The organism is Staphylococcus sp. 2S1 (assembly GCF_046721335.1).
In the GTDB taxonomy this organism is placed as follows: Bacteria; Bacillota; Bacilli; order Staphylococcales; family Staphylococcaceae; genus Staphylococcus; species Staphylococcus equorum_A.
The window spans coordinates 1,038,087-1,268,772 of the sequence record NZ_JBEUUJ010000003.1; the positions used below are offsets into that span (position 1 = coordinate 1,038,087).

Annotated in this window: 162 protein-coding genes, 9 tRNA genes, 13 rRNA genes, 1 other RNA gene, 52 pseudogenes and 1 other annotated feature (2 of these 238 only partly in view); of the genes and pseudogenes, 203 read left to right on the top strand and 34 right to left on the bottom strand. The window is 35.0% G+C overall.

Annotated features, from left to right (window positions below):
* From treR to rrf (ABLV90_RS05800), 66 genes and pseudogenes are all read left to right on the top strand, one after another.
* A protein-coding gene (gene treR / locus ABLV90_RS05475) for a trehalose operon repressor (RefSeq protein ID WP_427705510.1) crosses the window boundary here: on the top strand, nt 1–95 show its end. Its footprint begins 631 nt before the window's first position; the window shows 95 of its 726 coding nt (coding positions 632–726); its start codon lies beyond the left edge, outside the window; the stop codon is at nt 93–95.
* A gap of 109 nt (nt 96–204) precedes the next feature.
* Nucleotides 205–475: signal recognition particle sRNA large type (gene ffs / locus ABLV90_RS05480), an RNA gene on the top strand.
* A 191-nt stretch (nt 476–666) separates the two neighbouring features.
* Nucleotides 667–1,198: pseudogene (locus ABLV90_RS05485) on the top strand (GNAT family N-acetyltransferase).
* A gap of 59 nt (nt 1,199–1,257) precedes the next feature.
* A pseudogene (gene dnaX / locus ABLV90_RS05490) lies at nt 1,258–2,978 on the top strand (DNA polymerase III subunit gamma/tau).
* Between the two features lie 86 nt (nt 2,979–3,064).
* Nucleotides 3,065–3,382: a YbaB/EbfC family nucleoid-associated protein gene (locus tag ABLV90_RS05495; RefSeq protein WP_460872310.1), complete on the top strand. Its 318-nt coding sequence runs from the start codon at nt 3,065–3,067 to the stop codon at nt 3,380–3,382.
* Nucleotides 3,383–3,386: 4 nt separating this feature from the next.
* Nucleotides 3,387–3,983, top strand: coding sequence for a recombination mediator RecR (gene recR / locus ABLV90_RS05500; RefSeq protein WP_002505985.1), 597 nt, complete (start codon nt 3,387–3,389; stop codon nt 3,981–3,983).
* A 539-nt stretch (nt 3,984–4,522) separates the two neighbouring features.
* Nucleotides 4,523–6,075 (top strand): 16S ribosomal RNA (locus ABLV90_RS05505).
* Nucleotides 6,076–6,364: 289 nt separating this feature from the next.
* A 23S ribosomal RNA gene (locus ABLV90_RS05510) occupies nt 6,365–9,290 on the top strand.
* An 80-nt stretch (nt 9,291–9,370) separates the two neighbouring features.
* A 5S ribosomal RNA gene (gene rrf / locus ABLV90_RS05515) occupies nt 9,371–9,485 on the top strand.
* A gap of 1,710 nt (nt 9,486–11,195) precedes the next feature.
* Nucleotides 11,196–12,748: ribosomal RNA gene (locus ABLV90_RS05520) — 16S ribosomal RNA — on the top strand.
* A gap of 289 nt (nt 12,749–13,037) precedes the next feature.
* Nucleotides 13,038–15,963: ribosomal RNA gene (locus ABLV90_RS05525) — 23S ribosomal RNA — on the top strand.
* 80 nt (nt 15,964–16,043) lie between these two features.
* Nucleotides 16,044–16,158: ribosomal RNA gene (gene rrf / locus ABLV90_RS05530) — 5S ribosomal RNA — on the top strand.
* Together the 16S, 23S and 5S rRNA genes form the textbook arrangement of a ribosomal RNA operon.
* A gap of 366 nt (nt 16,159–16,524) precedes the next feature.
* A pseudogene (locus tag ABLV90_RS05535) lies at nt 16,525–17,869 on the top strand (lysine decarboxylase).
* Between the two features lies 1 nt (nt 17,870).
* Nucleotides 17,871–18,488, top strand: a complete 618-nt coding sequence (gene tmk, locus ABLV90_RS05540; RefSeq protein ID WP_069818270.1) for a dTMP kinase — start codon at nt 17,871–17,873, stop codon at nt 18,486–18,488.
* Nucleotides 18,489–18,514: 26 nt separating this feature from the next.
* Nucleotides 18,515–18,844, top strand: a complete 330-nt coding sequence (locus ABLV90_RS05545) for a cyclic-di-AMP receptor (protein ID WP_002508726.1) — start codon at nt 18,515–18,517, stop codon at nt 18,842–18,844.
* 135 nt (nt 18,845–18,979) lie between these two features.
* The gene (locus ABLV90_RS05550) at nt 18,980–19,906 is read left to right on the top strand and encodes a DNA polymerase III subunit delta' C-terminal domain-containing protein (protein WP_069818269.1); all 927 of its coding nucleotides are present in this window, start codon (nt 18,980–18,982) and stop codon (nt 19,904–19,906) included.
* 2 nt (nt 19,907–19,908) lie between these two features.
* The gene (locus tag ABLV90_RS05555) at nt 19,909–20,712 is read left to right on the top strand and encodes a PSP1 domain-containing protein (RefSeq protein WP_069818268.1); all 804 of its coding nucleotides are present in this window, start codon (nt 19,909–19,911) and stop codon (nt 20,710–20,712) included.
* A 15-nt stretch (nt 20,713–20,727) separates the two neighbouring features.
* Nucleotides 20,728–21,069 carry a DNA replication initiation control protein YabA gene (gene yabA, locus ABLV90_RS05560; protein WP_427705504.1) on the top strand — a complete coding sequence of 114 codons (342 nt, stop codon included), beginning with the start codon at nt 20,728–20,730 and terminating at the stop codon, nt 21,067–21,069.
* A 121-nt stretch (nt 21,070–21,190) separates the two neighbouring features.
* Nucleotides 21,191–21,916, top strand: coding sequence for a tRNA1(Val) (adenine(37)-N6)-methyltransferase (locus tag ABLV90_RS05565; protein ID WP_460872859.1), 726 nt, complete (start codon nt 21,191–21,193; stop codon nt 21,914–21,916).
* Nucleotides 21,909–22,157: a GIY-YIG nuclease family protein gene (locus ABLV90_RS05570; RefSeq protein WP_002508731.1), complete on the top strand. Its 249-nt coding sequence runs from the start codon at nt 21,909–21,911 to the stop codon at nt 22,155–22,157. The genes ABLV90_RS05565 and ABLV90_RS05570 overlap by 8 nt, the downstream gene beginning before the upstream one ends.
* Before the next feature lie 3 nt (nt 22,158–22,160).
* On the top strand, nt 22,161–23,003 hold the full coding sequence (gene rsmI / locus ABLV90_RS05575) for a 16S rRNA (cytidine(1402)-2'-O)-methyltransferase (RefSeq protein ID WP_069818267.1): 843 nt from the start codon (nt 22,161–22,163) through the stop codon (nt 23,001–23,003).
* Between the two features lie 329 nt (nt 23,004–23,332).
* Nucleotides 23,333–25,317 (top strand): annotated as a pseudogene (metG, locus tag ABLV90_RS05580) (methionine--tRNA ligase).
* Between the two features lie 25 nt (nt 25,318–25,342).
* Nucleotides 25,343–26,117, top strand: a pseudogene (locus tag ABLV90_RS05585) (TatD family hydrolase).
* A gap of 138 nt (nt 26,118–26,255) precedes the next feature.
* Nucleotides 26,256–26,804: a ribonuclease M5 gene (gene rnmV / locus ABLV90_RS05590; RefSeq protein ID WP_069818264.1), complete on the top strand. Its 549-nt coding sequence runs from the start codon at nt 26,256–26,258 to the stop codon at nt 26,802–26,804.
* A gap of 3 nt (nt 26,805–26,807) precedes the next feature.
* Entirely contained in the window at nt 26,808–27,698 is an 891-nt protein-coding gene (gene rsmA / locus ABLV90_RS05595; RefSeq protein ID WP_069833241.1) for a 16S rRNA (adenine(1518)-N(6)/adenine(1519)-N(6))-dimethyltransferase RsmA, read from the top strand.
* 99 nt (nt 27,699–27,797) lie between these two features.
* Nucleotides 27,798–28,061, top strand: a complete 264-nt coding sequence (gene veg / locus ABLV90_RS05600; RefSeq protein WP_002508737.1) for a biofilm formation stimulator Veg — start codon at nt 27,798–27,800, stop codon at nt 28,059–28,061.
* Between the two features lie 344 nt (nt 28,062–28,405).
* Nucleotides 28,406–29,254 carry a 4-(cytidine 5'-diphospho)-2-C-methyl-D-erythritol kinase gene (gene ispE, locus ABLV90_RS05605; RefSeq protein ID WP_460872311.1) on the top strand — a complete coding sequence of 283 codons (849 nt, stop codon included), beginning with the start codon at nt 28,406–28,408 and terminating at the stop codon, nt 29,252–29,254.
* Between the two features lie 18 nt (nt 29,255–29,272).
* Nucleotides 29,273–30,097 (top strand): pur operon repressor, encoded by an 825-nt coding sequence (gene purR, locus ABLV90_RS05610; protein ID WP_002508739.1) that lies wholly within the window; start codon nt 29,273–29,275, stop codon nt 30,095–30,097.
* An 18-nt stretch (nt 30,098–30,115) separates the two neighbouring features.
* The gene (locus tag ABLV90_RS05615; RefSeq protein WP_069818261.1) at nt 30,116–30,490 is read left to right on the top strand and encodes a RidA family protein; all 375 of its coding nucleotides are present in this window, start codon (nt 30,116–30,118) and stop codon (nt 30,488–30,490) included.
* Nucleotides 30,491–30,555: 65 nt separating this feature from the next.
* Nucleotides 30,556–30,864 carry a septation regulator SpoVG gene (gene spoVG / locus ABLV90_RS05620; RefSeq protein WP_002508741.1) on the top strand — a complete coding sequence of 103 codons (309 nt, stop codon included), beginning with the start codon at nt 30,556–30,558 and terminating at the stop codon, nt 30,862–30,864.
* 478 nt (nt 30,865–31,342) lie between these two features.
* Nucleotides 31,343–32,698: a bifunctional UDP-N-acetylglucosamine diphosphorylase/glucosamine-1-phosphate N-acetyltransferase GlmU gene (gene glmU, locus ABLV90_RS05625; protein ID WP_460872312.1), complete on the top strand. Its 1,356-nt coding sequence runs from the start codon at nt 31,343–31,345 to the stop codon at nt 32,696–32,698.
* 153 nt (nt 32,699–32,851) lie between these two features.
* The gene (locus ABLV90_RS05630; protein WP_460872313.1) at nt 32,852–33,817 is read left to right on the top strand and encodes a ribose-phosphate diphosphokinase; all 966 of its coding nucleotides are present in this window, start codon (nt 32,852–32,854) and stop codon (nt 33,815–33,817) included.
* A gap of 128 nt (nt 33,818–33,945) precedes the next feature.
* A pseudogene (locus ABLV90_RS05635) lies at nt 33,946–34,591 on the top strand (50S ribosomal protein L25/general stress protein Ctc).
* Between the two features lie 207 nt (nt 34,592–34,798).
* Nucleotides 34,799–35,372, top strand: a pseudogene (gene pth, locus ABLV90_RS05640) (aminoacyl-tRNA hydrolase).
* On the top strand, nt 35,369–36,607 hold the full coding sequence (locus ABLV90_RS05645) for a hypothetical protein (RefSeq protein ID WP_460872314.1): 1,239 nt from the start codon (nt 35,369–35,371) through the stop codon (nt 36,605–36,607). Before pth ends, ABLV90_RS05645 begins: the two are co-directional and overlap by 4 nt.
* Nucleotides 36,534–38,882 carry a transcription-repair coupling factor gene (mfd, locus tag ABLV90_RS05650; RefSeq protein ID WP_460872315.1) on the top strand — a complete coding sequence of 783 codons (2,349 nt, stop codon included), beginning with the start codon at nt 36,534–36,536 and terminating at the stop codon, nt 38,880–38,882. The genes ABLV90_RS05645 and mfd overlap by 74 nt, the downstream gene beginning before the upstream one ends.
* Nucleotides 38,872–40,419, top strand: a complete 1,548-nt coding sequence (locus tag ABLV90_RS05655) for an oligosaccharide flippase family protein (RefSeq protein WP_460872316.1) — start codon at nt 38,872–38,874, stop codon at nt 40,417–40,419. Before mfd ends, ABLV90_RS05655 begins: the two co-directional genes overlap by 11 nt.
* A pseudogene (locus tag ABLV90_RS05660) lies at nt 40,419–41,613 on the top strand (MazG nucleotide pyrophosphohydrolase domain-containing protein). The gene ABLV90_RS05655 and the pseudogene ABLV90_RS05660 overlap by 1 nt, the downstream one beginning before the upstream one ends.
* Nucleotides 41,610–41,873, top strand: a complete 264-nt coding sequence (locus ABLV90_RS05665) for an RNA-binding S4 domain-containing protein (protein ID WP_057511366.1) — start codon at nt 41,610–41,612, stop codon at nt 41,871–41,873. Before ABLV90_RS05660 ends, ABLV90_RS05665 begins: the two are co-directional and overlap by 4 nt.
* 18 nt (nt 41,874–41,891) lie before the next feature.
* Entirely contained in the window at nt 41,892–42,290 is a 399-nt protein-coding gene (locus ABLV90_RS05670; protein WP_460872317.1) for an FtsB family cell division protein, read from the top strand.
* A 99-nt stretch (nt 42,291–42,389) separates the two neighbouring features.
* The gene (locus tag ABLV90_RS05675; protein WP_460872318.1) at nt 42,390–42,788 is read left to right on the top strand and encodes a S1 domain-containing RNA-binding protein; all 399 of its coding nucleotides are present in this window, start codon (nt 42,390–42,392) and stop codon (nt 42,786–42,788) included.
* Between the two features lie 212 nt (nt 42,789–43,000).
* Complete coding sequence (gene tilS / locus ABLV90_RS05680; protein ID WP_427705492.1) at nt 43,001–44,290, top strand: tRNA lysidine(34) synthetase TilS; 1,290 nt, start codon at nt 43,001–43,003, stop codon at nt 44,288–44,290.
* 4 nt (nt 44,291–44,294) lie between these two features.
* Complete coding sequence (hpt, locus tag ABLV90_RS05685) at nt 44,295–44,834, top strand: hypoxanthine phosphoribosyltransferase (protein ID WP_002508753.1); 540 nt, start codon at nt 44,295–44,297, stop codon at nt 44,832–44,834.
* A gap of 296 nt (nt 44,835–45,130) precedes the next feature.
* Nucleotides 45,131–47,218: an ATP-dependent zinc metalloprotease FtsH gene (gene ftsH / locus ABLV90_RS05690; protein WP_460872319.1), complete on the top strand. Its 2,088-nt coding sequence runs from the start codon at nt 45,131–45,133 to the stop codon at nt 47,216–47,218.
* Nucleotides 47,219–47,438: 220 nt separating this feature from the next.
* A pseudogene (hslO, locus tag ABLV90_RS05695) lies at nt 47,439–48,321 on the top strand (Hsp33 family molecular chaperone HslO).
* Between the two features lie 154 nt (nt 48,322–48,475).
* Nucleotides 48,476–49,408, top strand: coding sequence for a cysteine synthase A (cysK, locus tag ABLV90_RS05700; RefSeq protein ID WP_460872320.1), 933 nt, complete (start codon nt 48,476–48,478; stop codon nt 49,406–49,408).
* A 217-nt stretch (nt 49,409–49,625) separates the two neighbouring features.
* On the top strand, nt 49,626–50,429 hold the full coding sequence (folP, locus tag ABLV90_RS05705; protein ID WP_427705487.1) for a dihydropteroate synthase: 804 nt from the start codon (nt 49,626–49,628) through the stop codon (nt 50,427–50,429).
* Nucleotides 50,407–50,772, top strand: coding sequence for a dihydroneopterin aldolase (gene folB, locus ABLV90_RS05710; protein WP_460872321.1), 366 nt, complete (start codon nt 50,407–50,409; stop codon nt 50,770–50,772). Before folP ends, folB begins: the two co-directional genes overlap by 23 nt.
* Nucleotides 50,772–51,252 (top strand): annotated as a pseudogene (folK, locus tag ABLV90_RS05715) (2-amino-4-hydroxy-6-hydroxymethyldihydropteridine diphosphokinase). The gene folB and the pseudogene folK overlap by 1 nt, the downstream one beginning before the upstream one ends.
* A 266-nt stretch (nt 51,253–51,518) precedes the next feature.
* Entirely contained in the window at nt 51,519–53,006 is a 1,488-nt protein-coding gene (lysS, locus tag ABLV90_RS05720; protein ID WP_460872322.1) for a lysine--tRNA ligase, read from the top strand.
* 520 nt (nt 53,007–53,526) lie between these two features.
* Nucleotides 53,527–53,641, top strand: a 5S ribosomal RNA gene (rrf, locus tag ABLV90_RS05725).
* A gap of 18 nt (nt 53,642–53,659) precedes the next feature.
* Nucleotides 53,660–53,732, top strand: a tRNA-Val gene (locus ABLV90_RS05730).
* Between the two features lie 13 nt (nt 53,733–53,745).
* A tRNA-Thr gene (locus ABLV90_RS05735) sits at nt 53,746–53,821 on the top strand.
* A gap of 6 nt (nt 53,822–53,827) precedes the next feature.
* Nucleotides 53,828–53,900 (top strand) — tRNA-Lys (locus ABLV90_RS05740).
* Nucleotides 53,901–53,913: 13 nt separating this feature from the next.
* Nucleotides 53,914–53,988, top strand: a tRNA-Gly gene (locus ABLV90_RS05745).
* A gap of 8 nt (nt 53,989–53,996) precedes the next feature.
* Nucleotides 53,997–54,082, top strand: a tRNA-Leu gene (locus ABLV90_RS05750).
* 17 nt (nt 54,083–54,099) lie between these two features.
* A tRNA-Arg gene (locus ABLV90_RS05755) sits at nt 54,100–54,176 on the top strand.
* Between the two features lie 32 nt (nt 54,177–54,208).
* Nucleotides 54,209–54,282: transfer RNA gene (locus ABLV90_RS05760), tRNA-Pro, on the top strand.
* Nucleotides 54,283–54,299: 17 nt separating this feature from the next.
* A tRNA-Ala gene (locus ABLV90_RS05765) sits at nt 54,300–54,375 on the top strand.
* A 143-nt stretch (nt 54,376–54,518) separates the two neighbouring features.
* Nucleotides 54,519–56,072 (top strand): 16S ribosomal RNA (locus ABLV90_RS05770).
* A 289-nt stretch (nt 56,073–56,361) separates the two neighbouring features.
* Nucleotides 56,362–59,286 (top strand): 23S ribosomal RNA (locus ABLV90_RS05775).
* An 81-nt stretch (nt 59,287–59,367) separates the two neighbouring features.
* Nucleotides 59,368–59,482, top strand: a 5S ribosomal RNA gene (gene rrf, locus ABLV90_RS05780).
* 250 nt (nt 59,483–59,732) lie between these two features.
* Nucleotides 59,733–61,285 (top strand): 16S ribosomal RNA (locus ABLV90_RS05785).
* Between the two features lie 103 nt (nt 61,286–61,388).
* Nucleotides 61,389–61,465 (top strand) — tRNA-Ile (locus tag ABLV90_RS05790).
* Between the two features lie 195 nt (nt 61,466–61,660).
* Nucleotides 61,661–64,586: ribosomal RNA gene (locus ABLV90_RS05795) — 23S ribosomal RNA — on the top strand.
* An 81-nt stretch (nt 64,587–64,667) separates the two neighbouring features.
* Nucleotides 64,668–64,782: ribosomal RNA gene (gene rrf, locus ABLV90_RS05800) — 5S ribosomal RNA — on the top strand.
* A 231-nt stretch (nt 64,783–65,013) separates the two neighbouring features.
* Here the strand turns inward: rrf (ABLV90_RS05800) and ABLV90_RS05805 are convergent.
* Nucleotides 65,014–66,400 (bottom strand): annotated as a pseudogene (locus tag ABLV90_RS05805) (PLP-dependent aminotransferase family protein).
* Nucleotides 66,401–66,500: 100 nt separating this feature from the next.
* Between ABLV90_RS05805 and pdxS the strand changes: the two are divergent.
* A complete protein-coding gene (gene pdxS / locus ABLV90_RS05810) occupies nt 66,501–67,388 on the top strand; it encodes a pyridoxal 5'-phosphate synthase lyase subunit PdxS (protein WP_427707395.1) in 888 nt (295 codons plus the stop codon).
* Between the two features lies 1 nt (nt 67,389).
* A complete protein-coding gene (gene pdxT, locus ABLV90_RS05815; protein WP_427707397.1) occupies nt 67,390–67,965 on the top strand; it encodes a pyridoxal 5'-phosphate synthase glutaminase subunit PdxT in 576 nt (191 codons plus the stop codon).
* Nucleotides 67,966–68,017: 52 nt separating this feature from the next.
* Here pdxT and ABLV90_RS05820 read toward each other — a convergent pair whose 3' ends face one another.
* Nucleotides 68,018–69,232 (bottom strand): NupC/NupG family nucleoside CNT transporter, encoded by a 1,215-nt coding sequence (locus tag ABLV90_RS05820; protein ID WP_460872323.1) that lies wholly within the window; start codon nt 69,230–69,232, stop codon nt 68,018–68,020.
* A gap of 156 nt (nt 69,233–69,388) precedes the next feature.
* Between ABLV90_RS05820 and ABLV90_RS05825 the strand changes: the two genes are divergently transcribed.
* The 28 genes and pseudogenes from ABLV90_RS05825 to tuf all read left to right on the top strand — a co-directional run bounded on the left by ABLV90_RS05825 (nt 69,389) and on the right by tuf (nt 100,795).
* Nucleotides 69,389–69,850 carry a CtsR family transcriptional regulator gene (locus ABLV90_RS05825; protein WP_002508589.1) on the top strand — a complete coding sequence of 154 codons (462 nt, stop codon included), beginning with the start codon at nt 69,389–69,391 and terminating at the stop codon, nt 69,848–69,850.
* A 16-nt stretch (nt 69,851–69,866) separates the two neighbouring features.
* Entirely contained in the window at nt 69,867–70,418 is a 552-nt protein-coding gene (locus tag ABLV90_RS05830) for a UvrB/UvrC motif-containing protein (protein ID WP_427707402.1), read from the top strand.
* Nucleotides 70,411–71,421, top strand: coding sequence for a protein arginine kinase (locus tag ABLV90_RS05835; protein WP_460872860.1), 1,011 nt, complete (start codon nt 70,411–70,413; stop codon nt 71,419–71,421). Before ABLV90_RS05830 ends, ABLV90_RS05835 begins: the two co-directional genes overlap by 8 nt.
* Nucleotides 71,422–71,432: 11 nt before the next feature.
* Nucleotides 71,433–73,896 (top strand): annotated as a pseudogene (locus tag ABLV90_RS05840) (ATP-dependent Clp protease ATP-binding subunit).
* A gap of 346 nt (nt 73,897–74,242) precedes the next feature.
* Nucleotides 74,243–75,620, top strand: a pseudogene (radA, locus tag ABLV90_RS05845) (DNA repair protein RadA).
* 73 nt (nt 75,621–75,693) lie between these two features.
* The gene (locus ABLV90_RS05850) at nt 75,694–76,755 is read left to right on the top strand and encodes a PIN/TRAM domain-containing protein (RefSeq protein ID WP_427707410.1); all 1,062 of its coding nucleotides are present in this window, start codon (nt 75,694–75,696) and stop codon (nt 76,753–76,755) included.
* 438 nt (nt 76,756–77,193) lie between these two features.
* Nucleotides 77,194–78,651, top strand: a complete 1,458-nt coding sequence (gltX, locus tag ABLV90_RS05855) for a glutamate--tRNA ligase (protein ID WP_427707412.1) — start codon at nt 77,194–77,196, stop codon at nt 78,649–78,651.
* A 345-nt stretch (nt 78,652–78,996) separates the two neighbouring features.
* The gene (gene cysE / locus ABLV90_RS05860) at nt 78,997–79,638 is read left to right on the top strand and encodes a serine O-acetyltransferase (protein ID WP_031266086.1); all 642 of its coding nucleotides are present in this window, start codon (nt 78,997–78,999) and stop codon (nt 79,636–79,638) included.
* On the top strand, nt 79,622–81,022 hold the full coding sequence (gene cysS / locus ABLV90_RS05865; RefSeq protein WP_427707414.1) for a cysteine--tRNA ligase: 1,401 nt from the start codon (nt 79,622–79,624) through the stop codon (nt 81,020–81,022). The genes cysE and cysS overlap by 17 nt, the downstream gene beginning before the upstream one ends.
* Nucleotide 81,023: 1 nt before the next feature.
* Nucleotides 81,024–81,410: a Mini-ribonuclease 3 gene (locus ABLV90_RS05870; RefSeq protein WP_069817716.1), complete on the top strand. Its 387-nt coding sequence runs from the start codon at nt 81,024–81,026 to the stop codon at nt 81,408–81,410.
* Nucleotides 81,411–81,417: 7 nt separating this feature from the next.
* A pseudogene (rlmB, locus tag ABLV90_RS05875) lies at nt 81,418–82,168 on the top strand (23S rRNA (guanosine(2251)-2'-O)-methyltransferase RlmB).
* Nucleotides 82,165–82,689: an NYN domain-containing protein gene (locus ABLV90_RS05880; RefSeq protein ID WP_057511701.1), complete on the top strand. Its 525-nt coding sequence runs from the start codon at nt 82,165–82,167 to the stop codon at nt 82,687–82,689. Before rlmB ends, ABLV90_RS05880 begins: the two are co-directional and overlap by 4 nt.
* 172 nt (nt 82,690–82,861) lie before the next feature.
* Nucleotides 82,862–83,332, top strand: coding sequence for an RNA polymerase sigma factor (locus ABLV90_RS05885; protein WP_460872324.1), 471 nt, complete (start codon nt 82,862–82,864; stop codon nt 83,330–83,332).
* Nucleotides 83,333–83,469: 137 nt separating this feature from the next.
* Nucleotides 83,470–83,613 (top strand): 50S ribosomal protein L33, encoded by a 144-nt coding sequence (rpmG, locus tag ABLV90_RS05890; RefSeq protein ID WP_002508576.1) that lies wholly within the window; start codon nt 83,470–83,472, stop codon nt 83,611–83,613.
* 130 nt (nt 83,614–83,743) lie between these two features.
* Nucleotides 83,744–83,923 carry a preprotein translocase subunit SecE gene (secE, locus tag ABLV90_RS05895; protein ID WP_002484168.1) on the top strand — a complete coding sequence of 60 codons (180 nt, stop codon included), beginning with the start codon at nt 83,744–83,746 and terminating at the stop codon, nt 83,921–83,923.
* A gap of 14 nt (nt 83,924–83,937) precedes the next feature.
* Complete coding sequence (gene nusG / locus ABLV90_RS05900; protein ID WP_427707422.1) at nt 83,938–84,486, top strand: transcription termination/antitermination protein NusG; 549 nt, start codon at nt 83,938–83,940, stop codon at nt 84,484–84,486.
* A gap of 269 nt (nt 84,487–84,755) precedes the next feature.
* A complete protein-coding gene (gene rplK, locus ABLV90_RS05905; RefSeq protein WP_460872325.1) occupies nt 84,756–85,178 on the top strand; it encodes a 50S ribosomal protein L11 in 423 nt (140 codons plus the stop codon).
* 230 nt (nt 85,179–85,408) lie between these two features.
* Nucleotides 85,409–86,104 carry a 50S ribosomal protein L1 gene (gene rplA, locus ABLV90_RS05910; protein WP_427707424.1) on the top strand — a complete coding sequence of 232 codons (696 nt, stop codon included), beginning with the start codon at nt 85,409–85,411 and terminating at the stop codon, nt 86,102–86,104.
* Nucleotides 86,105–86,189: 85 nt separating this feature from the next.
* Nucleotides 86,190–86,337: a sequence feature (ribosomal protein L10 leader region), on the top strand.
* Nucleotides 86,338–86,399: 62 nt separating this feature from the next.
* Nucleotides 86,400–86,910 (top strand): annotated as a pseudogene (gene rplJ / locus ABLV90_RS05915) (50S ribosomal protein L10).
* 40 nt (nt 86,911–86,950) lie between these two features.
* Nucleotides 86,951–87,320: pseudogene (gene rplL / locus ABLV90_RS05920) on the top strand (50S ribosomal protein L7/L12).
* Nucleotides 87,321–87,579: 259 nt separating this feature from the next.
* Nucleotides 87,580–88,188, top strand: coding sequence for a class I SAM-dependent methyltransferase (locus tag ABLV90_RS05925; protein ID WP_460872326.1), 609 nt, complete (start codon nt 87,580–87,582; stop codon nt 88,186–88,188).
* Between the two features lie 198 nt (nt 88,189–88,386).
* A pseudogene (gene rpoB, locus ABLV90_RS05930) lies at nt 88,387–91,940 on the top strand (DNA-directed RNA polymerase subunit beta).
* A gap of 168 nt (nt 91,941–92,108) precedes the next feature.
* Nucleotides 92,109–95,707, top strand: a pseudogene (gene rpoC / locus ABLV90_RS05935) (DNA-directed RNA polymerase subunit beta').
* Nucleotides 95,708–95,866: 159 nt separating this feature from the next.
* Entirely contained in the window at nt 95,867–96,121 is a 255-nt protein-coding gene (locus tag ABLV90_RS05940; RefSeq protein ID WP_427707432.1) for a ribosomal L7Ae/L30e/S12e/Gadd45 family protein, read from the top strand.
* 95 nt (nt 96,122–96,216) lie between these two features.
* Nucleotides 96,217–96,631, top strand: a pseudogene (gene rpsL, locus ABLV90_RS05945) (30S ribosomal protein S12).
* A gap of 70 nt (nt 96,632–96,701) precedes the next feature.
* Nucleotides 96,702–97,172, top strand: coding sequence for a 30S ribosomal protein S7 (gene rpsG, locus ABLV90_RS05950; RefSeq protein WP_460872327.1), 471 nt, complete (start codon nt 96,702–96,704; stop codon nt 97,170–97,172).
* Nucleotides 97,173–97,291: 119 nt separating this feature from the next.
* Nucleotides 97,292–99,384: pseudogene (gene fusA, locus ABLV90_RS05955) on the top strand (elongation factor G).
* A 222-nt stretch (nt 99,385–99,606) separates the two neighbouring features.
* A pseudogene (tuf, locus tag ABLV90_RS05960) lies at nt 99,607–100,795 on the top strand (elongation factor Tu).
* A gap of 461 nt (nt 100,796–101,256) precedes the next feature.
* On the opposite strand, the pseudogene ABLV90_RS05965 reads toward tuf, so the two are convergent.
* A pseudogene (locus ABLV90_RS05965) lies at nt 101,257–102,439 on the bottom strand (M20 family metallopeptidase).
* A gap of 191 nt (nt 102,440–102,630) precedes the next feature.
* Here ABLV90_RS05965 and ABLV90_RS05970 point away from each other — a divergent pair.
* Nucleotides 102,631–103,821 (top strand): glycine C-acetyltransferase, encoded by a 1,191-nt coding sequence (locus ABLV90_RS05970; protein WP_460872328.1) that lies wholly within the window; start codon nt 102,631–102,633, stop codon nt 103,819–103,821.
* Nucleotides 103,822–103,996: 175 nt separating this feature from the next.
* On the opposite strand, the gene ABLV90_RS05975 is transcribed toward ABLV90_RS05970, so the two are convergent.
* Nucleotides 103,997–104,440, bottom strand: a complete 444-nt coding sequence (locus tag ABLV90_RS05975) for a hypothetical protein (protein WP_460872329.1) — start codon at nt 104,438–104,440, stop codon at nt 103,997–103,999.
* A 339-nt stretch (nt 104,441–104,779) separates the two neighbouring features.
* Here ABLV90_RS05975 and ABLV90_RS05980 point away from each other — a divergent pair.
* The 26 genes and pseudogenes from ABLV90_RS05980 to ABLV90_RS06105 all read left to right on the top strand — a co-directional run bounded on the left by ABLV90_RS05980 (nt 104,780) and on the right by ABLV90_RS06105 (nt 128,297).
* Nucleotides 104,780–105,353 (top strand): annotated as a pseudogene (locus ABLV90_RS05980) (GNAT family N-acetyltransferase).
* 31 nt (nt 105,354–105,384) lie between these two features.
* A complete protein-coding gene (locus ABLV90_RS05985; protein WP_427707444.1) occupies nt 105,385–105,891 on the top strand; it encodes a GNAT family N-acetyltransferase in 507 nt (168 codons plus the stop codon).
* A 233-nt stretch (nt 105,892–106,124) separates the two neighbouring features.
* Nucleotides 106,125–106,790 carry a YveK family protein gene (locus ABLV90_RS05990; protein WP_427707446.1) on the top strand — a complete coding sequence of 222 codons (666 nt, stop codon included), beginning with the start codon at nt 106,125–106,127 and terminating at the stop codon, nt 106,788–106,790.
* Between the two features lie 14 nt (nt 106,791–106,804).
* Nucleotides 106,805–107,491 (top strand): polysaccharide biosynthesis tyrosine autokinase, encoded by a 687-nt coding sequence (locus ABLV90_RS05995; RefSeq protein WP_427707448.1) that lies wholly within the window; start codon nt 106,805–106,807, stop codon nt 107,489–107,491.
* Between the two features lie 2 nt (nt 107,492–107,493).
* Nucleotides 107,494–108,262, top strand: a pseudogene (locus tag ABLV90_RS06000) (tyrosine-protein phosphatase).
* A 24-nt stretch (nt 108,263–108,286) separates the two neighbouring features.
* The gene (locus ABLV90_RS06005; RefSeq protein WP_460872330.1) at nt 108,287–110,107 is read left to right on the top strand and encodes a polysaccharide biosynthesis protein; all 1,821 of its coding nucleotides are present in this window, start codon (nt 108,287–108,289) and stop codon (nt 110,105–110,107) included.
* 342 nt (nt 110,108–110,449) lie between these two features.
* A complete protein-coding gene (locus ABLV90_RS06010; RefSeq protein WP_460872331.1) occupies nt 110,450–111,319 on the top strand; it encodes a lipopolysaccharide biosynthesis protein in 870 nt (289 codons plus the stop codon).
* A 147-nt stretch (nt 111,320–111,466) separates the two neighbouring features.
* Nucleotides 111,467–112,687, top strand: coding sequence for an O-antigen polymerase (locus tag ABLV90_RS06015; protein WP_460872332.1), 1,221 nt, complete (start codon nt 111,467–111,469; stop codon nt 112,685–112,687).
* A gap of 34 nt (nt 112,688–112,721) precedes the next feature.
* Nucleotides 112,722–113,725 (top strand): annotated as a pseudogene (locus ABLV90_RS06020) (NAD-dependent epimerase).
* A gap of 17 nt (nt 113,726–113,742) precedes the next feature.
* The gene (locus ABLV90_RS06025; protein ID WP_460872333.1) at nt 113,743–115,017 is read left to right on the top strand and encodes a nucleotide sugar dehydrogenase; all 1,275 of its coding nucleotides are present in this window, start codon (nt 113,743–113,745) and stop codon (nt 115,015–115,017) included.
* 1 nt (nt 115,018) lies between these two features.
* The gene (locus ABLV90_RS06030; protein WP_427707463.1) at nt 115,019–115,234 is read left to right on the top strand and encodes a hypothetical protein; all 216 of its coding nucleotides are present in this window, start codon (nt 115,019–115,021) and stop codon (nt 115,232–115,234) included.
* Nucleotides 115,235–115,400: 166 nt separating this feature from the next.
* Entirely contained in the window at nt 115,401–116,186 is a 786-nt protein-coding gene (locus ABLV90_RS06035; protein WP_460872334.1) for a glycosyltransferase family 4 protein, read from the top strand.
* Nucleotides 116,179–116,712: an acyltransferase gene (locus ABLV90_RS06040; RefSeq protein ID WP_460872335.1), complete on the top strand. Its 534-nt coding sequence runs from the start codon at nt 116,179–116,181 to the stop codon at nt 116,710–116,712. Before ABLV90_RS06035 ends, ABLV90_RS06040 begins: the two co-directional genes overlap by 8 nt.
* A gap of 16 nt (nt 116,713–116,728) precedes the next feature.
* Nucleotides 116,729–117,871 (top strand): glycosyltransferase family 4 protein, encoded by a 1,143-nt coding sequence (locus ABLV90_RS06045; protein WP_460872336.1) that lies wholly within the window; start codon nt 116,729–116,731, stop codon nt 117,869–117,871.
* Nucleotides 117,871–118,429, top strand: a pseudogene (locus ABLV90_RS06050) (sugar transferase). Before ABLV90_RS06045 ends, ABLV90_RS06050 begins: the two are co-directional and overlap by 1 nt.
* A complete protein-coding gene (locus ABLV90_RS06055; RefSeq protein WP_427707474.1) occupies nt 118,429–119,295 on the top strand; it encodes an NAD-dependent epimerase/dehydratase family protein in 867 nt (288 codons plus the stop codon). The pseudogene ABLV90_RS06050 and the gene ABLV90_RS06055 overlap by 1 nt, the downstream one beginning before the upstream one ends.
* A gap of 26 nt (nt 119,296–119,321) precedes the next feature.
* Nucleotides 119,322–120,256, top strand: a pseudogene (locus tag ABLV90_RS06060) (LCP family protein).
* Between the two features lie 167 nt (nt 120,257–120,423).
* Nucleotides 120,424–121,128, top strand: coding sequence for a CoA transferase subunit A (locus tag ABLV90_RS06065; protein ID WP_460872337.1), 705 nt, complete (start codon nt 120,424–120,426; stop codon nt 121,126–121,128).
* Nucleotides 121,121–121,770: pseudogene (locus ABLV90_RS06070) on the top strand (3-oxoacid CoA-transferase subunit B). Before ABLV90_RS06065 ends, ABLV90_RS06070 begins: the two are co-directional and overlap by 8 nt.
* Nucleotides 121,771–121,779: 9 nt before the next feature.
* Nucleotides 121,780–122,556 (top strand): 3-hydroxybutyrate dehydrogenase, encoded by a 777-nt coding sequence (locus tag ABLV90_RS06075; protein WP_460872338.1) that lies wholly within the window; start codon nt 121,780–121,782, stop codon nt 122,554–122,556.
* Nucleotides 122,557–122,664: 108 nt separating this feature from the next.
* Complete coding sequence (locus tag ABLV90_RS06080) at nt 122,665–123,084, top strand: hypothetical protein (protein WP_427707484.1); 420 nt, start codon at nt 122,665–122,667, stop codon at nt 123,082–123,084.
* A gap of 9 nt (nt 123,085–123,093) precedes the next feature.
* Nucleotides 123,094–124,056, top strand: a complete 963-nt coding sequence (locus ABLV90_RS06085; RefSeq protein WP_427707486.1) for an ornithine cyclodeaminase family protein — start codon at nt 123,094–123,096, stop codon at nt 124,054–124,056.
* Between the two features lie 397 nt (nt 124,057–124,453).
* Complete coding sequence (locus ABLV90_RS06090; RefSeq protein ID WP_460872339.1) at nt 124,454–126,364, top strand: CDP-glycerol glycerophosphotransferase; 1,911 nt, start codon at nt 124,454–124,456, stop codon at nt 126,362–126,364.
* Nucleotides 126,322–126,687, top strand: a complete 366-nt coding sequence (locus tag ABLV90_RS06095) for a CDP-glycerol glycerophosphotransferase family protein (RefSeq protein WP_460872861.1) — start codon at nt 126,322–126,324, stop codon at nt 126,685–126,687. Before ABLV90_RS06090 ends, ABLV90_RS06095 begins: the two co-directional genes overlap by 43 nt.
* Nucleotides 126,671–127,015 carry a CDP-glycerol glycerophosphotransferase family protein gene (locus ABLV90_RS06100; RefSeq protein ID WP_460872862.1) on the top strand — a complete coding sequence of 115 codons (345 nt, stop codon included), beginning with the start codon at nt 126,671–126,673 and terminating at the stop codon, nt 127,013–127,015. The genes ABLV90_RS06095 and ABLV90_RS06100 overlap by 17 nt, the downstream gene beginning before the upstream one ends.
* 442 nt (nt 127,016–127,457) lie before the next feature.
* A complete protein-coding gene (locus tag ABLV90_RS06105) occupies nt 127,458–128,297 on the top strand; it encodes a sialate O-acetylesterase (protein ID WP_460872340.1) in 840 nt (279 codons plus the stop codon).
* Between the two features lie 108 nt (nt 128,298–128,405).
* Here ABLV90_RS06105 and ABLV90_RS06110 read toward each other — a convergent pair whose 3' ends face one another.
* Nucleotides 128,406–128,711 carry a monooxygenase gene (locus ABLV90_RS06110; RefSeq protein ID WP_427707492.1) on the bottom strand — a complete coding sequence of 102 codons (306 nt, stop codon included), beginning with the start codon at nt 128,709–128,711 and terminating at the stop codon, nt 128,406–128,408.
* A 384-nt stretch (nt 128,712–129,095) separates the two neighbouring features.
* Nucleotides 129,096–129,263: a hypothetical protein gene (locus tag ABLV90_RS06115; protein ID WP_460872341.1), complete on the bottom strand. Its 168-nt coding sequence runs from the start codon at nt 129,261–129,263 to the stop codon at nt 129,096–129,098.
* Nucleotides 129,264–129,265: 2 nt separating this feature from the next.
* Here ABLV90_RS06115 and isaB (ABLV90_RS06120) point away from each other — a divergent pair, with 2 nt between their 5' ends.
* The 5 genes from isaB (ABLV90_RS06120) to cidR all read left to right on the top strand — a co-directional run bounded on the left by isaB (ABLV90_RS06120) (nt 129,266) and on the right by cidR (nt 132,409).
* A complete protein-coding gene (isaB, locus tag ABLV90_RS06120) occupies nt 129,266–129,793 on the top strand; it encodes an immunodominant staphylococcal antigen IsaB family protein (protein ID WP_460872863.1) in 528 nt (175 codons plus the stop codon).
* Nucleotides 129,794–129,873: 80 nt separating this feature from the next.
* Nucleotides 129,874–130,467: an immunodominant staphylococcal antigen IsaB family protein gene (gene isaB, locus ABLV90_RS06125; RefSeq protein ID WP_427707494.1), complete on the top strand. Its 594-nt coding sequence runs from the start codon at nt 129,874–129,876 to the stop codon at nt 130,465–130,467.
* Between the two features lie 175 nt (nt 130,468–130,642).
* Nucleotides 130,643–131,206, top strand: a complete 564-nt coding sequence (locus ABLV90_RS06130) for a serine hydrolase (protein ID WP_460872342.1) — start codon at nt 130,643–130,645, stop codon at nt 131,204–131,206.
* On the top strand, nt 131,130–131,468 hold the full coding sequence (locus ABLV90_RS06135) for a serine hydrolase (RefSeq protein ID WP_460872343.1): 339 nt from the start codon (nt 131,130–131,132) through the stop codon (nt 131,466–131,468). The genes ABLV90_RS06130 and ABLV90_RS06135 overlap by 77 nt, the downstream gene beginning before the upstream one ends.
* A 65-nt stretch (nt 131,469–131,533) precedes the next feature.
* A complete protein-coding gene (gene cidR / locus ABLV90_RS06140; protein WP_460872344.1) occupies nt 131,534–132,409 on the top strand; it encodes a cidABC operon transcriptional activator CidR in 876 nt (291 codons plus the stop codon).
* An 825-nt stretch (nt 132,410–133,234) separates the two neighbouring features.
* Here cidR and ABLV90_RS06145 read toward each other — a convergent pair.
* Nucleotides 133,235–134,179 (bottom strand): LacI family DNA-binding transcriptional regulator, encoded by a 945-nt coding sequence (locus tag ABLV90_RS06145; RefSeq protein ID WP_460872345.1) that lies wholly within the window; start codon nt 134,177–134,179, stop codon nt 133,235–133,237.
* A 147-nt stretch (nt 134,180–134,326) separates the two neighbouring features.
* Between ABLV90_RS06145 and eda the strand changes: the two genes are divergently transcribed.
* From eda to ABLV90_RS06200, 11 genes are all read left to right on the top strand, one after another.
* Nucleotides 134,327–134,944, top strand: a complete 618-nt coding sequence (gene eda / locus ABLV90_RS06150; protein ID WP_427707502.1) for a bifunctional 4-hydroxy-2-oxoglutarate aldolase/2-dehydro-3-deoxy-phosphogluconate aldolase — start codon at nt 134,327–134,329, stop codon at nt 134,942–134,944.
* Nucleotides 134,945–134,946: 2 nt separating this feature from the next.
* A complete protein-coding gene (locus tag ABLV90_RS06155; RefSeq protein ID WP_460872346.1) occupies nt 134,947–135,510 on the top strand; it encodes a PfkB family carbohydrate kinase in 564 nt (187 codons plus the stop codon).
* The gene (locus ABLV90_RS06160; RefSeq protein WP_460872348.1) at nt 135,416–135,919 is read left to right on the top strand and encodes a PfkB family carbohydrate kinase; all 504 of its coding nucleotides are present in this window, start codon (nt 135,416–135,418) and stop codon (nt 135,917–135,919) included. Before ABLV90_RS06155 ends, ABLV90_RS06160 begins: the two co-directional genes overlap by 95 nt.
* 29 nt (nt 135,920–135,948) lie before the next feature.
* Nucleotides 135,949–136,986: a TRAP transporter substrate-binding protein gene (locus ABLV90_RS06165; protein WP_460872349.1), complete on the top strand. Its 1,038-nt coding sequence runs from the start codon at nt 135,949–135,951 to the stop codon at nt 136,984–136,986.
* Complete coding sequence (locus ABLV90_RS06170; RefSeq protein ID WP_460872350.1) at nt 136,961–137,470, top strand: TRAP transporter small permease; 510 nt, start codon at nt 136,961–136,963, stop codon at nt 137,468–137,470. The genes ABLV90_RS06165 and ABLV90_RS06170 overlap by 26 nt, the downstream gene beginning before the upstream one ends.
* Nucleotides 137,467–138,762: a TRAP transporter large permease gene (locus ABLV90_RS06175; protein ID WP_460872351.1), complete on the top strand. Its 1,296-nt coding sequence runs from the start codon at nt 137,467–137,469 to the stop codon at nt 138,760–138,762. The genes ABLV90_RS06170 and ABLV90_RS06175 overlap by 4 nt, the downstream gene beginning before the upstream one ends.
* 15 nt (nt 138,763–138,777) lie before the next feature.
* Entirely contained in the window at nt 138,778–140,184 is a 1,407-nt protein-coding gene (gene uxaC, locus ABLV90_RS06180; protein WP_427707512.1) for a glucuronate isomerase, read from the top strand.
* A gap of 2 nt (nt 140,185–140,186) precedes the next feature.
* The gene (locus tag ABLV90_RS06185) at nt 140,187–141,218 is read left to right on the top strand and encodes a mannonate dehydratase (RefSeq protein ID WP_460872352.1); all 1,032 of its coding nucleotides are present in this window, start codon (nt 140,187–140,189) and stop codon (nt 141,216–141,218) included.
* Nucleotides 141,218–142,039, top strand: a complete 822-nt coding sequence (locus tag ABLV90_RS06190) for an SDR family oxidoreductase (protein WP_427708337.1) — start codon at nt 141,218–141,220, stop codon at nt 142,037–142,039. The genes ABLV90_RS06185 and ABLV90_RS06190 overlap by 1 nt, the downstream gene beginning before the upstream one ends.
* A gap of 195 nt (nt 142,040–142,234) precedes the next feature.
* Nucleotides 142,235–143,956, top strand: a complete 1,722-nt coding sequence (locus tag ABLV90_RS06195; protein ID WP_460872353.1) for an ABC transporter ATP-binding protein — start codon at nt 142,235–142,237, stop codon at nt 143,954–143,956.
* Between the two features lie 156 nt (nt 143,957–144,112).
* Nucleotides 144,113–145,741: a ribulokinase gene (locus ABLV90_RS06200; protein WP_460872354.1), complete on the top strand. Its 1,629-nt coding sequence runs from the start codon at nt 144,113–144,115 to the stop codon at nt 145,739–145,741.
* Between the two features lie 80 nt (nt 145,742–145,821).
* Here ABLV90_RS06200 and ABLV90_RS06205 read toward each other — a convergent pair.
* The 3 genes and pseudogenes from ABLV90_RS06205 to ABLV90_RS06215 all read right to left on the bottom strand — a co-directional run bounded on the left by ABLV90_RS06205 (nt 145,822) and on the right by ABLV90_RS06215 (nt 149,527).
* Nucleotides 145,822–147,047, bottom strand: a pseudogene (locus ABLV90_RS06205) (Nramp family divalent metal transporter).
* Nucleotides 147,048–147,063: 16 nt separating this feature from the next.
* Nucleotides 147,064–148,008: an agmatinase family protein gene (locus ABLV90_RS06210; protein ID WP_069817760.1), complete on the bottom strand. Its 945-nt coding sequence runs from the start codon at nt 148,006–148,008 to the stop codon at nt 147,064–147,066.
* Nucleotides 148,009–148,281: 273 nt separating this feature from the next.
* A pseudogene (locus tag ABLV90_RS06215) lies at nt 148,282–149,527 on the bottom strand (Glu/Leu/Phe/Val family dehydrogenase).
* Between the two features lie 284 nt (nt 149,528–149,811).
* On the opposite strand from ABLV90_RS06215, the gene ABLV90_RS06220 reads away from it, so the two are divergent.
* Together ABLV90_RS06220 and mmuM are read left to right on the top strand one after the other, a co-directional pair.
* Entirely contained in the window at nt 149,812–151,149 is a 1,338-nt protein-coding gene (locus ABLV90_RS06220) for an amino acid permease (protein ID WP_460872356.1), read from the top strand.
* On the top strand, nt 151,150–152,052 hold the full coding sequence (gene mmuM / locus ABLV90_RS06225; protein WP_460872357.1) for a homocysteine S-methyltransferase: 903 nt from the start codon (nt 151,150–151,152) through the stop codon (nt 152,050–152,052).
* Nucleotides 152,053–152,139: 87 nt separating this feature from the next.
* Here mmuM and ABLV90_RS06230 read toward each other — a convergent pair.
* Nucleotides 152,140–153,148 (bottom strand): annotated as a pseudogene (locus tag ABLV90_RS06230) (fatty acid desaturase).
* Between the two features lie 419 nt (nt 153,149–153,567).
* Here ABLV90_RS06230 and ABLV90_RS06235 point away from each other — a divergent pair.
* The 10 genes and pseudogenes from ABLV90_RS06235 to ABLV90_RS06280 all read left to right on the top strand — a co-directional run bounded on the left by ABLV90_RS06235 (nt 153,568) and on the right by ABLV90_RS06280 (nt 163,269).
* Nucleotides 153,568–154,053, top strand: a complete 486-nt coding sequence (locus ABLV90_RS06235) for an SRPBCC domain-containing protein (protein ID WP_069832574.1) — start codon at nt 153,568–153,570, stop codon at nt 154,051–154,053.
* An 862-nt stretch (nt 154,054–154,915) separates the two neighbouring features.
* Entirely contained in the window at nt 154,916–155,872 is a 957-nt protein-coding gene (locus tag ABLV90_RS06240; RefSeq protein ID WP_069816931.1) for an NAD-dependent epimerase/dehydratase family protein, read from the top strand.
* Between the two features lie 382 nt (nt 155,873–156,254).
* Nucleotides 156,255–157,332, top strand: a pseudogene (locus tag ABLV90_RS06245) (branched-chain amino acid aminotransferase).
* A 219-nt stretch (nt 157,333–157,551) separates the two neighbouring features.
* Nucleotides 157,552–158,532, top strand: a complete 981-nt coding sequence (locus tag ABLV90_RS06250) for an IS1182 family transposase (RefSeq protein WP_460872358.1) — start codon at nt 157,552–157,554, stop codon at nt 158,530–158,532.
* Nucleotides 158,529–158,858, top strand: a complete 330-nt coding sequence (locus tag ABLV90_RS06255; protein WP_460872359.1) for a transposase — start codon at nt 158,529–158,531, stop codon at nt 158,856–158,858. Before ABLV90_RS06250 ends, ABLV90_RS06255 begins: the two co-directional genes overlap by 4 nt.
* A gap of 362 nt (nt 158,859–159,220) precedes the next feature.
* Nucleotides 159,221–159,983, top strand: a pseudogene (locus tag ABLV90_RS06260) (SDR family oxidoreductase).
* A gap of 159 nt (nt 159,984–160,142) precedes the next feature.
* Nucleotides 160,143–161,126, top strand: a complete 984-nt coding sequence (locus ABLV90_RS06265; RefSeq protein WP_427707535.1) for an aldo/keto reductase — start codon at nt 160,143–160,145, stop codon at nt 161,124–161,126.
* Between the two features lie 255 nt (nt 161,127–161,381).
* Nucleotides 161,382–162,362 (top strand): ketoacyl-ACP synthase III, encoded by a 981-nt coding sequence (locus ABLV90_RS06270; protein ID WP_427707538.1) that lies wholly within the window; start codon nt 161,382–161,384, stop codon nt 162,360–162,362.
* A gap of 165 nt (nt 162,363–162,527) precedes the next feature.
* Nucleotides 162,528–162,719, top strand: a complete 192-nt coding sequence (locus ABLV90_RS06275; protein ID WP_460872360.1) for a hypothetical protein — start codon at nt 162,528–162,530, stop codon at nt 162,717–162,719.
* Nucleotides 162,706–163,269, top strand: a complete 564-nt coding sequence (locus ABLV90_RS06280; RefSeq protein WP_460872361.1) for an SGNH/GDSL hydrolase family protein — start codon at nt 162,706–162,708, stop codon at nt 163,267–163,269. Before ABLV90_RS06275 ends, ABLV90_RS06280 begins: the two co-directional genes overlap by 14 nt.
* A 206-nt stretch (nt 163,270–163,475) precedes the next feature.
* Here ABLV90_RS06280 and ABLV90_RS06285 read toward each other — a convergent pair whose 3' ends face one another.
* The 4 genes from ABLV90_RS06285 to ABLV90_RS06300 all read right to left on the bottom strand — a co-directional run bounded on the left by ABLV90_RS06285 (nt 163,476) and on the right by ABLV90_RS06300 (nt 166,982).
* Nucleotides 163,476–163,736 (bottom strand): PEP/pyruvate-binding domain-containing protein, encoded by a 261-nt coding sequence (locus ABLV90_RS06285; RefSeq protein WP_460872864.1) that lies wholly within the window; start codon nt 163,734–163,736, stop codon nt 163,476–163,478.
* 7 nt (nt 163,737–163,743) lie between these two features.
* Nucleotides 163,744–164,355, bottom strand: a complete 612-nt coding sequence (locus ABLV90_RS06290) for a PEP/pyruvate-binding domain-containing protein (protein ID WP_460872362.1) — start codon at nt 164,353–164,355, stop codon at nt 163,744–163,746.
* A gap of 64 nt (nt 164,356–164,419) precedes the next feature.
* Nucleotides 164,420–166,072, bottom strand: a complete 1,653-nt coding sequence (locus ABLV90_RS06295) for a PEP-utilizing enzyme (protein WP_460872363.1) — start codon at nt 166,070–166,072, stop codon at nt 164,420–164,422.
* Between the two features lie 370 nt (nt 166,073–166,442).
* Nucleotides 166,443–166,982 carry a TetR/AcrR family transcriptional regulator gene (locus tag ABLV90_RS06300; protein WP_285323514.1) on the bottom strand — a complete coding sequence of 180 codons (540 nt, stop codon included), beginning with the start codon at nt 166,980–166,982 and terminating at the stop codon, nt 166,443–166,445.
* Nucleotides 166,983–167,173: 191 nt separating this feature from the next.
* Between ABLV90_RS06300 and ABLV90_RS06305 the strand changes: the two genes are divergently transcribed.
* Nucleotides 167,174–168,610, top strand: coding sequence for a DHA2 family efflux MFS transporter permease subunit (locus tag ABLV90_RS06305; protein WP_460872364.1), 1,437 nt, complete (start codon nt 167,174–167,176; stop codon nt 168,608–168,610).
* Nucleotides 168,611–168,859: 249 nt separating this feature from the next.
* On the opposite strand, the gene ABLV90_RS06310 is transcribed toward ABLV90_RS06305, so the two are convergent.
* Nucleotides 168,860–169,267, bottom strand: a complete 408-nt coding sequence (locus tag ABLV90_RS06310) for an Lrp/AsnC family transcriptional regulator (RefSeq protein WP_285323515.1) — start codon at nt 169,265–169,267, stop codon at nt 168,860–168,862.
* Between the two features lie 115 nt (nt 169,268–169,382).
* Here ABLV90_RS06310 and ABLV90_RS06315 point away from each other — a divergent pair, with 115 nt between their 5' ends.
* On the top strand, nt 169,383–170,144 hold the full coding sequence (locus tag ABLV90_RS06315; protein WP_427707542.1) for an MBL fold metallo-hydrolase: 762 nt from the start codon (nt 169,383–169,385) through the stop codon (nt 170,142–170,144).
* Between the two features lie 172 nt (nt 170,145–170,316).
* Here the strand turns inward: ABLV90_RS06315 and ABLV90_RS06320 are convergent, their stop codons facing one another.
* Both ABLV90_RS06320 and ABLV90_RS06325 read right to left on the bottom strand, forming a co-directional pair.
* Entirely contained in the window at nt 170,317–170,640 is a 324-nt protein-coding gene (locus ABLV90_RS06320) for an antibiotic biosynthesis monooxygenase family protein (protein WP_460872365.1), read from the bottom strand.
* Nucleotides 170,641–170,871: 231 nt separating this feature from the next.
* Complete coding sequence (locus ABLV90_RS06325) at nt 170,872–171,225, bottom strand: winged helix-turn-helix transcriptional regulator (RefSeq protein WP_069816957.1); 354 nt, start codon at nt 171,223–171,225, stop codon at nt 170,872–170,874.
* 125 nt (nt 171,226–171,350) lie between these two features.
* Between ABLV90_RS06325 and ABLV90_RS06330 the strand changes: the two genes are divergently transcribed.
* The 3 genes from ABLV90_RS06330 to ABLV90_RS06340 are packed head-to-tail and all read left to right on the top strand — an operon-like array spanning nt 171,351 to nt 173,077.
* The gene (locus ABLV90_RS06330) at nt 171,351–172,202 is read left to right on the top strand and encodes a nitronate monooxygenase (protein WP_460872366.1); all 852 of its coding nucleotides are present in this window, start codon (nt 171,351–171,353) and stop codon (nt 172,200–172,202) included.
* The gene (locus tag ABLV90_RS06335) at nt 172,168–172,311 is read left to right on the top strand and encodes a hypothetical protein (RefSeq protein WP_460872367.1); all 144 of its coding nucleotides are present in this window, start codon (nt 172,168–172,170) and stop codon (nt 172,309–172,311) included. The genes ABLV90_RS06330 and ABLV90_RS06335 overlap by 35 nt, the downstream gene beginning before the upstream one ends.
* Before the next feature lie 28 nt (nt 172,312–172,339).
* Nucleotides 172,340–173,077, top strand: coding sequence for an NADPH-dependent F420 reductase (locus ABLV90_RS06340; RefSeq protein ID WP_427705404.1), 738 nt, complete (start codon nt 172,340–172,342; stop codon nt 173,075–173,077).
* A 222-nt stretch (nt 173,078–173,299) separates the two neighbouring features.
* On the opposite strand, the gene ABLV90_RS06345 is transcribed toward ABLV90_RS06340, so the two are convergent.
* A complete protein-coding gene (locus tag ABLV90_RS06345) occupies nt 173,300–173,671 on the bottom strand; it encodes a MerR family transcriptional regulator (RefSeq protein ID WP_427705401.1) in 372 nt (123 codons plus the stop codon).
* Between the two features lie 87 nt (nt 173,672–173,758).
* Here ABLV90_RS06345 and ABLV90_RS06350 point away from each other — a divergent pair, with 87 nt between their 5' ends.
* Entirely contained in the window at nt 173,759–174,610 is an 852-nt protein-coding gene (locus tag ABLV90_RS06350; protein WP_427707544.1) for an SDR family NAD(P)-dependent oxidoreductase, read from the top strand.
* Between the two features lie 211 nt (nt 174,611–174,821).
* Here the strand turns inward: ABLV90_RS06350 and ABLV90_RS06355 are convergent.
* Nucleotides 174,822–174,962 (bottom strand): annotated as a pseudogene (locus tag ABLV90_RS06355) (IS110 family transposase); the annotation flags it as partial.
* A 1,178-nt stretch (nt 174,963–176,140) separates the two neighbouring features.
* Here ABLV90_RS06355 and ABLV90_RS06360 point away from each other — a divergent pair.
* The 3 genes and pseudogenes from ABLV90_RS06360 (at nt 176,141) to ABLV90_RS06370 (ending at nt 178,546) form a co-directional block, all read left to right on the top strand.
* On the top strand, nt 176,141–176,791 hold the full coding sequence (locus ABLV90_RS06360; RefSeq protein ID WP_460872368.1) for an AAA family ATPase: 651 nt from the start codon (nt 176,141–176,143) through the stop codon (nt 176,789–176,791).
* 591 nt (nt 176,792–177,382) lie between these two features.
* A complete protein-coding gene (locus ABLV90_RS06365; protein WP_460872369.1) occupies nt 177,383–178,081 on the top strand; it encodes an HAD family hydrolase in 699 nt (232 codons plus the stop codon).
* Between the two features lie 74 nt (nt 178,082–178,155).
* Nucleotides 178,156–178,546: pseudogene (locus ABLV90_RS06370) on the top strand (hypothetical protein).
* A gap of 265 nt (nt 178,547–178,811) precedes the next feature.
* On the opposite strand, the gene ABLV90_RS06375 reads toward ABLV90_RS06370, so the two are convergent.
* Nucleotides 178,812–179,474, bottom strand: a complete 663-nt coding sequence (locus ABLV90_RS06375) for a deoxynucleoside kinase (RefSeq protein WP_021339560.1) — start codon at nt 179,472–179,474, stop codon at nt 178,812–178,814.
* Nucleotides 179,467–180,084, bottom strand: coding sequence for a deoxynucleoside kinase (locus ABLV90_RS06380; protein ID WP_069816973.1), 618 nt, complete (start codon nt 180,082–180,084; stop codon nt 179,467–179,469). Before ABLV90_RS06380 ends, ABLV90_RS06375 begins: the two co-directional genes overlap by 8 nt.
* Before the next feature lie 62 nt (nt 180,085–180,146).
* On the opposite strand from ABLV90_RS06380, the pseudogene tadA reads away from it, so the two are divergent.
* From tadA to ABLV90_RS06395, 3 genes and pseudogenes are all read left to right on the top strand, one after another.
* Nucleotides 180,147–180,639 (top strand): annotated as a pseudogene (gene tadA, locus ABLV90_RS06385) (tRNA adenosine(34) deaminase TadA).
* A 100-nt stretch (nt 180,640–180,739) separates the two neighbouring features.
* Nucleotides 180,740–181,612, top strand: coding sequence for a Cof-type HAD-IIB family hydrolase (locus tag ABLV90_RS06390; RefSeq protein WP_069832594.1), 873 nt, complete (start codon nt 180,740–180,742; stop codon nt 181,610–181,612).
* Between the two features lie 18 nt (nt 181,613–181,630).
* Complete coding sequence (locus ABLV90_RS06395; protein WP_069816979.1) at nt 181,631–182,197, top strand: NADPH-dependent FMN reductase; 567 nt, start codon at nt 181,631–181,633, stop codon at nt 182,195–182,197.
* A 73-nt stretch (nt 182,198–182,270) separates the two neighbouring features.
* Here ABLV90_RS06395 and ABLV90_RS06400 read toward each other — a convergent pair whose 3' ends face one another.
* The 5 genes and pseudogenes from ABLV90_RS06400 to ABLV90_RS06420 form a co-directional block, all read right to left on the bottom strand.
* Nucleotides 182,271–182,615, bottom strand: coding sequence for a transcriptional regulator, SarA/Rot family (locus ABLV90_RS06400; protein ID WP_460872370.1), 345 nt, complete (start codon nt 182,613–182,615; stop codon nt 182,271–182,273).
* Between the two features lie 4 nt (nt 182,616–182,619).
* Entirely contained in the window at nt 182,620–183,159 is a 540-nt protein-coding gene (locus ABLV90_RS06405) for a hypothetical protein (protein ID WP_460872371.1), read from the bottom strand.
* Nucleotides 183,160–183,766: 607 nt separating this feature from the next.
* Entirely contained in the window at nt 183,767–184,645 is an 879-nt protein-coding gene (gene folE2 / locus ABLV90_RS06410; RefSeq protein ID WP_427705386.1) for a GTP cyclohydrolase FolE2, read from the bottom strand.
* A gap of 14 nt (nt 184,646–184,659) precedes the next feature.
* The gene (bshB2, locus tag ABLV90_RS06415; protein ID WP_069816988.1) at nt 184,660–185,325 is read right to left on the bottom strand and encodes a bacillithiol biosynthesis deacetylase BshB2; all 666 of its coding nucleotides are present in this window, start codon (nt 185,323–185,325) and stop codon (nt 184,660–184,662) included.
* A 12-nt stretch (nt 185,326–185,337) separates the two neighbouring features.
* Nucleotides 185,338–185,698: pseudogene (locus ABLV90_RS06420) on the bottom strand (YojF family protein).
* Between the two features lie 559 nt (nt 185,699–186,257).
* Here ABLV90_RS06420 and hxlA point away from each other — a divergent pair.
* The 9 genes and pseudogenes from hxlA (at nt 186,258) to ABLV90_RS06465 (ending at nt 194,995) form a co-directional block, all read left to right on the top strand.
* Nucleotides 186,258–186,891 (top strand): annotated as a pseudogene (gene hxlA, locus ABLV90_RS06425) (3-hexulose-6-phosphate synthase).
* Between the two features lies 1 nt (nt 186,892).
* Nucleotides 186,893–187,441 carry a 6-phospho-3-hexuloisomerase gene (hxlB, locus tag ABLV90_RS06430; protein WP_002508460.1) on the top strand — a complete coding sequence of 183 codons (549 nt, stop codon included), beginning with the start codon at nt 186,893–186,895 and terminating at the stop codon, nt 187,439–187,441.
* A gap of 654 nt (nt 187,442–188,095) precedes the next feature.
* Nucleotides 188,096–189,443, top strand: a pseudogene (locus ABLV90_RS06435) (alanine/glycine:cation symporter family protein).
* Nucleotides 189,444–189,722: 279 nt separating this feature from the next.
* On the top strand, nt 189,723–191,084 hold the full coding sequence (locus tag ABLV90_RS06440) for an AMP-binding protein (RefSeq protein WP_460872372.1): 1,362 nt from the start codon (nt 189,723–189,725) through the stop codon (nt 191,082–191,084).
* Nucleotides 191,084–192,227 (top strand): annotated as a pseudogene (locus ABLV90_RS06445) (thiolase family protein). The gene ABLV90_RS06440 and the pseudogene ABLV90_RS06445 overlap by 1 nt, the downstream one beginning before the upstream one ends.
* Nucleotides 192,199–192,561, top strand: coding sequence for a hypothetical protein (locus tag ABLV90_RS06450; protein WP_427705379.1), 363 nt, complete (start codon nt 192,199–192,201; stop codon nt 192,559–192,561). The pseudogene ABLV90_RS06445 and the gene ABLV90_RS06450 overlap by 29 nt, the downstream one beginning before the upstream one ends.
* Before the next feature lies 1 nt (nt 192,562).
* Nucleotides 192,563–192,826, top strand: coding sequence for a hypothetical protein (locus tag ABLV90_RS06455; protein ID WP_427705377.1), 264 nt, complete (start codon nt 192,563–192,565; stop codon nt 192,824–192,826).
* Between the two features lie 172 nt (nt 192,827–192,998).
* Nucleotides 192,999–194,411 carry an MFS transporter gene (locus ABLV90_RS06460; protein WP_460872373.1) on the top strand — a complete coding sequence of 471 codons (1,413 nt, stop codon included), beginning with the start codon at nt 192,999–193,001 and terminating at the stop codon, nt 194,409–194,411.
* Between the two features lie 143 nt (nt 194,412–194,554).
* Nucleotides 194,555–194,995 carry an ASCH domain-containing protein gene (locus ABLV90_RS06465; RefSeq protein WP_460872374.1) on the top strand — a complete coding sequence of 147 codons (441 nt, stop codon included), beginning with the start codon at nt 194,555–194,557 and terminating at the stop codon, nt 194,993–194,995.
* 262 nt (nt 194,996–195,257) lie between these two features.
* On the opposite strand, the gene vraX is transcribed toward ABLV90_RS06465, so the two are convergent.
* Both vraX and ABLV90_RS06475 read right to left on the bottom strand, forming a co-directional pair.
* Nucleotides 195,258–195,428, bottom strand: a complete 171-nt coding sequence (gene vraX / locus ABLV90_RS06470) for a C1q-binding complement inhibitor VraX (RefSeq protein WP_002508451.1) — start codon at nt 195,426–195,428, stop codon at nt 195,258–195,260.
* Between the two features lie 130 nt (nt 195,429–195,558).
* Nucleotides 195,559–196,455 carry a LysR family transcriptional regulator gene (locus ABLV90_RS06475; RefSeq protein WP_460872375.1) on the bottom strand — a complete coding sequence of 299 codons (897 nt, stop codon included), beginning with the start codon at nt 196,453–196,455 and terminating at the stop codon, nt 195,559–195,561.
* Nucleotides 196,456–196,569: 114 nt separating this feature from the next.
* On the opposite strand from ABLV90_RS06475, the gene ABLV90_RS06480 reads away from it, so the two are divergent.
* The gene (locus ABLV90_RS06480) at nt 196,570–197,307 is read left to right on the top strand and encodes an SDR family NAD(P)-dependent oxidoreductase (protein WP_460872376.1); all 738 of its coding nucleotides are present in this window, start codon (nt 196,570–196,572) and stop codon (nt 197,305–197,307) included.
* A 124-nt stretch (nt 197,308–197,431) separates the two neighbouring features.
* Here ABLV90_RS06480 and thiD read toward each other — a convergent pair whose 3' ends face one another.
* The gene (gene thiD / locus ABLV90_RS06485) at nt 197,432–198,262 is read right to left on the bottom strand and encodes a bifunctional hydroxymethylpyrimidine kinase/phosphomethylpyrimidine kinase (RefSeq protein ID WP_460872377.1); all 831 of its coding nucleotides are present in this window, start codon (nt 198,260–198,262) and stop codon (nt 197,432–197,434) included.
* Nucleotides 198,263–198,843: 581 nt separating this feature from the next.
* Here thiD and ABLV90_RS06490 point away from each other — a divergent pair.
* From ABLV90_RS06490 to ABLV90_RS06505, 4 genes and pseudogenes are all read left to right on the top strand, one after another.
* The gene (locus ABLV90_RS06490; RefSeq protein WP_069832606.1) at nt 198,844–199,500 is read left to right on the top strand and encodes a uracil-DNA glycosylase; all 657 of its coding nucleotides are present in this window, start codon (nt 198,844–198,846) and stop codon (nt 199,498–199,500) included.
* A 2-nt stretch (nt 199,501–199,502) separates the two neighbouring features.
* Nucleotides 199,503–199,893, top strand: a pseudogene (locus tag ABLV90_RS06495) (DUF5327 family protein).
* 24 nt (nt 199,894–199,917) lie between these two features.
* Entirely contained in the window at nt 199,918–200,280 is a 363-nt protein-coding gene (locus tag ABLV90_RS06500) for a DUF423 domain-containing protein (RefSeq protein WP_057513016.1), read from the top strand.
* A 63-nt stretch (nt 200,281–200,343) separates the two neighbouring features.
* Nucleotides 200,344–201,832 (top strand): annotated as a pseudogene (locus ABLV90_RS06505) (APC family permease).
* 209 nt (nt 201,833–202,041) lie between these two features.
* Here the strand turns inward: ABLV90_RS06505 and ABLV90_RS06510 are convergent.
* The 3 genes and pseudogenes from ABLV90_RS06510 to hemQ form a co-directional block, all read right to left on the bottom strand.
* Complete coding sequence (locus tag ABLV90_RS06510; RefSeq protein ID WP_460872378.1) at nt 202,042–202,521, bottom strand: threonine/serine exporter family protein; 480 nt, start codon at nt 202,519–202,521, stop codon at nt 202,042–202,044.
* Nucleotides 202,493–203,300, bottom strand: a pseudogene (locus ABLV90_RS06515) (threonine/serine exporter family protein). The gene ABLV90_RS06510 and the pseudogene ABLV90_RS06515 overlap by 29 nt, the downstream one beginning before the upstream one ends.
* A gap of 515 nt (nt 203,301–203,815) precedes the next feature.
* Entirely contained in the window at nt 203,816–204,565 is a 750-nt protein-coding gene (hemQ, locus tag ABLV90_RS06520) for a hydrogen peroxide-dependent heme synthase (RefSeq protein ID WP_002508442.1), read from the bottom strand.
* Nucleotides 204,566–204,736: 171 nt separating this feature from the next.
* Here hemQ and pta point away from each other — a divergent pair.
* The 6 genes and pseudogenes from pta (at nt 204,737) to ABLV90_RS06550 (ending at nt 212,083) form a co-directional block, all read left to right on the top strand.
* Nucleotides 204,737–205,725, top strand: a pseudogene (gene pta / locus ABLV90_RS06525) (phosphate acetyltransferase).
* A pseudogene (locus tag ABLV90_RS06530) lies at nt 205,725–206,562 on the top strand (biotin/lipoate A/B protein ligase family protein). Before pta ends, ABLV90_RS06530 begins: the two co-directional pseudogenes overlap by 1 nt.
* Before the next feature lie 597 nt (nt 206,563–207,159).
* Nucleotides 207,160–208,084: pseudogene (mvk, locus tag ABLV90_RS06535) on the top strand (mevalonate kinase).
* A 5-nt stretch (nt 208,085–208,089) separates the two neighbouring features.
* Nucleotides 208,090–209,074, top strand: a pseudogene (mvaD, locus tag ABLV90_RS06540) (diphosphomevalonate decarboxylase).
* A 12-nt stretch (nt 209,075–209,086) separates the two neighbouring features.
* Nucleotides 209,087–210,164 (top strand): annotated as a pseudogene (locus ABLV90_RS06545) (phosphomevalonate kinase).
* 314 nt (nt 210,165–210,478) lie between these two features.
* Nucleotides 210,479–212,083 (top strand): alpha-glucoside-specific PTS transporter subunit IIBC, encoded by a 1,605-nt coding sequence (locus tag ABLV90_RS06550; RefSeq protein WP_460872379.1) that lies wholly within the window; start codon nt 210,479–210,481, stop codon nt 212,081–212,083.
* Between the two features lie 67 nt (nt 212,084–212,150).
* Here ABLV90_RS06550 and ABLV90_RS06555 read toward each other — a convergent pair whose 3' ends face one another.
* Nucleotides 212,151–212,900 (bottom strand): MurR/RpiR family transcriptional regulator, encoded by a 750-nt coding sequence (locus ABLV90_RS06555; protein WP_427707552.1) that lies wholly within the window; start codon nt 212,898–212,900, stop codon nt 212,151–212,153.
* Nucleotides 212,901–213,129: 229 nt separating this feature from the next.
* On the opposite strand from ABLV90_RS06555, the gene ABLV90_RS06560 reads away from it, so the two are divergent.
* The 20 genes and pseudogenes from ABLV90_RS06560 to ABLV90_RS06655 all read left to right on the top strand — a co-directional run.
* A complete protein-coding gene (locus ABLV90_RS06560) occupies nt 213,130–214,212 on the top strand; it encodes a Gfo/Idh/MocA family protein (protein WP_427705357.1) in 1,083 nt (360 codons plus the stop codon).
* A gap of 18 nt (nt 214,213–214,230) precedes the next feature.
* Nucleotides 214,231–214,948 (top strand): annotated as a pseudogene (locus ABLV90_RS06565) (ThuA domain-containing protein).
* Nucleotides 214,949–214,967: 19 nt separating this feature from the next.
* Nucleotides 214,968–216,015: pseudogene (locus ABLV90_RS06570) on the top strand (Gfo/Idh/MocA family protein).
* Between the two features lie 30 nt (nt 216,016–216,045).
* Nucleotides 216,046–217,014 (top strand): sugar phosphate isomerase/epimerase family protein, encoded by a 969-nt coding sequence (locus ABLV90_RS06575; RefSeq protein ID WP_460872380.1) that lies wholly within the window; start codon nt 216,046–216,048, stop codon nt 217,012–217,014.
* Nucleotides 217,015–217,260: 246 nt separating this feature from the next.
* Nucleotides 217,261–217,602, top strand: coding sequence for a YuzB family protein (locus ABLV90_RS06580; protein WP_002508430.1), 342 nt, complete (start codon nt 217,261–217,263; stop codon nt 217,600–217,602).
* 453 nt (nt 217,603–218,055) lie between these two features.
* Nucleotides 218,056–218,991, top strand: a complete 936-nt coding sequence (locus ABLV90_RS06585) for an aldo/keto reductase (RefSeq protein ID WP_427705349.1) — start codon at nt 218,056–218,058, stop codon at nt 218,989–218,991.
* 262 nt (nt 218,992–219,253) lie between these two features.
* Nucleotides 219,254–219,796 (top strand): flavodoxin family protein, encoded by a 543-nt coding sequence (locus ABLV90_RS06590; protein WP_069815127.1) that lies wholly within the window; start codon nt 219,254–219,256, stop codon nt 219,794–219,796.
* A gap of 135 nt (nt 219,797–219,931) precedes the next feature.
* Nucleotides 219,932–220,411 (top strand): GNAT family N-acetyltransferase, encoded by a 480-nt coding sequence (locus ABLV90_RS06595; protein WP_069815129.1) that lies wholly within the window; start codon nt 219,932–219,934, stop codon nt 220,409–220,411.
* Nucleotides 220,412–220,428: 17 nt separating this feature from the next.
* Nucleotides 220,429–221,745 (top strand): HD domain-containing protein, encoded by a 1,317-nt coding sequence (locus ABLV90_RS06600; RefSeq protein ID WP_176721520.1) that lies wholly within the window; start codon nt 220,429–220,431, stop codon nt 221,743–221,745.
* 158 nt (nt 221,746–221,903) lie between these two features.
* On the top strand, nt 221,904–222,416 hold the full coding sequence (locus ABLV90_RS06605) for a YwhD family protein (RefSeq protein WP_460872381.1): 513 nt from the start codon (nt 221,904–221,906) through the stop codon (nt 222,414–222,416).
* A gap of 289 nt (nt 222,417–222,705) precedes the next feature.
* Entirely contained in the window at nt 222,706–223,119 is a 414-nt protein-coding gene (locus tag ABLV90_RS06610; protein ID WP_069832620.1) for a YwiB family protein, read from the top strand.
* Nucleotides 223,119–224,787: pseudogene (gene argS / locus ABLV90_RS06615) on the top strand (arginine--tRNA ligase). Before ABLV90_RS06610 ends, argS begins: the two are co-directional and overlap by 1 nt.
* Nucleotides 224,788–224,952: 165 nt before the next feature.
* Nucleotides 224,953–225,601, top strand: a pseudogene (locus ABLV90_RS06620) (endonuclease III domain-containing protein).
* A 48-nt stretch (nt 225,602–225,649) separates the two neighbouring features.
* The gene (locus tag ABLV90_RS06625) at nt 225,650–225,865 is read left to right on the top strand and encodes a MerR family DNA-binding transcriptional regulator (protein WP_460872382.1); all 216 of its coding nucleotides are present in this window, start codon (nt 225,650–225,652) and stop codon (nt 225,863–225,865) included.
* 82 nt (nt 225,866–225,947) lie between these two features.
* On the top strand, nt 225,948–226,421 hold the full coding sequence (locus ABLV90_RS06630) for a TipAS antibiotic-recognition domain-containing protein (protein WP_460872383.1): 474 nt from the start codon (nt 225,948–225,950) through the stop codon (nt 226,419–226,421).
* 204 nt (nt 226,422–226,625) lie between these two features.
* Nucleotides 226,626–227,510 (top strand): ABC transporter substrate-binding protein, encoded by an 885-nt coding sequence (locus ABLV90_RS06635; protein WP_069832624.1) that lies wholly within the window; start codon nt 226,626–226,628, stop codon nt 227,508–227,510.
* Nucleotides 227,511–227,651: 141 nt separating this feature from the next.
* Nucleotides 227,652–228,602 (top strand): FecCD family ABC transporter permease, encoded by a 951-nt coding sequence (locus tag ABLV90_RS06640; protein ID WP_427705342.1) that lies wholly within the window; start codon nt 227,652–227,654, stop codon nt 228,600–228,602.
* Between the two features lie 74 nt (nt 228,603–228,676).
* Nucleotides 228,677–229,375 carry an HAD family hydrolase gene (locus ABLV90_RS06645; protein WP_460872384.1) on the top strand — a complete coding sequence of 233 codons (699 nt, stop codon included), beginning with the start codon at nt 228,677–228,679 and terminating at the stop codon, nt 229,373–229,375.
* A 3-nt stretch (nt 229,376–229,378) separates the two neighbouring features.
* A complete protein-coding gene (locus ABLV90_RS06650; RefSeq protein WP_460872385.1) occupies nt 229,379–230,176 on the top strand; it encodes an alpha/beta fold hydrolase in 798 nt (265 codons plus the stop codon).
* Between the two features lie 132 nt (nt 230,177–230,308).
* Nucleotides 230,309–230,686, top strand: the 5' portion of a protein-coding gene (locus ABLV90_RS06655; protein WP_460872386.1) for an SA0570 family protein. The gene runs 129 nt beyond the window's last position; the window shows 378 of its 507 coding nt (coding positions 1–378); its start codon is at nt 230,309–230,311; the stop codon falls past the right edge of the window.

Sequence of the window (230,686 nt, forward strand, 5' to 3'; positions counted from 1 at the left end):
ATTTGAAAGATACTACAATATTCCAATATAATGTTTCGAAACACTTAGCCACAGAGTTTAAATTCAATGATTTTTCTAGACGCCATAAAAGGTGAAATACTTTATCGTAAAAATGACTATAATGTGAATTATATAATGAAGATATAGTATCTAGGATAGGTTATACTTGCAATCAGTTGTTAAATTATAGTATGATATATTTTGCCGTGCTAAGTGGGGAGGTAGCGGTTCCCTGTACTCGAAATCCGCTTTACGCGAGACTGAATTCCTTTGCTAAGGGTGTGTTTTTGTGAAGTCTGCCCAAAGCACGTAGTGTTTGAAGATCTCGGTCCTATGCAATATGAACCCACGAACCATGTCAGGTCCTGACGGAAGCGAGCATTAAGTGGATTATCGTATGTGCCGTAGGGTTGCCGAGATTTAGCTAACGACTTTGGTTACGTTTGTGATACACATTCGAAGTGAAGGTGCACGGTTTTAAATTTTTAAATAATGAAATAAACTTATATAAATACTGAGCGACGTATCTTTTGATAGCAGTCGCTCTTTTTTTATATTAAAATATAAGGAATACTTTGATAGGATATTGGTATCGTTTAATACTTGTCACAAAGCCGATGTTGTTAAGTCAAAGGTTGAAATTTAAACGTCATAAGGGGGATGTCGATGCAAATATACTTAAGTACTTTAACTGAAAATGATTATGATACAAGTTTGGAAACAATAAAATCTGCGTTTGAAGATGTCGCTGAGTCACAGCATGATGAGCAAGCGTTAGTTGTGAAATTGAGAGAAACTTTAGAATATAACTATGAACTAGAAGTTGTCGCGAAAAATGATGATGGTGAAGTGATTGGTCATATTATGTTATCAGAAATCCACATCCTTAATGAAGAAACAAGTTTTACTGCATTAGCATTAGCGCCACTATCTGTTTTACCGAGCATATAGAAACATGGGGTTGGGAAAAGCACTAGTGCAAGCAGCAGAAGAGCGAGCAAAAGCGCAAGGTTATACTACCATTATTGTTTTAGGAGCTTCGGGATATTATGGCAAATTAGGTTATGAAGAAGCGGAGCAATACAATATATATAGTCCATTTGATTTACCTTCAAAAAATTTTATGGTCAAATTCCTTTGGGAACAACTAACAGAGCAACCTAATGGCAAAGTGGTTTATCCAGAATCTTTTAATTGATATTCAAAGTATAAAGTACAATGCTATAATAGTTGATGAATGCTATTGGAGGTGCGAAAGTGAATTATCAAGCTTTATATAGAATGTTCCGACCGCAAAGCTTTGAAGATGTTGTGGGTCAGGAGCATGTAACTAAGACACTACGTAATGCGATTGCTAAAAGTAAACAATCCCATGCTTATATATTTAGCGGACCTAGAGGGACAGGTAAAACGAGTATTGCTAAAGTGTTCGCAAAAGCCATAAACTGTCTTGAACGTACCGATGGTGAACCTTGTAATGAATGTGCAATATGTAAGGGTATCACGCGAGGAACGAATTCAGACGTCATTGAAATTGATGCTCGCAAGTAATAACGGTGTAGATGAGATAAGAAATATTAGAGATAAAGTTAAATATGCACCTAGTGAATCGAAATTCAAAGTATATATTATAGATGAGGTACACATGCTAACAACAGGTGCTTTTAACGCGTTACTTAAAACGTTAGAAGAGCCACCAAGCACATGCAATATTTATATTAGCGACGACAGAACCTCACAAAATACCTCCGACAATTATTTCAAGATCACAAAGGTTTGATTTTAAAGCAATTAGTGAAGATGAAATTGTTGAACGCTTAAAGTTTGTAGCGGACTCACAAGAAATAGAATACGATACAGCCGCGTTAGAATTTATTGCGAAGGCATCAGAAGGTGGTATGCGTGATGCGTTAAGTATTATGGATCAAGCCATTGCTTTTGGAGATGAGCATCTCACGTTACAAGATGCGCTGAACGTAACCGGTAGTGTAGATGCCAGTGCTTTAAATGAATTGCTTAAAGAAGTAGTTCAAGGTGATGTAAAAAGCGCTTTTTCAACTTATCATCAATTCATATCACAAGGTAAAGAAGTCAATCGTTTGATTAACGATATGATTTACTTTGTGAGAGATACGATTATGAATAAGACTTCTAATGTAGAAACTGAATATGATGCATTAATGCATTTTGATTTAGATGTTCTTTACAAAATGATTGATATCATCAATGATACACTCGTTTCGATTCGATTCAGTGTAAACCAAAGTGTTCATTTCGAAGTATTACTAGTTAAAATCGCTGAAATGATAAAAGAAAAACCCGAGAGTGTTCAAACTGTAGCGACTACAGGTATTGCAACTGAACCTAATAATGATGTGCTGTTGCAAAGAATGGAACAGTTAGAAAGTGAATTGAAGACAATAAAAGCGCAAGGTGTGACGACTAGCAACACGCCTCAACAGACTAAACGAACTACCAACAAAGGTGGACAGTCTAAGAATGCTTTTTCTATGCAACAAATTGCTAAAGTATTAGACAAAGCCAATAAAGATGATATTAAGCAATTGAAAGACCATTGGGAAGAGGTTATTAATCATGCGAAAGGCAATGATATGAAATCATTAGTGAGCCTCTTGCAAAATTCTGAACCTGTTGTCGCAAGTGAAACGCATGTTCTGATTAAGTTTGAAGAAGAAATACACTGCGAAATTGTTAATAAAGATGATGAAAAACGGGAAAATATTGAGAATGTTGTTTGTAAAATCATCGATAAAACAGTCAAAGTTGTAGGTGTACCTGCCGATCAATGGATGAGAGTTAGAACAGAGTATCTACAAAATAGAAAGAGTAGTACCACAACAGAAGGTGAAAGTGATAACCAAGCTTCTACTCCAGAAGTAGCGGAAGAAGTTGACGTTGTTCAAAAAGCTAAAGATTTATTTGGTGAGAGTACTGTAAATGTAATAGATGAAGAGTGATACATGACAATGAATAAAAAGGCATGTATAATGAGACGAAAGAATAACCATAAAAATGATATAGAAGATTCAAGGAGGAAAAATTTATGCGCGGTGGCGGAAATATGCAACAGATGATGAAACAAATGCAAAAAATGCAAAAGAAAATGGGCGAAGAGCAAGAGAAATTAAAAGAGGAGAAAGTCCAAGGTACAGTCGGCGGTGGCATGGTAACTGTAACAGTATCAGGCCATAAAGAAGTACTAGATGTAGAAATAAAAGAAGAAGCGGTAGATCCAGACGACGTTGAAATGTTACAAGACTTAGTGATTGTCGCAACGAATGAAGCAATGAATAAAGCTGATGAACTTACACAAGAACGCTTAGGCAAGCACACTCAAGGCTTAAACATTCCTGGAATGTGATCATATGCACTATCCTGAACCGATTTCAAAACTTATTGACAGTTTCATGAAACTGCCAGGCATTGGGCCGAAGACCGCTCAACGTCTGGCGTTTCATGTATTAGATATGAAAGAAGACGATGTTGTCCAATTTGCCAAATCTTTAGTGGATGTTAAACGAGAACTTACCTATTGTAGTGAATGCGGACATATAACTGAACAAGATCCATGTTACATTTGCCAAGATAAACAGAGAGATCGCACAATTATTTGTGTAGTTGAAGATGATAAAGATGTCATTGCTATGGAGAAGATGCGTGAATATAAAGGTTTATATCACGTCTTACATGGCTCTATTTCTCCAATGGATGGTATTGGACCAGAGGATATTAATATACCGAGTTTAATTAATCGTTTGAAAGATGAAGAAGTTAAAGAGCTTATCTTAGCGATGAACCCAAACCTAGAAGGTGAATCTACAGCGATGTATATCTCGAGGTTAGTAAAACCAATTGGTGTTACTGTAACGAGATTAGCTCAAGGTCTTTCTGTAGGTGGCGATTTAGAATACGCTGATGAAGTTACATTGTCGAAAGCGATTATGGGCCGAACAGAGATGTAGTACGCTATTAAACATATATATGAACGATTAAAGCTACCTATATAGGTAGCTTTAATTATTTGTAAATAAAATTAAAAAGATGTAAAAGAATTTAAAGTACGCGTAATAAGCGTTTTTCAAGTGTTTATAGGTAGTTTTTAGATGCTTATTATCTACAAAGCGAACTTTAAATAAGAAGGAGATATTAAAGTATGTTTATTGGTGTTCGAAGGCTGTTGTGAGCGGGTTAAAGTGTAAATTTTATAGTTGTTAAAAGGTTTTGATGCGTGTATAGTATTACTAGTAGAGCGAAACAACAAGTCAAACACAACAAACACAAAAAAGAAATACGAAACACAACGAAAATTAATTTTAAAAAGTTCTTGACTTTCTGAGTCATAACCTGTAGAATTAAGTCTTGTGATTAAGAAATGAACATTGAAAACTGAATTGCAATATGTCAACGTTAATTCCGAACGCAACATTAAATTGTTGGTTCAAACGTGTTAGAGATAACACACAAATTAGTATTTTATGAGCTAATCAAACATCATAATTCATTTATGGAGAGTTTGATCCTGGCTCAGGATGAACGCCGGCGGCGTGCCTAATACATGCAAGTCGAGCGAACGGATAAGGAGCTTGCTCCTTTGAAGTTAGCGGCGGACGGGTGAGTAACACGTGGGTAACCTACCTATAAGACTGGAATAACTTCGGGAAACCGGAGCTAATGCCGGATAACATTTGGAACCGCATGGTTCTAAAGTAAAAGATGGTTTTGCTATCACTTATAGATGGACCCGCGCCGTATTAGCTAGTTGGTAAGGTAACGGCTTACCAAGGCAACGATACGTAGCCGACCTGAGAGGGTGATCGGCCACACTGGAACTGAGACACGGTCCAGACTCCTACGGGAGGCAGCAGTAGGGAATCTTCCGCAATGGACGAAAGTCTGACGGAGCAACGCCGCGTGAGTGATGAAGGTTTTCGGATCGTAAAACTCTGTTATTAGGGAAGAACAAATGCGTAAGTAACTGTGCGCATCTTGACGGTACCTAATCAGAAAGCCACGGCTAACTACGTGCCAGCAGCCGCGGTAATACGTAGGTGGCAAGCGTTATCCGGAATTATTGGGCGTAAAGCGCGCGTAGGCGGTTTCTTAAGTCTGATGTGAAAGCCCACGGCTCAACCGTGGAGGGTCATTGGAAACTGGGAAACTTGAGTACAGAAGAGGAAAGTGGAATTCCATGTGTAGCGGTGAAATGCGCAGAGATATGGAGGAACACCAGTGGCGAAGGCGACTTTCTGGTCTGTAACTGACGCTGATGTGCGAAAGCGTGGGGATCAAACAGGATTAGATACCCTGGTAGTCCACGCCGTAAACGATGAGTGCTAAGTGTTAGGGGGTTTCCGCCCCTTAGTGCTACAGCTAACGCATTAAGCACTCCGCCTGGGGAGTACGACCGCAAGGTTGAAACTCAAAGGAATTGACGGGGACCCGCACAAGCGGTGGAGCATGTGGTTTAATTCGAAGCAACGCGAAGAACCTTACCAAATCTTGACATCCTTTGAAAACTCTAGAGATAGAGCCTTCCCCTTCGGGGGACAAAGTGACAGGTGGTGCATGGTTGTCGTCAGCTCGTGTCGTGAGATGTTGGGTTAAGTCCCGCAACGAGCGCAACCCTTAAACTTAGTTGCCAGCATTTAGTTGGGCACTCTAGGTTGACTGCCGGTGACAAACCGGAGGAAGGTGGGGATGACGTCAAATCATCATGCCCCTTATGATTTGGGCTACACACGTGCTACAATGGACAATACAAAGGGCAGCTAAACCGCGAGGTCATGCAAATCCCATAAAGTTGTTCTCAGTTCGGATTGTAGTCTGCAACTCGACTACATGAAGCTGGAATCGCTAGTAATCGTAGATCAGCATGCTACGGTGAATACGTTCCCGGGTCTTGTACACACCGCCCGTCACACCACGAGAGTTTGTAACACCCGAAGCCGGTGGAGTAACCATTTATGGAGCTAGCCGTCGAAGGTGGGACAAATGATTGGGGTGAAGTCGTAACAAGGTAGCCGTATCGGAAGGTGCGGTCGGATCACCTCCTTTCTAAGGATATATTCGGAACATCTTCCTTGAGAAGATGAAGAGGAATGACATTGACATATTGCATTCAGTTTTGAATGCTCATTACGAGTATTCATTGCGTTATTTTGTACATTGAAAACTAGATATGTAAGTAAAATTTATGATTTTACCAAGCAAAACCGAGTGAATTAGAGTTTTAAAAAGCTTGAATTCAAAAAAATAGAAATAATCGCTAGTGTTCGAAAGAACACTCACAGATTAATAACATTTTAGGTTTTCAACCGATTTTTTTCGTGTTGAAAGTCGAAAAGATTAAGTTATTAAGGGCGCACGGTGGATGCCTTGGCACTAGAAGCCTACGAAGGACGTTACTAACGACGATATGCTTTGGGGAGCTGTAAGTAAGCTTTGATCCAGAGATTTCCGAATGGGGAAACCCAACACGAGTTATGTCGTGTTATCGATATGTGAATACATAGCATATCTGAAGGCAGACGCGGGGAACTGAAACATCTTAGTACCCGCGAGAAGAGAAAGAAAAATCGATTCCCTGAGTAGCGGCGAGCGAAACGGGAAGAGCCCAAACCAACGAGCTTGCTTGTTGGGGTTGTAGGACACTCTATACGGAGTTACAAAAGAACAAATTAGACGAATCATCTGGAAAGATGAATCAAAGAAGGTAATAATCCTGTAGTCGAAAGTTTGTTCACTCTTGAGTGGATCCTGAGTACGACGGAACACGAGAAATTCCGTCGGAATCCGGGAGGACCATCTCCCAAGGCTAAATACTCTCTAGTGACCGATAGTGAACCAGTACCGTGAGGGAAAGGTGAAAAGTACCCCGGAAGGGGAGTGAAATAGAACTTGAAACCGTGTGCTTACAAGTAGTCAGAGCCCGTTAATGGGTGATGGCGTGCCTTTTGTAGAATGAACCGGCGAGTTACGATTTGATGCAAGGTTAAGCAGTTAATGTGGAGCCGTAGCGAAAGCGAGTCTGAATAGGGCGTTGAGTATTTGGTCGTAGACCCGAAACCAGGTGATCTACCCATGACCAGGCTGAAGTTCAGGTAACACTGAATGGAGGGCCGAACCGACTTACGTTGAAAAGTGAGCGGATGAGTTGTGGGTAGCGGAGAAATTCCAATCGAACCTGGAGATAGCTGGTTCTCTCCGAAATAGCTTTAGGGCTAGCCTTAAGTAATGATTATTGGAGGTAGAGCACTGTTTGGACGAGGGGCCCTTATCGGGTTACCGAATTCAGACAAACTCCGAATGCCAATCAATTTTATCTTAGGAGTTAGAACGCGGGTGATAAGGTCCGTGTTCGAAAGGGAAACAGCCCAGACCACCAGCTAAGGTCCCAAAATATATGTTAAGTGGAAAAGGATGTGGCGTTGCCCAGACAACTAGTATGTTGGCTTAGAAGCAGCCATCATTTAAAGAGTGCGTAATAGCTCACTAGTCGAGTGACACTGCGCCGAAAATGTACCGGGGCTAAACATATTACCGAAGCTGTGGATTGTCCGTAAGGACAGTGGTAGGAGAGCGTTCTAAGGGCGTTGAAGCATGATCGCAAGGACATGTGGAGCGCTTAGAAGTGAGAATGCCGGTGTGAGTAGCGAAAGACGGGTGAGAATCCCGTCCACCGATTGACTAAGGTTTCCAGAGGAAGGCTCGTCCGCTCTGGGTTAGTCGGGTCCTAAGCTGAGGCCGATAGGCGTAGGCGATGGATAACAGGTTGATATTCCTGTACCACCAAATTTCGTTTTAAGCGATGGGGGGACGCAGTAGGATAGGCGAAGCGTACTATTGGATTGTACGTCCAAGCAATGAGACTGAGTGTTAGGCAAATCCGGCACTCTTAAGGTCAAGTTGTGATGGGGAGAGGAAATTGTTTCCTCGAGTCGTTGATTTCACACTGCCAAGAAAAGCCTCTAGCTAGAATTTTGGTGCCCGTACCGCAAACCGACACAGGTAGTCAAGATGAGAATTCTAAGGTGAGCGAGCGAACTCTCGTTAAGGAACTCGGCAAAATGACCCCGTAACTTCGGGAGAAGGGGTGCTCTTTAGGGTTAACGCCCAGGAGAGCCGCAGTGAATAGGCCCAAGCGACTGTTTATCAAAAACACAGGTCTCTGCTAAACCGTAAGGTGATGTATAGGGGCTGACGCCTGCCCGGTGCCGGAAGGTTAAGAGGAGTGGTTAGCTTCGGCGAAGCTACGAATCGAAGCCCCAGTAAACGGCGGCCGTAACTATAACGGTCCTAAGGTAGCGAAATTCCTTGTCGGGTAAGTTCCGACCCGCACGAAAGGCGTAACGATTTGGGCACTGTCTCAACGAGAGACTCGGTGAAATCATAGTACCTGTGAAGATGCAGTGTTACCCGCGACAGGACGGAAAGACCCCGTGGAGCTTTACTGTAGTCTGATATTGAAATTCGGTACAACTTGTACAGGATAGGTAGGAGCCTTTGAAACGTGAGCGCCAGCTTACGTCGAGGCGTTGGTGGGATACTACCCTTGCTGTGTTGGATTTCTAACCCGCACCATTTATCATGGTGGGAGACAGTGTCAGATGGACAGTTTGACTGGGGCGGTCGCCTCCTAAAGAGTAACGGAGGCGCTCAAAGGTTTCCTCAGAATGGTTGGAAATCATTCATAGAGTGTAAAGGCATAAGGAAGCTTGACTGCGAGACTTACAAGTCGAGCGAGGGTCGAAAGACGGACTTAGTGATCCGGTGGTTCCGCATGGAAGGGCCATCGCTCAACGGATAAAAGCTACCCCGGGGATAACAGGCTTATCTCCCCCAAGAGTTCACATCGACGGGGAGGTTTGGCACCTCGATGTCGGCTCATCGCATCCTGGGGCTGTAGTCGGTCCCAAGGGTTGGGCTGTTCGCCCATTAAAGCGGTACGCGAGCTGGGTTCAGAACGTCGTGAGACAGTTCGGTCCCTATCCGTCGTGGGCGCAGGAAATTTGAGAGGAGCTGTCCTTAGTACGAGAGGACCGGGATGGACATACCTCTGGTGTACCAGTTGTCGTGCCAACGGCATCGCCGGGTAGCTATGTATGGACGGGATAAGTGCTGAAAGCATCTAAGCATGAAGCCCCCCTCAAGATGAGATTTCCCAACTTCGGTTATAAGATCCCTCAAAGATGATGAGGTTAATAGGTTCGAGGTGGAAGCATAGCGATATGTGGAGCTGACGAATACTAATCGATCGAAGACTTAATCAAATTTAAAAGTGTTTTGTTTGGCATTATCAAATTTTACTTACTATCTAGTTTTGAATGTATAATTTTTATACAGTTCATTGTCTGGTGACAATGGCAAGGAGGTCACACCTGTTCCCATGCCGAACACAGTAGTTAAGCTCCTTAGCGCCGATGGTAGTCGGACTTACGTTCCGCAAGAGTAGGACGTTGCCAGGCAATTAAGGACCCGAAAGGGTCTTTTTTTATGGAGAAAAAGAGCTTAACTACCAAAAACAACTGGTTTAAAATATGAGCACATAAGCTGAAGCTCATGTGTAAGAACTACTAATCCCAATGAGATTGGGAAGTAGTTCTTTAGAAGCTGACGAACTCAGCGAAAGACGCGACGAGCTTAAAAGCGGTAAGTGAGTAAGGAAAGAGCGCAAGTGAGAAAAGATGCGAGCGCTTGGCTTATATCAGGAAAGCTCCTTAGCGCCGATGGTAGCTGATTTACGTTCCGCAAGAGTAGGGTAAGAGGGATACAAAAGACAAGTCTTTTGTATAAGTGCTCCTAAACTCTAATTATTAGAATAAGGAGCACTTTACAGGCAATTAAGGACCCGAAAGGGTCTTTTTTTTATGGATAAAAAGAGCTTAACTACCAGGGTTACAAGAGTGAAGCGATTGCATAAGTATTACTAACCTCTATAAACTGAGGGGCAGTCTTTATCGAAGAACTGAAATTTTGATTTAAAACATGAACACATAAGCTGAGATCATGTGTAAGGACTACTAACCTCAATAAATTGAGAAGTAGAAGTTTTTACAGCCAGTGTTATAGGATACGAGGAGTCGAGACTGAGAGGTCTCTTTTTTGTGGAAAAATAGTGTGAATCTCATCCTAAGAGATATGAGAATAATTTAAGGATTACAAGAGTCGGTGCTCTTGTATAAGAACTACTAATTTCGCAAGCGAAAAAGTGGTTCTTTATAAATTAAAAAGTGGTAGTTTATAGGAATATAAGAGTTGAAGGCCATATTAAATGTGATTTATTTTTGGGTTAGGTAAATAAAGTATTCTAGAGTTCTAGTTAACATTTAGTATTCACTTAATTTACTACTGCATAGAGTAAAAATTTTTTTCGCTTATATTATCCAAAAGGCTTATCAATATATAACTTTTCAACTGATATAAGAATTAGAGTATCATCTCTTTTATGTATGGAATTTCCATTTGTGAGTTTTCAATGTGTTAATATAAATTTATTTAATAGTTCTGATATTCATAAGATTAAAGACATAGGTTGTTTTTTACTTGATCTATAAATTTTTAAGTATGTTTTAAAAGATAAAAATTATTGGAAGAATAATTAGAGCAATATTTTCGAGATTTTCACTTTTATTATTTGGAAGAATTAGATTATATAAATTATGAATAGAGAAAAAGTTTAAAAAAACATAGTGAGCAACGAGAAATAAAATAGTGAATAATCTTCCAAATAGAGTGATATATAGTTATTTTAGAAAGGGATTAGCCTTCCTTGTATTTGGATTTATTACATTGAAAAAGCTGTAGTTACTAGAGATTCGACTATAATATAGTCTTAATGAATTAGATTTGTTTAATAAATGTAAGTTTTGTAGCGATAGTGTAAATTTTACTGTTGTTAAAAGCTTTTTATGCGTGTATAGTATTACTAGTCGAGCGAAACAACACGACAAACACAAAAAGAAATACGAAACACAACGAAAATTAATTTTAAAAAGTTCTTGACTTTCTGAGTCATAACCTGTAAAATTAAGTCTTGTGATTAAGAAATGAACATTGAAAACTGAATTGCAATATGTCAACGTTAATTCCGAACGCAACATTAAATTGTTGGTTCAAACGTGTTAGAGATAACACACAAATTAGTATTTTATGAGCTAATCAAACATCATAATTCATTTATGGAGAGTTTGATCCTGGCTCAGGATGAACGCCGGCGGCGTGCCTAATACATGCAAGTCGAGCGAACGGATAAGGAGCTTGCTCCTTTGAAGTTAGCGGCGGACGGGTGAGTAACACGTGGGTAACCTACCTATAAGACTGGAATAACTTCGGGAAACCGGAGCTAATGCCGGATAACATTTGGAACCGCATGGTTCTAAAGTAAAAGATGGTTTTGCTATCACTTATAGATGGACCCGCGCCGTATTAGCTAGTTGGTAAGGTAACGGCTTACCAAGGCAACGATACGTAGCCGACCTGAGAGGGTGATCGGCCACACTGGAACTGAGACACGGTCCAGACTCCTACGGGAGGCAGCAGTAGGGAATCTTCCGCAATGGACGAAAGTCTGACGGAGCAACGCCGCGTGAGTGATGAAGGTTTTCGGATCGTAAAACTCTGTTATTAGGGAAGAACAAATGCGTAAGTAACTGTGCGCATCTTGACGGTACCTAATCAGAAAGCCACGGCTAACTACGTGCCAGCAGCCGCGGTAATACGTAGGTGGCAAGCGTTATCCGGAATTATTGGGCGTAAAGCGCGCGTAGGCGGTTTCTTAAGTCTGATGTGAAAGCCCACGGCTCAACCGTGGAGGGTCATTGGAAACTGGGAAACTTGAGTACAGAAGAGGAAAGTGGAATTCCATGTGTAGCGGTGAAATGCGCAGAGATATGGAGGAACACCAGTGGCGAAGGCGACTTTCTGGTCTGTAACTGACGCTGATGTGCGAAAGCGTGGGGATCAAACAGGATTAGATACCCTGGTAGTCCACGCCGTAAACGATGAGTGCTAAGTGTTAGGGGGTTTCCGCCCCTTAGTGCTGCGGCTAACGCATTAAGCACTCCGCCTGGGGAGTACGACCGCAAGGTTGAAACTCAAAGGAATTGACGGGGACCCGCACAAGCGGTGGAGCATGTGGTTTAATTCGAAGCAACGCGAAGAACCTTACCAAATCTTGACATCCTTTGAAAACTCTAGAGATAGAGCCTTCCCCTTCGGGGGACAAAGTGACAGGTGGTGCATGGTTGTCGTCAGCTCGTGTCGTGAGATGTTGGGTTAAGTCCCGCAACGAGCGCAACCCTTAAACTTAGTTGCCAGCATTTAGTTGGGCACTCTAGGTTGACTGCCGGTGACAAACCGGAGGAAGGTGGGGATGACGTCAAATCATCATGCCCCTTATGATTTGGGCTACACACGTGCTACAATGGACAATACAAAGGGCAGCTAAACCGCGAGGTCATGCAAATCCCATAAAGTTGTTCTCAGTTCGGATTGTAGTCTGCAACTCGACTACATGAAGCTGGAATCGCTAGTAATCGTAGATCAGCATGCTACGGTGAATACGTTCCCGGGTCTTGTACACACCGCCCGTCACACCACGAGAGTTTGTAACACCCGAAGCCGGTGGAGTAACCATTTATGGAGCTAGCCGTCGAAGGTGGGACAAATGATTGGGGTGAAGTCGTAACAAGGTAGCCGTATCGGAAGGTGCGGTCGGATCACCTCCTTTCTAAGGATATATTCGGAACATCTTCCTTGAGAAGATGAAGAGGAATGACATTGACATATTGCATTCAGTTTTGAATGCTCATTACGAGTATTCATTGCGTTATTTTGTACATTGAAAACTAGATATGTAAGTAAAATTTATGATTTTACCAAGCAAAACCGAGTGAATTAGAGTTTTAAAAAGCTTGAATTCAAAAAAATAGAAATAATCGCTAGTGTTCGAAAGAACACTCACAGATTAATAACATTTTAGGTTTTCAACCGATTTTTTTCGTGTTGAAAGTCGAAAAGATTAAGTTATTAAGGGCGCACGGTGGATGCCTTGGCACTAGAAGCCTACGAAGGACGTTACTAACGACGATATGCTTTGGGGAGCTGTAAGTAAGCTTTGATCCAGAGATTTCCGAATGGGGAAACCCAACACGAGTTATGTCGTGTTATCGATATGTGAATACATAGCATATCTGAAGGCAGACGCGGGGAACTGAAACATCTTAGTACCCGCGGGAAGAGAAAGAAAAATCGATTCCCTGAGTAGCGGCGAGCGAAACGGGAAGAGCCCAAACCAACGAGCTTGCTTGTTGGGGTTGTAGGACACTCTATACGGAGTTACAAAAGAACAAATTAGACGAATCATCTGGAAAGATGAATCAAAGAAGGTAATAATCCTGTAGTCGAAAGTTTGTTCACTCTTGAGTGGATCCTGAGTACGACGGAACACGAGAAATTCCGTCGGAATCCGGGAGGACCATCTCCCAAGGCTAAATACTCTCTAGTGACCGATAGTGAACCAGTACCGTGAGGGAAAGGTGAAAAGTACCCCGGAAGGGGAGTGAAATAGAACTTGAAACCGTGTGCTTACAAGTAGTCAGAGCCCGTTAATGGGTGATGGCGTGCCTTTTGTAGAATGAACCGGCGAGTTACGATTTGATGCAAGGTTAAGCAGTTAATGTGGAGCCGTAGCGAAAGCGAGTCTGAATAGGGCGTTGAGTATTTGGTCGTAGACCCGAAACCAGGTGATCTACCCATGACCAGGCTGAAGTTCAGGTAACACTGAATGGAGGGCCGAACCGACTTACGTTGAAAAGTGAGCGGATGAGTTGTGGGTAGCGGAGAAATTCCAATCGAACCTGGAGATAGCTGGTTCTCTCCGAAATAGCTTTAGGGCTAGCCTTAAGTAATGATTATTGGAGGTAGAGCACTGTTTGGACGAGGGGCCCTTATCGGGTTACCGAATTCAGACAAACTCCGAATGCCAATCAATTTTATCTTAGGAGTTAGAACGCGGGTGATAAGGTCCGTGTTCGAAAGGGAAACAGCCCAGACCACCAGCTAAGGTCCCAAAATATATGTTAAGTGGAAAAGGATGTGGCGTTGCCCAGACAACTAGTATGTTGGCTTAGAAGCAGCCATCATTTAAAGAGTGCGTAATAGCTCACTAGTCGAGTGACACTGCGCCGAAAATGTACCGGGGCTAAACATATTACCGAAGCTGTGGATTGTCCGTAAGGACAGTGGTAGGAGAGCGTTCTAAGGGCGTTGAAGCATGATCGCAAGGACATGTGGAGCGCTTAGAAGTGAGAATGCCGGTGTGAGTAGCGAAAGACGGGTGAGAATCCCGTCCACCGATTGACTAAGGTTTCCAGAGGAAGGCTCGTCCGCTCTGGGTTAGTCGGGTCCTAAGCTGAGGCCGATAGGCGTAGGCGATGGATAACAGGTTGATATTCCTGTACCACCAAATTTCGTTTTAAGCGATGGGGGGACGCAGTAGGATAGGCGAAGCGTACTATTGGATTGTACGTCCAAGCAATGAGACTGAGTGTTAGGCAAATCCGGCACTCTTAAGGTCAAGTTGTGATGGGGAGAGGAAATTGTTTCCTCGAGTCGTTGATTTCACACTGCCAAGAAAAGCCTCTAGCTAGAATTTTGGTGCCCGTACCGCAAACCGACACAGGTAGTCAAGATGAGAATTCTAAGGTGAGCGAGCGAACTCTCGTTAAGGAACTCGGCAAAATGACCCCGTAACTTCGGGAGAAGGGGTGCTCTTTAGGGTTAACGCCCAGGAGAGCCGCAGTGAATAGGCCCAAGCGACTGTTTATCAAAAACACAGGTCTCTGCTAAACCGTAAGGTGATGTATAGGGGCTGACGCCTGCCCGGTGCTTCGGAAGGTTAAGAGGAGTGGTTAGCTTCGGCGAAGCTACGAATCGAAGCCCCAGTAAACGGCGGCCGTAACTATAACGGTCCTAAGGTAGCGAAATTCCTTGTCGGGTAAGTTCCGACCCGCACGAAAGGCGTAACGATTTGGGCACTGTCTCAACGAGAGACTCGGTGAAATCATAGTACCTGTGAAGATGCAGGTTACCCGCGACAGGACGGAAAGACCCCGTGGAGCTTTACTGTAGTCTGATATTGAAATTCGGTACAACTTGTACAGGATAGGTAGGAGCCTTTGAAACGTGAGCGCCGGCTTACGTCGAGGCGTTGGTGGGATACTACCCTTGCTGTGTTGGATTTCTAACCCGCACCATTTATCATGGTGGGAGACAGTGTCAGATGGACAGTTTGACTGGGGCGGTCGCCTCCTAAAGAGTAACGGAGGCGCTCAAAGGTTTCCTCAGAATGGTTGGAAATCATTCATAGAGTGTAAAGGCATAAGGAAGCTTGACTGCGAGACTTACAAGTCGAGCAGGGTCGAAAGACGGACTTAGTGATCCGGTGGTTCCGCATGGAAGGGCCATCGCTCAACGGATAAAAGCTACCCCGGGGATAACAGGCTTATCTCCCCCAAGAGTTCACATCGACGGGGAGGTTTGGCACCTCGATGTCGGCTCATCGCATCCTGGGGCTGTAGTCGGTCCCAAGGGTTGGGCTGTTCGCCCATTAAAGCGGTACGCGAGCCGGGTTCAGAACGTCGTGAGACAGTTCGGTCCCTATCCGTCGTGGGCGCAGGAAATTTGAGAGGAGCTGTCCTTAGTACGAGAGGACCGGGATGGACATACCTCTGGTGTACCAGTTGTCGTGCCAACGGCATCGCCGGGTAGCTATGTATGGACGGGATAAGTGCTGAAAGCATCTAAGCATGAAGCCCCCCTCAAGATGAGATTTCCCAACTTCGGTTATAAGATCCCTCAAAGATGATGAGGTTAATAGGTTCGAGGTGGAAGCATAGCGATATGTGGAGCTGACGAATACTAATCGATCGAAGACTTAATCAAATTTAAAAGTGTTTTGTTTGGCATTATCAAATTTTACTTACTATCTAGTTTTGAATGTATAATTTTTATACAGTTCATTGTCTGGTGACAATGGCAAGGAGGTCACACCTGTTCCCATGCCGAACACAGTAGTTAAGCTCCTTAGCGCCGATGGTAGTCGGACTTACGTTCCGCAAGAGTAGGACGTTGCCAGGCAATTAAGGACCCGAAAGGGTCTTTTTTTTATGGAGAAAAAGAGCTTAACTACCAAAAACAACTGGTTTAAAATATGAACACATAAGCTGAAGCTCATGTGTAAGAACTACTAATCCCAATGAGATTGGGAAGTAGTTCTTTAGAAGCTGACGAACTCAGCGAAAGACGCGACGAGCTTACAAGCGGTAAGTGAGTAAGTGTCTTTTTTTTGAGTGAAAAATTAGTGAAGCTTGATTAAAGACAAAGTTTTTTATATGCAGTACATTTAGGATTAGAGGTAGGGACAAACACATATTCCACTCTCTATATGTTAAAATATAATGAACTATAGGAGTTGGAATTATTGTTTGAAAAGCGAGGATACATATGAAATTACCATTAACTAATAAACTTAATGATATATTAAATAGAAATCCGATTTCGATGCATGTACCTGGGCATAAAAATATGACAATCGGTTATTTAGAACAATTAAATTTTAAAATGGATATGACTGAGATTACAGAATTAGATGATTTACATCACCCCGATGAAGTGATAGCACAAAGTATGGAAGGTTTAGAGAAACATCCTGACTATGATGCATATTATTTAGTCAATGGGACTACGTCTGGGATTTTATCAGTAATCCAAGGATTTTCAGGACAAGAGGGGCATTATTCCATAGTTCGGAATGCACATAAATCTGTATTTCATGCTTTGGATTTAACATCAGAGCAGTGTCAATTATTGGAAATGAAAATGAGTGAAAAAACGAACCAATATTTAGGTCCGAATTTGGATGCATTTTTTTCTCAAATAGAACAAACTAAATTAGCAATTCTTACATATCCTAATTATTATGGTGAGTGTTTTGATGTATCTATTGCTATCAAAGGTCTAAAAGAGCACAATATACCTGTATTGATAGATGAAGCACATGGTGCTCATTTTGATTTAGAAGGCTTTCCCAATTCCACTTTAAATATGGGTGCGGATTACGTAGTGCAATCGTATCATAAATCATTACCAAGCACTAACAATGAGTTCTATTATATTTATTCATAAGAATGCACCGAGACGGGAAAAGGTTATTAAATATTTGTCCTATTTTCAATCTTCAAGCCCTTCCTATCTATTAATGACGAGTTTGGAATTAGCGCATCAGTTTTATAAAGATTATAACAGTCATCTCTTTTTTGAAAAAAGAGGTCAATTAATTCAAGAGTTAAAAGAAATTGGAGCTGAAATCGTTAAAGTTGAAGATCCACTGAAATTGAATATACGTTGTAATGGTTATACTGGTTTTGAATTACAAAAGCATTTTGAAACTAAAGATATTTACGTTGAACTTGCTGATGAACATCAGGTATTGTTCGTTTTGCCTTTATGGCATAAGGAAGATACATATCCATTTGATTTATTAATAGAAAGAATACGACAGATTGAGTTGGAAGAGAGAGACACACAATCACCTGCTCAGTCCGCGTTTAGAACTGAAGAAGGTACATACCAAGCGGGCGATATAGTTGATACAAAAAGTATCAATATTAGTCATGCTGAATCTAAAGTTTTAGCAACAAATATCGTTCCATATCCTCCTGGCATCCCTGTTATGTTTAAAGGAGAAAAAATTACAGAAAATATGATAAAATTAATGAATTATTGGTATGATAATAATATAAGAGTAGAAGGAATTAAAAATTATAAAATAGAAATTAAGGATGAATAAAATGTCAGCTTTTATAACTTTTGAGGGCCCAGAAGGTTCAGGTAAAACTACAGTCATTCAACAAGTGGCAGAACGGTTAGAAACAGAGTATGATGTTGTACTTACTAGAGAACCTGGTGGTGTTAAAACTGGAGAGCAAATACGTGAAGTATTACTTGAAGGTGACGATATGGATGAGCGCACTGAAGCCTTATTATTTGCGGCGTCAAGGCGAGAACATCTTGTTGGTAAAGTTATACCATCATTAGATGAGGGCAAGTTAGTATTATGTGATCGTTATATAGATAGTTCATTAGCTTATCAAGGTTATGCACGGGGTATAGGAATAGAAGAAGTGAAATCTATTAATGAATTTGCTATCAATGGTTTATATCCAGATAGAACCATTTACCTTGATGTGAGCGTGGAGGTAGGTCGTGACCGTATACAAAAAAATCAGCGAAATCAAAATCGCTTAGATCAAGAAGATGTAATATTTCACGAAAAAGTAGTTGAAGGTTATAGGAAAATTATTCATAATGAGTCTAAACGTTTTATTGTGATTGATGCAAATCGAAGTTTAGAAGAAGTAGTAAATGCGACGTATAAATCTATCAGCAAATACTTAGAAAAATTGTGATATAATATTTGGAAGAGGTGTTTAGTATGAAAATGATTATAGCAATTGTACAAGACCAGGATAGTCAGGAACTGTCGGATAAACTTGTTAAGCATAATTTTAGAGCAACAAAACTTGCAACCACTGGTGGATTTTTAAGAGCCGGTAATACTACGTTCTTATCTGGTGTTGAAGATGATCGCGTGGATGAGATGTTGAAAGTTATCAATGATACTTGTGGTAACAGAGAGCAACTTGTCTCACCTATTACACCGATGGGTGGTAGTGCAGATTCTTATATACCGTATCCGGTTGAAGTAGAAGTTGGAGGAGCAACGGTATTTGTAATGCCTGTTGAAACTTTCCATCAATTCTAAAATCATGGTTGCTTAATATAGTAGCCTCTCAAATTACATTTTAGCTAAAGAGATTTACCTATGGTGATCTTTAGAATGTTTTTTGTAGAGCAACTATATATAAGCGACCTTTTTATATAAAGGAGTAACTTTATAATGGATGAACGAGAAAGACTGACGAAAGCCTATCAATCAAATAAATTGTCACATGCTTATTTATTTGAGGGTGATGATGGTCAGACAATGCAACAAGTCGCTATTGATTTTACGAAACTTATTTTATGTAATCAAGACAATCAATGTCAGTTAAAGGTAGAAACATTTAATCATCCTGATTTTATGTATATATCCTCTGAAGAGACTACAATAAAGAAAGATCAAATAGAACAGTTATTACATCATATGAATCAATTACCAATAGAAGGTGACTATAAAGTATATATTATTGAATCCTTTGAAAAGTTAACAATTCAAGGTGAAAATAGCATTTTGAAATTTTTAGAGGAACCTCCTGAAAATACCATCGCCATCTTATTAACTACGAAACCCGAGCAAATCTTAGACACAATACATTCGAGATGTCAGCATGTTTATTTTAAACCTATTAATAAAGCTAATTTTATAAATAGATTAGTAGAGCGTGATATTTCGCGTCCAGTAGCTGAATTACTAAGTACATATACTACGCAAATTGAAACGGCAGTTACGCTAAATGAAGAAGCAGATTTAATGGCGCTACGTAAAAGTATTATTAAATGGTGCCAATTACTTTTAACAAATCGACCTATGGCATTGATTGCTATTGTAGATTTATTGAAACAGGCTAAAAACAGAAGGTTACAAATGGTCACATTAGCCGCAGTTAATGGTTTCTTTCAAGATGTTATGCATGCTAAAGTAGGGATGACTGATGATATGATATATCAAGATTTACAAGTCGATGTACAAGAATATACGAAAAAACTAACATATAATCAAATTATTTTGATGTATGATCAAATAACAGAAGCACATAAAAAGTTGAATCAAAATGTGAATCCAACTTTAGTGTTTGAGCAAATCGTAATAAAAGGGGTGAATTAGTTATGCAAAATGTAGTAGGCATTGATTTTCAAAAGTCAGGAAAAATGGAGTATTATTCGCCTCAACACTTTAATTTAGCTGTAGGAGACTGGGTGGTAGTAGAGTCTAAAAGAGGCTTAGAGATGGGGCGTGTAAAATACGAACCATTAAATGTTGCGGATCAAGATGTAACGCTACCATTAAAAGAAATCGTACGTATTGCAACTGAAGAAGATTTAGTTAGATATGAACAAAATGAGCAAGCCGCAAAAGAAGCTTTGGAATTGTGTAAAGATACGATTCAACAACAACAATTAGAAATGCGTTTGGTTAACTGTGAATTCACATTAGATAAATCAAAAGTAATATTTAATTTTACTTCAGATGAACGTGTTGATTTTAGAAAACTCGTAAAAGTCTTGGCACAGAAGTTGAAAACACGTATTGAGTTAAGACAGATAGGTGTTAGAGACGAAGCAAAATTATTGGGTGGCATTGGACCATGTGGACGTTCTTTATGTTGTTCAACATTTTTAGGTGATTTTGAACCAGTATCTATAAAAATGGCTAAGGACCAAAACTTATCTTTAAATCCAACTAAAATTTCGGGAGCATGTGGACGTTTGATGTGTTGTCTCAAGTATGAAAATGATTATTATGAGGAAGCACGTGCACAATTACCTGATGTTGGTGATCCGATTGAAACACCAGAAGGTAACGGTAAAGTGATAGGGTTAAATATTTTAGACATTTCCATGCAAATTAAAGTGGAAGGCCTAGAGCAACCACTAGAATATAAAATGGAAGAATTAGAAACGTTTAATTAGGAGGCCGTTGCAACATTGAATCGAAGCGAGATATTTGAAAAGTTAGCACAATTAGAAGAAAATATTAATCAAATCAACGGTGATATGGTTAATTTGAAAAATCTTACTGTCGAACTCATAGAAGAAAATGTAGCCTTACAAATAGAGAATGAAAATCTAAAAACTTTAATAGATAAAGAAGAAAAACCTAAAAAAATAGAAAGTGGTCATAAAGCACAATATAAGCGACCACTTCGCAGTAAAGATAATTTAGCGATGCTTTATAAAGAGGGTTTTCATATTTGTAATGGTGAGTTATTCGGCAAACATAGAAAAGGTGACGACTGTTTATTTTGTTTGGAAGTGCTGAGTGAATAATTGAAAGAACAAAATTGCCTATAAAACAATATGGAGGAAATGTGATTGAGGATGAGATGTAGCGATAGGCTTGGTTATTAAGCATCGCAGTCTCGTCCTTTTTTTGGAGGATATAATGAATATGCATATGGAAAATGAAAGATTAGATTATTTAATTAAAGAAAAACTAGAAATTATTCAAAATGATGATGTGTTTTCTTTTTCAACAGATGCTTTACTACTTGCACATTTCACAAAATTAAAAAAACAGGATACAATCATGGATTTGTGTTCGGGTAATGGCGTGATACCTTTATTACTTTCTGATAAAGGACAGCGGGCTATAGATGGAATTGAAATACAACAACAACTCGTAGATATGGCACAACGCAGTATCGTACATAACCATCTAGAAAATAGAATTCAGATGCATCATATGGATTTGAAAGAGGCACACAAACAGTTTAATCCAGCGAAATATAGTCTTATTACTTGTAATCCACCGTACTTTAAAGAGAATCAAGCGTTCCAACATCAGAAAGAAGCACATAAGATCGCACGACATGAGATTATGTGTACATTAGAGGATTGTTGTTTTGCGACAAGACATTTACTGAAACAAGGTGGACGCTTTGTGATGGTACATCGAGCAGAACGTCTTATGGATGTCTTAAGCTATATGAGAGCATACCAGATTGAACCTAAGAAACTTTATTTCATCTATAGTAAGCAAGGCAAAGTTGCGCAAACAATTGTTGTTGAAGGTAGAAAAGGTGGTAATCAAGGGCTAGACATCCAAACGCCATTTTACATATACAATAATGATGGAACGTATACTAAAGAAATGAGAGAAATATATTATGGATAAACATTATATATATATTGTTAAGTGTAAAGATGGAAGTTTATATACTGGTTATGCAAAAGATATAGAAAAAAGGGTAGAAAAGCATAATAAGGGACAAGGCGCCAAATATACTAAAATAAGACGTCCAGTAGAGTTAGTTTATCAAGAAATGTTTGATACGAAATCAGAAGCTTTAAAACGAGAATATGAAATAAAAACGTATTCTAGGCAACAAAAATTAGTATTAATAAGTGAGGGATAACTAATGGCGACACTATATTTAGTAGGAACACCCATAGGGAATTTAGCAGATATTACATATAGAGCTGTAGATATTTTAAGGTCGGTGGATTTGATTGCTTGTGAAGATACAAGAGTGACTAAAAAGTTATGTGCACATTATGATGTTCAAGCACCCCTGAAATCCTATCATGACCACAATAAGGAACAACAAACGGATTACCTAATAGAACAACTGCAGCAGGATGTTAGCATAGCGCTTGTATCAGATGCGGGCTTACCATTGATTAGTGATCCGGGTTACGAACTTGTTGTTGCGGCGAGAGCAAATGAAATTAGAGTGGAAACAGTGCCAGGTCCTAATGCTGGATTGACGGCACTGATGGCGAGTGGCTTACCCTCATTTACTTATACGTTTTTAGGGTTTTTACCACGAAAAGAAAAGCAGAAATTAGATATTTTAGAGCAACGGATGTTTGAAGATAGTACGCTAATTATTTATGAATCGCCACATCGTGTGAAAGAGACGTTGAAAACAATTCAAAAAGTAGATGAAACTAGAAAAGTTTCACTAGGTAGAGAATTAACTAAAAAGTTTGAGCAAATTGTCACAGGAGAAGTTGGAGAATTACTAAACCAACTTAATGAAAATCGAATTCCAACTAAAGGTGAATTTGTTGTAGTCATTGAAGGTGCGATAGCTGAAGAAGATACGTCATGGTTTGAAGATATGTCGATACAAGCACATGTGGATTACTATATAAATGAAAATATGAAACCTAAATCTGCAATTAAACAAGTTGCTGAAATGCGTCATATGAAGACTGGCGAAGTTTATGATATTTATCATGAGGTTTCCAATAATTAATCTAAGTCAGATGGATTATTCTTAGGATAAAGTTTCTAAGATAAAACGAAGAACTTTTACAGGATAAAATCACGTTTAATCAAGAGAAATGAGTTGAAAAACTCCCATAACACGCGTGATTTATGGTAATGTAGACAAGATAGAGATTATTAATCATATTAAAATTTTAGCAAAATTAAGTCATGAAAAGTCCGATGTGAATAGTAATCTATCCATATCATTTTAAAAGTGGCTAAATTAGAAAACGAAATAAAAAACATACATCTGTTTCATTGAGGGAAAAATGAATTTAGATATATTTAAAGCGTAGGAAACGAGGAGGAACATTGATGGCGAAAGAAACATTTTATATCACTACACCAATATATTATCCAAGTGGGAATTTACATATCGGTCATGCATATACAACAACAGCTGGTGATGTAATCGCACGTTATAAAAGAATGCAAGGCTATGATGTTCGTTATTTAACAGGTACGGATGAACATGGTCAAAAAATACAGGAAAAAGCACAAAAAGCTGGAAAATCTGAATTAGAATATTTGGATGAAATGATAGCAGGCATTAAAGATTTATGGAATAAATTAGAAATCTCAAATGATGATTTTATTCGTACAACAGAAGCACGACATAAAGAAGTGGTACAACAAATTTTTGAACGTTTATTAAAGCAAGAAGATATTTATCTTGGTGAATATGAAGGTTGGTATTCTGTACCAGATGAAACTTATTATACGGAGACGCAATTAGTGGATCCGATATTTGAAAATGGTGAAATCGTTGGCGGTAAAAGTCCAGACTCAGGTCACGAAGTAGAATTAGTTAAAGAGGAAAGTTATTTCTTCAATTTATCTAAATATACAGATCGTTTATTAGAATTTTACGATGAAAATCCTGATTTTATTCAACCACCTTCACGTAAAAATGAAATGATTAATAATTTCATCAAACCAGGGTTGGAAGATTTAGCAGTTTCACGTACATCATTCGATTGGGGCATCCATGTGAAATCAAATCCTAAACACGTTGTTTACGTGTGGATTGATGCGCTTGTGAACTACATTTCTTCATTAGGTTATTTATCAGATGATGATAGCTTATTCAAAAAATATTGGCCGGCAGATATTCATATCATGGCGAAGGAAATTGTGCGTTTCCATTCAATTATCTGGCCAATCTTGTTGATGGCATTAGATGTTCCACTACCTAAGAAAGTCTTTGCTCATGGTCTGGATTCTTATGAAAGATGGCAAAATGAGTAAATCTAAAGGTAATGTGGTCGATCCTAATGTACTTATAGATCGTTATGGACTAGATGCTACGCGTTATTATTTAATGCGTGAATTACCATTTGGTTCAGATGGTGTCTTTACGCCTGAAGGTTTCGTTGAACGTACAAATTATGATTTAGCGAATGACTTAGGTAATTTAGTTAATCGTACGATTTCTATGGTTAATAAGTATTTCGATGGCGAATTACCAAGCATATCAAGGTCCAAAACATGAGTTGGATGAAGATATGGAGCAAATGGCGATAGACACAGTGAAGACGTTCCATGAGAATATGGACGATTTACAATTCTCAGTAGCACTTTCAACGGTTTGGAAGTTAATCAGCCGTACTAATAAATATATTGACGAAACATCGCCGTGGGTATTAGCAAAAGATGAGAGTCAAAAAGACATGCTAAGTAATGTTATGGCGCATTTAGTAGAAAACATTCGTATTATAGCAGTGTTATTAAGACCATTCCTTACGCATGCACCAAAACAAATTTTTGAACAGTTGAATATTAATTCACCTGAATTATATGAATTTGATAGCGTGAAACAATATGGTGTTTTAACTGCACCAATTGTTGTTATTGATAAATCACAACCTATCTTCCCACGCTTAGATAGTGATGCAGAAATTGATTATATTAAACAATCTATGCAGCCAGAAAAAGCGGCAGAAGTTTCAGAAGAAACTGAAGAAGTACCTAGTAAGCCACAAATTGATATCAAAGACTTTGATAAGGTAGAAATTAAAGCCGCTACGATTACGGATGCTGAACAAGTTAAAAAATCTGATAAATTATTGAAAATCCAAGTCGATTTAGATAGCGAACAACGTCAAATCGTCTCAGGCATTGCAAAATACTATCAACCAGAAGATATTATAGGTAAAAAAGTTGCAGTTGTAACAAATTTAAAACCTGCTAAATTGATGGGTAGAAAATCAGAAGGTATGATTTTATCTGCTGAAAAAGACGGCGTACTGACACTTGTAAGTTTACCAAACGCAATTCCAAATGGTGCAATAATTAAGTAATCACAAATTAAGGGAGCGATATAATATGCTTATCGATACACATGTTCATTTAAATGCAGAACAATATGATGAAGATTTAGAAGCGGTCATTGAACGTGCAAGAGACAATGGTGTAGATCGCATGTTTGTTGTTGGGTTTGATACACCAACAGTCGAGCGTACGATGGAACTCATTGACCAATACGAATTTATCTATGGCATTATTGGATGGCACCCTGTAGATGCGGTTGATTGTACAGAAGAACGATTAGAATGGATAGAAAAGCTTGCGAGCACACCCTAAAGTGATTGGTATAGGTGAAACGGGATTAGATTATCATTGGGACAAGTCGCCTAAAGATGTGCAACAAACATTATTTAGAAAACAAATCGCATTGGCTAAACGCGTCAATTTACCAATTATTATTCACAATAGGGAAGCAACGCAAGATTGTATAGATATTCTTAAAGAGGAGCATGCTGAAGAAATTGGTGGTATCATGCACAGCTTCAGCGCTTCTCCTGAAATTGCAGATGATGTAATTAATAAATTGAATTTCTATGTATCTTTAGGTGGTCCAGTCACTTTTAAAAATGCGAAACAACCTAAAGAAGTAGCGAAACATGTTCCATTTGATCGATTATTAGTTGAGACAGATGCACCATTCTTATCACCACATCCATATAGAGGCAAAAGAAATGAACCTGTCCGTGTGACATTGGTTGCAGAACAAATTGCTGAATTACGCGGTGTTAGCTATGAGGAAGTTTGCAAACAAACAACTGAAAATGCAGAACGTTTATTTAAATTAGAAGGATAGACACATTACAAAAAAGGTATCGGTCTGAAATAGGGCTTAGTTCATAGAGTAAATGCTAAGTAGTAACCATTATTTGCGACGATACCTTTTTTATTTTTATCTAAAATCGAATTAAAGTGATGAAAGGTGTAACAATAAATGAAGATTAACGAATTTATTGTAGTAGAAGGTAGAGACGATACGGAACGTGTTAAAAGAGCGGTAGAATGTGATACGATTGAAACAAATGGGAGTGCGATTAACGAGCAAACTTTAACTGTTATAGCACAGGCATTTGAAACAAGAGGTGTAATTGTATTAACAGATCCTGATTTCCCGGGTGATAAAATACGTAATACTATTCAAAAACATATACCAGGCGTAAAACACGCATATATCGACAGAGAAAAAGCCAAAAGTAAACGAGGCAAGATTGGTGTAGAACATGCACAACTTGCAGATATTAAAGATGCCTTAATGAATGTAAGTACACCATTTGAAGAAGGACACGAAACAATCAGTAAATCAGTGTTAATTGATTTAGGATTAATAATTGGCAAAGATGCACGCAGAAAAAGAGAAATACTTGGGCGTAAGCTACATATAGGACATTCTAATGGCAAACAATTAATAAATAAGCTCAATGCGTTTGGCTATACTGAAGCAGATGTTAGAAATGCATTAAGTGATAACGAAGGAAGTGAATGATAAGTGGATATTAAAGATGTTGCTACACCATCGCGTACGAAAGCATTGCTCAATCAGTATGGTTTTAATTTCAAAAAAAGTTTAGGACAAAACTTCTTGATTGACGTTAACATTATACAAAAAATTATCGATGCGAGTGATATAGGTGAAAATACAGGTATTATAGAAATAGGACCTGGTATGGGTTCACTTACAGAGCAATTAGCTAAAAAGGCAAAGAAAGTTGTGGCGTTTGAAATTGATCAACGTTTGATACCGGTATTGAAAGATACAATGGGACCTTATGAAAACGTGGAAATTATAAACGAAGATATATTAAAAGCTGATATTGCACATTATGTCACGGAGCATTTAGCAGATTGTGACAATATCATGGTGGTCGCTAACTTGCCATATTATATTACAACACCGATATTATTGAATCTAATGCAACAAACTTTACCTATCGATGGGTACGTAGTTATGATGCAAAAAGAAGTCGGTGAAAGATTGAATGCCCAAGTTGGAACAAAAGCTTATGGATCACTATCAATTGTTACCCAATATTATACTGAAACAAGTAAAGTGTTAACAGTGCCGAAGACAGTCTTCTTACCACCGCCAAATGTAGATTCAATTGTTGTGAAATTGATGAAGCGTCAGACGCCGGAGGTAGATATAGATGACGAGGATAGATTTTTCAAAATGACAAAAGCTGCATTTAGCCAAAGACGAAAAACAATCAACAATAACTATCAAAGTTTGTTTGTAGATGGTAAAGCGAACAAAGAAATTATTAAAAAATGGTTGGAAACTAGCGATATAGATCCAAGAAGACGTGGAGAAACGCTTTCAATAAAAGAATTTGCAAAATTATACAATGAATTGAAAAATTTCACAGAATTAGCATTTTAAATTATTGACAAGCTTGAGTTACATTGCTAAAATTGATGTTTTGTTTGACAAAAGCTCGCGATTTGTGTTATTATACAACTTGTAGCGAGGTGGAGCAATATGCCAAAATCTATTGGAGACATCAAAAATTCACTTGATTGTCAATTAGGAAACCGAATCGTACTTAAAGCGAATGGTGGTCGTAAGAAAACAATTGAGCGTAGTGGTGTGTTAAAAGAAACGTACCCTTCTGTTTTCATTGTCGAGCTAGATCAAGAAATTTACAACTTTGAGCGTGTATCTTATACATACGCTGACGTTTTAACTGAAAACGTACAAGTTTCTTTTGAAGATGATAATCAGCAAGAAGCAATTGCACACTAAATAAAAGTGATTTAAATAAAGTTCGTCTCTTAGGAGTCATACTTTTTAATTTAAACTTTAATATTAAGATCATTAAATGAAAAGGTATGTTGGTGTAACTTCGCCAACATACCTTTTTCTGTGCCACAATTTATGGTGTAGGAAATGGATATAATTTTAATAGAAGCGTACTATATTGTAGAATAGTAAATTAAGAAATGATTTATTGTCCAATATAGTTAAATGTATATTTATAAAAATATTTATCAAAATATCGAAAATAAGTTTTAAAAAACAGACAATGCAACTATAACAATATGTTAAAATCATTTTATTACCATATCGAATTGGAAGAGGGTGGGAATATGATTTATGAAACAGCTCCGGCAAAGATTAATTTAACGCCGGATACACTCTTTAAACGAGATGATGGTTTTCATGAAGTTGAAATGATTATGACGACGATTGATTTAAATGATCGCTTGTCATTTGAACTACGCAACGACAAAAAAATAGTTGTTGATGTAGAGCAAACTTACGTTCCCTCCGATAATAAAAATTTGGCGTATAAAGCTGCAGAATTAATGAAAAGAAATTATAATTTAAAGCAAGGTGTCACAATCACTATAGATAAGAACATACCTGTGTCAGCAGGGCTTGCAGGAGGCTCTACTGACGCTGCAGCTACAATGAGAGGGATGAATCGCCTGTATGAGCTAAATAGACCGTTAAATGAGTTGTGTGAGCTCGGTATTAAGATAGGCACAGATATCCCTTTTTGTATTTTTGGTAAAACAGCATTATGTAGAGGTAAAGGTGAACGTATTACGTTTCTGAATAAACCTCCATCGGCATGGGTTGTTGTAGCAAAACCAAATTTAGGTATATCTTCTCCGAGTATTTTCAAAAAATTAGACTTAAATAAGCCGCATCATGTGGATACGACAACTTGTAAATCAGCTTTAATTTCAGGAGATTATGAATTACTTTGCAAAAGTCTTTCAAACCGATTGGAACCTGTCTCGGGTAAGATGCATACTGAGATTTTAAAAATAAAAGAAAATATGTTAGAAAATGGTGCGGATGGTGCTGTTATGAGCGGAAGTGGCCCATCTGTTTATGGACTAACACAAAAAGAACGCCAGGCAAGACATGTTTACAATGCAGTCAATGGCTGTTGTAATGAAGTGTATATAGTAAGATTATTAGGCTAGTGAGAAGGGATGAGTTAAATGCGCTATAAAAGAAGCGAACGAATTGTTTATATGACACAATACTTGATGAATAACCCTAATAAATTGATACCATTAACTTATTTCGTACAAAAATTTAAACAAGCGAAATCATCTATAAGTGAAGATGTTCAAATTATTAAAACCACATTCCAAAAAGAAAAATTAGGGACAGTGATTACCACAGCCGGGGCTAGTGGCGGTGTGACGTATAAACCTGAAATGAGTAAAGAAGAAGCGAGTGAAGTCATTGATGACGTTATCGCACAACTCCAAGAGAAGAATCGTTTGCTACCAGGTGGGTATTTATTCTTGTCTGATTTAATGGGAGACCCGACGTTACTTAACCGTGTCGGAAAACTGATCGCTACACTTTATATGGATGAAGAATTAGATGCAATCGTTACGATTGCTACGAAAGGTATTTCTCTTGCCAACTCAGTAGCTAACGTATTGAATTTACCAGTAGTTGTCATTCGAAAAGATAACAAAGTGACTGAAGGTTCTACGGTATCAATTAATTATGTGTCTGGATCTTCTCGAAAAATTGAAACTATGGTGTTATCCAAGAGAACATTACCAGAAAATTCTAATGTCCTTGTAGTAGATGATTTTATGCGCGCAGGTGGATCCATCAATGGTGTGATGAATTTAATGAACGAGTTTAAAGCACATGTGAAAGGGGTATCGGTACTAGTAGAATCAAAAGAAGTTAAACAAAGATTAATTGAAGATTATACTTCCTTAGTTAGATTATCTGATGTAGATGAATACAATCAGGAATTTAAAGTGGAGAAAGGCAACAGTTTAACTAAATTTTCTTAAAGGAGCGATTACGGCATCATGAAAACGATTAATACAACCAAAGCACCGGAAGCGTTAGGGCCATACTCACATGCAACAGAAGTAAATGGTCTAGTATTCACATCTGGACAAATCCCATTAAATTTAAATGGAGAGATTGTTAGCGATGATGTAAAAGAACAGACGACACAAGTCTTAGAAAATTTAAAAGTTGTACTAGACCAAGCTGGATCAGATATAGATTCGGTTATAAAAGCTACTATTTTTATTGCTGATATGAATGAATTTCAAAATATAAATGAAGTTTATGGCAAATATTTTGAGCATCATCAACCTGCGAGAAGTTGCGTTGAGGTAGCGAGACTACCTAAAGATGTTAAAGTAGAAATAGAAGTAATTGCACAAGTGAAGTAAGGATTTATAATTTTTAATAAAATTGTTAAGCTTCTAACAAAGAGATACTATGGGGGGCTCACTACATGAAAGTGACAGATGTAAGACTTAGAAAAATACAAACAGACGGAAGAATGAAAGCGCTTGTTTCAATCACTTTAGATGAATCATTTGTGGTACATGATTTACGCGTTATTGAAGGCAACACAGGTCTATTCGTCGCAATGCCAAGTAAACGTACACCAGATGGTGAATTCCGAGATATCGCACATCCAATCAATTCAGAAATGAGACAAGAAATACAGGATGCTGTGATGAAAGTATATGAAGAAACTGATGAGGTCATCCCTGATAAAAATGCTCAATCATCAGAAGATACTAATGAGGAAGCTTAATTTAATTATTTGAGATTATAGTGAATTTAATATCGTTTTAAAGAAGATTGAATTTCTAAAACTGGGAAATTCAATCTTCTTTATTTATGTAAGCGTGACTAAAACATAAAATATTAAAATTATTTACAAAATGTAAAGGTGACAAAAATTATAATTTTGAAATTTATAATAAATAACCAAAACTTACATGTTTTTACTTAACTATATTATTATGAATGAAACAAATGTCTAAAGAAGTGACACCGTATGTTTCATTCATAATAATATGTTAGAAATTATCGATAATAAGAAAAGTTACTGTAGAAAATGAAGCGGCTTTCAAAACCTAAATAGATGACAAATACTATGCACTTTATTTATAACAATTGTAATAAAAAACGCGTTAATAAAAAACATTGGCACTTTGAGCCTTGAAAGTGTGACTAGCGTTAAATTATAATAATAAAGAAGTGTATATTTTAATGGAGGGTTAACATACATGCAAAGACATGCAATAGTACTCGCAGTCGGTAAGGGTACACGTATGAAATCAAAGAAATACAAAGTACTACATGATGTCGGCGGCAAATCAATGATTGAACATGTCGTGGATAACGTTAAACAATCTGGCGTAGAACAGCTAGTAACAATCGTAGGTCATGGCGCAGAAAGCGTGAAAGAAACATTAGGCGATGCATCGCTTTATAGTTTTCAAGAAGAACAATTAGGTACTGCTCATGCCGTTAAAACGGCTAGTGAACATTTAAATGATAAACAGGGCACAACGTTAGTAGTTTGTGGAGATACACCATTAATTACGACAGAAACACTTAAATCTTTAATTGAACATCACGAAAATAACCAAGCACAAGCTACTGTATTAACAGCTACAGCGGCAAACCCATATGGTTATGGCCGAATTATACGTGATGCAGACAATCAATTAGTTAAAATAGTCGAACAAAAAGATGCAACAGATACAGAACAACAAATTAATGAAATTAGTTCAGGTATTTTCGCATTTGACAATCAAATGCTATTTGAAAAGTTAGAGTTAGTGAATAACAATAATGTACAAGGCGAATACTACTTGCCTGATGTACTTTCATTAATTTTAGAAGATAAAGGCACAGTAGGTATTTACCATACAAATGATTTTGAAGAAATTATGGGTGTAAATGACCGAGTGATGTTGAGTGAAGCGGAAAAAGCATTTAGAAAACGCATCAACGAATTTCATATGAGAAATGGTGTAACAATCGTGGATCCATCAAATACTTATATCGGTGCAGATGTAACTATTGGAGAAGACACAATTATAGAACCTGGAGTTAAACTTGCAGGACATAGTGAAATTGGAGAAGAGACAGTTGTAGGACAATATACGGAAATCACGAATAGTAAAATAGGTGATAATGTTACAATTAAACATTCAGTGATCAATGAAGCAATGGTTGATGATTATGCGATAATTGGACCGTTTGCACAACTTCGTCCAGGTACAGACTTAGGCAAAAAAGTGAAAGTCGGCAACTTTGTTGAAGTTAAAAAATCAGTCGTAAAAGCGGGAGCTAAATTACCTCACTTGAGTTATATTGGTGATGCAGAAATAGGAGAACGTGTGAATCTTGGCTGTGGTTCAATCACAGTAAACTATGATGGTATTAACAAATTCAAGACGGTTATTGGTAATGATTCGTTTATAGGGTGCAATACGAATCTGGTAGCACCTATTACGTTAGGCGAACGTTCTTTAATTGTCGCTGGCTCTACGATTACTGATAGTGTACCAGAAGACAGTTTAGCATTAGCGAGAGCTAGACAAACAACCAAAGAAGGTTATTTGAAAAAATAAAAGGTGTATGTTTAGACATGCATGCTTGAACTGTTAAACTTAATGTAATTGAGTAACTTGTTAACCACAAAATGCTTTATATTGAAAAACAATGTAAGTTTGCGCTTGTATTTAAATGAAAACTAATTGAATGAATTAATTGGAGGACTATAAATGTTAAACAATGAGTATAAGAATTCTGCTTTGAAAATATTTTCTTTAAAAGGTAATGAACCTTTAGCCCAAGAAGTAGCAGATCATGTTGGAATCGAACTAGGAAAATGTTCAGTAAAACGTTTCAGCGATGGAGAAATTCAAATCAACATAGAGGAAAGTATTCGTGGTTGTGACGTATTTATTATTCAACCTACATCGAATCCTGTAAATTTACACTTAATGGAATTATTAATTATGGTTGATGCTTGTAGACGTGCATCAGCAACTAACATTAATATAGTTGTCCCGTATTATGGTTATGCGCGCCAAGACAGAAAAGCACGTAGTCGTGAACCAATTACAGCTAAACTTGTAGCAAACTTAATCGAAACTGCAGGCGCAGATCGTATGATAGCGTTAGATTTACATGCACCTCAAATCCAAGGTTTCTTCGATATGCCAATTGACCACTTGATGGGCGTGCCAATCTTAGCAGAATACTTCAAGAATGAGTCAGGTATTGATCTTGAAGAGTGTGTTGTAGTCTCTCCAGACCACGGTGGCGTAACAAGAGCACGTAAACTTGCAGATATACTTAAATCACCGATTGCTATTATTGATAAACGTCGTCCAAAACCAAATGTTGCAGAAGTGATGAACATTGTTGGTGAAATAGAAGGACGTACGGCTATTATTATTGATGATATCATTGATACAGCAGGGACAATCACATTGGCAGCTCAAGCATTAAAAGATAAAGGTGCTAAAGATGTATATGCTTGTTGTACACACCCTGTATTATCAGGTCCAGCTAAAGAACGTATTGAAAATTCAGCAATCAAAGAACTAATCGTAACAAATTCAATTCAATTAGATGAAACACGTAAACCAAGCAATACGAAAGAGTTATCTGTAGTTGGTTTATTAGCACAAGCAATTATCCGTGTTTACGAACGCGAATCTGTTAGTGTGCTATTTGACTAATATATTATATGAATGTATAATGGTTTCGTTCGTGAATTCACGAGCAAAATAAACGCTTGCAAGCAACATTATGTTGATGGGCAAGTGAGGGGCTCATATTTGAGCAAAACGAAAGGTGGAAAATGAATATGACTGCATTAAAGTCAATTATTCGTCAAGGTAAACAAACACGTTCAGACCTTAAAACACTAAGAAATACTGGTAAAGTACCTGCAATCGTTTACGGTTATGGTACAAAAAATACTTCTGTTAAAGTAGACGAAGTAGCATTTATTAAAGTTATCCGTGAAGTTGGACGTAACGGTGTTATCGAATTAGGCGTAGGTTCTAAAACAATTAAAGTGATGGTTTCAGACTACCAATTCGACCCACTTAAAAACCAAATCACTCACATTGATTTCTTAGCAATCAATATGACTGAAGAACGTACTGTTGAAGTACCTGTTCATTTAATTGGTGAAGCGAGCAGGTGCTAAAGAAGGTGGCGTGGTTGAACAACCATTATTCAACCTTGAAGTTACAGCTACTCCAGACAATATTCCTGAAGCAATCGAAGTTGAAATCAGCGAATTAGAAATCAATGACAGCATTTCAGTTGAAGATATTAAAGTATCAGGCGATTTTACTATCGAAAACGAAGCTACTGATTCAGTAGTTACAGTAGTAGCTCCAACTGAAGAGCCAACTGAAGAAGAAATCGAAGCAATGGAAGGCGAAGCACAAACGCAAGAACCAGAAGTTGTAGGCGAATCTAAAGAAGACGAAGAAAAATAATATACTTCATGCTTCATTGTCAACATAAGTTGATGATACCAACATTGTAATATCTTATAAAAAGCACCGTGCTTAATACGTTAAGCAGGTGCTTTTTTATGTTATTATAGTCAATGATATGAAAAAATAATTTTTAATTGTTTATTAATTCAAATACATGAAAATGATATATATAGTTAAGTGACAACAACAATTGGAGGTAACATAATGAAATGTATTGTAGGCCTAGGCAATATAGGTAAACGTTTTGAACAAACAAAACATAATATTGGTTTTGAAGTTATAGATTACATGTTAGATCAAAATCAATTCTCATTAGATAAACAAAAATTTAAAGGTGCCTATACGATTGAACGTATGGCTGGAGAAAAAGTCATGTTTATTGAACCACTAACAATGATGAATTTGTCAGGCGAAGCGGTAGGCCCGTTAATGAAATATTATGATATAGATATAGATGATTTAGTTGTTTTATATGATGATTTAGATTTACCACAAGGAGAGATTCGCCTAAGACAAAAAGGCAGTGCTTGGTGGACATAATGGTATTAAATCAATGATTCAAGTACTAGGTACGGACCAATTCAAACGCATTAGAATCGGTGTAGATAGACCTTCAAATGGTATGTCAATTGTCGATTATGTGTTACAAAAATTTTCAAAACAAGAAATGCAAATAATGAATAAAGTAATAGAACATTCTGCGCGTGCAGTTGAGGCTTATATAGAAAGTTCTCGTTTTGACCGTGTGATGAATGAATATAATGGTGAAGTCAAGTGAAATCAATAATTACACAATATATAAATGAAGACAAACGATACCAAGAATTAAACGACGTATTTGGTAAAGAAAATGTACTGGTCACTGGCCTATCTGGCGCGACTAAATCAACGATTATAGCCGAAAAATATTTGCATAGTACTAAACAATTACTAGTTGTTACAAATAATTTATATCAAGTAGATAAATTGGAAAGTGATTTATTGCAATTTGTAGATGCAGACGAGGTCTACAAATATCCAATGCAAGATATCATGACAGAAGAATTCTCAACACAAAGCCCTCAATTTATGAGCGAGCGTGTACGTACACTAACGGCACTTGCTCAAGAAAAGAGAGGGTTATTTATCGTACCATTAAACGGTTTGAAAAAATGGCTCACTCCAGTTGAAATGTGGAAATCCCATCAGTTAACACTATCTGTAGGTGACGATATTGAAATTGATGAATTTTTAAATAAATTAGTAAATATGGGTTATCGCAGAGAAAGTGTAGTGTCACATATAGGTGAGTTTTCATTACGTGGAGGCATTGTTGATATTTACCCTTTAATTGGTCAACCAGTAAGAATTGAACTATTCGATACTGAAGTGGATTCGATTCGTGATTTTGATGTGGAGACACAAAGATCAAAAGAGAATATAGAAGAAGTCAATATTACAACAGCAAGTGATTATATTATCACAGACGATGTACTTAAACATACAAAGTTAAAATTAAAAGAAGCTTACGAAAATACACGTCCAAAAATTGAAAAATCAGCTCGTAATGATTTGAAAGAAACTTACGAAAGTTTCGAACTTTTTGAATCAACGATGTTTGACCATCAAGTATTACGTCGACTTGTGTCATTTATGTATGAACAGCCGACAACTATTATGGATTATTTTAAAGATGACGCTATTGTTGCAGTTGATGAACATAATAGAATTAAAGAAACTGAACAAACACTTATAACTGAAGTTGATGAATTTATGCAAAACCTGATAGAAAGTGGTAAAGGATTTATTGATCAAAACTTCTTGCAATATGATGGATTCGAAGCATTGTTGAAACATTATCCAGTGACGTATTTCACGTTATTCACAGCGACAATGCCTGTTCAACTCAATGAAATCATCAAGTTTTCATGTAAGCCCGTACAACAATTTTATGGTCAATATGATATTATGCGCTCAGAATTTCAGCGCTTTATTCAAAATGATTATACTGTCGTTGTGCTTGCTCGAAACTGAAGTGAGAAAAGAACGTATTCAATCTATGCTCAATGAAATGCATATTCCAACATTTATCGATACGCCAAGTCAACGAAACGATGGAGGCAATGCAATCATTACTGAGGGTAGTTTATCAGAAGGCTTTGAGCTACCATATATGCAACTTGTCGTTGTGACGGAACGCGAACTATTCAAATCCAAACAAAAGAAAAAACCAAAACAACAAAAGACACTAACAAATGCTGAAAAAATTAAATCATATCAAGATTTAAAAGTAGGCGACTATGTCGTTCACGTGCACCACGGTGTTGGTAGATATTTAGGTGTTGAAACACTTGATGTCGGTGGCGTACATAAAGACTATATTAAACTTCAATATAAAGGGACAGACCAATTGTTTGTACCAGTTGATCAGATGGACCAAGTTCAAAAATATGTGGCATCAGAGGATAAGACACCTAGGTTAAATAAACTTGGTGGTACGGAATGGAAAAAAACAAAAGCTAAAGTACAACAAAGTGTTGAAGACATGGCTGATGAATTAATCGATCTATATAAAGAACGCGAAATGTCTGTTGGCTATAAATATGGTCCAGATACGGCAGAACAAAACGAATTTGAGATAGATTTCCCTTACGAATTAACGCCAGACCAAGGTAAATCAATTGAAGAAATTAAGCAGGACATGGAAATTGAACGCCCAATGGATCGATTGTTATGTGGTGATGTAGGTTATGGTAAGACAGAAGTGGCAGTACGTGCGGCCTTTAAAGCTGTTATGGAAGGAAAGCAAGTTGCCTTCTTAGTTCCAACTACAATTTTGGCACAACAGCACTATGAAACATTAATTGAGCGTATGCAGGATTTTCCAATCGAAGTCCAACTCATTAGTCGATTTAGAAGTACTAAAGAAGTTAAAGAAACAAAAGAACGATTAAAATCAGGCTTTGTTGATATCGTCGTAGGTACTCATAAATTATTAAGTAAAGATATTCATTATAAAGATTTAGGATTATTAATCGTGGATGAAGAACAGCGATTTGGCGTACGTCATAAAGAAAGAATTAAATCATTAAAAACGAATGTGGACGTTTTAACACTGACGGCTACGCCTATACCACGTACATTGCACATGAGTATGTTGGGTGTTCGTGATTTATCAGTGATTGAAACACCACCAGAAAATCGTTTTCCAGTACAAACTTACGTATTAGAACAGAATACGAATTTTATTAAAGAAGCACTAGAAAGAGAATTATCTAGAGAAGGGCAAGTCTTTTATTTATATAATAAAGTGCAGTCTATTTATGAAAAACGAGAGCAATTACAAATGTTAATGCCAGAAGCGAATATTGGTATTGCACATGGACAGATGAAAGAAGGAGACTTAGAAGAAACAATGCTAAGTTTCATTAATCATGAATACGATATTCTTGTGACGACTACAATCATCGAAACTGGGGTTGATGTTCCAAATGCCAACACACTCATTATCGAAGATGCGGACCGTTTCGGACTCAGTCAGTTATACCAATTAAGAGGTCGTGTCGGACGTTCGAGCCGTATTGGCTATGCTTATTTCTTACACCCTACGAATAAAGTATTGTCAGAAACAGCTGAAGACCGTTTGCAAGCAATTAAAGAATTTACTGAGTTAGGCTCAGGATTTAAAATTGCAATGCGTGATTTGAATATTCGAGGCGCGGGCAACCTCTTAGGTAAACAACAACATGGATTTATTGATTCTGTCGGTTTCGACCTTTACTCACAAATGCTAGAAGAAGCGGTGAATGAAAAACGTGGTGTTAAAGATGAGAAACAAGATGCACCTGAAATTGAAATTGAACTCAACATTGATGCTTATTTACCTGCTGAATATATTCAAAATGAACAGTCTAAAATAGAAATCTATAAAAAATTACGTAAGATTGAAACTGAAGCACAACTTATGGATGTAAAAGATGAATTAATAGATCGTTTCAATGATTACCCAGTAGAAGTAGAAAGACTGTTGGATATGATGGAGATAAAAGTTCACGCTTTAAATGCCGGAGTGGCGCTTATTAAAGATGTAGGCAAAAAGGTGGAAGTTTATCTGTCTGAAAAAGGAACGACAGATATTAACGGAGAAACGTTATTTAAACAAACCCAACCATTAGGCCGTGCAATGAAAGTTGGCGTTCAAGATGGTAAAATGAAAGTAACTTTAAATAAAGTAAGTAATTGGTTAGATAGTTTGAAATTCTTAGCGAAATGTTTAGAAGAAAGTATGGTTATATCAGATGAAATCTAAGGACGATAAGAATACGGCCTTCAACGGCGTAGTTGTTCTTACAATCGCACTTGTTATTGTTAAAATATTAAGCGCAATTTATCGTGTCCCATATCAAAATATACTTGGAGACGAAGGATTATATGCTTATCAACAAATATATCCGATTGTTGCTTTAGGTGTTATTTTAACAATGAATGCAATTCCAAGTGCAGTCACACAAACGTTTGGCACACAAGGGCAATCAAGACAATACACTAAAGTGTTGCTGAGGTTACAACTCATTAGTACTGTTTTTTTCTTGATTATTTTCATAGGTGCGCAGTGGATCGCACTCCTAATGGGTGACACTAATCTCACGCCAATGTTAAGAGCAACAAGTTTTAGTTTCTTGTTTGTTGGTATATTGGGAGTGTATAGAGGTTATTATCAAGCGCATCAACATATGACTGTTCCAGCGATATCACAAGTCATAGAGCAAGTCATACGCGTTGTAATTATCATCATTGCTATTGTATTATTTATGACACAACAATGGTCTGTTTATACTGCTGGTACAGTAGCTATCATCGGTTCAGCAGTAGGATTTTTAGCATCCAGTATATTCCTAATGCAGGGCAAGCCTTTTAAGCTCAAGCAAGCGAATAAACTAAATGACAAAGCCATAGTAGAGTGGAAAAAGTTATCATTGGCCATTATCATCTTTGCTGTAAGTCAGCTTATCGTCATTGTTTGGCAAGTGATAGATAGCTTTACGGTCATACATGCACTTCAGAATGCAGGCTTAAATTTTCAAGAAGCAACCACGCAAAAAGGTATCTTTGATCGTGGGGCTTCATTTATACAAATGGGCTTAATTGTGACAACGACATTTTGTTTTGTTCTTATACCAATGCTTACCGATGCGATTAAAGCGCGAAATAACGTTCTGGTTAATAGATATGCGAATGCCTCTATCAAGATTACAGTTATGTTTAGTGTAGCAGTTGGTATTGGATTAATTAATTTACTACCGGTCATGAATAGTGTGTTTTTTAAAAATGATAGTCTGACTGGTACGTTATCTATCTATATGCTGACAGTTATATGTGTTTCGCTCATTATGATGGACATTGCTTTATTACAAGTGAAAAACCAAGTTCGCCCTGTGCTTTATGCATTTATCATTGGTGTGGTCAGTAAAGTAATACTCAATGTGATATTAATACCACAACTATTAATGCTAGGTGGTAGTATCAGCACTGTAATTTCACTTATTATATTTACACTCGTACTACATTATCACGTACTAAAACACTATAAATTCCAGATGATGAATAAATTTGTGATTAAATTGGTTGCTACGATGGTGATGCTGTCAGTGGCTGTTCAAATAGGAATGTGGCTTGTACCTACACAAAGTAGAATCACAGGTTTGATTGAATTAGTCATTGCGGCAGTGATTGGTGTATTGGTAATCATTTTCGCTATTGTACGTATGCATTTATTGAGTTATAGAGAATTAAAACATTTACCATTGGGCGATAAACTTTATCATATGAAAAGAGGGGAACATTAATGTCAGGTAAAATAACAATTGTTGGATTAGGTAACTACGGTATTGATGATTTACCTTTAGGTATCTACAAATTTCTTAAAAAACAAACAATGGTTTACACACGTACATTGGATCATCCTGTAATTAAAGAGTTAACCGCAGAAAATATACAATTCAAAAGTTTTGATAGTGAATACGAGGCACAAGCATCATTTGAGGGCGTTTATGAACGTATTGTGTCACAACTCATGGAAGCGGCCCAAAGTGATAATGTCATTTATACAGTACCTGGGCATCCGCGTGTAGCTGAAACGACAACTGTAAAATTAGAAGCTTATGCACAAAAGCATAATGATGTTCAGGTTGAAGTTTTGGGAGGCAAAAGCTTTATCGATGATATATTTGAAGCGGTAAAGATAGACCCTAACGATGGGTTTACATTACTCGATGCGACAGCGATAAAAAAAGAGCAGTTAAATATTCGTACCCATACGCTCATTACTCAAGTTTATAGCCCTATGACGGCAGGCGATTTAAAAGTGACGTTGATGGAACGTTATCATGATGAGCAAACAGTATTTATCGTCGACGGCGCACAAAATAACGCCGCAAATGTAATAGAAACACCGCTTTATGAATTAGACCATCATGCATCTGTTTTCAGTAATTTGTCGAGTGTATTCGTTCCGAAAGTAGAAAAAGAAGAAGCGTATTATAGTGATTTCTATTTTGCTCGCGAACATTATAGATCAACTTGTCGATGACGAAACAGGCTGTCCTTGGGATAAAGTTCAAACACACCACACATTAAAACGTTATCTATTAGAAGAAACGTTTGAATTGTTTGAAGCAATAGATAACGAAGATGATTGGCACATCATTGAAGAATTGGGGGACATACTTTTACAAGTACTATTGCATACAAGCATTGGTAAAAAAGATGGGTTCCTTGATATAAATGAAGTGCTTCAAAGTCTTTCAGAAAAAATGATACGTAGACATCCACACATTTTTGGTGACGCTGAAGCGGAAACTGAAGAAGACTTAAAACATATATGGTCAGAAGCAAAAGCAAAAGAAGGTAAAACGAAACGTGTTAAATTTGAAAAAGTATTTGCAGAGCATTTCTTGAAGTTGTATGATAAAACAAAAAATATGTCGTTAGACGCAGATGCTTTAAGAAAAATTTTAGAGCAAGGAGGAAACAAATCATGAGATTAGATAAATATCTCAAAGTATCACGGTTAGTGAAACGTCGTACTTTAGCTAAAGAAATTAGTGATCAAGGACGTATTGCCGTCAATGGTTCAGTAGCGAAAGCAGGCACTGACGTAAAAGTAACAGATGAACTTGTAATCCGATTTGGACAAAAAGTAATCACAATTGAAGTTACTGGTTTAAGTGAACATGCGACTAAGGAAAATGCGAAAGGTATGTATGAATTAGTCAAAGAAGAAAAGGTTAGTGGAGACTAAAAAAGGAGGTGACAAGCAATGAGTAAAAAAGTTGAGAACATAGGGAATACGTTCACTTCTGCTGAAAATAAAAAGAAACAACAGCAAAAAATGAGAAGACGAGTCGTACGTAAACGTATAACTTTATTTGGTGGCATATTACTTATCCTCATTATTATTTTAACTGTAATGCTTGTCACTCAAAAACAAAGTAATATAGATGACGCGACTGAGCGTCAAGAAAAAGAACAACAATATCAAAAGCAACAAGATGAAGAACTCGCATTAAAAGAACAATTAAACAATCTCAATGATAAAAGTTATATAGAGAAAGTTGCGCGAGATGATTACTATTTGAGCAATGATGGAGAAGTGATTTTCAAGTTGCCTGGAGAGAAATCCGAGGAAGATTCTAAATCATCAAAAGAGGATAAATAGTGAAATTTGTCATTTAAGTCACAATACCATTGTTAATTTATGCAAACAGGCATATAATAGGGTTAAAATCGAAACAAATCGGGAGGATTTATTTACAATATGTCAATCGAAGTAGGAAACAAGCTTAAAGGTAAAGTCACTGGTATTAAAAAGTTTGGCGCTTTCGTCGAACTTCCTGAAGGAAAGAGTGGCTTAGTTCACATAAGTGAAGTTGCAGATAATTACGTGGAAAACGTAGAAGATCATTTATCTGTTGGAGATGTAGTTGAAGTTAAAGTGCTTTCAATCGGCGATGATGGTAAAATTAGTTTATCAATTAAAAAAGCAAAAGATCGTCCACGTAGACCTCAAAGTAAACCCAATTATAAAAAACCTCAACCAAAAGGTGAGGACTTTGAAAAGAAATTAACAGATTTCTTGAAAGATAGTGAAGATAAATTAACATCTATTAAACGTCAAACAGAATCTAGACGTGGTGGAAAAGGCGCGAAACGTTAATCAATATATATATCGTAAGACTGTTGACACAGGAATTAATTTAATGACTTGAAAACAAAGTACAATAATTTTTTCCAAAATTAAGTTTGATTGTAACAATCTAAGACTGTTTTCTTACTTGAGGAAACAGTCTCTTTTTTGTTGTATATAAGTCATAATATTACGAGCATTTGCAGTGTTAAGGTAATATTAAGGGCAAGGAGGTAGATAAGTTGAGAGTAAATACTGAAGGCTGGGATAAAAGTAATCATATTGTATTGGCAGTTTCTACAGGTGTAGATAGTATGGTGCTTTTACATCAATTGATTACACGTTTAGCTGATTCATATACTAAGTTGACTTGTCTCCATGTAAATCACAATATCCGTCCTGTTGCAGCAGCAGAAGAACAATTTATTAAAGCGTATTGTGATAAACATCAAATCCCATTGCATATACAACATCTGGATTTGTCTGCTGTGATTGAAAAAGGTAATAGTATTGAAAGTGAAGCGAGAGCCGAACGTTATCATTGGTTTGATGATATGATGACTGAGTTAAATGCAGATGTATTACTTACGGCACACCATCAAGATGATCAGATTGAAACGATATTTTATCGACTTATGACTGGACGCTCTACGAGAAGTAGCTTGGGGATGACATATCTTTCTTCAAGAGGCCATTATAATTTATGTAAACCATTTTTAGAAGTCACGAAATCAGAAATACGTAACTATCAAACAAAACATAATGTTCCATATTATGAAGATGAATCGAATGCAGAAAATCATTATGTCAGAAATGATATTCGCAACCGCATATTACCTGATATAGAAAGTAATAAACACTTATCTACAGAACAATTGCTAAAATTACAAGACTGGCATGATGAACAATTATCAGTTGTGCGACATGAAGCTACAACATTTATCTCGGCATTTGTTGATTTTTGTAATGATGGCAGTGAAGTTACTTTTTCAAGAAAGCAGTTTTTAAATTTACGACATAGTGTCAAAATGGCAGTCTTAGATAAACTTTTTGCTGATTTACCACTAGATAAGTCGTTTACTGAGAAAACTTACAACGAATGGTTTCAACAACTTACAGAAAATGTAACACAATGCACATTATATGCGACACATGAATGGATAATTCACATCGCTTATGATAAATTTATAATAATGGCAAATTGTAAGGAAAAACTAGCTCCGACTAAGATTGATCAACCAGGTGCATACAACTATGGTCGCTATAGCATTGATATTACTAATGAATTTCCTACATTCGAGTATCCTATAGTTATCCGTACAAGAAAAGACGGCGACAAATTTGAACTGAATGGTATGAAAGGGCATAAAAAAATAAGTAGACTGCTTATTGATAAAAAGGTTATACAAACTGAACGTAACCAAATGCCAGTTATAGTTAATGCATACAATGAGATTATTGCTGTTGGCACATTATATTTAAAGCGTAAATACAATCAATCAATTTTTATACGAAATATGGGAGAGGAATGAAAATATGCGAGATGATTTAAAAGACATTTTATTGTCAGAGGAAGATATACACCAAATTTGTGAAGAGCTAGGTAAGAAAATAACAGAGGAATACAAAGGGAAACCACTTGTATGTATTGGCATATTAAAAGGTTCTGTTATGTTTATGGCAGATTTAATTAAATATATTGATACGCATTTAGCTATCGACTTCATGGATGTTTCTAGTTATCACGGAGGCACTGAATCAACAGGAGAAGTAAAAATCTTGAAAGACTTAAGTGGATCTATTGAAAATAAAGATGTTTTAATTATTGAAGACATTCTAGAAACGGGTACTACTTTAAAATCAATTACTGAATTACTTGAATCACGTCGTGTTAACTCACTTGAAATTGTTACGCTACTTGATAAACCTAACCGTCGTAAAGCAAACATTGAAGCAAAATACGTAGGTAAAAAGATACCTGATGAATTTGTAGTAGGCTATGGTTTAGATTATGCTGAACATTATAGAAATTTACCTTACATTGGTACATTGAAACCAGAAATCTATTCAAAATAAGCAGTACAATTTATTCATAGAAAAAGTTGTTATATACTGTAAGTTACAGTCGAATTAAGTTAGTGAATGTGAAAAGTAGGGTTAGACTTAAATCATTTGAAATTTAATACATAAACTTGTAGGTACGTGACAATATATAATATTCATTTAACTTTAAGCATAATAGAAAAATAAAACTAAAGGGTAAAACAATAAGAATTGTAAACATAATGCAAAAGTTGAAATAGTAGCCGAAAACTCGAGTGTTGTGTTACAATTTTTGTTAGTTTTATAATTGAAGTAGGAGGAAACGACGCATGCAGAAAGCCTTTCGTAACGTGCTAGTTATCGCAATCATTGGCGTTATTATTTTTGGCTTGTTTTCGTGGCTTAACGGAAATGGGAATATGCCAAAACAGCTTACATATAATCAATTTGTTAAGCAGTTAGATAAAGGTGAGTTAAAATCACTTGAAATTCAACCTGAACAAAATGTATATATGGTAAGTGGTAAAACAGATAAAGATGAAGAGTATTCTTCAACTATTTTATATAACAACGATAAAGAGCTAGAAAAAATAACTGATAAAGCACAAAGTCAAGACGGATTGAAATTTACAGTTAAAGAAGAAGAAAAACAAAGTGTATTTGTAAGTATATTAACAACATTAATTCCTGTATTAATTATCGCACTCTTATTTATATTCTTCCTCAGCCAAGCCCAAGGTGGCGGCGGTGGCGGTGGTAATCGTATGATGAACTTTGGTAAATCCAAAGCGAAAACGTACGATAATCAACAAAAACGTGTACGCTTCACTGATGTAGTCGGTGCAGATGAAGAGAAACAAGAATTAATTGAAATAGTCGATTTCTTAAAAGACAATAAACAATTTAAACAAATGGGTTCTAGAATTCCTAAAGGTGTTCTTTTAGTTGGCCCTCCTGGTACAGGTAAAACATTATTAGCTCGTGCAGTTGTTGGTGAAGCCGGTACGCCGTTCTTCTCAATTAGTGGTTCAGACTTCGTTGAGATGTTTGTGGGTGTTGGTGCAAGCCGTGTACGTGACTTGTTCGAAAATGCTAAGAAAAACGCGCCTTGTATCATCTTTATTGATGAAATCGATGCAGTTGGTCGTCAACGTGGTGCCGGTGTAGGTGGTGGCCATGATGAGCGTGAGCAAACATTGAACCAATTACTCGTTGAAATGGATGGATTTGGTGACAATGAAGGTATCATTATGATCGTCGCTACAAACCGCCCAGACATTTTAGACCCAGCGTTATTACGTCCAGGTCGTTTCGACAGACAAATTCAAGTAGGTCGCCCAGATGCTAAAGGTCGTGAAGCAATTCTTCATGTTCATGCGAAGGACAAACCATTTGATGAAACAGTTGACTTAAAAGCAGTTTCAGAAAGAACACCAGGTTTCTCTGGTGCAGATTTAGAAAACTTATTAAACGAAGCATCATTAGTTGCTGTACGTGAAGGTAAGAAAAAAATTGATATGCGTGATATTGAAGAAGCGACAGACCGCGTTATCGCCGGTCCAGCTAAAAAATCTCGTGTAATCTCTGAAAAAGAACGTAATATTGTAGCACACCATGAAGCTGGTCATACAATTATTGGTATGGTACTTGATGAAGCTGAAGTTGTTCATAAAGTTACAATCGTACCTCGTGGACAAGCTGGCGGTTACGCAATGATGTTACCAAAACAAGATCGCTTCTTAATGACAGAAAAAGAATTATTAGATAAAATTTGTGGTCTACTTGGTGGACGTGTATCTGAGGATATTACCTTTAATGAAGTATCTACAGGTGCATCTAACGACTTTGAACGTGCAACACAAATTGCACGTCAAATGGTTACTGAATATGGTATGAGTGAAAAAATCGGAACGGTTCAATTCACAAATAGCAACGGTGGCCAAGTGTTCTTAGGAAAAGAAATGCAAGGTGACACTGAATTTTCAGGACAAATTGCATATGAAATTGATAAAGAAGTGCAACGTATCATTAAAGAACAATACGAGCGTTGTAAGACTATCTTGTTAGAGCATAAATCACAGTTAGATTTAATTGCTGAATCATTATTAACTGAAGAAACATTAGTTGCCGAACAAATCCAATCATTATTTAACGATGGTGTCTTACCAGAAGTTGATTATGATAGCGCCAAAGTTGTGGAACATAAAGACGATAACTTTGAAGAAGGAAAATACGGTAAATCTTACGAGGACGTTCGTAAAGAACAACTATCTTCAGATGATGAAACACAGGATAACGATAAAGAAAATGAACAACAAGACAGCGATGACACTGAAAAAACAGGTCATGAACAAGCACCTAATATCGATAAACCTAGCAATCCAAGCGATCCGAATGATCCAAGTAACAGAAATTAATAACTGAACTTAAAGCTTCTTTCTGCTATCATATTGATAGTAGAAAGAAGCTTTTTTTAATAACAAGATATGATGGAACAATTTCCAAACAGATGTTTCGCATTTTCTACTTCGAACGATTACAATAAATTGCATTGATAAAAAGTGTAAAAACAATCTTAGAGTTAAGATATAAAAAACATTTTCAAAACTAGATGATATTAAAGGAGAAATAAACAAAATGACTAACGATTATATAGTTAAAGCATTAGCTTTTGGAGGACAAATTCGCGCTTATAGTGCGTTAACAACTGAAAGTGTTCAAGAAGCACAAACAAGACATTATACTTGGCCGACTGCTTCAGCGACCCTTGGACGTACGATGACAGCAACAGTGATGATGGGTGCAATGCTCAAAGGCGATCAAAAATTAACAGTTACTGTTGATGGTAAAGGCCCAATTGGTAAAATAATTGCTGACGCTGATGCTAAAGGAAATATAAGAGGCTATGTTTCAAACCCTCAGACACATTTCCCTTTAAATGATGCTTGGTAAATTAGATGTTAGCCGTGCGGTTGGTTCAGAAGGCGCATTGACAGTTGTAAAAGATGTTGGAATGAAGGATTATTTTTCTGGTTCTAGTGAACTCGTTTCTGGTGAATTAGGAGATGATTTCACTTATTACTTTGCTAAAAGTGAACAAGTACCATCATCAGTAGGTTTAGGCGTATTAGTTAATCCTGACAATTCAATTAAAGCTGCAGGTGGGTTTTTAATACAAGTTATGCCAGGCGCAGAAGATGAAACAGTGGATAAACTTGAAAAAGCAATCAATCAAATGACTCCAGTTTCGAAACTGATTGATCAAGGTTTAACGCCTGAAGAAATTCTTTTCGAAATACTAGGGGAAGAAAACGTACAATTATTAGAAAATCTTCCTACACGTTTCGATTGTAATTGTGGTCATGAAAAATTCTTGACTGCTATTAAAGGTTTAGGAGAAGCTGAAATTCAAGATATGATTGATAAAGATCATGGCGCAGAAGTTGAATGTCATTTCTGTAGAAATAAATATGATTTTTCAGAAGATGAGTTACATGGATTAATAGAAAATAGTAAGTAAAAGGTATAAACTAGATATAGAATATACTATTGAACAAAAAAATTGCTACATCAAATCTTCATAGTTGTATTTGCTGAAAAATCTGATAAAATATAAAGTATATCCGAGAGAAAAAGTAGGTTTTAAACTTTTTAATGAAAAGGAGCAATACTAAATGACAAATAAACCAGTAGACAATATCGTAAAAGCAATTGGCAATACACCTGTTGTTAAGTTAAACAACGTTGTGGGGGAAGATGCCGCAGACGTATATGTGAAACTTGAATATCAAAATCCAGGTGGCTCTGTAAAAGACCGTATTGCATTAGCAATGATTGAAGAAGCTGAACAAGCAGGTAAAATTAAACCAGGCGATACAATTGTTGAACCGACAAGTGGTAACACAGGAATCGGCTTAGCTTTTGTTTGTGCGGCTAAAGGTTATAAAGCAGTATTTACGATGCCTGAAACAATGAGTCAAGAACGTCGTAACTTATTAAAAGCATACGGCGCAGAATTAGTATTAACACCTGGATCAGAAGCAATGAAAGGTGCAATCAAAAAAGCTAAAGAGTTAAAAGAAGAATTTGGTTATTACGAACCACAACAATTCGAAAACCCAGCAAATCCTCGTGTACACGAATTAACAACTGGACCAGAATTAGTTGAACAATTTGAAGGCAAAACAATTGATTCATTCTTAGTCGGTGTAGGTACTGGTGGAACACTCAGTGGTGCGGGTAAAGTATTAAAAGAAAAATACCCAGACATCAATCTTGTAGCGATTGAACCAGAAGACTCACCTATCTTAAGTGGTGGCGAACCTGGTCCCCATAAATTACAAGGTTTAGGTGCAGGATTTGTACCAGATACTTTAGATACAAACGTTTATGATGAAATTATCAAAGTAGGTAATGAAGCCGCGATGGATATGTCACGTAGAGTTGCTAAAGAAGAAGGTATCTTAGGTGGTATTTCTTCAGGTGCGCCGATTGTTGCGGCGATTGAAAAAGCAAAATCATTAGGTAAAGGTAAAACAGTTGTTACTGTATTACCAAGTAATGGTGAACGTTATCTTTCTACACCGTTATATTCATTTGATGACTAAGCGATATATATTTAACAATTACCGACCACATTTGCATGTGAGTCGGTTTTTTGTATGTATATAAAGCAATATAAGTAAGCAAAGTAAAAACAATAAACTAGTATATTTGATTTCAAGTTTTGATTACTGAAAAAAATGAAAATTAACGTTATTATAGAATAGTAAATAAAATACATAAGAAAAAATCATTTATAAAGTGAAAGGAAGAAGAATAATTATGACGCATACAAAAATTATGGGCATATTAAATGTAACTCCTGACTCTTTTTCCGATGGTGGTAAATATAATACAGTTGAAAAAGCGATTAAGAGAGCAAAAGAAATGATGGACGAAGGTGTAGATATTATAGATGTCGGTGGGATATCTACCCGTCCAGGCTTTGAAGAGATAAGCGTTGAGGAAGAGTTGGAGCGTGTTGTGCCTGTTGTAAGCGCGTTGGCTGAATTAGATGTACAACTATCTATAGATACTTATCGTAGTGAAGTGGCAGAAGCCGCAATGAAATTAGGCGCCACGATGATTAATGATCAATGGGCAGGACACTATGACGAACGTATTTTCAACGTAGTAGCGAAATACAATGGTGAAATTGTACTCATGCACAATGGTGATGGTCAAAGAACAGAACCTGTAGTGGATGAGATGTTGTTGTATTTATTAAAACAAGCGAATAAAGCGGAAATGGCAGGTATACCTCAACATAAAGTATGGATTGATCCGGGTGTTGGCTTTGCAAAAACACGTGAAGAAGAAAAAGAAGTGATGTCATGTTTAGATGAACTTGTAGCGACGGGTTATCCTGTACTATTAGCAACAAGTAGAAAAAGGTTCATAAAAGAAATGATAGGCACAGAAACAACACCTACTGAACGTGATGAAGCAACGGCGGGCACTACTGCGTATGGTATAATGAAAGGCGTAAAAGCGGTAAGAGTTCATAATGTTGCATTAAATGTTCGATTAGGGCAAAGCATGGACTATTTAAAGGAGAATGACGATGAGCGACACAATATTTCTTAATGGCATGAGATTCTATAGTTATCATGGTGCGCTTCCAGCTGAAAATGATATCGGACAAATATTTATTGTTGATGTCACAATGAAAGTTGATTTGAGTATGGTCGGGCAATCTGATGATGTTACAGATACAGTCCATTATGGTGAAATTTTTGAAGAAGTAAAAGCAATCATGGAAGGTAAGCCTGTAAATTTATTAGAGCATCTAGCTGAACGTATTGCAAAACGTATAAATTCACACTATAATCGTGTAATGGAAACGAAAGTTAGAATCACTAAAGAAAATCCACCTATACCTGGTCATTATGACGGTGTGGGCGTTGAAATAGTGAGGGAGAATCTCTAATGGAATATGCTTATTTAGGATTAGGAAGTAATGTTGGAGAAAGAGCGGCACAACTTGATGAAGCAATCCGTATATTAGATAATACAGAGGGCATTCAAGTAACGCAAAAATCCCCGATATATGAAACAGAGCCAGTAGGTTATGTCGACCAACCACAATTTTTAAATCAATGTATTGAGATTTATACATCATTAACACCACAAGATTTATTAAAAGAATGTCTGCATACTGAACAACAGTTACACCGAGTAAGAGATATACGTTGGGGCCCTAGAACTTTAGATGTTGATATTTTATTATTTGGCAATCATATTATTGATGAAGAAGATTTAAGCGTACCGCACCCACGTATGCTCGGAGCGTGCGTTTGTACTTATACCATTAAATGATATAGCATCTGATTGTGTAGAACCTCATTCTAATAAAAAAATTGGAAGTATAGTGACTGCAGACGATTCAGTCAAAATGTATAAAGATTAATAGTTATAAAATGTGTGGAAAATGGGAGTCGTAGAGATATATAATAGAGTAGTTCTTGCTCCTATGGCTAGTGTAGATAAAGTTACATTTCAGCTTACAGTCAAAATGGATGTAGGCTAAATGTGTACTTTATGTAAATGGTAAGACTAGAAAAGCTTTGAAATAAACAGAACAACAAATGATAGATAACCATCAAACGTTCCAAGTGAAAATAGAAGCTAAAGTAGAATAAAAAATAGAACAAGAAGCATAAAGGAGAGAAAGTAATGTCAGAAGAAATGAACGACCAAATGCAAGTTCGCCGTCAAAAATTACAAGAATTATATGATTTAGGTATCGATCCTTTTGGTCAAAAATTTGAGCGTACTTCTACAGCTGCCCCATTGCATGAAGATTGGGACACATATACAAAAGAAGAATTACATGACAAAGAAGATGAAAGCAACGTAAGTATCGCCGGTCGTCTAATGACTAAACGTGGAAAAGGTAAAGCTGGATTTGCCCATGTTCAAGATTTAACTGGTCAAATACAAATTTACGTAAGAAAAGATCAAGTTGGAGACGAACAATTCGAAGTTTGGAATTCTGCAGATCTTGGAGACATTGTAGGCATAGAAGGTGTAATGTTCAAAACGAATACAGGTGAATTGTCTGTTAAAGCTAAAGCGTTCACGTTGTTGACTAAAGCATTACGTCCATTACCTGATAAATTCCATGGTTTACAAGACATCGAACAGCGTTATCGTCAACGTTACCTTGACTTAATTACAAACCAAGATAGCACGCAAACATTTATTAACCGCAGTAAAATATTGCAAGAAATGCGTAATTACTTAAATCAAAGAGGATTTTTAGAAGTAGAAACGCCTATGATGCACCAAATTCCTGGTGGAGCTGCTGCGCGTCCTTTCGAAACACATCACAATGCTTTAGACGCAACATTATATATGCGAATTGCAATCGAATTACATTTGAAACGTTTAATTGTAGGTGGATTAGAAAAAGTTTATGAAATTGGACGTGTTTTCAGAAACGAAGGCGTATCAACGAGACATAATCCAGAATTCACTATGATTGAATTATATGAAGCGTATGCTGACTATCACGATATCATGGATATAACTGAGAATATGATTAGACATATTTCTGAAAAAGTACTTGGTACTGCTAGAGTAAACTATGGCGAAGAGATTATAGATTTAGAGTCTGATTGGAAACGAGTTCATATGGTCGATGCAGTTAAAGAAGAAACAGGTGTAGACTTCTTCGAGGTACAAACTGACGAAGAAGCTAAATCATTAGCTAAAGAACATGGTATTGAAATAACAGATAATATGAAATATGGTCATATCTTAAATGAGTTCTTTGAGCAAAAAGTTGAAGAGACATTAATTCAACCAACATTTATTTATGGGCATCCAATCGAAATCTCACCACTAGCTAAGAAAAATCCAGAGGACCCAAGATTTACGGATCGCTTTGAATTATTCATAGTAGGTAGAGAACATGGTAATGCATTCACAGAATTAAATGATCCTATTGATCAAAGAGCAAGATTTGAAGCGCAATTAGTAGAAAAAGAAGAAGGTAATGATGAAGCACATGAAATGGATGAAGATTTCATTGAAGCATTAGAGTACGGCATGCCTCCAACAGGTGGTTTAGGTATTGGTATTGATAGATTAGTTATGCTACTTACTGATTCTGCTTCTATCCGTGATGTATTGTTATTCCCTTATATGAAACAAAAATAAATTATTAAAAGCTGGGTATAAGCTAAGTAATAATTGATTTAGTCATTTAATCTAGATCATATGTTGCGATTTCACATTGGTGAGACGTAATATATGGTCTTTTTTTCTTTTTGGTTTCTATAGACAGGCCACAAATGAGAGAGAATAGAGGATAATAAGTCTAAATAAATTAATTAAATTAGTAATAAGATACAATTAAGTATTATAATGCTATTAAAATATAATAATATCCTAAAAAAGGTATGGTAAAGATAGATTCTATGTGATAAGATTATTCAAGTCGAGTTAAGGAAACGAAACAAGACATGCATAAACATTTAAAATATTTATTTTCGAGAAATGTTCGGAAAGTATTGACTTTAAAGTGAAAATGAATTAATATATAAAAGTCGTCAAAAACGACAAGCACTACATACATAACTCAAGTAAAAGTCTTGTAAACAAATCTTTAAGATAGTGTAAAATTGACTATTGCAAATGATTAACAAACAATGTATTATTAATTGAGTAAGTTAATTTGTCTGGTGGCAATAGCAAAGAGGTCACACCTGTTCCCATGCCGAACACAGTAGTTAAGCTCTTTAGCGCCGATGGTAGTCGGACTTACGTTCCGCAAGAGTAGGACGTTGCCAGGCTTTATATTAAAAATATGTGGAGAATTAGCTCAGCCGGGAGAGCATCTGCCTTACAAGCAGAGGGTCGGCGGTTCGAACCCGTCATTCTCCATCACTTCATGATAGCCGGCCTAGCTCAACTGGTAGAGCAACTGACTTGTAATCAGTAGGTTGGGGGTTCAAGTCCTCTGGCCGGCACCATTTCATGAGCCATTAGCTCAGTTGGTAGAGCATCTGACTTTTAATCAGAGGGTCAGTGGTTCGAGCCCACTATGGCTCATACAGTTTTATTTGCAGAAGTAGTTCAGCGGTAGAATACGACCTTGCCAAGGTCGGGGTCGCGGGTTCGAATCCCGTCTTCTGCTCCATTATTTTTGCCGGGGTGGCGGAACTGGCAGACGCACAGGACTTAAAATCCTGCGGTGAGAGATCACCGTACCGGTTCGATTCCGGTTCTCGGCATTATCATTTTTAATATAGCGCCCGTAGCTCAACTGGATAGAGTACTTGACTACGAATCAAGAGGTTACAGGTTCGACCCCTGTCGGGCGCACCATCTTTAAAAGTGTTAATCAATTAAATTATGTACGGGAAGTAGCTCAGCTTGGTAGAGCACTTGGTTTGGGACCAAGGGGTCGCAGGTTCGAATCCTGTCTTCCCGACTCTTTAAAATTCATATGGGGGCTTAGCTCAGATGGGAGAGCGCCTGCTTTGCACGCAGGAGGTCAGCGGTTCGATCCCGCTAGTCTCCACCATATTATTTATTGAAATGAACATTGAAAACTGAATTGCAATATGTCAACGTTAATTCCGAACACAACATTAAATTGTTGGTTCAAACGTGTTAGAGATAACACACAAATTAGTATTTTATGAGCTAATCAAACATCATAATTCATTTATGGAGAGTTTGATCCTGGCTCAGGATGAACGCCGGCGGCGTGCCTAATACATGCAAGTCGAGCGAACGGATAAGGAGCTTGCTCCTTTGAAGTTAGCGGCGGACGGGTGAGTAACACGTGGGTAACCTACCTATAAGACTGGAATAACTTCGGGAAACCGGAGCTAATGCCGGATAACATTTGGAACCGCATGGTTCTAAAGTAAAAGATGGTTTTGCTATCACTTATAGATGGACCCGCGCCGTATTAGCTAGTTGGTAAGGTAACGGCTTACCAAGGCAACGATACGTAGCCGACCTGAGAGGGTGATCGGCCACACTGGAACTGAGACACGGTCCAGACTCCTACGGGAGGCAGCAGTAGGGAATCTTCCGCAATGGACGAAAGTCTGACGGAGCAACGCCGCGTGAGTGATGAAGGTTTTCGGATCGTAAAACTCTGTTATTAGGGAAGAACAAATGTGTAAGTAACTGTGCACATCTTGACGGTACCTAATCAGAAAGCCACGGCTAACTACGTGCCAGCGAGCCGCGGTAATACGTAGGTGGCAAGCGTTATCCGGAATTATTGGGCGTAAAGCGCGCGTAGGCGGTTTCTTAAGTCTGATGTGAAAGCCCACGGCTCAACCGTGGAGGGTCATTGGAAACTGGGAAACTTGAGTACAGAAGAGGAAAGTGGAATTCCATGTGTAGCGGTGAAATGCGCAGAGATATGGAGGAACACCAGTGGCGAAGGCGACTTTCTGGTCTGTAACTGACGCTGATGTGCGAAAGCGTGGGGATCAAACAGGATTAGATACCCTGGTAGTCCACGCCGTAAACGATGAGTGCTAAGTGTTAGGGGGTTTCCGCCCCTTAGTGCTGCAGCTAACGCATTAAGCACTCCGCCTGGGGAGTACGACCGCAAGGTTGAAACTCAAAGGAATTGACGGGGACCCGCACAAGCGGTGGAGCATGTGGTTTAATTCGAAGCAACGCGAAGAACCTTACCAAATCTTGACATCCTTTGAAAACTCTAGAGATAGAGCCTTCCCCTTCGGGGGACAAAGTGACAGGTGGTGCATGGTTGTCGTCAGCTCGTGTCGTGAGATGTTGGGTTAAGTCCCGCAACGAGCGCAACCCTTAAACTTAGTTGCCGGCATTTAGTTGGGCACTCTAGGTTGACTGCCGGTGACAAACCGGAGGAAGGTGGGGATGACGTCAAATCATCATGCCCCTTATGATTTGGGCTACACACGTGCTACAATGGACAATACAAAGGGCAGCTAAACCGCGAGGTCATGCAAATCCCATAAAGTTGTTCTCAGTTCGGATTGTAGTCTGCAACTCGACTACATGAAGCCGGAATCGCTAGTAATCGTAGATCAGCATGCTACGGTGAATACGTTCCCGGGTCTTGTACACACCGCCCGTCACACCACGAGAGTTTGTAACACCCGAAGCCGGTGGAGTAACCATTTATGGAGCTAGCCGTCGAAGGTGGGACAAATGATTGGGGTGAAGTCGTAACAAGGTAGCCGTATCGGAAGGTGCGGCTGGATCACCTCCTTTCTAAGGATATATTCGGAACATCTTCCTTGAGAAGATGAAGAGGAATGACATCGACATATTGCATTCAGTTTTGAATGCTCATTACGAGTATTCATTGCGTTATTTTGTACATTGAAAACTAGATATGTAAGTAAAATTTATGATTTTACCAAGCAAAACCGAGTGAATTAGAGTTTTAAAAAGCTTGAATTCAAAAAAATAGAAATAATCGCTAGTGTTCGAAAGAACACTCACAGATTAATAACATTTTAGGTTTTCAACCGATTTTTTTCGTGTTGAAGGTCGAAAAGATTAAGTTATTAAGGGCGCACGGTGGATGCCTTGGCACTAGAAGCCTACGAAGGACGTTACTAACGACGATATGCTTTGGGGAGCTGTAAGTAAGCTTTGATCCAGAGATTTCCGAATGGGGAAACCCAACACGAGTTATGTCGTGTTATCGATATGTGAATACATAGCATATCTGAAGGCAGACGCGGGGAACTGAAACATCTTAGTACCCGCGGGAAGAGAAAGAAAAATCGATTCCCTGAGTAGCGGCGAGCGAAACGGGAAGAGCCCAAACCAACGAGCTTGCTTGTTGGGGTTGTAGGACACTCTATACGGAGTTACAAAAGAACAAATTAGACGAATCATCTGGAAAGATGAATCAAAGAAGGTAATAATCCTGTAGTCGAAAGTTTGTTCACTCTTGAGTGGATCCTGAGTACGACGGAACACGAGAAATTCCGTCGGAATCCGGGAGGACCATCTCCCAAGGCTAAATACTCTCTAGTGACCGATAGTGAACCAGTACCGTGAGGGAAAGGTGAAAAGTACCCCGGAAGGGGAGTGAAATAGAACTTGAAACCGTGTGCTTACAAGTAGTCAGAGCCCGTTAATGGGTGATGGCGTGCCTTTTGTAGAATGAACCGGCGAGTTACGATTTGATGCAAGGTTAAGCAGTTAATGTGGAGCCGTAGCGAAAGCGAGTCTGAATAGGGCGTTGAGTATTTGGTCGTAGACCCGAAACCAGGTGATCTACCCATGACCAGGCTGAAGTTCAGGTAACACTGAATGGAGGGCCGAACCGACTTACGTTGAAAAGTGAGCGGATGAGTTGTGGGTAGCGGAGAAATTCCAATCGAACCTGGAGATAGCTGGTTCTCTCCGAAATAGCTTTAGGGCTAGCCTTAAGTAATGATTATTGGAGGTAGAGCACTGTTTGGACGAGGGGCCCTTATCGGGTTACCGAATTCAGACAAACTCCGAATGCCAATCAATTTTATCTTAGGAGTTAGAACGCGGGTGATAAGGTCCGTGTTCGAAAGGGAAACAGCCCAGACCACCAGCTAAGGTCCCAAAATATATGTTAAGTGGAAAAGGATGTGGCGTTGCCCAGACAACTAGTATGTTGGCTTAGAAGCAGCCATCATTTAAAGAGTGCGTAATAGCTCACTAGTCGAGTGACACTGCGCCGAAAATGTACCGGGGCTAAACATATTACCGAAGCTGTGGATTGTCCGTAAGGACAGTGGTAGGAGAGCGTTCTAAGGGCGTTGAAGCATGATCGCAAGGACATGTGGAGCGCTTAGAAGTGAGAATGCCGGTGTGAGTAGCGAAAGACGGGTGAGAATCCCGTCCACCGATTGACTAAGGTTTCCAGAGGAAGGCTCGTCCGCTCTGGGTTAGTCGGGTCCTAAGCTGAGGCCGATAGGCGTAGGCGATGGATAACAGGTTGATATTCCTGTACCACCAAATTTCGTTTTAAGCGATGGGGGGACGCAGTAGGATAGGCGAAGCGTACTATTGGATTGTACGTCCAAGCAATGAGACTGAGTGTTAGGCAAATCCGGCACTCTTAAGGTCAAGTTGTGATGGGGAGAGGAAATTGTTTCCTCGAGTCGTTGATTTCACACTGCCAAGAAAAGCCTCTAGCTAGAATTTTGGTGCCCGTACCGCAAACCGACACAGGTAGTCAAGATGAGAATTCTAAGGTGAGCGAGCGAACTCTCGTTAAGGAACTCGGCAAAATGACCCCGTAACTTCGGGAGAAGGGGTGCTCTTTAGGGTTAACGCCCAGGAGAGCCGCAGTGAATAGGCCCAAGCGACTGTTTATCAAAAACACAGGTCTCTGCTAAACCGTAAGGTGATGTATAGGGGCTGACGCCTGCCCGGTGTCCGGAAGGTTAAGAGGAGTGGTTAGCTTCGGCGAAGCTACGAATCGAAGCCCCAGTAAACGGCGGCCGTAACTATAACGGTCCTAAGGTAGCGAAATTCCTTGTCGGGTAAGTTCCGACCCGCACGAAAGGCGTAACGATTTGGGCACTGTCTCAACGAGAGACTCGGTGAAATCATAGTACCTGTGAAGATGCGGGTTACCCGCGACAGGACGGAAAGACCCCGTGGAGCTTTACTGTAGTCTGATATTGAAATTCGGTACAACTTGTACAGGATAGGTAGGAGCCTTTGAAACGTGAGCGCCGACTTACGTCGAGGCGTTGGTGGGATACTACCCTTGCTGTGTTGGATTTCTAACCCGCACCATTTATCATGGTGGGAGACAGTGTCAGATGGACAGTTTGACTGGGGCGGTCGCCTCCTAAAGAGTAACGGAGGCGCTCAAAGGTTTCCTCAGAATGGTTGGAAATCATTCATAGAGTGTAAAGGCATAAGGAAGCTTGACTGCGAGACTTACAAGTCGAGCAGGGTCGAAAGACGGACTTAGTGATCCGGTGGTTCCGCATGGAAGGGCCATCGCTCAACGGATAAAAGCTACCCCGGGGATAACAGGCTTATCTCCCCCAAGAGTTCACATCGACGGGGAGGTTTGGCACCTCGATGTCGGCTCATCGCATCCTGGGGCTGTAGTCGGTCCCAAGGGTTGGGCTGTTCGCCCATTAAAGCGGTACGCGAGCTGGGTTCAGAACGTCGTGAGACAGTTCGGTCCCTATCCGTCGTGGGCGCAGGAAATTTGAGAGGAGCTGTCCTTAGTACGAGAGGACCGGGATGGACATACCTCTGGTGTACCAGTTGTCGTGCCAACGGCATCGCCGGGTAGCTATGTATGGACGGGATAAGTGCTGAAAGCATCTAAGCATGAAGCCCCCCTCAAGATGAGATTTCCCAACTTCGGTTATAAGATCCCTCAAAGATGATGAGGTTAATAGGTTCGAGGTGGAAGCATAGCGATATGTGGAGCTGACGAATACTAATCGATCGAAGACTTAATCAAATTTAAAAGTGTTTTGTTTGGCATTATCAAATTTTACTTACTATCTAGTTTTGAATGTATAATTTTTTATACAGTTCATTGTCTGGTGACAATGGCAAGGAGGTCACACCTGTTCCCATGCCGAACACAGTAGTTAAGCTCCTTAGCGCCGATGGTAGTCGGACTTACGTTCCGCAAGAGTAGGACGTTGCCAGGCAATTCCATTTTGACCTTTGGGTCGTTTTTTTATGGAAGTATTAAAGAAAACAAAAATTAATTTTAAAAAGTTCTTGACTTTATGAGTCATAACCTGTAGAATTAAGTCTTGTGATTAAGAAATGAACATTGAAAACTGAATTGCAATATGTCAACGTTAATTCCGAACGCAACATTAAATTGTTGGTTCAAACGTGTTAGAGATAACACACAAATTAGTATTTTATGAGCTAATCAAACATCATAATTCATTTATGGAGAGTTTGATCCTGGCTCAGGATGAACGCCGGCGGCGTGCCTAATACATGCAAGTCGAGCGAACGGATAAGGAGCTTGCTCCTTTGAAGTTAGCGGCGGACGGGTGAGTAACACGTGGGTAACCTACCTATAAGACTGGAATAACTTCGGGAAACCGGAGCTAATGCCGGATAACATTTGGAACCGCATGGTTCTAAAGTAAAAGATGGTTTTGCTATCACTTATAGATGGACCCGCGCCGTATTAGCTAGTTGGTAAGGTAACGGCTTACCAAGGCAACGATACGTAGCCGACCTGAGAGGGTGATCGGCCACACTGGAACTGAGACACGGTCCAGACTCCTACGGGAGGCAGCAGTAGGGAATCTTCCGCAATGGACGAAAGTCTGACGGAGCAACGCCGCGTGAGTGATGAAGGTTTTCGGATCGTAAAACTCTGTTATTAGGGAAGAACAAATGTGTAAGTAACTGTGCACATCTTGACGGTACCTAATCAGAAAGCCACGGCTAACTACGTGCCGGCAGCCGCGGTAATACGTAGGTGGCAAGCGTTATCCGGAATTATTGGGCGTAAAGCGCGCGTAGGCGGTTTCTTAAGTCTGATGTGAAAGCCCACGGCTCAACCGTGGAGGGTCATTGGAAACTGGGAAACTTGAGTACAGAAGAGGAAAGTGGAATTCCATGTGTAGCGGTGAAATGCGCAGAGATATGGAGGAACACCAGTGGCGAAGGCGACTTTCTGGTCTGTAACTGACGCTGATGTGCGAAAGCGTGGGGATCAAACAGGATTAGATACCCTGGTAGTCCACGCCGTAAACGATGAGTGCTAAGTGTTAGGGGGTTTCCGCCCCTTAGTGCTGCGGCTAACGCATTAAGCACTCCGCCTGGGGAGTACGACCGCAAGGTTGAAACTCAAAGGAATTGACGGGGACCCGCACAAGCGGTGGAGCATGTGGTTTAATTCGAAGCAACGCGAAGAACCTTACCAAATCTTGACATCCTTTGAAAACTCTAGAGATAGAGCCTTCCCCTTCGGGGGACAAAGTGACAGGTGGTGCATGGTTGTCGTCAGCTCGTGTCGTGAGATGTTGGGTTAAGTCCCGCAACGAGCGCAACCCTTAAACTTAGTTGCCAGCATTTAGTTGGGCACTCTAGGTTGACTGCCGGTGACAAACCGGAGGAAGGTGGGGATGACGTCAAATCATCATGCCCCTTATGATTTGGGCTACACACGTGCTACAATGGACAATACAAAGGGCAGCTAAACCGCGAGGTCATGCAAATCCCATAAAGTTGTTCTCAGTTCGGATTGTAGTCTGCAACTCGACTACATGAAGCTGGAATCGCTAGTAATCGTAGATCAGCATGCTACGGTGAATACGTTCCCGGGTCTTGTACACACCGCCCGTCACACCACGAGAGTTTGTAACACCCGAAGCCGGTGGAGTAACCATTTATGGAGCTAGCCGTCGAAGGTGGGACAAATGATTGGGGTGAAGTCGTAACAAGGTAGCCGTATCGGAAGGTGCGGCCGGATCACCTCCTTTCTAAGGATATATTCGGAACATCTTCCTTGAGAAGATGAAAAGGAATAACATTGACATATTGTATTCAGTTTTGAATGCTCATTAGAGTATTCTATAAATGAATGGGCCTATAGCTCAGCTGGTTAGAGCGCACGCCTGATAAGCGTGAGGTCGGTGGTTCGAGTCCACTTAGGCCCACCATTTTTTTATTTTGTACATTGAAAACTAGATATGTAAGTAAAATTTATGATTTTACCAAGCAAAACCGAGTGAATTAGAGTTTTAAAAAGCTTGAATTCAAAAAAATAGAAATAATCGCTAGTGTTCGAAAGAACACTCACAGATTAATAACATTTTAGGTTTTCAACCGATTTTTTTCGTGTTGAAGGTCGAAAAGATTAAGTTATTAAGGGCGCACGGTGGATGCCTTGGCACTAGAAGCCTACGAAGGACGTTACTAACGACGATATGCTTTGGGGAGCTGTAAGTAAGCTTTGATCCAGAGATTTCCGAATGGGGAAACCCAACACGAGTTATGTCGTGTTATCGATATGTGAATACATAGCATATCTGAAGGCAGACGCGGGGAACTGAAACATCTTAGTACCCGCAGGAAGAGAAAGAAAAATCGATTCCCTGAGTAGCGGCGAGCGAAACGGGAAGAGCCCAAACCAACGAGCTTGCTTGTTGGGGTTGTAGGACACTCTATACGGAGTTACAAAAGAACAAATTAGACGAATCATCTGGAAAGATGAATCAAAGAAGGTAATAATCCTGTAGTCGAAAGTTTGTTCACTCTTGAGTGGATCCTGAGTACGACGGAACACGAGAAATTCCGTCGGAATCCGGGAGGACCATCTCCCAAGGCTAAATACTCTCTAGTGACCGATAGTGAACCAGTACCGTGAGGGAAAGGTGAAAAGTACCCCGGAAGGGGAGTGAAATAGAACTTGAAACCGTGTGCTTACAAGTAGTCAGAGCCCGTTAATGGGTGATGGCGTGCCTTTTGTAGAATGAACCGGCGAGTTACGATTTGATGCAAGGTTAAGCAGTTAATGTGGAGCCGTAGCGAAAGCGAGTCTGAATAGGGCGTTGAGTATTTGGTCGTAGACCCGAAACCAGGTGATCTACCCATGACCAGGCTGAAGTTCAGGTAACACTGAATGGAGGGCCGAACCGACTTACGTTGAAAAGTGAGCGGATGAGTTGTGGGTAGCGGAGAAATTCCAATCGAACCTGGAGATAGCTGGTTCTCTCCGAAATAGCTTTAGGGCTAGCCTTAAGTAATGATTATTGGAGGTAGAGCACTGTTTGGACGAGGGGCCCTTATCGGGTTACCGAATTCAGACAAACTCCGAATGCCAATCAATTTTATCTTAGGAGTTAGAACGCGGGTGATAAGGTCCGTGTTCGAAAGGGAAACAGCCCAGACCACCGGCTAAGGTCCCAAAATATATGTTAAGTGGAAAAGGATGTGGCGTTGCCCAGACAACTAGTATGTTGGCTTAGAAGCAGCCATCATTTAAAGAGTGCGTAATAGCTCACTAGTCGAGTGACACTGCGCCGAAAATGTACCGGGGCTAAACATATTACCGAAGCTGTGGATTGTCCGTAAGGACAGTGGTAGGAGAGCGTTCTAAGGGCGTTGAAGCATGATCGCAAGGACATGTGGAGCGCTTAGAAGTGAGAATGCCGGTGTGAGTAGCGAAAGACGGGTGAGAATCCCGTCCACCGATTGACTAAGGTTTCCAGAGGAAGGCTCGTCCGCTCTGGGTTAGTCGGGTCCTAAGCTGAGGCCGATAGGCGTAGGCGATGGATAACAGGTTGATATTCCTGTACCACCAAATTTCGTTTTAAGCGATGGGGGGACGCAGTAGGATAGGCGAAGCGTACTATTGGATTGTACGTCCAAGCAATAAGACTGAGTGTTAGGCAAATCCGGCACTCTTAAGGTCAAGTTGTGATGGGGAGAGGAAATTGTTTCCTCGAGTCGTTGATTTCACACTGCCAAGAAAAGCCTCTAGCTAGAATTTTGGTGCCCGTACCGCAAACCGACACAGGTAGTCAAGATGAGAATTCTAAGGTGAGCGAGCGAACTCTCGTTAAGGAACTCGGCAAAATGACCCCGTAACTTCGGGAGAAGGGGTGCTCTTTAGGGTTAACGCCCAGGAGAGCCGCAGTGAATAGGCCCAAGCGACTGTTTATCAAAAACACAGGTCTCTGCTAAACCGTAAGGTGATGTATAGGGGCTGACGCCTGCCCGGTGCTCGGAAGGTTAAGAGGAGTGGTTAGCTTCGGCGAAGCTACGAATCGAAGCCCCAGTAAACGGCGGCCGTAACTATAACGGTCCTAAGGTAGCGAAATTCCTTGTCGGGTAAGTTCCGACCCGCACGAAAGGCGTAACGATTTGGGCACTGTCTCAACGAGAGACTCGGTGAAATCATAGTACCTGTGAAGATGCGAGGTTACCCGCGACAGGACGGAAAGACCCCGTGGAGCTTTACTGTAGTCTGATATTGAAATTCGGTACAACTTGTACAGGATAGGTAGGAGCCTTTGAAACGTGAGCGCCGGCTTACGTCGAGGCGTTGGTGGGATACTACCCTTGCTGTGTTGGATTTCTAACCCGCACCATTTATCATGGTGGGAGACAGTGTCAGATGGACAGTTTGACTGGGGCGGTCGCCTCCTAAAGAGTAACGGAGGCGCTCAAAGGTTTCCTCAGAATGGTTGGAAATCATTCATAGAGTGTAAAGGCATAAGGAAGCTTGACTGCGAGACTTACAAGTCGAGCAGGGTCGAAAGACGGACTTAGTGATCCGGTGGTTCCGCATGGAAGGGCCATCGCTCAACGGATAAAAGCTACCCCGGGGATAACAGGCTTATCTCCCCCAAGAGTTCACATCGACGGGGAGGTTTGGCACCTCGATGTCGGCTCATCGCATCCTGGGGCTGTAGTCGGTCCCAAGGGTTGGGCTGTTCGCCCATTAAAGCGGTACGCGAGCCGGGTTCAGAACGTCGTGAGACAGTTCGGTCCCTATCCGTCGTGGGCGCAGGAAATTTGAGAGGAGCTGTCCTTAGTACGAGAGGACCGGGATGGACATACCTCTGGTGTACCAGTTGTCGTGCCAACGGCATCGCTGGGTAGCTATGTATGGACGGGATAAGTGCTGAAAGCATCTAAGCATGAAGCCCCCCTCAAGATGAGATTTCCCAACTTCGGTTATAAGATCCCTCAAAGATGATGAGGTTAATAGGTTCGAGGTGGAAGCATAGCGATATGTGGAGCTGACGAATACTAATCGATCGAAGACTTAATCAAATTTAAAAGTGTTTTGTTTTGGCATTATCAAATTTTACTTACTATCTAGTTTTGAATGTATAATTTTTATATATTTCATTGTCTGGTGACAATGGCAAGGAGGTCACACCTGTTCCCATGCCGAACACAGTAGTTAAGCTCCTTAGCGCCGATGGTAGTCGGACTTACGTTCCGCAAGAGTAGGACGTTGCCAGGCAGCATTATAGGATGCGATGAGCCCGAGACCGAGAGGTCTCTTTTTTTATGCGCAAAAAGTGGGGATATTCCAATAGAGATGATTATAATTTAAGGATTACAAGAGTCGGCGCTCTTGTATAAGAACTACTAATTTCGCAAGCGAAAAAGTGGTTCTTTATAAATTAAAAAGTGATGCTTTACTTGCATAAGCACTACTAATCTTGTTGGCAAGAAAGTAATGCTTCAAGTATTAGTCATTCTTCAAAATTGTCAATGAACGAATTAGTGCATTGGTGTGGTCCTCTAGTTGTGAAAAAGGTATCCCACCGAAACCTAAAATAAATTTTACAGATTGCTGTGATTTATCATATTTGCTAAAAGGAATAATTTTCAAATTATTTTCTTCAGCATTTTTTAAACATTGTTTCATAGTTAAACCATTTCTTACAGTTAGTGTAAAGTGCATACCTGCTAACGCACCGTCAATTTCCAATTGTTCTTGATAGGGTTTGAGTGCATCTAATATGAATTTAAGTTTATCTCTATAAACGTTTCTCATTTTATTTAAATGTCTCTCAAAACTACCTGACTGCATAAAGCTTGCCACCATTTTTTGTATATGTGCTCGGGACTGTATTACCTTCTTTATTTTCTAGTGAGTTATATAATTTTAACAGTTTTTTAGGTAATACTAGGTAAGCAACTCTGCAACTTGGAAATAAAGATTTTGAGAATGTACTAATATATATGACTTTGTCTTTTGTATCTAAACTTTGTAATGCGGGAATAGGCTTTCCAAAGTAACGGAATTCCGAATCATAATCATCTTCAATAATGTATCTATTTTCAAATTGCTGTGCCCAATGAATAAGTTGGGTACGTTTTTTTAAATTCATCACATAGCCAGTAGGAAATTGGTGAGAAGGTGTGACATAAGCGATATTATTATGAGATTCATTGAAATATTCTAGCTCAATTCCTGTATTATTTACAGGTACTTGAAGATAAGTAATTTGTTTTTTGTCTAAAACTTGTTTGATTGGTGGATAGCTAGGATTTTCAATTAAAAAGCGTCCTTTATTCAAAATGTCAGTTAATAAATTAATAAGTTGTTCCGTAGAAGAACCAACAATAATTTGTTCTGGATGACATGCTACGCCTCTACTATTAAATAGGTAATGAGCTATTTCTTGGCGTAGTGTCCATTCTCCTTTAGGATTTGTATGTTGCAGTAAGTTCAACTGACTATCTTCAAAAGTATCGCGCGCATATTTTCTAAATTGTCGCATAGGAAAATATTCTGCATCTATTTCTGATAAATTGAAGGCAAAGTCATATATTTGTTGAGTCTGATTGTTATTATTTTGTTCGTTATTTGTGTTTGATGCGTGAAAATCTCTAGTAATAATTGGTAAAGTTTCGACATCAGATACAAAATAACCTGATCGTGGTTTGGCGTATATGTACCCTTCATCTGATAGAATTTGATAAGCGTGTTCGATTGTTGTATTGCTTACAGATAAATGTTGCCCTAACGCTCGTTTAGAAGGAAATTTATCACCTGATTTATATTGGCCTTCAATGATTTGTTTTTTTAAATTCTCATACAGATTGATGTATAAATGTTTTTTCGTCATTTTAACTGACCTCCTAAATTAATCTAGAATTGTCCCTTTTTAAATACCAGTTTATCTTTTAAAATGAATTTAATCAACTAAGCAAAGGGGTTAAATAAATATGTCTAAAGTAATCGGATCTGAAAGAGTTAAAAGAGGAATGGCGGAAATGCAAAAAGGTGGCGTCATTATGGACGTTGTAAATGCAGAACAAGCTAAGATAGCTGAGGATGCCGGTGCTGTTGCAGTAATGGCATTAGAGCGCGTGCCTTCTGATATTAGAGCTGCAGGTGGCGTTGCACGAATGGCTAACCCTAAAATTGTAGAAGAGGTTATGAATGCTGTTTCTATACCAGTTATGGCAAAAGGACGTATTGGTCATATAACTGAAGCTCGCGTATTAGAATCTATGGGTGTTGACTATATCGATGAGTCTGAAGTATTAACACCAGCTGATGAAGAGTTTCATCTACGTAAAGATACATTCACTGTACCATTTGTATGTGGTTGCCGTAATTTAGGCGAAGCCGCACGTCGTATTGGTGAAGGTGCTGCAATGCTACGTACTAAAGGTGAGCCAGGTACTGGTAATATCGTAGAAGCAGTGAGACATATACGCCAGGTCAATTCAGAAGTGAGTCGTTTAACTGTTATGCATGACGACGAGATTATGACTGAGGCTAAAAATATTGGTGCACCATACGAAATTTTAAAATCTATTAAAGAAAATGGTAAGTTACCAGTAGTTAATTTTGCAGCTGGTGGGGTAGCAACGCCTCAAGATGCTGCTTTAATGATGGAATTAGGTGCAGACGGAGTGTTTGTTGGATCGGGTATTTTTAAATCAGAAGATCCAGAAAAATTTGCTAAAGCAATTGTACAAGCAACTACACATTATCAAGACTACGAACTCATTGGACGTCTAGCTAAAGAATTAGGCACAGCAATGAAAGGTTTAGATATCAATGAGTTGTCACTAGAAGATCGTATGCAAGAGCGTGGATGGTAATATGAGAATTGGTGTTTTAGCCTTACAAGGCGCTGTGAGAGAACATCTACGTCATATTGCGCTAAGTGGTCATGAAGGTGTAGCAGTTAAGCGTGTCGAACAATTGGATGGCATTGATGGATTGATCATACCAGGTGGAGAATCTACTACGCTACGTCGCTTAATGAATCTTTATGGCTTCAAAGTTGCTTTGCAACAATCCACATTACCTATGTTTGGTACTTGTGCTGGCTTAATTATCTTAGCAACGGACATTGTTGGCGAAGCAGGTTATTTAGATAAACTGAATATCACGGTTCAAAGGAATTCTTTCGGCCGACAAGTTGATAGCTTTGAAAGTGAGTTAGATGTGAAAGGAATTGCTAAAGATATTGAAGGCGTATTTATTAGAGCACCTCATATAAAAAGCGTGCATGGTGAAGCGAGTGTACTTAGCACAGTGGGTGATAAAATTGTAGCTGTTCAACAAGGATGTTACTTAGGTGTTTCATTTCATCCTGAATTAACAGATGATTATAGAGTCACACAATATTTCATTGAAGCGATTGTTAAACCAATCGTAAATGAAAAAGTATAAAAAAAGAGCGACAAGGTTATTGATACCTTGTCGCTCTTTTAAATATTAATTTTTAAATAAAGAACCCCGCAATGGTCGCAGATATAAATGAAACTAATGTAGCACCGAATAATAATTTTAGACCGAAGCGTGCTACCATATCTCCTTTTTCGTTATTAAGTGATTTGATTGCGCCAGAGATAATGCCGATAGAACTGAAGTTTGCAAATGACACTACGAATACTGAGATAACACCTTTCGCGTGTTCACTCATATTTTTAACTTCACTTAGACTTTGCATTGCTACAAATTCATTTGATAATAATTTCGTTGCCATAATAGAACCAGCTTGTACAGCTTCATGCCATGGCACACCAACTAAGAATGCGAATGGTGCAAATACGAAACCGATGAGTGTTTGGAAGTCCCAAGTAATACTACCACCTGAAATACCAGTGAAGATTGCACTAACTATACCATTGAGTAAAGCGATAATAGCGATATAACCAATTAACATTGCCCCTACAATGACTGCTACTTTAAACCCATCTAAAATGTATTCCCCTAACATTTCGAAGAAGGATTGCTTATTTGTTTCACTTTCTTCAAGAATTAATTTATCTTCTTTTGGATCAACTTTGTAAGGGTTGATGATAGAAGCAATAATGAAACCACCGAAGAGGTTTAATACCACTGCTGTAACGACAAAACGTGGTTCAATTAACGCGAAGTAAGCACCGATGATAGATGCAGACACGGTAGACATTGCTGAAGCAGTTAAAGTATAAAGACGTTGTCTTGGAATATGAGCAAGTTCCTTTTTTAACGAAATAAACACTTCTGATTGTCCCAAAATTGCTGCTGCAACAGCGTTATATGATTCTAAACGCCCCATACCATTAATTTTAGATATAACTAAACCTAAGACATTAATAATTATAGGTAAAATACGTGTATATTGTAAGATACCAATTAATGCTGATATGAAAACAATTGGTAATAATACGTTAAAGAAGAATGGAGGATTCTCTGGATCTATGTATTCAAATCCACCAAATACGAAATTCACACCTTCTGCCGCTTGTGCTAATAAGTAATTAAAGCCTACTGAAATACCACCAATGACTGTAATCCCAAATTGTGTTTTTAACAAAATAAACGCCATAATAAGTTGTATTACAAGTAATAACCCAACATATTGCCAACGAATATTTTTTCTGTCGGAACTGAAAAGAAAGGCTAACCCAATAAATACTACAACCCCAATTAAACCGATAATAATATGCATATTTTTTCATCCCTTTTATTTTTTTCTTAATATCTATAATACAATAAAACTGGTAGCACTTACATCCATAAACTAATATTTTTTAATCATATTGGTTGAAAAAGGTCAAAGTTGGTCATATAATATAGTCAAAGAAGGTCAAAAGAGGTGATAATCATGCATAATATGTCTGACATCATAGAACAGTACATTAAGAAATTATTTGAAGACACCAATAAAGACGTTGTAGAACTTCAACGTGCAAATATTGCACAGCGCTTTGACTGCGTGCCTTCTCAACTGAATTATGTAATTAAAACACGTTTTACAAATGAACATGGTTATGAGATTGAAAGTAAAAGAGGTGGTGGTGGATACATTCGAATCACCAAAATTGAAAATAAAGACGAAACAGGTTACATTAATCACTTACTTCAATTAATAGGACCATCTATTTCTCAGCAACAAGCGTATTACATCATAGATGGTTTATTAGATAAAAAATATATCAATGAACGTGAAGCAAAAATGATTTATGCTGTCATTGATAGAGAAACACTGAAAATGGATGTATTATCGAGAGATATTATACGGGCTAATATTATCAAACGTTTATTACCTGTAATAAATTATTACTAAAGCGAGGTGTTTAGTCGTGCTATGCGAAAATTGTCATTTAAACGAAGCAGAAGTTAAATTAGCAGTAAAAGGACAAGACGGTGTAAATGAAAAATGGGTCTGTTCGACATGTGCTCAGGGTGGCAATCCTTGGACACAAAATCAACAGTTACAATCCCAAGATGATATTGAAGGTGCATTTGTTGTAAAACAAATTTTACAGCACTTAGCAGCTAAACATGGTATTGATTTTGATGAAATTGCTTTTAAAGAAGAAAAAAGATGTCCTACTTGTCATATGACGTTAAAAGATATTGCACATGTTGGTAAATTTGGTTGTGCAAACTGCTATTCAACTTTTAAAGATGACATTGTCGACATTGTGCGTCGTGTGCAAGGTGGTCAAATAGAACATACAGGAAAAACACCTCGATCTTCGCATAGAAAATTAGCACTTAAAAAACAAATTGAAGAAAAAAATTCATATTTAAATCAGCTCATTGAAGATCAGAATTTTGAAGAAGCCGCAATTGTTCGTGACGAAATTAAAGCATTGAAAGACGATGGCGAGGTGAAACATGATGAGTGATAATGATATTAGCGCATACATGAGTGAGTGGATGCGCGATAAAGAAGAAAGTCCTGTCGTGATGTCTTCAAGAATCCGACTGGCTAGAAACTTAGAAAATCATGTCCATCCATTAATGTTTCCGTCAGAGCAAGATGGTTACAGAGTGATTAATGAGGTACAGGATGCGCTTCCTGACTTGTTTATGCGGCGCTTAGATACTATGGATCAGCAAAGCAAATATAAACTCGTTGCGAAACATCTCATAAGTCCTGAATTAATCAGACAACCTGCCTCAGCAGTGTTATTAAATGATGATGAATCGTTGAGTATCATGGTGAATGAAGAGGATCATATTCGAATTCAAGCTATGGGAAATGATTTATCACTACAAACATTATACGAGAATGCTTCTACTATTGATGATACGCTTGATAGTGAGTTGGATGTAAGTTTTGATGAAACCTTAGGTTATTTAACAACTTGTCCGACAAACATTGGCACTGGCATGCGTGCGAGCGTGATGCTACATTTACCAAGTTTAACAATTATGAAGCGTATGAATCGCATCGCTCAAACGATTAACAGATTTGGTTTTACGATAAGAGGAATATTTGGTGAAAGTTCGCAAGTTTATGGTCATATTTATCAAATTTCAAATCAACTGACTTTGGGAAAAACGGAAGAAGAAATCATTGAAAGTTTAACTGAAGTTGTACAACAAATCATTAATGAAGAAATGCAAATTCGAGAACGTATGAACCGTCACAATCACATTGAAACATTAGACCGAGTATATCGTTCGTTAGGAATATTAAAATATAGTAGACTGATATCTATGGAGGAAGCATCACTAAGATTAAGTGAAGTGAAACTCGGTATTGATTTAGGCTATATTGAACTAGAAAACTTCAAATTTAATGAGTTAATGGTAGCAATACAATCGCCATTTTTATTAGATGATGAAGATGACAGAGTAGTAAATGAAAAAAGAGCAGATATATTAAGAGAACATATAAATTAGGAGGTCATACTATGCTATTTGGTAGACTGACAGAACGTGCACAGCGTGTATTAGCACATGCTCAAGAAGAAGCAATTCGCTTAAATCATTCAAATATTGGAACAGAACATTTACTTTTAGGTTTGATGAAAGAACCTGAAGGTATTGCGCCTAAAGTATTAGAATCATTTGAAATTACTGAAGAAAAAGTAGTAGAAGAAGTAGAAAAATTAATCGGCCATGGTCAAGAACAGATGGGCGCTTTACACTACACACCTCGTGCAAAAAAAGTCATTGAATTATCAATGGATGAAGCAAGAAAATTACACCATAATTTTGTGGGAACAGAACACATTCTACTTGGTTTAATTAGAGAAAATGAAGGTGTAGCAACACGTGTATTTGCAAACTTAGACTTAAATATAACTAAAGCACGTGCACAAGTTGTTAAAGCATTAGGTAGTCCAGAGTTAAGTAATAAAAATGCACAAGCTAATAAATCTAATAACACACCAACTTTAGATAGCCTTGCTCGTGACTTAACAGTTATTGCAAAAGATGGCACGTTAGATCCTGTTATTGGTAGAGATAAAGAAATTACAAGAGTAATTGAAGTTTTAAGTCGTCGTACTAAAAATAATCCAGTACTCATTGGTGAGCCAGGTGTTGGTAAAACTGCAATCGCAGAAGGCTTAGCTCAAGCGATTATTAAAAATGAAGTACCTGAAACGCTTAAAGGCAAACGCGTAATGTCACTTGATATGGGAACAGTTGTAGCCGGCACGAAGTATCGAGGCGAATTTGAAGAGCGTTTGAAAAAAGTAATGGAAGAAATTCATCAAGCAGGTGACGTTATACTATTCATTGATGAATTACACACATTAGTAGGCGCAGGCGGTGCTGAAGGCGCTATTGATGCATCAAACATCTTGAAACCTGCACTTGCACGAGGTGAACTACAATGTATCGGTGCAACGACATTAGATGAATATCGTAAAAACATTGAAAAAGATGCAGACACTTGAACGTCGTTTCCAACCAGTTCAAGTTGATGAACCAACAGTTGAAGATACGATTGAAATCTTAAAAGGATTACGTGATCGTTATGAAGCACATCACCGTATTAATATTTCAGATGAAGCGGTAATCTCAGCCGCTACTTTAAGTCACCGTTATATTTCAGATCGTTTCTTACCTGATAAAGCAATCGACTTAATTGATGAAGCAAGTTCTAAAGTTAGACTTAGAAGTCATACAACACCACCGAACTTGAAAGAATTAGAACAAGAAATTGAGCAAGTTAAAAATGAAAAAGATGTCATGGTACATTCACAAGAATTCGAAAATGCAGCAAACCTTCGTGATAAACAAACGAAATTAGAAAAACAATACGAAGAAGCTAATAATAATTGGAAGAACGCGCAAAATGGCGACAATACCGCTTTATCAGAAGAAGACATCGGAGAAGTTATCGCCGGTCGGACTGGTATTCCATTAACGAAAATTAATGAAACTGAATCAGACCGTTTATTAAACTTAGAAGATACACTTCATAACAGAGTGATTGGACAAAAAGCTGCTGTGACGTCTATCAGTAAAGCAGTTAGACGTGCGAGAGCTGGATTGAAAGACCCTAAACGTCCTATCGGTAGTTTTATCTTCTTAGGTCCTACAGGTGTAGGTAAAACAGAATTAGCTCGTGCTTTAGCAGAGTCTATGTTTGGTGAAGATGACGCAATGATTCGTGTGGATATGAGTGAATTTATGGAAAAACATGCAGTCAGTCGTCTAGTTGGTGCGCCTCCAGGTTATGTAGGACACGATGATGGTGGGCAATTGACTGAAAAAGTAAGACGTAAACCTTATTCTGTTATCTTATTTGATGAAATTGAAAAAGCACACCCAGATGTATTTAATATCTTATTACAAGTGCTTGATGATGGGCATCTTACTGATACAAAAGGACGTCGTGTAGATTTCCGTAATACAGTAATTATCATGACATCAAACGTTGGTGCGCAAGAATTACAAGATCAACGCTTTGCAGGTTTTGGTGGCGCATCAGAAGGCCAAGATTACGAAACAATTCGTAACACAATGATGAAAGAATTGAAAAATGCTTTCCGTCCAGAATTCTTAAACCGTGTTGATGACATTATTGTATTCCACAAACTTTCTAAAGAAGAATTGAAAGAAATTGTAACAATGATGATTAACAAACTAACAGATCGTCTATCTGAACAAGATATCAATATCGAAGTGACAGATGCGGCTAAAGAAAAAATTGCTGAAGAAGGATACGATCCAGAGTATGGTGCTAGACCATTAATTCGTGCAATTCAAAAAACAGTAGAAGATAATTTAAGTGAATTAATTTTAGACGGTAACCAAATTGAAGGTAAAAAAGTCGAAATTGATCATGATGGTAAAGAATATAAATATAATATTAAAGATAGAAAAGAAAAAAAGAAAGATAAAGAAACAACAGAATCATAAGTTTAATCACTACAAGTGCGTTTTTATAGATTATAGTGCCTCTCAAATGTGTTCGTTTGCCTTTGAGAGGCACTTTTTTGTTTAATATTAGAAAATTTAAAGCATCCTTATAAAACTAGGATATTATTTTCATTCGATAAATTTATAATATTATTGGTAGTATATAGCTATGCATGGTATTTTATAAAAATAGCTTTTATATCAGTGAAGTTAGAGTCAGGTATGATTAAACGCAATTGTAAAAACTAATCGTACAGATCGCAGTGAATTAAATAAGATTAAAATTTGTTTTTAAACAGGTTGAGGTATAAAATAGATTTGTTCAATGAAAGATGGAGGTGCAATAGTGGCCAAGAAAAAAGTTGTTTTTGAATGTATGGCATGTGGCTATCAGTCCCCGAAATGGATGGGTAAATGCCCAAATTGTGGTGGTCGGAACCAAATGGAAGAAATTGTTGAGCAAAAGGCGGCAAGTCCAAAACATGGCGTACGCAGTCGTGATCGCGACAATGTTTCGAAAGTACAAAAGTTAAACGAAATTAAACAAGAGACGACACCACGTGTTACAACTAAATCAGACGAATTTAATCGTGTGCTCGGTGGAGGTATCGTTAATGGTTCTCTCGTATTGATTGGTGGAGATCCTGGTATAGGGAAATCAACATTACTATTACAAATATGTGCGGCACTATCACAATCACATAATGTCTTATACATAACAGGGGAAGAATCATTAAATCAAACTAAGCTAAGAGCTGAAAGATTGGATGAAGATTCAAGCGAACTCAATGTATTTGCAGAAACTGATTTAGAAGTTATCCACGAGACAGTAAAACAATTAAAACCTGATTTACTTGTAGTTGACTCAATCCAAACGATATTTCATCCTGAAATTAATTCAGCGCCAGGTTCAGTGTCTCAAGTAAGAGAAAGTACACAAAGCTTAATGAACATCGCTAAACAAATGAATATTGCAACATTTATCGTGGGGCATGTAACGAAAGAAGGACAAATCGCAGTGCCCACGTTTACTAGAACATATGGTAGATACAGTACTTTATTTCGAAGGTGACGAACACCATGCATATCGTATTTTGAGAGCGGTGAAAAATCGTTTTGGTTCTACAAATGAAATGGGTATTTTTGAAATGAAACAAAGCGGATTGAAAGGTGTTAAAAACCCATCCGAGATGTTTTTAGAGGAACGTTCGACAAATGTGCCCGGCTCGACTATCGTCTCTACAATGGAAGGCACGAGACCATTACTTATAGAGGTTCAAGCCCTTGTTACGCCAACTACTTTTAATAATCCTAGACGGATGGCAACAGGTATTGATCACAACCGTTTGAGTTTGTTGATGGCAGTATTGGAGAAAAAAGAAAATTATTTACTTCAACAACAAGATGCGTATATAAAAGTTGCAGGTGGTGTAAGATTAACGGAACCTGCTGTTGATTTAGGTATCATTGTGGCAACTGCTTCAAGCTTTAAAGATTTAACGGTAGATGGATTAGATTGCTTTATTGGAGAAGTTGGCCTGACTGGAGAGGTAAGACGCGTATCTCGTATAGAACAACGTGTGCGGGAAGCAGAGAAACTCGGATTTAAACGTATTATTATCCCAGAATCCAATATTGGTGGATGGCAATTCCCTAGTGATATTAAAGTCATTGGTGTGAAAAGCGTTCATGAAGCTTTAAAATATGCTTTAACAAAACATTAAATTAAATTCCAAAAATATATAGATGGAAAAATATTTAATCTGTATAACTTTCTAGAGAAAGGGGTATTAGAACTTGAACGTAATCAGAATCATTGTTATTTTGTGTTATATTATTTTAGGCGCGAGTTTAGGCGTATATCTTATTCCAGAAATTGCTGTGGATACTGGGCTAAATAATTATATGTTATTAACGAATAATTATTTCAATGGACTCCTTGGTATTGTTATTTTCTTTTTAATTTTTGGTTGGTTTATTAAAAAAGCAACATTAACGTTGAAAGAATTAGAACAAACCATAATGCGTCAAAGTGCTGTAGAAATTTTGTTTGCTACAATTGGGCTGATGATAGGTTTAGTTATTTCTGTTATGATATCATTTATTTTTCAAATAATAGGTAATAATGTGTTGAACCATTTTGTGCCAATCATTGTTACAATTATTTTAGGTTATTTCGGTTTTCAATTTGGCTTACGCAAACGGGATGAAATGTTATTGTTCTTCCCGGAAAATATGGCACGCTCGATGTCTATCAACGCACGTAACGCAGTACCAAAAATTATTGATACAAGTGCGATCATTGATGGTCGCATTTTAGATATTATAGAGTGTGGTTTTATTGATGGAGAAATACTCATACCTCAAGGTGTCATCAATGAGTTACAAGTTGTTGCCGATGCAAACGACAGTGTGAAACGTGAAAAGGGCCAACGAGGATTAGATATTTTGAATTCACTATATGATACTGATCATCCGACGCGTATTATACATCCGACGAAGTCTCATAGTGATATTGATGCAATGTTAATTAAGTTAGCACAACACTATAGAGCGCATATTATTACTACAGATTTCAACCTCAATAAAGTATGCCACGTACAGGGCATTCAAGCGCTAAATGTTAATGATTTATCCGAAGCGATTAAACCTTCAGTACATCAAGGTGACCGTTTTAGCTTATTACTTACTAAAATGGGTAAAGAATCAGGACAAGCAGTCGGATACTTAGATGATGGAACAATGGTCGTTGTAGATAATGCTAAAAAACATATCGGTGAATATATTGATTTAGAAGTAATCAGTTTATTACAAACATCATCAGGAAGAATTATTTTTGCAAAAAGATTAATTAAATAAATTGCTAAAGGTTTTATATGGAAATGTAGCTAAAATTGTTACAGTTTCACATGAAACCTTTTTGATATTTGAATATCATTTTTATAAAATTTGCGTGCTCATCATTTTGAATTTAAGCACTGTGATTTCATATTAAGCTTTAAAGTGCTACAATAGATAGCGAAATTGTATTACTATAATAGGAATTACAAGTGTACGGCATGTGTGTGAAAGTACACAGTTTTTTGGATAGTGATACTTTTAAAAATTGTAGGCTATGGTATTATTAATAAGCGTAGAATAACAAATGTATTAATGGCTGAGCGTCATTATTATTGTTAACGACATAAAGTTAAGTCAATCATGCTCAGCTTTTTTGATGTGTGAGTGTAACAAGTGATAAAACATAAAACGCAATAAAAACATGACTAATTAATATTAAAAACGGGAGTGAACATAATGAGTGATCGTGTAAGAGTTAGATATGCCCCAAGTCCAACAGGTTATTTGCATATCGGTAATGCTAGAACTGCATTATTCAACTATTTATTTGCTAAACATTATGATGGAGATTTTGTAATTCGTATAGAAGATACGGACAGTAAACGTAATCTAACTGATGGCGAATCTTCACAATTTGATAATTTAAAATGGTTAGGTATCGATTGGGATGAATCTGTCGATAAAGATAAAGGTTATGGTCCTTATCGCCAATCAGAACGTGGCGAAATCTATAATCCACTTATTCAGCAATTATTAGACGAAGACAAAGCGTATAAATGCTATATGACTGAAGAGGAACTTGAAGCTGAACGTGAACAACAAATCAAACGTGGAGAAATGCCACGTTATGGTGGGAAACATGCACACTTAACTGAAGAAGAACGTCAACAATTCGAAGCAGAAGGTCGTCAACCTGCTATTCGTTTCCGTGTTCCTCAAGACACGACGTTCACTTTTGAAGATATGGTTAAAGGTGAAATTTCATTTGATTCAGATAATATGGGTGACTGGGTTATTGTTAAAAAAGATGGTGTACCTACGTACAATTTTGCAGTAGCTATTGATGATCACTATATGGAAATCTCAGATGTTATTCGCGGCGATGATCATATCTCTAATACACCAAAACAATTAATGATATACGAAACGTTTGGTTGGGAAGCGCCTAGATTCGCGCATATGTCACTTATTGTTAACGAAGAACGTAAAAAATTAAGTAAACGCGACGGACAAATCCTACAATTCATCGAACAATATCGTGATTTAGGTTATTTACCGGAAGCATTATTTAACTTTATTACATTGTTAGGTTGGTCACCAGAGGGCGAAGAAGAAGTTTATTCTAAAGCAGAATTTATTAAAATTTTCGATGAAAAACGTTTATCTAAATCACCTGCATTTTTCGACAAGCAAAAATTAGCATGGGTGAATAACCAATATATGAAACAAAAAGATACTGAAACAGTATTCGAATTAGCTTTACCACACCTTATTAAAGCAGAATTACTTCCTGAAAATCCAAACGAAGCAGATTTGGAATGGGGCCGTAAACTTATTGCACTTTATCAAAAAGAAATGAGTTATGCTGGAGAAATCGTTCCTTTATCTGAGCTATTCTTCCGTGATCAACAAATTTTAGGTGATGATGAACAAGAAATCATCGAAGGTGAACAAGTACCAGAACTAATGAACCACTTATATGGAAAATTAGAAGCGCTTGAACCATTTGAAGCGGCAGAAATTAAAAAAACAATCAAAGAAGTTCAAAAAGAAACTGGTATTAAAGGTAAACAACTATTCATGCCAATTCGTGTTGCTGTAACAGGCCAAATGCATGGACCAGAATTACCAAATACAATTGAAGTATTAGGTAAAGAAAAAGTGTTGCTACGTTTGAAAAACTACGTTAAATAAAGAAGGTTGCGTGCGATGGTATTGTCTCAAGGTGGAAATGCTTGAAAAATTACATCGAACCACCTATTATTAAAATTGAAATAGCCAGAGGATTAGTAAGCAATGAAATGTGTAAAGAGAGTGTGCGGTCGCTGTGAGCACACCACTGAAATTGCTGAATGCACCTTTGTGTTAATAAACTAAATAAACTTTAATGAGTGAAGATAAGTTGCTTTTATAATTTTAATCATATTTAGGTTAAGATAATCAACTTATATTTAAAAATAAGAGTGGAACCGTGCAAAGCACCTCTAACAAGTCAGTTAGAGGTGCTTTTTTAATAAGGAGGTAGCAACCTTGTTTAAGATATTGAAAAGAATAAAAGATGATGTGAACATGGTGTTTGAACAAGACCCAGCCGCACGTACTACATTGGAAGTTGTCACTTCTTATGCCGGCATACATGCAGTATGGAGTCATTTAATTGCGCATGAACTATATAAAAAGAAAAAATATATATTAGCAAGATTGATTTCGCAAGTTGCGCGTTTTTTTACAGGTATTGAAATACATCCAGGGGCTAAAATAGGGAAACGTTTATTTATTGACCACGGTATGGGTGTCGTTATTGGAGAAACATGTAATATAGGAAATAATGTCACCATTTATCAAGGCGTTACATTAGGCGGTACTGGTAAAGAACGAGGTAAACGTCACCCTGATATAGGGGATAATGTATTAATAGCTGCAGGTGCCAAAGTACTAGGCGATATTAAAATTGATTCAAATGTGAACATAGGAGCAAACTCAGTTGTATTAAATTCTGTACCAAGTTATTCAACAGTCGTAGGTATACCAGGTCATATTGTTAAGCAAGATGGGAGACGTATTGGTAAAACATTCGACCACCGTAACCTACCAGACCCTGTTTATGAACAATTAAAAGAATTAGAAAAACAACTTGAGAAAACAAGAAATGGAGAGATACAAGATGATTACATTATATAATACGCTAACACGTCAGAAAGAGACGTTTGAGCCTATTGAACCAGGTAAGGTTAAAATGTATGTTTGTGGACCAACAGTATATAACTATATTCATATTGGTAATGCAAGACCCGCAATTAATTACGATGTGGTAAGAAGATATTTCGAATATCAAGGATACGAAGTCGTATATGTGTCGAATTTTACTGACGTTGACGATAAATTAATCAAGCGTTCTAAAGAATTAGGTGAATCTGTAGAAACGATAGCGGATCGTTATATCGATGCCTTTTACGAAGATGTAGGTGCGCTAAACGTTAAAAAAGCAACATCTAATCCACGTGTTATGAACCATATGGATGATATTATTAAGTTTATTAAAGAACTTGTAGATCAAGGCAATGCCTATGAAAGTGGCGGCGATGTATACTTTAGAACACGTAAATTTGAGGACTACGGTAAATTAAGTCATCAATCATTGAATGATTTGAAAGTAGGCGCTCGCATAGAACAAGGTGAACAAAAAGAAGACGCATTAGATTTCACATTATGGAAACAAGCGAAACCAGAAGAAATAAGTTGGGATAGTCCATTTGGTAAAGGTAGACCAGGTTGGCATATTGAATGTTCTGTAATGGCATATCATGAACTAGGGGCAACAATTGATATTCACGCGGGTGGCACAGATTTACAATTCCCTCACCATGAAAATGAAATTGCACAATCAGAAGCACATAACCATGCGCCTTTCGCTAACTATTGGATGCATAATGGCTTTATTAATATTGATAATGAAAAAATGAGTAAATCCTTAGGCAATTTCGTGCTTGTTCACGATATTATAAAACAAATTGACCCTGATGTATTACGTTTCTTCATGATTAGTGTCCATTATAGAAGCCCGATTAATTATAATGTTGAACTTGTTGAAGCAGCTAAGAGTGGGTTAGAGCGTGTACGTAACAGCTATCAAGCGATTGAAGAACGTGAAGCGATTGCTACAAATATTGAAGATCAATCTGCATATATAGAAGCAATTGATGATATTTTAAAACAATTTGAAACAGTCATGAATGATGATTTTAATACAGCTAATGCAATTACTGCTTGGTATGATTTAGCCAAACTAGCTAATAAATACATTTTAGAAAACACGACTTCTACAACAGTAATTGAACGATTCAAAGAAGTATATAAAGTTTTCAGTGACGTGCTAGGTGTGCCACTTAAAAGTAAAGAAAGCGACATGCTATTAGATGAACAAGTCGAAGCGTTAATAGAAGAAAGAAACAAAGCAAGACAAAATAAAGACTTTGGGCGTGCGGACGAAATTCGAGATGACTTAAAAGCACAAAATATTATTTTAGAAGATACTGCCCAGGGTGTGAGATTTAAACGTGGCTAATATGGATAACAAATTATTGAATCCTTTGACGTTGGCATATATGGGCGATGCTGTTTTAGATCAACACGTAAGAGCATATATCGTGTTGAAATTGAAAGCTAAGCCTAACCGATTACACCAAGAAGCAAAACGCTATGTATCTGCTAAGAGTCAGGCAGAAACACTTGAGTTTTTAATGGAAAACAATTGGTTTACTGAAAGTGAACAAGATATTGTTCGTCGTGGTAGAAATGCTAAAAGTTATACAAAAGCGAAGAATACAGATATACAAACTTATCGCAAAAGTTCAGGATTAGAAGCCATCATTGGTTTTTTATACCTAGAAAAAGAACATGAACGTTTAACATCATTGTTAGAATGTATCGTGAAAAATGTAGATGAAAGGTAGTGGTACTGTGGAAGAGATAGTTATAGTCGGTCGCCATGCAGTAAAAGAAGCGATTGTCTCAGGACATACAATTAATAAGATTTTAATTCAAGATACTATCAAAAAAGGTCAAATAAATGAAATTTTAAAAAAGGCAAATAGTCAAAAAATCATCGTACAAACAGTGCCGAAATCTAAAATAGACGGATTGTCAGAGTCACCTCATCAAGGGATTGCGAGCATATATTGCACCATATGAATATGCAGATTTCGACGAATTTTTGGTTACGCAAAAGGCACAAGACAAATTATCTACAGTGCTTATACTAGATGGTTTAGAAGATCCACATAATTTAGGATCGATTTTAAGAACAGCTGATGCCTCAGGTGTGGATGCAGTTATCATTCCTAAGAGACGTTCAGTTGCACTCACACAAACGGTAGCTAAAGCCTCTACAGGTGCAATAGAGCACATACCTGTGATTCGTGTGACGAACTTAGCGAATACGATTGATGCTTTAAAAGACAATGGTTATTGGGTTGTTGGTACTGAAGCGGAGAATTCAACGGATTATAGAGAAATGGATGCGACTATGCCTTTAGCGATTGTGATTGGAAGCGAAGGACAGGGTATGAGCCGTTTAGTAAAAGATAAATGTGACTTCTATATCAATATTCCAATGGTCGGTCATGTTAATAGTTTAAATGCGTCCGTAGCGGCAAGTCTGATGATGTATGAGGTTTACCGCAAACGTCATCAGATTGGAGATAAGAGATGAAGGATCGTTATTTAATCATTGATGGTTATAATATGATAGGACAATCGCAGGACTTAAGTCGTATAGCAAAAGACAATCTCGAAGAAGCACGCGATCAACTACTTACAGCTATAGCGAATTACAATGCTGTAATAGCTGATGAAGTCGTCTGCGTTTTTGATGCTTATGAACAATCCGGCCCACCTTCAGAATATATGTACCACGGGGTTAAAACGATATTCACAAAAGAAAAAGAAACGGCAGACAGTTATATAGAACGTTACGTCTATGATTTATATGAGAAACACACAAGACATATTACGGTTGTTACGAGTGATATGAGTGAACAACATGCAATATTTGGTGCGGGAGCTTATCGTATTTCTTCAAGAGAGATGTGGAGAGACTTAAGAGAGAACGAAGTATCTGTATCTAAAGAGCTCGATGGCTTCAACGAACAAAAGCCACGAACACGAATCGAACTCTCTCATGAAATTCTTAAAGAATTTGAAAAATTAAGACGTGGAGATAATCATAAATAACTTTTTTGTACTCTTGATTTTTTTATAGCAAACTCTGTATCCTATGCTTACTTTAAGGAAAGGATAACAGACATGTTTGATAGAATACACAGCAATGAATGTACAACCTATTTGAAGCAACCGATTACAAAGTGAAATTGATGTAGAACAAATCATTGATGAAATCACACCATTGATTAATAAAAGATTAAATCATTTTTCAGTTCATCCGAGTGACAAAGAAGATTTGTGCCAAGAAGTACTTTTGAAATTGTATGGTGTGTTAAGCCGTTTTGATTTTACAGAAGATACGCCTTTAGAACATTATGTCAATTGCGTTATAAAAAATGTCAAGAATGATTATATACGCAAAAAAATGTATACACAACGCCGTCAGGAAATACTTGTGAATGAATTTATAGTTGCTTATAATAATACGAAATCTGAACAACCTATAGACAGATACATCATTGCTCGGGAAATATCTTCACAATTAAAACAGTGCTTGAAAAGGCTAACCGATTTAGAACAACGCATTATAAGTTATATTTTATTAGACTATAAACCACAGGAAATTGCACAAATTTTAAATTTAAACACCAAAGTAGTTTACAATGCCATACATCGTTGTAAAATAAAGATAAGACGTTGTTTGGAAAAATGAAAATATGTATTAAAACCAAGCTGTATCTCGTGCTAGTATCACGAAAATAGCATGATTGAGTGGATTGTTGATAATTGACAATTGACTCAGAAGTTCTGTATAGTAGATTGGTATTATAATGAGTAAGGTGAAGTCTAATGAAAAAAGTACCACTAAATTGTGAAGTCTGTGGCAGTAGAAATTATAATGTTCCGAAACAAAGTAACCTTACATCTAGAATGACACTAAAAAAACATTGTCCGAGATGTAATGCACATACGATGCACAAGGAATCAAAATAATAAGATGACATATTAAGTAATCAGTTGAGTGAATATATCTTTCCAACTAAGTTGAGAGTATTATATTTGCTTGATTTGTTGTATGGAATAAGCAAATAAGGAATAACGAAATAATACGGAGGTCTTGTTAATGGCTAAAAAAGAAAATTTCTTCCAAGGCGTAAAGTCAGAAATGGAAAAGACAAGTTGGCCAACGAAAGAAGAATTATTTAAGTACACAGTCATTGTTGTAGCTACAGTAGTATTTTTCTTAGTGTTCTTCTATGCCTTAGACTTAGGAATTGGTAGAATTATAGAGTTAATTAAATAGATAGGAGTGACGACATGTCTGAAGAAGTTGACGCAAAGCGTTGGTATGCTGTGCATACTTATTCTGGTTATGAGAATAAAGTTAAAAAGAATTTAGAAAAACGTGTTGAATCTATGAATATGACAGAAAAAATATTCAGAGTTGTTATACCGGAAGAGGAAGAAACACAAGTTAAAGATGGTAAAGCCAAAACATTAACTAAAAAAACATTCCCTGGTTATGTATTAGTTGAATTAGTGATGACCGATGAATCATGGTATATCGTGAGAAATACACCTGGTGTAACAGGATTTGTTGGTTCGGCTGGTTCTGGATCTAAACCTAACCCATTACTTCCAGATGAAGCACGTTTCATCCTTAAACAAATGGGCATGAAAGAGAAAACAATTGATGTTCAATTGGATTTAGGTGAACAAGTGAGAGTTAAATCAGGTCCATTTGCTAATCAAGTTGGCGAAGTTCAAGAAATTGAGGTTGATAAATTCAAACTTACTGTTCTTGTAGACATGTTTGGTAGAGAAACACCAGTAGAAGTAGAATTTGATCAAGTTGAAAAACTTTAAATGAATACAAGTGCTAAGGCACTTGCATAAGCGACACTAATCTCGCTAAAGCGAGAAAGATCACTTTATATGCATTAAGAACCCCTAATCACTAAAGTGATAAGGGGTTCTATAAAAAAGTTACACTTTACCATTGCGTTATCAAATGGGTTAATGGTATAATACTGTGGTCGCGCTCATAGAGCGTTCATTTCGTCACGAAATGTAGAAGAGTGGGAGGACAAAACTGAGTCCTGTGACCACATCACGATATCAAGGAGGTGCACATCGTGGCTAAAAAAGTAGAAAAAGTAGTTAAATTACAAATTCCTGCAGGTAAAGCAAATCCAGCACCACCAGTTGGTCCGGCATTAGGTCAAGCAGGTGTGAATATTATGGGATTCTGTAAGGAATTCAACGCACGTACACAAGAAGACGTAGGTTTAATCATACCAGTAGAAATTAGTGTTTATGAAGATCGTTCATTTACATTTATTACAAAAACACCACCGGCTCCAGTACTACTTAAAAAAGCTGTCGGCGTTGAAAAAGGTTCAGGCGAACCTAATAAAAACAAAGTAGCAACAGTAACTAAAGATCAAGTACGTGAAATTGCAAACCAAAAAATGCAAGATTTAAACGCTGCAGACGAAGAAGCAGCTATGCGTATTATCGAAGGTACTGCTCGTAGTATGGGTATTACAGTTCAATAACTAAAATGAGTAATGAAAACATAGATTGACGATAGAAGCAGATGACAGAAAAGACAAACATGATGACAGCATTCAATATTGTCGTAATATGAGGAATAAATGTCATTTATTAAGGAAGTTCATTCCAACGATAAAATACAATTAAACCTCTCTGTTATCTGCTCTTAACTTGTGTAAACAAGTAAATGTGGGAGGGAATTCCGCTAAAACCACTGAAGGAGGAACATGAAATGGCTAAAAAAAGCAAAAGATATCAAGAAGTAGCTAGCAAAATCGATCGTGAAAAACACTACAGTGTTGAAGAAGCGATTGCATTAGCTAAAGAAACAAACATTGCTAACTTTGACGCATCAGTTGAAGTAGCATTCCGTTTAGGTATTGATACACGTAAAAATGATCAACAAATCCGTGGAGCAGTAGTGCTTCCAAACGGTACTGGTAAATCACAAAGTGTATTAGTATTCGCAAAAGGCGACAAAGCAGCTGAAGCAAAAGCAGCAGGTGCTGATTTCGTTGGTGAAGGTGAATACGTAGAAAAAATCCAACAAGGTTGGTTTGACTTCGACGTAGTAGTAGCTACACCAGACATGATGGGCGAAGTTGGTAAACTTGGTCGCGTATTAGGACCTAAAGGTTTAATGCCAAACCCTAAAACTGGAACTGTAACTATGGATGTTACTAAGGCAGTTGAAGAAATCAAAGCCGGTAAAGTTGAATACCGTGCTGAAAAATCAGGTATCGTTCATGCATCAATTGGTAAAACATCATTTGATACTGAAAAATTAGTTGAAAACTTCAGAACTTTACAAGACGTTTTAACTAAATTAAAACCTGCATCAGCTAAAGGTACTTACTTCAAATCTGTTGCTGTAACATCAACAATGGGTCCTGGAGTTAAAGTTGACACATCAGGCTTTAAACTATAATTATTAACATAAAATATTTTGAGGTTGAAAGTATTGCTTTCAACCTCAAATAAATATTGACATAACACATGAAACCAGTTATATTGGTTAATGTATTATTTTACCTAAGACAGTAGGAGTTAGTGATAACTTAAAATTATATCCTGCCGAGGCTAAAATTGACTTGAACGTGAAGAATTTAGATCTTTCAAGCACTTTTTGCCACGGGTAGAAAGTGCTTTTTTTATTGAGTAATGTTTGTAAGAACAATATCTCAAGATAAAAAGCACCAAACTAAATCTATGGAGGTGTCTAAATGTCTGCTATCATCGATGCAAAACAACAACAAGTTGATATTATTGCAGAACAACTTAAAAACTCAGTATCTACAGTTATCGTTGACTATCGTGGTCTAAGCGTTGCTGAAGTAACTGAATTACGTTCGCAATTACGTGAAGCTGGTGTTGAGTATAAAGTTTACAAAAACACTATGGTTCGCCGTGCGGCTGAACAAGCTGGTATTGACGGGTTAAATGAATTCTTAGTAGGTCCTACAGCAATCGCAACTTCAACTGAAGATGTAGTTGCTCCAGCCGAAAGTTATCGCGGGATTCGCTAAAGAACATAAAGCATTAGAAGTTAAAACAGGTGTTATGGAAGGCAATGTTATCTCAGCAGAACAAGTTAACACTGTTGGTACATTACCATCACACGACGGTCTTGTTTCTATGCTTTTATCAGTATTACAAGCTCCAGTACGCAACTTCGCTTATGCGGTTAAAGCAATTGGAGAAGAAAAAGAAGGAAAAGAAGAAAGCGCTGAATAATTGCGCATAAACTAATAACAATTAATGGAGGAATATTAAAATGGCTAATCAAGAACAAATCATTGAAGCAATCAAAGAAATGTCAGTTTTAGAATTAAACGACTTAGTAAAAGCAATTGAAGAAGAATTTGGTGTAACTGCAGCAGCTCCAGTAGCGAGCAGCAGACGCAGCAGGTGGCGGCGAAGCTGAAGCTGAACAAACTGAATTCGACGTTGAACTAACATCAGCTGGATCATCTAAAATCAAAGTTGTTAAAGCAGTTAAAGAAGCAACTGGTCTTGGATTAAAAGACGCTAAAGGTTTAGTTGACGATGCTCCTAAAGTAATCAAAGAAGGACTAGCTAAAGAAGACGCTGAAGAACTTAAAGCAGCTTTAGAAGAAGTTGGCGCTACAGTAGAAATCAAATAATTTTTGCTGTCTAACAGTTAATAATTATATATTGAAGATGATACAAGCAGCTTAATACATCGCTACTTCGGTACGCTGATTTTAAGTGAAATGTATTTTATCTGAAATCTTTGAGAAATGAAAACCCCGTTATTAGTATAACGGGGTTTTATCTTATTTGATCTATATCTATGGTTTGCACTGTGGTTAGACCACGATGTGATGTATGAAATGGGTATAGTATTAATCTAAGGATAATTAGATTAAAAGAGGTGTAGTCATGAGTCATTATTATGATGAAAATCCTGAAGTAGAAAGTGATGAGTTGCTTTTTACGTACTCCTACGATAACTGTAAATTAGAGCTAGTAACGGATTCGGGCGTCTTTTCAAAAGGGAAGATTGACTTTGGTTCCGATTTATTAGTAAAAACTTTTTTGAAAGCATATCCTCCTGGTCCTACTAAACGCATCTTGGATGTTGGTTGTGGTTATGGCCCTATCGGTTTAATGATTGCAAAAACTTCCCCGCATCATGAAGTGACGATGGTTGATGTTAATCAACGTGCACTATCATTATCAAGAAAAAACAGAAAAAAGAACCGTATAGACAATGTGGAAATCAAAGAAAGTGATGGTTTATCACAGGTAGACGCTGACACTTATGATTTTATGCTGACTAATCCACCGATTAGAGCAGGAAAAAAAGTCGTTCACAGCATTTTAGAAGACGCATATAAGGTATTAAAACAAGGTGGCGCGCTTTATGTCGTAATTCAAAAAAGCAGGGCATGCCATCAAGCAAAGCAAAAAATGGAAGACACTTTTAACAATGTAGAAGTCTTAGCAAAAGACAAAGGTTACTACATTTTAAGAAGCACGAAAGCTTGATTTAAAAGTATCAATCTGATATAGTAATAGAATGTAAAAATTTATGTTCAATAAGTGTGTACTTTTACGTGTAAATGAACAATGTATATGAGGTAAAATGGAAATGGTGTCATTTGGTATGCTACCGTTTTCTTTTTATCTCATTATATTGGCTCATTTAGTAAAAGTAAACACGCAATTTTTGAGGGGTGAATCTGTTTGGCAGGTCAATTTGTCCAATATGGAAGACATCGTAAACGTAGAAACTATGCGAGAATTTCAGAGGTATTAGAATTACCGAATTTAATTGAGATTCAGACTGAGTCTTACGAGTGGTTCTTAGAAGAAGGTTTATTAGAAATGTTTAGAGACATTTCTCCGATTGAAGATTTCACAGGCAATCTTTCTTTAGAGTTTGTAGATTATAGACTCGGAGAACCGAAATATGATTTAGAAGAATCAAAAAACCGTGATACAACGTATTCTGCACCTCTACGTGTAAAAGTACGTCTAATCATCAAAGAAACTGGCGAAGTGAAAGAGCAAGAAGTATTTATGGGCGATTTCCCATTAATGACAGATACAGGTACATTCGTAATAAATGGTGCTTGAACGTGTAATCGTTTCGCAATTAGTTCGTTCACCATCCGTATACTTCAATGAAAAACTAGATAAAAATGGTCGTACAAACTTCGATGCAACAATCATTCCTAACCGTGGTGCATGGTTAGAATATGAAACTGATGCGAAAGATGTTGTTTATGTACGTATTGATAGAACAAGAAAATTACCATTAACAGTATTATTACGTGCTTTAGGTTTCTCAACTGATCAAGAAATCGTTGATCTTTTAGGTGAAAACGAGTACCTACGTAATACTTTAGAAAAAGATGGTACTGAAAATACTGATCAAGCATTATTAGAAATTTATGAGCGCTTACGCCCTGGCGAACCGCCTACAGTTGAAAATGCTAAGAGCTTATTATATTCTCGTTTCTTTGATCCGAAACGTTATGACTTAGCTAGTGTAGGTCGTTACAAAGCGAATAAAAAACTTCACTTGAAACACCGTTTATTCAATCAGAAATTAGCTGAACCAATTGTTAATACTGAAACAGGTGAAATTGTAGCTGAAGAAGGTACAGTCTTAGATCGTCGTAATTTAGATGAGGTTATGGATGTACTAGAAGCAAATGCAAATAGTGAAGTCTTTGAATTAGAAGGTACTGTTATTGATGAACCTGTTGAGATTCAATCAATCAAAGTTTACGTTCCGAACGATGAAGAAGGACGTACAACTACAGTGATTGGTAATGCTTTCCCTGATTCAGAAGTGAAATGTATTACACCAGCAGATATTATTGCATCAATGTCATACTTCTTTAACTTATTAAGTGGTATTGGCTTTACAGATGATATTGACCATTTAGGTAATCGTCGTCTACGTTCAGTAGGGGAACTATTACAAAATCAATTCCGTATTGGTTTATCAAGAATGGAACGTGTTGTACGTGAAAGAATGTCTATCCAAGACACTGATTCTGTTACGCCTCAACAACTAATCAATATTCGTCCTGTTATTGCGTCTATTAAAGAATTCTTTGGTAGTTCTCAATTATCACAATTCATGGACCAAGCCAATCCATTAGCTGAGTTAACACATAAACGTCGTTTATCAGCATTAGGACCCGGCGGTTTAACACGTGAACGTGCTCAAATGGAAGTGCGTGACGTTCACTATTCTCACTATGGTCGTATGTGTCCAATCGAAACACCAGAGGGTCCGAATATCGGACTTATCAACTCACTATCTAGTTACGCGCGTGTGAATGAATTTGGTTTCATTGAAACACCTTACCGTAAAGTAGATCTTGAAACACATTCAATCACAGATCAAATTGACTACTTAACTGCTGACGAAGAAGATAGCTATGTAGTAGCTCAAGCAAACTCTGTATTAGATGAAAATGGTCGTTTCGTAGAAGACGAAGTTGTTTGTCGTTTCCGTGGTAATAACACAGTTATGGCTAAAGAAAAAATGGATTACATGGATGTTTCACCTAAACAAGTTGTTTCCGTCGCGACAGCATGTATTCCGTTCTTAGAAAATGATGACTCTAACCGTGCATTGATGGGTGCAAACATGCAACGTCAAGCAGTGCCATTGATGAATCCTGAATCACCATTTGTAGGTACTGGTATGGAGCACGTGGCGAGCACGTGACTCTGGTGCAGCAATTGTTGCTAAAAACAAAGGCCGTGTTGAACACGTTGAATCTAATGAAATTCTTGTACGTCGACTTATTGAAGAAGATGGTCAAGAATATGAAGGCGAATTAGATCGCTATCCATTATCAAAATTCAAACGTTCAAATACTGGTACATGTTATAACCAAAGACCTATCATTGCTACTGGCGATGTAGTGGCTAAAGGCGAAATTTTAGCTGACGGTCCTTCAATGGAACTTGGTGAAATGGCATTAGGTAGAAACTTAGTTGTAGGTTTCATGACTTGGGACGGTTATAACTACGAGGATGCTGTAATCATGAGTGAACGTCTAGTTAAAGATGACGTATACACTTCTATTCATATTGAAGAGTATGAATCTGAAGCACGTGATACAAAACTAGGACCTGAAGAAATCACTCGTGATATTCCTAACGTTTCAGATAGTGCACTTAAAAACTTAGATGACCGCGGTATTGTATACGTAGGTGCTGAAGTTAATGATGGTGACATCTTAGTCGGTAAAGTAACGCCTAAAGGTGTAACAGAATTAACTGCAGAAGAACGTTTACTACACGCAATCTTCGGTGAAAAAGCACGTGAAGTTCGCGATACATCATTACGCGTACCTCATGGTGCAGGTGGTATTGTTCTAGATGTTAAAGTCTTTAACCGTGAAGAAGGAGACGACACATTATCTCCAGGTGTTAACCAATTAGTTCGTGTTTATATCGTTCAAAAACGTAAAATACACGTTGGTGACAAAATGTGTGGTCGTCATGGTAATAAGGGTGTAATTTCTAAACTTGTTCCTGAAGAAGATATGCCTTATTTACCAGACGGTACGCCAATCGATATCATGTTGAACCCACTTGGTGTTCCATCACGTATGAATATCGGACAAGTGTTAGAGCTACACTTAGGTATGGCTGCTAAAAACTTAGGTATTCACGTTGCTTCACCAGTATTTGATGGTGCGAGTGATGAGGATGTATGGTCAACAATTGAAGAAGCTGGTATGGCTCGTGACGGTAAGACGGTATTATATGATGGACGTACAGGTGAACCATTTGATAACAGAATTTCAGTTGGTGTAATGTACATGCTGAAACTTGCTCACATGGTTGACGATAAATTACACGCACGTTCAACTGGACCTTACTCACTTGTTACGCAACAACCACTTGGTGGTAAAGCACAATTTGGTGGACAACGTTTCGGTGAGATGGAAGTATGGGCACTTGAAGCATACGGTGCCGCATATACACTTCAAGAAATCTTAACTTACAAATCCGATGATACGGTAGGTCGTGTGAAAACATATGAAGCTATTGTTAAGGGTGAAAACATCACTAAACCAGGTGTTCCTGAATCATTCAGAGTATTGATGAAAGAATTACAAAGTTTAGGATTAGACGTTAAGATTATGGACGAGCATGACAATGAAATTGACATGCAAGACACTGAAGATGATGATGTCGTTGAACGTAAAGTGGATCTTCAACAAAAAGAAGCGCCACAATCACAGAAAGAAATTACAGACTAATTGCATTTAAGTTTATAAAAGAATACACCAAGTTAAGGTACAATACATGTTTGTATTTGCCTTAATCTTGGTTATTCCATTATTGATATAGAGCAATCAATCAATTTGCACAGCTAATCTAAATTGAAGGAGGTAGGCTCCTTGATTGATGTAAATAATTTCCATTATATGAAAATAGGACTTGCTTCACCCGAAAAAATCCGTTCATGGTCTTTTGGTGAGGTTAAAAAGCCAGAAACAATTAACTATCGTACTTTAAAACCAGAAAAAGATGGTCTATTCTGTGAGAGAATATTTGGACCTTCGAAAGACTGGGAATGTAGTTGTGGTAAATACAAACGTGTACGTTATAAAGGTATGGTTTGTGACAGATGTGGAGTAGAAGTAACTAAGTCAAAAGTGCGCCGTGAAAGAATGGGCCATATTGAATTAGTCGCGCCTGTATCACACATTTGGTACTTCAAAGGTATTCCAAGTCGTATGGGTCTTTTATTAGATATGTCACCAAGAGCGTTAGAAGAAGTTATTTACTTCGCTTCTTATGTTGTTGTTAATCCAGGTCCAACTGGTTTAGAGCAAAAGACATTATTATCTGAAGCAGAATTCAGAGATTACTATGATAAATTCCCAGGTAAATTCAACGCCAAAATGGGTGCTGAAGGTATCAAAGAATTACTACAAGAAATCGACTTAGACGGTGAACTCAAACAACTAAGAGATGAGTTAGAATCAGCAACAGGTCAAAGACTTACACGTGCAATTAAACGTTTAGAAGTAGTTGAATCATTCAGACATTCTGGTAATAATCCAGCGTGGATGGTGTTAGACGTACTTCCAATTATCCCACCAGAAATCAGACCAATGGTTCAATTAGATGGTGGACGTTTTGCTACAAGTGATCTTAATGATTTGTATCGTCGTGTTATCAACCGTAACAACCGTTTGAAACGTTTATTAGACTTAGGTGCTCCAGGCATCATCGTCCAAAACGAAAAACGTATGTTACAAGAAGCTGTTGATGCACTTATCGATAATGGCCGTCGTGGCCGTCCAGTTACTGGACCAGGTAACCGCCCATTAAAATCTCTTTCTCATATGTTAAAAGGTAAACAAGGACGTTTCCGTCAAAACTTATTAGGTAAGCGTGTTGACTATTCAGGTCGTTCAGTTATTGCAGTTGGACCTAGCTTGAAAATGTACCAATGTGGACTACCTAAAGAGATGGCATTAGAATTGTTCAAACCTTTCATCATGAAAGAATTAGTTCAACGTGAAATTGCTACAAACATTAAAAATGCGAAAAGTAAGATTGAACGCATGGATGATGAAGTTTGGGACGTATTGGAAGATGTTATCAAAGAACACCCAGTACTTTTAAACCGTGCACCAACACTTCACAGATTAGGTATTCAAGCATTTGAACCTACATTAGTTGAAGGTCGTGCAATTCGTCTACATCCACTTGCTACAACAGCTTACAACGCTGACTTTGATGGTGACCAAATGGCAGTTCACGTACCATTATCAAAAGAAGCTCAAGCAGAAGCACGTATGTTAATGCTTGCGAGCACAAAATATCTTAAACCCTAAAGATGGTAAACCAGTTGTAACACCTTCACAAGATATGGTGTTAGGTAACTATTACTTAACTTTAGAGCGTAAAGATTCAGTGAATACTGGTGCGATTTTCAATGATACAAATGAAGTATTGAAAGCTTATGCGAATGGCTACGTACACTTACATTCACGTATTGGTGTGCATGCTAAATCATTTAATAATCCAACATTCACGGAAGAACAAAACAAAAAACTCTTGTTAACTTCAGTTGGTAAAGTTATATTTAATGAAATCATCCCAGACTCATTTGCATATATTAACGAACCAACACAAACTAATTTAGAAAATAAAACACCAGCTAGATATTTCATATCTGCTACTGAATTAGGAGAAGGCGGATTAAAAGAATACTTCGATAATCAAGAATTAATTGAACCATTCAATAAGAATTTCTTAGGAAATATTATTGCAGAAGTCTTCAATCGTTTCAGCATCACAGATACTTCTATGATGTTAGACAGAATGAAAGACTTAGGATTCAAGTTTTCAACTAAAGCAGGTATCACTGTTGGTGTATCTGATATCGTAGTATTACCAGATAAACAAAAAATCTTAGATGAACACGAAAAATTAGTTGAGAGAATTACGAAACAATTTAATCGTGGTTTAATTACTGAATTTGAACGTTATAACGCTGTCGTTGAAATTTGGACTGACGCTAAAGACCAAATTCAGCAAAAATTAATGGGATCACTTGATAAAACAAACCCAATCTTTATGATGAGTGACTCTGGTGCCCGTGGTAACGCATCTAACTTTACACAGTTAGCAGGTATGCGTGGACTTATGGCCGCACCATCAGGTAAGATTATTGAATTACCAATCACTTCATCATTCCGTGAAGGTTTAACTGTATTAGAGTACTTTATCTCTACCCATGGTGCGCGTAAAGGTCTTGCCGATACAGCACTTAAAACAGCCGATTCAGGTTACCTTACTCGTCGTCTTGTTGACGTTGCTCAAGATGTTATTGTTCGTGATGAAGATTGTGGCACTGACCGTGGTCTACTTGTTTCTGATATCAAAGAAGGTACAGAAATGATCGAACCATTCATTGAACGTATTGAAGGACGTTATTCTAAAGAAACTGTCCGTCATCCAGAGACTGATGAAGTAATTGTACAACCAGATCAATTGGTAACTGCAGACATTGCTAAACAAATTACAGACGCTGGTATTGAATCAATGTATATACGTTCAGCATTTACATGTAATACACGTCATGGTGTTTGTGAAAAATGTTACGGTAAAAACCTTGCTACTGGTGAAAAAGTTGAAGTTGGTGAAGCAGTTGGTACAATTGCCGCACAATCAATTGGTGAACCAGGTACACAGCTTACAATGCGTACATTCCATACAGGTGGGGTAGCAGGTAGCGATATCACACAAGGTCTTCCACGTATTCAAGAGATCTTCGAAGCACGTAATCCTAAAGGTCAAGCTGTGATTACAGAAATCGAAGGTGTCGTTGATGACATCAAGATTGCAAAAGACCGCCAACAAGAAATCGTTATTAAAGGTGCTAACGAATCTAAATCATATTTAGCTTCAGGTACTTCAAGATTGAAAGTTGAAGTTGGCCAAGGCGTTGAACGTGGTGAAGTTCTAACTGAAGGTTCAATCGAGCCTAAGAACTATTTATCTGTATCAGGTTTAAATGCAACAGAAAGTTATCTATTAAAAGAAGTTCAAAAAGTTTACCGTATGCAAGGTGTGGAAATTGATGATAAACACGTTGAAGTTATGGTTAGACAAATGCTACGTAAAGTACGCATTATCGAAGCCGGAGATACTAAGTTACTTCCAGGTTCATTAGTAGATATTCATAGCTTTACTGATGCAAACCGTGATGCATTTAAAGAACGTAAACGTCCAGCAACAGCTAAACCAGTCTTACTAGGTATTACGAAAGCGTCTCTTGAAACAGAAAGCTTCTTATCAGCAGCTTCGTTCCAAGAAACAACACGTGTACTTACAGATGCTCGCAATTAAAGGTAAACGTGATAACTTACTTGGACTTAAAGAGAATGTTATCATCGGTAAATTAATTCCAGCTGGTACTGGTATGAGACGTTATAGAGACGTTAAATACGACACAGTTGCACCAAAAAAAGAAGTTACTGAAGAAACACATACAACTAAGATATAATTCTTTTTACTGAATAAACAAGGTGATCGAGATATTATATTTCGATCACTTGTTTTTTATGTTTTTTGAAGAATTTATCGTATTTAAAGTTGACTCAACAGTATCTAAGATGTTATTATTATTAAGGTTGATGCAAGCAGAACTTTGGAGGATATTTTAATGTCTAATGAAAAAGTTGCACGCTTTAACAAACAACATCATGTTATTGGACTTAAACAAACGCTTAAGGCTTTGAATAAGAACCAAGTTACATCATTGATTATTGCTGAAGACGTTGAAGTTCATTTACTGACTCGCGTGCTAAGTCAAATCAATCATAAACAAATACCTGTTTCATTTTGCAAAAGCAAACAAGCTTTAGGAGAATATGTAGGTATTAACGTTAATGCAACAATTGTTGCATTATTAAAATGAGATTAGTAAGAATAATTCTTACTAAATTTTATTTGCCCTTGAAATGAACCACCTGGATGTGTGGGATTATAAATGATGAGAGGAGGAAACATTCAATGCCAACTATTAATCAATTGGTACGTAAACCTAGACAAAGCAAATCAAAAAATTACGGTTCACCAGACTTTGAACAGAAACTTTAACAGTAAAAAGAAAAAATACACTAGTTTAAACTCTCCACAAAAACGTGGTGTTTGTACTCGTGTAGGTACTATGGCTCCTAAAAAACCTAACTCCGCGTTACGTAAATATGCCCGTGTACGTTTGTCAAACAGTATTGAAATTAATGCGTATATCCCTGGTATCGGACATAACTTACAAGAACACAGTGTTGTACTTGTACGTGGTGGACGTGTAAAAGATTTACCTGGTGTACGTTATCACGTTGTACGTGGTGCGCTTGATACTTCAGGCGTAGATGGACGTAGAAAGAGTCGTTCAAAATACGGAGCTAAAAAACCTAAGAAATAAGGTTAAGATTGCGTAAATTTTCGCTATAAATTTAAAAATTATACTATAATAGGAAGGGAGGATTTACATTATGCCTCGTAAAGGATCAGTACCAAAAAGAGACGTATTACCGGATCCAATCCACAATTCAAAATTAGTTACAAAATTAATCAACAAAATCATGTTAGATGGTAAACGTGGGACAGCTCAAAGAATTCTTTATTCTGCTTTCGACTTAGTTCAAGAACGTAGTGGTCGTGAAGCTGTTGAAGTTTTCGATGAAGCTATCGACAACATCATGCCAGTATTAGAAGTTAAAGCTCGCCGTGTAGGTGGTTCTAACTATCAAGTACCAGTTGAAGTTCGTCCAGAACGTCGTACGACTTTAGGACTTCGTTGGTTAGTTAATTATTCGCGTCACCGTGGTGAAAAAACTATGGAAGAGCGTTTAGCTAACGAAATCTTAGATGCGACCAACAATACAGGTGGCGCAGTTAAGAAACGTGAAGACACTCACAAAATGGCTGAAGCTAACAAAGCCTTCGCTCACTATCGTTGGTAGGATAGTAGCTTTTTCCCTGAGCATGTTCCACATTGATAGTTTACTATCTAAGGCGTGTGCTTAGGGCATTGCCATATTTATAGTATTTATTCGCAGTTATACTGGAAGGAGAAAAATACATGGCTAGAGATTTTAGTTTAGACAGAACTCGTAATATCGGTATCATGGCTCACATCGATGCTCGGTAAAACAACTACGACAGAACGTATTCTTTACTATACTGGACGTATCCACAAAATTGGTGAAACTCATGAAGGAGCTTCACAAATGGACTGGATGGAACAGGAACAAGATCGTGGTATTACAATCACTTCTGCCGCAACAACAGCAGAATGGGATGATCACCGTGTAAATATCATCGATACACCAGGACACGTAGACTTCACTGTTGAAGTTGAACGTTCATTACGTGTACTTGATGGCGCAGTAACAGTACTTGATGCACAATCAGGTGTTGAGCCGCAAACTGAAACAGTTTGGCGCCAAGCAACAAACTATAGTGTACCTCGTATTGTCTTCGTAAACAAAATGGACAAAATGGGCGCTAACTTTGAATATGCAGTTAGCACTATTCATGACCGTTTACAAGCTAATGCACAACCAATTCAATTACCAATTGGTGCTGAAGATCAATTTGAAGCAATCATTGACTTAGTTGAAATGAAATGTTTTAAATATAACAACAACGAAGGAACTGAAATTGAAGAAATTGAAATTCCTGAGGATCATAAAGATAGAGCTGACGAAGCTCGTTCAAGCATTAATTGAAGCAGTAGCTGAAAGTAATGATGAATTAATGGAAAAATATTTAGCTGACGAAGCAATCACTGTCGCTGAATTAAAAGATGCTATCCGCCAAGCAACAAATGATATTGAATTTTATCCAGTTCTTGTTGGTACAGCGTTCAAAAACAAAGGTGTTCAGTTATTGCTTGACGCAGTAATTGATTACCTACCATCACCATTAGATGTTAAACCAATTGTTGGACACCGTGCTGATGAACCAGAAGAAGAAGTTATCGCAAAAGCTGATGACGATGCTGAGTTCGCCGCTTTAGCGTTCAAAGTAATGACTGACCCTTATGTTGGTAAGTTAACATTCTTCCGTGTTTATTCAGGACATCTTTCATCTGGTTCATACGTTAAGAACTCTACGAAGGGCAAACGTGAACGTGTAGGTCGTTTACTACAAATGCACGCTAACTCTCGTCAAGAGCTTAACACAGTATACTCAGGAGATATCGTCGCTGCGGTAGGTCTTAAAGATACTGCTACTGGTGATACTTTATGTGGTGAGAAGAATGATATTATCTTGGAATCTATGGATTTCCCAGAACCTGTTATTCACTTATCTGTTGAACCAAAATCTAAAGCTGACCAAGACAAAATGACTACAGCTTTAGTTAAGTTACAAGAAGAAGATCCAACATTCCATGCACACACAGACGATGAAACTGGACAAGTTATCATTGGTGGTATGGGTGAACTTCACTTAGATATCTTAGTAGACCGTATGAAGAAAGAATTTAACGTTGAATGTAACGTTGGTGCTCCAATGGTTTCATACCGTGAAACATTTAAGCAATCAGCTCAAGTTCAAGGTAAATTCGCTCGTCAATCTGGTGGTCGTGGTCAATTTGGTGACGTTAAGATTGAATTCTCGCCTAACGAAACTGGTGGCGGTTTTGAATTCGAAAACGCTATCGTTGGTGGTGTAGTTCCTCGTGAATACATTCCATCAGTTGAAGCAGGACTTAAAGATTCAATGGAAAACGGTGTATTAGCTGGTTATCCTTTAATTGATGTTAAAGCTAAATTATATGACGGTTCATACCATGATGTCGATTCATCAGAAATGGCCTTCAAAATTGCCGCATCATTAGCGCTTAAAGAAGCTGCTAAAAAATGTGATCCAGTTATCTTAGAACCAATGATGAAAGTAACAATTGAAATGCCTGAAGAGTACATGGGTGACATCATGGGTGACGTAACATCTCGTCGTGGACGTGTTGATGGTATGGAACCTCGTGGTAATGCACAAGTTGTTAACGCTTTTGTACCACTTTCAGAAATGTTCGGTTATGCAACATCATTACGTTCTAACACTCAAGGTCGCGGTACGTATACTATGTACTTTGACCACTACGCAGAAGTTCCAAAATCAGTTGCTGAAGCAATTATCAAGAAAAATAGTGGTAAATCAGCAGAGTAATTAAATTTATTTTGTAAGATAACAGTCTATCTGTTAATTACATGTAAAGCTTAATTATGTAGCTTATAGTTTTATCAATTGATTTTTTTACTGAAATGCATTATAAAGGTACTATATAGTCCTTTTTTACAAGTAACAAATATTCTTCTCGTGACAGTGAGTAACTGTCATGAGAGATAAATTTTAAAAATTAATTTTCTAACGAATAGGAGAGATTTTATAATGGCTAAAGAAAAATTTGACCGCTCAAAAACCCATGCCAATATTGGTACTATCGGACACGTTGACCATGGTAAAACTACTTTAACAGCCGCAATTGCAACTGTATTAGCAAAAAATGGTGACGCTGTAGCTCAATCATATGACATGATTGATAACGCTCCAGAAGAAAAAGAACGTGGTATTACAATTAATACTTCTCACATTGAGTACCAAACTGAAAAACGTCACTATGCTCACGTTGACTGCCCAGGTCACGCTGACTATGTGAAAAACATGATCACTGGTGTTGCTCAAATGGACGGCGGTATCTTAGTAGTATCTGTTGCTGATGGTCCAATGCCTCAAACTCGTGAACATATCTTGTTATCACGTAACGTTGGTGTTCCAAGCATTAGTTGTATTCTTAAACAAAGTTGACATGGTTGACGATGAAGAATTATTAGAATTAGTTGAAATGGAAGTTCGTGACTTATTAAGCGAATATGACTTCCCTGGCGACGATGTTCCTGTAATCGCCGGTTCAGCATTAAAAGCGCTTGAAGGCGTTGAAGAATATGAAAACAAAATTTTAGAATTAATGGACGCTGTTGATGAATTTATCCCAACACCAGAACGTGATTCTGACAAACCATTCATGATGCCAGTTGAGGACGTATTCTCAATCACTGGTCGTGGTACTGTTGCTACAGGCCGTGTTGAACGTGGTCAAATCAAAGTCGGTGCTGAAATTGAAATCATCGGTATGCAAGAGGAATCAACTAAAACAACTGTTACAGGTGTTGAAATGTTCCGTAAATTACTAGACTACGCTGAAGCCGGCGACAACATTGGTGCTTTATTACGTGGTGTATCACGTGATGACATCTCTCGTGGACAAGTTTTAGTCGCGCCTGGTACTATTACACCGCATACTAACTTCAAAGCAGACGTTTATGTTTTATCAAAAGAAGAAGGTGGGCGTCATACTCCATTCTTCACTAACTACCGTCCGCAATTCTATTTCCGTACTACTGACGTAACTGGCGTTGTTAGTTTACAAGAAGGTACTGAAATGGTTATGCCTGGCGATAACGTTGAAATGCAAGTTGAATTGATTTCACCAATCGCTATCGAAGATGGTACGCGTTTCTCTATCCGTGAAGGTGGACGTACTGTTGGATCAGGCGTTGTAACTTCAATTATTAAATAATAAATAATTTCTATCTTTGATAGAGATTTTAGGAGCCTCCCTTATGGAGGCTCTTTTTTATATATAGAAGCCCTTATCACAATAAGTGATTAGGGCTTCTTAATGCAATAGCAAAGCTATTGTAATCCGTGGAAATCAAAATGGATTAGGGCGCCTTAACACAATTGTCTTTGACAGTTTTTGCGCTTGCTTTTCTGCGGTCACAGCCTCATCCTGTAATCTTCAGCTTGTGCTTCATTAACTAGAGAGGAGTCGTCCCAAATTACTGACGTTTTAAGCAAATAGTATAATTGAATTAATAAAAATGAAAACAAACAAGCACAATGCCGTTTTGGCAGTGTGCTTGTTTGTATATATAGGTAGTTAGAGAAATTATTGTATCTTCAAAAGTTTATATAAAAATAAGACGCCTGTGTGTTGTACTGGATCACATAGGCATAAGCACTACTAACGTAACAGAGTTACGAAGTGGTTTTAACAATCACATTTTCGAGTTCTAGAATTTTGAGGAATTGGCTAACGGTGTATTTCATTGCTTTTTCATCAATATTGAAGTTTGGACTGTGATGTGGGTGTGTTGTATCTTTTTCTGGATTACCACATCCTGTTAGGAATAAAGCACCTGGACGGACTTTTAAGTAATGAGAGAAGTCTTCACCAATCATCATTAATTCTGACTCGTTGAATCTCAAGTTAATATCGTTTGTCGCTTTTTTAACAATTTCATAACTATTTGGATTGTTATGGACAGGTAGATAGCCCTTAATGTAATCCATTGTGTATGTGATGTCATTTGCCACAGCAAGTCCTTGTAAAAGTTTATCCATTTTAGTCATAACATGAGTTTGAGCTTCTGTATCGAATGTACGTACAGTGCCTTTACAAAATGCAGTGTCAGGAATGATATTATCTGCAGATCCTGCTTGGACCATACCAAAACTAATCACTGCCTGTTTGACGGGATCAATGGTTCTTGAAACGATTTTTTGTGCACTCATAATAAATTCAGCCATGATTACTACAGGATCAATGGTTTCGTGTGGTTTGGCACCATGTCCACCTTTACCTTGAATTGTAATATTAAATTCATCTGGTGACGCCATCATTGCACCAAGCACGGGAATAAATCGTACCTGTAGGATAACCGCTCCATAAATGGTTAGCGTATATTTTGTCTACGTCTTGTAAACAACCATCGTCTATCATTTCTTGAGAGCCACCTGGCATTACTTCTTCGCCATATTGGAAGATGAGTACCACGTTACCATTTAAGAATTGTAGATGATGCTCTATAATTTCTGCCACGCCTAATAAAGTTGCAGTGTGACCATCATGACCACATGCGTGCATAGCACCTGGATTTTTAGATTTGTAATCCACTTCTGTAAGTTCATCTATAGGTAGTGCATCAAAGTCTGCACGTAATGCTACTGTTGGCCCATCACCACGACCTTTAAAAGTCGCAACGATACCATTGCGACCTACGGGTGTACGTATTTCACATGATAATTGACTCAATTGATTTTGAATATAATCATGAGTATGGTACTCTTCGAACGATAATTCGGGATATTGATGTAAGTACCGACGTACTTGTATCATTTTACTTTCTTTTTCTTGCGCTAGTTGAAACCAATCAAACAACTTCAACCCTTCTTCCTTAGTCATTTTTATCCAGTATACCATTTAAAATAACGTAACTGTACCACCAATTATTAACGTACAAATCTAATTGTGGGAAACGCTTTCTTTTTAATTGTTATTCTACTTCCATGTATTTTAAAAATAGGTTATGATTAACTTAAACACAAAGACAATCCAAAGGGGGACTTGCAGTGGTACAATCACTACATGGCTTTTTAGATGAAAATATTCAGTATTTAAAAGATAACGGGTTATACAATGAAATTGATACAATTGAAGGCGCGAATGGGCCTGAAATTAAGATCAAGGGAAAGCACTACGTTAACTTATCTTCAAATAATTATTTAGGACTAGCAACAGATGAAGATTTAAAACAAGTCGCGAAAGATGCAATTGATACACATGGTGTTGGTGCGGGTGCAGTACGTTCGATTAATGGGACATTAGATTTACATGATGAATTAGAAGCAAAATTAGCTGAATTTAAAGGAACAGAAGCAACAGTCGCATATCAATCAGGTCTCAACTGTAATATGGCAGCAATTTCTGCTGTTATGAATAAACATGATGCGATACTTTCAGATGAACTAAACCACGCATCTATTATAGATGGCTGTCGTTTATCTAAAGCGAAAATTATTCGCGTAAACCACTCAGATATGGAAGACTTACGTGCAAAAGCAAAAGAAGCAGTAGAGTCAGGTCAATATAATAAAGTTATGTACATCACTGATGGTGTATTTAGTATGGACGGCGATGTTGCGAAACTGCCAGAAATCGTTGAAATCGCTGAAGAATTTGGCTTAATTACTTATGTTGATGACGCACATGGTTCAGGCGTGATGGGTAAAGGTGCCGGCACAGTAAAGCATTTTGGCTTACAAGATAGAATTGATTTCCAAATGGGTACGTTATCAAAAGCGATTGGTGTTGTAGGTGGTTATGTAGTCGGTACACAATCATTAATTGATTGGTTAAAAGTGCAATCAAGACCATTTTTATTCTCAACATCATTAGCGCCTGGAGATACGAAAGCGATCACTGAATCAGTGAAAAAATTAATGGCGTCTACAGAATTACACGATAAACTTTGGGATAACGGTAATTATTTAAAAGCTGGATTAAAAGAACTTGGATTTAATATTGGCAACTCTGAAACACCAATCACGCCTGTTATTATTGGTGATGAGAAAGAAACACAAGCGTTCAGTAGCCGTTTGAAAGACGAAGGCATCTATGTGAAGTCAATTGTCTTCCCAACGGTTCCAAAAGGCACAGGACGTGTGCGTAACATGCCAACAGCCGCACATACGAAAGAAATGTTAGACCAGGCATTAGCCGCGTATGAAAAAGTAGGCAAAGAACTAGGAACAATTAAATAGTAATGATTTAATCATTATGGGGGCGGGAAGATGAAATCAAATTTTGATTTCTCTCCCGCTCTCGTTTTTTTATGAACTAAAAGGGAATAACTAGAGAATAAATTAAAATAACCATGCTACTTTTTAGTAACATGGTTATTAAACATAATGAAAATGAGCAGTATTTTCATTATGTTTAAAGTCCTGTTTTAGACTTTAAACGTTTGCGCGTTTGTTTATTTTGGATAAATGGAATTGTGAACCATAAGATATGAAGCATACTTGCTAGTATAACAAGTACAATTGGAATAAATATTTCAACTATACTAATATTTACAACGAATGATGCCAAAATAAACGCAGTGATAGAGGGTACTGCACAAATAATGACTACAGTTAACAGTACAAATTGCAATACTTGGGTTGCGATAGGGCTATATATATCTAGTATTACAATAGCGACATAAAATAGCGTGATAAAGGCAAGTAGTACAATAATCCAACCGAGAGCCAAACCAGTTTCAGATTTAATAAAATTTTGATAGGGCGCTAAGATTGGCGTAATGAATAAAATCATAACTGATAACCATGACAGTACGCCAAAAAACAGAAATAATTTTTTAGATCTATTATGAGTCATAGTAAAAACCTCCTTAAGATACCAAACCCATGTCATCTTATAGTTAAGAGATGTGTTTTTTACTAGAGGTAATTCTAAACGGTTAAGCACAATATAATTCATACAACGCTTTCACTTATTCATATACCCATAAAATAGTATTTTTACACCGTCGATTAATGGTCTTTCAAATGATAGAAAAGTTTTTTAATATTAGCTGAAAAGCATAAATGCATCTTAATAAAGTGGTATAAATTTAAATTAACTAGATCTAAGTTATAAGCCGTATTGAATGATACGCTTTCATAGTGAAAAATGTTATAGTTTAGATAACAGATAGCGCTATGAAGGGGATTTTAGATGACAAAAAATTTAAGGTTGCATTTTAATACGCAACGCCTTATCATTAGACCGTTGGAAGAAAATGATTACGAAACATGGTTGCGTGGTTTTGTAAACCGTAAGCCATCTCAATTTAAATATGATAAAGGCCAAGTAGATATGTCACATGCGACTGAACCCTGGTTTGCGGGACTGATAGTTAGGCAGACAACAAGCCATTGAAGCAGATGATTTATACATCTTTGGAATTTTTGATAAAGATATGAATCATTTAGGCATGCTTGATATTAAAAACTTAAGCCGTGACAATTTTCAGTGGGCTGAAATTGGTTATTTTATTCATAATCAATACTGGAATCAAGGCTTTGCTTATGAAGCAGTGGCAGAATTAGTTAAACAAGCACGAGATACGCCGCATTTTCACAGACTTGAAGCACATATCAATATAGATAATGTGCCTTCTATCGGTTTGATTGAAAAAGTGGGCTTTCAATTCGAATGTGTTCGCAAAGGTTTCATATTTGAGAATGGCAAATGGACAGATCATTATGTGTACTATTTAAATACACACAACGAAATCATAGATGCGTAATAGTAATAACTTAGAAGGAAGGAGTGTCAACATGGTTGAATTTAGAGAATTAACAATGGGTGACGAAGCATTATATTGTGATTATATGAGAGAATGGATTGATCATGATGAGAAGGTAGTGCCTGAGATTACAAACATTACGAAATATAGTAATTTTGAAGAAATAGTTCACGAATTAGCAGATAACAAATCACACGACCAAACTGTAGATAATACGACATTGTTTTTAATAGATGATGATGAAATCATCGGTGCCGCCAATATTCGTCATAACTTAAACGATAGACTGAAAAAAGTCGGCGGCCATGTTGGCTACGGCATTCGCAAAAAATACCGTGGCAAAGGTTTTGGCAACAAGTTGTTGAAGAAATCTTTAGACTACTTATCAAGAATTGGTGTTCAAGAAGCTTTGATTACTTGTGATCAAGATAATGAAGTTTCCGTAGCAGTCATTAAGCATAATGGTGGCGAAGAAATCGAACCATCCACATTAGAAGATGGTACAGTCATACGCCGTTTCCAGATTGAAATAGCATAATAATAGAATAAGTTTTAGAGGAAAGAGAACGTAATTTATTACGTTCTCTTTTTTTATGTATTAAATTTTTTAATGAAAAACAAATTAATACATAAAAGCAATAGTGAAAACTTGTGCAATAGTTTGCTGTTGTAAACTATTGCACAAGTTTATTTTAAAATAACTAAAAAGTGTTGTAATTTATCTAATTTAATTTATAATAAGTTGAACGCTGAATTTAATAGGAGGTTTATATGGAAAGTACAATAGATTTATCCAAAATATTACAAATTACCAGGAAAAACATGAAATTATTGATAATTTTACCGATTATTTGTTTGTTAATTAGTGCAATAGTTACTTTTTTCTTTTTAGATGCTAAATATCAAGCATCTACTCAGGTATTAGTAAACCAAAAAGAAAGCGATTCACAAATGATGGCGCAAGAAGTTCAAAGCAATCTACAGTTAGTTAATACATATTCTGAGATAGTGAAAAGTCCTCGTATTATAGATAAAGTATCTAAGGAATTAGATCGAGCATATTCTACTAGTGAACTATCTAACATGATAACTGTTACGAATCAAGCAGAATCACAGGTGTTAAATATTGCAGTGGATAGTAAAAGTGAAAATGATTCAGAACATATAGCAAATACAGTTGCAAAAGTTTTTAGTGAAGAAGTACCTGACATTATGAGTGTAGACAATGTGTCCATCTTATCTGAAGCGGATGATACAGCAACACAAGTAGCTCCTAAAGCAATGGTTAATATGGTGTTAGGTATAGTAATTGGTTTGATTCTTTCACTATTAATTATCTTTATTAAGGAGTTACTGGATAAAAGGATTAAGTCAGAGGAAGATGTTGAAAGTGAACTTGGTATACCTGTGCTAGGATCAATTCAAAAATTCAAATAAGGAGATTCGTAATTATGGCGAAGAAACAAAGAACAATTTCACCTTTATATGTATATGACAAACCTAAATCAACAGTCAGTGAAAAGTTTAGAGGTATCCGTTCCAATATTATGTTTTCAAATGTAGACAAAGAAGTTAATAGCTTGTTAATTACGTCTGAAAAGCCATCATCAGGAAAGAGTACAATTTCTGCAAATATTGCAGTGACTTATGCTCAAGCAGGGTACAAAACTTTAATTATAGATGGTGATATGCGTAAACCAACACAGCATTATTTTTTTGACCTAGATAATAATAGTGGACTGTCTAGTCTGATTATTAACAAAGCAACATATGGTGAAGCGATTAAAGAGACTAAAGTAGGTAATTTAGGAATATTGACTGCGGGGCCCAATCCACCTAATCCCTCAGAATTAATTGCATCTAACAGATTTGGAGAAATCTACAATGAATTATTAGAACATTATGACTTTATAGTGATAGATACGCCACCCATTAATACGGTTACAGATGCTCAAATATACGCTCGGACGATAGGTTATTGTGCACTTGTTATTGACGCTGAGAAAAATAATAGAAATGAAGTTAAAAAAGCAAAAGATTTAATCACAAAATCTGGAGGGAAATTACTAGGTGCAATTTTAAATAAAATGCCACTAGATAAGTCATCAAGCTATTACTATTATTATGGAGATGAATAAAGATGATAGATATTCATAATCACATTTTAGTTGATGTGGATGATGGCCCAAAAAATATTGAAGAAAGTATTGATTTAATTAAACAAGCTCACAGTGAAGGTGTTACTGATATAGTTGCTACCCCACATCATCTTCATCCTAGATATGATAATAACATTCAAGTAGTTAAAGAAAAGTTGAATGAATTACGTAACAATGAACTAATTGAACAGACTTGGAATAAACTTATATTCGGGTCAAGAAATTAGAGTGACTGATCAAATTATTGATGATATCCACAATGGGAAGATTGAGGGTATTAATAATTCGAAATATCTATTAGTAGAATTTCCAAGTAATGAAGTGCCACACTATACGCATAAATTATTTTATGAATTGCAAACTATAGGATATGTACCAATTATTGCACATCCAGAACGTAACAAAGCAATTTCTGAAAATTTAGATTTACTTTTTGATTTAGTAAATGGAGGCGCTTTAAGTCAAATCACTTCTTCTTCATTATTGGGAGATTTTGGAAGAAAGGTAAAAAAATTATCAATACAAATGATTGATAATAATTTGACTCATTTTGTCGCTTCAGATGCACATAGTAGTGTTGTACGACCATTTGTTATGGATGAATTATTTAATGAAAGAAAATTAAAAACTTATTATGAAGATTTAGAAAGATTCATAGAAAATGGAAAAGCAGTTATTAAAGATGAAAGAATTTCCAAACATAAACCAACACAAGAATATAAGCAGAAAAAGTGGTTTGGACTTTTATAGAAAATTAGATTGAGGGGATTAAAAGTGACAAAGATTTCTGCGAGATTGCGCTTTTTGATATTAATTATTATAGATTCATTTATTGTTACATTTTCCGTGTTTTTAGGATATTCGATTTTAGAACCTTATTTCAAAGGATATTCGATTGATTTATTGCTTTTATCATCTTTAGTTTTATTAGTTTCACATCACATATTTGCATACATATTTAATTTATATCATCGTGCATGGGAGTACGCGAGTATTAGTGAATTAATGTCAGTTGCAAGAGCAGTTACAAGTTCTATAATTGTTACTATCATTATTGTTTCTTTAATAACATGGAACAGTCCGTTTTTAAGATTATATTTTATAACTTGGATGATGCATTTACTATTGATAGGTGGTTCTAGACTCTTTTGGAGAGTCTATAGAAAATATTTCACAGAAAATTCAATTGATAGAAAGCCAACTTTGGTTGTAGGAGCCGGACAAGGTGGATCAATGTTAATTCGACAAATGCTAAGAAGTAACGATATGCGTATGCAACCTGTATTAGCTGTAGATGACGATATTAATAAACAAAAAATAACAATTACTGAGCGTGTTAAAGTGCAAGGGTCTATAAAAGACATACCAGAGCTTGTAAAGAAATTTCAAATTAAGAAGATTATTATTGCCATACCTACGTTAAGTCAAAAAAGACTTAATGAAATAAATGATATTTGTAATATTGAGGGTGTCGAGCTATTCAAAATGCCTAATATCGAAGATGTATTATCTGGAGAAATAGAAGTCAATCAACTAAAAAAAGTAGAAGTGGAAGATTTACTAGGCAGAGATCCGGTTGAATTGGATATGGCTTTAATCTCAAAGGAATTGACAGATAAAACGATATTAGTGACAGGGGTCGGTGGCTCTATAGGATCTGAAATTTGTCGACAAGTTTGTAAATTCGAACCAGAAAAAATCATTTTATTAGGACACGGTGAAAATAGTATTTATCTTATACATCAAGAATTGAATAATACTTTTGGTAATAAAATTGAATTTGTACCTATAATTGCGGATGTACAACACAAGGAATGCTTACAAGAAGTTATGAATATGTATAAACCATACGCTGTATATCATGCCGCAGCACATAAGCATGTGCCATTAATGGAATATAATCTAATGGAAGCTGTAAGAAATAATATTTTAGGTACAAAAAATATTGCAGAAACAGCAAAAGAGTTTGGGGTTAGAAAATTTGTAATGATATCTACAGATAAAGCTGTAAACCCACCAAATGTAATGGGAGCGACAAAACGTGTAGCAGAAATGGTAGTTCAAAGTTTAAATGATGAGACGAGTGTGACGAGTTTTGTAGCAGTGCGTTTTGGTAACGTGCTAGGTTCACGAGGCTCAGTAATTCCATTATTTAAAAAGCAAATTGAAGCAGGTGGCCCTGTGACTGTAACTCACCCTGAAATGACTCGATATTTTATGACTATACCTGAAGCTTCAAGGCTAGTATTGCAAGCAGGTGCACTAGCACAAGGAGGAGAAGTATTTGTATTAGATATGGGGAAACCAGTGAAAATAGTTGATTTAGCTAAAAACTTAATAAAATTAAGTGGTAAAAAAGAACAGGATATTGGTATTGAGTATTCGGGAATAAGACCAGGAGAGAAACTCTTCGAGGAATTACTAAATGAAAATGAAATTAATCCAGAACAAGTTTATGAAAAAATATATATAGGAAGAACACTGCATAACAGCAAAGAAAATATAAATAAAATAATTTTTAAATTATTAGATGAACTACCAGTAAATGAAAAAAAGAAAGTTTTAATAAATTATGCGAATGGAATTGAGAAATGAAAAAAATAATTCAAAATTTTTCATATGTATTACTAGCAAATATAATTAGTGCTATTTCTAAATTCATTTTAATAATAGTAATAACAAAAATTCTAACTATTGAGGAATTAGGACAATACACATTAGCATTAGCCATTACGGCACCTATCGCTTTACTATTTAATATGAAGATGAGAGCTTATATTATTTCAAGTGATAATATTAACTTTTTAACATTTAAAAAATTAAGAAATATATCAAACGTTTTCTCAATCATGTCAATTATCATAATTTCTCTATTATTATATAAAGATAGCTTCTGGATTATGCTATTAGTTTTAATAATTAAAATTTTAGATATGAATGGAGAATTCTATCAAGGTTGGCCAAATAAAGAGAAGTTGTATAAAAAACCAAGCACAATTAATGATACTAAGGGTTTTGGGAAGTACTATCTTATTTATAGTAATTGCTACTATTACTCGAAGTCTGTTTTGGTCTTTATATTCTCAAGTCTTTTTTCAATTTTTATTTTTGATAATTGAAAAAAATAAGAACTTACAAATTACTAATGTTAAAATTGAAAAAGTTGGGATAACTAAAGTTAAATTGTTATTTTTAACAATTTTCCCTTTAGGAGTAGCACAATTTTTAATGAGCTTTGCATCATCAATACCAAAATTGTCGCTAGATTATTCTGTAAACGTAGAAATGGTAGGTATATTCTCCGCGATTACTTATTTAATTACAGTAATGAATTTATTTATGAATTCTTTGAACCAAGCATTGTTACCTTATATGAAAAAAATTTTTATTGAAAAGAGAAATTTGTTTTTTAGAACAATTAATATGTATTCACTTATTTTTAGTGTGTTTATAGGCGCGCTCTTCTTTGTTTTCACAACAATATTTGGTGAATATCTATTGACTCTTTTATACAATGAAACTTTTGGAAAATACAATTATTTATTACAATTATGCTCAATTATTTTAATATTTAATATATCAGGGTGGATGTATGATTCAGCACTATTAATAACTAATCGGTTAAAATTCCAACCAGTATACTTGACTATTTCAACTTTAATAACGTTAATTGTAGGAGTAGAGATAGTCCCTAGATATCAGTTGTTAGGAGCATGTATAACTTTAATAGTGTTTCAATTTATAAACACTCTGCTTAAAGCTTTATACTTTAATTTCAAGTTTAAAAAAATAATAAAGGAGGGGTAAAAGATTAGATACGCATATATAATTTTATCAATCATTTCACTTGTTGTAACTATATACATAAAGGATAACGTTACAGCTATAGGTTATGAAAATCTATATTTTTTACCGCTTTTATATACATTCATTATGTTAATTAGATGCATTTGGTTGCCAAAAGGAATCATATTAGTAATTATAGATTCAATCTATTTTTTGAAATTAGTTTTGTCGAATTTTCTAATAGTCAATTCAGGTTGGTACGGTGGTAGAGCTATTACTCCTCCTTTATTAGGAAGTTTAAGATATTCAATTACCATTACATGTTTAGAATTTATATTTGTGAATATATTCTATATTTTATTAGTAAGAAATAGAGACATAAGTTTCACCAATAATAATTTAAATTTATCTATACAACATAATAAAAATAAAGATTTAGTTTATATTGGGTACATATTTGTAAGTATATTGTTAGCTTTTTTCATAAGAGATAATATAAGTGTTTTAGGGATAGGTGTAAAAGACACACCTATCACAGAGAGTGATGATAATATGTTAAGGACATTATTTAGCATAGCAGTTTACATCGCTAAATATTTTGTGATTGGGTATGTAACACGCTATTACTATTTAAAGCACTCAAATAATTCTGGGAATATATTTTTATTTTATAATTTTATATTTGTACTTTTAATAAACATGATTTTTATTGGTCAAAATAGGATGGACGCACTTTTACCAATTATTTCTTCATTTATTTTATTGAATTACTTATATGGTAAAAAAATGCATTTTTATAATATTATAATGTTCATACTAGCTTTTTTTGCAATTTATTTTATATCAATTATGCGAGGTACATTCGATTATAGTATAACTGATGATACAAAATCATTAATTACAGATTATTTACAGATTTATTTGGGTGGAATTTATAATGTAGCTCTTAGTCTTGAAATAGGTCAATATAGTAATGTTAATAATTTATTGATTCTCTCATACGATTTAATAAGACCATTTTTAGGCTTGAATTTTCTTTGGCGCTCAGACACAATCCTTATGAGTTCAGATTTATTTAATTATCGAATTTTTGGAGATTCTTCTAAGGTAACTCAAATTATTCCTCTAATTGGGCAATTTTTCTTAGCTTTTGGTTGGTTAGGTGTTATTATATCAACTTTTATAGTGAATTTTTTAATATTTATATTTCTGAAAATATTAAAAAATAGTTATATAATAGAAAGTATAATAATCATACCTATAATTATTAGATTATGTATTACTTTCTTTCAAAATATAAGCATTTTCATAAATGAATTATCATCAATTATTATTATTTTCTTAATATTGAAATTAGTGACTTATTCTATAGGAACATCTAAAAAATAAGTTTATTATAATATTAAAAGGGAGGCAATTTAGTTTGAAAATTTTAATTACAGGTACTGCAGGATTTATCGGATCTCATTTAGCGAAAAAATTAATTGTACAAGGGCACGAAGTTATAGGTGTAGATAGCATTAATGACTATTACTCAGTGACATTAAAAGAAGATCGTTTAGCTTCAATTGGTAATGATAATTTTACTTTTTATAAAACCAAGTTAGAAAATTATGAAGAATTAACAAAAATATTCACAGATGAACAACCAGAGGTTGTAGTCAATTTAGCAACGACAGGTCTGGTGTTAGATATAGTATAGAAAATCCAAGAGCTTATATTGATTCTAATATTGTAGGTTTTATGAACATATTAGAATGTAGTAGGCATTTTAATGTGGAAAATCTAATTTATGCTTCTTCAAGCTCAGTCTATGGAGCAAATACCTCAAAACCATTTAGCACCTCAGATAATATTGACCATCCATTAAGTTTATATGCAGCAACTAAAAAATCTAATGAGTTAATGGCACATACGTATAGCCATTTATATAATTTACCAACAACGGGATTAAGATTTTTCACTGTCTATGGTCCATGGGGAAGACCTGATATGGCGCTTTTTAAATTTACAGATTCCATTGTTAAAGATAAAACTATTGATGTTTATAATCACGGAAAAATGATGCGTGATTTCACATATGTAGATGACATCGTTGAAGCAATAAGTCGCTTAGTCAAAAAAACAGCTTCACCAAATCCAGAATGGACAGGGGAAAGTCCGGATCCTGGGTCATCTTACGCACCATATAAAGTTTATAACATAGGTAATAATAGTCCTGTTAGATTAATGGAATTTGTTGAAGCAATAGAAAATAAACTTGGCAAAGAAGCTAAAAAGAACTTTATGGATTTACAACCAGGAGACGTACCAGAAACATACGCAAATGTAGATGATTTATTTAGAGACATTAACTTTAAACCAGAAACAACTATACAAGATGGCGTGAATAAATTTGTTGATTGGTATTTAGAATATTATAAATAAAATTAGGAGATGTTATTATGGGAAGAAATATAGCAGTTGTCGGTTTGGGGTATGTGGGATTACCCGTTGCAGTTACATTTGGAAATAAACACAAAGTAATTGGCTTTGATATTAATGAAGAAAGAATTCAAGAATTGAAAAATGGATACGATAGAACAAATGAAGTGACTTCTGAAAATTTAGGGGAAACTAGTATAGATTTCACCTCTGATTCAAATGATTTAAAAAAAGCGGATTTTATTATTGTTGCAGTACCAACACCTATTGATAAAAATAATAAACCTGATTTAACACCATTGATCAAAGCAAGTGAAACAGTGGGGAAAGTAATTTCGAAAGACACAATAATTGTGTATGAATCTACAGTATATCCAGGGGCTACAGAAGAGGATTGTGTACCAGTATTAGAAAGTCATTCAGGTTTAACATGTGGTGAAGACTTTTTTGTAGGTTATTCTCCCGAAAGAATTAATCCAGGAGATAAAGTACACACGTTTGAAACAATAACGAAAGTCGTATCAGGTCAAACACCTGAAGTTTTAGATATCGTAGCCGATGTGTATAGTTCAGTAGTAACAGCCGGTGTTCATAAAGCTTCGTCAATTAAAGTAGCAGAAGCAACAAAAGTTATTGAAAACACACAACGTGACGTTAATATTGCTTTAATGAATGAATTAGCAATTATTTTTGAAAAACTTAATATTGATACAAATGAAGTGTTAAAAGCTTCAGGAACTAAATGGAATTTCTTGAATTTTAAACCAGGATTGGTAGGCGGACACTGTATAGGAGTAGACCCTTATTACCTAACTCATAAAGCACAAGAAGTTGGGCACCATCCTGAAGTCATCTTAGCAGGTAGAAGAATAAATGATAATATGTCAAAACATATCGCATCTACGATTATAAAAGAAATGTTAAAACAAGGATTAGAAGTACAAGGTGCTACAATAAATGTGCTTGGCCTAACATTCAAAGAAAATTGTCCTGATCTTAGAAACACGAAAGTTATTCATATTGTAGAAGAACTTAAAGATTATGGTCTGAATGTAAATGTGAACGATGTAGAAGCCGATGGAAGTGAAGCAGAAAAATTATTTGGTTTTAATTTGCAAAGTAAACAAGAGTTAACTAAAGCGGATGCTTTATTATTTGCTGTTCCACATAAAGAATATTTAGATAATAAAAAAGAATATTTGAATTTAGTAAAAGATGAGGGTGTTGTTTTTGATATTAAAGGAAATATCAATAAATCAGAATTAGAATACTACCAAAAGTTATGGAGACTTTAAAATGAAGTTATTATGGGCACATGATCATAAATTTTTCTATTATGATGAAAAATATTATTCGAAAGTACAATTTTCAAGTGATTTTTGGGAAAGATATTTAGATGTTTTTGAAGAAATTAATGTAATTTCTAGGTTATATAAATTTGAAAATGAAGATATTGATAACTTGAATTATTTTAATATTTCTTCAAAAAAAATGTTAACTTTCATTCATTGAATTATAGTAACAATGCGTTGAACTTTATTAAAGACCACAAGTTTTTAAAAAAAGTTAAATGTTTAGTTAGTCAAAATGATAAAATTATAGTTCGAATGCCCAGTACAATAGGCTTGATAGTAGGTAGAGAAGCACTAAAACAAAAAAAGCTTTAGCTGTAGAATTAGTGGGAGACCCTTGGGAAGCTTATACAAGTTTAAATAGTTTTAAAGGAAATATTTATGCACCAATAATATATATGTACACTAAATTAATTGTGAAAAATGCTATACAAGTTTTATATGTAACTGAAAGAAAATTGCAAAATAGATATCCTAATAAAGGTGTGAATAATGTTAATGCTTCTAATGTAAATATTGAAGTAACTATAGATAGAGAAATTAGAAAAGAGTTCACTGAAAAAGAAAACTATAAAATAGGGTTGATAGGATTTTTATCAGGATATAAAGGCATAGATATAGCTATAAAAGCACTTCATAATTTAAATAAATCAAAAACTCATAAGTATTTTCTTTCGATTTTAGGTACAGGAGATAAAGAGAAATATTACAGGTTAGCAGAAAAATTTGAAGTAATGGATTACATTGAAATTAAAACTTTGCCGGCGGGAGATCCTGTCATAAATTGGTTGGACACTTTAGATATATATATCCAACCTAGTAAAACAGAAGGCTTACCAAGGGGATTAATTGAAGCGATGAGCAGAGCCTTACCTGCTATTGGTACTAATGCTGGAGGTATTCCTGAACTAATAGAAGATAAATATATAATTAATAAAGGTGATTTTAAAAAATTATCTTATTTAATAGAAAAAACATTATCAAACAAAAAAATATATAATACAACTTCTGCTAAGAATTTTGAAAAAGCCAAGGAATACGATAATTCAATTTTAAAAAATAAAAGATATGAATTTTATAAAAAATTAAAGGAAGGTGACATAAATGAATAGAATTTTTAATCAATTGAGATTTAATTTGCCTTTTTCACTTTTATCTTCATTAACTTCATTTTTACCTGATAATAGATATAGTATTAAAATAAGAGGTAAAATTTTGAAACCTTTTATACATAAATGTGGAAAAAATTTTCAAATTGGAAGAGATGTCACAATATTAAATTCTAACAATATTGAAATAGGGGATAATGTTTATATTGCTAAAGGTACATGGCTTAATGCAAAAGGAGGATTAAAAATTGGAGATGAAGTTTTAATTTCTCCTTATGTAATAATCAGTACTATGCAACACACATTTAAAAATAATTCAGCTAGGTTTGCTAAATCAATAGAGGGAAACGTAATTATTGGCAGAGGAAGTCGGTTGGCTTCACACGTTCACATTAAGCAAGGGGTTCAAATTGGAAAGGGATGTTTAATTGCGCCTAATTCATCTGTAATAAAAAATGTAGAAGATTTCAGTATATCTGGAGGCATCCCCGCCAAACATATAAAAACCAATGAGAACAGTAATTACTAAATAAAGGAGTTAATTGATGAAGAAAAACAAGATATTTCATTTAGTTACAGTTTCGAAAAGTATCCCATTAATGAAGGGGCAAATTGAATTTTTACGTGATCAAGGGTTGGATGTTCATATTGTTTCAGATGATGGTAAAGAACTGAGGAGTTATGAAAAAGAAATTTCTCATAATATTCCTATGAAACGAGAAATTTCTTTTCTAAATGATATTAAATCTTTAATAAAGATGGTTAAACTTTTTTATAAAGAAAAACCATATATTGTAAATTCAGGGACACCTAAAGCTGGATTAATAGGAACTTTGGTCGCTTTCATAACTAGAAGACCAGTTAGAATATATACAGTAAGAGGATTGAGGCTAGAAACAGTAAGCGGTTTAAAATATAAAATATTATACGCAATGGAAAAAATTGCAATGTTATGTGCGACTGACATAATTGCAATATCAGAGAGTCTTAAAGAAAAAATAGTAGTATCAAATCTAGCAAACGAAAATAAAATTAAAGTTTTAGGTTATGGAAGTTCAAATGGTATACAATTAGAAAACTTTACATTGACAGATAATGAAATAAACCAAACATATAAAAATCAATTGGCTGACAATTTTGTTATTGGCTATGTGGGTAGAATTGTTAAAGATAAAGGAATCCAAGAATTGATTGAAGCATTTAAAAAAGTATTGAAAAAATCTTATAACGTTAAACTAATGGTAATTGGTAGCATAGAAAAAGGAAATGCAATTAGAGAGAAAGATTATTGGTTTTTAAAAAACAATCCTAACGTTTTACTTATTGAACATGTTTCTAATCCGGTTTCGTATTATAACAATATGGATTTATTTGTATTTCCAACACACAGAGAGGGTTTTGGAAACGTAAGTATAGAAGCGCAAGCACTTGAAGTACCAGTTATTACTACAAATGTAACAGGGGCAATTGACACTGTTATAGATGAAGAAACTGGTTTTATAGTTGAAAAAGGGAATGTAGAAGCTATCGTAAATAAAATTGAAAAATTAATTAATAATGAACAATTAAGAAGAACATTAGGAGAAAACGGTAGAATTAACGTGGAAAATAAATTTTCTAATGAAATTATATGGAATGATATGAAAAAAATGTATGATAATTTTCTTGATAAAGGGGGAGGGTATTAATGAAGAGAATTTTCGATATATTTAGCTCGACCTATGCAATTATTATATTTTCTCCAATACTTCTTTTGGTATCAGTAGCTATTAAAATAGAGTCAAAAGGGCCAATTGTGTTTAAACAAGATCGTCCGGGTATAAAAAACAAATTATTTAAAATTTATAAGTTTAGATCTATGAGACAAGATACACCTAATGTAGCTACTGATAAATTAGATCCTTCAAATTATATAACTAAAACTGGAAAATTCATCAGAAGAACTTCCTTAGATGAGTTACCACAGTTATTTAATATTGTAAAAGGCGATATGGCTGTAGTTGGTCCAAGACCAGACTTTATATAATCAATATGAACTCATTGAAAAAAGAACAAATGTTAACGTTCATTTAGTTAAACCAGGCTTAACAGGTTTAGCTCAAGTCATGGGAAGAGACGATAATTCAGATGATCAAAAAGTTTTATACGATAAGTTTTATATAGAAAATCAATCTTTCAAGTTAGACATGTATATACTTTATAAAACTATCAAAAACACTATTTCTTCGGAAGGGATAAGTCATTAATGAGAAAAAATGTATTAATAACAGGTTCAAATGGCTTTGTCGGAAATGAACTACAATTATTTTTAGAAGAAAATGGTTGTAATGTTTTTAGAATAAGTTTGAAAAATAATGATTGGAAATTTCAATCGTTAAGTAAATTCGATGTAGTTATTCATTTAGCCGCTTTAGTTCATAACAATACACCTAACGCAAAAATGGTGGATTATATGAATATAAATTATCATTTAACAAAACAATTGGCTGAAAAAGCTAAAAATGATGGCGTTTCACAATTTATATTTTTAAGCACTATGAGTGTTTATGGGCTGAATGGTTCTTTAACAGAAAATGTTCAAATTAATCAAAGTACACCGTATAAACCAAATACAGCATATGGTTCTTCTAAATTGTTAGCAGAACAAGCGATCCAATTATTAATCGACAGAAACTATGTGGTGAATATTGTAAGACCACCTATGATTTTTGGGAAAGATGGACCTGGAAATTTTGCGAAATTAATAAAAGTAGCAAAATTGAACCCTATATTTCCTAAAATTAATAATGAAAGAAGTGTCATACATATAGATAATTTATGTATACATCTTTTAGGATTAATGAATAATCCAAAATCTGCAATCACTCATCCACAAAATGAAGAATTTATGAATACTAACTCAGCTTTAAAATTGATTAGAAAATACTCTGAAAAGAAAATTAAGATTATAGAAGTACCTGTGCCTATGGTAATTAGGAATATTTTAGGAAAAATAAATATATTTAATAAAATTTACGGTAATTTAACTTATTCTAAAAGCATTGATGAAAGATATGTAAATACCAGTCAATACAAATCATTTGAACAGTCTGTACAAGAAACCATTAATTAACACTTTACACGACAGGGAGTAATGTAATGAGAAAAAAGAAAAAATCATTAACTAAGAAAATTGTCGTTACGGTGATTATTGTGTTGGCAATCTTAGTTATTCTTGTAGTCGCTTTTATTTTTTATAAATTATTTTCATTAAACAACTCTATCAATAATCCACTAGATAGAGAACATTCAGTATTGAGAGATAAGTCAAGAGAGAAAGGCGATCCAATTTCAATTGTTCTCTTTGGTATCGATGATGATGAAGTCAGAAAGCAAGAAAATGGTGGACAAAGATCAGATTCTATTGTGTTACTGTCTATAAATCCTGAAGACAAGAAAACAGAAATGATTAGTGTACCTAGAGACACGCATGCTGAAATTGTCGGAAAAGATACTGAAGAAAAGATTAATCATGCATATGCATACGGTGGTCCAGATATGGCAGTGAAGTCAGTGGAAAAATTGATGGACGTACCTATCGACCATTATGCTTCAATCAATATGGATGGTGTTTCTACGCTTATAGATGAAATTAATGGCGTAGATGTCGTTAGTAATGGTGATTTTAAAGTTAGAGATTATGTTTTTGAAAAAGGTAAAAAACATCACATGGATGGTGAAGAAGCTTTAGCCTTTATGCGCAGTAGAAAGGAAGCAGTGCAGGTGGTGACGAAGGAAGACAAGCACGTCAACAACTCGTTATAGAAGCGGTTGCTAACAAATCTCTTAAACCAAGTTCTATCCCTAAAATTAATACAATCTTTGATGCTGTAGAAGATAACGTACAAATTAATTTGAGTTTAACTGAACTTAATGACATTAGATCTGATTATCAATCAGCACAAGAGACTGTAAATCGTCATACATTAAAAGGTGAAAATACAATGGGTGATGATGGACTTTATTATTTCTATCCAGGAGATAATGAAAAAATAATTAAGGATTATAAAGATAATCTGAAATTAGATAAGTAAAATGTATTTTTAAATTAAGCTACCACTATTTTGATAATAAATAGTGGTTTTTTTATTATTAAAATTAATGTAACCGCAAACATAAATAAAAGACTTCACTAGCAGTTTCAAGTATAATCGTTTTTAGTACTAGGTATTAAAACAATAGATAGAAATGAGGTTTATTTATGTCGAAAGTAATTAAGGATATACATACAGCATTCGATGGACTAGAGGATGGCATGACTGTGCTTGTCGGTGGATTTGGGTTATGTGGCATACCAGAACATGCTATCGAAGCAATCCGTACGAAGGGTACGAAAGCTTTAACAGTAGTAAGTAATAACTGTGGTGTAGATGATTTTGGCTTAGGCCGTTTATTAGAGAAAAAACAAATTGATAAAATGATTAGTTCCTACGTGGGTGAAAATAAAATATTTGAACAACAATTAATTAATGGTGAATTAGATGTAGAATTAACACCACAAGGTACATTAGCTGAGAAATTACGCTCAGGTGGCGCGGGTATACCTGCTTTTTATACGAAAACAGGTGTAGGTACGTTAATCGCTGAAGGTAAAGAAACGCGTGAATTTGATGGTGAAACGTATGTGATGGAACGTGCGATTAAAGGTGATTTTGGTATTGTAAAAGCGCAAAAAGCAGATACTTTTGGCAATTTAGTTTTTGAAAAAACTGCGCGTAATTTCAATCCCTTATGTGCGATGGTCGCCACAACGACTGTCGTTGAAGTTGAAGAATTAGTTGAAGTTGGAGAAATTGATCCGGATGAAGTACATATGTCAGGCGTTTACGTCGACTTTATTTATTTAGGAGAGCATTTTGAAAAACGCATTGAGAAACGTACAGTGAAGGAGGCTAATCATGGATAAACAATTACAGCGTAAGAAGATTATTCAACGTGCTCGCACAAGAGATTAAAAGCGATATGGTAATTAATTTAGGTATCGGTATGCCTACGCTTGTGGCTAATGAAATCAATGACCATGTAGAGAATGTCTTTTTCCAATCTGAAAATGGATTGTTAGGTATCGGACCTTACCCAACAGACGAAGAAGTGGATCCAGACTTAATCAATGCAGGTAAAGAAACGGTGACTGTCGCGAAAGGTGCGTCGTATTTTGATAATGCGGAATCCTTTGCCATGATTCGTGGCGGACATATCGATTTAGCAATCCTTGGAGGCATGGAAGTCTCACAAACAGGAGATTTAGCTAATTACATGATTCCAGGTAAATTAGTTAAAGGTATGGGTGGCGCGATGGATTTAGTCGTCGGTGCACAAAAGGTCGTCGTAATTATGGATCACATGAATAAACATGGTGAGCCTAAGATTAAAGCACAATGTGAATTACCACTCACAGGTGCTCGGCGTCGTTAACACATTAATTACAGATTTAGCAGTATTTCAATTTGAAAACGGAGTGATGAAGCTTGTTGAATTGCAAGATGATGTTAATTTGGAAGACGTTGAAGCCAATACAGGAGCACAATTTGAAAATCATTTGAAGTAGGTGTGGAGAATGGTCAAAGATAAAGTAGTCATAATTACAGGTGCGGCAAGTGGCATCGGTTTAGGGATTGCGAGAGTGTTTTTAGAAAATGGTGCTAAAGTCGTGTTAGCTGATTTGAATAATGAAAAGTTGGCTCTAGAAACGCATGATTTGAAAGACCAAGGTTACGATTGCATGCCAGTTCAAGTAGATGTCACTGATGAAGCAACAGTTAAGTATATGGTAGATGTAACTATAGCAAAGTATGGTCGTTTAGACATTTTATTTAATAACGCAGGCTTACAACATGTTGAAAGTATCGAATCATTCCCTACTGACAAGTTCAGACAAATGATTGATATCATGTTAACTGGCAGTTTTATTGGTACAAAATATGCATTGCCGATTATGAAAGAACAACAATTTGGTCGTATTTTAAATATGGCTTCAATTAATGGTGTGATTGGTTTTGCCGGAAAAGCAGCGTATAACAGCGCGAAACATGGCATTATCGGTTTAACAAAAGTCTCAGCTTTGGAAACGGCAACGGAGGGCATTACAGTCAATGCGATTTGTCCTGGTTACATAGATACGCCACTCGTACGTAATCAAATGGCAGATTTAGCTAAAGATAGAGGCGTCGAGGTAGAGCAAGTATTAGAAGACGTGTTATATCCGTTGATTCCACAAAAACGTTTATTAGATATTAAAGATATCGCAGAATATGCATTATTCTTGTGTAGCGACAGCGCTAAAAGTGTCACGGGACAAGCTATTTTAATAGACGGTGGTTATACTGTTCAATAATTAATTAAATATAAAAAGTATTTAATCTTAATTCAGTGATAATTTTCAATGAAAATATGTTACGTTATAAATAACATAATATATTGATGACTTGAGGGTGAAATACTGATGAAAGGTCCAGACGCAAATGATACAAGTTGGGTATCTATTATTTTGACCATTGCTTGTCTTGCAATGTCAGAAATACTAGAAAATAGTTTGTATAATAAAATACTCACTGCCGTTACGATTTTAATACTGATTTTTATTGTAATTCGCAGATTGAAAGTGACTTTATATGATATACAAACACAAGATGACAATATAAACACGTTTATTAGTGTGAAAGCGGACTATTGGATTTTATACATTAAAGATATGATTGGTTATGGACTAATGGCGGCAATCTTTTTTGACTTTTTATTTATCAAAAATAGTTTGGCGTGGCTTATATTATTGATAATCGTCATTTTATTTGGACTCTTAATACTATTTGAGAATAAATTTGAAAAGAAAACCGACATTATTGAAACAAATGATGCGGAATAGAGGTGTTTTATGCTTTTTATAAGCACAAAAGAACAAGCACAATTATTAGATATGTCAGAAGTTGTTGAAGCAGTAGCGGAATCTTTACGTGCATATTCAGAGGGCAAGACTGATACACCTTTGCGCTATTCGTTACCTTTTAATGAGGACAACCGTTATCTCGTGATGCCGGCATTGTCAGATGAATTGAAGATTGTCGGACTTAAGACAGTGACCGTGGCACCAAATAATACTCAAATCGGCAAGAAAACCATCGTAGGATCTGTTATTTTATCTGATTATGAAACGGGTGAAACACTAGCAGTACTCGAAGGCTCTTATTTAACGAAGATACGTACAGGTGCGATATCAGGTGTGGCAACGAAATACCTTGCACGTGAAGACGCTAAAACATTATGCGTCATAGGCACAGGAGATCAAGCGGAAGGTCTTATTAAAGCAGTCCTTGCTGTAAGGCAGATTGATCGTATACAGTTTTACAATCGCACGTATGAAAAAGCTGTGACCTTTGCTGAACAAGTACAAAGTGCATATCCAAATATGAAGCTAGCAGTGTTTAGTAACGTAGACGAGGCAATGGAAGATGCGGATGTCATCGTAACTGCTACCAATGCATCAGAGCCAGTATTTCATAAGCGCTTAGCGCCGGGCGTTCACTTAAATGCTGTCGGTTCCTTTAAACCAGATATGCAAGAATTACCATCTCAAGCCATTGCAGATGCAGACAAGGTTGTTGTAGAAGCCGTAGAAGCGGCCATGGAAGAAACAGGAGACTTAATCAACCCGGTAGCAGAAGGTGTATTTAACGCAGATGGTTTATACGGAGAACTCGGGAACATTGTTTCTGCAAAATTAGAAGGCAGACGATCAGAAGATGAAATTACGATTTTTAAATCCGTAGGCGTAGCCATCGTTGATATCGTAGTAGCCAATTACTTTTATCAAAAATTATTGAAACAACAAAGTGAATAAAGGAAATTAGAAAAAGAGTGCGAGTAAAATCGGGCTCTTTTTTAATTTGTTAAATTATTAAAATCTTTGCTGAATATGAATTTGTTTTTTGGTTAAGTTTGTAACTTTACATTTAAATTATCATTTTATTTATAACAATATTAATTTTATAAATAAATATTGAACAGTATATTAACATAGTGTAAAATGATTTAGTATTTAAAAAGCAAAGAATAAAGTTTATCAAAATATAAAAACAACATTATAATACAATCTAAAACAAAAATAATGAGCGTTCAAAAGTTTATCATATTTTGAATAAAACTAATTCAAAAGGGAAAAGATTTTTTGAAAAAAATAAAATATGGGGAATATAAAAAGATGAAAGTGATTTTATATTATATATAGGAGTGTTTACGTGCAAAGCAAAATTAAAAAGTTATTAAGAAGAAAATTCGAACTCAATGATATTCAATTAGTAGATGAATATTTTGTAATGAAATTCAAGTTATATCACTTTTTAGAATTTAGTAAAAGAAGGTTTGAAATCAAAAATAAAAATAAAAATATAACTTTTGAATTTAAAAAAATTAATAGAAACGAGCTTGAAGTTAAAGTAGCCGCAGAATATATTGAAAATGATAATAATTCATTAGAATTTCATTATAATAATAAGCAATTATGGCTAGTAAGTTATGAAAATTTAAAAGATATTTTTGAAGTCAGCGATAAAATATATTTTTTGAAAGTTAATAAAAGCCTGATTTTAAAACAATATAAAACAAACCATAGATTCACAGGAGAAAATAAATTATTACAAATTGATCAAGTCGATGATAAATATGCTCTGCTTACTAATAAAGATAACCTAGATTCAATCATACTGTTAAACCGTAACAAGCAAATAGAAATTCAAATTGAAGATGATAAAATTGACTTAAGTTATATACAACAGTCTACTAATAAACACCATTTTAAGGTGTATGTCGTATTTAATAATGAGATTTATCGAGCAGAATTTACACAAAAATACATTACTCATTTTCTAGTAATGAAATATATATGGAGAGATAATGAACTTTTCACTTCATTTAATAGTACAAATGTACAGACAGTAAATGTTTCGGCGATTATGAATGAACCAAAATTGAGAATTAGTACAAAAATAAAAGATAATATAACTCCTAAAGATAAGTTTTTATCATTAGGAGTTATAGAAAACGACTTGCAATCAATTGATAAAATACCTACGACTCAGGTTGCTAACACAGTATTTAGTGAACTGCCCATTGCTACATTTAATAATATAAAGACTAAAAAATTAATTGCAGTTTATGAAGATATTGATAGTGGAGATGAAAAGTATTATGTTGTGAATAGCAAAAGTCCATTAAAATTCAATAGTTTTTATAATTTTGAGGGACAAATTTATAATTTGAACATATTGAAAAAGAATGGAATAACACTATTTAGTTCAAAACCTAATATTAAAATGGGTGCTAATTTTATTAATGAAAAAACTTTGGGAATTTATTTTCAACCCAATAAAGTTTACGATAATTTCCAATTTTATATTACATTTGAAGAAAGAATTTCACAAAATAAATATGAAATGCCGATATCTAGAGGAGAACAGTCTATCGACATTCCATATAATCAAATTCAACAACTAAAAACAGCATCTAAAAATATAATTGATATTTTCATAACAATATATGATGGCCAAGATATTGTTAGAAAAGAAAAAATAAAGTATAGAGCAGGAATTTATAAAAAAGATAATTATATTACTATTAATAAAAGAAGTTTTGATAATAAAAAAGCATATTACATGTTTACATTAACACCTTTTAAGAACATAAAAATAGAATCTTTTGAGGTTAGTAAACGTGAATTAGAAATTTTAGAAAATAACAATAAAGATAACAATGTGTGGTTAATTGGTGAAAGAACTGATACTGCTCAAGATAATGGAATTAGCTTTTTTAGATGGTTGCAAAAAAATACAGATATCGAAGCATACTACGTTATTGATAAAAATTCGTTGGATTATGAAAGCTTAAGTGACTATAATAATGTTGTTTTATTTGGTTCTCAAGACCATTTTGAAGTAGCATCAAAAGCGAAAGTTTTAGCTTCTACACATGACTTAGAGAATATTCTTCCTTATAAAACGGCTAGTGGATTTTGGGGATATGAAGATACAATTAAAGTTTTTTTACAGCATGGAGTGTCGGGAAGAAAAACGTCGAATATAATAAAAAATATTATAATTTACCATTTGAGATATTTAATGTTTCCAGTACTAGTGAAAAATACGATATTGTAGTAAATCAATTAGGTTATGATGAAAATAATGTATATGTAACAGGACTTTCTAGATTTGATAATCTTCCATTAGAAACAAATGATGAAGTTAAGAAAATTTTGATTATGCCTACGTGGAGAGATTGGTTGAATAGTGATTTTGCCTTTAATAATAGTGAATATATGAAGAAATACCTAGATTTAATAAAGGATAATAGGATGATTGAACTGTGTAAAAAATATAATGTAGAAATCAATTTTTATCCACATTATAGATCTCAAGAATTTTTCAAATATCACTTAAATAAGACAAGTAAAGAAATTCGATATATCCAATCAGTGTGAACAAACTGTTCAAGAATTACTGATTGAACATGATATTTTATTAACTGATTATAGCAGTGTTAGTTTTGACTTTTCGTATATGAATAAGCCTGTAATATTCTTTCATTTTGATGTAAATCAATTTTTCAGAAAAGGAATATTGAGACCAATTGAAGAAACTTTTATTGGTGATATTGTTTATAATGAGAATGAATTAATAAATAGGTTAGAAAGACTAATTAACTCGTATGGAATTAAAAATGATTTAGAATTTAGCGATATTTTCGCTTATAGAGACCATTCTAATAGTGAACGTGTATACAATGCAATATTAGAAAAATTAAAATAATTGTATTTTGAGTAGATTATTTTATTTAATTTTTTATTATTCATTTAGAAAGAGGAAATCATGAAGAATTTTATATCAGTTATATTTTGGATGAGAGCAATTTCTTGTTTAGGAATTGTTGCTATTCATTCAATATCAATCACACTAGGAAATAATAGCAATTTAGTAAAGAATGAATAGCCAATATACGTACAATTTTTTAATGTTTAGTACTCTAACTTTTGTTTTTATTACGGAATTTTTAAATGCCGTATTTATGGGGAATTTGTGAAAAAAGGTTACTATTTCTCGGTTTGCCATATATTTTTGTTAATTTAATAAGAAGTGATTCTCTTATATAGATTAACAAAAAAATCCCTTTTTACTTCAACCAAACACACACATAGGGTATGATATTTATTATTAATAGTAAATACATTCCAAAATGGGAAGGGAAATTTATATGAAATCAATCTTACTTATAGGGCAGTCTAATATGGCGGGGCGTGGCTTTATCGATAGCGTGAAACCGATTGTAGATGAGCGCATTCATGTGTTGAAAAATGGTAGATGGCAAATGATGGACGAACCGATACATAGTGATCGTTCTGTTGCAGGTATAGGTCCCACAGCATCGTTTGCTAAATTGTGGTTAGATGATCATCCAGATGAGACAATTGGCTTAATTCCTTGCGCAGATGGTGGCACATCGATTGATGATTGGGCAGAGGATCAAGTGTTAACGCGACATGCCATTTCTGAAGCTGAATTTGCGATGGAAAGCAGTGAGCTCATTGGTATATTATGGCATCAAGGCGAAAGTGATAGTTCAGAAGATAAGCATCTTGACTACGAAACGAAGTTAAATCAAGTTGTGGATCATTTTAGACAAGCGCTTAATGCACCTCAACTCCCATTCATAATGGGCTTGCTAGGAGATTTCTTAGGCAAAGCAACATTTGGTCAAAGTGCATCAGAATACACTCAAATTAATGAAGTGATTAAAACTGTAGCAGAAACGAAAGATAATTGTTTTTACGTAACGGCACAAGGTTTAACAGCCAATCCAGATGCGATTCATATTGATGCTCAATCACAAAGATTATTAGGTATGCGATACTATGCAGCATTTTCACAAGGTGATAACATTAAAGACCCGTTACCAGAAGAAAAGAGAGCGAATCATTTATTATATAAAAAAGAATATACAAAGAATGAACAAATGTATATGTTAATAGCACGATTATCTAAGAATGAAATAACGTACCAAACATTCACAGAAGAAATGGCAAAGATGTATTAAAGCAATTACCCAGGAAATATTAAAATTCACACAAAATACCCCAACAATAGGCATACTTTTCAAGTGATGCTATTGCAGGGGTATTTTTAATACGCTACTGTCAAATATTTACTCAACACGAGCGTGTGTAATCTGTGTTAGTCCTTCATTTATCGTAAAGATTTTGGCGTTGATTTCAGTCACACCCATAGTATTGAGTCGTTTGCTATGCATATTTAAGTAACTTTCAGCATGTGCTTTGCTGTCGAAGGCGTAAATACCACCTGCTTCTTTGGCTGTTTCGTTTTCAGTCCAAATTTTCCATAGAAATCCTGCTTCATCATTAATTGTTTTTGCTAAATCAGAGAATTGTTGTGCCATTTCATCTCCAAATGGACCATCTAAAGGAAAATCGACTTGTAAAATATGTACCATAACATACCTTCCTTTCGAGTTTAATTATAAATACTTTAAGTATAACTAAATAGTGTGCTTATGTGTATCGGCAAGCGTTAATAGCAATTGTATATTTTTGAGGAATTGAATTGCATTTAATCTTTTTTGATATATAAATGTAAAGAAAGAGTAAATTTATTAAATATCTTATATTATCTTGCAATTAAATAGATTAGGAGTATGATTAAGGTGAACAATTACACTATAGCAATAAAATCCTTCGAAAAAAGGAGTGATTTTAGAAATATTATATCCATTTACGCTTTTAGTAAAATCACTTATTGTCAGTTCTTGAGCCACATGTAGTAACGTGAAAGAATGAAATAATTAATAAATAGTGTAGGAAACTTGTTAATACGGCGTTTATTGATAATTATGATCGCTTAGTTTTAAGTGCATAACTAAGATTTCTTGAAATTTAGCCAAGAGGGACTCAAAAATAGAGGAGTGATTTATTATGCGTAAAGTTGGAAAGTTACTTTCAGCAACAGTCGTAGTTTCAACACTTGTTGTAGGTTCTTCCGCGAGCATATATTACGAGTAATAATCAAGAAGTCCAAGCGCAGTCAGAGCAAGTTCAAAAATGGGGACACGGTGAAGGTGGCGCTAGCGGTGCCAACACTGAAAGTAGTACGAACGGTGTTGGATTAAAAGCTGAAACACCATGGTATAATTATGAAGGCTATACAACATATGATGCATCATTTACACAAGATTATAACTTTGTAAGAGCATTAAAATATGACAATGTTTCAATCGATGGCTATAAAGTAGATACAAGTCTAGACGCTAATTTTGATCACACTAAGCAAGTTTATGATACAACCGTTGAATTTAATAGTGATAACGAAGTTATAGGGATTTCTTTCTTAACTAAACCAGGTTCAGTATCTAAAGCAACGTTTAAAAAAGCACATACGTCTAATAAAATAATCGATGAAGGTATCACTAATGGTGGTGACCAAGGTAATGGCTCATTTGTGAAATATGCAACGAATGATGGTTCATATACAGCTTACTTTGACAAAGATAAAAAATTGATGCAAATGAATATTGGTTAATAGCTTGATATGAAAATTACATGTGAATATGAAATATATTCTAAGCCAAAAGGAAAACTACAAAATAGGAGTGATTTATTATGAATAAAGTAGTAAAGTTACTATCTTCAACAGTCATAGTATCAACACTTGTCGTAGGTTCTTCAGCAGCGTATATTACGAGTAACAATCAAGAAGTCAAGGCGCAGTCAGAGCAAGTACAGAAATGGGGACACGGTGAAGGTGGCGCTAGCGGTGCCAACACTGAAAGTAGTGCAAGCGGTGTAGAATTAAAAGCTGAAACACCATGGTATAACTATGAGGGTTACACAACGTATGACGCTTCATTTACACAAGATTATAATTTTGTAAGAGCATTAAAATACGATAATGTCTCAATTAATGGTTATAAAGTAGATACAGAAGCTGAGGGAAATTATGATCATAAAAAAGATATTTATGATACTTCTGTAGGATTTAATAGTGACGATGAAGTCGTTCAAGTTCATTTCTTTACAAAACCAGAATCAGTGAATAAAGCAACATTTAAAAAAGCACATGCATCTAATGAAATTATAGAAGATGGTAAATTAGGTAATGGTGATGGCACATTCCTAAGATATGCTACGAATGATGGCGATTACTATGCAGCCTTTGATCACAATGGCTATTTGACACAAATGACAATTAACTAAATAATCTGGAATAACAATAACCAAAAGTTAAGTAATTTCTTAAATGTTTGAAGTCTGAGCCCCTATAATGGATGCTGATTATAGGGGCTTTCAATATGTGATTTTAAGTTTTAAAGTTATAATTAAAGACAATCAAGTAGCTTGATGCGCTTAAATTAAGGGGAGTTAGATAGTTATGAAAAAAGTTTTTTTGGGGTTAGTGTTGAGTGCATTGTTTTTCATGTTAAGCAATAGTACAGTATCGGCGAATGAATTTGATAAAATAGAAAAAGATAATAACACAACAGTTGGGGTATATGGCATTAATACCGAGAATGGTAAAAAAGTTAAACACAATGTGAATGAACGGTTTGCATTTGCTTCTACTTTTAAAGCCATCGCGAGCGGTGTGTTATTAAATAATGATTCAGAAAAATATTTAAATAAAAAAATAACAATTAATGAGACAGATATTGTAGCATATTCACCTGTAACTGAAAATTACATAGGCAAACAGATGACACTTAAAGATTTAATTAAAGCATCTATGTTACAAAGTGATAATACGGCGAATAATAAAATAATGGCAGAACTTGGTGGCGTTAAAGCCTTTAAACATGAGTTGATGCAATTAGGCGATAATAGTTCTAATCCGCAACGCTTAGAACCGGAGTTAAATCTTTATGACCCACATAGTACAGCTGATACTACAACACCTAGAGCTGCAAGCACAGACATTAAATACAATTTTAACAAGTGACCAAATAAGTGATGGGAACTTAGATTTACTGAAACAAGTTATGATTGAAAACGAGACGGGCGATAGTTTAATTAAAGCAGGTGCACCAGACAACTATGTCGTTGGAGATAAAAGTGGCCAAGGCTTAACATATGCTACGCGTAATGATTTGGCATTTATCTATCCAGATAAATATAAAAAACCAATCATTCTTGCAATTTATACAAAACAAGGTGATAAAGATGGTCAGCCAGATGATAAAGTAATCGCAGATGCTCGCTGAAGAAGCAATTGCACAATTACGCTAAGTTAATAAAATGATGATAGGGCTATTCAGAGGAGCAGAATATGGAAATAAAACAAATGAAATATTTTGTAGAAGTTGTGAGAAATGGTGGAATGACACAAGCTTCAGAACATTTATATATCGCACAGTCTACAATTAGTAAAAATATTAAAAGTATTGAAAACGAATTTGATATTACTTTGTTTGATAGAAGAAAAAAACATATTATTTTAACGGATATAGGTCAGATTTTTTATGATAAGTGTGTTGAAGCATTGGCAGTGTTGGATGATTTATCTTTAGAAATGGGCGACGTCACGAATTTAGAAAGGGGTCATATTCGCATCGGCATATCGGCAATTATGAATGTCAGGTTATTTACGGAAAGTTTAAACCAGTTTCATTCCAAGTATCCGAATGTGACATATGAAGTCATTGAAGGTGGCGGAAAAGCGGTCGAATTTTATTTGAACAATGATGAAATAGACGTTGGTATTACAACTTTACCAGTGGATGAGGATATCTATCATGCGGTACCTCTATATAAGGAGAAATTATTACTTATCGCTGATAAAAATTCTGAATTAGCGCAACAATCATCTATTTACTTAGGTGATTTGAAAGATGAAAGCTTTATTATGTTTCATGATGACTATTACCTGAAAGATCAAATTATAGAAAGCTGTAGAAAAGTAGGCTTTCATCCTAAAACAGTAGCTAAAATGTCTCAAATTACTTTTATAGAAAATATGATTCGTGATGGTATTGGTGTGAGTATCTTACCTGAGAGTATCGTCAATATTTTAAATGATGGTGTTGTCGGCATTGAAATAAGTGGTGTCGATGTAGCGTGGAATTTAGGCATTATATGGAAGAAGGAAAGTTATATGAATCACGTTACGCATGAATGGATTAATTTTTTAAAGGATTTGAAATAAAAAAGCGTTGTTAAAGTTGAAGTATTCCACCAAGGAATGTCAAATATTCCAACTATGTATTTTAATCATAGATAAAGGCGTAATATAATAGAAGTTGTAGAGGGTTATGAGTACTGATTAACTGATCATTGCAAAATGGTTATAAGTTGAGTTTTCAATATGTATGAATATCTACGTACAATCAATATATGATCGCTTTTATAATAAACGATAATTCAACTCAGGACTCATAACGGCGGAAGATAACTAAGGGAGTCCCCGAAATTTATAAAAATGGTCATCATAACGTACAAATCAGAGATGAAAGTAAGATGAGATACGTGATGTATTTGTAATACAGATGCATCGTATGTTAACCAATGCTTGCACCGTTGCGTGTTTTAGAAAATATAGTTTAAACCAATAAAATTCATCAGTTCTCCCATTTAAAAACTGAAAACAACCCCTATCTCTCTAAATATTGGATAACTTTTTTCTGTACAAACAAGATGTGTTGTAGCACGTGACTTGCTAGCAATATATAAAGCGCATGTTATATTAACGGCATTTTAGCAAGTAGTATGTCATTGTATTAAAAGTGATTGGTGTACGCTATGTTGTATAACAGACAACAAGACAGGCACAATACAATTGGTAATGGCATACCTAGATTATAAAAATCACTTGCTAGATGCCTTCATATATTTAAGAAAGCTTATGCTTCAGTTGAAGTCATATTAAAAAGTAATAACCCTCTAGATAAATATCTCTCAAACAAGTGCGACCCTGACTACACTGTCCAATGTAGCTAGGGTCTCTTTGTTAATTTAATGGAATTTGCATATATTAAATATTATTCTGTAATGATGGGTGTAAATGATATGTCGCATCGGTTGGTTCATTTTTAATAACTTTATCTAACGTAGTCACGATTTTTTGAGCGATTTCAGATGTAGGTACCCCAATAGCGTTGACAGGGTAATCTAATTTTTTAATTTGTGGAATATTATCGTAAGAATAAATCATTGGTTGATTTTCAGGTCCAATGGCATTGATCGTTCCTACAGTAATGTCATAACTTCCGCAAATCACACCAGGAGAAAGCGAGTCGCTTTTCAAATATTGTTTCACGGAGGCTTCGGCATCTATGGCGTTCAATCCGTTAGAATCGATAATACGATAGGTAATATTTTGAGCTTTGCAGTAATTGGTAATCGCATCTTTTTTAGCGATTTGACGGGCGTCGTTTGTATTAATATCGCCTATGTAATCAATCATTTGGATACCTTGTTCTAATAAGGCATTAATAGCCATAATCATTGCTTCTGCATGATTGACATTGATAATCGGGTAGGGAATATCTCTGTCTACACCGTACGCGACTACCGGAACGTTATTATAAATTTCCGGTGGCAAGTTTGAATTGTCACCTTCGTCAAAGATCACAATACCATCACAGCCAAATTCTACAAATTTCTTTGAAGCGGCCGCAACATCATCGATTGAAACAAACATGACATAACCGAGGGATTTAATGGCGCTATTAATTTCTGAAATCAGATGTGTCACAGCAACACGATCTACAGAAGGCCAGATTAATCCAATCGTGCCACTTCTTTTAGAAACGAGTGCTCGGGCCGAATGATTAGGTATGTAATTCATTTCAAGCGCTTTTTGTTGAATCATTTGTTTTGTTTTTGGTTTAACGAGTTGGGAATTTTTTAATGCTTTACTGACCGTGGAATAACTGACACCACAGGCTTCGGCAACATCTTTTAAAGTTACAGCCATAAAAGTTCTCCTTGAAATAGATTGATTTAAGTTAGAATTAATTATACCATAGACATAAGCGTTAGAATATTTTTTTGAATCTCAATAACAACGTTGTTATTTTTGGAAAGCAAATACAAGAAATGAAATTTATAAGGAGATGTAAAGATGAATTCAAGAGATACGATGAAGTATATTCAAGAAGGTCAACACATTGCAGTGATGCGCACAGACAACCCGGAGACGTTTTTAGATATTTCAAATGTAATTATAGAACAAGGGCTTAATATTATCGAAGTGACGTTAACAACGCCAAATGCGATAGAAATTATTGCTGAATTATCTAAAAGAGAAGACGCGCTGATTGGTGCAGGTACTGTACTTGATAGCGTATCAGCACGTACAGCAATTTTAAACGGTGCTAAATTTATTGTAAGTCCATCTTTTGATGAGGAAACAGCTAAAATCGCTAACTTGTATGATGTTCCTTATATTCCAGGATGCATGACGGTTAAAGAAATGGTCGAATCTTTACGCTATGGTTGCAAAGTATTGAAACTATTCCCAGCAACACAGTTTTCACCTAAATCTATCAAAGACTTCAAAGGTCCATTACCACAAATTGAGATTGTTCCAACTGGTGGCGTGGGCAAAGATAATCAAAAAGAATGGTTAGACGCAGGTAGTTTTGCAGTAGGTATTGGCAGTGAAATTACAAAAATTTATCAACAACAAGGACAAGAAGCTTTAGTGCAATATATTTCTGAACTAAAAAGAGAGGCATAACTATGACGGTATTTGGATTTGGAGAAGTATTATTACGCTATACGCCACCTGATTACAAACAACTGAAAGATGCCAATACATTTGGTGTTAATGTTGGAGGTGCAGAATTAAATGCGCTCGTGACCTTATCTCAATTTGGGCACGCTACTGAAATGTTAACAGTATTACCACAACATGCATTAGGCAATTTAGCTTTGAAAAAGCTGTATCAGACACAAGTAGGTACAACATTTGTGAAACAGCAAGACGGTAGAATAGGCACATATTATATGGAAGAGAGCTTTGACTTCCGAAGTGGTAAAGTCATTTATGATCGCGAACATTCAACTTTCGCAGAACATGGGGCAAGCGTCATCGATGGCTTACCTATACAAAGTGGTGATTACTTTGTATTGACTGGTATTACATTGGCAGTTAATACAGCAGTACGACAACACATCGTTGATGCACTATCTAAATTGAAACAACAAGGTGTTAAAATCGTATTTGATATTAACTTCAGAAGTAACTTATGGTCTAAAGAGGCAAGCAGTACCAGTAATCAAGTCTGTACTTCCACTTGTTGACGTACTCTTCTTTGGTAAAAAGGATGCGACGCATTTACTTGAGACAAATTCAGAAGAAGATGATATGAAGACATGTGCCGAAACGATTCAAGCACAATATGAGATACCGTTAATGGCTTCCAGTAATAGAGATATTGAGCAAAGCACATTACAAGGCATTATGTTATCACATCAAAACTATATTAAAGGTCAAGCTTATCCATACACAGTGCTGAATCGCATTGGAGCAGGTGATGCATTTATGGTTGGTGTCTTACATGGACTCATTCGTAAGTGGCAATTAAACGAGACTATAGATTTTGCAACGAAATGTTCAGTCTTACAACATACGACAAACGAGGATGCATTAAGTGTAGACGAAAGTGATGTGCATAATTTATCCTCTCATTTCGGTGGGCTTAGTCGATAGAACCTTAAACAAAGGGGCATAAGACATATATGGAAAAATTTTTAGCATTATTTGTAAGCGCATTCTTTATGACGGGAATGTTAGCCTTATCACTTCCTCATACTTATGTTAATGCGGAAGAGAAGAAAAAAGAAATTATGTTAGCGCATAATCAACCGACGAGTCATCCAGTTCATAAATCACTCGAGATTTTTAAGGAAAGATTAGAGGAAACATCTCATGGTCAACTTAAAGTTAACATTTATCCGAACGGTCAATTAGGTAGTGAACGTGAAGCAATTGAAATGACGCAGACGAATGCCATACAAATGACTAAAGTGTCATCGGCAACATTGGAAAGTTTTTCTCCAACATATTCATTGTTTAACATGCCTTATCTATTTGAATCAGAAGAGAACTATCGTCATGTTATGAAAAAACAAGAAGTACAAGATGCGTTTTTTAAATCTACTGGAGATAAGGGATTTCTAGGGATTACATACTATGACGCTGGCGTGCGTAATATATACACGAAGGATAAAAAAATTGAAGATAATAGTGACTTGAAAGGTTTGAAAATAAGAGTCCAACCAAGTAAAACGAGTGTCGATTTAATTAAGTCATTAGGTGGCACACCAACACCAATGGATTACGGTGAAGTATATACAGCGATACAATCGGGTGTGATTGATGCAACTGAAAATAATGAAACTTCACTTACAACAAACAATCACGGGGAAGTTGCTAAAAATTATCATTATACGGAACACGCAATTGTTCCAGATATCTTAATTATGAATAAAGATACGTATGATGACTTAACGAAACCACAACAGAAATGGTTGCAAGATGCGCCGGCTTATTCTACTGAGAAACATGAAGTGATTTGGGATAAAGAAGTGAAAGAAGCTAAAAGGACAGCCAAAGAAGATATGGGTGTGAAATTCCATAACGTAGATAAATCTTCTTTCAAAAAAGCATCTCAGCCTCTACAAGATGAATTTAAAAAGAATCCAGATACAAAAGATGATTATAAATTAATCGAGAAGGAGGAGCAACTTTATGAAGAAAGTAAAAAAGATCATTGATAAACTCCTCCTCACGTTAGTCGGTATTGCACTTTTTGTAATGGTTATATTATCCGTTTATCAAGTTGCTACACGTTTTATCTTTAACAGTCCAAGTACAATCAGTGAAGAAATCGTTAGATTCTTATTGATATGGTTTGGCTTGCTCAGTGCAAGTTATGTATTTGGTGTAAAACAACATATAGCCATTTTATTTATTCGAGAAAGATTTTCCGAAAGAATACAACTTATTATGGAAAAGATCTCAGATATCATAATCATTATCGTAGCACTCGTGCTCATGATTTGGGGTGGCTATGAAGTTGTGAATTTAACATGGTCACAAATTGCGCCATCAACAGGATTATCTATGGCAGCAATGTACGGCGCACTTCCTGTTTCGGGGGTCTTTATCATTTTCTACGCAATATATAACTTGTTAGATAAAGGAGAACTTGAAGCGGTTAAAGAAGCTAATCAAGAAGATGGGGGTGAGCGTGTATGACACTTGCAGCAGGATTAGTATTGTTCATCACATTCTTCGCTTTCTTGATATTCGGCTTGCCTATCGCATTGGCAATTATTTTGAGTTCTATCATAACGTTATTAATGATATTACCATTCGATGTAACGATTATAACGGCAGCGCAACGTATGGTTACAGGTATTGATGATTTTACAATGCTTGCCATTCCGCTATTCGTCTTGGCAGGCATCATTATGAATAACGGCGGTATTGCCTTTAGATTAGTGAACTTTGCCAAAGTGTTAGTAGGTAGATTACCTGGCTCACTGGCACATACAAATATTGTAGGTAATATGCTATTCGGTTCTATTTCAGGTTCTAGTGTTGTTGCTGCGGCCGCGATGGGACGTATCATGGGACCGATGGAAGAAAAACAAGGTTATAAAAAAGAATACTCTGCAGCGGCAAATATAGCATCTGCGCCATCTGGTTTATTGATTCCACCAAGTTCACTATTGATTGTGTATTCACTTGTGAGTGGTGGCACATCAATTGCAGCATTATTTATAGCAGGTTATATCCCAGGTATCTTATGGGGTATTATGTGTATGATTGTGGCTTACATTATGGCGAAGAAACAAGGTTATAAAGTATCGGAACGCATCAGTTGGAAAGATAAATTATTTTTAACATTAGATGCTTTGCCAAGTCTATTTTTAATCATTGTAGTCATCGGTGGTATCGTATCGGGTGTGTTCACAGCAACAGAAGGTGCGGCAGTAGCAGTGTTATACGCTACAGTGTTATCGCTGATATATAAAAGTCTGACGCTCAAACAAATACCTAATGTCATCAAAGAAACGGCAGAAATTAGTGGTATGATTCTGTTCCTGATTACAGCATCTGCACTATTTTCACTCGTGATGAGTTATACAGGATTACCTGAAGCTATTTCGAATGGCATTCTTTCAATGACAGATAATCCAATTGTTTTACTATTGATGATTAACTTAATTTTATTAGTCATCGGAACATTTATGGATATCACACCGGCAGTATTGATTTTTACACCGATTTTCTTACCTATTTCAGAAGTGTTAGGTTTAGATCCAATTCACTTTGGTATCTTAATTGCATTTAATTTATGTATTGGTAATATCACGCCACCAGTTGGTAGTGCACTATTTGTTGGTGCAAGTGTCGGCGGTGTTCGTGTTGAATCTGTATTCAAATATTTAGTGCCTTATTTTATCGCACTCATTATTTTATTGTTAATCGTAACGTTCATTCCGCAAATTTCATTATTCCTTCCTAAATTATTAGGATTATAGAAAAGGGGCAATAACATGGCATTAATTAATGACAATTTTTTATTAAATAATAAAACAGCAGTAAAGTTATATCAAAAGGTTAAAGATCTACCAATTTATGATTTTCACTGTCACTTAGACCCAAAAGAAATTTATGAAAATAAAAACTATGAAAATATTACACAATTGTGGTTAGCCGGAGATCATTACAAATGGCGCTTAATGAGAGCATACGGTATAGAAGAAGGATTAATTACAGGTGATGCGGATGACTTCGATAAATTCGAAGCATTTATGAACATGCTACCTTATTCAATCGTTAACCCAATGTATCACTGGTGTTCACTTGAATTAAAACGCTATTTTGATGAAGACACAGATTTAGATAAAGTGAATGTGAAAAAGTTATATAAATCATTAAACCGTAAATTGGCAAAATCATCACATACACCACAAAATTTAATTAAACAAAGTAATGTATCTGTAGTTTGTACAACAGATGACCCATGTGACGATTTGGAATACCATAAATTATTAAATCAAGATAAAAAAGTAACATTTAAAGTGATTCCTACGTTTAGACCAGATAGTTACGTATTCTTAAGTGAAACAACGGTTAAAGACAAGATTAAACAGCTTGATCAAACGATTGACGGCGAAATTAAAGATTTAAACAGTTATATTGAAGCACTTAAAACACGCGTTCATTATTTTAATAGACAAGGTGCAAGAAGTTCAGACCAAAGTTTTGAAAAAGTACCATTGATGTATACGACAACAGAAGAAGCTACGGCAATCTATGAATCCATGATGAAGGGTGAAACAGTTTCTGAAATACAACAATACGAATTAGCGGGTTACATTTTAACTGAAATTAGTAAAGTATATAACGAATTAAATTGGGTCGTACAATTCCATTTGGGACCAACTAGAAATAATAATTCGAAAATGTTAGAAGTCGCAGGCACAGACAGTGGATTCGATAGTGTAGGTGACCAACTGAGCGCTAAAACATTGAACGCCATGTTAGATCACCTTGAACAACACAATGCTTTATCAGATACGATTATTTATCCTAATAATGGTAATGATCACCTTATGGTTCAAGCTACAGCAGGTAACTTTACTAACAGCGAACATAAAGTGCAATTAGGTGCCGCATGGTGGTTTAATGACACGAAAGAAGGCATGGAACAGCACTTAGTAGATTATGCCAACGTCGGTTTATTAGCTAAATTTGTAGGTATGCTTACAGATTCACGTAGCATGATTTCTTATACACGTCATGAGTATTTCAGAAGAATTTTATGTAATTTCTTAGGAGACAAGATTGAAAAAGGTGAGATTGCCTTATCAGATGCAACAATTGAACAAATGTTAAAAGATATTTGCTATAACAATGCAGTGAATTTATTCAAAATAGAAGGCGTTAAGGAGGTATAACGATGGAATTATCATTTCGTTGGTTCGGTGAAGATGACCCAGTAACATTAGAGAATATCAAACAAATTCCAGACATGAAGCATATCGTTTCTGCAATTTATGATGTACCAGTAGGTGAGGTCTGGTCAAAAGAAAGAATCGCAAAATTAAAACAAACAATCGAAGCGGCAGGATTGAAATTTGAAGTCGTTGAAAGTTTACCTGTAAGTGAAGAAATTAAATTAGGTACAGATAAGCGTGATGAACTGATTGAAAATTATAAGACATCATTAGTGAATTTAGCTGAAAATGGTGTTAAGACAGTGACATATAACTTTATGCCGGTCTTTGATTGGACACGTTCACAGTTAGACTATGAATTATCTGATGGTTCTAATACGTTGATTTATAAACATGATCAATTAAAAGATATCGATCCATTAACAACAGATTTAAATTTACCAGGTTGGGACGAAAGTTATTCAAGAGAAGAGATGAATCATTTGATTACATCTTATCGTGAAACATCGGACGAGCAATTGTGGTCGAACTTGAAGTACTTTTTAGATGGCGTATTACCAACTGCAATCGAACATGATATTGATCTGGCGATACATCCGGATGATCCACCATGGCCTATATTTGGTATCCCACGTATCATTAAAAATAAAGATAGCTATGAACGTTTATTATCTATAAATGATAGTAAAAATAATGGTATTTGCTTCTGTACAGGATCATTAGGTTCATTAGCAGAAAATGATTTACCAAGCATGATAAGAACATTTGGCGAGCATATCCATTTCGTGCATATGCGTAACGTGAAACGATTAGATTCACATTCATTCTTGGAAACAGGTCATTTATCTAAAAACGGTTCAGTAGATATGAAAGCAGTAGTAGAAGCGCCGCAAGATGTTAACTTTAAAGGCACAATCAGACCAGATCATGGACGTATGATTTGGGGCGAAACAGGTAAAGCAGGTTACGGATTGTTCGACAGAGCATTAGGCGCAACTTATATTAACGGTTTAATTGAAGGAGTGAGCAAATGATGACAAGACAATTTGAAGGAGTCAATGTAGTAATCACTGGCGCAACAGGTGTGATTGGATCAACGTTCGTCAAAGGACTTGTAGAAAAAGGTGCCAACGTAGGTATTTTAGGACGTTCTGAAGATAAAATTGTTGAATTACAAGATGAAATTGATAAAGAAAGAAAACAAACAGTCGCATTAGTGGCGAATGTGTTAGATAAAGATGCTTTAACGCAAGCGAAACTAAGATTTAACGATACATTTGGTGCAGTTACAATTCTAATTAATGGCGCAGGTGGAAATAACCCGAATGCCACAACAAATGACGAAATGTATGATGAAAATGGTGATAAAACGTTCTTTGATTTAACAGAAGATGGTATTGATAAAGTATTTAAATTAAATTACACAGGTACATTTTTACCATCCCAAATATTTGGTAAAGATGTCGTCTCATCTGAGGCAGGTACAATTATTAATATTTCATCAATGAACGCATTTACACCACTGACTAAGATCCCAGCATACAGTGGCGCAAAAGCATCTGTTAGTAACTTTACACAATGGTTGAGCACTTACTTTGCCGGTTACATCCGAGTGAATGCAATTGCACCTGGATTCTTTGAAACAGCTCAAAATAAAGCTTTACTTAGAAATGAAGATGGTTCTTATTCAGAACGTGCTTCAAAAATTCTATCACAAACACCAATGAATCGTTTTGGTGTACCGGAAGATATTCTAGGCACACTTTATTGGTTGATGGATAAAGAATTAAGTGGCTTCGTTACAGGTATCGTTGTTCCTGTAGATGGCGGCTTCTCATCTTACTCAGGCGTATAAAATAGATGTAAAATTTTAAAATAAACTCCTTAATCTAAATTGAATTAAGGAGTTTATTTTGTTTTGTAATGTTTAAAAAGACTATTTTTATAGATGTTAGAAATATTGCTTAAATCACATTGATAATATATATATCTTAATCCATAATATAAGGCATGTGTGAAAAGTATCGTATTATAGAATAGGTGGGGTGTTGTGAAAGCATTTTTTAGCTATTACAAACCATATAAAGGTTTGTTTTTCTTAGATTTTGGTTCGGCAATTGTTGTAGGTTTGTTGGAATTAATTTTCCCACTTATTACAAGTATATATATTGATCGTTTGTTACCTTCAAATCAGTGGAATCTCATAGTGATTTTTGGAATTGCATTGTTATTTGTCTTTGGAATTGTAGCGGTACTTAAATTTATCGTCACATATTGGGGACATAAGTTAGGTACGAATATAGAGCGTGATATGCGTAATGATTTATATAGTCATATTCAGAAATTGAATTTTAAGTATTTTGATAACCAAAAATCAGGGAAACTCATTGGTCGACTGACGAATGATTTGATGGATATTGGTGAGGTCGCACATCATGGCCCAGAAGATGTATTTTTATCTATCATGACTCTAATTGGTGCATTTGCCATTATGTTAACGATTGATGTGAAATTAGCACTCATTACATTTTGTGTGGTGCCTATTGTTTTTATCTTGGCTATATTTTTCAGCCAAAAAATGTCTCGTGCATTTAAGAATTTATTTACCAATGTGTCACGTTTTAATGAATTAATCGCAGATAATGTGGGTGGCATAAGACTTGTACAGGCTTTTACTAATGAAAATCATGAGCAAACGAAATTTAGAAATATAAACGATAATTTTAGAGCTACAAAATTAAAAGCATATAATTATATGTCTTGGAATATTACAATTAGTCATATTGCCCAAAATCTGACATTAATTATTGTGTTAGTAGTCGGAAGTTATTTTGTGTTGCATGGTGATTTATCTTATGGTGGTATCGTTGCATTTATCATGATTACGAATGTACTCTTTAAACCATTACAACAAATTAATATGATTATAGAGCTATTTCCTAAAGCGATTGCAGGATTTAAAAACTTTAGCGAAATATTAAGCATTCATCCAGAAATACAGGATACACCAGATGCGGTTGAAATGCCGAGTGATCCTAAGACGATTCAATATAAAAATGTAACATTTGGATATGGCGAAACACCAATTCTTAAAAAACTGAATTTAGATATTCAGCATGGCGAGAAGATTGCATTAGTTGGACCGAGTGGTAGTGGTAAAACGACAATCAGTTCTCTATTGCCAAGATTTTATGAAGTAGATGATGGTGATATCTTAATTAATGGCCAAAGCATCAAATCGATTCAGTTAGCCTCACTACGTGCAGAAATTGGTGTCGTACAGCAAGATGTATTCCTATTCTCTGGTACTTTAAGAGATAACATTGTATATGGTCATTTAGAAGCTGACGAAACTGCAATATGGGATGCAGTTAGAAATGCGCAATTAGAAACATTTATCAAAGACTTGCCCTTTGGTTTAGATACACTCGTAGGTGAAAGAGGGACGAAATTATCTGGTGGACAGAAACAGCGTATTTCCATCGCTAGAATGTTTTTAAAAGACCCATCTATTATTATTTTAGATGAAGCTACAAGTGCGTTAGATTTAGAAACAGAAAATAAAATTCAATTGGCATTTAAAAAACTGTCAGAAAATAGAACATCGCTCATAATTGCGCATCGTTTATCAACGATTAAAGACGTAGACCGTATTATCTTTATCAAAGATGGTGAAATCTTAGAAGAAGGTAGTCATGAAGTATTGATGCAACAAGATGGACATTATAAACAACTTTATTTATCTCAGTTCAATGAAGTTGAAACATTTTAAAATGTTTGAGCGTGATCATAATAGTGAGTATTAAATGGGGCGGGAAAACGAAATCAAATTTTGATTTCTGTCCCGCTCCCTTGTATTTTTGTAGAATCTTAATTATGATTTAAGAAAGCGCTTTCTATTGTATAGAAAGATCTGGAGGGTTAAAGTATGGCTTACAGTATAGGGATAGATTTTGGAACAGGTTCAGGTAGAGCTTTTCTTATAAATACAGAGAATGGTGAAATTGTAGAGCAATTTATTAAAACGTATACGCATGGCACGATAGAAGGAGCACTTGGTGGTCAAAAACTACCTCAAAGTTACGCATTACAAAATGCGAATGATTATTGGGAAGTCATTGAAGAAGGTATTCCGACTATTTTAGAAAAAGCACAAATTGCTGCAAATGACATTGTCGGAATCGGTATAGATTTCACATCGTCTACAGTGATTTTTGTGGATGAACATATGGAACCCCTTCATAATAAGCAAGGATTTAAAGATAATCCACACGCTTACGTCAAATTATGGAAGCATCATGGTGCGCAAGACGAGGCAGATGTATTATTTAAGACTGCGCTTGAAGAGAAAAATCGTTGGTTAGGCTACTATGGCTTTAATGTGAGTAGTGAGTGGATGATACCTAAGATTATGGAAGTAAACAATAAGGCACCTGAAGTGATAGCGGAGAGTGCGTATATTATGGAGGCGGGGGATTGGATTGTCAATCGACTCACTGATCAAAATGTCAGATCAAATTGTGGCTTAGGGTTTAAATCATTTTGGGAAGCGGACACAGGATTCCATTATGATTTGTTTGATAAAGTAGATAATGATTTATCTAAAATTGTAAGAGCGAAAGTGGAAGCACCAGTCGTTAATATTGGTGAAACTGTAGGTAAAGTTAGCCAGACAATGGCAGAAAAACTAGGACTTTCACCTGAAACAAAAGTCAGTCCGTTTATCATTGATGCGCATGCAAGTTTATTAGGGATAGGTTCAGAAAGAGATAAAGAGATGACTATGGTTATGGGTACAAGTACATGTCATTTAATGCTTAATAAAGAACAACATAAGGTACCTGGTATTTCTGGTTCAGTTAAAGGTGCTATTATTCCAGATCTTTATGCATACGAGGCAGGCCAAACTGCTGTAGGAGACTTATTTGAGTACGTGGCGAAACAGTCGCCATATGATGATGTCAAAGAAGCGAAGATACGCGACATTTCAATCTTTGAATTATTAAATGAGAAGGCCGCTAAACTTTATCCTGGTGAAAGTGGACTCATTGCGCTAGATTGGCATAACGGCAATAGAAGTGTACTCAGTGATAGTAATTTGAAAGGTTGCTTATTTGGCATGGGATTACATACGAAACACGAAGAAATTTACCGTGCATACATGGAGGCCACTGCATTTGGTACTAAAATGATTATGCAACAGTATGAAGGATGGCATATGGAAGTAGATCATGTATTTGCTTGTGGTGGTATACCTAAAAAGAATACATTACTCATGGATATCTATGCGAATGTACTGAACAAACGTGTGACGGTGATTGATAGTGAATATGCACCAACAATTGGTGCGGCTATTTTAGGTGCAATATGTGGTGGAGCGCATAAGGACTTTAGTGAGGCAGTCAAAGCAATGAAAGAACCCGTATTATACACTGTTGAACCTCAAGCAGATAAAGTGGAAATCTATAAAAAGTTATTTAACGCATATCAATCATTGCATGACCTACATGGCTATAAAAAAGCGAGCATTATGCGTGATGTTGCACAATTGATGTAAGCAGATTAAAGGTTTAATTAAAATAACCCGGAAACAATATATCAGTGATGATACGTTGCTTCTGGGTTATTGTTATAAAGTTAGCCTGAAATGAAACTTGTTATGGCATCGATCAAACTGTAGATACCTAAGAAGGAAACGGTTAAGACAACGAGTCCTCCGATAATATTGAGCCAGAGTGTATTTGCAAAGCGACCCATTAAATTTTTCTTATTAATAATAATAAAGATAAGTATTGCAACAAGAGGTAAAATCATACCATTTAATGCTTGCGCAATAAGTAAGACTTGAAGTGGTTCAAAGCCAAGTGCAGAAGTAATAATTCCAATAATGATAATCACGACAAAGACAAGTTTATACTTCTTACTTTGCATGCCGCCTTTCCAACCGAGCAGGCTACTAATGGTTGCGGCGGCACCCGTTGGAGAAGCAATGGCTGATGACAGACCTGCAGCGAATAATCCAATACTAATTGCTATAGGTGCAAGCATCGCCAAGTACAGGTTCTAATGGTCCTGCCAGTTGAATGACACTTGTAACTTCTTCACCTTTAATTAAAGTGGCAGCTGAAATTAAGATTGCAGCTGAAATTACACCGCCGACAGTAATTGAAATAATCGTATCCCAACGTGCAAATTTCAATTCCTTAACACCATTAAAACGTTCGTGCACGGCTGTTGAATGGATAAAAAAGTTATATGGCACAACGGTTGTACCGATTAGAGCGATCACAGTAAGAATAGAACCATCTGGTATCGTTGGAATGAAAGCACCTTTTAAAATGCCCATAACATCTGGTTTGATAGCAATCATGGTAGTGATAAATATTGCGCCCATGATAACCATAAGTATAAGCATAACTTTTTCTAAAAATTTATAGTTACCAAATAAGCCAATAAGTAATATAATAACGCCGATAACTGGAGCAACCCAGTTTTCAGGTAAATTAAGTAAGTATGATGCACCAAGTGAGGTTCCAATCAAGTCACCACTAATATAGGCAAGCACAACCAATAGTTACAGCAATGAGTGTGAACCACACGATGATCAGCTTACCGATTTTATGAGAGAATAAATCTTGAATTGCTTCTCCTAAACCTTCACGTGTAACGAGAGATAAACGAATAATCATTTCTTGTAACACAATTGTGGCGATGATTGAAAAGGCAACAGCCCATAGTAAACTATAGCCAAATCCTGCGCCACCTTGAGTCATGGTTGTTACTGTACCAGGGCCAATAAATGAAGCAGTGATAATCATCCCTGGACCAAGCGATCGTAAAATCTTACCCGTGTTTTTAAACATTTAACCACTCCTCAGATTATTTTAATTTATTTAAATAAGCGACGTGGCCAGCAAGTACATATAAGACTGCTGTAGAAACGAAATGGGCAGAATTCTGATTGGCATCTTTCATAGGATAAACTTCTACATAATCCATACCACAAAGGCCGAGGGCGCCAAATTCGTGGATCATCGTTAATAATTCATAGGACGTGAGACCATTGCCATCGACAGGTCCGCCTGGATTATAAGCAAAATCTAATACGTCACTACATATTGTTAAATACACAACATCTACATCGGCACTTGCTTGAGCGTAAATGTCACGGGCAAACTGTTTTATATTATTTGATTCACGAATATCATTTATTGTTATCGTCACTGCACCGGCTTCTTCAGCGTAACGTCCTGTTGAAGGATGATTTCTCGGGCCATGAATTCCTGTGTGAATAATACTTTCGTTACGTACACCCTCTGTTTCATAAAGTCTCATGAAAGGTGTATTACGGGCATAAGCTTCACCTTCATAATCTGGCATATTATCATAATGTGCATCTAAATGAATGATACCTACTTTTTTACCAGTTTCTGTTAATGATTTAAGAATAGGATAAGTGACACCATGTTCGCCGCCAAAGCCAACTAAGAATTTTTCACTTTCCCATAGTTTTTTAGTGAAATCTGTAATGTTATCATAGCTTTCTTTATTGTCATGAGCGACAAATGGTACATCCCCGACATCTCCCATAGATAAGTGTTCACTAATATCAATGTGGTTTAATTCAGGTAGATATTGACTGTACCGTGCAGAGGACAGTCTAATTTGCTTTGGACCAAGTTCTACGCCTGTATAATCTCCCCAAGTGCTTTCGCCTTCAAAAGGTACCCCATATACAATTACATCTGTATCTAAGGTATTTGATTGATTTAAATTTTTACTATTTAAAAAACATGGTGTATTCCCATAAATGTTATTTTTCATAATTTATATCCTCCCCTTTATTGTAAATAATTATATAGAGTATTTTTTTATTTTTCAAATAAATCAGAAAATTTAATAATTTACTAATTGAAAATATATATGAATTAGAGAGTCATTTATAAATTTTTATTAGATTATAAAGAAGAAAGGTTGGATAAAAGGGGATGAATTTTTTTGAAAGCTGTATAGATAAATATAATAATAAAAAGCCACACCAATGAAGGTGTAGCTTTTGAAAAGACAATGCTGATCACATTGATATATTGTGAAAATTTATGCCCAACCACGGAAACGTGTAGCTTCAGCTGTACGTTTGATACCTACAACATAGGCAGCTAAACGCATATCCAATTTTCTACTTTCAGCTAAGTCATAGATTTTATTGAATGCTTCTACCATTTTTTCGCGGAGTAGACTGTTTATTTCTTCTTCAGACCAATAATAACCTTGATTATTTTGTACCCACTCGAAGTAAGAAACAGTTACACCACCAACACTCGCAAGTACATCAGGTATAAGTAAGACACCGCGTTCTGTTAATATACGTGTCGCTTCTTTTGTCGTAGGACCGTTCGTCGCTTCTGCAACGATGCTTGCTTTAATGTCATGTGCATTGTCTTCAGTAATTTGATTTGATAATGCGACTGGGATAAGAATATCGCAGTCGACTTCAAATAATGCTTTATTAGGGATTACGCCCTCAAATAAGTGTGTAACACGGCCATGTTTTTCTTTAAGCTCTACAAGCTCGTCCACATCTAAACCATCTGGATCGTGTAAAGCACCATAACTTTCAGAAATAGCTACAATTTTTGCACCCATGTCATGTAGAATTTTGGCAATAAAACTACCGGCGTTACCAAACCCTTGAATCGCAACACGAGAACCTTTGATATCAATGTTTCTACGTTTTGTCGCTTCTTCAATAGTAATCACAGCACCAAGCGCAGTGGCACGATTACGACCTTCTGAACCACCTAAAGAGAGTGGTTTACCAGTGATGAATGCAAAAGCGTTAGAGCGATTAATTTTACTATACTCATCCATCATCCAAGACATGATTTGTGGATTTGTATAAACATCTGGTGCTTGGGATATCACTCGCAGGACCTACGAATTGTGATATAGCTCTAACAAAACCACGAGATAGACTTTCAAGTTCTTGATTACTCATTTGACGTGGGTCACAGATGACACCGCCTTTACCGCCACCAAATGGTAAGTTCGTAATACCACATTTCATCGTCATCCACATTGCAAGTGCCTTAACTTCTTCTTTATTTACATCAGGGTGGAAACGTACGCCACCTTTGGTAGGACCAACAGAATGATTATGTTGTGCACGGTAACCGGTAAAAGTTTTAACAGTGCCATCATCCATGCGGACGGGTATACGGACTTCTAGTATTCTTAAAGGCTCTTTGATTAAATCATACATACCATCGTCAAAGCCTAATTTATGTAATGCTTCTTTTGTAATTTCTTGGGTAGATTTCACTAAGTCGTTATGTTCTGTCATTATATTTTCCCCTCTATCTATTACTTATAATATTTATACTTACTTATCTATAAATGTTATAGACTTTACGACTGAAAATCAATACTAGAGATTGAATTTTTACAAAAGTTTGAAAATTCAGTGAATAATTAGGCAAAATTCTTTTTAAAAACTAAAGAATAATTAAAGTCAATGTATGAAATAGCAATGAATTGAGAAAAAACGTATTGACTAAATTTTCAGAAATCAATAGAATGAATAATTATATTTAAAATGAGTAGAACTTGAAGATAAGGAGAACATTAATGGAACAACCATCATTTAAACGTGCAATGAAACAACGTCATCTTATGTTACTTAGCTTTGGTGGTGTTATTGGAACAGGATTATTTTTAAGTTCTGGATATACTTTGCAACAAGCAGGTCCATTTGGAACGGTACTATCTTATTTAATTGGTTCGATTTTAGTTTATCTCGTTATGTTATGTCTAGGTCAATTAGCAATCAAACATCCTGTTACAGGCGGATTTCATACATATGCAAGTCTTTACATTCATCCATCTGTTGGATATATCGTAGCATGGTTTTATTGGTTAACTTGGACTGTAGCATTAGGTTCTGAATTTACAGCTGTGGGTATTTTGATGCAGAAATGGATGCCTGAAATTCCCGTTTATATTTTTGCTACGATTGCAATTATATTAATTTTATTATTTAATGTCATATCGACACGGTTTTACGCAGAAGTTGAATTTTATTTTTCTTTAGTAAAAGTTATTGCGATTATCGTATTTATAATTTTAGGTCTTTTAGTAATTATCGGATTTATTCACTACGATGGTTATGAAGGTTTAAACACAATTGCACATAGATATACGAATCCTACTTTTCCTAATGGGATAGGTTCTGTGTTTTTAACAATGCTAGCTGTGAATTATGCATTTAGTGGCACTGAATTAATCGGCATTGTCGCTGGTGAAACAGAGAATCCTGAAAAAGTAATACCCAAAGCGATTAGAGCAACGTTATGGCGTCTTATTGTCTTTTTTATAGGTACAATGGTTATTATTTCTATTTTAATACCGAGCTATCAAGGGAAGTCATTAGAAAGTCCATTTGTTGTTATTTTTCAGAAAATGGGAATCCCTTATGCGAGTGACATTATGAATTTAGTGATTATAACAGCTTTGTTATCTGCAGCTAATTCAGGGTTATATGTTGCGAGTAGAATGATTTGGAGTTTATCGAATGAAGGTGTATTTCCTAAATGGTTTGGAAAGCTAAATAAACATCATATGCCAGTGAATGCAACATTATTTAGCATGATCGGTGGGTTATTGGCTTTATTTTCTAGCGTATATGCAGCAGATTCATTATATGTAATCCTAGTTTCAATTGCTGGTTTAGCAGTTGTTATCGTGTGGATGAGTATCTGTATTGCATATTTTAATGCTAAAAAAATTGACCAAAGCTTAAAAGTACATCAATCGATTCCAATTATTGGATTTATATTATGCTTAGTTTCTTGTGTTGGAATGCTTTTTGATTCTAATCAAGCACCTGCACTTTATTTCGGGCTACCATTTGCGGCGATTGCGTTAATTTATTACTTTATTAAATTTAATAAGAAAAGAGGAGTATAGATGAGACTGTTAGAAAAAGTAAAAACACAATCTCCAATTGTCTTAGATGGCGGACTAGCAACTACATTAGAACAAGCTGGTTGTAATTTGAATTCTTCGTTATGGTCTAGTGAAGTACTGAGACATCAACCAACTAAAATAAAGCAAGCACATCAAGATTTTACACATGCGGGTGCCGACATTATTTTAACAAGTACATATCAAGCAAGTTACCAAACATTTAAAGATATAGGAATGCGGGATGAGGAAATTGATGGCCTTTTTACAGTAGCGGTAGAGCAAGTTATGGATGCAACAAATAATAATCAAGTGATTGTAGGTAGTTTAGGTCCATATGGTGCATATTTAAGCGATGGCTCTGAATATACAGGGGATTATGAAATAAGCCGAGAAGCCTATTTTAAATTTCATGAACAACGTATAAACGCTTTGATTTCAAGAGGAATAAATGATTTTGTGTTTGAAACTGTTCCTAATTTTGAAGAGATTCAAGCAATTGTAGAAAATATTATACCGAGTTATACAGAGGAGCAAACATTTTGGCTCTCTGTAACTGTCGATGACACAGGAAATTTATCAGATGGAACAGATTTTGAGCAGCTGATTGATTATATAAAAGATATGCAATCTATTATTCCTATTTTTGGTATTAATTGTTCTTCAGTTAAAGGAATCAATCGATCATTGGACAAAGGATTAGCTAGTTTGAGTCAGACAATTGCGCTGTATCCTAATGGAGGTTCTCATTATAATGCGGATAGCAAAGAATGGGAAAATAATGCTAACAGTGATGAAATTATTGAACAAGTTCCGAAGTGGTTAGTGGAAGGTGTTCAAATTATAGGGGGCTGTTGTCAAACAACACCAGAGGACATTAAAAAGATTAAATATAGCATGAGTTAACCAAAAATGAAGCTTCAAAATAAGAAAAGGAGAAGTGCTTGGGTTAACAAGCATTTCTCCTTTATTGTTTATTTGAATATTAAATGTTTATGATGGTTGTTTATTTCTAAGTGAAAATTCTTTGAAAGTGATAAAGCGTTTATGACTTTTATCATATAATTTGAATTTTAACGATGTCAGACTTTCTCTAAGCGTAATAGATGTTGCATGATGCAGTGGTGTAACAGTTTCATGAGTTTCCTCTAAAGAGTAGTTTGGAATTCTAGGATTCAAATGATGTACATGATGATAACCTATGTTTCCTGTAACCCAATGTAGAACTTTTGGTAATTTATAGTATGAACTACCATCGATGGTCGCTTTTACATAGTCCCATTCAGAAGCTTCTTCGAAATAAGAATCTTCAAATGTATGTTGGATGTAAAACAACCAAATACCTAACATGCCGGCAATGAAGATCATTGGTGCAAATACTGCAAAGAAATGACCTACGCCTAATAGATAAATTAGACCACCGTATACGACTAATAATAAAATATTGTTCATCCAAGTGTTGATGCGTTCTTTCTTTTTAGCGTCTTTTGAATTAAATCGATTAGAAATAAATACTAAGAAAAACGGTCCTAATACAAACATGACAAGTGGATTACGATAAATTCTATACGTTAAACGTTGGAATTTAGATGCTTCTGTATATTCTTCTACCGTCATAACCCAGATATCACCGATACCACGTTTTTCTAGATTACCACTACCAAGCATGGTGAATTAAATGTTCTCTACGCCATTTTCTATAAGGGAAGAGTGTAAGGAAACCAGTTACGTTTCCGAGTAAATCATTGTGCTTTTGTTTTTTTAAATATGATCCATGACAAGCATCGTGAAAAATGATGAAAGTTCTAATTAAAAATATTGATGCGAATATACTACTAATAATTGCTAATGACCAATGCACATTATATAAAAGTCCACTTACTACTAAAATTGCAATAAGGGGAAGTAATGTATTTATAATTTGTATTGTACTTTTCGTGTAGTTTGTTTTTGCGAAAGGTTTTACCATTTTGTTCAACATCTTTTTCTTATCTTTTTCCATATACACCTAACTTTCTTTTACTGAATAAGTTGAAAATAGAGTACATACTCTCACCAGTATTTCACTAAGTGTATATAAATAGAGAGCGATTTACAAACATTTATACAAAAAAATTGAAAAATTTAAAATAATGAGAAATTTGAAAACGCAAAAGATGCGTCTAATAAGGGATTGAAGAGAAAAACATAGGTAAATTAAATTTGCTGTTGCAGATAATTAAATGGTCATGGATAGCGCCATTTCAGTTTTTCTTACCCATATTAAATTTTGTTAAGACATATAATAAATATATGTAAATTAGTAATATTTTATAACGGAAAAGGGTAAAATGTATTAAATAAACATAGATAAATTATCATGGAGGATTACAAATTTCAGTTTTCTTAAATGGTTTTTAAATTGAGAGGGGAACTTTAAACATGGAAGCACAGTATTCAAAAGATGGACAAGGAGTTTATCAAACATTGAAAATAAATATAGATGCAGATAAGGAAGCAATATTTAATTATCTGAGTACTACTGAAGGCATACAGCAATGGTTTCCGCAACTGTCATTTGAAACACGTGAAGTGCATGGCAAAATGTATTTTCATTTAGAGGAAGAAGATGATTTAGAAATGACAATCACACATTTTGAAGAAAATAAGGTTGTTGGCTTTACATGGGACATTGGTACTGTGAAGTTTGAATTAAATAGAAAGAATCAGCAAACGGAACTTACATTTATTGAATATTTACCATTTGAATTTCCGCACATCATCTTAGATTTTGCGGGTTGGCAATTCCATATGGAAAGTATAAAAAGTATTGCAGAAACAGGAAAACCGCTAAATTCTCAAGATTATGATTTTGATAGTAAGAATGAAACTATTGAAGCGCAATTAAAGCTAGAAAATGAAAAGTAAAAAGAGCTATTTATTGCATACAAAAAAGACGATCTTATAAACAAAAGGTCGTCTTTTAAATATATTTGGATATTCAAATCATTTCAAGTTTAGATAAATGAACCTACATTGCTATTAGAATCCAAATAATACCTATTAAAACGAGAACACTGAAAACAAGTAACACGATGCCTAAGGTTAATACTTTATGTGACTGTTGTTTTACACCTATTCTTTCGTTTTCACTACGTTTCGCTTGTTTACTTTGGTCAATTTCAGCTTTACTTTCTTTTAAAAAAATAACTTAAAACTAATGACATGATTAAAACAGCGAATAAAATAATGATTAAATAAGTCATTATGTCATCCCTCTCACTGCATATTTATTTGTTAATAATATCAGTTATTGTTCAAAATATACATTAAAGTACTTGTTATTGAAGTAAATTTTGTGAAGGTGTATAGGGACCGAGGCATCTATATTAACAAGATACTAAATACTATGTTTGCATAGCTAATGTACGGAACTTAATTATAAAATTTATATAATCTAATAATATAGTTTATAAGACGCTTTTATTTTCATTGCTAAAGTGATTAAAACGATATTGGCAAAAGTTTTGTACATTGATGCACTAACCCCCTCGCTATTAATGTTAGCAAGGGGGTTTTTACATTTGAAATAATTTAATTCTAAAGGGTATGCGCTTTTACGACCTTGAAATAAGCGTATTTTTAAATTTAACAAAATAAAATATATAAAAAGTGTACACTCAATGTATACAATAAAGCGCTTTTATTGTATAATTTAGTTGAAAATAAGGACTGTGTACGCACGAGAAAAACATTACAGTTTCTGTAATGCACAAGGGGAGATAGAAATATGAAAAAAATTATGATTACAGGTGCTTTAGGACAAATTGGAACTGAACTCGTAGTAAAATGTAGAATGTTATATGGAAATGATAATGTTTTAGCTACAGATATTAAACAACCAGAAACAGATTCAGCGATTGTAGATGGGCCGTTTGAAATATTAGATGTTACTGATAAAGCGCGTATGTCTGAGTTAGTTGAGACATTTAAGCCAGATACAATGATGCATATGGCGGCATTATTGTCAGGCGTTGCTGAAAAGAATCCATTATTTGCTTGGGATTTAAATATGGGTGGTTTAATGAACGCTTTAGAAACAGCACGTGAATACAAATTACAATTCTTTACACCAAGTTCAATTGGCGCATTTGGACCTTCAACACCTAAAGTAAATACACCGCAAGTAACGATTCAACGACCAACATCTATGTATGGAGTTAATAAAGTTGCCGGCGAGTTATTATGTCAGTATTATTTCGACAAATTTGGTGTCGACACACGCAGTGTTAGATTCCCAGGTTTAGTTTCCCATATAAAAGAACCAGGTGGCGGTACGACAGACTATGCGGTAGATATTTATTTTAAAGCTGTGAGAGAAGGTCATTATACTAGCTTTATCGAAAAAGACACATATATGGATATGATGTATATGGAAGATGCAATAGATGCCATCATTCAACTTATGGAAGCGGACGGTGTTAAATTAATTAATCGTAATGCATATAATTTAAGTGCAATGAGTATTGAACCAGAAATGGTAAAAGAAGCGATTCAAGAATTTTATCCAGAGTTCCAATTGGAATATGATGTGGATCCAGTAAGACAGTCTATCGCTAATAGTTGGCCAAACAGTATAGATGTTAGCTGTGCACGCGCAGAATGGGGATTTAATCCGCAATATGATTTAACTAAAATGACTCAAACGATGTTAAAGGCTATCGAAGATAAAGAAACAGTAAGATAATCTAACCTAAAGCCCTCATTCATACAGTAGTGGGGCTCAGAGTGTCAACAAAGTCTCAGGCTTTGTTGACATTTTTTGTGCACTTTCCACGGCACAGCTTCATCCTGTAGTATTTGGCTCTTAACGAGTTAGGGTTGGCCCAAATCTCTGCCATTTTTAAAACCAAAAATAACAAACCATTTATCAATATGTGCATAGGTATTGTTGATATGCGGGTGTTTTATAGACAAGTTGAGATATTATTAATCACAAAATACTTTTGAAAATAAATCGTGTGCATTTTTAGTATATTTTAAATTATTTGAAAATTATTGAACAGTGCCCTGTGGATTGGTATAATTTAAAGTAATACTTTAGGAAATAGCATTAGGAGGAAAAAATCATGTCAGAAAAAATTGAATTTGTACAACGAGAAACACTTAAAGAAAAACCGGATCCAAATGGTTTAGGTTTTGGAAAATACTTCACAGATTATATGTTAAGTTTCGACTACGATATTGATCAAGGATGGCATGATTTAAAGATTGTGCCTTATGGTCCAATTGAACTTTCTCCAGCTGACTCAAGCACTTCATTATGGGCAAGCTGTATTTGAAGGCTTAAAAGCATATAAACATGATGGCGAAGTTGATTTATTCCGTCCGTCTGAGAACTTTAAACGTATTAATGACTCTTTATCACGTTTAGATATGCCGAAAGTTGATGAAGAAGTTGTTTTAGAAGGTCTAAAACAATTAGTAGATATCGAACGTGACTGGGTACCAGAGGGTGAAGGCCAATCACTTTACATACGCCCGTACGTTTTCGCGACTGAAGGCATATTAGGCGTACGTCCTTCATACTCTTATAAATTACTTATCATTTTATCACCATCAGGTTCTTATTATGGTGGCGAGTCATTAAGCCCAACTAAGATTTATGTAGAAGATGAATATGTACGTGCTGTTCGCGGTGGCGTAGGTCACGCTAAAGTTGCAGGTAACTATGCGGCAAGTTTATTAGCACAAACAAATGCTTCTGCACAAGGTTACGACCAAGTACTTTGGTTAGATGGTGTAGAGCAAAAATATGTAGAAGAAGTAGGTAGTATGAACATCTTCTTCGTAGAGAATGGCAAACTTGTAACGCCAGAATTAAACGGTAGTATTTTACCTGGTATCACACGTAAAACAGTCATTGAATTAGCCGGCAATTTAGGCTATGAAGTTGAAGAACGTCGTGTATCGATTGATGAATTGATTGAATCACATAATAAAGGTGAATTAACTGAAGTATTCGGTACAGGTACTGCGGCAGTTATTTCTCCAGTAGGCCAATTGAAATATGGCGAAACTGAAATTGTGATTAATAACAATGAAACTGGTAAAATCACGCAAGACTTATATAACAACTACACTGGTATCCAAAGCGGTAAACTTGAAGACCCACAAGGTTGGAGAGTCGTAGTACCAAGATATTAATAGCTAATCAAAAGGCGCTTCTTTTTTAAAAGAAGCGCCTCAGAGTGTCGACAAAGTCTCCGACTTTGTTGGCACTTTTTTGTGCACGCTTTCCGCGGGCACAGCCTCAGCCTGTAGTCTTCGGCTAGTGCTTTTCCCGCAGGAGTCGGCACAAATTACTGCCATTTTTTAAACAAAAATAATATAATATATTTAAATTAAACAGTGGTGGTGTTTGTAATGTTGAATAAATCAATCGATAAAAGAGATCAATATGAAATGATTTCAATATCGGAATTAGTTCCTAGTAATCACTTATTACGTAGAGTAGATAGTATATTGGATTTAAATTTCATTTATGAACTTGTCGAAGACAAATATTGTCTTGATAATGGAAGACCATCAATTGATCCTGTAATTTTAGTTAAGATATTACTTATTCAAAGATTATTTGGAATAAAGTCAATGAGACAAACGATAAAAGAAATAGAAACGAACGTAGCTTACCGTTGGTATTTAGGTTATAGCTTTTTAGATAAAGTACCTCATTTCGGTACATTTAGTAAAAACTATACACGTCGTTTTCATGATACAGATTTATTTGAACAAATATTTGAAAGAATTCTTAAAATCGCAATCAAAAATAATTTAATAGATCATTCATCTTTATTCATTGATTCAACACATATAAAGGCAAACGCAAATAAAAATAAATATATAACTGAATTAGTGAAAAAAGATTCACTTCATTTCCAAGAAGAATTAGATAATGAAATTAATGAACAAAGATTATCTCAAGGAAAAAAGCCTATAAAAAAGAAAAAGAAGGAGGAATACAAAAGTAAAAAAGTAAGTACGACTGATCCAGACTCTGGTTACTATGTAAAAGGAGAACGCGAAAAACAATTTGCTTATAGCTTACATGCTTGCGTAGATAGAAACGGCTTTATCATCGATAAACACGTGACACCTGGTAATGTTCATGATAGTACACAACTCAAAACAATGATTGAAAGATTAGAAGTGAAAAATATGTTGCCAATCACATTAGCTGTTGATTCTGGATATAAAACACCTTTTAACGCGCATTACTTACTTGAAAAAACGATTATCCCAGCAATGCCTTACACGATAAAGGAAAACCAGGTTATTTTAGAACTAAGGATTTCATCTACGATGAATACTATGATAATTATATTTGTCCTAACGATGAAACATTGATATTTAAACGAACAATGCCAACAGGTCACAGATTGTATGTATCCAATCCTAATAAATGCCGTCATTGTCCTTTGTTAAATCAATGTACAGAGAGTAAAGATGCTATCAAACAAATAAGACGACACGTATGGCAAAATGATTTAGATATAGTTGAAGATTTGAGATTTGTTGATACTATAAAAACTCAATATAAATTGCGAAGCCAAACAATTGAAAGAAGATTTGGAGATGCAAAAGAGCAACATGGTATGAGATGGACACGATATAGAGGTATAAAAAAAGTTTCCATGGATACCACGCTGATTTGTGCTTGCCATGAATCTTAAGAAAATGGCAATGTGGCTCATAAAAGGGCCAGAAATGGTCTGAAAGACCACTTTTTATTTTTAAAATTACGCTATATTTATAAAAAAATAAACCAAATGCCTTTACAGCAAATGGTTTGTCTACGTTCTGAGGCGCTTCTTTTTTAAAAGAAGCGCCTTTTATGTTTTATATATCTAGTCATTCAAATTGTTTTGTCTGTTTTTCAATATATGATGTCAGCCATACTTAGAAAGCTTATTTTTGTCTCCATTTAGATACGATAGAATATGATATTTTCGCATTTTCCTAAACAAACTTTATTGTTAGACGTATGCTAAAAAAACGACTACACTGATTAAACTTATGTAGAGGAGTGTGCAAAATGGATATAAAGAATAATACAATACTTATCACTGGTGGTGCTTCTGGTATAGGACTTCAGTTCACTAAAAAGTTTTATGAAAATGATAATAAAATTATTATATGTGGACGTAATACTGAAAAATTAAAAAGTATTCAAGAACAATTTCCAGAAATAACAACGAAGAAATGTGATATATCTAGTGCTGAAGAACGTTTGGATTTATATCATTGGGTAATTCAAAATTATTCGGATATTAACGTACTCGTAAATAATGCTCGGTATCCAAAACCGTTTTGATATTTTAAAAACCAATGCTACAACGAATTGGGAGAACTTAAATACAGAAATAAAATCCAATTTTGAAGCAACGGTTCAACTTTCAACATTATTTAGCCAATACTTTTCTGATAAAACAACAAATTCAAATATAATTAATGTTTCTTCGGGACTTGCTTTCTCACCTATGGCAATTGCGCCAATCTATTCAGCGACCAAAGCCGCAGTACATTCATTTACAGTTAGTTTAAGACATCAATTGTCGAACACAAATACAAGTGTTTATGAGGTTATTCCTCCCGCATTAAATACTGATTTAGGCGGGGAGAATATTCATACTTCTGGTGCGGATCCTGTAGATTTTATTAATGAAATTTTTGATGGTTTAGTTCAAGGAAAGAATGAAATTGGATATGGCTCATCTAAAAAACGCCTTCAAATGTCAAAAGAAGCATTAGATGATTATGCAGAAGAAATGTATCATACTTTGAAAAATACAATATAACTTTAATTTATATAAAGATATAAATTAACAGTAAATGTTTATTGTTTTTGCGAATAAAGGGTAAAGAACATGTGTAAAACATAGAAGTATATAAAAATGTAATTAAGTATATGAATAGAAATGGTAAGCTATTTTTAATTTTAAGGGGAGGAAAATTTTATGAAATATCGCGAGTTAGGTAATACGGGCATGATGATCAGTGAAGTTAGTTTTGGCACATGGGCAATAGGTGGTGCATGGGGTAAAACAAATGATGAAGATGCATTAAGTGCTTTAGAGTATGCAATTGATCAAGGCGTGAATTTCTTTGATACAGCTGATGTCTATGGAGACGGTCATAGTGAAGAATTATTAGCCAAGGCGACTGCGGGTAAAGAAGATGAAATATATATTGCAACAAAATTCTGTCGACAAGGAGATATTGCTGACCCACAAAATTATAGTTATGAAACGGTAAAATCATACTGTGAAGACAGTCTGCGTCGATTAAACAGAGATACAATAGATTTGTTTCAAATCCATTGCCCTGCTACTGAAATTTTAAAGGAAGGCAGTGTGTTTAAAGTATTAGACCAATTAAAAGAAGAAGGTCTCATAAGACATTATGGGGTGAGTGTTGAGTCAATTGAAGAAGGTTTAATATGTTTAGAATATCCTAATGTAGCAAGCTTGCAGGTTATTTTTAATATGTTCCGCCAAAAACCATTAGAGGAATTAATTCCTAAAGCTTACCAACAAGGTGTAGGTATCATTACGAGAGTGCCACTTGCAAGTGGATTGTTGACAGGAAAATTTACAGCGAAAACTCAATTTGCTGAAGATGATCATCGTAAATTCAATGAAAATGGCGAAGCTTTTAATGTAGGCGAAACATTTTCAGGATTAGGTTTTCAAAAAGGGGTAGAATTATCTGATCAACTAACATGGATTAAAGAAGGTCGTCCTTCTATGGCAAGTGCGGCATTAAGATGGATTTTAGATGCTAAAGAAATATCTTGTATTAATCCAGGATTTAGAAATGTGACACAAGTGAAACAAAATTTAGAGGCATTAGATACTAAATCTTTCACAGAGGACGAAAAGTTAAAAATTAAAAACTTTTACAAAGAAAAAGTCGAAGATTCTATCATGGGTACTTATTAATAAATTAAATTGGCAGTGGCTGACTGAATTGAAAATGCACTTATTCTAGTCATTCTTTCCGGGGTGGGACGACGAAATCTTATTAGAAAAATTAGATTTCTTTCCCCGCTCCTTTTTGTATTAAATGGTTTATGTAAAAATGTAATTAGACTAATATTTTATTGTAAAATCATTTTATTTCACAAATAAAAACAGTATTATAAATAATATAAAATATTATAATTAAATAAAAATTGGATGAAAGGATTTGTTTAGATGCATTCACTTGCCAAAATAACTGCACAAGGTTCATATGTACCAGAAAAAGTCATGGATAATCAAGATTTTGAAAAAATTGTAGAGACTTCAGATGAATGGATACAACAAAGAACTGGTATTGTAGAAAGAAGAATTACAAATGAAGATGAGTATACAAGTGATATCAGCTATAAAGCAATTCTTGATCTACAAGAGAAATATCAAGTAGATTTAAAAGATGTAGATATGATTGTAAATGCAACATTAACGCCAGATTATAAAACGCCAAGTGTCGCATCTTACGTGCAAGCTAAACTAGGATTGAAAAATGCAGGCGCACTGGATATTAACGCCGCATGTGCTGGATTTGCATATGGACTTAATATAGCGAATGGACTCATTACTTCTGGACAAAATAAAAAAGTGTTGGTTATTGGGTCAGAAACATTATCAAAAATCACTGACTACACGGATCGTAATACGTGTATATTATTTGGTGATGGTGCTGGTGCTTTTTTAGTAGAATATAGTGAAGACGATACTAGTTTTATAGCAAGTAGTGCCGGATCAGATGGTGATAAAGGACATAACTTATATTGCTCAGAATTGTCTGATGCAATGTTTGATGAGGATTTAGAAAATCCAGGTTATATTGTTCAAAATGGCCGTGGTGTTTATAAATGGGCAGTTGGTAATGTACCAAAAATTATTAATGAGACTCTAAATAAAGCAGATATCAATAAAGAAGATTTAGATTGGTTTGCCCCACATAGTGCTAACGCTAGAATGATAGAATCAATTTGTGATAAATCTGGTATAGAAAAAGAGAAAGCATTGATGAGCCTTAAATACTATGGCAATACGTCATCTGCTACGATTCCGCTATCTATAGACTTAGCAGTTAAAGAGAATAAATTGAAAAAAGGCGATTTAATTTTATTAGTTGGATTTGGTGGTGGCTTAGCTTACGCATCAACTTTAATCAGATGGACAATCTAGAAGCGCCTCTCAAAAAATTTTTAAATATAAAAAGAACATTATCGTCTTAGGAACACCAGATTAAAATAACAAGCTAGTTAAATTTTTATTTTTTACTTAAATAATTTTACAGTTGTATTATTAATTTTCAATAAACAAACTGCATGATGCCTAGGGGGCATAAAGATGAATAAACTCAGAACAATTTTGCAGGGGACAGGCACATTAATCTCTTTAATCAAAAATACACCGAATATTATTAAAGGTAACAAAGATGAATTTGAACCAAATGAAAGTTATTTAGATAAAAACAGTAATTTGAATAATAAAAGAATATTGTTTTTAGGTTCTTCAATTACTTATGGTGCTCGCATCTAAAGGAAACTCATTTGTAGAATTTTTAAATAAAGAATATGGTGTGGATACAATTAAAGAAGCTCAATCAGGAACGACATTAGTCGGTAAACAAAATTCAAGTTATGTAGAAAGATTAAAAAGTAAGGTTTCTACAGAAAATATATTAGATGGCTTTGTATGTCAGTTATCCACAAATGACGGAAGATTCAACAAACCTATAGGATCAATCAGTGAATCTTATAGTATTAATGATTTTGATACGGAAACAACCATAGGTGCCATCGAATTTATTATTTCGTATGTTAAAGAAAATTGGGATTGTCCTATTATATTTTATACTTGTATACGTGATAAAGACCCTTATTATGAATTTTTGATTAACAAACTATTAGAAATAAAAAATAAATGGGATATTCATATTATTAATGTATGGGGAGACAAGAGAATAAATAAACTAGCTAAAGATGACAACACGATGATGGCGGACGATGCTCACCCAACGCAAAAGGGTTATCGATATTTGTATACACCAATATTCTCTGAAAAGCTTAATGATATATTAAATGATTAAGAGACACCTTTAAAAATAAAGATTATTTTTTGCTATTTTTTCTAATGTTTTTCAACTTAAAATTTACGAGATACAAAAAACACCCTCCAAAGTTTTCACTTTTTAAGTGTCTACTTTGAAGGGAGCAATCAGTTTATAAACTTGTAGTGCCTTTTATGTGGACAGAACGACTAATAACCATAGTAACTTGAATATAAAATTTAATTTCAAGTAGTAATTGGACGAACTTGTAAAATATAAATTTCATCTTGTTGGATACCAAATTCTATATCAACAGGGTAACCAAAGGATGATTCTAATTTTTGAGTATACTTTGCTAATTCTTGCGCAATGTAATCATTAATACAATAAGTGTTTTTTTCCGTTTCAGTGGTTTCGACTTCAGATATACCTTCTTCACTAGCAAGCATTTTTATTTCTTTTAACCCAAGTTGTTTATCTATTTCAAAAGTGGATTTATTTACAATAAAAGTATCAGTGCGTAACCATACCTGATACGATACTTTCTCCTAACCCATAACTCACATTGATTATACATTCATTTAAATTATCAGTAATTGGATTTTGGCTAAAAATAACGCCAGACGTTTCAGGAATGAGAAGTCCTTGTATCACAACACTCATAGATAAGTTATTTGTATCAACAGCCATTGTATTAAGATAACTTTGGACGCGTTCTGAAAAAATAGAGGCCCAACATAATTTGATTTTCTGAATAAGATCTTCTTTAGTTTGAACATTTAGGTATGTTTCATATTGTCCCGCAAATGAAGCATTGTCTAAATCTTCAGCGCTAGAGGATGAACGTACAGCAACTGCATTGAAGTTTTTCTTAATTAAATTGAAAGCATCTATAATTTCACAGTGAGTATTTTCAGGTAGCTCACCTTCAATAATTTTTTGACGAATATTACTATCATGAAGCGATATTTTATTAAACTCAACAAATTGTTGGAAAGTATTTGGTAAAATAATAAAACCATTTGGTACTGGCCAATTTGCTTGCTTAAGTTTAACTAAATTAAGTGCCTTTGATCCTATAGAATTTGTTATATTTTCTGCGTTGTCGAACGTCTGAGTATACATATGTTAACCCTCTTTGTGTTTTATATATTTAAATTTTTATAAAGCGTAGCTAGCAATAAAAAATTTACACTCTCTCATCAATTTTTACGCACCCATTTGTGCCTTCAACAGTCACGATATCTCCATCTTTCAACTCACTCGTAGCATTTTTAGTCCCAAGTACTGCGGGTATTTGATATTCACGTGCATTAATCCCTGGATGAGATAGTATGCCTCCAACATTTGTCACAATGGCTCCTGCTCTTAAAAATAGAACAGACCAAGCTGGCGTAGTCATATGTGTTACAAGAATATCACCATCTTCAAGTTTATTAAATTCATCTTCATTATTAATTATCTTTACAGCACCTGTATATATACCTTTAGAACCAGCTAGCCCTTTAATATATCCAGAAGGAGAAGTGTTTGTCTCTTCATTGTTTGAAGCGTCGCCAGTAGCTCTTTCAGAAATAATATCTAGGTTTTTTTCATTATGAGCAGGTGGGGTGCCATAATATGAAGGACTTTGTTCATTTATATTATGTTGATACTCTAATTTTCTTTCGGAAATCATTTCTGTTAGTGGTTCGGGATGTTTTAGAACTTCTTGAAGTTCATCTAAATATAAATAAAAAATATCTTCAGTTTCATTGATTATCTGTTGATTCACTAAGAAATTACTTAGATGCAAGAGTAATAAACGTGTCTTTGCTGTTGGCATTTCATCCATATAAAAGTGGTGGTCATCATCAAGATTGGATGCATCTAGTGCCCATTGATAATGTGTTTTAAATTGTTCTTTTGTTGTACCTTCTGGTATAGAAGATAAGACTGCTTCGTATTTGTGCACTCTTGTTTCTATAGCTTTTTGGAAACGTTGTTCTACATTTACATTACTACTGATATAACTAGCAATTGTCGTTAAAGGTATGGAAGGTTTTTCAAACCAAGTTTGATCTGTTAATACTCTTGATCTTACGGTTTTATTACCATAGTTACTTAAGAACTTTTGAAAATCTTTTTCGAATTTTCTTCCTGATGGTATCTCATGTAAGTGATTTAATAGTTCTGTGGATTTAACAGTTTGGAATTTTAACTTAAGATCTTCATCTTCTTTCACTTGTTGTGATAGTTTGGAAAGTGCTTTATCTATTTCTAATGATTTATTCCACACGCCAATGAGCATGTCATAAATAATAGTGACATCTTTATCATCAGTTGCTTGTGCATAAAGTTTTTCCAAATCTTTATGTAATTGGTGATGAGGTAACATGATTTCTGATTGGTAAGTAAATGATTTAGGATACATGTCCATGACGTAGTCGAGCATTGTTTGCGCACTATCAAAGGTAACTTCTTGCTCCAACATATAATCTATTTTTTCAAAAAATGGAAAAAAGAAGGTTTCTAGCACATTCTGAAAGCGTGTGTTTAATTCTGGATATATAGGCTGTACAATACTTAAAAATTGGTTGTGTCGTTCATTAATGTCATATTCGATAGGCTCACGTTTCATATAAATATGACTATTTTCAAATCTCGTTTTAATAGCGGGAACAGCCGCTTTGAATTGTTCTAAAGATTGATTTATTGAACCTTGGACTTCATATAGAAATGAAGCAAATAAAGGCTTAATAGTATCTGAGAGGATTGAAGTTTGTTCCCAATACCCTTCTTTTTTATCATTATCTGTTAACTGCATCGACTGTTTATAGTTATCTATCACTTTAGTTTTCACAAAAATTCCTCCTAATATAAAAAATACATTCTGGTAACAACATGATTTAAAGTGTTTTGCAAAAGTTAATTGCTCACTCTTTAAACTACAAAGTGTTTGTTATTTAACAATGTATAAATTATATTAACAGGTAAAAATATATTATTCAATCAACACTTAATAAATAAAGTCTATTAAGTGTCATAACTTTTAAAGTTTTAAAAAGATTTAAAAAGAAGAAAAGGCGGGAATGTGCAATCAAATTTTGATTGCACATTCCCGCCTCCACAAGGATGACTAGAGATCAGACAGTTAATATTCAATCCATTAAAAATAATAGATTGAGCTTTCCATTTGAGAATGAGACATTTATGTCCCAGACTCATGAAGTTTAAAATTTACTGAAATGTATTTCTGATATTTTTTCAACTAAATATTTAGGAGTATAGGGCATATCTTCTTTTAACCAACATACAATTGTTCCAATGATAGCGGAAGATTCGTACCATAATTTTATATCTTTGTTTTTGGTATCTTTGCTTTGCTCTATACCGTTATATATTTTTGTTTCAATGATATTTAAAACTTCATTTCTAAAGCCTGGTAATTTATTAGAAACTAAAATCAATTTATAGAGACGGCTCTCTTTCTGTACGTGTGTTAAAAAATTAATGAGATTGTTCCAATTGTGTGAGTCATCTTCATATGCAGATAAATTTTCACGAACTGTATTCACTGTTTCAATTGCTAGTTTCTCTAACATATCAGTTAAATCTTTATAATGTGAATAAAAAGTAACTCTATTAATCATTGCTTTCTCACTTAACATATTGATTGTAATGCTTTCAACATTTTTTTCTTCTAGTAAATCAATTAATGCATTTTTAAGCATGTAACGTGTTCTTTCTATTCTTAAATCATGTTTCTTCATAAATATAGCACCTCAAACAATTTTTTGATTTTTGTCTTTTATTAAAACTTTAATAAACGTAATGATTTAAAAGGTAAGTTAAACAACAAAAAACGATATTTTGTAATTTGTTTATCCGTTTGAACTCTATTATAATAGTTCATTGTTAATTAAACAACAAAGTGTAATTTAAAAATGAAGGAGTCTTAATAGTGAGTAATCAAATTAATGTAAATAAATTTCCTAAAAAAATAATTATCACTATTTTAATTTTGGGAACATTTTTAACAGCTTTTAATCAAACTGTAATGAGTGTAGCAACGCCAGAAGTCATGAAAGATTTAAATGTTTCAGCGGCTACAGCGCAGTGGTTAACAACCGCCTATATGTTAGTCAATGGCGTGTTGGTACCAATTACTGCATTTTTAATGAAACGATTTACGACGAAACAATTATTTACGAGTGCAATGTTTTTATTCTTACTTGGTTCATTGATAGCAGCAATGTCTACTGATTTTACATTTCTGTTAGTCGGAAGAATGGTTCAGGCCTCAGGGGCAGGCATTATGATTCCGCTCTTGTATAGTGTAGTAATGATTTTATATCATCCGTCTGAACGCGGTACGGTCATGGGTATGGTTTCTTTAGCAGTATTATCTGCACCGACCATTGGACCAACTATTTCAGGTTATGTTATTGATGCACTGTCATGGCATTCACTATTCGGTATTTTAGTACCTGTATCACTTATCGTTATTGTATTAGGATATTTCTTCCTAGAAAACGTAACTGAAACACAGAAAGACAAAATTGATTTAACGAGTATGTTATTATCAACAATCGCATTTTCACTTATATTATATGGCTTTAGTAGCGCAGGTGAAATGGGATGGACAAGTAATATCGTGATGTTTTCATTTGTAGTTGGTATTATTTCACTGATTCTATTTGTTGTAAGACAATTGAAAGCTACAAATCCATTCTTGGATCTAAAAGTATTTAAATACGGCACATTTACATTAACGAATATTATTAATATAGGCGTTACGATTATTATGTATGCCGATATGATTTTATTACCTATCTATTTACAAAATGTACTTGGCTATTCGGCTATGGAATCAGGTGTCTTCATGCTTCCTGGTGCAGTATTAATGGTCGCGATGAGTCCGATAGCAGGTAAATTATATGATTTATTTGGCGCAAAATGGATTACTATCGTAGGTGTTATCATAACTATTGTCTCAACAATACCTTTTATGGACTTGTCACAAGACACGAATTACTATTATTTATTAGCGGCAAGTACTGGAAGAAGAATTGGCATGGCCTTACTTTTAACACCAATTCAAACTGCTGGTTTAAATGTAATACCAAAAGAATTAAGCGCGCATGCTTCAGCAGTATGGAATACAATCAGACAAATTGCCGGCGCGATTGGCACCTCATTGCTTGTTACAATTATGACTATGGGTTCAAACAATTATATTACCGATCATGCTAGTACATCTAAACCTCAAGAACAATTAATGCTTCTAGCAAATATTCAAGGTATCAATATTGCTTACTTTGCCATTATTGTAGTAGCTGTTGTCAGTTTAGTACTATCCTTTTGGATTAAAGAAAGTAAAGCTATAAAGGAAGACTAATTTTATAAAATGAACTTGATTAAGAGACGTTTTGTTTCAATAAGGTGTCCCTCAAAGCGTCAACAAAGTATTCAACTTTGTTGACGCTTTTTTTGTGCTGACTTTACGCGAGCATAGTTGGTATTTTATTAACTAGTCAGAAGTCGGCCAAAATCACTGACATTTAAAAAAGAGTGCATAAGGAAACAATTAGAAAATTGTTAACTCAGGGTATTTGTTGAATTCCAATTTATACTCTGTGTTTATTTTTTAAAGAACAGTAGAAATCTTATAGTTAGCAAAAACATTAAGATCTTCTAAAAATGTATTCAGGTGCTTATTATTAGGGAATCGGCATTCTAGCAAATAACAACCATCACCTATTATTTTGTAATTATGTAGTATATAAATGGCTTTTGTATCGACAAATGTTAAAAAAGGTTGGTGCGATATTTTATTCATGTAAATATGTATAAAAGCATGAATAGCACAATCTAAACTTTCCTGGTTCACTTGAATTGTATAGTTCTGAATGACACCATCACTTTCTAATTTAGAGACTCGTGTGTTCACAGCTTGACCAGTTAAATTAACTTTTTGACCCAAATCTTTCATTGTAATTTTAGCATTTTGTTGAAGTTCATTAATAATCATCTTATCAGTATTATCGATAGCCATATAAGTCACTCCTTTTTCATTTATCAAGCAAATACGGCAAAACTTTTTCACCAAGTTATGTATTATTCATGGCTTTACTAATAGAATAAAAGTATCACATAAAGGAGGAATTGTAATGAATATAACTCATGTAAGAAATGCGACACTTATTATTGAATATGCAGATAAAAAGTTTTTAATAGATCCAATGTTGGGAGAAAAAGGCTCATTTCCACCATTTCCGAATGCACCTAGAGATGATCAAAATAATCCTTTAGTTGAATTACCTATGTCAGTAAATGAAATCATTACAGGTGTGGATGCAGTCATTTTGACACATTTACATTTAGACCATTTCGATGAAGCAGCTCAAAAAATATTACCAATAGATATTAAAATTTACACGCAGAACAGTGAAGATGCTGAAGAAGTGAAAAATGTTGGTTTCACAGATGTTGAAGCTTTAAAAGAGACAAATCAATTCGGAGATATCCAAGTAATTAAAACACCAGGTCAACACGGTCGCGGTGATATAGTTAAAGGTGCGGGTAATGTCTGTGGTTTGATATTCCAACATGATAATGAAAAATCATTATACATTGCCGGAGATACAGTTTGGTATGATGAAGTTGGAAAAACTTTAAAAACTTATAGCCCTGAAATTATAGTGGTTAATGGTGGAGATAATCAATTTAATGAGGGGGGTTCATTGGTTATGGATGAAAATGATATTTATGAAGTTGCCAAGTTAATGACATCCTCTGAGATTATCGTCATTCATATGGAAGCTGTAAATCATTGGAACCTTTCGAGAGATTACTTAAAGCAATTCGCAAAAGAAAACCAATTTTCATCACAACTTAAAGTACCAAACGATGGAGATAAATATACTTTTTAAATAATAAAAATTAAATCTAAAAAAGTAATTACTATACGAATACTACGGAATTTGGTCCTAAGAAAAGCGTGCAAAAAAATGCCGACACAGTTGGAAACTTTGTCGACACTCTGAGACACTTCTTTTTAAAAGAAGTGTCTCAGTTGTTTTTCTGATGTTTACAGATTACATTTTATATATCTAGTAACTCAAATTGTTTTATTTGTTTTTCAATACTTGTAGGTTTAGTATTTTCTTTTTCTTCTTTGTGCATATTTTTATGTTCTTCAACATGCGCCGGACGTGATACCCATGCTTGAAAATTCTTTTTTTCATTCCATTTCGATACAATAGAGTATGAAATTTTAGACTTTGTTTCATTTTTCCAAATTTCCACGTCTATTAAACCCTCATATCCTGAAAAATCTTCTTTAGCATGGCTGATTTTGTTATCCAAAATCGCTCTATCTTCTAAAGAAGCTGTAAAATTAGCTTGTGCTATGAACATGTATTTCATTCCTCCTTAACGATATTGATTAATTTTAGCAAAAATAAAAAGTTAAAACATATGAAATGCATTAAATTAATATTCTATGATTAAAACAATCGAAATTAAGTCAGTGTTTGGTTTTTTAGATAATTGGTGAGGGTCCTTCTTTCATAAGCGTTTTCCTTTTTGAAACAAAATTTGAAATGTTAAGAGCACTTTTTAAAAGAGGTGCCTTTGTACTATGTTTATTAATTGAAGTTAATACTCTCCATATTCTCTTCCATAGGCTTCCATCATATCTATAATTGGCATAAGAGCTTTACCTTTGTTTGTTAGACTATACACAACTTTAGGCGGAACTTCTGCATAAACGGTTCTATTAATAAGACCATCATTTTCCAATTCTTTAAGTTGTTTCGTTAAAGAACCTTGAGAAATACTTGTTAAAAATTTCTTTATCTCTCCAAATCTATAATCACTTTCTTTTAAATACCATAAAATTAAATTCTTATAACGACCTGACAAAATATTCTGGGTATAAGCGATACCATAAACGTCTCGATGTTCTTCTATAACGTTTTCGTCAAAACCATAATTACATATTTTAACCATCTAAACACCTCCATATCACAATAGTACATTTTTTAATACTATGTCATTATTTATTGCCTACTTCAATAATGATGCCATTCGTATTAATATACTACATATGATATTTATTGAAAAGGAGTAACATAATGAAAAACAGAGTGACTGAAATATTTAATATAGAAAAACCGATTATTCAAGGACCTTTGAATTCATTAACAAACCCTAAGTTTATTGCCTCTGTGAGTGAAGCAGGTGGATTAGGAATAATGGGACCTAATGCCGGTGATGCAAGAGTGACACGTTCGCCAGTTGAAACGACAGAGCGTATGAGAAAAGAAATTAAAAAAATTAAGCAACTCACAAATAAACCTTTTGCCTCAACAATTATGGTAAGTGAAGATCTTACTTACGTTGCATATATCGTTGATATGCTTATTGAAGAAAAAGTGCCAGTTGTATTGATCAATGGACTATTAGATGAAGAAATATTTACTAAGTTAAAAGATAATAATATGAAAATTATATTCCGACCAATTACGCCTACAACTGAAAATGCGAAAGCCGCTGAAGCAATGGGTGCAGATGTATTTGTAGCTACTGGGTTTGATGAAGGTGGAACAGTACCAGAACGAGTGATTGGCACTTTTTCGATTGTACCGATGATTGCTGATGTAATTAACATTCCAGTAATTGTCGCTGGAGGCATTGGTGACGTAAGGGGTGTCAGAGCTTCCTTTAGTTTAGGTGCAGAAGGCGTATATGTTGGTAGTGTCCTTATTCCTACTTTTGAAAACCCAGCTGCTGAAAATGTAAAACAGTACATTGTTGATTCAAAAGCTGAAGATTTAATTCTTTTCAGAACACTTCCAGCTTATTATCGTTCGCTTCCGGGTAAATTAGCAAAAGAGTTAGAAGTAATGGATAAAGAAGGCGCAACAAATGAAGAACTTGGGCAACATATGGGTGCTCGGAAGAAATATGAGACTTGGTATGGTTGAAGGAGATACAGAAAATGGTTATGTTTCTGTGGGTACGGGTATCAGTCCTATCAAATCTATTCGAAGTGTAAAAGAAGTTATTGATGATTTAATGCAAGATTTGAAATAAAAAATAGTTTATTAGGAGGAGAATTAATATGAATTTTGGCATTATAGGCGTTGGAAATATAGGAACAGTACTTTCACATAAATTAGTGAATAATGGTCATGAAGTTAAAGTAGCAGATGCAAGAAGTATAGATAAATTAAAAAGCAAAAACTTTTCAGGGCAAGCTGTTGAAGTAGAAGATGTTATAAAAGATATAGATATTTTAATCATTGCAATTCCATTTCTTGCGACACCAGATTTGAAATATCTTATGAATCAAGTTGATGACGATGTTATTATCGTTGATACTGCGAATTATGCTCCGATTCTTAGAGATAAAAATATTGAGGAACTTGATAATGGTATGTCTGATAGTGTATGGGTGAGTCAACAATTAGGAAAACCAGTTATTAAAGCATTTAATAACTTATTAGAAGAGACATTAGATGATAAAGGCGCTCCTGAAAATACTGAAAATAGAATTGCTATGGCTATAGCAGGTGATAATCAAAAAGATAAAGAAATTATTATGGATATAGTTAGCGAAATAGGCTTTGATACTGTAGATAGTGGCTCATTAAAAGATTCTTGGAGACATCAACCTGGCACACCCGCATATTGTACGGAATTAACAAAAGAAGAATTAGAACAAGCATTGGATCGCGCTGATAATGAGAAGAGACCATTCTTAAGAGAGAAAATGATTAATGAGATTCAAAACTTATCAAAAGATGAATTTTCAACAGATAAAGTAGTTCAACTCGGAAGAAAAGTTTATAATCCTTAGGTAAATGTTGCTTGCTATAACGTGATTATTTTTAACAAAAGTGCACAGAAAATAATTATAATCTAGACGTATTTTAATTTTAAAATGTTTAAAGAGGTCAGGGCATATCATATGTCTTAGCCTCAGTTTTTTATATTGGCAGTGGCTGACTGAATTGAAAATGCGCTTATATATAGACTTTAAAGCACTACAACTTCATTTATGAAGACAAATGCATACACATTACTCGTTTGAATTCATCATCGTTAAATTACCTTGCTTAAAAAAATTGAGCTTAGCGGTAAGCTTCTCATCAATATCATATAACTCTTGAATTTTATTTCTAATTTCTTGTTGGTATTGTTTAATGTAATTTTCACTTTCTTCAACAGTTAAATTTTGCATACCTATGATTTGGTTTGAGTCGATATCTAGTTTTTTTAAATATTTTACTAATAACAACCAATTAAGATTTTGTTCAGTATATTGACGATAGTTATTCTTGTCTCGTGCTATATTTGAAATAATACCAATTTTTTCATAATAACGGAGCGTATCTTTCGTAAAGCCTGTATGTTCAACGATTTCTTTCGTTTTATAAAATTTTGCGTTCAATGTTAATTCCCCCTTGCTATGGAGTTGGCTCCATAGTATACAGTAATAATTATAAAAATGAAAATAGAAAGAAGAGGGGGAAATAAAATGAATTTAGAAAAAATAGCAGTAATTACAGGTGGTACTTCAGGTGTTGGTAAAAAAACAGCAATTGATTTAGCTAAAAAAAATATGACCGTTTTATTAATTGGTAGAAACAAAGATAAAGGTGAAAAAGCGGTAGATGAGATCATTAAATTAACAAGGAATGTTAATATAACATTTCATTCAGTTGATTTAACAAATAAAAAAGAAATTGATGAATTTGCAAAAACAATTGTAAAACAAGAATCAAAAATTGATGTTTTAGTTAATGCTGCCGGAGCGCTTATAAAAAAAGAAGAATTAACAGAAAATAATTATAATAAAAATTATGTAGTAAATTATTTGGGGCATTTTTGGCTTACAGAAAAATTATTACCATTGTTAAAAAATGCTGAACAAGGGCGTATTTTAACAGTAGGTGGATTGCCCATTTTGGTTAATCGAGGGTTAGTTAAATTACCTTCTATTGATGAAATACGTAATAGTAAAAGCAATAAGGTTAGGCAAGCATTGACCTCTAAAGTATTATACACACTAGCATTATCTCAAAAGTTAGAGGGAACTTCTGTAACGGCTAATATATTTCATCCTGGCTATGTTACTGATTCTAATTATGCTATGCCTACATCTTTAATAGGTCGTTTTGTATATAAAGTATTTGGTAGAATTTTGACATATATTTTCAATATGGTATCAGAACCAAATCCAAAAATAGGATTAAAACTAGCATTAGATAATTCACTTTCTAGAACGACTGGAAAATTATTTAATGAAAAAGGGGAAATTGTACCATTATCTAAGCGTTACAGTCAGGATAAAATTGAAAAGATATGGGAAAATAGTCAACAATTTTAATGAAATTGACCATCTACAAAGATTTAAATTTTAATGATTCAGTGTAAGAATAATATTAGATTTTTTTCGACATTCTGAAGGACATCGAATTAATTACAGTGAATCTGTTTTATTGTCCTAGTTTCATTCCTACAATTTTTTAATTACTAGTAATTAAAAAAGGCATAACCAAATAGCCTTTATGATTTATTTGTATAAACTTATGATTATTTTAGTATGGTGACTTAAGATAATCATACTTTTCATTTTCAGTAACTAAATAATGAATTGTTTTCAATAGACGGTTCATACAAGCTAAGAAAGCAGTCTTATGAGAGTTCTCATTAGGTCGCGTTCTTAATTTATAATAATAACCTCCTCTGTTAACTCCCTTGTATCTAGGATAGAAATAATATTTTGGAAAGCATTAAATTCTCTTGCTAAATCAATCATTTCATTATCTAGCTTATCCTTCTATTAAATAGAAAATTTTAATTGTTGAGTAATAATTTGAATGTTTGGGCTAAAAATGATTGTACATCTAAATTTTTATATTAATAACTTACGGTAGTGTCTTTTAAAAGGGTGTATAAATTTACAATTTATATACGAATAATATTTTATATGTTAGATACTTATCTAACATAAGAAAGTGGAATTTTAAATTGTGCAGAATTAGTTTTTAATTAAAAATAAGTGTTGAAATATTAGAGGGGAATGTTTATTATTAAGTTGTCGGAATTTTCAGAATGGAGAAACCTAAGATGAATCAAACAATGTCTTTTCTAATGTTTTATTTTAAAATGCTATTGAACGATAAAATTACAATGATATGGACCATTATACTACCTATCATTTTAGCATTAATTAGTTATTATCCTAATGGCCCTTCAAACTATACAATTTTAGAGAAGCAAACTTTTATTTTTTCATTTTGGGCATTTATAGCTTCTATTACATACCTTAATGGTGTGGGCATGCAAATTTCTAGGATACGAGAAGAAGGACTATTGAAAACTTTTGTTATGATCACTGGAAAAAAGTACCCTTTCATTCTTGCTATTGCAATTTCGCAGTGTTTGTTATCGATGATTTCAATCCTTATATTTACAATAGTGTTTGGTTTTTTATTAAACATACTAACAATTAGTATAATTATTAAACCTGTGATTTTTATAATTATAGTGGCTCCATTATCCTTGTTTTTTATAGTCTTATCGTACATACCAGTAAAAGTAGATACGCTATCAACAATAGTTAATATGTTTACTTTGCTATTATTTTATGTGACTAATAACACCCAAAATAATTTCAAGGGTTTTGAATGGCTAAACCCACTATATTTTTTTCAACAAATAGCAGTTAATTTATTAACATTCTCAAATTTTATTAATTTCATTTCTTCGATTGTACCTATAATATTCTATACGTTATATGTAGTTATAGGCATTATTTGTATGAAACACATTGATATAAATTCAAAGACAAAGAGGTAGATAATGTGATGTACTATGTCGAAAATCTAAGTTATAAATATAAAAAAATAATGAAATGACTTTAAAAAAAGTGAGCTTTGAGATTAAACCGGGAATGTTGAATGTGCTAGTAGGTGAAAATGGCTCGGGGAAAACTACTATAATGGATTGTATTACTAAAAGTTTAAATTCAAATTTTGATAACAATCTTCCCAAAACAAACGAAATACTATATATGACACAAAATATTTTTTTTGCTCCTACTAATAGTGGTAAAGATGTGAAGAATTTAATAAAAGGACTATTGTCTAAAAAAGTAGTGGGTAATTTTGACGAAATGATTGTAGCTAGTTTGAGCGAAAACGAGAAAGAAAAATATAACCATTTGTTGAATATAAATATGGGTGAAATGTCTGTCGGAGAAAGGAAGTGGCTATACCTTCAATTATTCTCAAAAATAACTAAAAAACTATATTTATTTGATGAGCCGACGAGCGGGGTTGATCCAGTATCAAGAAAATTAATAATGAAGAGATTAGAGAGTTTAATTAGACATAATCGTCAATGTTTAATATCAACTCATCAATTACAAGATTTACAACATATTAAAACCAACATTATCTTTCTTCATAATGGTTGTATTGTGTATCAAGGAGATTTTCATGAATGGCTAAAAATCAATGGAACTAATAACCCTGATATCGCTTTCGAAAGAACAATAAATTGAAAGTCAATTTGATATAATCGGTAATGAATGTTTTAACTATCAGTTTCACGGATATTTAACTCAATAAACTTATCCTATAATCAATGTAAGATAATTATTTAAAGATATGAGCTATAGACAGACTAGGCATCACTGAAATTATTGCAGTGATGTCCTTTATTTTGTGTTTTGTCTATTTTGAATATTTTCTTGCTCTTTCTTAGCACCGTTCAATATTTCATCTATATGATAAAAGCCATTTACAATTATGATAGAAAGAATAATTAATCCAATGCCCTTGATCCAACTTTTGGGAGACGTAGGCTTTTGTCTCTTTAAAAAAACGTGCCAATTAACGTTGCAACTACAATGATTACGAATAGATATACCATATATCATCTTCCTTTTTATAAAAATTAAATATCAAGAAAAAATTAACTTAACTTTTAAATAATATTAACATAAAGGGATGTTTTTTCAAGGTTCTCCAAAACATTGAATTTAAGAATAATATTCTCCCAGTTTCATTATTTGTTTAGCCTTAAGTGTTTATATTAAAATAAAGTGCGATATAATTTAATATGAAGTTAATACATAGGAGCTGTTCAAGCGATGAAATGGATTTTATTTGATAAAGATGGTACGTTAATATACTTTGACGGTAGTTGGATGAAGATTGGCTTGCAACTCGTCGACGATTTCATGGAAGCATATAAGGTCGATATCCATGATATAGATGCGACATATAAGCATTTAGGTATCGTAGATGGAGAAATTCAACCTGGCACAATAATGGCATCAGGTGCTTTAGAAGAAATGGTCAAAGCGTTATGTGATATTGCTGGTCAGGACGTTTCTAAGTGGGCACAAAAGAGGAGCCAAACACTTGTTGATAATAGAGTGCCAGAAAATGTTCTGGTAGAAGGCATTTATGAAACATTGGAGACGCTACAAAATCAAGGTTATAAAATGGGGATAGTAACAAGCGATTCTAAAAAAGGTGTAGAACAATTTTTAGAAGCAACTGAATTTGACCATTTCTTTGATGTAGTCATATCTACGGAAGCTAATGCAGTTGAAAAGCCTAATCCAGAAGTGCTTAATCCCTTGTTTAACAATTACGACGTATCACCACAAGATGTAATCATCGTGGGTGATACTGCCAATGATATACAAACAGGTGTAAATGCTAAGTTAGGCCTTACAATCGCTGTATTAACAGGCGTAGGCTTAGAACAAGAACTTAATAAAGCTGACCATATTGTAGATAACGCGAATCACGTTCTCGGGATATTAAATCAATATGCGTAGTTCACAAATTGTGTCATAATATACGTATCGTATATTATGACTTTTTTCTTTAATATAAACATTGAGGTGATTGAATGATTGATGGAAAATACGCAGATTATAAAGGCGAAACTTATAAAGTAGTTGAAATTGTTGGTAACGAATTGGTGCTTGGCTACAGAAGACGAAAAGGCATTGGAACATGGTTTTGAAGCACAAACAGCAAATCAATCAGCGCATACATTATACTTCAAACATATCCCGAGAGACGATGTTGATGAGCTTTATGCATTATTTCAAGAAGCAAGATATGAAGGTGCCGTTTTTGATTTATATCAAGATACAGAACAACAGCTTTATATTGGGACAGAAGATCAAGATAAAGCGAGTACATTTGGATTAGATCAAACAGATGAACATTATTATAGTAAGTATGTGACAGAAGACGAAATTGAAAAAATAATCTACCGCAGACATATTGAGTAGTACATTGTTATAGCAATGAAAAGGAGTGAGACATAATAAATGTCCCACTCCATTGTTTTATAGCTGTTTTTTCTTCTAGATATTTTGTGTTTAAATGATGGCAGTAATTTGGCCACCTTCTGGCGAGTATAATATTTAATTGACTTGCTCTATAATCGCTTTAGTATGAAATAAATAGAAAAGCCGAAACTGAAATCGAGGAAAATGTGCACAAAAAAATGCCAACAAAGTCAGATGCTTTGTCGACACTCCATTGGTAATTGTATTAACGTTGATCCACTTTACGATGTGTTTCAATGATATGACGAATCTTATCAATAACTGGATTTAATGAGTCTGGATCTTCATGTAAATCATATTCATTAATGTTCACACGTACAACAGGACATGCATTAAATTCGCTAATCCAGTCGTCGTAACGTTTGAATAGTTTTTGCCAATATTCTGGGTCAGTTTCCATTTCCATCTGACGACCACGTTGTTTAATGCGATCAATGACTTCATCGTAATCACATTCTAAATAAATCAATACATCTGGTTTAGGGAAATAAGGCGTCATGACCATGGCGTTAAATAATTCAGAATATGTTTCAAAGTCTTCTGGGCTCATTGTACCTTGTTCTTCATGCATTTTAGCGAAAATGTCGACATCTTCGTAAATTGAACGGTCTTGGATGAAACCACCGCCATATTCAAACATGCGTTTTTGTTCTTTAAAACGTTCAGCTAAGAAATAAATTTGTAAGTGGAAACTCCAACGCTCAAAGTCGTTGTAAAACTTATCGAGGTAAGGATTATGGTCCACGTTTTCAAATGAAGTTCTAAAATTCAGGCGTTCGGCTAAAGCTTTTGTTAATGTTGATTTTCCTACGCCTACAGTACCGGCGATAGTAATCACAGCATCTTGAGGGATACCGTATTTATTCATGCATTTGTCCTCCAATCAGTGGTTTCACTAATTCTAAAATATAATTATAATCATCATTATGTTTAACGAAATCAAGGTGTGTCGTGTCAATACGAATGACGCGTTCTCCGTCAGCTTTTAACGAATTGTAATAGGCATTGTAATCACGCTTTAAATTAAGTAGGTAGTTATCCTCAATTTGATGTTCAAAACTGCGATTACGTTGTGCTATACGTGCTTTTAAAGTTTCTAATTCTGCATCTAAGAAGATGATGATATTAGGCATTTCTAGATCTTCGGTTAAAATATCATAAATTCTTGAGAATTTACTATATTCGGCACTCGTTAAGGTATTATGTGCGAAAATTTTATTTTTATAAATGTGATAATCACTCACGATACCACTTTCATTTGAAACAAGATCTTGGAATTGTTTGTAACGATTACATAAAAAGAACATTTCTGTTTGGAAACTCCATTTAGAAATATCTTCATAGAAATCTGATAAAAAAGGATTTTCATTTACAATTTCTTTTTCTTCATAGTAATTGTAAGTTTGACTAAGTTTGTGTGCTAAAGAAGACTTTCCGACACCAATCGGGCCTTCAACAGCAATAAATTGTTTTTTCATATTTACCGCTCCAATGTTAAAATAGACAATAAATATTGTACCATATGTGAGGTGTAAGACACATGACAACTGACCAAAATTATATGAAAATTGCGATTGAAGAAGCAAAAAAAGCAGGGGACATTGGTGAAGTGCCTATTGGTGCTGTCATTGTTCGAGATAATGAAGTGATTGCAAGAGCACACAATTTACGAGAATCATCACAAGACCCAACTGCTCACGCTGAGCATCTTGCAATTCAGAAAGCTGCTGCTGTCGTCGGTAGTTGGCGCTTAGAAAACTGCCGACTTTATGTCACGCTAGAGCCATGCGTGATGTGTGCTTGGTACGATTGTAATGAGCCGTATTCCGTATGTGATTTATGGAGCTAAAGATCCGAAGGGCGGCTGTGCAGGTAGTCTCATGGACCTGTTACAAGAATCAAGATTTAATCATCGGGCAACGGTTCAAACAGGTGTATTAGAGGAAGCGTGTAGTCAATTATTAAAAACATTTTTTAAAAATTTAAGAAAAAATAAAAAACTCATACAAACAGCCGATAATACAAATCCCTAAAGATTTGGTAGAATATGAGTGTGTTACAAATTTGTGGCAAATGAGAATGGTGTGTAATTAAGATTGTGTTATCGATCATAGAAGGAAACGAGGTAAATTAATGATAAAATTAATTGCAACAGATATGGATGGTACATTATTAAATGCGGCACATGAGATATCAGAAGAGAATATTAAAGCGATTCAATATGCGCAATCGCAAGGCATAACAGTAGTTATTGCTACGGGTCGTGCTTTTTATGAAGCGAATTCACCAGTGAATCAAACAGATTTGAAAGTGCCTTACATTTGTTTAAATGGTGCAGAAGTGAGAGATGAATCTTTTAATATCATGAGTACATCTAAATTAAATCGTGAGTTAATTAATAGAATTACAACAGAGATGGATAAAGAAGATATTTATTATCAAGTTTATACAAACTTAGGTATCTACACTGAAAACCCTCAACGCGATTTAGAAATATATATAGACATTGCAGAACGAGCTGGTCAAAAAGCAGACGTAGAAAAAATCAAAGCTGGTATTCAAAAACGAATTGATAATGGTACTTTAAAAGTTGTAGATAATTATGACAAGATTGAAGATACGCCTGGAGAAATCGTCATGAAAATCCTTGCTTTTGATAGTGATTTAGAAAAAATTGACCGTGCAAGTGAAAAACTAGCAGAATCAGAAAGTCTTGCAATTTCTTCTTCATCGAGAGGTAATATTGAGATTACACACTCAGATGCACAAAAAGGTATTGCGTTAACAACGATTGCAGAGCGTCTTAATATAGATATGGAAAGTGTTATGGCAATTGGTGATAACATGAATGATATTTCTATGCTAGAGCGTGTAGGTTATTCTGTAGCGATGGATAATGCAACGCCTGAAGTTAAAGCAGTGTCTAAGTATTCTACAGACACAAATGAGCAAAGTGGCGTCGGAAAAGCGATTATGAAATTGCTCAAAGAAAATAATGAAAATTAGTATGAGGAGAAGTGTATTATGAAAGGTTTAATCATTGTAGGGAGTGCGAAATTAGGTTCACACACAACAGCGCTATCCCAATATTTAAAAGGACATTTTGAAGAACATGATTTTGAAGTTGACATTTTTGATCTAGCAGAAAATCCAATTCATCAACTTGATGTTTCAGGTGCTTCTAGTCCAAGTGAAACATATAAAAATAATTTAAGTACATTACAATCTAAAGCGAGAGAAGCGGACTTTTTCGTCTTAGGATCTCCAAATTATCATGGTTCATACTCTGGTATTTTGAAAAATGCTCTAGATCACTTAACTATGGATGATTTCAAAATGAAACCTGTAGGTCTTATCGGTAATAGTGGCGGCATCGTAAGTTCAGAACCATTATCACATTTACGTTTAATTGTACGTACGTTATTAGGTATTGCAGTGCCAACACAAATTGCTACGCATGATACAGATTATAAGAAATTAGACGATGGTACATTATATTTAGATAATGAAGAATTCCAATTACGTGCTAGATTATTTGTAGATCAAATCATTTCTTTTGTTAAAAATAGTCCTTATGAACATTTAAAATAAGTTGAATGATTAAAATATAAAAAATAACTGTTCAGTTTCTACATAGAAGCCTAACAGTTATTTTTTATTTGTTCTATTGTTGGGTTGATGGATTTAAAATAGAAGTTACAATTGTATGATACTGTTCTAGAATCGATTTTATCTTAGGTAGGTCGATATTATGTAAATGAATGCGGCGCTCATCATATGCATCTCTAGATTTTTTTAATAAACCCAGCTCAATGAGATTGTTGATTTGTATTGAAATCGGTGTGTTTTGACTATATAGCAGTCTTTTGAGTTCTACCGCTTCAATGCTTTCTTTGTTAATATAAAGTAATTTATCCAATATAACAATTTCATTAAATGTAAGATTCAAATTTTGTTTGATTACTTTTTTAATTAAGCTTCTCTTTTCTTCGTAAGTTATCATATTCATGTCATCACCACATTAAGTTATTTGTTGTATTATTTTTGAGATTTTGAACATCTTCTATAACAGGTTGTTTGTTATTAAATTCATAGGGACTTATACCTTTGATTGCTTGGAAATAATAAATATAATCTTTAAGTGAATGGAAATGATACGCTCTCCATACAAAATCTAAAGTATCGCCATTTAATAAAGCACATGCTGAAAAGTGAATTTTTGAAGCAATGATGTAGTTTGATAAGGTACAACACATAAGTGCTGAAAATTCACGTGATAAAAAGCTGTTATTCACAAAAAAATGATGCGCAATATCCTGGCAACTTAATTTTCTTTCACAGTTGTGACTAATATATTGAATAACGTCTCTAATCAACACATGTTTAAAATTTCTCTCAGATTTAGAGCGGAGAGTTGTATCTATGGTATTAAGATAGGTGGTTTCAATTAGAAATAATAATTTTCGTTCTATATCTGAAGCAATTGATCGATTTAAAATAGAAGCAATAACGTCGTTATAAAGTATTTTTAAATCGGGTCTATCTTTATCCATTATATTATTCTCATTTTGAGCGTACATATTCGAAATTTTATAATAATAGTAATTATTTATAGATAGACATAATAACGTGCCTTCAAAGTTGATATCATTAATACATTCATAATCATGAATATAAAATATATCTCCCGCACGATAATGTTGAAAATCGTTATTTTTTAGTATTGTAATTGCTCCATCAAAAACGAAATAGATATTAAAAAAATGGTTAGTACGTAAACATTTAAAATTGGATGTTTTATTATTATATATCTTTAAATCATAATCCATTATTTATTTCACCACACCGATATACTAAGGAGCATCTCCTCTATAATAATTTTAATACGAAAAGTGTATGTCGGACATTAACAAAATTTAACTCTTGATACACATTATTTTAAAATTAATATGTGAGTTTAGATTTTAGAGTAAATAATTTAATAGTAACCATTAAAATTTTACTTTTTAATAATTAAAAACATAACGTCAAATAGATAATCTAGAAAAATTGAAATAACATTTACTAGAGATATTCAAATTTTGAACAAAAAAAGAGTACTAATAAATATATATTAGTACTCCTATAATAAATAAAGCGTATGAGTTAAATTGTATTTAACTATTTATGGTATTTTAATTTAGCGAAAGCATCGTGTTGGTGAATAGATTCTTCATTGCGACATTCTATTTCAAAACCATCAAGCCACTCAAAACCTACTAAATCTGCAGCAATTAGACGGATCAGGTCTTCTACAAATCTTGGATTTTCATAAGCGTGTTCTGTAACACTTTTCTCATCAGGACGTTTTAGAATAGGGTATAACATAGAACTTGCATTAGCTTCCATCGCATCTAAAATGACTTCTTTATAATCACCTATTAAATCAACATCTTTATTTAGAAAAGCTTTTACAGTGATAATACCACGTTGGTTGTGTGCTGAGTACTCGCTAATTTCTTTTGAACAAGGGCAAAGTGTAGTCACTGCGGCTTGGATTGTAATCTCTTTACGGGTTACATCATCTTTATCAATCGCTAAACCATAAGTTACATCGGCATGACCAACAGCTTTGATTTGAGTGACTGGGCTATAACGGTCGAAGAACCATTTAGCTGAGACATCTAAACCAGCGGCGTTTTGTGCCATGCTAACTTGTAAACTACGTAATAATTGATAAAGTGCGTCAAAATTTAATTCAATGCCATTATTGTAGTGCTTTTCGACACTTTCTAATATACGGCTCATATTAATGCCTTTTTCGTCTTGATTTAAACTTGTTGAAAAACTAAAGTTTCCGGCAGTTTGGAAACGATCTACAAGTACTGGGTAAACTAAGTTTTTAATACCTACCTCTTCGATTTCAAACAAGAAATCTTTATGTGTACTTTGTAAGTCTTTCATATTTTCTTTTTCAGTTGGTTTCGTACCTTCGATAGGGTCAACAGAACCAAAGTGCTTCCATCTGCCTTCTCTAGTAGATAAGTCAAATTCTGTCATGCTATTGCCTCCACTTAAGATTCAAAGTTATAAGTCCAATAAGGTTCTACTTCTAAGAAACTGTGTGCTTCTCCAGGTACGTCAGGTGTTGCAAGTGACTCTAAGAATGGACCTGTTTGAGATGCATGTGCTTCGAATGTACGTAGTTTAACCTCTTTATAATCACTGATCTCATTTAGAATGTCTGGTGCACCTAATTTTTCATGTGCGTCATTACTAAATGCTACAAGCTGTAAACGTGGTCTTTCAGATTCTGGCATACGACCAACCGTTCTCACGACTGCTTCTGCAGTAGCTTCATGGTCAGGATGAACAGCAAACTGTGGATAGAATGAAATGATGACAGATGGTTGTAATTCATCAATGAGGGATTTAACCATTGCATCCATTTCATCATGTGGTTCGAACTCTACAGTTTTATCTCGTAAGCCCATTTTACGTAAATCAGTTATGCCTATTGCTTCCATTGCTTTTTCTAATTCTTTTTCACGAATATCTGGTAATGTCTCACGCGTAGCAAAAGGTGGATTGCCTAAATTGCGACCCATTTGTCCGAGTGTCAAACATGCGTACGTGACTGGCACTCCATTATCGATATAGCGTGCTAATGTGCCTGCAGATGAGAACGATTCATCATCTGGATGTGGAAAAATTACTAATACTTGGCTTTCCTCTGCCATGATACGCCCTCCTTATGCTTTGAACGGTTGAGTACTAATTTCTAAAGCAGCAGCTAATTGACCTTCATAGTTAAAGCCTGCTAGAAGAAACTCACCATTCTCATTCACTTCATAATGTGTTAATCCTTGGACATAGACCCAACCGCTATCTTTCAATTTAAGACCGACACGGAAAGGATCTTTGTTGCCACCTTTAAGTTGAGCGTGCTCGTAAGTTACTTGAATATTTCTCAAAAAAGTTCCCGCATTAAATACACGTTGGTCAAAGTGAGCAAGCATATGCACCATTTGTTGTTTCAACATGTAAGTATACAGGTTTATGCTCATATGAAGAAAGTAATGCTTGTACTTTCTCAATGTTTATTTGTTCCAAAATTTTGCCTCCTTGCTTCCAAACCCAACATTACAAAATTCAATTATTTATATTTACTTAACACAATAGATTTCGATGATATAAGTCTATACTTTAGTGTAAACCGACTCGTATACATTTTCTACCAGAAAAGTGAATTTTATATCTAAGAATTGTATTTTATATTTTGATTATCTCTTCATTCTACTAAAAAGCACAGCAGAAATGTATCACTCTGCTCAATTTATAGTAAAAAGTCTCAACTTAATAGTGAAATAGGGCTGGAATCCAATTCCTGTTAAAAATATATAAAAGAAGTATAATGCATAAGTGTCATAACATTTATATATAATTTGCATAATAATTAATTTATTATGACTGTAGTTTTAACAATAAAACATAGAATTAACATAGGTATTAACGGGTATCTTCGTTTTATGTAGAGGATGTACAGTATTTATCATGTTATTTTACGCGTTTAATATATAAAACTAAGGGTAAATAGCTTAAGTGCAACATTATATAGTAAGTTAAGTCACAACGATGGCTCTATAATTTAATTCAAGAAGGGATGATCATTTTGGAATTACAACTAGCAATTGATTTATTGAATAAAGAGGACGCGGCAAAACTTGCGAATAAAGTTAAAGATTATGTAGATATCGTAGAAATTGGTACACCAATCGTTATTAATGAAGGTTTACCAGCGGTTCAACATTTAAACGATAATATAGAAGGCGTAAAAGTACTTGCAGATTTAAAAATTATGGATGCTCGCAGACTACGAAGTAAGCCAAGCAGTTAAATTTGGTGCAGACGTAGTAACAATTTTAGGTGTTGCAGAAGATGCATCAATTAAAGCGACAGTTGAAGAAGCACATAAAAGTGGTAAAGAATTATTAGTTGATATGATTGCAGTACAAGATTTAGAAAAACGTGCTAAAGAGTTAGATGATTTAGGCGCAGACTATATCGCTGTGCATACTGGTTATGACTTACAAGCTGAAGGTCAATCTCCTTTAGAAAGTTTACGTAAAGTTAAATCAGTTATTTCTAATTCAAAAGTAGCTGTTATTGGTGGTATTAAACCAGATACAATTAAAGAAGTTGTAGCAGAAGAACCAGACTTAGTTGTTGTTGGTGGCGGTATTGCTAATGCAGACGATCCAGTTGAAGCTGCTAAACAATGTAGAGATGCGATTGAAGGCAGATAATATGACTGAAATTACAAATTATCGCTTAATATTAGATGAATTAGACCATACACTATCGCACGTGAAAGATAGTGAAGCAAAAACGTTTTTAACACAAGTGGTTGAAGCGAATCAAATATTTGTTGCAGGAAAAGGTCGTTCAGGCTTTGTAGCAAATAGTTTTGCAATGCGTTTAAATCAATTAGGCAAATACGCGCATGTTGTGGGTGAGTCTACGACGCCGTCTATTACTGAAAATGACTTGTTTGTTATTATCTCTGGGTCAGGTTCGACAGAGCATTTAAGATTATTAGCAGATAAAGCTAAAGCTGTAGGTGCAGAAGTTGTATTATTGTCGACAAATCCGGCTTCAGCGATAGGTGAGCTTGCAAATGCAGTTATTGAATTACCGGCAGGGACGAAATATGATGCTGAAGGATCAGCACAGCCTTTAGGTAGCCTATTTGAACAAGCATCACAAGTGTTTTTAGATAGTATTGTTTTAGATTTAATGACTGAGTTAAAAGTTGATGAAGAAGCAATGCAACAAAACCACGCAAATTTGGAATAACCAAAATATAAGTGTTAATAAAAGTAAAAAGAGAGAGGAAACTAAATTTTAGTTTCCACTCTCTTTTTATTTCTATATATTAAAATTAATCTAAATGAACTCTATTATGCTCTTCCATACTATTTTCTTTTGTCATATCTACACATTGCTTGCATGTTATAAAAGCGATTATTGCAAGTGAAGCTAAAATATTAATAGTTAAAAGTTTTTTCATTTTAATCATCCTAACTGTTTAATGTTTTTATATATTAATTACAAGGCACTAAAATCGTTTTTGACTCGCTGTTTTTAAAAAATGAACAATAAATATGCGTGATAAAAATTTATTGTATGTTACCCTTTCCCTGATGTTCAATTGTTAATCAAATTCAACTTTAACGTCATTGTCATAGCTATGTTGAACAGGTGGTTGATAACAAAGTGCATAATAATGAGAATTTGATACTACAATTTATTTTGATATTAATAATAATAAATTTAAAAACCATAGAAGAAACTTAATTAGAATCAATAAATGTATTTTAAAATAGCAACGAATGATTAGAAATAAAACAAATAGGGGATACTATAAAAAAATAGTTTAGTCACCTTTAGACTATTTTTACGTAAATCTATGACAATTTGATTTTAATACATTATTAAAGGGGAGATATAATGGAAAAAATCGTTGCTTTTTCAGATTGGCTTTGGGGATTTCCTTTAGTTACTTTATTATTAGTTGCAAGTTTGTATTTAACAATAAACTTGAAATTTATTCAGTTTAGACATTTCTTTTATATGATGAAACAAACATTTGGAAGAGTCAATAAAACGCCTAAAGGTGAGGGTACAATCACACCGAGGCAAGCCCTGACCTCTGCACTTTCATCTACAATAGGCGCTGCGAATATTGTTGGGGTGCCTACTGCAATTATGATGGGTGGTCCAGGTGCTGTCTTTTGGATGATAGTAATAGCTTTTCTAGGAATGGCTTTAAAATTCAGCGAAAACGTACTCGGTGTACATTATCGTGAAAAAAATAAAAAAGGCGAATTTGTTGGTGGACCTACATATTATATGAAGAAAGGTTTTAAAAACAAAAAATTAGGAGCCATTTTTTCTACTGTCTTTGCTTTTGCGCTGATGCTTGAGCTTATACCAAGTATTATGGTACAAGGTCATTCGGCTGCAAGTACTGTGCATGATACATTCGATATACATATGGGCGTAACTGGCGTCGTTTTAGCTATACTTGCAGCATTAGTCGTGTTTGGTGGTATTAAGCGTATTGCATCTATTGCTGAGAAGATTGTACCAATTATGGTCGGTTTATATTGTTTATTAGGATTTACTATTATTATAATGAATATTACGCAAGTGCCCCATATCATTGCGCTTGTGGTTGAACAAGCTTTTAACCCTAGTGCAGCATTAGGGGGAACATTCGGTGCGAGCACTTGCAACTACCATTCGTTGGGGATTTGCTAGAGGAATATATTCTAATGAAGCAGGTCTTGGTACGTCACCTATTGCCCACGCGACTGCAAAAACGGATCATCCTGTACGTCAGGCTTTTTGGAGTGTTAGTGAAATTGTAGTTGATACGCTTGTCGTGTGTAGTACGACTGCATTTGTTGTGCTTGTTTCTGGTGTCTGGAAATCAGAAGATGCAAAGTCACAATCTGCAGCGCTTACAGCCAGAGCATTTGAAGATGCTTTTGGAGAATTCGGCAGTATGAGTGTATCGATATCGATGTTATTTTTCGTGTTTTCAACAGTCATTGTCGTAATTTTTTATGGCTCTAGAATGGCAGAGTTCTTATTTGGATTAACAGGTGCTTGGATTATGAAAGTCGTTTATGTATTATCATTAGTCGTAGGTGCTTTGGGTGCGACCACACAACTATGGGATTTATTAGATTTAGCACTTGCAATTGTACTTATACCTAACGTTATTGCAGTACTTATACTTTCACCGAAAGTAAAATCATTAACTATAGATTTCTTTAAAAATTATAAATAAGTTGTTCTATTAAATAGATAGCCTCTCACTACAAAATGGAGTGGGGGGTTTTTGTATGCAGATTTCTCTATTGTTGGGTTTGAGTAATTTATTATTGGAAAATTAAGTAGGTAAATGGGTTTTGAATTGAAAATATTATCGAATTTTAAAGGAAATTGGGATAAAGATGTTCTAAATCCCCATAAGTAAAATTTATCCGTGATTCTGTAAAGGTAAACGACTATAATTAATGTTAACATGTATTGTATTAAAGTTTACATTTTAAAGGGTGACAGGAAAATGGAAATATTAGAAAAGATTGAGCAACATGCACAAAAACGACCACAACATCTTGCGTTGCAATTTGATGATTTAAAGTGTAGTTATAAACAGTTAAAGATAAATATCGAATTAGTGGTTGCAGATTTAACTGATATTCCTAGTCATCAATTTGTAGCACTCGTTATGAAAAACCCTATGGAAACAATTATCTATTATTGTGCATTGCTAAAGAGGCATTGTATTCCATGCATACTAGATTTTCAATGGTCACAAGGACAGATAGACACATTACTAAATCATTACGGGATTTCTTATGTAATTAATGAGGAAAAAGAAGTAATAAATAAACACATTAAAGAAAATCAATTGAAGTGGCGTAATGATTTATTACATGTTGGTTTTACTTCAGGAACGACAGGCTTACCAAAAGCTTATTATCGCAATGAAAAATCTTGGTTATATTCTTATAAAGAAAACGAAAAGCTTTTAGAAGAGCCAGTTAATATACTCGTTGCACCTGGTCCTTTGTCTCATTCGTTGTCTTTATATGCTTGTATCTATGCGCTATATAGTGGGAGAACGTTTATAGGGCAACGTCAATTTGATGCGCAATCGTTATTACAAACGATTGAAAAAGCATCTAAAACAGTTGCCATGTTTTTAGTACCGACAATGTTAACATCATGTTTGACTGAAAACTTTAAAATAAACCAAGTGCGCTATATTTTTTCTACAGGTGACAAGTTACCTCCGGAAACAAGAAATAAAGTACAACAATATATGCCACAAACTTTATTAATAGAGTTCTTCGGAACATCTGAAGCAAGCTTTATAAGTTATAACTACAATAATGAAGCACCATGTCATTCTGTTGGTTTACCTTTTCCAAATGTGCAAATACATTTGGCACATCAAGATGAACAAGGTGTAGGCGTGTTACATATTCAAAGTAATATGGTGTTTAGTGGTTATGCAAATCAGAATATGTCACGAAGTAAATGGCTAGAAATTGGTGATTTTGCTTCACTTGATCATAACGGATATCTCTATTTGCACGGACGTCGGGGTGACCGCATGATTATTGGTGGTCGAAATGTTTATCCAACTGAAATTGAAAGTGTAGCCCAAGGTTATGAATATTTTAATGAAGTGTGCATAGTGAGTGAACCACATTCGAAGTTTGGGGAAATTACAGTACTACTTTATACAGGCCCACAGGATGTGTCTTATCAGTCGTTGAAAAGTTTTTTGTCACCACATTTGGTGAGATATCAAATACCATCTAAATTAATTAAAATAGATAAAATGTACTATACACAAAGTGGGAAAATAGCTCGAAGACAAATGAAGGAACGTTATTTAGGAGGAGAGTTTAGATGATGAAAGAAGCAGTGATTGTTGCGGCAAAACGTACAGCATTTGGCAAATATGGAGGAAAGCTTAAGCACATAGAGCCAGAACACCTCATAAAACCATTATTTACACATTTCAAAGAAACATTGCCACATGTGATGTCAGATATTGATGACGTTATTCTAGGTAATGTCGTAGGTAATGGAGGTAATTTGGCGAGAAAGTCCTTACTCGAAGCTGAACTAGATCACCATATCCCGGGCGTAACTATCGATAGACAATGTGGCTCAGGTTTAGAAGCGATATTACAAGCTTGCCGTATGATACAAGCAGAGCGCAGTACGATTTATATGGCAGGCGGTGTAGAAAGTACGAGCCGTTCGCCTTGGAAAATAAAACGACCTCAATCTGTTTATGATACGCAATTACCAACGTTTTTTGAACGCGCATCATTTGCTCCGGAGGGACAGGATCCTTCAATGATTGAAGCGGCTGAAAATGTAGCTCAAACTTACAACATTTCAAGAACGGCACAAGATTATTATGCATGGATGAGCCATCAAAAAACGATGGCTGCATATGAACGTCAAATCATTTCCCGAGAAATAATGCCATTTCAAGTTAAGGGTGAAACATTTCAACAAGATGAAAGTATTAAACCTAAGTTAACGGAACGGACGCTGAATCGTTTGAAGCCGCTCTTACCTGAAGGCACAGTTACTGCTGGAAATTGTTGTATGAAAAATGATGGTGCAGTGTTATTAATGATTATGGAAAAAGAAACTGCCAAAGCATGTGGTTATAATAGCGGGTTAGCATTTACTGATGGCTTAACTGTAGGCGTAGATCCGAATGTATTAGGCATTGGCCCAGCACCAAGCAGTGAAAAAACTATTAGAAAAAAACAACTATACTATTGATGAAATTGATGCTGTCGAATTGAATGAGGCCTTTGCATCACAGGTGTTAGCAAGCCAAGAAATGTTGGGTTTATCTGATGCGAAATTAAATGTTTATGGTGGTGCGATCGCTACAGGTCATCCCTATGGCGCAAGTGGTGCGGCTTTAGTGACACGCTTGTTTTACATGGAAGAATATCAAAGAACAATTGCTACAATGGGAATAGGAGGCGGCATGGGCAATGCATTATTGTTTGAAAGATGGACATGAAGAGCAAGAAATCATATTTATTGAAGAAGAAGTCGTGGCTTATAATCAATACTTTAATCAACGTCCATTAAACAAAGTGCCTCCTTTATATTGTGCTAAGTTATGGCCAGAATTTCAGCTGTTTCAACAATATGCTAATCGTAATATTTTGCTGAAAGAAACAGAAATCAACCATTCAAAACCACTTGAAACGAATGAAACTTATCTTGCGTATATGTGTATTGTTGAGAAGAAGAAAATAAAATCATTTACGAAATACATTTTTAAATTAGAAATACATAAAAATAGTGAAAACTATATCACTATTAAACAAACATTTTTGGAGCAGGTTTAGCATGATACAAATAACAACAGAACAAGTGAATGAATATTTAGGTTTAATCAATGATCAAAACCCAGTGCATGAAAATATAGTGCCAGGTCAATTGATTGTACAACTTGCACTCACGAATAAAAAAGTAACATGGGTAGCGTACAAAGTGAAATATGTGGCATCAGTTGAAATGAATGAATCTTTAAATTTTGAACTTGTAACAAACGAAAAAATAGTTATTTCTAATCAAAGTGGTGATGTGAAAATTGTCATTGTAAAAATATAAAAGTGATATTTAATCTGTGAATATAGAAAAGCTATTATGTATTGTTAATTAAAAATAAATATAATCATTTTCATAAAATTATTAAAAACAAAAAGTAATAAATAGATATCAATTTGACAATACAAACTAACTCCGTATAATAATATAGCATGTTAAAAGGAGTGAAATATTCATGGATTATGACAAAGATTTTGATGAAAGTAAGATAAATAAAGTTAATCCTAAAACCGCTAAAAAAACTGTGTTTGCCACAGGTATAGGTAACGCTATGGAATGGTTCGATTTTGGGTTATATTCTTATTTAGCGGTAATACTTGGACAAAACTTTTTCAGTTCGGTAGAAAATGATCAACTCAAAACGATTTTCACTTTTGCAACATTTGCAATTGCGTTTCTACTACGACCTGTTGGCGGTATTATCTTTGGCATTATTGGAGATAAATACGGTAGAAAAGTAGTACTAACAACGACCATTATTATGATGGCGTTCTCGACATTGTTCATTGGCTTATTGCCTACATATGAACAAATCGGTATTTGGGCCCCGATATTACTATTGCTAGGTAGAGTGTTACAAGGATTTTCGACAGGTGGAGAGTATGCGGGCGCTATGGTGTATGTTGCAGAATCTTCTCCGGATAGAAAACGAAATACGCTTGGTTCTGGACTTGAAATAGGAACATTATCGGGCTATATTGTCGCCTCGGTGATAACAGGCTTACTATTTTTCTTTTTAAATGATGATCAAATGGCTTCATGGGGTTGGAGAATTCCATTTATCTTAGGCTTATTTTTAGGTATTTTTGGTTTCTATTTAAGAAGAAAATTAGAAGAATCACCTGTTTATGAAAATGAAATTGCAACAAAATCAAAAAGAGATACAATTGGTTTCTTAACTATTATTAGATATTATTATAAAGATATAATTGTATGTTTCGTAGCGGTAGCGTTCTTTAATTGTACTAATTACATGGTGACTTCATACATGCCTTCTTATTTACAGCAAATTGTTAAACTTGATAGTACAACAGTTTCAGTAGTAATTACACTTGTAATGGCTGTAATGATTCCATTAGCATTAATGTTTGGCAGAATTGCTGATAAAATTGGCGAGAAAAAAGTGTTCTTAATTGGATTAATTGGTACAGCCGTATTGAGTATATTCGCCTTTTCACTTTTCCAATCAACTTCAATCATCTATGTTATTGTTGGTATCTTTATTCTAGGCTTCTTCCTATCAACATATGAAGCGACAATGCCTGGATCATTACCGACGATGTTTTATACACATATCAGATATAGAACATTAGCAGTAACATTTAATGTATCTGTATCTTTATTTGGTGGCACAACGCCATTAATTGCTTCTGCACTTGTAGCGAAGACAGGTGATCCTTTATCTCCTGCTTATTATTTAACTGCGATGAGTATTGTTGGTATTATCGTCATTTCGTTATTACATGTAAGTACTTCTGGTAAATCACTTAAGGGATCTTATCCTAATGTTGAAAGTGATGAAGAATATGAATATTATGCAGAAAATCCTGAAAAGGCAATGTGGTGGGCTAAAAACAAACGCGTATAATAAAAATGATTTTAAAGATTCGGTTTATTCGAGTCAAAAATGATCGACATGGTGATGAAACTTTGTCGATTGTTTTTTTGTGTTAATTTAAAAGAGTACGATACAATAATAAGTGAAGTAACAAGTATACTAGGAGGATAACTATGACAGTAGAAACATATTGGAGATCTTTTATCGAAGCATTTCCTGAATATAAAGGTGTGCAATTTGATGCTTGGTCTTTTGGTGTCGACGAAGATGAACTAGCTGATTTAGTGAAAAAGGGCATGAAAACTGCGACGACAAGCGGATTAGCGTCTTATAAAGTAGAGGAAGAAGCGTTACCACAAGTCGGTGATATCGGCGTTGTATTAAATGAAAAAGGAAACCCGCAATGTATCATTGAAACTACACGTGTTTACCAAACCCCATTTAATGATGTTACTGAAGAACATGCGTATCTTGAGGGTGAAGGAGATAAGTCGCCGGCATATTGGCGCCAAGCACATATCGAATTTTTCGAATCATATTATGCTGAATTAGGCATTCCTTTTGATGAAACAGAAATCATGGTGTGTGAAGAATTTAAGTTATTGTATGTATAAAAAAGAGCGGTACATTAGTTAGCACTGCTTCGAGTATTCTCTCCAAGCACAACAAAGGGGACAATCTTTGTCTAACTGTGTACCGCTCATAGGGTGAGTGTTTATAGGGTTGTGTTATTCAAAGGCAACATAAGGGGACAACTTATGTTGCCTTTATTCTTTTTAAACTTCTAATTTCTAAAGGGGAGTTATTGCATATATGTTCTTCTGAATTCTTCTTAAAGCTAAATTTTGAAAAGTCTTAGGTGTAAAGTAAATGTTATTAATAGGTTAGTTTCATATTATCAACATCACTTTCAAGTAGAGAGAGTAACTTATATAATTCATTCATGCTGAAATTTTCATCAAATTTAACAGAAATTGTTTTGAAAGTTTTAGTGATAATTTCATATATTGGGTTACCATTTTCAAAAGCCTGTTTGTAGATAATCATGCTGTGATTCCCTCCTTTTCTCTCTACACTTAATATACTAATAGATTTCCTTGGAAAATACATGAGTCTTCAGTATCAACTTTGTATCGGTCTTATGTCGTATATTATTTAAACTTCTAATTCTTAATATTTATTTTTTAAAATCAAAATCACTATAATTTGTAAACCAATCAATTGTATAATCAATGAATTTTTTAGCCGCAGTAGAAAGGAAATGATGTTCTTTATATACGATGCCTATATTTCTTTCACATTTGGGAAAATCAATTGGTATTGCAAGGACATCTGATTGATCATGTATTAATGAAATTTTTGGAGTAAAAGAAATACCATAACCTAAAGAGACAAACTTTAGTATAGAAGTTGATTCTTCTAATTCAAGTTTATATTGGGGCTGAATATTTGTCGCTTCGCAAAAGGCGTCTGTAATTTCTCGAAAACCATAACTAGGTAATAAACCAATGAAATTTTCGGATTCTAACTCTGTTAATGAAATAGAATTTCTATTAGCTAATCTATGTGTCTTCGGTACTGTTAAGTAAATTTCATCTATGGCTAAGGGTACCCATTGTATATCGTTAGATTTTAAAGGAGAAGTGGAAATACCAAAATCAATCTCATTTTGTAAAATCAAATTTTCCATTTCTTTTGAAGATGATTGCTTTTGCGTGATATGCACGTTTGGATATTCATCTAAAAAGTCGGTCATTATTAATGGGAAAACATGAGGGAAGGTAGCAGAAAAATTAATGTTGCCGTTCTCTAAACCCGCATCTTCTTGTATTAAATGGATACCTGAATCTAATTCTACAAATGCTTTATCTACAAAGCTCAATAATGTTTTCCCATAGTTATTTAAATAAACCTCTCTTCCATTTCTATTGAATAATATAACGCCTATTTCTGACTCTAATTGCTTAATGGCTTTACTTAAACCCGGCTGGGAAATATTTAGAGACTTTGCGGCTTCAGTAAAAGTGCGTGCTTTTGCGGCTATCTGAAAATATTTTAAATTTATAAAATCCATAACTCGCTCCTTTCATAACCTCAGGTTATAGAATGATGAAAAATTAATATTATAAGTTATTAATGGGTAATGTTACCATAAAGTTATAGTATTAATAAAGGGAGATACGATAAAATGAGATTAAAAGATAAAGTTGCGTTAATTACAGGTTCAGCTTCTGGTATGGGAAGAGCGGAGGCGCTTAGATATGCAGAAGAAGGCGCGAAAGTTGTTGTAGCAGATATGAATATCGAAGGTGCTCAAGAAGTTGTGCAAGAAATTATTGAAAATGGATATCAAGCGTTAGCAATTAAAGCAGATATCACAAAAACGGAAGATATTCATAACATGGTTGATAAAACAAAAGAAGTCTTTGGTTCAATTGATATTTTAGTCAATAATGCTGGTATATTCGATAAATATCAAACAAGTTTAGATACTGATTTAGACAAATGGAATTTTTTATTAAATATTAATTTAACAAGCACTTTCCAACTGTCGAATGCAGTACTGCCAGATATGATTGAAAAACAAAATGGTGCTATTGTTAATATAGCTTCAGTAGCAGGGTTAGTTGTCGGTAAAGGTGGCGCCGCTTATACAACTGCGAAACATGCTGTTATTGGGTATACAAAACATCTCGCTTCAGAATATGCAAAATATAATATTAAAATCAATGCAATAGCGCCTGGTACTATTGAAACGCCATTAATTAAAGATGTGGCTGATAGTATTCCGAAAGATTCCGTACCCGCGAAACGTTTCGGTCAAATTGAAGAAGTAGCAGATTTAACAGTATTTCTAGGATCAGATGAAGCTAAGTTTATGAATGGTGTAGTTGTTCCTATAGATGGTGGATTCACAATTCAATAACATTTAATAATACTTTTAAAATTAAGCTAAATCGAACTTATTTATAAATAAAAAGAGCAAGCATCACAAACTTTTCAGTTTAATGTGATGTTGCTCTTTTATATTATAAAACCTCATGAAGATTTTAAACTTCTGTAACGTCAACATCAATATGTTCAACACGGTTATATGCACCGTGGTCAACTGGACCTACAAAGTCATTCATCTTCCAACCATTTTTAATTGCAGAAGCAACAAAAGCTTTGGCGGCAATAACTGCTTCTCTTGGTGTTTTGCCGTTTGCTAAATACGCAGTAGTTGCTGCTGCAAAAGTACAACCTGCACCATGATTATAGCTTTGTTGGAACATATCCGTAGTTAATTGGTAGAATTGTTTACCATCATAGTAAAGGTCATAAGATTTATCTTGATCTAAAGCTTTACCACCTTTAATAATGACATGCTTTGCACCTTGTTTATGAATGATTTCAGCAGCTTTTTTCATATCATTTATTGATTTTAAAGTACCTAGATTTGCAAGCTGCCCCGCTTCAAATAAATTTGGTGTTACGACAGTTGCTTTAGGTAATAAATGCTCAATCATTGCATCAGTATTGCCAGGGTTTAATACTTCGTTTTCCCCTTTACAGACCATCACTGGATCGACGACAAAGTAATCGGCGCCAGATTCTTCATAAGCTTCGCCAAGACGTTTGATAATTTCTTGTGTACCGAGCATACCTGTTTTCACAGCATCTGGGTGAATTGAGATTGCTGTTTCTAATTGTTTCTCAAACACATCAAATGGAATTGGCGTTACGTCATGAGACCACGTCGCTTTATCCATTGTAACGATTGATGTCAGAGCAACAATGCCGTATGTCTCTAACTCTTGAAATGTTTTTAAATCTGCTTGCATACCTGCGCCCGCGCTTGTGTCTGAACCTGCAATCGTTAATGTTTTTTTCAATGCCATGAATCTTCACTCCTAAATTTCTTTTGTACATATCATACCACGTTTATCGAGTATTCTAAATAATGACCTTTTAAATAGCGAGCAATATTTAACTACTTTGTATAATGTAGATTAATTTTATTTTGATGAAGTGAAATAGGGTTAACTATAAAATATTTAAAATATCTTATAGGATTACCTGAGCTGGTTTAAGGTTTACAAGTGCTGATGCACTTGCATAAGTGGTTCTATTCTTGTGGATACAAAGTAGAAATAATGGTTCGCCTGAGCAGATTTAAATGTTTACAAGTGCTAAGGCACTTGCATAAGTAGTGCTAGTCTTGCTAATGCAAGAAGTACTACTTTACATGCATAAGAACTACTTATTCACGCGCACAATTTCTTGCGCGAGGATTTTAAAAAGGATTACCTGAGATGGTTTAAGGTTTACAAGTGTCGATGCACTTGCATAAGTAGTGCTAGTCTTGCTAGCGCAAGAAGAACTACTTTACATGCATAAGAACTACTTATTCACGCGCACAATTTCTTGCGCGTGAAAGTAGTTCTAATATGTTAAAATACTAACTGAGGTGAGAGGGAATATGGAATGGTCAGATGTTTTTCATGAAATTACTACGCGACATGACTTTAGTGCGATGCACGAATTTTTAGAAAAAGAATATACAACAGAAATTGTATATCCAGATAGAGAGAATGTTTACCAAGCATTTGATTTAACACCATTTGAACAAGTGAAAGTTGTCATATTAGGTCAAGATCCATATCACGGACCGAATCAAGCACATGGCTTAGCTTTCTCAGTACAACCAGATGCTAAGTTTCCACCTTCATTGCGTAATATGTATAAAGAACTTAAAGATGACATAGGTTGTGAAAGAACAACGCCGCATTTACAAGATTGGGCGCGTGAAGGTGTTTTGTTATTGAATACCGTTCTGACTGTCCGCCAAGGAGAGGCACATTCACATAAAGAAATTGGCTGGGAACTTTTCACAGATGAAGTGATTCAAACTGTATCTGAACAATTAGAAAATGTTGTGTTTATTTTATGGGGAAAACCCGCACAACAAAAAATCAAATTGATAGATACGTCGAAACATCATATCATTAAGTCTCCACATCCAAGTCCTTTATCTGCTTATCGTGGTTTCTTTGGTTCAAAACCATATTCTCAAGCAAATACGTATTTACAAGAAAATGGTAAAGCACCAGTAAATTGGTGTGAAGGTGAGGCATAAACATGGAAAAAGATAAGATCATACAGTTAATTGAGCAAGAATTAGTAGCAACGGACGAAGCAAAGCATAATGCTGAATTTGAAAAGCATATTTATGCTATTCACACGTTGACTTCACTTGTTACAGGGTCGACAAGCCAGCATAAAAGTTATAAAGATAATACGTATGATGTTTCTTCTTCATTCCAAACTTCTACTATAGTAAGTAATAGTAATTCAAAATCGCAACCAGACCTCTAAAAAACAAGGTGTATCTGCGGAAGAGATTCGAGCGATGGGTGGTAAAACATCACAACCCGCGTCACAAAATAGCGTTTCTGACACGTCACTTACATCTAACAAGTTGGTTACTGATGATGAAATAGGTAATGGAGATTCAATATTTGATTTTTAATTAAGAAGGGAAGTAAATAGCATGATGAAAGTATTTATTATATTAGGTGCATTGAACACAATGATGGCAGTAGGAACTGGCGCATTTGGTGCACATGGCTTAGAAAATAAACTATCGGCAAAATATTTATCAGTATGGGAAAAAGCAACGACTTACCAAATGTATCATGGTTTAGGCTTACTCGCGCTTGGTATCATTAGTGGTACAACTTCAATTAACGTGAATTGGGCAGGTTGGCTCATGTTCTTCGGTATCGTCTTTTTCAGTGGTTCATTATACATTTTGGCATTAACTCAAATTCGTATTCTTGGCGCAATTACGCCAATCGGTGGGGTTTTATTCCTAGTAGGTTGGTTAATGCTAATTATCGGAACATTTAAATTATAAATTTTTAATTGTTATAGAATTCATCTTGTGGGTATAATACAGTCCATGAGGTGAATTTTATTTATGAGTCAAAATGATAAGGAAATAGATAGAGGAGATTTAAAACAAAACTTATCTGAAAAATTTGTATGGGCTATAGCCTATGGTTCATGTATAGGTTGGGGCGCATTTATACTACCTGGCGACTGGATTGGTCAATCAGGTCCTATATCTGCAGCGATAGGTATTGTAATTGGTGCATTATTAATGATACTGATTGCAGTAAGTTATGGTGCTTTAGTTGAACGTTTTCCAGTTTCAGGTGGGGCATTTGCATTTAGTTTTTTAGGATTTGGAAGGTACGTCAGTTTCTTCTCATCCTGGTTTTTAACTTTTGGATATATATGTGTTGTAGCTTTAAACGCAACAGCATTTAGTTTATTAATTAAGTTCTTACTACCAGATATATTAGAAACTGGTAAGTTATATACTATTGCAGGATGGGATGTATATATAACTGAGATTCTTATCGCATCGTTATTATTAATTGTCTTTATGTTTATAGCAATTAAAGGTGCAAGTGTATCAGGATCTCTACAATTTTATTTCTGTGTAGCAATGGTTATAACAATCTTATTACTATTTTTCGGTTCATTCTTCGGGAATAACTTCTCTTTTGAAAATTTACAACCGTTAACTAATGAAAAAGAAGGTTGGTTTACATCCATTATTATGATTGTGGCGGTAGCGCCATGGGCATATGTTGGATTTGACAATATTCCACAAACAGCAGAAGAATTTGATTTTGCGCCGAATAAAACATTTAAATTAATCGTTTATAGTTTACTTGCCGCAACATTCACTTATGTATTAATGATTTTATACACAAGTTGGTTAAGTAGTTCATCAACAAGTTTAAATGGTAATTTATGGTTAACAGGTGCTGTGACACAAGAAGCCTTTGGTTATATTGGTTTAGCAGTGCTAGCAATTGCAATTATGATGGGAATATTCACTGGTTTAAATGGTTTCTTGATGAGTTCAAGCCGTTTATTATTCTCAATGGGACGTTCAGGCATTATGCCTTCTGTATTTAGTAAATTGCATAAAAAATATAAGACACCTTATATTGCAATTTTCTTTTTAGTTTCTGTTACATTAATTGCACCGTGGCTAGGTCGTACTGCATTAACGTGGATTGTTGATATGTCTTCAACAGGTGTATCAATTGCTTATTTTATTACATGTTTATCAGCAACAAGACTCTTTAGTTTTGATAAATCAAGTAACACATACGGACCTGTATACAAAGTTTTTGCGATATTAGGTTCAATCGTTTCATTTGTGTTCTTACTCTTATTATTAGTTCCTGGGTCACCAAGCAGCACTTTCAACACCATCTTATATCGCATTAGGCGGTTGGTTAATTATTGGTTTAATTTTCTTTGTTGTACGTTATCCAAAACTGAAAAATATGGATAATGACAGACTAAGTAAACTTATTTTAAATCAATCAGAAGATGAAATAGTAGATTTAATTAATAAAAATAAATCAGATAAAGCGAACAACTAGTTGTTTTTGTGAATAATAATCATGTTTTTTGCATGTAAAATTATATAATCCTAACATTTAAACTTGGATTATATAATTGCATATACGCCCTTCAATACAGACATATTAAAAGTGTTTATATTGGAGGGCTTTTATTATTAGATCTTTGATTATAAAAATAGCGAGTAACAAAAAAACCTGAGAAAAATCATTTGTAATAATGATTTTTCTCAGGTTTTTGCTTTAGCATCATGCGTGTTAAATTCTTTTTTACGTATTTTCGTACCAGAGACAATAAGTTTTGATATTTGATCAGCAAAAAGTAATCCTAAAGCGATAGCACCAGCAATTAAAGTCACTTCTAACATTGTATTAATTGCTTTACTAAATTCCAATAGAATCAAGCTTTTTGTTGCATCGAATGCAAGACCACCAGGTACGAGTGGGATAATACCTGGAACCATAAATATAATTACGGGTTCCTTTTTATAACGAGCCATGATGTGACTTAGCATACCTAACGCAATACTTCCAAAGAAACTAGAATATATAGTATGGAAATGAAAACCTTCATAAAATAAAATATAAAACATCCATCCACATGCACCTACAATACCAACTGTGTTGTATAGGCGTTTTGGCACATCAAATATCACACCAAAGAAAAGGGAAGCAGTATAACTAAATATTAAATTTAAAATCCAAAACATAGACATTGCTCCTAAAAATAATGAGTATAGTACCAACACCGGCGCCTATACCAAAGGCAGTCACTAGGGCTTCTAGTGATTTAGTGGTAAATAGTAACATGTGACCGGCGAATAAATCTTGAATGGCATTCGTTATTAATACACCAGGAACGATAGGCATTACTGAAGCTATTATAATAGTAGATATCGAACCACCGGGTATTAAATAATGTCCTGAAACGGTTATGAGACCGATGACAATTGCGCCCATAAATTCTGGAATGAATTGAGCGTGTAATTTTCGTTGAAGCGTTTCTACAACAATGAAGCCAAAGGAACCAGCCAAAATAGCAGTAAGTACATCTGTTAAGATGCCACCTTGAAGATATAAAAAACTGGTCGCGATAACAGCGGCAGCAATAAATTTGAAAATTAGATCATGGTTAATGCTTTGTTCATGATATATTTTTTGCAGTTCTTGAAAGGCATCTTCAAGTGAAATGTCACCTAAAGCAAGCTGCCTAGATATACCATTTGTTCTTGATATACGATGAAGATTGGTATCTCGTGTTTTAATCCTGAAGATCCTAGGATAAGATTCGTTATGTAACATGAAGTTAATGACTGTATTAGTTACGAAACTATTGCTTTCTGGATAACCTAACGTAGTTGCAATCCGAGTCATTGTATCTTCAACTCTGGAACCTTCTGCACCAGATTCCAACAGAATGCGTCCTCGCGAGCAAAATGACATCTTTCGCCATTCTTTCATCATAACTTTCAACTGTTTGATTGTATATTGTCATTTAATCACCAATAATGAAGTATTTAACTAAAGCTATGTTTTTGTATTCATAGCATAGGAATAAGTTATTGAGTTAATAATTTTTATTGTAACACTTTACTCATAAAAATTGTTAGAGGAATCAGAAAGTAACTTATGCGCTTTATAAATTTTAAAATATAACATTTTATACAATTTAAGTAATTTAAATATGTTTCAAATTTCGCAAATAGGCTAAAATAATATTAGTTAGCTGTTTCAGACAAATATTGAGTAGCGACAATATTTAACAGTTAATATTAAATTAAGTAGTGATTAAAGTTCTCCCAAACACACTACACAGACTCAGGCACACTTGTTCAACGGCAAGTGTGCCTTTTTACTCGCTCTAGCTTTCACCATAGTGAAAGCAGAGCGAGTAAGAACGAATACCGAAATAGGTGAATGCATAAAAAAATGCCGACAAAGTTGGATACTTTGCCGACAGTCTTATACGTTTCCATTAATATGAATAGAATCGTTTATTGTATTTTATAATGAAAATAAATCTTGTAAGACATCTTTTGTGATGATATTACCTACAAAGAAACTACCAAAGTCGCCGTAGCGTGCAGTCGTTTCATCAAATCTCATTTCATAAACAATTTTTTTGAATTGAAGTGGGTCTTCTGCAAAAAGTGTAACGCCCCATTCGTGATCGTCAAAACCAACAGATCCAGTGATGAATTGTTTGATTTTACCTGCATATTGGCGACCAATCATGCCATGATCATGCATAAGTTTCTTTCTATCTTCAAGTGGTAACATATACCAGTTATACGTTTCACCACGACGTTTATCCATTGGATAGAAACAGATATATTCAGTACGAGGTAATTCAGGGAATAATCTTGGTTTAATATGAGGATTTTCATATGGATCTTCATCAGATTTTCCTGCAAGATAATTACCTAATTCTATGATAGAAACATAAGAATATGTTGGAATTAAGAAATCTGTAATTTTCAATTTATTAAATTCATTTTCAAAAGCATTTAAATCTTTCATTTCTGGACGTAATACCCATAAAAGAAGGTCTGCTTTTTGACCATTAATATTGTAAAATGCATGATCTCCTGCATTATTTGTACGTGCTTCTTCGTGCTTATCTAAAAACGATTGTAATTCTTCCACGAGAGATTGACGTTCTTCCTCTGGAACTAAACGTAAAGTAGTCCAATCAATAGCATATAATAAATGTAAACTATACCAACCGTCTAACGTTTCTGGTACTTGTGGCATTGTAAATCGCTCCTTTGTGAAAATTTCTATGTCTTCACTATAAAATTCTACCATAAAGGCAGTGTTAAAACATAAGTAAATGATTACAAATTGGTGACATGGAATTCTATAAAAAAATAACGTATACTATATAGTGTAAATAAATAGATTTAAATTTCGAGGAGGCCCCCTATGTCTTTATTAGATGTATTACAAGAAAAACTTTCAGGAAAAAATGTGAGAATCGTATTACCTGAGGGTGAAGATGAACGCGTATTAACAGCGACAACACAATTACAAAATACGGAATATGTTACACCAGTAGTATTGGGTAATGAAGCTAATGTGAAGGCTTTAGCTAACGATAAAGGATTAGATATTACTAACATTGAAATTATCGATCCAGAAACAAGTGAATTGAAACAAGAATTAGTAACTGCTTTCGTTGAACGCCGTAAAGGTAAAGCGACTGAAGAACAAGCACAAGAAATGCTAAAAAATGTAAACTACTTTGGTACAATGCTTGTTTATACTGGTAAAGCTGAAGGACTAGTCAGCGGTGCGAGCACATTCTACAGGCGATACAGTTCGTCCAAGCATTACAAATTATTAAAACGAAACCTGGTGTTTCAAAAACATCTGGCGTTTTCTTTATGATTAAAGGAGAAGAGCAATATATCTTCGGCGATTGCGCAATCAATCCAACGCTTGAAGCACAAGACTTAGCTGAAATTGCAGTAGAGAGTGCAAAAACTGCTAAAAGCTTTGACATGTCACCGCGTGTAGCAATGTTAAGTTTTTCAACAAAAGGCTCTGCAAAATCAGACGATGTTGAAAAAGTAGCAAATGCAGTGAATTTAGCTCAAGAGAAAATTGAAACTGACAATATTGAAGATGTTGTTGTAGATGGTGAATTCCAATTTGACGCAGCAATCGTACCAGAAGTTGCTAAGAAAAAAGCACCAGACGCAAAAATACAAGGTAATGCTAATGTATTTATCTTCCCAAGTTTAGAAGCGGGTAATATTGGATACAAAATTGCACAACGTTTAGGCGGTTTTGATGCAGTAGGTCCAGTACTACAAGGACTGAATTCTCCAGTGAATGATTTATCTCGTGGTTGTTCAACAGAAGACGTGTATAACTTATCAATCATTACTGTCGCGCAAACATTACAATAATGGATTTAGCAAGTAAATATTTTAATGATATAGATTGGCGTTATATTGACCATTCTTCTGGGTTAGCGCCTATGCAATCATTTGCATTCGATGATACATTTTCTGAAAGTGTTGGCAAAGATTTATCATGTAATGTGGTACGTACTTGGATACACCAACATACAGTCATTTTAGGTATACATGATTCACGCCTACCTTTTTTACAAGACGGCATTCGTTATCTTACTGAAGAACGTGGCTATAATGCGATTGTTAGAAATTCAGGTGGTTTGGGTGTAGTCCTAGACCAAGGTATACTCAATATTTCTCTTCTCTTTAAAGGTAAACATGACATTACAATAGATGAAGCTTTTACAGTGATGTATTTATTGGTTTCGAAAATGTTTGAAGATGAAGATGTAGAGATTGAAACACATGAAATTGAACGATCGTATTGTCCAGGGAAATTTGATTTAAGTATTAATGGGCGAAAATTTGCGGGTATTTCCCAAAGACGGGTACGTGGTGGCATTGCTGTACAAGTGTATCTTTGTGTAGAAGGTGATGGCAGTGAACGTGCTTGATATGATGAAATCTTTTTATAAACGCGCATTAAAGGATGCAGAAACAAAATTCACTTATCCAAATATTGATCCACAATGCATGGCGTCGTTAGAGTCACTATTAGGTAAAACAATCACTGTCCAAGACGTAATGTTTAAATTGTTATATGCCCTTAAAGATTTAGGTGGACAATTAAACATGGAACCTATAACAAATGATGAATGGCAACGCTATGAAGGTTACTTTGAAAAAATGATTGAACGTAACGCTAAGATGAATCAAGCGATGGAGTAAATAATTATTAAGACCAGAAACGATACTTTTTTATTAAAGTAACGGCTCTGGTCTTTTTTATAGTTAATATAAAAATTATTGACATAAATCTTTCTAATTGTTGAATTATAGAAAGTAAATAAGTAATATAGGAAAAGTGTAGTTTAAAACTAACTAATTTAAATAAATTTCCGTAAAATCATGTTAACTTTTTGAATATAAGACTATAGAGTTTTATAATGGAAAAGTATTGATTATAATTAGTAGCAGGTATTAACTTTTGAGAAGACACTTTCTGTTATTTAATTAAAAATAAACCAAATATCTATGTCTAGAGTTGTATGGCATAATATAAAATTTGTGAGATAATGTATAATAATGTGTGTAAAATTAGTTAAGGTTGAGTATTTTCATATAGAATACGAGCAGTCTTTTCAAATTATTAATAATAAAAGACATATTAGATGCGCTAACAACGAGACTTAGAACACGAAATTTCCTGGGAAATTTAAGCAGAATGCATTGTGGTGTTCTGAAATGACTAAAATCAGTGTGGTCTGTAAGGTGTAGCGTACTTAAAATATAAAACTAAAGAAAATACTAAAGGTGATTGAGAATATGACACAACAAGGATATGGGGAAGCAAATGGAAAAGTAATATTAATTGGTGAACATGCTGTTACATTTGGCGAGCCAGCAATTGCGATTCCATTTACGACCGGGAAAGTGAGAGCGAAAATAGAATCTATAGAAGAACCTTTTTCTTCATGTATTAAAAGTGATGTATATGAAGGTGAGTTAATTAATGCACCTGAACATTTAAAGGCAGTAATAACTCGTTTTGTAGAAAAATATGAAATCCAAACACCTATAAAAGTTTCGATTGATACAAACTTACCACCATCTAGAGGGCTAGGCTCAAGTGCTGCAATGGCGGTTGCTTTTGTGCGTGCAAGTTTCGACTACCTCAATAAACCATTATCTGATGAGGTGTTGATAGAAGAAGCCAATTGGGCGGAACGTATTGCACACGGTAAACCAAGTGGCATTGATACACAAACGATTGTATCGAATAAGCCAGTGTGGTTTAAGCAAGGTAACGTGACGACATTAAAGCCATTAGAATTGAATGGTTACATGATTGTTATTGACACAGGTGTACTCGGCTCTACAAAACAAGCAGTAGAAGATGTACATAATTTATGTAAAGAAGATAATGAGTACTTAGAACATGTGAAACATATTGGTCAACTTGTACACGAAGCAAGTGACTCTATAGAGCATCATAACTTCGAAAAATTAGCCTCTATCTTTAATTTGTGTCAAGAAAGCTTACGTACATTAACGGTAAGCCATGATAAAATTGAAACATTACTTGAGGCAAGTAAACAACAAGGCGCTATTGCTCGGAAAATTAACTGGTGGCGGTCGTGGCGGTAGTATGATTGTACTTGCTTCAACCTTAGAAGTGGCTGAGAAAATTGTTGAAAGTGCGCAAAACTTAGGTGCACATCATACATGGATTGAATATTTAGGAGGTTAATGACGTTGGTTAATAGTGGTAAAGCACGTGCACATACAAATATTGCACTCATAAAATATTGGGGTAAAGCTGATGAAACTTATATTATTCCGATGAATAATAGTTTGTCGGTTACATTAGATCGCTTTTATACTGAAACTAAAGTGACATTTGATGAGAGCTATACTAAAGATACGCTTATTTTGAATGGCCAAGCAGTAAATGACGCAGAAGCAACTAAGATACACCGTTTTATGGATGTGTTCCGCGAATTAAGTCAAACCTCAATGTTTGCATATATTGAGAGTGATAATTATGTCCCTACAGCAACAGGGTTAGCATCTTCAGCAAGTGCCTATGCGGCATTAGCAGCAGCTTGTGATGCGGCTTTGAATCTAGGGTTAACAGGCAAAGCGTTATCTAGATTGGCTCGTAGAGGGTCAGGATCTGCTTCTAGAAGTATCTATGGCGGTTTTGTAGAATGGGAAAAAGGGTATGATGATGAGACATCATATAGTTTTCCTGTTGAAGCAGATAATTGGGAAGACGAGTTAGCAATGATATTTGTTGTCATTAATAATAAATCGAAAAAAGTTTCAAGTCGTGCCGGTATGTCACTTACACGTGATACATCACGTTTTTATCAATATTGGTTAGACCATGTGGATGAGGACATAGCGTCAGTTAAGCATGCAATAAATCAAAAAGACTTTAAACAATTAGGTGAAGTGATTGAAGCCAACGGTTTGCGCATGCATGCAACAAACTTAGGTGCACAACCGCCGTTCACTTATATGGTCGACGACAGTTATTTAGTGATGGACATCGTAGACCAATGTCGTAAGGCGGGTCATCCTTGTTACTTTACGATGGATGCTTGGTCCAAATGTTAAAATTTTAGTAGAAAAGAAAAATAAACAAGCGGTTGTTGATGCATTACATAAATCGTTTAAAGAAGACCAAATCATTGCGAGCGACATTACACGTACAGGCGTAGAAATTATTGAGTAAGGAAGAGATAAAATGATTCAAGTTAAAGCACCAGGGAAGCTATACATTGCAGGTGAATACGCAGTTGTCGAACCTGGCTATAAATCAATATTAATCGCAGTAGATCGATTTGTAACTGCTTCTATTGAAGATTCAAATGCACCACAGGGTACGATACATTCTAAGACCTTACATCATGAACCAGTAACATTTCAAAGACGTGAAGATAAAATTGTAGTTTCAGATTTAAATGTCGCGAAACAATTGAAGTATGTCATCACAGCAATTGAAATCTTTGAACAATTTGTAAGAAGTAATAATATGCCTTTAAAACATTTCAATTTAACAATTGATAGTAATTTAGACGATACAAATGGGCATAAATATGGTTTAGGTTCTAGTGCGACTGTCTTGGTATCAGTTGTTAAAGCTTTGAATGAATTTTATGGTATGCATTTATCTAATTTATATATTTACAAACTTGCAGTTATTGCAAATATGAAATTACAAAGCTTAAGTTCTTGTGGTGATATTGCTGTCAGTGTTTATACTGGTCTGGTTAGCTTATAGTACGTTTGATCATGAATGGGTATCACAGCAAATTGAAGATACGTCAGTCAATGATGTATTGAATAAAAACTGGCCTGGCCTTCATATCGAACCATTACAGCCACCAGAAAATATGGAAGTGCTTATAGGTTGGACTGGGTCACCAGCTTCGTCACACCACTTAGTGAGTGAAGTAAAACGCTTGAAATCAGATCCTACCTTTTACGGTAAATTTTTAGAACGCTCTCATTTATGTGTTGAGAAGTTGATACATGCTTTTAAAACGAATCATATTAAAGGCGTGCAACAAATGATTCGCATCAACCGTGAGATTATTCAATCTATGGATAAAGAAGCGACAGTTGATATTGAAACTGCCCATTTAAAAGTATTATGTTCTGTAGCTGAAAAATATGGCGGCGCTGCCAAAACATCAGGTGCAGGTGGTGGAGATTGTGGCATAACGATAATCAATAAAGGTGTTAATAAGCAACGCATTTACGATGAATGGTTAGAAAATGAAGTGAAACCTTTGGAGTTTAATATATACCACGGTCAATAATGAAAATGAACAGTATGAAGCTGAGGCATAAATATATGTCCCACTCACTACTGTTTTTTATTTTGCTGAAATTGAATAAAAGTAAACTATCTAGCAACTAAATCTAAGACACTGATAAGCAACGCATAATACGTTGTCGTTAATCTGACCACATCTAAATAACGCAATGGAAAATTTACCTCTTAATGGAAATAAATTCAGTTGTAGAAATGAATTGTCTAAATGTACGAATGTTATTGAACTCATTGAGATTAAAGCATACGATCATCTTAAGAAAGCGCTTATAATAATGCGATGATAGAAGGGTGATTATTATGAATTTGGGACGTAAGTTTGGAGATGCAATTCGTAGATTTGGTGGCGCAATGATTGTTCCAGTATTATTATTTCCATTTTTCGGGATTATTATTGGCATAGCTACACTGTTTAAAAACGAGGCGATTATGGGTCAGCTGGCTGATCCTAATGGTTTATGGTTTCAAATATGGTCATTAATTGAAAATGGTGGGTGGACGGTATTTGAAAATATAGAACTTATTTTCGTTATCGGCTTACCTATATCACTAGCTAAAAAGTCAGCCGGCCATGCAGTAATGTCGTCGGTAGTAACTTATATGATGTTTAATTATTTTATAAATAGCATATTAACGACATGGGGCCCTGCTTTTGGTGTGGACTTTAAGGGCGATGCAGGAGAAGTCACAGGTATTACTGAACTCGCAGGTATTAAAACCTTAGATACAAATATTATCGGTGCACTCATCATCTCAGGCATCGCGATTTGGTTACATAATCGATATTATGATAAGAAATTGCCAGAGTCTTTAGGAATATTCCAAGGTTCGCCGTTTGTTGTCATGATAGCATTCTTTGCTATGATTCCATTAGCATTTTTAACAAGTTGGGGATGGCCTATTGTTCAAGGATGGATTGCTTCGTTACAAGTGTTTTTAGCTTCATCAAGTTACGTTGGCGTATGGCTTTTCCACTTTTTAGAACGTATTTTAATTCCGACAGGATTACATCATTTCATCTACACGCCGTTTGAATATGGACCGGCAGTAGTCGATGGTGGTATTAAATCGTATTGGATTTCTCATTTAACTGAGTATTCGCAAACAACAAAACCACTAAAAGAAATTTTTCCAGGTGGTGGATTTTTATTACAAGGTAATATTAAAATGTTCGGCTCGATTGGTATAGCACTTGCGATATATTCAACGGCAAAAGCACATAAAAAGAAAGAAGTTGGGGCATTATTATTAGTCGCTACTTTAACAGCCGTGTTTGCAGGTATCACAGAGCCACTAGAATTTACGTTTATCTTTATAGCGCCGTTTCTATTTTTAATCCACGCTATTCTCGGAGCAACAATGGTGACCATTATGTACGGGTTTGGTCTTGTAGGTAATTTAGGTGGTGGCTTTATTGAAATCGCAACAACCAATTGGATTCCGTTGTTTGGTTCGCATTGGGGAACTTACGTCGCTCAATTTATTATAGGCATTATATTCATATTCATTTATTATTATCTATTCAGATTTATTATCCTAAAAATGGATATACCTATGCCAGGTAGAGAGAAAGATGATGAGATAGATGCTAAGCTCTATACGAAGCGTGATTATAAGGAAAATAAACACAAAAAAACGAGTGATAAAAACGAATATGAAACAAAAGCTGCAATTTATTTAGAAGGCTTAGGTGGCACGGAAAATATTGCTGATATAACAAATTGTGCAACAAGATTACGTGTGACCGTTAAAGACCCTGAAAAAGTAGAAGAAGATGGCTATTTTAAAACAGTGGGTGGTGCGCATGGACTCGTGAAAAGCGGGAAAAACGTACAAGTCATCGTAGGACTTTCGGTTCCACAAGTGAGAGAAGCGGTAGAACAAATTATTAAGCACGAAGCATAAGACTATAAAATTAAATATGATGTAAAACAAATCAGTATCATTGTTTTACATCATATAATTTATATCATTATTTGGAAATTTTGTAGTTGTGATATGTTCTAGCGATAAAATCAAAAACGACATAATATGGAGTAAAACTGTAATGTTTCGTATTATTAAAAAATTGCATTGGTGCACTGTTAACATAAATATTGAAGGCGGCATTTTTGGCAATATAGTTGTCATGTAATGTCGTGATAGAGACGTAATGCAATTCACGTGATTTAATGAGTTGAATAGGTTCTTTTAAATTTTTAGTTTCACCCGATAAAGAAATGATGAAAAGTAAATCTTCTGGTGACATTTGATCTATAGCTAAGCGCAATTCATTTTCATCATTAACAACAATAGAGCGTTTAGAGATAGAAAGCATATGGCGTTGTGCTTCCCTGGCAACATTTTGTTGGGCCATGCCTGTGCCGAAGATATAGACGAAAGGTGCGGCTTCTAATAAGTGGTTTAAAAGTTTATAGTCGAACATTTGAAGGTGTTCTACAGTTCTTTGCACATCTTCGACAATCGGGTCTGTGCTTGCTAAATGTGATGGTTGTGCGTTGTTTTCCATTTTCAAGTAAAACTTAAAGTTGCTATAGCCTTCAAAGCCCATCTTTTTAACGAGCCTATGAATCGTTGAGATGGAAGTATGCGTGAGTTTACTTAAATCATGGATTTTCATAGTTGACATGTCATCCATGTTTTGACGTATGATATTGATGATATGTAAATCATTTTCAGTTAATTGCTCAAAGTATTTATTGATAAGATGATCAAGTACCATATGTGTGGATTCCACCTATTCATTGGAAAATTTTCCGGAATTTGAAAATATATTCTAATGTTAATATATAAAATCTAAATACGTCAAATTTATTGGTATTTTTAACATTGTATTTTAATATGAAATTAAGTATTAACCTTTTAAATGTAATAAAGCTTAAATTTAATACGACTTTTTGTAAGCGGTTACTTTTAAAGACTGAATAAATTTAATATAAAGGGATGAGTCTATGAATGTGAAAATTGGAATAATTGGATGCGGTGGCATAGCTAATGGTAAGCATTTACCAAGTTTAGAAAAAATCCCAGAAGCAACTATGGTCGCTTTTTGCGATATAGACGTAGCTAAAGCTGAATCTGCGGCGACAACTTACGGTATAGAAAACGCGGCAATATATGAAGATTACAAACAATTACTCGAAGATAAATCTATAGAAGTAATACACGTGTGTACACCTAATAATACACATAAGGAGATAACAGTTGCGGCATTAAATGCTGGGAAACATGTAATGTGCGAGAAACCAATGGCTAAAACTTCAAACGAAGCCCGTGAAATGATCGAGGCGGCGGAGCGAAATAATAAAAAATTAACAATTGGTTACCAAAATAGATTTAGAGCTGACAGTCAACATTTACGAAAAGTGACGCAACGTGGAGACTTAGGAGATATTTATTATAGTAAAGCGCAAGCAATTCGACGTCGTGCAGTTCCTACGTGGGGTGTGTTCCTAGATGAAGAGAAACAAGGCGGCGGACCATTAATTGATATTGGTACACATGCATTGGATTTAACATTATGGATGATGGATAATTACGAACCAGAGTCTGTTATGGGATCTACTTTTCATAAATTGGGAAAACAAGACAATGCGGCAAATGCATGGGGACCGTGGGATCCAGATGAATTTACTGTTGAAGACTCAGCGTTTGGCTTTATTAAGATGCGTAATGGCGCAACAATCATCTTAGAATCTAGTTGGGCGCTCAATTCTTTAGACGTAGACGAAGCGAAATGTGCATTGTCAGGTACGCAGGGTGGTGCGGATATGAAGGATGGTTTACGCGTCCATGGTGAAGCATTCGGCACTTTATATACATCTCAAATTGAAGTAGATAATGCAGGTGTTGATTTTTATGAAAGTGAAAAAATCGATGAAGCTGAAGAAGAAGCACGTGCTTGGATAGATAATATTATTCATGATACTGAACCAGTCGTAAAACCTAAAGAAGCATTTGTAGTAACTCAAATATTAGAAGCGATATATGAATCTGCAAAAACAGGAAAAGCGGTATATCTCAATAATCATTAATCAAAGGGGAGCTTACTATTGAATATAACAATTTGGAATGAATTTCGTCATGAACAAGAAAGTGCTGAAGTAAAAAAAGTTTATCCTGAAGGTATTCATAAAGCATTAGCGTCTTTTCTAGAGCATGAACACCAAGTTAAGACGGCAACACTAGATGAACCCGAACATGGTCTGACAGACGATGTATTAGCGAATACAGACGTGTTAGTTTGGTGGGGGCATAAAGCACATGATGAAGTCGATGATATTATTGTAGAAAAAGTGAAACAACGTGTGTTGGATGGCATGGGTCTTGTTGTGTTACATTCTGGACATTTCTCGAAAATTTTCAAAAACTTAATGGGCACTACGTGTGACCTTAAGTGGAGAGAAGCAGATGAAAAAGAACGATTATGGGTAGTTGATCCGACACATCCGATTACTGAAGGCTTAGATTCATATTTTGAATTAGAGAAAGAAGAAATGTACGGAGAGCATTTTGATATCCCAAGCACCAGATGAAACAGTATTTATTAGCTGGTTTGAAGGCGGAGAGGTCTTTAGAAGCGGAGCGACTTTTAAAAGAGGTAATGGCAAAATATTCTATTTTAGACCAGGCCATGAAAGTTATCCGACATATTATAATGCCAACATTCAACAAGTCATCAAAAATGGCGTGAAATGGGCATGCAATACCAATACACCGAAACATCAGTATGGCAATGCTCAACCGTTAGAGGAAATAAAAGAAAAATAGGGTTGGGAGTTTGGTTACTATGGAGAATGTAGAAAAATTAAAAATCGGCATTATTGGTTGTGGCGGTATTGCGCAAGGTAGACATATTCCAGCATTTCAAAATTTAAGTCATCTTGCTGAAATTGTGGCAGTGCAAGACGTCAATCAAACACTAGCAGAAACAGTAGCGGATAGATTCACAATTGGTAAAGTGTTTGAAAGTTATGAAGCTATGTTTGAAAAGGTTGATGCCGTAGCTATTTGCACGCCGAATAAATTTCATGCAGAAATCAGTATTGTCGCTTTAGAATCAGGGGTTCATGTATTTTGTGAGAAACCAATGGCGATGAATCAAATAGAGAGCGAACAGATGGTTAAAGCTGCTAAGCGTGCTCGGCAAATTATTGGCAATAGGCTATCACTATCGATTTACGGATGCCGCAATTACCGCAAAAAATGCTGTAGATGAGGGTGTGGTTGGTGATGCACTCGTCACACGTGTACAAGCTTTACGTAGGAGAAAAGTACCAGGTTGGGGTGTGTTTACGAATAAAACATTGCAAGGTGGCGGCAGCCTAATTGATTATGGATGCCACTTGTTAGATTTGTCATTGTGGTTATTAAAAGATGTCGAACCCGTTGAAGTGATTGGCAAAACATATAACAGACTAAGTAAAACGCCGAATCAAATCAATGATTGGGGAGAATTTGATCATGAAACGTTTGATGTAGATGATCATGTCACGAGCTTTATTACTTTTGAAGACCATTCAACGATGCAATTTGAATGTTCTTGGTCAGCAAATATTAAAGAAGATACAAAGCATATAAGCATTTCAGGGGTAGACGGTGGCTTAAGTTTATATCCTTTTGAAATTTACCAACCAAGGTTTGGCACATTTTTTACAGAACAAGCTGATGCGGCACATGATGAAGAAATTGCGGCTCAGAGACAAGCGCTTAATTTTGTGAACAGTTGTCTAGGCCATGAAGCGTTAGTCGTGCAACCTGAACAAGCGCAAAAAATTAATATATTAATAGATGCAATATATCAAAGCAAGACAGAAGGACATAGTATTCGATTGTAATGTTTTAAAATTTTGAGGAGGGTTTAATTTATGAAAATTGGTGTGTTCTCAGTATTATTTCAAGATAAAAAATTTGAAGAAATGTTGGACTATGTAGCCGATGCGGGTGTTGACATGATTGAATTAGGTACTGGAGGTAATCCAGGTAATCAATTTTGCCCTTTAGATGAATTATTAGAAGATGAAAGTAAAAGAGCTGAATATTTAGAGCAAATACATCAACGTGGTTTAGGCATTAGTGCTTTTAGCTGTCACAATAATCCAATTTCACCAAATCAAGATCATGCACAAGATGCACATGATACTTTGTTTAAAACAATAAAATTAGCGGCATTATTAAATGTGCCAGTGGTTAATACTTTTTCAGGCGTAGCCGGCTCAGATGAAACAGCAAAATATCCTAATTGGCCAGTAACGCCATGGCCGACAGCCTATTCTGAAATATTAGAGTGGCAATGGGAAGAAAAACTAATTCCTTATTGGAAAAAAGCAGCACAATACGCAAAAGAACAAGGTGTCAAAATTGCGATTGAACTACATGCAGGCTTTTTAGTACATACACCTTATACGTTGTTGAAATTAAGAGCGACAACAAATGATGCGATTGGTGCTAACTTAGATCCTAGTCATTTGTGGTGGCAAGGTATCGATCCAGTTGCGCCGATTAAAATTTTAGGTCGTGAAAATGCCATTCATCATTTTCATGCTAAAGACACATACATTGATCAAGAAAATGTAAATATGTATGGTTTAACGGATATGCAACCTTATGGCAATGTACAAACGCGTGCTTGGACGTTTAGAACTGTAGGCTATGGTCATAACCCACAAGTATGGGGAGAAATCATTAGCGCATTGAGAATCAATGGCTATGATTATGTCGTAAGTATCGAACATGAAGATCCGATTATGTCGATTGAAGAAGGCTTTACTAAAGCAGTAAATAATTTGAAATCAGTAAATATAGAAAATCCAGCACCAGATTTATGGTGGACTTAAAAGTCGATGAAGTGAGCTTAGTATGCGAATATAAAAGCATATACTAAGTTCACTTTTTTATTTATAAGACAACTTGAATCAAGTCATGATAGGCAAACAGTATAATTAAAAACTTGAAATTTCCGCTAAAAAGAGTAAAATAATTAGAGTTGTAAATACAAAAAAATCGCGAATGCGTGCACATATACATATTAAATCAGTATTGAATTTTTGAGTCTGTATATTATTAGAAAGGTGAGGGTGTAGTTGCAAAACAAGTTTCTGATTTGTGATGATTGTCAGGGTGTGGATTGTAAATCATTAGAAAAAAAGCTGACGAAATTAGACCCTGAAGCTGAAATAGAGATTGGCTGTCAGTCCTATTGTGGGCCAGGTAGACGAAAAACATTTGCATTTGTTAATAACCGCCCACTCGCCGCACTAACAGAAGAAGAACTCATGGAGAAAGTAATGAAACAGTTACAAAAACCGAGAGATCCAGAAGAAGAAGAACGTTTGAGACAGCGTAATGAACTGCGTAAACGCCGTAAAGAAGAGCAAGATAGAAAACTGAAAGAGAAACTCGCACAGCGAAAAAGTGCGAAATAACATATAGATGTAGTGTTTATAGTGACACTATTTGAAAGTGGATCGGCAGTGGTGAGACTTAGGAATTTAAGTTTCACTGCTGTTTTTTTATTTTTTATGGAAATGTATGTTGTTCTGGTCCGAGCAATTTATTTAATATATTAGAATTATCATGATAAATTCTATAAAGATAGTATTATATTTAGTTCATTTGTTGATAAAAGTAATGAAATGATTTAAAAATACAATTTCTTTATGAAACTACTCATAAAATGAGCTAAAAAGGGTAAATACAAATTATGAAGTTAGTGAAACAATTAAATTTTAATGGTTATTTGCACATCGATGTTTAGATAACTTTTTATTAAGATGTGCATAAGATTGTTCAATATTATTGCGAGGCTAACGAGCATAAATATAGAAATCGTATTTTAAAATACGTGATTCATATTTAATATAAGGAGCTGAAGAAGTTTGGCGGAAAAAGTACAATTAGGTAAATCAGATGTTAAAGTATCACCCATTGCTTTAGGAACGAATGCAGTAGGGGGTCATAACTTTTATAATAATTTAGATGAAGAACAAGGGAAAGAAACTGTACGTACAGCAATTAGAAATGATATTAATTTATTAGATACGGCGTTTATCTATGGACCTGAACGTTCAGAAGAACTTGTTGGCGAGACAGTGAAAGAATTTACTAGAGAAGAATTTGCGATAGCTACGAAAGGTGCACATTATTTTGATGAAGATGGGAATGTACAAATCTCTAATGATCCAGAATTCTTAAAAGAACAAGTGGCACAAAGTTTAAAACGTCTACAATTAGACTATATTGATTTGTATTATATTCATTTTCCAGATGAATCAACACCTAAAAATGAAGCGGTTGCAGCTTTAAAAGAATTGAAAGACGAAGGCAAAATCAAAGCCATTGGTGTTTCGAACTTTAGTTTAGAACAATTGAAAGAAGCGAATAAAGATGGCTACGTGGATGTCGTTCAAATGGAATATAATTTATTGAATCGTAAAAATGAAGCGATTCTAGAATATACTTCAGAAAATGATATTACATTTATTCCATATTTCCCATTAGTATCAGGTCTTTTAGCTGGTAAATATACAGAGAACACGAAATTTGATGATCTTCGTGCCGAAAATCCAGAGTTTCAAGGTGAAAGATATCAAGAAAATTTAGAAAAAGTAGATCAACTCAGAGTGATTGCTGATAATCATAGAGTAGATGTAGTACATGTTGTATTAGCATATTATCTTACTAAACCATCATTAGATGTGATCATTCCAGGAGCCAAACGACCAAACCAAGTCGTGGATAATTTAATAACCCTTGATTTTAAATTAACAAACGAGGAAATAGAAAAAATAGAACAATTATTTCCAATAGAATAATAATATTACAGTAGATGGACCATGTAGCGTTTATCTACTTTTTATATTTATAAACTTTAAACCTAAAAATATACATAAATAGTATGTTGGAAAAGTACTATTTTTGAGCAAATAATTTAATTTATTAATGTATTTTCATTTATCTGTTTAATAATGACATTATTTAGTGTAGGATTATTAATTAAGTTTACCTAAATAATGAAATGTATAATTATAAAGCTCAACAGATATATTATTAATTTAGTAGTAGAAGGAGATTATTATGATCACAGTTTTATTCGGGGGCAGTCGACCAGAGGGGAATACTGCTCATTTAACTAAGGCGGCCATAGCAGGATACGACTACGAATGGATAGATTTAACACAATATCAATTAAATCCAGTTAGAGATGTAAGACATGATAATAAAGTAATAGAATCATATAATGATGATTATAAAGAGATTATTGATAAAGTATTAGCGAGTGAAACGATTATTATTGCTTCGCCGGTATATTGGTATAGTTTATCGGCATCAGTAAAAGCATTTTTCGATCATTGGTCTGAAACATTAATGGATCCCAATTATAAAAATTTTAAAGAAGAAATGGCAAAAAAAGATTTTAGATTAATCATCGTTGGTGGCGATTTCCCGAAAGTTAAAGGAAAACCATGTATCACTCAAGTGAAATATAGCTTGGAATTTATTGGTGCAACGTTATCAGGTTATATTATTGGTACTGCTGAAAAGCCAGGCGATATTGAAAAGGACGTTTACGCATTAAAACGTGCACAAGAATGGCAACAAACATTAGGCGAAAAGTAAATATATAAAAGATAGTTTGAGCAAATGATTTATGTTGTTCAAACTATTTTTAATCTAGATAGATAAAGTATTTTGAATACTAAAATTATGTTATAATGTAGCTATTATTACCTATCTAAATAGGGGGAGAGCAACATGCATAAAGTAAGAAAAGCAACTGCAGAAGATGTTGTCAGCATCAGAGATGTAGCAACAAAAGCGTGGTATAATACGTATTTAAATATTTACGCAGCTAAGACAGTAAATGAATTATTGGCTGCTTCATATAATGAACAACATTTACTTAAACGTTTAGAAGATCAATTGTTTTTAGTAGTTGAAGAAGACGAAAATATTATTGGTTTCGCTATATTTATTTATGGTACTGAATTATTCTTGTCTGCACATTATGTGAGTCCATCATGGCAACACCATGGTTATGGTTCTAATCTATTGTCTGAAGGCATTCGCTATTTTAAAGATGATTATAATGAAGTTTATTTAGAAGTAGATAATAAAAATGATGAGGCTATGACATTCTATCAACAAAAAGGTTTTGAAAAAGTACGCTCATACACACATGTAATGTACGGTGAAGCAATGGACTTAGCGTTGTTACGTAAGCCATTAAAATAATCTGCAAAGTATAGGGTATGAACAGGAGGACTACATTGACATTTACAACTTATGCTACACAAAAGTTACCTGAAGAAAAAGTTTTTAAAGACCCGATTCATAGGTACATTCATGTCAGAGATCAAGTGGTTTGGGATTTAATCAAGACGAAAGAATTTCAACGCTTACGTCGTATTAAACAATTAGGCACTTTATATTTATCATTCCATACGGCAGAACATAGTAGATTTGGGCATTCGCTCGGTGTATATGAAATTGTACGGAGATTGATTGATGATTCATTTGATGGTCGTGAAGCGTGGAATAATGATGACAGACCGTTAGCATTATGTGCCGCATTGTTACATGATTTAGGGCATGGGCCATTTTCACATAGTTTTGAAAAAATATTTAACACGGATCATGAAGCATTTACACAAGCGATTATTACAGGACCAACTGAAGTAAATGAAGTATTGAAACGTGTCTCAAATGATTTTCCACAACAGGTTGCAGATGTAATTAATAAAACGCATGAGAATAAATTAGTGATTTCTATGATTTCGTCACAAATTGATGCAGATAGAATGGATTATTTACAACGTGATGCTTATTTTACAGGAGTATCCTACGGTCAGTTTGATATGGAACGTATTTTAAGATTAATGCGCCCGTCTAAAGATGAAGTGCTTATTAAAGAAAGTGGTATGCACGCAGTAGAAAACTTTATTATGAGCCGTTACCAAATGTATTGGCAAATTTATTTCCACCCAGTAAGTCGAGGTGGGGAAGTATTATTAAATAATTGTTTGAAACGTGCGAAGCAGTTATATGAGGAAGGCTATACATTTAAGATGCATCCTACAGATTTCATACCGTTCTTTGAAGAATCCATGACAATTGAACAATACGTAGATTTAGATGAAGCGGTGGTATTGTATTATTTGAAAGCATGGGTGAAAGAAGATGATGAGATTCTAAGTGATTTATCTCGTCGTTTTATTAATCGCGACTTATTTAAATACATGCCGTTTGACGGTTCGATTATTACAATTACAGAATTAACCGATTTGTTTATACAAGCAGGTATAGATCCAAATTATTATTTTGTAAGCGAATCGTTCTCGGATTTACCATACGATTATGATAGACCAGGATCAGATAGACAACCTATTCATTTATTGCGCCGTAATGGTAAAATACGTGAAATTAGTAGTCAGTCATTAATCATTCATAGTATTACTGGTATAAACAGAGAGGATTATAAATTATATTATCCTAAAGAGTTTATTACTGAAATTGAAGATGAAAATATAAGCAATGCGATTATCAGTATTTTGAATGAATTAAATTAGCGATTAACCAATACGAGTAAAGTGTTGGCAATGGAATGATCGTATTGAATACAACTTTTAAAAACCATTTAAGTATACATGAGGCGTATTGTGGTTTTAAAATAGAGCTTAGATATTACAAGTAATTATGAAACTTATTTTATGGGAGGTGTTTGCTAGTGGCTGAAAGCAAAGGTTTTAAATTTAACATCATTAAGAATGACCCACTAGATGGACATAAAGGTACGAATATCGGTTCAATCAGTTTAGATAACGTAGCGCCTGTCTTTATCGATGTTCAAAATAAGGAAGCCTTTATTGATATTGGTGGTATGCATGCGCGCGCAAGTGTCGAAAAAGGTGTTAAGTGGATAAAAGAAAAAGAAGTCGTTGAAGGTGAAGATGCTAAAGAGTATTGGTTGTGTCGGGTTACGACTGAACGAGGCGAAAACGGTCCCTACTATGCAGGTGTTACAGGCTGTTATTTAATGGTGAACAAAAGTATTCGTAGAGGATATAAAAGCATGCCTGAACATGTCAACATGATGGATAAATCTATGAAACGTCAAATAGAAATTGAACACATCGGTGAAGAAAACAAACAAGTTTTAAAAGATTTTCTGAAAGCACATGACATTGAGATGTGGAATAATTCTGAACAAGCTTTGCATGACGCATTAGACACTAAGTAAATTTAATGTAAGTAACATCTAAGACATTTTGGTTTTAGATAAAGTAGACAGCCGAATTGTTTGAATTCTGGCTGTTTTTATTATGTAAAAGCAACTGAATTGTAAGTGTTGCATGTAAAATCTAATCAGCTATTTTTATATTACTGCTGACTTCGGCATGTGAAAAGAAATTTTATATTTTCAGTTAGTATGAAATTAACGTTTTGAAAATTGTTTTCGCAACTGTATTGCTTATTTCAAGTATGCTATAATTGTTTGTATTATTTTAAAGATTAGGGTGAAACGCACATTGGAAAACAATGTTAATATCCAGACGAAACAAATTGTTAAACAATTTGATAATAAAGAGAAATTTTCGCAAAAGACACAAGGATCTTGGCAAAAACGCAATGCTGAATTTATCCGATATCAAGAAGAAATTAATGATGTTACTGTAAATGTGACGGTGAAAATTGAGGAGTCAGGTGTCAAAATCATTCGCAACGGTGAAATTAAAATGATTCTTCATTTCGTTGAAGGTGAAGATACGATTACTTTATATGAAATTAGTGGCGGACGCATCCCACTAACAGTACGCACACATTCCATTTTACATTTTGTTACGCCTGATGGTGGCAAATTGAAAGTACATTATGATTTAATTCAAGATGAAGAGAAAATGGGATCTTATCAATATGAAATTACTTATAAGGAGACACCATAATGAACATAATTGATCAAGTCAAACAAACGTTGGTTGAAGAAATTAAAAACAGTATTCAACAAGCACAACTTGCTGATACAACTGAAATTCCAGAAATCAAAATAGAAATTCCTAAAGATAAAAGTAACGGTGACTATTCAACAAATATTGCAATGGTCTTAACAAAAATAGCAAAACGTAATCCACGTGAAATCGCACAAGCTATTGTAGATAATTTAGATACAACAAAAGCTAAAGTAGAAAAAGTAGCTATCGCAGGACCTGGATTTATTAATTTTTATTTAGACAATTCGTACTTAACTGCAATCATTTCTGAAGCAATGGATAAAGGTGACAAATTTGGCCATACTGAAGAAGCTAATGGTAAAAGTATCTTAGTAGAGTATGTTTCTGCAAATCCAACAGGTGATCTACATATTGGACATGCGCGTAATGCGGCAGTTGGAGATACATTGTCAAATATCTTAGAAGCAACAGGCTATCAAGTAACAAGAGAATACTATATCAACGATGCTGGTAATCAGATTACGAATTTGGCGCGCTCCATTGAAGCACGTTATTTTGAAGCGCTTGGTGATGATTCTTTTGAAATGCCAGAAGGTGGATACCACGGCAAGGATATCATTAATATCGGTAAAGATTTAGCTGATAAACAACCTGAGTTAAAAGACCTTTCAGAGGACGAACGTATAAAAACATTCAGACAACTCGGTGTCGATTATGAAATGGAAAAATTAAGAACAGACCTGTCTGATTTCAATACGCACTTTGACAGTTGGTTTAGTGAAACATCTTTATACGAAAAAGGCGAAATTAAAAAAGTTTTAGATAAAATGACAGAACTTGGTTATACGTATGAACAAGATGGTGCAACGTGGTTACGTACGACTGATTTCAAAGATGATAAAGATAGAGTATTAATCAAGAAAGACGGCAACTACACGTACTTCTTGCCAGATATCGCTTATCATTTTGATAAAATTGAACGTGGCAACGATGTATTAATCAACTTATTTGGCGCTGACCATCACGGTTATATCAACCGTTTGAAAGCATCGTTAGAATCATTCGGTGTAGAAAATGACCGCCTTGAAATCCAAATTATGCAAATGGTTCGATTAATGCAAGATGGACAAGAAGTGAAAATGAGTAAACGTACAGGTAATGCAATTACGTTACGTGAAATTATGGATGAAGTTGGCGTAGATGCTTGCGCGTTATTTCTTAACAATGCGTAGTCCGGATACACATTTTGACTTTGATATGGAACTTGCGAAACAAGAATCTCAAGACAATCCAGTGTATTATGCACAGTATGCACATGCACGTATTTGTTCGATTTTGAAACAAGCTGAAGAAAGAGGCATTAAACCTTCAAAAGAAGCGGATTATTCATATATCACAAATGCAAAAGCAATCGATTTATTGAAAAAAGTAGCCGAATTCGAAACAATGATTGAAAGCTCAGCAGTTCAAAGAGCACCTCATAGAATTACGAATTATATTCAAGAGTTAGCTTCTCACTTCCATAAATTCTATAATGCGGAAAAAGTATTAACAGATGATGTTGAAAAGACAACAGCGTTAATCGCACTTATTAATGCAGTCAAAATCACAATGCATAATGCATTAGATTTAGTCGGTGTTAATGCACCAGAATCTATGTAAGTAAAAGTCTAAAGTGATAAGATTTGATTAACGAGAGTGAGTAATAGATTTGTATGGATCAGATAGTGTAACAACTCATCCAATAACAAATCGTTGCTCGCTCTTTTTTTATAAATGAACTACGAGCAATTACAAAACTTAAAATTGAAGAGAGGTGGATATATGATGTTGGATACAAAAACGTTATATCAACTATTATATGAGCATATGGGTCCTCAGGGTTGGTGGCCTGCAGAATCAAAAATAGAAGTTATGTTGGGCGCGATTCTCGTTCAGAATACGAATTGGCGAAATGCAAGCATATGCAATTGAATCTTTAAAGCAAGCAACACATCTAGAACCACAGCACATCTTGAATTTAAAGTTAGAAGCGTTACAAGTATTAATTAGGTCGAGTGGGTTTTATAAAAACAAGGCACAAACCATACTCTCTTTATTAACTTGGTTGGATCACCACGATTTTGATTATCAGGAGATTAATCATCGTTATAAACAAGACTTGAGAAAGACGTTGTTAGAAATTAAAGGTATTGGTAGTGAGACAGCTGATGTACTCATCGTATATATCTTTGGAGGTGTTGAGTTTATAGCAGACAGTTATTCTAGAAGACTATATCGAAAATTAGGATATACGCAAACTGACAGCTACGAACAATTAAAGCGACATATTAAATTACCAGATGACTTTTCAAATCAAGATGCTAACGAATTCCACGCATTGCTAGATAATTTTGGCAAAAATTATTTTAACGGTAAAATAAACTCAAAATATACATTTTTAGATGCTTATTTTGAAAATGAAACAAGTGGTTGACCTTCACGTAACGTAATACTACATACTGCGTTATAGGAGGCGAGATAATTGAAACAACAATTTAGTCCGAAAGACATCGCACATATTACTGGTGTAAGTACGCGCACATTGCATTACTACCATGAAATAGGTCTGTTAATACCCAATCAAGTTTATGAGCAAGGCTATAGGTCATATAACATGGAAAATCTAACGAAACTGCAAGCATATTTTATTTTTAAGAGCGCTAGAATTAACATTAGAAGAAATAAAACAATATTTTGAAGGCACTATCAATGAAAAGAATAAAATACTCGGTACACGTTATGAAATTGTTTTAGATAAACGTAATCAATTCAATCGTATTTTGGAGAAATTAGATGAACATTTTAAAAATCATAGTCATGAAGCGCTAGATATAGAAGACTTCAGTGGATTTGATTTAACCAGTCAGTATGAGCGTGAAGCATACAACAAATATAAAGATTCTAATTATTATAAAGCATTTGAACAAAGTAACGCTCGAAAGCATAAACATCAGCAACAATCGAATAATGACAAAATTAAAACACAACTTGAAGGTTTTTTTGATAAAATGAACCAGTTGCAAAATGAGGGCATCACACCTAATCAAGCAACTGACAATATAGAAGCATTTAAACGTATTTTATCGATGCAAGTGACTAATTGTGATAACCAATTTATTGAATATATGGCACTTACGTATGAGCAAGATGAACGATTTATAAAAAATATTAACAAAAATCGTAACGATGATTTCCATCACTATTTGATTCAAACAATGCGTATATTTGTTAATAAAGAAGATAATTCAAATTAAATTTGTATGCCGTTGAATTTGTTTATAACATATGACACAAATGCTTAACTAGACGAGGCTGGGACATAAATACATGTCTCAGCCTCAACCATTTTATTGGTTTTACACTCAAATGTGAATTTATAGAAAAAAATTAGCATTGATAATTAAAATTGAGCTAAATTTTGATATGATAAAGAAAAGTATGAACTAGGAGATTACGACGTGAAAAGACCTTATAAAATTTTTTATCTTTTTATTGTTTTAGTATTTTTATTAGCAGCTTGTGGGACAAATGAAGAGCAATCTAAAGAGAAAGCACAGAATTCGGACAAACGTTCTTACGACAGAATTATATCATTGATGCCGAGTAATACTGAGATATTGTATGAATTAGGATTAGGAAATAATATCGTGGGTGTCTCGACTGTGGATGACTATCCGAAAGAAGTTAAAGATAAGCAACAGTTTGATGCAATGAAATTAAATAAAGAATCCTTATTAAAAGCAAAACCAGATTTAATTTTAGCGCATGAATCACAGAAAACAACAAGTGGTGACATATTAAATACGCTTAAAGATAGTGGCGTTAAAGTAGTCTATGTGAAAGATGCACAATCACTTACCGAAATGTATAATACCTTTAATCAAATTGGTAAGGTGACTGGTAAAGAGGATGAGGCTAATGCGCTCATTAAAGAGACAAAACAAAATATTAAAGAAGTGAAAGCATCAGTACCGAAAGATGCTAAACCACAAAAGGTGTTTATGGAAGTCTCTTCCGAACCAGAAATATATACAGCAGGTAAACACACATTTTTTGATGATATGTTGAACCAATTAAACGCAACGAATAGTTTTTCGAATTTAGAGGGTTGGCAAAAAGTAAGTAAAGAAGCAATTATTAAGAAAAATCCAGATGTTATGATTTCGACAATGGGTATCTCTAAAGCCGAATACCAAAAAGCGTTGAACCATCGTGGCGGATTCAGTGACATAAAAGCAGTGCAACACAATCATGTTGAAGCTGTGAATGGCGATCAAATTTCACGTCCAGGGCCACGTATTGATGATGGACTAAAAGCTTTGAAAGAAGCCATTTACAAATAATAGGTATCCGCGCATTATCCATATAGTCGTACAATCTTGTACTTATGAAATTCCAGTTGTTTATTTGGAGAGGTGTAGTGTTAAGCCTAAACAGATGGTATTGTAATAATTGAAAGATTTCATTGAAAGCGTGGCAAAAAAATGAAGTACTATAAATCAATCATAATATGGCTAACAGTACTCATTGCTAGCATATTGCTAAGTTTATTATGGAGTATTGGTGACATCAGTGACGCATTGACTCAAACGATTCTCTTTCAAGTTAGAATACCAAGAACACTACAAGCTTTGCTTGCAGGTATTGGCTTGACACTTGCTGGCCATATGTTTCAAACATTATTGAATAATCCATTAGCGGATAGTTTCACATTAGGATTAGCGAGTGGTGCAACATTTGGGTCAGGCTTGGCTGTCGTCTTAGGCATGTCATTTATATGGTTACCGATCTTTTCAGTTGCATTTAGTATTATTACATTGGTTTTAGTCCTTGCTCTAACGATGGCGATGTCGAGAGGTTATCCGATTAGAACATTGATATTATCAGGTATTATGATAGGTGCTTTATTTAACGCCTTTCTATATATACTCATTATATTTAATCAAAATAAAATGAATAATATTGTCAATTATATGTTTGGTGGATTCTCTTCAGCTGAATATAACGAAGTGGTATACATTGGCACAGTGTTACTCATTGGTGTTATTATTTTATTAAGCATGATTTCTAAAATTAAAATATTACAACTTGGCGATTTACGGGCCAAATCATTAGGTTTAAATGTTCAAAGTATGACATATAGCGTGCTGTTGATTGCTTCAATTTCAACTGCAGTAATCGTTGCTTATGTTGGTGTTATTGGCTTTATTGGTATGGTTATACCCCAACTTGTACGGCGACACAGTGGACATTATGATTTAGGACAACAAATGATACTTAATATGATTATTGGTGGTACAATTATGGTGCTTTCAGATTGGTTGGGCAGTGTTGTTTTAGAACCATTCCAAGTACCTGCAAGTATTATACTGGCTTTACTGGGTATTCCAGTATTATTCTATATCATGATTACACAACCACGTATGTATGAATAGTGAAGTATAAATAGATGAATATATGCTGCTAAGCATGAATTAAAGTAAAAGTTTGAATTAAAGAGGTAATGATGATGGACTTAACACAAGTAAAAGCGGTCGTCTTTGATTTAGAAGGTACACTGTTAGATCGAAAAAAATCTCGCGAAAAATTTATTGAAGAACAGTATGAAAGATTTCATGACTATTTAGTACGTATACAACTTGCAGATTTCAAGAAAAAATTTATAGAATTAGATGATGATGAAGATCATGATAAACCAGAATTATACAAAGCAATTATTAAAGATTTTCACGTTGATCGCTTAACATGGAAAGACCTATTTAATGATTTTGAAATGCACTTTTATCGTTATGTATTTCCTTATTATGACACACTTTATACACTTGAAAAGCTAACAAGTAATGGCTATCTCACGGGTGTAATCGCAAATGGAAAGTCGAAAATCAAACAATTCCGAATGCATACTTTAGGTGTAGAAGATGCGATTAATTATTTGTCTACATCTGAAACAGTAGGCTACCGTAAACCACATCCTAAGATATTTGAAGATATGTTATCCCAACTAGGGACAAAACCAGAAGAAACGATGTATGTGGGTGATGATCCATTGAATGATGTTGCACTCGCGAGAGCGATGGGAATGATCAGCGTTTGGTTTAAGGAAGATGATGAGGTTGAAGTAGAACCATTACCAGAAGAAATAGATTTTACAATTAGGAGCACTGAAGAATTATTAACAATATTATCTATAGCGAAGAAAGGAAGATAATCAATGAATTTATTTACAACAAAAGATGGCGTCGCTTTGAATTACAGAACAAGTGGTGAGGGCAATGCTATTGTTATGATACACACTGCCTTAGATAATTTATCTATATACAAGGAGATTGAAAATGCTTTCAATAAAACGCATCAAGTTGTGCTTATTGATTTAAGAGGTCATGGTTATTCAGATAAACCAAATGATATTGAATTTAAAACATATGCAGAAGATATTAAAGCGTTATTAGATTATTTATATATTCCAGAATGTGCAGTAATTGGTCATGAGTTAGGCGGCTCAGTTGCTGCCTCATTTGTTGCTCAATATCCAGAGATGACAACGACACTGACATTAGTGAATCCAACGCTACTTAACGAAATAACACCTGAAGAACGTTTGTATCGCAAATATTCGGATACAGTACGTAATTGGGAACAAGAAGCGCAACAAAAGTTTTTTGACAAGCATTTATATTATTCAAAACGCGCGACTAAAAAAGTTTTAAAACAAGTAGACGATACCAATGCAATTGCTACGAACGCTGAATTACAGGCAGTGAAGGAATCATTTAACAATAATCATATTATGCATTATTTAGGAAAAATTCATTTACCAACTTTAATTATCGCCGGACAGCATGGCGAAAGAACAACCGTTGTAGAAGCTAAAGAAGTGGGCGACTATATTGGAGATGTTTCGTTTGAAGTGTTCGAAAAATCAGGTTTATATCCGTTTATAGAACAAAAAGAAAAATTCCTGGACGTTGTAAGAGATTTTATTAAAACAAATGAAAAAACAAAAATATAGTATAGCCTGTATTTATATTACGAAATGATATGAATATGTAATCTTTTTGTAACATCCCTGTTAATTACGTAATATTTATAGTACACTGTTGATGAGCACAAAATAACTTATAAATAGAAGGAGAGAGTGCTTATGAAAAAAATATTTGCGGCAGTTTTAGTTTCAGGGTTAGCGTTTTCTGGAATTGGTGCAGGTAGTGTGGATGCGGCTTCAGGTAACTCTATCCAAAATGTTAAGGCATTGCAAGAAGGAGATACAACATTAGAAGGTGCAACACTAGGCGAGTCTATTCAAAGTGTATTGAAAAATAACAATACACCAGTCTATTCTCATCGACCTGATGACAATGAACATTATTATGAATTTAAAAAAGAGAATGGTGTACTTATTGTAACTACTGACGGTAAGAAAAATGAAGGCGAAATTACTCGTGTTTCTATGAGTTATAATGATACTGATGGCCCGACTTATGATGAAGTTAAAAATGAAGTCAGCAAAGATGCGGTCGCA

What these genes read in the sequence shown, in the direction of transcription:
- ABLV90_RS05495 (WP_460872310.1), top strand. Translation starts at nt 3,065, where the DNA reads ATGCGCGGTGGCGGAAATATGCAACAGATGATGAAACAAATGCAAAAA.
- recR (WP_002505985.1), top strand. Translation starts at nt 3,387, where the DNA reads ATGCACTATCCTGAACCGATTTCAAAACTTATTGACAGTTTCATGAAA.
- tmk (WP_069818270.1), top strand. Translation starts at nt 17,871, where the DNA reads ATGTCAGCTTTTATAACTTTTGAGGGCCCAGAAGGTTCAGGTAAAACT.
- ABLV90_RS05545 (WP_002508726.1), top strand. Translation starts at nt 18,515, where the DNA reads ATGAAAATGATTATAGCAATTGTACAAGACCAGGATAGTCAGGAACTG.
- ABLV90_RS05550 (WP_069818269.1), top strand. Translation starts at nt 18,980, where the DNA reads ATGGATGAACGAGAAAGACTGACGAAAGCCTATCAATCAAATAAATTG.
- ABLV90_RS05555 (WP_069818268.1), top strand. Translation starts at nt 19,909, where the DNA reads ATGCAAAATGTAGTAGGCATTGATTTTCAAAAGTCAGGAAAAATGGAG.
- ABLV90_RS05565 (WP_460872859.1), top strand. Translation starts at nt 21,191, where the DNA reads ATGCATATGGAAAATGAAAGATTAGATTATTTAATTAAAGAAAAACTA.
- ABLV90_RS05570 (WP_002508731.1), top strand. Translation starts at nt 21,909, where the DNA reads ATGGATAAACATTATATATATATTGTTAAGTGTAAAGATGGAAGTTTA.
- rsmI (WP_069818267.1), top strand. Translation starts at nt 22,161, where the DNA reads ATGGCGACACTATATTTAGTAGGAACACCCATAGGGAATTTAGCAGAT.
- rnmV (WP_069818264.1), top strand. Translation starts at nt 26,256, where the DNA reads ATGAAGATTAACGAATTTATTGTAGTAGAAGGTAGAGACGATACGGAA.
- veg (WP_002508737.1), top strand. Translation starts at nt 27,798, where the DNA reads ATGCCAAAATCTATTGGAGACATCAAAAATTCACTTGATTGTCAATTA.
- ispE (WP_460872311.1), top strand. Translation starts at nt 28,406, where the DNA reads ATGATTTATGAAACAGCTCCGGCAAAGATTAATTTAACGCCGGATACA.
- purR (WP_002508739.1), top strand. Translation starts at nt 29,273, where the DNA reads ATGCGCTATAAAAGAAGCGAACGAATTGTTTATATGACACAATACTTG.
- ABLV90_RS05615 (WP_069818261.1), top strand. Translation starts at nt 30,116, where the DNA reads ATGAAAACGATTAATACAACCAAAGCACCGGAAGCGTTAGGGCCATAC.
- spoVG (WP_002508741.1), top strand. Translation starts at nt 30,556, where the DNA reads ATGAAAGTGACAGATGTAAGACTTAGAAAAATACAAACAGACGGAAGA.
- glmU (WP_460872312.1), top strand. Translation starts at nt 31,343, where the DNA reads ATGCAAAGACATGCAATAGTACTCGCAGTCGGTAAGGGTACACGTATG.
- ABLV90_RS05630 (WP_460872313.1), top strand. Translation starts at nt 32,852, where the DNA reads ATGTTAAACAATGAGTATAAGAATTCTGCTTTGAAAATATTTTCTTTA.
- mfd (WP_460872315.1), top strand. Translation starts at nt 36,534, where the DNA reads ATGATATTATGCGCTCAGAATTTCAGCGCTTTATTCAAAATGATTATA.
- ABLV90_RS05655 (WP_460872316.1), top strand. Translation starts at nt 38,872, where the DNA reads ATGAAATCTAAGGACGATAAGAATACGGCCTTCAACGGCGTAGTTGTT.
- ABLV90_RS05665 (WP_057511366.1), top strand. Translation starts at nt 41,610, where the DNA reads ATGAGATTAGATAAATATCTCAAAGTATCACGGTTAGTGAAACGTCGT.
- ABLV90_RS05670 (WP_460872317.1), top strand. Translation starts at nt 41,892, where the DNA reads ATGAGTAAAAAAGTTGAGAACATAGGGAATACGTTCACTTCTGCTGAA.
- ABLV90_RS05675 (WP_460872318.1), top strand. Translation starts at nt 42,390, where the DNA reads ATGTCAATCGAAGTAGGAAACAAGCTTAAAGGTAAAGTCACTGGTATT.
- hpt (WP_002508753.1), top strand. Translation starts at nt 44,295, where the DNA reads ATGCGAGATGATTTAAAAGACATTTTATTGTCAGAGGAAGATATACAC.
- ftsH (WP_460872319.1), top strand. Translation starts at nt 45,131, where the DNA reads ATGCAGAAAGCCTTTCGTAACGTGCTAGTTATCGCAATCATTGGCGTT.
- cysK (WP_460872320.1), top strand. Translation starts at nt 48,476, where the DNA reads ATGACAAATAAACCAGTAGACAATATCGTAAAAGCAATTGGCAATACA.
- folP (WP_427705487.1), top strand. Translation starts at nt 49,626, where the DNA reads ATGACGCATACAAAAATTATGGGCATATTAAATGTAACTCCTGACTCT.
- folB (WP_460872321.1), top strand. Translation starts at nt 50,407, where the DNA reads ATGAGCGACACAATATTTCTTAATGGCATGAGATTCTATAGTTATCAT.
- lysS (WP_460872322.1), top strand. Translation starts at nt 51,519, where the DNA reads ATGTCAGAAGAAATGAACGACCAAATGCAAGTTCGCCGTCAAAAATTA.
- pdxS (WP_427707395.1), top strand. Translation starts at nt 66,501, where the DNA reads ATGTCTAAAGTAATCGGATCTGAAAGAGTTAAAAGAGGAATGGCGGAA.
- pdxT (WP_427707397.1), top strand. Translation starts at nt 67,390, where the DNA reads ATGAGAATTGGTGTTTTAGCCTTACAAGGCGCTGTGAGAGAACATCTA.
- ABLV90_RS05820 (WP_460872323.1), bottom strand. Translation starts at nt 69,232, where the DNA reads ATGCATATTATTATCGGTTTAATTGGGGTTGTAGTATTTATTGGGTTA.
- ABLV90_RS05825 (WP_002508589.1), top strand. Translation starts at nt 69,389, where the DNA reads ATGCATAATATGTCTGACATCATAGAACAGTACATTAAGAAATTATTT.
- ABLV90_RS05835 (WP_460872860.1), top strand. Translation starts at nt 70,411, where the DNA reads ATGAGTGATAATGATATTAGCGCATACATGAGTGAGTGGATGCGCGAT.
- gltX (WP_427707412.1), top strand. Translation starts at nt 77,194, where the DNA reads ATGAGTGATCGTGTAAGAGTTAGATATGCCCCAAGTCCAACAGGTTAT.
- cysS (WP_427707414.1), top strand. Translation starts at nt 79,622, where the DNA reads ATGATTACATTATATAATACGCTAACACGTCAGAAAGAGACGTTTGAG.
- ABLV90_RS05870 (WP_069817716.1), top strand. Translation starts at nt 81,024, where the DNA reads ATGGATAACAAATTATTGAATCCTTTGACGTTGGCATATATGGGCGAT.
- ABLV90_RS05880 (WP_057511701.1), top strand. Translation starts at nt 82,165, where the DNA reads ATGAAGGATCGTTATTTAATCATTGATGGTTATAATATGATAGGACAA.
- rpmG (WP_002508576.1), top strand. Translation starts at nt 83,470, where the DNA reads ATGAAAAAAGTACCACTAAATTGTGAAGTCTGTGGCAGTAGAAATTAT.
- secE (WP_002484168.1), top strand. Translation starts at nt 83,744, where the DNA reads ATGGCTAAAAAAGAAAATTTCTTCCAAGGCGTAAAGTCAGAAATGGAA.
- nusG (WP_427707422.1), top strand. Translation starts at nt 83,938, where the DNA reads ATGTCTGAAGAAGTTGACGCAAAGCGTTGGTATGCTGTGCATACTTAT.
- rplA (WP_427707424.1), top strand. Translation starts at nt 85,409, where the DNA reads ATGGCTAAAAAAAGCAAAAGATATCAAGAAGTAGCTAGCAAAATCGAT.
- ABLV90_RS05925 (WP_460872326.1), top strand. Translation starts at nt 87,580, where the DNA reads ATGAGTCATTATTATGATGAAAATCCTGAAGTAGAAAGTGATGAGTTG.
- ABLV90_RS05940 (WP_427707432.1), top strand. Translation starts at nt 95,867, where the DNA reads ATGTCTAATGAAAAAGTTGCACGCTTTAACAAACAACATCATGTTATT.
- rpsG (WP_460872327.1), top strand. Translation starts at nt 96,702, where the DNA reads ATGCCTCGTAAAGGATCAGTACCAAAAAGAGACGTATTACCGGATCCA.
- ABLV90_RS05975 (WP_460872329.1), bottom strand. Translation starts at nt 104,440, where the DNA reads ATGACTCATAATAGATCTAAAAAATTATTTCTGTTTTTTGGCGTACTG.
- ABLV90_RS05985 (WP_427707444.1), top strand. Translation starts at nt 105,385, where the DNA reads ATGGTTGAATTTAGAGAATTAACAATGGGTGACGAAGCATTATATTGT.
- ABLV90_RS05990 (WP_427707446.1), top strand. Translation starts at nt 106,125, where the DNA reads ATGGAAAGTACAATAGATTTATCCAAAATATTACAAATTACCAGGAAA.
- ABLV90_RS05995 (WP_427707448.1), top strand. Translation starts at nt 106,805, where the DNA reads ATGGCGAAGAAACAAAGAACAATTTCACCTTTATATGTATATGACAAA.
- ABLV90_RS06010 (WP_460872331.1), top strand. Translation starts at nt 110,450, where the DNA reads ATGGAGAATTCTATCAAGGTTGGCCAAATAAAGAGAAGTTGTATAAAA.
- ABLV90_RS06025 (WP_460872333.1), top strand. Translation starts at nt 113,743, where the DNA reads ATGGGAAGAAATATAGCAGTTGTCGGTTTGGGGTATGTGGGATTACCC.
- ABLV90_RS06030 (WP_427707463.1), top strand. Translation starts at nt 115,019, where the DNA reads ATGAAGTTATTATGGGCACATGATCATAAATTTTTCTATTATGATGAA.
- ABLV90_RS06040 (WP_460872335.1), top strand. Translation starts at nt 116,179, where the DNA reads ATGAATAGAATTTTTAATCAATTGAGATTTAATTTGCCTTTTTCACTT.
- ABLV90_RS06045 (WP_460872336.1), top strand. Translation starts at nt 116,729, where the DNA reads ATGAAGAAAAACAAGATATTTCATTTAGTTACAGTTTCGAAAAGTATC.
- ABLV90_RS06055 (WP_427707474.1), top strand. Translation starts at nt 118,429, where the DNA reads ATGAGAAAAAATGTATTAATAACAGGTTCAAATGGCTTTGTCGGAAAT.
- ABLV90_RS06065 (WP_460872337.1), top strand. Translation starts at nt 120,424, where the DNA reads ATGTCGAAAGTAATTAAGGATATACATACAGCATTCGATGGACTAGAG.
- ABLV90_RS06075 (WP_460872338.1), top strand. Translation starts at nt 121,780, where the DNA reads ATGGTCAAAGATAAAGTAGTCATAATTACAGGTGCGGCAAGTGGCATC.
- ABLV90_RS06080 (WP_427707484.1), top strand. Translation starts at nt 122,665, where the DNA reads ATGAAAGGTCCAGACGCAAATGATACAAGTTGGGTATCTATTATTTTG.
- ABLV90_RS06085 (WP_427707486.1), top strand. Translation starts at nt 123,094, where the DNA reads ATGCTTTTTATAAGCACAAAAGAACAAGCACAATTATTAGATATGTCA.
- ABLV90_RS06105 (WP_460872340.1), top strand. Translation starts at nt 127,458, where the DNA reads ATGAAATCAATCTTACTTATAGGGCAGTCTAATATGGCGGGGCGTGGC.
- ABLV90_RS06110 (WP_427707492.1), bottom strand. Translation starts at nt 128,711, where the DNA reads ATGGTACATATTTTACAAGTCGATTTTCCTTTAGATGGTCCATTTGGA.
- ABLV90_RS06115 (WP_460872341.1), bottom strand. Translation starts at nt 129,263, where the DNA reads ATGCTCGCGGAAGAACCTACAACAAGTGTTGAAACTACGACTGTTGCT.
- isaB (WP_427707494.1), top strand. Translation starts at nt 129,874, where the DNA reads ATGAATAAAGTAGTAAAGTTACTATCTTCAACAGTCATAGTATCAACA.
- ABLV90_RS06130 (WP_460872342.1), top strand. Translation starts at nt 130,643, where the DNA reads ATGAAAAAAGTTTTTTTGGGGTTAGTGTTGAGTGCATTGTTTTTCATG.
- ABLV90_RS06135 (WP_460872343.1), top strand. Translation starts at nt 131,130, where the DNA reads ATGACCCACATAGTACAGCTGATACTACAACACCTAGAGCTGCAAGCA.
- cidR (WP_460872344.1), top strand. Translation starts at nt 131,534, where the DNA reads ATGGAAATAAAACAAATGAAATATTTTGTAGAAGTTGTGAGAAATGGT.
- ABLV90_RS06145 (WP_460872345.1), bottom strand. Translation starts at nt 134,179, where the DNA reads ATGGCTGTAACTTTAAAAGATGTTGCCGAAGCCTGTGGTGTCAGTTAT.
- eda (WP_427707502.1), top strand. Translation starts at nt 134,327, where the DNA reads ATGAATTCAAGAGATACGATGAAGTATATTCAAGAAGGTCAACACATT.
- ABLV90_RS06155 (WP_460872346.1), top strand. Translation starts at nt 134,947, where the DNA reads ATGACGGTATTTGGATTTGGAGAAGTATTATTACGCTATACGCCACCT.
- ABLV90_RS06165 (WP_460872349.1), top strand. Translation starts at nt 135,949, where the DNA reads ATGGAAAAATTTTTAGCATTATTTGTAAGCGCATTCTTTATGACGGGA.
- ABLV90_RS06170 (WP_460872350.1), top strand. Translation starts at nt 136,961, where the DNA reads ATGAAGAAAGTAAAAAAGATCATTGATAAACTCCTCCTCACGTTAGTC.
- ABLV90_RS06175 (WP_460872351.1), top strand. Translation starts at nt 137,467, where the DNA reads ATGACACTTGCAGCAGGATTAGTATTGTTCATCACATTCTTCGCTTTC.
- uxaC (WP_427707512.1), top strand. Translation starts at nt 138,778, where the DNA reads ATGGCATTAATTAATGACAATTTTTTATTAAATAATAAAACAGCAGTA.
- ABLV90_RS06185 (WP_460872352.1), top strand. Translation starts at nt 140,187, where the DNA reads ATGGAATTATCATTTCGTTGGTTCGGTGAAGATGACCCAGTAACATTA.
- ABLV90_RS06190 (WP_427708337.1), top strand. Translation starts at nt 141,218, where the DNA reads ATGACAAGACAATTTGAAGGAGTCAATGTAGTAATCACTGGCGCAACA.
- ABLV90_RS06200 (WP_460872354.1), top strand. Translation starts at nt 144,113, where the DNA reads ATGGCTTACAGTATAGGGATAGATTTTGGAACAGGTTCAGGTAGAGCT.
- ABLV90_RS06210 (WP_069817760.1), bottom strand. Translation starts at nt 148,008, where the DNA reads ATGAAAAATAACATTTATGGGAATACACCATGTTTTTTAAATAGTAAA.
- ABLV90_RS06220 (WP_460872356.1), top strand. Translation starts at nt 149,812, where the DNA reads ATGGAACAACCATCATTTAAACGTGCAATGAAACAACGTCATCTTATG.
- mmuM (WP_460872357.1), top strand. Translation starts at nt 151,150, where the DNA reads ATGAGACTGTTAGAAAAAGTAAAAACACAATCTCCAATTGTCTTAGAT.
- ABLV90_RS06235 (WP_069832574.1), top strand. Translation starts at nt 153,568, where the DNA reads ATGGAAGCACAGTATTCAAAAGATGGACAAGGAGTTTATCAAACATTG.
- ABLV90_RS06240 (WP_069816931.1), top strand. Translation starts at nt 154,916, where the DNA reads ATGAAAAAAATTATGATTACAGGTGCTTTAGGACAAATTGGAACTGAA.
- ABLV90_RS06250 (WP_460872358.1), top strand. Translation starts at nt 157,552, where the DNA reads ATGTTGAATAAATCAATCGATAAAAGAGATCAATATGAAATGATTTCA.
- ABLV90_RS06265 (WP_427707535.1), top strand. Translation starts at nt 160,143, where the DNA reads ATGAAATATCGCGAGTTAGGTAATACGGGCATGATGATCAGTGAAGTT.
- ABLV90_RS06270 (WP_427707538.1), top strand. Translation starts at nt 161,382, where the DNA reads ATGCATTCACTTGCCAAAATAACTGCACAAGGTTCATATGTACCAGAA.
- ABLV90_RS06275 (WP_460872360.1), top strand. Translation starts at nt 162,528, where the DNA reads ATGAATAAACTCAGAACAATTTTGCAGGGGACAGGCACATTAATCTCT.
- ABLV90_RS06290 (WP_460872362.1), bottom strand. Translation starts at nt 164,355, where the DNA reads ATGTATACTCAGACGTTCGACAACGCAGAAAATATAACAAATTCTATA.
- ABLV90_RS06300 (WP_285323514.1), bottom strand. Translation starts at nt 166,982, where the DNA reads ATGAAGAAACATGATTTAAGAATAGAAAGAACACGTTACATGCTTAAA.
- ABLV90_RS06310 (WP_285323515.1), bottom strand. Translation starts at nt 169,267, where the DNA reads ATGGCTATCGATAATACTGATAAGATGATTATTAATGAACTTCAACAA.
- ABLV90_RS06315 (WP_427707542.1), top strand. Translation starts at nt 169,383, where the DNA reads ATGAATATAACTCATGTAAGAAATGCGACACTTATTATTGAATATGCA.
- ABLV90_RS06320 (WP_460872365.1), bottom strand. Translation starts at nt 170,640, where the DNA reads ATGAAATACATGTTCATAGCACAAGCTAATTTTACAGCTTCTTTAGAA.
- ABLV90_RS06325 (WP_069816957.1), bottom strand. Translation starts at nt 171,225, where the DNA reads ATGGTTAAAATATGTAATTATGGTTTTGACGAAAACGTTATAGAAGAA.
- ABLV90_RS06330 (WP_460872366.1), top strand. Translation starts at nt 171,351, where the DNA reads ATGAAAAACAGAGTGACTGAAATATTTAATATAGAAAAACCGATTATT.
- ABLV90_RS06340 (WP_427705404.1), top strand. Translation starts at nt 172,340, where the DNA reads ATGAATTTTGGCATTATAGGCGTTGGAAATATAGGAACAGTACTTTCA.
- ABLV90_RS06350 (WP_427707544.1), top strand. Translation starts at nt 173,759, where the DNA reads ATGAATTTAGAAAAAATAGCAGTAATTACAGGTGGTACTTCAGGTGTT.
- ABLV90_RS06360 (WP_460872368.1), top strand. Translation starts at nt 176,141, where the DNA reads ATGACTTTAAAAAAAGTGAGCTTTGAGATTAAACCGGGAATGTTGAAT.
- ABLV90_RS06365 (WP_460872369.1), top strand. Translation starts at nt 177,383, where the DNA reads ATGAAATGGATTTTATTTGATAAAGATGGTACGTTAATATACTTTGAC.
- ABLV90_RS06375 (WP_021339560.1), bottom strand. Translation starts at nt 179,474, where the DNA reads ATGAATAAATACGGTATCCCTCAAGATGCTGTGATTACTATCGCCGGT.
- ABLV90_RS06380 (WP_069816973.1), bottom strand. Translation starts at nt 180,084, where the DNA reads ATGAAAAAACAATTTATTGCTGTTGAAGGCCCGATTGGTGTCGGAAAG.
- ABLV90_RS06390 (WP_069832594.1), top strand. Translation starts at nt 180,740, where the DNA reads ATGATAAAATTAATTGCAACAGATATGGATGGTACATTATTAAATGCG.
- ABLV90_RS06395 (WP_069816979.1), top strand. Translation starts at nt 181,631, where the DNA reads ATGAAAGGTTTAATCATTGTAGGGAGTGCGAAATTAGGTTCACACACA.
- ABLV90_RS06400 (WP_460872370.1), bottom strand. Translation starts at nt 182,615, where the DNA reads ATGAATATGATAACTTACGAAGAAAAGAGAAGCTTAATTAAAAAAGTA.
- ABLV90_RS06405 (WP_460872371.1), bottom strand. Translation starts at nt 183,159, where the DNA reads ATGGATAAAGATAGACCCGATTTAAAAATACTTTATAACGACGTTATT.
- folE2 (WP_427705386.1), bottom strand. Translation starts at nt 184,645, where the DNA reads ATGACAGAATTTGACTTATCTACTAGAGAAGGCAGATGGAAGCACTTT.
- bshB2 (WP_069816988.1), bottom strand. Translation starts at nt 185,325, where the DNA reads ATGGCAGAGGAAAGCCAAGTATTAGTAATTTTTCCACATCCAGATGAT.
- hxlB (WP_002508460.1), top strand. Translation starts at nt 186,893, where the DNA reads ATGACTGAAATTACAAATTATCGCTTAATATTAGATGAATTAGACCAT.
- ABLV90_RS06440 (WP_460872372.1), top strand. Translation starts at nt 189,723, where the DNA reads ATGGAAATATTAGAAAAGATTGAGCAACATGCACAAAAACGACCACAA.
- ABLV90_RS06450 (WP_427705379.1), top strand. Translation starts at nt 192,199, where the DNA reads ATGCATTATTGTTTGAAAGATGGACATGAAGAGCAAGAAATCATATTT.
- ABLV90_RS06455 (WP_427705377.1), top strand. Translation starts at nt 192,563, where the DNA reads ATGATACAAATAACAACAGAACAAGTGAATGAATATTTAGGTTTAATC.
- ABLV90_RS06460 (WP_460872373.1), top strand. Translation starts at nt 192,999, where the DNA reads ATGGATTATGACAAAGATTTTGATGAAAGTAAGATAAATAAAGTTAAT.
- ABLV90_RS06465 (WP_460872374.1), top strand. Translation starts at nt 194,555, where the DNA reads ATGACAGTAGAAACATATTGGAGATCTTTTATCGAAGCATTTCCTGAA.
- vraX (WP_002508451.1), bottom strand. Translation starts at nt 195,428, where the DNA reads ATGATTATCTACAAACAGGCTTTTGAAAATGGTAACCCAATATATGAA.
- ABLV90_RS06475 (WP_460872375.1), bottom strand. Translation starts at nt 196,455, where the DNA reads ATGGATTTTATAAATTTAAAATATTTTCAGATAGCCGCAAAAGCACGC.
- ABLV90_RS06480 (WP_460872376.1), top strand. Translation starts at nt 196,570, where the DNA reads ATGAGATTAAAAGATAAAGTTGCGTTAATTACAGGTTCAGCTTCTGGT.
- thiD (WP_460872377.1), bottom strand. Translation starts at nt 198,262, where the DNA reads ATGGCATTGAAAAAAACATTAACGATTGCAGGTTCAGACACAAGCGCG.
- ABLV90_RS06490 (WP_069832606.1), top strand. Translation starts at nt 198,844, where the DNA reads ATGGAATGGTCAGATGTTTTTCATGAAATTACTACGCGACATGACTTT.
- ABLV90_RS06500 (WP_057513016.1), top strand. Translation starts at nt 199,918, where the DNA reads ATGAAAGTATTTATTATATTAGGTGCATTGAACACAATGATGGCAGTA.
- ABLV90_RS06510 (WP_460872378.1), bottom strand. Translation starts at nt 202,521, where the DNA reads ATGTTTTGGATTTTAAATTTAATATTTAGTTATACTGCTTCCCTTTTC.
- hemQ (WP_002508442.1), bottom strand. Translation starts at nt 204,565, where the DNA reads ATGCCACAAGTACCAGAAACGTTAGACGGTTGGTATAGTTTACATTTA.
- ABLV90_RS06550 (WP_460872379.1), top strand. Translation starts at nt 210,479, where the DNA reads ATGAATTTGGGACGTAAGTTTGGAGATGCAATTCGTAGATTTGGTGGC.
- ABLV90_RS06555 (WP_427707552.1), bottom strand. Translation starts at nt 212,900, where the DNA reads ATGGTACTTGATCATCTTATCAATAAATACTTTGAGCAATTAACTGAA.
- ABLV90_RS06560 (WP_427705357.1), top strand. Translation starts at nt 213,130, where the DNA reads ATGAATGTGAAAATTGGAATAATTGGATGCGGTGGCATAGCTAATGGT.
- ABLV90_RS06575 (WP_460872380.1), top strand. Translation starts at nt 216,046, where the DNA reads ATGAAAATTGGTGTGTTCTCAGTATTATTTCAAGATAAAAAATTTGAA.
- ABLV90_RS06590 (WP_069815127.1), top strand. Translation starts at nt 219,254, where the DNA reads ATGATCACAGTTTTATTCGGGGGCAGTCGACCAGAGGGGAATACTGCT.
- ABLV90_RS06595 (WP_069815129.1), top strand. Translation starts at nt 219,932, where the DNA reads ATGCATAAAGTAAGAAAAGCAACTGCAGAAGATGTTGTCAGCATCAGA.
- ABLV90_RS06600 (WP_176721520.1), top strand. Translation starts at nt 220,429, where the DNA reads ATGAACAGGAGGACTACATTGACATTTACAACTTATGCTACACAAAAG.
- ABLV90_RS06640 (WP_427705342.1), top strand. Translation starts at nt 227,652, where the DNA reads ATGAAGTACTATAAATCAATCATAATATGGCTAACAGTACTCATTGCT.
- ABLV90_RS06645 (WP_460872384.1), top strand. Translation starts at nt 228,677, where the DNA reads ATGGACTTAACACAAGTAAAAGCGGTCGTCTTTGATTTAGAAGGTACA.
- ABLV90_RS06650 (WP_460872385.1), top strand. Translation starts at nt 229,379, where the DNA reads ATGAATTTATTTACAACAAAAGATGGCGTCGCTTTGAATTACAGAACA.